Source organism: Allobosea sp. CCNWLY174, assembly GCF_037120455.1.
GTDB classification, from domain to species: Bacteria; Pseudomonadota; Alphaproteobacteria; order Rhizobiales; family Beijerinckiaceae; genus Allobosea; species Allobosea lupini.
The window spans coordinates 1-222,125 of the sequence record NZ_JBBBBQ010000006.1; the positions used below are offsets into that span (position 1 = coordinate 1).

General features: G+C 67.1%; 212 protein-coding genes, 1 tRNA gene, 1 pseudogene and 1 riboswitch (1 of these 215 running past the window's edge). Of the genes and pseudogenes, 105 read left to right on the plus strand and 109 right to left on the minus strand.

Annotation, left to right across the window (positions count from 1 at the left end):
• A pseudogene (locus V7S63_RS17845) lies at positions 1-740 on the minus strand (transposase); the annotation flags it as partial.
• A gap of 222 nt (positions 741-962) precedes the next feature.
• Here V7S63_RS17845 and V7S63_RS17850 point away from each other — a divergent pair.
• From V7S63_RS17850 to V7S63_RS17860, 3 genes are all read left to right on the plus strand, one after another.
• Positions 963-2,096 carry an acyltransferase family protein gene (locus V7S63_RS17850; RefSeq protein ID WP_336531179.1) on the plus strand — a complete coding sequence of 378 codons (1,134 nt, stop codon included), beginning with the start codon at positions 963-965 and terminating at the stop codon, positions 2,094-2,096.
• Positions 2,097-2,738: 642 nt separating this feature from the next.
• Positions 2,739-3,200, plus strand: coding sequence for a DUF992 domain-containing protein (locus V7S63_RS17855; protein ID WP_336531180.1), 462 nt, complete (start codon positions 2,739-2,741; stop codon positions 3,198-3,200).
• A 177-nt stretch (positions 3,201-3,377) separates the two neighbouring features.
• Positions 3,378-3,737 carry a response regulator gene (locus tag V7S63_RS17860; protein ID WP_091835131.1) on the plus strand — a complete coding sequence of 120 codons (360 nt, stop codon included), beginning with the start codon at positions 3,378-3,380 and terminating at the stop codon, positions 3,735-3,737.
• A gap of 8 nt (positions 3,738-3,745) precedes the next feature.
• On the opposite strand, the gene V7S63_RS17865 is transcribed toward V7S63_RS17860, so the two are convergent.
• The 4 genes from V7S63_RS17865 to polA all read right to left on the minus strand — a co-directional run bounded on the left by V7S63_RS17865 (position 3,746) and on the right by polA (position 9,145).
• Positions 3,746-5,083 (minus strand): sensor histidine kinase, encoded by a 1,338-nt coding sequence (locus V7S63_RS17865; RefSeq protein WP_336531181.1) that lies wholly within the window; start codon positions 5,081-5,083, stop codon positions 3,746-3,748.
• 151 nt (positions 5,084-5,234) lie between these two features.
• Complete coding sequence (locus V7S63_RS17870; RefSeq protein ID WP_091835137.1) at positions 5,235-5,654, minus strand: hypothetical protein; 420 nt, start codon at positions 5,652-5,654, stop codon at positions 5,235-5,237.
• Between the two features lie 3 nt (positions 5,655-5,657).
• Positions 5,658-6,020 carry a glycine zipper domain-containing protein gene (locus V7S63_RS17875; RefSeq protein ID WP_091835141.1) on the minus strand — a complete coding sequence of 121 codons (363 nt, stop codon included), beginning with the start codon at positions 6,018-6,020 and terminating at the stop codon, positions 5,658-5,660.
• Positions 6,021-6,115: 95 nt separating this feature from the next.
• Positions 6,116-9,145: a DNA polymerase I gene (gene polA, locus V7S63_RS17880; RefSeq protein ID WP_336531182.1), complete on the minus strand. Its 3,030-nt coding sequence runs from the start codon at positions 9,143-9,145 to the stop codon at positions 6,116-6,118.
• 81 nt (positions 9,146-9,226) lie between these two features.
• Between polA and V7S63_RS17885 the strand changes: the two genes are divergently transcribed.
• The 4 genes from V7S63_RS17885 (at position 9,227) to addA (ending at position 17,286) form a co-directional block, all read left to right on the plus strand.
• The gene (locus V7S63_RS17885) at positions 9,227-9,892 is read left to right on the plus strand and encodes a nitroreductase family protein (RefSeq protein WP_336531183.1); all 666 of its coding nucleotides are present in this window, start codon (positions 9,227-9,229) and stop codon (positions 9,890-9,892) included.
• Between the two features lie 78 nt (positions 9,893-9,970).
• Complete coding sequence (locus V7S63_RS17890; protein WP_336531184.1) at positions 9,971-10,705, plus strand: nucleotidyltransferase family protein; 735 nt, start codon at positions 9,971-9,973, stop codon at positions 10,703-10,705.
• Between the two features lie 6 nt (positions 10,706-10,711).
• Positions 10,712-13,813 (plus strand): double-strand break repair protein AddB, encoded by a 3,102-nt coding sequence (addB, locus tag V7S63_RS17895; RefSeq protein ID WP_336531185.1) that lies wholly within the window; start codon positions 10,712-10,714, stop codon positions 13,811-13,813.
• Positions 13,810-17,286 (plus strand): double-strand break repair helicase AddA, encoded by a 3,477-nt coding sequence (gene addA / locus V7S63_RS17900; protein WP_336531186.1) that lies wholly within the window; start codon positions 13,810-13,812, stop codon positions 17,284-17,286. Before addB ends, addA begins: the two co-directional genes overlap by 4 nt.
• 4 nt (positions 17,287-17,290) lie before the next feature.
• On the opposite strand, the gene V7S63_RS17905 is transcribed toward addA, so the two are convergent.
• Together V7S63_RS17905 and V7S63_RS17910 are read right to left on the minus strand one after the other, a co-directional pair.
• On the minus strand, positions 17,291-17,686 hold the full coding sequence (locus tag V7S63_RS17905) for a RidA family protein (RefSeq protein ID WP_336531187.1): 396 nt from the start codon (positions 17,684-17,686) through the stop codon (positions 17,291-17,293).
• 35 nt (positions 17,687-17,721) lie between these two features.
• Positions 17,722-18,366 carry a TetR/AcrR family transcriptional regulator gene (locus V7S63_RS17910; RefSeq protein ID WP_336531188.1) on the minus strand — a complete coding sequence of 215 codons (645 nt, stop codon included), beginning with the start codon at positions 18,364-18,366 and terminating at the stop codon, positions 17,722-17,724.
• A 123-nt stretch (positions 18,367-18,489) separates the two neighbouring features.
• Here V7S63_RS17910 and V7S63_RS17915 point away from each other — a divergent pair, with 123 nt between their 5' ends.
• From V7S63_RS17915 to V7S63_RS17930, 4 genes are read left to right on the plus strand one after another with little or no spacing between them, the layout of a single operon-like run.
• Positions 18,490-19,266 carry a cyclase family protein gene (locus V7S63_RS17915; protein WP_336531401.1) on the plus strand — a complete coding sequence of 259 codons (777 nt, stop codon included), beginning with the start codon at positions 18,490-18,492 and terminating at the stop codon, positions 19,264-19,266.
• 23 nt (positions 19,267-19,289) lie between these two features.
• Positions 19,290-20,216 carry a 3,5-dioxohexanoate:acetyl-CoA acetone transferase gene (gene kce / locus V7S63_RS17920; protein ID WP_336531189.1) on the plus strand — a complete coding sequence of 309 codons (927 nt, stop codon included), beginning with the start codon at positions 19,290-19,292 and terminating at the stop codon, positions 20,214-20,216.
• Complete coding sequence (locus V7S63_RS17925; protein ID WP_336531190.1) at positions 20,216-21,244, plus strand: SMP-30/gluconolactonase/LRE family protein; 1,029 nt, start codon at positions 20,216-20,218, stop codon at positions 21,242-21,244. The genes kce and V7S63_RS17925 overlap by 1 nt, the downstream gene beginning before the upstream one ends.
• Positions 21,245-21,277: 33 nt before the next feature.
• Positions 21,278-22,486, plus strand: coding sequence for an ABC transporter substrate-binding protein (locus V7S63_RS17930; RefSeq protein ID WP_100959924.1), 1,209 nt, complete (start codon positions 21,278-21,280; stop codon positions 22,484-22,486).
• A 9-nt stretch (positions 22,487-22,495) separates the two neighbouring features.
• On the opposite strand, the gene V7S63_RS17935 is transcribed toward V7S63_RS17930, so the two are convergent.
• From V7S63_RS17935 to V7S63_RS17950, 4 genes are all read right to left on the minus strand, one after another.
• The gene (locus V7S63_RS17935) at positions 22,496-23,245 is read right to left on the minus strand and encodes an ABC transporter ATP-binding protein (RefSeq protein ID WP_336531191.1); all 750 of its coding nucleotides are present in this window, start codon (positions 23,243-23,245) and stop codon (positions 22,496-22,498) included.
• The gene (locus tag V7S63_RS17940; protein WP_336531192.1) at positions 23,221-24,099 is read right to left on the minus strand and encodes an ABC transporter permease; all 879 of its coding nucleotides are present in this window, start codon (positions 24,097-24,099) and stop codon (positions 23,221-23,223) included. The genes V7S63_RS17935 and V7S63_RS17940 overlap by 25 nt, the downstream gene beginning before the upstream one ends.
• Positions 24,100-24,102: 3 nt before the next feature.
• Positions 24,103-25,116: an ABC transporter substrate-binding protein gene (locus V7S63_RS17945; RefSeq protein ID WP_336531193.1), complete on the minus strand. Its 1,014-nt coding sequence runs from the start codon at positions 25,114-25,116 to the stop codon at positions 24,103-24,105.
• A 69-nt stretch (positions 25,117-25,185) separates the two neighbouring features.
• Entirely contained in the window at positions 25,186-26,532 is a 1,347-nt protein-coding gene (locus V7S63_RS17950) for an LLM class flavin-dependent oxidoreductase (RefSeq protein ID WP_336531194.1), read from the minus strand.
• A gap of 476 nt (positions 26,533-27,008) precedes the next feature.
• Between V7S63_RS17950 and V7S63_RS17955 the strand changes: the two genes are divergently transcribed.
• On the plus strand, positions 27,009-27,209 hold the full coding sequence (locus V7S63_RS17955) for a hypothetical protein (protein WP_336531195.1): 201 nt from the start codon (positions 27,009-27,011) through the stop codon (positions 27,207-27,209).
• A gap of 102 nt (positions 27,210-27,311) precedes the next feature.
• Here V7S63_RS17955 and V7S63_RS17960 read toward each other — a convergent pair.
• Both V7S63_RS17960 and V7S63_RS17965 read right to left on the minus strand, forming a co-directional pair.
• Positions 27,312-27,387 (minus strand) — tRNA-Ala (locus V7S63_RS17960).
• 189 nt (positions 27,388-27,576) lie between these two features.
• Positions 27,577-27,981, minus strand: coding sequence for a TIGR02300 family protein (locus V7S63_RS17965; protein WP_091835185.1), 405 nt, complete (start codon positions 27,979-27,981; stop codon positions 27,577-27,579).
• A 194-nt stretch (positions 27,982-28,175) separates the two neighbouring features.
• On the opposite strand from V7S63_RS17965, the gene cmk reads away from it, so the two are divergent.
• Together cmk and V7S63_RS17975 are read left to right on the plus strand one after the other, a co-directional pair.
• Positions 28,176-28,850, plus strand: coding sequence for a (d)CMP kinase (gene cmk / locus V7S63_RS17970; protein WP_336531196.1), 675 nt, complete (start codon positions 28,176-28,178; stop codon positions 28,848-28,850).
• A 182-nt stretch (positions 28,851-29,032) separates the two neighbouring features.
• Entirely contained in the window at positions 29,033-29,851 is an 819-nt protein-coding gene (locus tag V7S63_RS17975) for a DUF1194 domain-containing protein (RefSeq protein WP_091836049.1), read from the plus strand.
• 3 nt (positions 29,852-29,854) lie between these two features.
• Here the strand turns inward: V7S63_RS17975 and V7S63_RS17980 are convergent, their stop codons facing one another.
• Together V7S63_RS17980 and V7S63_RS17985 are read right to left on the minus strand one after the other, a co-directional pair.
• On the minus strand, positions 29,855-31,051 hold the full coding sequence (locus tag V7S63_RS17980; protein WP_091835188.1) for a multidrug effflux MFS transporter: 1,197 nt from the start codon (positions 31,049-31,051) through the stop codon (positions 29,855-29,857).
• Between the two features lie 70 nt (positions 31,052-31,121).
• A complete protein-coding gene (locus V7S63_RS17985) occupies positions 31,122-32,534 on the minus strand; it encodes a sodium:proton antiporter (protein ID WP_336531197.1) in 1,413 nt (470 codons plus the stop codon).
• 185 nt (positions 32,535-32,719) lie between these two features.
• On the opposite strand from V7S63_RS17985, the gene V7S63_RS17990 reads away from it, so the two are divergent.
• A complete protein-coding gene (locus tag V7S63_RS17990) occupies positions 32,720-33,508 on the plus strand; it encodes a class II glutamine amidotransferase (RefSeq protein ID WP_336531198.1) in 789 nt (262 codons plus the stop codon).
• A 43-nt stretch (positions 33,509-33,551) separates the two neighbouring features.
• Positions 33,552-36,050, plus strand: coding sequence for an ATP-dependent helicase HrpB (gene hrpB / locus V7S63_RS17995; protein ID WP_336531199.1), 2,499 nt, complete (start codon positions 33,552-33,554; stop codon positions 36,048-36,050).
• 4 nt (positions 36,051-36,054) lie between these two features.
• On the opposite strand, the gene V7S63_RS18000 is transcribed toward hrpB, so the two are convergent.
• Positions 36,055-38,205 (minus strand): transglycosylase domain-containing protein, encoded by a 2,151-nt coding sequence (locus tag V7S63_RS18000; protein WP_336531200.1) that lies wholly within the window; start codon positions 38,203-38,205, stop codon positions 36,055-36,057.
• A gap of 310 nt (positions 38,206-38,515) precedes the next feature.
• Between V7S63_RS18000 and V7S63_RS18005 the strand changes: the two genes are divergently transcribed.
• Complete coding sequence (locus V7S63_RS18005) at positions 38,516-38,911, plus strand: DoxX family protein (protein WP_091835204.1); 396 nt, start codon at positions 38,516-38,518, stop codon at positions 38,909-38,911.
• 74 nt (positions 38,912-38,985) lie between these two features.
• Here V7S63_RS18005 and trxA read toward each other — a convergent pair whose 3' ends face one another.
• A complete protein-coding gene (gene trxA, locus V7S63_RS18010; RefSeq protein ID WP_091835207.1) occupies positions 38,986-39,306 on the minus strand; it encodes a thioredoxin in 321 nt (106 codons plus the stop codon).
• Between the two features lie 163 nt (positions 39,307-39,469).
• Positions 39,470-40,714: a Zn-dependent hydrolase gene (locus tag V7S63_RS18015; RefSeq protein ID WP_336531201.1), complete on the minus strand. Its 1,245-nt coding sequence runs from the start codon at positions 40,712-40,714 to the stop codon at positions 39,470-39,472.
• Positions 40,715-41,105: 391 nt separating this feature from the next.
• On the opposite strand from V7S63_RS18015, the gene V7S63_RS18020 reads away from it, so the two are divergent.
• The 5 genes from V7S63_RS18020 (at position 41,106) to V7S63_RS18040 (ending at position 45,938) form a co-directional block, all read left to right on the plus strand.
• On the plus strand, positions 41,106-42,041 hold the full coding sequence (locus tag V7S63_RS18020; RefSeq protein ID WP_091835212.1) for a sugar ABC transporter substrate-binding protein: 936 nt from the start codon (positions 41,106-41,108) through the stop codon (positions 42,039-42,041).
• Positions 42,042-42,110: 69 nt separating this feature from the next.
• Positions 42,111-43,259: an ABC transporter permease gene (locus V7S63_RS18025; RefSeq protein WP_336531202.1), complete on the plus strand. Its 1,149-nt coding sequence runs from the start codon at positions 42,111-42,113 to the stop codon at positions 43,257-43,259.
• A 2-nt stretch (positions 43,260-43,261) separates the two neighbouring features.
• Complete coding sequence (locus tag V7S63_RS18030) at positions 43,262-44,059, plus strand: ATP-binding cassette domain-containing protein (protein ID WP_091835215.1); 798 nt, start codon at positions 43,262-43,264, stop codon at positions 44,057-44,059.
• 235 nt (positions 44,060-44,294) lie between these two features.
• On the plus strand, positions 44,295-45,407 hold the full coding sequence (locus V7S63_RS18035) for a Gfo/Idh/MocA family protein (protein ID WP_336531203.1): 1,113 nt from the start codon (positions 44,295-44,297) through the stop codon (positions 45,405-45,407).
• Positions 45,408-45,482: 75 nt separating this feature from the next.
• Positions 45,483-45,938, plus strand: a complete 456-nt coding sequence (locus tag V7S63_RS18040; protein ID WP_100959896.1) for a MarR family winged helix-turn-helix transcriptional regulator — start codon at positions 45,483-45,485, stop codon at positions 45,936-45,938.
• 167 nt (positions 45,939-46,105) lie between these two features.
• Here V7S63_RS18040 and phnN read toward each other — a convergent pair whose 3' ends face one another.
• Together phnN and nadC are read right to left on the minus strand one after the other, a co-directional pair.
• Positions 46,106-48,148, minus strand: a complete 2,043-nt coding sequence (gene phnN / locus V7S63_RS18045) for a phosphonate metabolism protein/1,5-bisphosphokinase (PRPP-forming) PhnN (protein WP_336531204.1) — start codon at positions 48,146-48,148, stop codon at positions 46,106-46,108.
• Between the two features lie 6 nt (positions 48,149-48,154).
• Entirely contained in the window at positions 48,155-48,988 is an 834-nt protein-coding gene (gene nadC / locus V7S63_RS18050) for a carboxylating nicotinate-nucleotide diphosphorylase (protein WP_091835226.1), read from the minus strand.
• 392 nt (positions 48,989-49,380) lie between these two features.
• On the opposite strand from nadC, the gene V7S63_RS18055 reads away from it, so the two are divergent.
• The 4 genes from V7S63_RS18055 to V7S63_RS18070 are packed head-to-tail and all read left to right on the plus strand — an operon-like array spanning position 49,381 to position 52,915.
• Positions 49,381-50,865: a 6-hydroxynicotinate reductase gene (locus V7S63_RS18055; RefSeq protein WP_336531205.1), complete on the plus strand. Its 1,485-nt coding sequence runs from the start codon at positions 49,381-49,383 to the stop codon at positions 50,863-50,865.
• 4 nt (positions 50,866-50,869) lie between these two features.
• Positions 50,870-51,757, plus strand: a complete 888-nt coding sequence (locus tag V7S63_RS18060) for a UPF0280 family protein (protein WP_336531206.1) — start codon at positions 50,870-50,872, stop codon at positions 51,755-51,757.
• The gene (locus V7S63_RS18065) at positions 51,750-52,334 is read left to right on the plus strand and encodes an amino acid synthesis family protein (protein WP_091835235.1); all 585 of its coding nucleotides are present in this window, start codon (positions 51,750-51,752) and stop codon (positions 52,332-52,334) included. The genes V7S63_RS18060 and V7S63_RS18065 overlap by 8 nt, the downstream gene beginning before the upstream one ends.
• On the plus strand, positions 52,331-52,915 hold the full coding sequence (locus tag V7S63_RS18070) for an amino acid synthesis family protein (protein ID WP_336531207.1): 585 nt from the start codon (positions 52,331-52,333) through the stop codon (positions 52,913-52,915). The genes V7S63_RS18065 and V7S63_RS18070 overlap by 4 nt, the downstream gene beginning before the upstream one ends.
• Before the next feature lie 28 nt (positions 52,916-52,943).
• Here V7S63_RS18070 and V7S63_RS18075 read toward each other — a convergent pair whose 3' ends face one another.
• From V7S63_RS18075 to V7S63_RS18095, 5 genes are all read right to left on the minus strand, one after another.
• Positions 52,944-53,723 (minus strand): ATP-binding cassette domain-containing protein, encoded by a 780-nt coding sequence (locus V7S63_RS18075; protein ID WP_091835241.1) that lies wholly within the window; start codon positions 53,721-53,723, stop codon positions 52,944-52,946.
• Between the two features lie 11 nt (positions 53,724-53,734).
• On the minus strand, positions 53,735-55,039 hold the full coding sequence (locus tag V7S63_RS18080; protein WP_442896481.1) for a sugar ABC transporter permease: 1,305 nt from the start codon (positions 55,037-55,039) through the stop codon (positions 53,735-53,737).
• A complete protein-coding gene (gene xylF / locus V7S63_RS18085) occupies positions 55,032-56,051 on the minus strand; it encodes a D-xylose ABC transporter substrate-binding protein (RefSeq protein ID WP_442896484.1) in 1,020 nt (339 codons plus the stop codon). The genes V7S63_RS18080 and xylF overlap by 8 nt, the downstream gene beginning before the upstream one ends.
• Before the next feature lie 222 nt (positions 56,052-56,273).
• On the minus strand, positions 56,274-57,512 hold the full coding sequence (locus tag V7S63_RS18090; protein ID WP_336531209.1) for a COG3904 family protein: 1,239 nt from the start codon (positions 57,510-57,512) through the stop codon (positions 56,274-56,276).
• A gap of 153 nt (positions 57,513-57,665) precedes the next feature.
• Entirely contained in the window at positions 57,666-58,604 is a 939-nt protein-coding gene (locus V7S63_RS18095) for an aldo/keto reductase (protein WP_336531210.1), read from the minus strand.
• A gap of 172 nt (positions 58,605-58,776) precedes the next feature.
• Between V7S63_RS18095 and V7S63_RS18100 the strand changes: the two genes are divergently transcribed.
• The gene (locus tag V7S63_RS18100; protein WP_336531211.1) at positions 58,777-59,691 is read left to right on the plus strand and encodes a hypothetical protein; all 915 of its coding nucleotides are present in this window, start codon (positions 58,777-58,779) and stop codon (positions 59,689-59,691) included.
• 40 nt (positions 59,692-59,731) lie between these two features.
• Positions 59,732-60,172, plus strand: a complete 441-nt coding sequence (locus V7S63_RS18105) for a peptidoglycan-binding domain-containing protein (RefSeq protein WP_091835256.1) — start codon at positions 59,732-59,734, stop codon at positions 60,170-60,172.
• A gap of 43 nt (positions 60,173-60,215) precedes the next feature.
• On the opposite strand, the gene typA is transcribed toward V7S63_RS18105, so the two are convergent.
• From typA to V7S63_RS18120, 3 genes are all read right to left on the minus strand, one after another.
• On the minus strand, positions 60,216-62,039 hold the full coding sequence (typA, locus tag V7S63_RS18110; RefSeq protein ID WP_091835259.1) for a translational GTPase TypA: 1,824 nt from the start codon (positions 62,037-62,039) through the stop codon (positions 60,216-60,218).
• Positions 62,040-62,175: 136 nt separating this feature from the next.
• Complete coding sequence (locus V7S63_RS18115) at positions 62,176-62,508, minus strand: hypothetical protein (protein WP_336531212.1); 333 nt, start codon at positions 62,506-62,508, stop codon at positions 62,176-62,178.
• A gap of 72 nt (positions 62,509-62,580) precedes the next feature.
• Positions 62,581-63,876 (minus strand): TAXI family TRAP transporter solute-binding subunit, encoded by a 1,296-nt coding sequence (locus V7S63_RS18120; protein WP_336531213.1) that lies wholly within the window; start codon positions 63,874-63,876, stop codon positions 62,581-62,583.
• Between the two features lie 88 nt (positions 63,877-63,964).
• On the opposite strand from V7S63_RS18120, the gene V7S63_RS18125 reads away from it, so the two are divergent.
• The 3 genes from V7S63_RS18125 to V7S63_RS18135 all read left to right on the plus strand — a co-directional run bounded on the left by V7S63_RS18125 (position 63,965) and on the right by V7S63_RS18135 (position 66,710).
• Complete coding sequence (locus tag V7S63_RS18125; protein ID WP_091835275.1) at positions 63,965-64,663, plus strand: phosphoribosylanthranilate isomerase; 699 nt, start codon at positions 63,965-63,967, stop codon at positions 64,661-64,663.
• The gene (trpB, locus tag V7S63_RS18130) at positions 64,660-65,877 is read left to right on the plus strand and encodes a tryptophan synthase subunit beta (protein WP_100959865.1); all 1,218 of its coding nucleotides are present in this window, start codon (positions 64,660-64,662) and stop codon (positions 65,875-65,877) included. The genes V7S63_RS18125 and trpB overlap by 4 nt, the downstream gene beginning before the upstream one ends.
• 95 nt (positions 65,878-65,972) lie before the next feature.
• On the plus strand, positions 65,973-66,710 hold the full coding sequence (locus V7S63_RS18135) for an SIMPL domain-containing protein (protein WP_336531214.1): 738 nt from the start codon (positions 65,973-65,975) through the stop codon (positions 66,708-66,710).
• Between the two features lie 3 nt (positions 66,711-66,713).
• Here the strand turns inward: V7S63_RS18135 and V7S63_RS18140 are convergent, their stop codons facing one another.
• Positions 66,714-67,562, minus strand: coding sequence for an aldo/keto reductase (locus V7S63_RS18140; protein WP_336531215.1), 849 nt, complete (start codon positions 67,560-67,562; stop codon positions 66,714-66,716).
• 108 nt (positions 67,563-67,670) lie between these two features.
• Here V7S63_RS18140 and V7S63_RS18145 point away from each other — a divergent pair, with 108 nt between their 5' ends.
• Positions 67,671-68,504 (plus strand): alpha/beta hydrolase family protein, encoded by an 834-nt coding sequence (locus V7S63_RS18145; RefSeq protein ID WP_336531216.1) that lies wholly within the window; start codon positions 67,671-67,673, stop codon positions 68,502-68,504.
• Positions 68,505-68,509: 5 nt separating this feature from the next.
• Here the strand turns inward: V7S63_RS18145 and V7S63_RS18150 are convergent, their stop codons facing one another.
• The 5 genes from V7S63_RS18150 to V7S63_RS18170 all read right to left on the minus strand — a co-directional run bounded on the left by V7S63_RS18150 (position 68,510) and on the right by V7S63_RS18170 (position 72,578).
• Positions 68,510-68,923, minus strand: coding sequence for a hypothetical protein (locus V7S63_RS18150; RefSeq protein ID WP_336531217.1), 414 nt, complete (start codon positions 68,921-68,923; stop codon positions 68,510-68,512).
• Between the two features lie 21 nt (positions 68,924-68,944).
• Complete coding sequence (locus V7S63_RS18155) at positions 68,945-70,267, minus strand: bifunctional folylpolyglutamate synthase/dihydrofolate synthase (RefSeq protein WP_100959855.1); 1,323 nt, start codon at positions 70,265-70,267, stop codon at positions 68,945-68,947.
• Positions 70,268-70,301: 34 nt separating this feature from the next.
• Positions 70,302-71,198: an acetyl-CoA carboxylase, carboxyltransferase subunit beta gene (accD, locus tag V7S63_RS18160; protein WP_091835293.1), complete on the minus strand. Its 897-nt coding sequence runs from the start codon at positions 71,196-71,198 to the stop codon at positions 70,302-70,304.
• Between the two features lie 89 nt (positions 71,199-71,287).
• Positions 71,288-72,133, minus strand: a complete 846-nt coding sequence (gene trpA, locus V7S63_RS18165) for a tryptophan synthase subunit alpha (protein WP_336531218.1) — start codon at positions 72,131-72,133, stop codon at positions 71,288-71,290.
• Between the two features lie 58 nt (positions 72,134-72,191).
• A complete protein-coding gene (locus tag V7S63_RS18170; RefSeq protein ID WP_336531219.1) occupies positions 72,192-72,578 on the minus strand; it encodes a DUF488 domain-containing protein in 387 nt (128 codons plus the stop codon).
• An 86-nt stretch (positions 72,579-72,664) separates the two neighbouring features.
• Between V7S63_RS18170 and V7S63_RS18175 the strand changes: the two genes are divergently transcribed.
• Positions 72,665-72,910, plus strand: a complete 246-nt coding sequence (locus V7S63_RS18175; RefSeq protein ID WP_091835302.1) for a type II toxin-antitoxin system Phd/YefM family antitoxin — start codon at positions 72,665-72,667, stop codon at positions 72,908-72,910.
• Complete coding sequence (locus tag V7S63_RS18180; RefSeq protein ID WP_091835305.1) at positions 72,910-73,362, plus strand: PIN domain-containing protein; 453 nt, start codon at positions 72,910-72,912, stop codon at positions 73,360-73,362. The genes V7S63_RS18175 and V7S63_RS18180 overlap by 1 nt, the downstream gene beginning before the upstream one ends.
• Positions 73,363-73,368: 6 nt before the next feature.
• Here V7S63_RS18180 and V7S63_RS18185 read toward each other — a convergent pair whose 3' ends face one another.
• Together V7S63_RS18185 and V7S63_RS18190 are read right to left on the minus strand one after the other, a co-directional pair.
• Positions 73,369-74,304, minus strand: a complete 936-nt coding sequence (locus tag V7S63_RS18185; protein ID WP_336531220.1) for an acetamidase/formamidase family protein — start codon at positions 74,302-74,304, stop codon at positions 73,369-73,371.
• Positions 74,305-74,321: 17 nt separating this feature from the next.
• Positions 74,322-75,416 (minus strand): DMT family transporter, encoded by a 1,095-nt coding sequence (locus V7S63_RS18190; protein WP_336531221.1) that lies wholly within the window; start codon positions 75,414-75,416, stop codon positions 74,322-74,324.
• Positions 75,417-75,673: 257 nt separating this feature from the next.
• Here V7S63_RS18190 and V7S63_RS18195 point away from each other — a divergent pair, with 257 nt between their 5' ends.
• The gene (locus V7S63_RS18195) at positions 75,674-76,768 is read left to right on the plus strand and encodes an AbrB family transcriptional regulator (protein ID WP_336531222.1); all 1,095 of its coding nucleotides are present in this window, start codon (positions 75,674-75,676) and stop codon (positions 76,766-76,768) included.
• 6 nt (positions 76,769-76,774) lie between these two features.
• On the opposite strand, the gene V7S63_RS18200 is transcribed toward V7S63_RS18195, so the two are convergent.
• Complete coding sequence (locus V7S63_RS18200; protein WP_336531223.1) at positions 76,775-77,575, minus strand: WecB/TagA/CpsF family glycosyltransferase; 801 nt, start codon at positions 77,573-77,575, stop codon at positions 76,775-76,777.
• Positions 77,576-77,932: 357 nt separating this feature from the next.
• Between V7S63_RS18200 and V7S63_RS18205 the strand changes: the two genes are divergently transcribed.
• The 3 genes from V7S63_RS18205 to V7S63_RS18215 all read left to right on the plus strand — a co-directional run bounded on the left by V7S63_RS18205 (position 77,933) and on the right by V7S63_RS18215 (position 81,626).
• Positions 77,933-79,387, plus strand: coding sequence for an undecaprenyl-phosphate glucose phosphotransferase (locus V7S63_RS18205; RefSeq protein WP_336531224.1), 1,455 nt, complete (start codon positions 77,933-77,935; stop codon positions 79,385-79,387).
• Between the two features lie 163 nt (positions 79,388-79,550).
• On the plus strand, positions 79,551-80,297 hold the full coding sequence (locus V7S63_RS18210) for an SDR family NAD(P)-dependent oxidoreductase (protein ID WP_336531225.1): 747 nt from the start codon (positions 79,551-79,553) through the stop codon (positions 80,295-80,297).
• Between the two features lie 69 nt (positions 80,298-80,366).
• Positions 80,367-81,626: an allantoate amidohydrolase gene (locus V7S63_RS18215; RefSeq protein WP_336531226.1), complete on the plus strand. Its 1,260-nt coding sequence runs from the start codon at positions 80,367-80,369 to the stop codon at positions 81,624-81,626.
• A 45-nt stretch (positions 81,627-81,671) separates the two neighbouring features.
• On the opposite strand, the gene V7S63_RS18220 is transcribed toward V7S63_RS18215, so the two are convergent.
• Complete coding sequence (locus V7S63_RS18220; protein ID WP_336531227.1) at positions 81,672-82,154, minus strand: hypothetical protein; 483 nt, start codon at positions 82,152-82,154, stop codon at positions 81,672-81,674.
• A 39-nt stretch (positions 82,155-82,193) separates the two neighbouring features.
• Positions 82,194-83,102 carry a protein-methionine-sulfoxide reductase heme-binding subunit MsrQ gene (locus tag V7S63_RS18225; protein ID WP_336531228.1) on the minus strand — a complete coding sequence of 303 codons (909 nt, stop codon included), beginning with the start codon at positions 83,100-83,102 and terminating at the stop codon, positions 82,194-82,196.
• A 128-nt stretch (positions 83,103-83,230) separates the two neighbouring features.
• Between V7S63_RS18225 and V7S63_RS18230 the strand changes: the two genes are divergently transcribed.
• Positions 83,231-83,842: an HAD family hydrolase gene (locus V7S63_RS18230; protein ID WP_336531229.1), complete on the plus strand. Its 612-nt coding sequence runs from the start codon at positions 83,231-83,233 to the stop codon at positions 83,840-83,842.
• Positions 83,843-83,904: 62 nt separating this feature from the next.
• On the opposite strand, the gene V7S63_RS18235 is transcribed toward V7S63_RS18230, so the two are convergent.
• The 3 genes from V7S63_RS18235 to V7S63_RS18245 form a co-directional block, all read right to left on the minus strand.
• Positions 83,905-84,204, minus strand: coding sequence for a hypothetical protein (locus V7S63_RS18235; protein WP_336531230.1), 300 nt, complete (start codon positions 84,202-84,204; stop codon positions 83,905-83,907).
• A 94-nt stretch (positions 84,205-84,298) separates the two neighbouring features.
• A complete protein-coding gene (gene lepA / locus V7S63_RS18240) occupies positions 84,299-86,104 on the minus strand; it encodes a translation elongation factor 4 (RefSeq protein ID WP_091835338.1) in 1,806 nt (601 codons plus the stop codon).
• 67 nt (positions 86,105-86,171) lie between these two features.
• The gene (locus V7S63_RS18245; protein ID WP_336531231.1) at positions 86,172-86,939 is read right to left on the minus strand and encodes a YiiX/YebB-like N1pC/P60 family cysteine hydrolase; all 768 of its coding nucleotides are present in this window, start codon (positions 86,937-86,939) and stop codon (positions 86,172-86,174) included.
• Positions 86,940-87,183: 244 nt separating this feature from the next.
• Between V7S63_RS18245 and V7S63_RS18250 the strand changes: the two genes are divergently transcribed.
• The gene (locus V7S63_RS18250; protein ID WP_336531232.1) at positions 87,184-87,717 is read left to right on the plus strand and encodes a GNAT family N-acetyltransferase; all 534 of its coding nucleotides are present in this window, start codon (positions 87,184-87,186) and stop codon (positions 87,715-87,717) included.
• 7 nt (positions 87,718-87,724) lie between these two features.
• Here V7S63_RS18250 and V7S63_RS18255 read toward each other — a convergent pair whose 3' ends face one another.
• From V7S63_RS18255 to fdxA, 3 genes are all read right to left on the minus strand, one after another.
• Positions 87,725-87,967, minus strand: coding sequence for a DUF3297 family protein (locus V7S63_RS18255; RefSeq protein WP_091836060.1), 243 nt, complete (start codon positions 87,965-87,967; stop codon positions 87,725-87,727).
• Between the two features lie 174 nt (positions 87,968-88,141).
• Positions 88,142-88,915: a ferredoxin--NADP reductase gene (locus tag V7S63_RS18260; RefSeq protein ID WP_091835346.1), complete on the minus strand. Its 774-nt coding sequence runs from the start codon at positions 88,913-88,915 to the stop codon at positions 88,142-88,144.
• Positions 88,916-88,975: 60 nt separating this feature from the next.
• On the minus strand, positions 88,976-89,305 hold the full coding sequence (gene fdxA / locus V7S63_RS18265) for a ferredoxin FdxA (protein WP_091835349.1): 330 nt from the start codon (positions 89,303-89,305) through the stop codon (positions 88,976-88,978).
• A 151-nt stretch (positions 89,306-89,456) separates the two neighbouring features.
• Between fdxA and V7S63_RS18270 the strand changes: the two genes are divergently transcribed.
• From V7S63_RS18270 to V7S63_RS18280, 3 genes are all read left to right on the plus strand, one after another.
• Complete coding sequence (locus tag V7S63_RS18270; RefSeq protein WP_336531233.1) at positions 89,457-90,653, plus strand: amidohydrolase family protein; 1,197 nt, start codon at positions 89,457-89,459, stop codon at positions 90,651-90,653.
• A 249-nt stretch (positions 90,654-90,902) separates the two neighbouring features.
• Positions 90,903-91,394 carry a (2Fe-2S)-binding protein gene (locus V7S63_RS18275; protein WP_336531234.1) on the plus strand — a complete coding sequence of 164 codons (492 nt, stop codon included), beginning with the start codon at positions 90,903-90,905 and terminating at the stop codon, positions 91,392-91,394.
• Positions 91,391-94,915, plus strand: coding sequence for a molybdopterin cofactor-binding domain-containing protein (locus V7S63_RS18280; protein WP_336531235.1), 3,525 nt, complete (start codon positions 91,391-91,393; stop codon positions 94,913-94,915). Before V7S63_RS18275 ends, V7S63_RS18280 begins: the two co-directional genes overlap by 4 nt.
• Positions 94,916-94,997: 82 nt before the next feature.
• Here V7S63_RS18280 and V7S63_RS18285 read toward each other — a convergent pair whose 3' ends face one another.
• Positions 94,998-96,356 (minus strand): esterase-like activity of phytase family protein, encoded by a 1,359-nt coding sequence (locus V7S63_RS18285; protein WP_336531236.1) that lies wholly within the window; start codon positions 96,354-96,356, stop codon positions 94,998-95,000.
• 152 nt (positions 96,357-96,508) lie between these two features.
• Here V7S63_RS18285 and V7S63_RS18290 point away from each other — a divergent pair, with 152 nt between their 5' ends.
• Positions 96,509-96,730: a hypervirulence associated TUDOR domain-containing protein gene (locus V7S63_RS18290; RefSeq protein ID WP_336531237.1), complete on the plus strand. Its 222-nt coding sequence runs from the start codon at positions 96,509-96,511 to the stop codon at positions 96,728-96,730.
• Between the two features lie 58 nt (positions 96,731-96,788).
• On the opposite strand, the gene V7S63_RS18295 is transcribed toward V7S63_RS18290, so the two are convergent.
• Positions 96,789-97,433, minus strand: coding sequence for a hypothetical protein (locus V7S63_RS18295; RefSeq protein WP_336531238.1), 645 nt, complete (start codon positions 97,431-97,433; stop codon positions 96,789-96,791).
• A 383-nt stretch (positions 97,434-97,816) separates the two neighbouring features.
• Between V7S63_RS18295 and V7S63_RS18300 the strand changes: the two genes are divergently transcribed.
• Positions 97,817-98,083 (plus strand): hypothetical protein, encoded by a 267-nt coding sequence (locus V7S63_RS18300; protein ID WP_336531239.1) that lies wholly within the window; start codon positions 97,817-97,819, stop codon positions 98,081-98,083.
• Here the strand turns inward: V7S63_RS18300 and V7S63_RS18305 are convergent.
• On the minus strand, positions 98,064-99,215 hold the full coding sequence (locus tag V7S63_RS18305) for a type IIL restriction-modification enzyme MmeI (RefSeq protein ID WP_336531240.1): 1,152 nt from the start codon (positions 99,213-99,215) through the stop codon (positions 98,064-98,066). The genes V7S63_RS18300 and V7S63_RS18305 overlap by 20 nt on opposite strands.
• A gap of 139 nt (positions 99,216-99,354) precedes the next feature.
• Between V7S63_RS18305 and uvrB the strand changes: the two genes are divergently transcribed.
• Positions 99,355-102,036, plus strand: coding sequence for an excinuclease ABC subunit UvrB (gene uvrB / locus V7S63_RS18310; RefSeq protein WP_336531241.1), 2,682 nt, complete (start codon positions 99,355-99,357; stop codon positions 102,034-102,036).
• Positions 102,037-102,201: 165 nt separating this feature from the next.
• On the plus strand, positions 102,202-104,730 hold the full coding sequence (locus tag V7S63_RS18315; protein WP_336531242.1) for an RNA-binding domain-containing protein: 2,529 nt from the start codon (positions 102,202-102,204) through the stop codon (positions 104,728-104,730).
• 626 nt (positions 104,731-105,356) lie between these two features.
• Here the strand turns inward: V7S63_RS18315 and V7S63_RS18320 are convergent.
• Positions 105,357-105,653, minus strand: coding sequence for a hypothetical protein (locus V7S63_RS18320; protein WP_152016067.1), 297 nt, complete (start codon positions 105,651-105,653; stop codon positions 105,357-105,359).
• Positions 105,654-105,778: 125 nt separating this feature from the next.
• Between V7S63_RS18320 and V7S63_RS18325 the strand changes: the two genes are divergently transcribed.
• On the plus strand, positions 105,779-106,210 hold the full coding sequence (locus tag V7S63_RS18325; protein ID WP_336531243.1) for a DUF2267 domain-containing protein: 432 nt from the start codon (positions 105,779-105,781) through the stop codon (positions 106,208-106,210).
• A 3-nt stretch (positions 106,211-106,213) separates the two neighbouring features.
• Here the strand turns inward: V7S63_RS18325 and V7S63_RS18330 are convergent, their stop codons facing one another.
• A complete protein-coding gene (locus V7S63_RS18330) occupies positions 106,214-106,600 on the minus strand; it encodes a SpoIIAA family protein (RefSeq protein WP_336531244.1) in 387 nt (128 codons plus the stop codon).
• A gap of 121 nt (positions 106,601-106,721) precedes the next feature.
• Between V7S63_RS18330 and V7S63_RS18335 the strand changes: the two genes are divergently transcribed.
• Entirely contained in the window at positions 106,722-106,937 is a 216-nt protein-coding gene (locus tag V7S63_RS18335; protein ID WP_091835064.1) for a hypothetical protein, read from the plus strand.
• Between the two features lie 3 nt (positions 106,938-106,940).
• Here V7S63_RS18335 and V7S63_RS18340 read toward each other — a convergent pair whose 3' ends face one another.
• Positions 106,941-107,651, minus strand: a complete 711-nt coding sequence (locus V7S63_RS18340) for a hypothetical protein (protein WP_336531245.1) — start codon at positions 107,649-107,651, stop codon at positions 106,941-106,943.
• A 469-nt stretch (positions 107,652-108,120) separates the two neighbouring features.
• Here V7S63_RS18340 and V7S63_RS18345 point away from each other — a divergent pair, with 469 nt between their 5' ends.
• The 5 genes from V7S63_RS18345 to V7S63_RS18365 are packed head-to-tail and all read left to right on the plus strand — an operon-like array spanning position 108,121 to position 111,179.
• Positions 108,121-108,360 carry a hypothetical protein gene (locus tag V7S63_RS18345; RefSeq protein WP_091835058.1) on the plus strand — a complete coding sequence of 80 codons (240 nt, stop codon included), beginning with the start codon at positions 108,121-108,123 and terminating at the stop codon, positions 108,358-108,360.
• An 11-nt stretch (positions 108,361-108,371) separates the two neighbouring features.
• Positions 108,372-108,566, plus strand: a complete 195-nt coding sequence (locus V7S63_RS18350) for a hypothetical protein (RefSeq protein WP_336531246.1) — start codon at positions 108,372-108,374, stop codon at positions 108,564-108,566.
• 7 nt (positions 108,567-108,573) lie between these two features.
• The gene (locus V7S63_RS18355) at positions 108,574-109,683 is read left to right on the plus strand and encodes a methionine ABC transporter ATP-binding protein (RefSeq protein WP_336531247.1); all 1,110 of its coding nucleotides are present in this window, start codon (positions 108,574-108,576) and stop codon (positions 109,681-109,683) included.
• Positions 109,673-110,338, plus strand: a complete 666-nt coding sequence (locus V7S63_RS18360) for a methionine ABC transporter permease (protein WP_126114307.1) — start codon at positions 109,673-109,675, stop codon at positions 110,336-110,338. Before V7S63_RS18355 ends, V7S63_RS18360 begins: the two co-directional genes overlap by 11 nt.
• A 43-nt stretch (positions 110,339-110,381) precedes the next feature.
• Positions 110,382-111,179 (plus strand): MetQ/NlpA family ABC transporter substrate-binding protein, encoded by a 798-nt coding sequence (locus tag V7S63_RS18365; RefSeq protein ID WP_336531248.1) that lies wholly within the window; start codon positions 110,382-110,384, stop codon positions 111,177-111,179.
• Between the two features lie 74 nt (positions 111,180-111,253).
• Here the strand turns inward: V7S63_RS18365 and V7S63_RS18370 are convergent, their stop codons facing one another.
• The 9 genes from V7S63_RS18370 to V7S63_RS18410 form a co-directional block, all read right to left on the minus strand.
• The gene (locus tag V7S63_RS18370) at positions 111,254-111,967 is read right to left on the minus strand and encodes an ABC transporter ATP-binding protein (protein WP_336531249.1); all 714 of its coding nucleotides are present in this window, start codon (positions 111,965-111,967) and stop codon (positions 111,254-111,256) included.
• 163 nt (positions 111,968-112,130) lie between these two features.
• Positions 112,131-112,892, minus strand: coding sequence for an ABC transporter ATP-binding protein (locus tag V7S63_RS18375; protein WP_336531250.1), 762 nt, complete (start codon positions 112,890-112,892; stop codon positions 112,131-112,133).
• The gene (locus V7S63_RS18380) at positions 112,889-114,781 is read right to left on the minus strand and encodes an ABC transporter permease (protein ID WP_336531251.1); all 1,893 of its coding nucleotides are present in this window, start codon (positions 114,779-114,781) and stop codon (positions 112,889-112,891) included. The genes V7S63_RS18375 and V7S63_RS18380 overlap by 4 nt, the downstream gene beginning before the upstream one ends.
• A gap of 105 nt (positions 114,782-114,886) precedes the next feature.
• Entirely contained in the window at positions 114,887-116,095 is a 1,209-nt protein-coding gene (locus V7S63_RS18385; RefSeq protein WP_336531252.1) for an ABC transporter substrate-binding protein, read from the minus strand.
• A gap of 268 nt (positions 116,096-116,363) precedes the next feature.
• The gene (locus tag V7S63_RS18390) at positions 116,364-117,119 is read right to left on the minus strand and encodes an SDR family NAD(P)-dependent oxidoreductase (protein ID WP_336531253.1); all 756 of its coding nucleotides are present in this window, start codon (positions 117,117-117,119) and stop codon (positions 116,364-116,366) included.
• Entirely contained in the window at positions 117,092-118,132 is a 1,041-nt protein-coding gene (locus V7S63_RS18395; protein WP_336531254.1) for a ketopantoate reductase family protein, read from the minus strand. The genes V7S63_RS18390 and V7S63_RS18395 overlap by 28 nt, the downstream gene beginning before the upstream one ends.
• The gene (locus V7S63_RS18400; RefSeq protein WP_336531255.1) at positions 118,129-119,076 is read right to left on the minus strand and encodes an isoaspartyl peptidase/L-asparaginase family protein; all 948 of its coding nucleotides are present in this window, start codon (positions 119,074-119,076) and stop codon (positions 118,129-118,131) included. Before V7S63_RS18400 ends, V7S63_RS18395 begins: the two co-directional genes overlap by 4 nt.
• Before the next feature lie 174 nt (positions 119,077-119,250).
• Positions 119,251-120,855, minus strand: a complete 1,605-nt coding sequence (locus V7S63_RS18405) for an ABC transporter substrate-binding protein (RefSeq protein WP_091835021.1) — start codon at positions 120,853-120,855, stop codon at positions 119,251-119,253.
• Positions 120,852-121,403, minus strand: a complete 552-nt coding sequence (locus tag V7S63_RS18410; protein WP_167561635.1) for a MarR family winged helix-turn-helix transcriptional regulator — start codon at positions 121,401-121,403, stop codon at positions 120,852-120,854. Before V7S63_RS18410 ends, V7S63_RS18405 begins: the two co-directional genes overlap by 4 nt.
• 94 nt (positions 121,404-121,497) lie before the next feature.
• Here V7S63_RS18410 and V7S63_RS18415 point away from each other — a divergent pair, with 94 nt between their 5' ends.
• From V7S63_RS18415 to thiE, 15 genes are all read left to right on the plus strand, one after another.
• Positions 121,498-122,199: a creatininase family protein gene (locus tag V7S63_RS18415; RefSeq protein WP_336531256.1), complete on the plus strand. Its 702-nt coding sequence runs from the start codon at positions 121,498-121,500 to the stop codon at positions 122,197-122,199.
• A 97-nt stretch (positions 122,200-122,296) separates the two neighbouring features.
• Positions 122,297-123,268, plus strand: coding sequence for an ABC transporter permease (locus V7S63_RS18420; RefSeq protein WP_100959996.1), 972 nt, complete (start codon positions 122,297-122,299; stop codon positions 123,266-123,268).
• Complete coding sequence (locus tag V7S63_RS18425; protein ID WP_091835012.1) at positions 123,268-124,146, plus strand: ABC transporter permease; 879 nt, start codon at positions 123,268-123,270, stop codon at positions 124,144-124,146. The genes V7S63_RS18420 and V7S63_RS18425 overlap by 1 nt, the downstream gene beginning before the upstream one ends.
• A gap of 127 nt (positions 124,147-124,273) precedes the next feature.
• Entirely contained in the window at positions 124,274-125,983 is a 1,710-nt protein-coding gene (locus tag V7S63_RS18430; RefSeq protein WP_336531257.1) for an ABC transporter ATP-binding protein, read from the plus strand.
• A 16-nt stretch (positions 125,984-125,999) separates the two neighbouring features.
• Positions 126,000-126,893 carry a polysaccharide deacetylase family protein gene (locus tag V7S63_RS18435; RefSeq protein WP_100960000.1) on the plus strand — a complete coding sequence of 298 codons (894 nt, stop codon included), beginning with the start codon at positions 126,000-126,002 and terminating at the stop codon, positions 126,891-126,893.
• An 872-nt stretch (positions 126,894-127,765) separates the two neighbouring features.
• A complete protein-coding gene (locus tag V7S63_RS18440) occupies positions 127,766-129,151 on the plus strand; it encodes an OmpA family protein (protein WP_336531258.1) in 1,386 nt (461 codons plus the stop codon).
• A gap of 162 nt (positions 129,152-129,313) precedes the next feature.
• Positions 129,314-129,562 (plus strand): hypothetical protein, encoded by a 249-nt coding sequence (locus tag V7S63_RS18445; protein ID WP_143079707.1) that lies wholly within the window; start codon positions 129,314-129,316, stop codon positions 129,560-129,562.
• A 69-nt stretch (positions 129,563-129,631) separates the two neighbouring features.
• Positions 129,632-129,832 (plus strand): hypothetical protein, encoded by a 201-nt coding sequence (locus V7S63_RS18450; RefSeq protein ID WP_091834996.1) that lies wholly within the window; start codon positions 129,632-129,634, stop codon positions 129,830-129,832.
• 104 nt (positions 129,833-129,936) lie between these two features.
• Positions 129,937-130,041: riboswitch (TPP riboswitch) on the plus strand.
• Positions 130,042-130,119: 78 nt separating this feature from the next.
• The gene (thiC, locus tag V7S63_RS18455) at positions 130,120-131,997 is read left to right on the plus strand and encodes a phosphomethylpyrimidine synthase ThiC (RefSeq protein WP_336531259.1); all 1,878 of its coding nucleotides are present in this window, start codon (positions 130,120-130,122) and stop codon (positions 131,995-131,997) included.
• Between the two features lie 5 nt (positions 131,998-132,002).
• A complete protein-coding gene (thiO, locus tag V7S63_RS18460; RefSeq protein WP_336531260.1) occupies positions 132,003-133,004 on the plus strand; it encodes a glycine oxidase ThiO in 1,002 nt (333 codons plus the stop codon).
• The gene (gene thiS / locus V7S63_RS18465; RefSeq protein WP_336531261.1) at positions 132,973-133,170 is read left to right on the plus strand and encodes a sulfur carrier protein ThiS; all 198 of its coding nucleotides are present in this window, start codon (positions 132,973-132,975) and stop codon (positions 133,168-133,170) included. The genes thiO and thiS overlap by 32 nt, the downstream gene beginning before the upstream one ends.
• A gap of 4 nt (positions 133,171-133,174) precedes the next feature.
• A complete protein-coding gene (locus V7S63_RS18470) occupies positions 133,175-133,945 on the plus strand; it encodes a thiazole synthase (protein ID WP_336531262.1) in 771 nt (256 codons plus the stop codon).
• Between the two features lie 14 nt (positions 133,946-133,959).
• A complete protein-coding gene (locus V7S63_RS18475) occupies positions 133,960-134,931 on the plus strand; it encodes a HesA/MoeB/ThiF family protein (protein ID WP_336531263.1) in 972 nt (323 codons plus the stop codon).
• A gap of 39 nt (positions 134,932-134,970) precedes the next feature.
• Entirely contained in the window at positions 134,971-135,738 is a 768-nt protein-coding gene (locus V7S63_RS18480) for a hydroxyethylthiazole kinase (protein WP_336531264.1), read from the plus strand.
• Positions 135,735-136,403 (plus strand): thiamine phosphate synthase, encoded by a 669-nt coding sequence (gene thiE / locus V7S63_RS18485; RefSeq protein ID WP_336531265.1) that lies wholly within the window; start codon positions 135,735-135,737, stop codon positions 136,401-136,403. Before V7S63_RS18480 ends, thiE begins: the two co-directional genes overlap by 4 nt.
• 1 nt (position 136,404) lies before the next feature.
• On the opposite strand, the gene V7S63_RS18490 is transcribed toward thiE, so the two are convergent.
• Together V7S63_RS18490 and V7S63_RS18495 are read right to left on the minus strand one after the other, a co-directional pair.
• Entirely contained in the window at positions 136,405-137,436 is a 1,032-nt protein-coding gene (locus V7S63_RS18490) for a proline racemase family protein (protein ID WP_336531266.1), read from the minus strand.
• Positions 137,433-138,611: a fumarylacetoacetate hydrolase family protein gene (locus tag V7S63_RS18495; protein ID WP_336531267.1), complete on the minus strand. Its 1,179-nt coding sequence runs from the start codon at positions 138,609-138,611 to the stop codon at positions 137,433-137,435. The genes V7S63_RS18490 and V7S63_RS18495 overlap by 4 nt, the downstream gene beginning before the upstream one ends.
• Before the next feature lie 204 nt (positions 138,612-138,815).
• Between V7S63_RS18495 and ugpB the strand changes: the two genes are divergently transcribed.
• From ugpB to V7S63_RS18525, 6 genes are read left to right on the plus strand one after another with little or no spacing between them, the layout of a single operon-like run.
• Positions 138,816-140,132: a sn-glycerol-3-phosphate ABC transporter substrate-binding protein UgpB gene (gene ugpB, locus V7S63_RS18500; protein ID WP_336531268.1), complete on the plus strand. Its 1,317-nt coding sequence runs from the start codon at positions 138,816-138,818 to the stop codon at positions 140,130-140,132.
• Between the two features lie 60 nt (positions 140,133-140,192).
• A complete protein-coding gene (gene ugpA, locus V7S63_RS18505) occupies positions 140,193-141,074 on the plus strand; it encodes a sn-glycerol-3-phosphate ABC transporter permease UgpA (protein ID WP_091836031.1) in 882 nt (293 codons plus the stop codon).
• Positions 141,074-141,604, plus strand: coding sequence for a hypothetical protein (locus V7S63_RS18510; protein ID WP_336531269.1), 531 nt, complete (start codon positions 141,074-141,076; stop codon positions 141,602-141,604). Before ugpA ends, V7S63_RS18510 begins: the two co-directional genes overlap by 1 nt.
• Positions 141,601-142,359 (plus strand): creatininase family protein, encoded by a 759-nt coding sequence (locus V7S63_RS18515; protein WP_336531270.1) that lies wholly within the window; start codon positions 141,601-141,603, stop codon positions 142,357-142,359. The genes V7S63_RS18510 and V7S63_RS18515 overlap by 4 nt, the downstream gene beginning before the upstream one ends.
• The gene (ugpE, locus tag V7S63_RS18520) at positions 142,359-143,207 is read left to right on the plus strand and encodes a sn-glycerol-3-phosphate ABC transporter permease UgpE (protein ID WP_091834963.1); all 849 of its coding nucleotides are present in this window, start codon (positions 142,359-142,361) and stop codon (positions 143,205-143,207) included. Before V7S63_RS18515 ends, ugpE begins: the two co-directional genes overlap by 1 nt.
• 7 nt (positions 143,208-143,214) lie before the next feature.
• A complete protein-coding gene (locus V7S63_RS18525) occupies positions 143,215-144,294 on the plus strand; it encodes a sn-glycerol-3-phosphate import ATP-binding protein UgpC (protein ID WP_091834960.1) in 1,080 nt (359 codons plus the stop codon).
• A gap of 191 nt (positions 144,295-144,485) precedes the next feature.
• Here the strand turns inward: V7S63_RS18525 and V7S63_RS18530 are convergent, their stop codons facing one another.
• The 16 genes from V7S63_RS18530 to V7S63_RS18605 form a co-directional block, all read right to left on the minus strand.
• Positions 144,486-145,124, minus strand: a complete 639-nt coding sequence (locus V7S63_RS18530; RefSeq protein WP_336531271.1) for a redoxin domain-containing protein — start codon at positions 145,122-145,124, stop codon at positions 144,486-144,488.
• A gap of 49 nt (positions 145,125-145,173) precedes the next feature.
• Positions 145,174-147,276: a protein-disulfide reductase DsbD family protein gene (locus tag V7S63_RS18535; protein WP_336531272.1), complete on the minus strand. Its 2,103-nt coding sequence runs from the start codon at positions 147,274-147,276 to the stop codon at positions 145,174-145,176.
• 128 nt (positions 147,277-147,404) lie between these two features.
• Positions 147,405-147,686, minus strand: coding sequence for a P-loop NTPase family protein (locus V7S63_RS18540; RefSeq protein ID WP_336531273.1), 282 nt, complete (start codon positions 147,684-147,686; stop codon positions 147,405-147,407).
• Between the two features lie 121 nt (positions 147,687-147,807).
• A complete protein-coding gene (locus V7S63_RS18545; protein WP_158673590.1) occupies positions 147,808-148,842 on the minus strand; it encodes a GSCFA domain-containing protein in 1,035 nt (344 codons plus the stop codon).
• A 142-nt stretch (positions 148,843-148,984) separates the two neighbouring features.
• Entirely contained in the window at positions 148,985-150,445 is a 1,461-nt protein-coding gene (locus tag V7S63_RS18550; protein WP_336531274.1) for a polysaccharide pyruvyl transferase family protein, read from the minus strand.
• Positions 150,442-151,644 carry a hypothetical protein gene (locus V7S63_RS18555; RefSeq protein ID WP_336531275.1) on the minus strand — a complete coding sequence of 401 codons (1,203 nt, stop codon included), beginning with the start codon at positions 151,642-151,644 and terminating at the stop codon, positions 150,442-150,444. The genes V7S63_RS18550 and V7S63_RS18555 overlap by 4 nt, the downstream gene beginning before the upstream one ends.
• Positions 151,641-152,846 carry a polysaccharide pyruvyl transferase family protein gene (locus V7S63_RS18560; RefSeq protein WP_336531276.1) on the minus strand — a complete coding sequence of 402 codons (1,206 nt, stop codon included), beginning with the start codon at positions 152,844-152,846 and terminating at the stop codon, positions 151,641-151,643. The genes V7S63_RS18555 and V7S63_RS18560 overlap by 4 nt, the downstream gene beginning before the upstream one ends.
• A gap of 32 nt (positions 152,847-152,878) precedes the next feature.
• Entirely contained in the window at positions 152,879-154,189 is a 1,311-nt protein-coding gene (locus tag V7S63_RS18565) for a glycosyltransferase family 4 protein (protein ID WP_100964702.1), read from the minus strand.
• Positions 154,186-156,366 carry a glycosyltransferase family 2 protein gene (locus tag V7S63_RS18570; protein ID WP_336531277.1) on the minus strand — a complete coding sequence of 727 codons (2,181 nt, stop codon included), beginning with the start codon at positions 156,364-156,366 and terminating at the stop codon, positions 154,186-154,188. The genes V7S63_RS18565 and V7S63_RS18570 overlap by 4 nt, the downstream gene beginning before the upstream one ends.
• 4 nt (positions 156,367-156,370) lie before the next feature.
• On the minus strand, positions 156,371-157,138 hold the full coding sequence (locus V7S63_RS18575) for a hypothetical protein (RefSeq protein WP_336531278.1): 768 nt from the start codon (positions 157,136-157,138) through the stop codon (positions 156,371-156,373).
• Positions 157,135-158,388: a glycosyltransferase family 4 protein gene (locus V7S63_RS18580; RefSeq protein WP_336531279.1), complete on the minus strand. Its 1,254-nt coding sequence runs from the start codon at positions 158,386-158,388 to the stop codon at positions 157,135-157,137. Before V7S63_RS18580 ends, V7S63_RS18575 begins: the two co-directional genes overlap by 4 nt.
• Positions 158,385-159,218 (minus strand): class I SAM-dependent methyltransferase, encoded by an 834-nt coding sequence (locus V7S63_RS18585; RefSeq protein ID WP_336531280.1) that lies wholly within the window; start codon positions 159,216-159,218, stop codon positions 158,385-158,387. The genes V7S63_RS18580 and V7S63_RS18585 overlap by 4 nt, the downstream gene beginning before the upstream one ends.
• Positions 159,215-161,521, minus strand: coding sequence for a glycosyltransferase (locus tag V7S63_RS18590; RefSeq protein WP_336531281.1), 2,307 nt, complete (start codon positions 161,519-161,521; stop codon positions 159,215-159,217). Before V7S63_RS18590 ends, V7S63_RS18585 begins: the two co-directional genes overlap by 4 nt.
• A gap of 69 nt (positions 161,522-161,590) precedes the next feature.
• Complete coding sequence (locus V7S63_RS18595) at positions 161,591-162,385, minus strand: calcium-binding protein (protein WP_100964692.1); 795 nt, start codon at positions 162,383-162,385, stop codon at positions 161,591-161,593.
• A 313-nt stretch (positions 162,386-162,698) separates the two neighbouring features.
• Positions 162,699-164,054 (minus strand): HlyD family type I secretion periplasmic adaptor subunit, encoded by a 1,356-nt coding sequence (locus V7S63_RS18600; RefSeq protein WP_091834913.1) that lies wholly within the window; start codon positions 164,052-164,054, stop codon positions 162,699-162,701.
• Positions 164,051-165,790 (minus strand): type I secretion system permease/ATPase, encoded by a 1,740-nt coding sequence (locus V7S63_RS18605; RefSeq protein WP_336531282.1) that lies wholly within the window; start codon positions 165,788-165,790, stop codon positions 164,051-164,053. The genes V7S63_RS18600 and V7S63_RS18605 overlap by 4 nt, the downstream gene beginning before the upstream one ends.
• A 459-nt stretch (positions 165,791-166,249) precedes the next feature.
• Between V7S63_RS18605 and V7S63_RS18610 the strand changes: the two genes are divergently transcribed.
• Positions 166,250-166,735 (plus strand): MarR family transcriptional regulator, encoded by a 486-nt coding sequence (locus V7S63_RS18610; RefSeq protein ID WP_199777573.1) that lies wholly within the window; start codon positions 166,250-166,252, stop codon positions 166,733-166,735.
• The gene (locus V7S63_RS18615; protein WP_336531283.1) at positions 166,684-167,901 is read left to right on the plus strand and encodes a glycosyltransferase; all 1,218 of its coding nucleotides are present in this window, start codon (positions 166,684-166,686) and stop codon (positions 167,899-167,901) included. The genes V7S63_RS18610 and V7S63_RS18615 overlap by 52 nt, the downstream gene beginning before the upstream one ends.
• Before the next feature lie 11 nt (positions 167,902-167,912).
• Here the strand turns inward: V7S63_RS18615 and V7S63_RS18620 are convergent, their stop codons facing one another.
• The 3 genes from V7S63_RS18620 to V7S63_RS18630 form a co-directional block, all read right to left on the minus strand.
• Positions 167,913-168,395: an OsmC family protein gene (locus V7S63_RS18620; RefSeq protein WP_336531284.1), complete on the minus strand. Its 483-nt coding sequence runs from the start codon at positions 168,393-168,395 to the stop codon at positions 167,913-167,915.
• On the minus strand, positions 168,395-169,051 hold the full coding sequence (locus tag V7S63_RS18625; protein WP_336531285.1) for a GntR family transcriptional regulator: 657 nt from the start codon (positions 169,049-169,051) through the stop codon (positions 168,395-168,397). Before V7S63_RS18625 ends, V7S63_RS18620 begins: the two co-directional genes overlap by 1 nt.
• Positions 169,052-169,276: 225 nt before the next feature.
• A complete protein-coding gene (locus tag V7S63_RS18630; RefSeq protein ID WP_336531286.1) occupies positions 169,277-169,690 on the minus strand; it encodes a VOC family protein in 414 nt (137 codons plus the stop codon).
• A 190-nt stretch (positions 169,691-169,880) separates the two neighbouring features.
• Between V7S63_RS18630 and V7S63_RS18635 the strand changes: the two genes are divergently transcribed.
• Positions 169,881-171,335, plus strand: coding sequence for an AMP nucleosidase (locus V7S63_RS18635; protein WP_091834889.1), 1,455 nt, complete (start codon positions 169,881-169,883; stop codon positions 171,333-171,335).
• A gap of 3 nt (positions 171,336-171,338) precedes the next feature.
• Here the strand turns inward: V7S63_RS18635 and V7S63_RS18640 are convergent, their stop codons facing one another.
• From V7S63_RS18640 to V7S63_RS18650, 3 genes are read right to left on the minus strand one after another with little or no spacing between them, the layout of a single operon-like run.
• The gene (locus V7S63_RS18640) at positions 171,339-171,959 is read right to left on the minus strand and encodes an Isoquinoline 1-oxidoreductase subunit (protein ID WP_100964680.1); all 621 of its coding nucleotides are present in this window, start codon (positions 171,957-171,959) and stop codon (positions 171,339-171,341) included.
• A complete protein-coding gene (locus tag V7S63_RS18645; RefSeq protein ID WP_336531287.1) occupies positions 171,959-174,136 on the minus strand; it encodes a xanthine dehydrogenase family protein molybdopterin-binding subunit in 2,178 nt (725 codons plus the stop codon). Before V7S63_RS18645 ends, V7S63_RS18640 begins: the two co-directional genes overlap by 1 nt.
• Before the next feature lie 2 nt (positions 174,137-174,138).
• On the minus strand, positions 174,139-174,600 hold the full coding sequence (locus V7S63_RS18650; RefSeq protein WP_336531288.1) for a (2Fe-2S)-binding protein: 462 nt from the start codon (positions 174,598-174,600) through the stop codon (positions 174,139-174,141).
• Between the two features lie 194 nt (positions 174,601-174,794).
• On the opposite strand from V7S63_RS18650, the gene V7S63_RS18655 reads away from it, so the two are divergent.
• From V7S63_RS18655 to V7S63_RS18680, 6 genes are all read left to right on the plus strand, one after another.
• Positions 174,795-175,430 (plus strand): TetR/AcrR family transcriptional regulator, encoded by a 636-nt coding sequence (locus tag V7S63_RS18655; RefSeq protein ID WP_336531289.1) that lies wholly within the window; start codon positions 174,795-174,797, stop codon positions 175,428-175,430.
• Positions 175,431-175,638: 208 nt separating this feature from the next.
• Complete coding sequence (locus V7S63_RS18660) at positions 175,639-176,403, plus strand: ABC transporter ATP-binding protein (protein WP_336531290.1); 765 nt, start codon at positions 175,639-175,641, stop codon at positions 176,401-176,403.
• Positions 176,393-177,151: an ABC transporter ATP-binding protein gene (locus V7S63_RS18665; RefSeq protein ID WP_091834871.1), complete on the plus strand. Its 759-nt coding sequence runs from the start codon at positions 176,393-176,395 to the stop codon at positions 177,149-177,151. Before V7S63_RS18660 ends, V7S63_RS18665 begins: the two co-directional genes overlap by 11 nt.
• 56 nt (positions 177,152-177,207) lie before the next feature.
• Positions 177,208-178,413: an ABC transporter substrate-binding protein gene (locus V7S63_RS18670; protein ID WP_100964671.1), complete on the plus strand. Its 1,206-nt coding sequence runs from the start codon at positions 177,208-177,210 to the stop codon at positions 178,411-178,413.
• Between the two features lie 77 nt (positions 178,414-178,490).
• On the plus strand, positions 178,491-179,378 hold the full coding sequence (locus V7S63_RS18675; RefSeq protein ID WP_091834865.1) for a branched-chain amino acid ABC transporter permease: 888 nt from the start codon (positions 178,491-178,493) through the stop codon (positions 179,376-179,378).
• A gap of 9 nt (positions 179,379-179,387) precedes the next feature.
• Complete coding sequence (locus V7S63_RS18680) at positions 179,388-180,380, plus strand: branched-chain amino acid ABC transporter permease (protein WP_091834862.1); 993 nt, start codon at positions 179,388-179,390, stop codon at positions 180,378-180,380.
• A gap of 9 nt (positions 180,381-180,389) precedes the next feature.
• Here the strand turns inward: V7S63_RS18680 and V7S63_RS18685 are convergent, their stop codons facing one another.
• From V7S63_RS18685 to V7S63_RS18705, 5 genes are all read right to left on the minus strand, one after another.
• Complete coding sequence (locus V7S63_RS18685) at positions 180,390-180,761, minus strand: c-type cytochrome (RefSeq protein ID WP_158673589.1); 372 nt, start codon at positions 180,759-180,761, stop codon at positions 180,390-180,392.
• Positions 180,758-181,765: a Vgb family protein gene (locus V7S63_RS18690; RefSeq protein WP_336531291.1), complete on the minus strand. Its 1,008-nt coding sequence runs from the start codon at positions 181,763-181,765 to the stop codon at positions 180,758-180,760. Before V7S63_RS18690 ends, V7S63_RS18685 begins: the two co-directional genes overlap by 4 nt.
• A gap of 110 nt (positions 181,766-181,875) precedes the next feature.
• Positions 181,876-182,511, minus strand: coding sequence for a 2-hydroxychromene-2-carboxylate isomerase (locus tag V7S63_RS18695; protein WP_336531292.1), 636 nt, complete (start codon positions 182,509-182,511; stop codon positions 181,876-181,878).
• 8 nt (positions 182,512-182,519) lie between these two features.
• Positions 182,520-183,050, minus strand: coding sequence for a hydrolase (locus V7S63_RS18700; protein WP_336531293.1), 531 nt, complete (start codon positions 183,048-183,050; stop codon positions 182,520-182,522).
• 5 nt (positions 183,051-183,055) lie between these two features.
• On the minus strand, positions 183,056-183,688 hold the full coding sequence (locus tag V7S63_RS18705; RefSeq protein ID WP_336531294.1) for a TetR/AcrR family transcriptional regulator: 633 nt from the start codon (positions 183,686-183,688) through the stop codon (positions 183,056-183,058).
• 81 nt (positions 183,689-183,769) lie between these two features.
• Here V7S63_RS18705 and V7S63_RS18710 point away from each other — a divergent pair, with 81 nt between their 5' ends.
• A complete protein-coding gene (locus V7S63_RS18710) occupies positions 183,770-185,302 on the plus strand; it encodes a 4-hydroxyphenylacetate 3-hydroxylase family protein (protein WP_336531295.1) in 1,533 nt (510 codons plus the stop codon).
• Positions 185,299-186,948, plus strand: coding sequence for an acyl-CoA dehydrogenase family protein (locus tag V7S63_RS18715; RefSeq protein WP_336531296.1), 1,650 nt, complete (start codon positions 185,299-185,301; stop codon positions 186,946-186,948). The genes V7S63_RS18710 and V7S63_RS18715 overlap by 4 nt, the downstream gene beginning before the upstream one ends.
• Before the next feature lie 20 nt (positions 186,949-186,968).
• Here V7S63_RS18715 and V7S63_RS18720 read toward each other — a convergent pair whose 3' ends face one another.
• Positions 186,969-188,039, minus strand: a complete 1,071-nt coding sequence (locus V7S63_RS18720; protein ID WP_336531297.1) for a LacI family DNA-binding transcriptional regulator — start codon at positions 188,037-188,039, stop codon at positions 186,969-186,971.
• 112 nt (positions 188,040-188,151) lie between these two features.
• On the opposite strand from V7S63_RS18720, the gene V7S63_RS18725 reads away from it, so the two are divergent.
• The 5 genes from V7S63_RS18725 to V7S63_RS18745 all read left to right on the plus strand — a co-directional run bounded on the left by V7S63_RS18725 (position 188,152) and on the right by V7S63_RS18745 (position 194,368).
• Complete coding sequence (locus V7S63_RS18725) at positions 188,152-189,168, plus strand: TRAP transporter substrate-binding protein (protein WP_091836020.1); 1,017 nt, start codon at positions 188,152-188,154, stop codon at positions 189,166-189,168.
• A gap of 36 nt (positions 189,169-189,204) precedes the next feature.
• Positions 189,205-191,082 (plus strand): TRAP transporter large permease, encoded by a 1,878-nt coding sequence (locus V7S63_RS18730; RefSeq protein WP_442896482.1) that lies wholly within the window; start codon positions 189,205-189,207, stop codon positions 191,080-191,082.
• Between the two features lie 25 nt (positions 191,083-191,107).
• A complete protein-coding gene (locus V7S63_RS18735; protein WP_092157499.1) occupies positions 191,108-191,647 on the plus strand; it encodes a VOC family protein in 540 nt (179 codons plus the stop codon).
• 154 nt (positions 191,648-191,801) lie between these two features.
• Entirely contained in the window at positions 191,802-193,079 is a 1,278-nt protein-coding gene (locus V7S63_RS18740) for a ribulose-bisphosphate carboxylase large subunit family protein (RefSeq protein ID WP_336531298.1), read from the plus strand.
• Positions 193,080-193,081: 2 nt separating this feature from the next.
• Complete coding sequence (locus V7S63_RS18745) at positions 193,082-194,368, plus strand: four-carbon acid sugar kinase family protein (protein ID WP_336531299.1); 1,287 nt, start codon at positions 193,082-193,084, stop codon at positions 194,366-194,368.
• A 12-nt stretch (positions 194,369-194,380) separates the two neighbouring features.
• Here V7S63_RS18745 and V7S63_RS18750 read toward each other — a convergent pair whose 3' ends face one another.
• Entirely contained in the window at positions 194,381-194,704 is a 324-nt protein-coding gene (locus V7S63_RS18750) for a hypothetical protein (RefSeq protein ID WP_143079706.1), read from the minus strand.
• Positions 194,705-194,925: 221 nt separating this feature from the next.
• On the opposite strand from V7S63_RS18750, the gene V7S63_RS18755 reads away from it, so the two are divergent.
• The 3 genes from V7S63_RS18755 (at position 194,926) to V7S63_RS18765 (ending at position 198,349) form a co-directional block, all read left to right on the plus strand.
• Positions 194,926-196,449: a serine hydrolase domain-containing protein gene (locus tag V7S63_RS18755; RefSeq protein WP_336531300.1), complete on the plus strand. Its 1,524-nt coding sequence runs from the start codon at positions 194,926-194,928 to the stop codon at positions 196,447-196,449.
• Positions 196,446-198,029 (plus strand): ABC transporter substrate-binding protein, encoded by a 1,584-nt coding sequence (locus V7S63_RS18760; protein ID WP_336531301.1) that lies wholly within the window; start codon positions 196,446-196,448, stop codon positions 198,027-198,029. Before V7S63_RS18755 ends, V7S63_RS18760 begins: the two co-directional genes overlap by 4 nt.
• Before the next feature lie 137 nt (positions 198,030-198,166).
• Positions 198,167-198,349, plus strand: coding sequence for a hypothetical protein (locus tag V7S63_RS18765; RefSeq protein ID WP_143079705.1), 183 nt, complete (start codon positions 198,167-198,169; stop codon positions 198,347-198,349).
• A 2-nt stretch (positions 198,350-198,351) separates the two neighbouring features.
• Here V7S63_RS18765 and V7S63_RS18770 read toward each other — a convergent pair whose 3' ends face one another.
• On the minus strand, positions 198,352-198,750 hold the full coding sequence (locus V7S63_RS18770) for a hypothetical protein (RefSeq protein WP_336531302.1): 399 nt from the start codon (positions 198,748-198,750) through the stop codon (positions 198,352-198,354).
• Between the two features lie 176 nt (positions 198,751-198,926).
• On the opposite strand from V7S63_RS18770, the gene V7S63_RS18775 reads away from it, so the two are divergent.
• From V7S63_RS18775 to rfbB, 3 genes are all read left to right on the plus strand, one after another.
• Positions 198,927-200,057 carry an anhydro-N-acetylmuramic acid kinase gene (locus tag V7S63_RS18775; protein WP_336531303.1) on the plus strand — a complete coding sequence of 377 codons (1,131 nt, stop codon included), beginning with the start codon at positions 198,927-198,929 and terminating at the stop codon, positions 200,055-200,057.
• Between the two features lie 67 nt (positions 200,058-200,124).
• Positions 200,125-200,703, plus strand: coding sequence for a dTDP-4-dehydrorhamnose 3,5-epimerase (gene rfbC / locus V7S63_RS18780; RefSeq protein ID WP_336531304.1), 579 nt, complete (start codon positions 200,125-200,127; stop codon positions 200,701-200,703).
• Positions 200,700-201,755 (plus strand): dTDP-glucose 4,6-dehydratase, encoded by a 1,056-nt coding sequence (gene rfbB, locus V7S63_RS18785; RefSeq protein WP_336531305.1) that lies wholly within the window; start codon positions 200,700-200,702, stop codon positions 201,753-201,755. Before rfbC ends, rfbB begins: the two co-directional genes overlap by 4 nt.
• A gap of 130 nt (positions 201,756-201,885) precedes the next feature.
• On the opposite strand, the gene V7S63_RS18790 is transcribed toward rfbB, so the two are convergent.
• A complete protein-coding gene (locus V7S63_RS18790; protein WP_336531306.1) occupies positions 201,886-202,617 on the minus strand; it encodes a DUF899 domain-containing protein in 732 nt (243 codons plus the stop codon).
• A gap of 68 nt (positions 202,618-202,685) precedes the next feature.
• On the opposite strand from V7S63_RS18790, the gene V7S63_RS18795 reads away from it, so the two are divergent.
• Both V7S63_RS18795 and V7S63_RS18800 read left to right on the plus strand, forming a co-directional pair.
• Positions 202,686-203,150, plus strand: a complete 465-nt coding sequence (locus tag V7S63_RS18795; protein WP_336531307.1) for a MarR family winged helix-turn-helix transcriptional regulator — start codon at positions 202,686-202,688, stop codon at positions 203,148-203,150.
• 67 nt (positions 203,151-203,217) lie between these two features.
• Positions 203,218-203,622, plus strand: coding sequence for a VOC family protein (locus tag V7S63_RS18800; RefSeq protein ID WP_336531308.1), 405 nt, complete (start codon positions 203,218-203,220; stop codon positions 203,620-203,622).
• An 85-nt stretch (positions 203,623-203,707) separates the two neighbouring features.
• Here V7S63_RS18800 and V7S63_RS18805 read toward each other — a convergent pair whose 3' ends face one another.
• The 8 genes from V7S63_RS18805 to V7S63_RS18840 form a co-directional block, all read right to left on the minus strand.
• Complete coding sequence (locus V7S63_RS18805; protein WP_336531309.1) at positions 203,708-205,465, minus strand: ABC transporter substrate-binding protein; 1,758 nt, start codon at positions 205,463-205,465, stop codon at positions 203,708-203,710.
• A 77-nt stretch (positions 205,466-205,542) separates the two neighbouring features.
• A complete protein-coding gene (locus tag V7S63_RS18810; RefSeq protein ID WP_092157416.1) occupies positions 205,543-205,821 on the minus strand; it encodes a DUF2160 domain-containing protein in 279 nt (92 codons plus the stop codon).
• Entirely contained in the window at positions 205,821-206,618 is a 798-nt protein-coding gene (locus V7S63_RS18815; protein WP_091834791.1) for a carbohydrate ABC transporter permease, read from the minus strand. Before V7S63_RS18815 ends, V7S63_RS18810 begins: the two co-directional genes overlap by 1 nt.
• Positions 206,618-207,517: a carbohydrate ABC transporter permease gene (locus V7S63_RS18820; RefSeq protein WP_336531310.1), complete on the minus strand. Its 900-nt coding sequence runs from the start codon at positions 207,515-207,517 to the stop codon at positions 206,618-206,620. The genes V7S63_RS18815 and V7S63_RS18820 overlap by 1 nt, the downstream gene beginning before the upstream one ends.
• Positions 207,514-208,608, minus strand: a complete 1,095-nt coding sequence (locus tag V7S63_RS18825; RefSeq protein WP_336531311.1) for an ABC transporter ATP-binding protein — start codon at positions 208,606-208,608, stop codon at positions 207,514-207,516. Before V7S63_RS18825 ends, V7S63_RS18820 begins: the two co-directional genes overlap by 4 nt.
• Position 208,609: 1 nt before the next feature.
• The gene (locus V7S63_RS18830; RefSeq protein WP_336531312.1) at positions 208,610-209,695 is read right to left on the minus strand and encodes an ABC transporter ATP-binding protein; all 1,086 of its coding nucleotides are present in this window, start codon (positions 209,693-209,695) and stop codon (positions 208,610-208,612) included.
• Positions 209,692-211,227, minus strand: coding sequence for a glycerol-3-phosphate dehydrogenase (gene glpD / locus V7S63_RS18835; RefSeq protein WP_336531313.1), 1,536 nt, complete (start codon positions 211,225-211,227; stop codon positions 209,692-209,694). The genes V7S63_RS18830 and glpD overlap by 4 nt, the downstream gene beginning before the upstream one ends.
• Before the next feature lie 100 nt (positions 211,228-211,327).
• Positions 211,328-212,131, minus strand: coding sequence for a DeoR/GlpR family DNA-binding transcription regulator (locus V7S63_RS18840; RefSeq protein ID WP_336531314.1), 804 nt, complete (start codon positions 212,129-212,131; stop codon positions 211,328-211,330).
• A 197-nt stretch (positions 212,132-212,328) separates the two neighbouring features.
• On the opposite strand from V7S63_RS18840, the gene V7S63_RS18845 reads away from it, so the two are divergent.
• Positions 212,329-213,303, plus strand: a complete 975-nt coding sequence (locus V7S63_RS18845) for a sensor histidine kinase (protein ID WP_336531315.1) — start codon at positions 212,329-212,331, stop codon at positions 213,301-213,303.
• A gap of 179 nt (positions 213,304-213,482) precedes the next feature.
• Complete coding sequence (locus V7S63_RS18850) at positions 213,483-213,659, plus strand: heme-binding protein (RefSeq protein WP_336531316.1); 177 nt, start codon at positions 213,483-213,485, stop codon at positions 213,657-213,659.
• 58 nt (positions 213,660-213,717) lie between these two features.
• On the opposite strand, the gene V7S63_RS18855 is transcribed toward V7S63_RS18850, so the two are convergent.
• Positions 213,718-214,995 carry an MFS transporter gene (locus tag V7S63_RS18855; RefSeq protein WP_336531317.1) on the minus strand — a complete coding sequence of 426 codons (1,278 nt, stop codon included), beginning with the start codon at positions 214,993-214,995 and terminating at the stop codon, positions 213,718-213,720.
• A gap of 114 nt (positions 214,996-215,109) precedes the next feature.
• On the opposite strand from V7S63_RS18855, the gene V7S63_RS18860 reads away from it, so the two are divergent.
• Entirely contained in the window at positions 215,110-215,580 is a 471-nt protein-coding gene (locus V7S63_RS18860) for a winged helix-turn-helix transcriptional regulator (RefSeq protein WP_336531318.1), read from the plus strand.
• 98 nt (positions 215,581-215,678) lie between these two features.
• On the opposite strand, the gene V7S63_RS18865 is transcribed toward V7S63_RS18860, so the two are convergent.
• Positions 215,679-216,176 carry a hypothetical protein gene (locus V7S63_RS18865; protein WP_336531319.1) on the minus strand — a complete coding sequence of 166 codons (498 nt, stop codon included), beginning with the start codon at positions 216,174-216,176 and terminating at the stop codon, positions 215,679-215,681.
• Positions 216,176-216,553, minus strand: a complete 378-nt coding sequence (locus tag V7S63_RS18870; RefSeq protein ID WP_336531320.1) for a hypothetical protein — start codon at positions 216,551-216,553, stop codon at positions 216,176-216,178. The genes V7S63_RS18865 and V7S63_RS18870 overlap by 1 nt, the downstream gene beginning before the upstream one ends.
• A gap of 161 nt (positions 216,554-216,714) precedes the next feature.
• Here V7S63_RS18870 and V7S63_RS18875 point away from each other — a divergent pair, with 161 nt between their 5' ends.
• The gene (locus V7S63_RS18875) at positions 216,715-218,208 is read left to right on the plus strand and encodes an MDR family MFS transporter (protein ID WP_336531321.1); all 1,494 of its coding nucleotides are present in this window, start codon (positions 216,715-216,717) and stop codon (positions 218,206-218,208) included.
• An 85-nt stretch (positions 218,209-218,293) separates the two neighbouring features.
• Complete coding sequence (locus V7S63_RS18880) at positions 218,294-218,848, plus strand: DUF1269 domain-containing protein (protein ID WP_091834752.1); 555 nt, start codon at positions 218,294-218,296, stop codon at positions 218,846-218,848.
• A 9-nt stretch (positions 218,849-218,857) separates the two neighbouring features.
• On the opposite strand, the gene V7S63_RS18885 is transcribed toward V7S63_RS18880, so the two are convergent.
• Together V7S63_RS18885 and dapD are read right to left on the minus strand one after the other, a co-directional pair.
• The gene (locus V7S63_RS18885; RefSeq protein ID WP_336531322.1) at positions 218,858-219,451 is read right to left on the minus strand and encodes a hypothetical protein; all 594 of its coding nucleotides are present in this window, start codon (positions 219,449-219,451) and stop codon (positions 218,858-218,860) included.
• A 19-nt stretch (positions 219,452-219,470) separates the two neighbouring features.
• Entirely contained in the window at positions 219,471-220,313 is an 843-nt protein-coding gene (dapD, locus tag V7S63_RS18890; protein WP_091834750.1) for a 2,3,4,5-tetrahydropyridine-2,6-dicarboxylate N-succinyltransferase, read from the minus strand.
• Between the two features lie 213 nt (positions 220,314-220,526).
• Here dapD and V7S63_RS18895 point away from each other — a divergent pair, with 213 nt between their 5' ends.
• A complete protein-coding gene (locus V7S63_RS18895; RefSeq protein WP_091834749.1) occupies positions 220,527-220,814 on the plus strand; it encodes a hypothetical protein in 288 nt (95 codons plus the stop codon).
• 7 nt (positions 220,815-220,821) lie between these two features.
• Here the strand turns inward: V7S63_RS18895 and recR are convergent, their stop codons facing one another.
• The 3 genes from recR to V7S63_RS18910 all read right to left on the minus strand — a co-directional run.
• Complete coding sequence (gene recR / locus V7S63_RS18900; protein ID WP_091834744.1) at positions 220,822-221,427, minus strand: recombination mediator RecR; 606 nt, start codon at positions 221,425-221,427, stop codon at positions 220,822-220,824.
• 154 nt (positions 221,428-221,581) lie between these two features.
• Complete coding sequence (locus V7S63_RS18905; RefSeq protein ID WP_091834743.1) at positions 221,582-221,905, minus strand: YbaB/EbfC family nucleoid-associated protein; 324 nt, start codon at positions 221,903-221,905, stop codon at positions 221,582-221,584.
• Positions 221,906-221,924: 19 nt separating this feature from the next.
• A protein-coding gene (locus tag V7S63_RS18910; RefSeq protein ID WP_336531323.1) for a DNA polymerase III subunit gamma/tau crosses the window boundary here: on the minus strand, positions 221,925-222,125 show its 3' end. 1,656 nt of this gene lie beyond the right edge of the window; only the last 201 of its 1,857 coding nucleotides appear in the window; the start codon falls outside the window, past its right edge; the stop codon is at positions 221,925-221,927.

Here is a 222,125-nt window from a genome sequence, read left to right on the forward strand (position 1 = left end):
CGCAGGCCCGAGAGCGAGGTGTCGGCGACAAGTGCCAGGCACTCGCGCGTGTAATCGTCGACGATGGCGAGCACCCTAAAGCGACGGCCGTCCGAGATCGTGTCGGAGAGAAAATCGGGGCTCCAGCGCACATTGGCCCGATCAGGCAGGAGCATGGGCCTGCGCGTGCCCAGTGCCCGTTTGCGGCCGCCGCGTCGGCACCTGCAGCTTCTCCTCGCGATAGAGCCACCGCAGCTTCTTCTGGTTCATCACGATGCCCTGGCGGTCCAGCATGATGTGGATCCTGCGATAGCCGAACCGCCGGCGCTCCGCCGCCACGGCCTTCATCGCCTCACGCAATAGGGCATCGTCCGGCCGGATGCTCGTGTAGCGCACCGTCGAGCGGTCGATCGTCAAGGCCTGGCACGCCCGACGCTGGCTCGCCGCATGCACCGTGCAGGCATGAGCCACCGCCTTCCGCTTCGCGTCGGGCGTCACCATTGTTTTGCGGCGACGTCCTTCAGGATCGCGTCGTCGAGCATCTGCTCGGCCAGCAGCTTCTTGAGACGGGCGTTCTCATCCTCGAGGGCCTTCAGCCGGCGCGCATCCGACACGTCCATCCCGCCATACTTCGCCTTGAACTTGTAGAAGGTCACCGAGGAGATGCCGTGCTTGCAGCAGACATCAGCCGTCGTAGCTCCAGCCTCCTGCTCCTTCAGCATCCCGATGATCTGCTCTTCCGTGAATCGTGAGGGGCGCATCGTCCGTCTCCGTGAGTGACGGACTCTACTCCAATCTGGAGGAAGATCAGGATCTCAGGTCAGTTTTATGAGTTGTGAAAGCTTCGTCACGGAAAGATAATGTGCCGCTGAAACTGAGATTCACAGCGAAATTACTCAAGGAAGTCTAGAAGATATTCGGTGAATTGACCTCCGACCACCAGCGAGCAATAACCCGTGCGGACCAGTGGGACAGGAAGTGCAATGAAGACGTTTGCGGATCGGATCCGGGAAACAGGCGGCTACACAAGCGGCTTCGACTATCTCAGGGTCGGGTTAGCCATCTCGGTCCTCGCCGTTCACGCCGTCCCCCTGTCATATGGGGGCGCAGCTCGGATGACCTTCTTTCCACTTTATGTGCTGCCCTTCACATTGCTGATCGTGCCAGCGTTCTTTGCTTTGAGTGGCTATCTCGTGGCGTCGAGTTTCGAGAGAAACAGCCTGCCCATCTTCATCGGTCTGCGTGTTCTTAGAATATTCCCAGCGCTTGTGGTCGAGGTCGTCGCATCCGCGATAATTATCGGTGCTATCTTTACGGTTTTACCGCTGAAGGAATATTTCAAAAGCCCGATATTTGTTGCATACTTCCATAATATATATGGATTTATTCACTATTATCTGCCAGGCGTTTTTCCAAATAATCCGTACCCCGGTGTTGTGAATGGTTCGCTCTGGACTGTTCCGCACGAGCTTGAATGCTACATGATCATGGGTGCATTTGGTATTTTCTTAATCGCTCATCGCCGTGGCCCTAACGTGACTTTGCTTGCAGTCTTCGGAATCGCTGCATTTACTTGGTTTTACGTTCAGCACGCAACGCTCGCCCGGCTACTTCAGGGGCAGATGCTTGTTCTCGGCTTTGTGGCTGGCGTTGCCATCTACCGGCTGCGCGATTTCATGCCGTTCAATTTTCTCATTTTCGTGCTTTGTCTAGTTGTGAGTGTCACAGTAGTCAGCACGAAATACGAGCTCCTCGTAGTCTTCCCGATGGCCTATGCTGTTGCCTATCTCGGGTTGCTAATGCCTCCTAAGTCAAAGCTTCTTTCATCGGGCGACTATTCCTATGGCATCTATCTATATGCCTTCCCCATCCAGCAGAGCGTCGTCGAGCTGACGCCCGCAAGTCTGCATGTCTGGTGGGTCAACATCGCCCTGAGCCTGCCCTTGGTAGCGCTCTTTGCGGCGTTCTCTTGGCATTTTATCGAGAAGCCGACCCTGCGTCTCAAACAATGGCTACGTCGCGGCCAGCTCGATAAACGAGATAGCGAGTTCGTTAAGCCGTCTCCGGACGGAGAGCGTAGTCAAAACGCGACCGCGAGCGTGACAAATCCGACTTGATGCTCGCACGCTGTCGCTCCGTCATTGGGAGCGGCTCAAGGCGCTTCGGCGCTATAACTCGGGCGCAGGCGATTTCCGCTGGCGCGTCAGCCTATGGACCACATGCCGACGACCATCGAGGCAGAAGATAGTCGGTGCAGCGTGCATGCTCCTAGCTAATCTGTCGTTGGAAGCACAGGCGCGGGAGTCTCGTGCGCCATCGACTGGAGTTGATGCCGAAAACACCGACCCCCGTCATGACGCGATCGTGAAAACGCCGGCGGGCGTGTCTGACTGCTCCGCGGCCGGTGGCGGACGCCTTCCGTTCGACCAGCTCTCACGCCGGATAGCAAGCTCGGCCAGCGCCGAATCATGGTCAAAACCCTCGCGCAGAAGTTGTTCGAGGTCCCAGAATGGCGGAAGATCGCGCGCCAGTTTGGGAGTAGGGAACATCTGCGCCGGGCTGGTCTGTCCTTGCTTTGGCATTCGCGCGTCCACTGGTCAGTTCCCGTTAACGCAAGCACCGGATTGAGGTTCCGGATTATTTGGGAACTATGGAGTGATTGCGGCGCTTTGGTGCGGTTTCGAGGCGCAGCGGACGATTCGGCGAAACCGGCCTCGCGTCGGTGCGGTGTATTCGGAGTAGGGCGCAGGAGAAGGTGAATGAGACGTCTTATCGCAATGCTCGCTTTCGCGGCCGGTGCCAGCCTGTCCGCAGCTCCGGCACTGGCGCAGAGCACCGCGCCGGCGGGGCGCCTGACCTGCACGATCGGCGCCGGCCTCGCCCAGGCCGTGGCCACACAGAAGCCGCTCGAATGCCGCTTTCGCCCGCGACGCGGGCCGCTGCAGACCTATACCGGAGTGATCCGTGGTTTCTCCCTCGACGCCAGGACGGTCGGGCGCAGCCTGCTCGCATGGCGGGTCTACGGGCCCTATGCGCGCGCGCCTCTCGGCGTCCTCAGCGGTCCCTATGCCCGCAAGGAGGGTGATGTAAGGTTGTTCGGCAGCCATGACGGCGATGTCCGTCTGGTGCCGCGGTCCCTGCCCATCCAGCGGGGCGCCAATGTCGCCCTCGGCGTCACCGCCTTCGAGCTCAGTCTCGTCCGCTCGCCGCGCAAGCGCTGATCGGAGGTACTTACGCTTTCCTAACCATATCCAGGCAATTTAAGTTGAATTTGAAGAGTTCGGGGCGGACAATCCGGCTCAGAACGGAACAAGGCCGACCGAGCGGGCGTTCATCAAGCTCACAAGCAGGAAGCAGCTTGGGGTTGAGTCGTGAAGTTGGAAGGTGATCTGGGTCTCATGGCCGGTATTCGGGTCCTCATCGTCGAGGACGACCCCTTCATTGCGATGGATATCGAGAGCGCCGTGAGCGAAGAGCTCGGCGGCGACGCCGAGCTGATCGTGGTCGACTCGGTGTCGCAGGCACGGCGTGCCGCCGACCAGCCGATAGACTGCGCCTTGCTCGACATCGACGTCGTCGGCGGAAAGACCTTCGCAATCGCCGCCAGCCTGCGCGCCAAGGGCACTCCGCTGGTGTTCGTCTCCGGCTCCGCCCCCAGCGAGGTTCCGCCCGAATTGCGCGACATACGCTTCGTGCGCAAGCCCTTCTCGGCCGACGAGCTCGGCCGCTTCGTCTCCAAGGCCGTGAACAAGGGCTGAGAAAGGGCTTATGCTGCCGTGTCCTCCTCGGTCCGCTGCTCCCGTTTCGGGAAGGTGACGGCGACACGGGTACCCGGCCGCGCCACACCGGGCGACAGCGGTGCAATCTCCATATCGCCCCGCATGCTGCGCAGCAGGGCGTTGATCACCGACTTGCCCAGCCCGGCGCTCTGCTGGTCTTCCGGCATGCCGACGCCGTCATCCTCGACGCAAAGGACGAGATTCTCTTCGGGCGTGCGCGCGAGCCGGATCGTGATACTGCCGGCGGTACCGTCCGGAAAGGCGTGCTTGATCGCGTTGGTCACCAGCTCGTTGATGACGACGACGAAGGAAACGGCGTCGCGTCCCGGCAGGCGGATCGCATCCATCGCCAGGGCGATCTCGATCGGACGCCCTTCGGCCGCCTTGCCGATTTCGGCCAGCAGATCCTCCAGATAAGGCCGGGCCTCGATCTCGTCGGCCTCGATGTCGAGCCGCAGGCGTCGCTGGCCGGCCGCGATCGCCTGGATGCGCGATTGCGCCTGGGCCAGGGCCTGCTTGACGGCGGGCTCGCGCGTCTGCCGACCCTGGACGTTGAGCAGGGCGGAAACCATCGCCAGATTGTTGCCGACGCGATGGTTGACGTCGCGCAGCAGCGCCTCGATCCGCAATCGCTCATTCTCGAGCTGGAGCGTGCGCTCGGCCACCTTCCGCTCCAACTCGGCGTTGGAGGTGGACAGGGATACCGTCCGGCGATGCCGCACCCGCAATTGCAGCCAGGCGGCGAGGCACAGGCCGGCGAGCGCGATCAGGATGCCGGCACTGGCCAGGACACGGCGACGGGCTTCGTGGCGGCTGCTGGCGGTAAGGCGGTGATTCTCCTCCAGCTGGATTTCGCCGACGATGTCGCGCAGTTCCTGGGTGAGGCGATTGCCGGTCCCGCGACTCACCATGGCGGCGGCCTCGCCGCGCTTGCCGGCCCGCATCAACGCCACGGTGTCGGTCATCTCGACGAGCTTGCGGGTGGTGGCGGCACGGGCACGCTGTATGCGTTCGGTCTGCGTCGGGCTGTACGCGACGAGGCGTTCGATCTCGGCCAGGCTGGGCAGCAGCTTGGCACGGCTGTCGTCGTAGGGCTCCAGATACTGCTCGTCGCCGGTGAGCAGAAAGCCGCGCTGCCCCGTCTCGGTATCGAGCACGTTGCTGAGGAAGCGCTCGCTACGCTCACGGATATCGATCGAGCGCGAGACCAGCTTCGAGGCTTCGTCCGCCCGGATGTTGATCCAGCCCGCGATCAGGACGGCGGCAGCAACCACGAGGATCGCGATCGCGGCCGAGGATGCGGTGTAGCGGCGCGTACCGAGCAAGGGCAGTCCCGGCGAGAGCCAGCGTGGACGGAGCTTCAGCTGGGCATTCATTGCCGTCTTGAATAGACGCTGACACTTGATCGCCCAAGGTAAAAAGACACATCGCCGCAGACCGGCGGCGGAAAGGCCGCCGATTCAGGGCGAATTTGCTCTAGCTTTCAGCGTCGTCGTCGCCCCGCGCAAACTGCCGCCCGAGGATGAGCCCCAGCAGCACGACGCCGCCGACCAGTCCGGTGCGCCAGCCGAATTTGCGATTGCCGACCAGCGTGGCCGCGATCGGGGCGGCGGCGACCGCGGCGGCGAGGCGCCTGTCCGGCCGCGGCCGGCTCTTCACATAAAGGGCGATGCCGATCATGAGCAGGGCGGCGACCAGCAACCCGCCGGCGATCGACAGGCTGGCGGTGACCGCCCCGTAATGCAGCGTCAGCACCGTGTGCAGCGCATTGAGCGCGTAGCCGACTGCGCCGGCCGCCAGCACCCCTGCCAGCAGGTAGAGCACGACGACCGTGACGTTGCGGCGCACGACGCCGCCGACTTCGCGCGTGACCAGACCGGTCAGCCCCCCCAGCATGGCTCAGCGCGCCGAGAGGAAGCCGACGAACAGCCCGACCGCGGCCGCAAGGCCAAGTGCCCGCAGGGGCCGCTCGCGGATTTCGCGGATGATCAGCTCTTCCAGGTCGCCGGCCTGTTCGCGCGCAACCGCTGCCATGCGGTCGGTGTCGACGCCGACCGATCTCAGCTTTTCGCTCACAGTCGCGGCGAGGTCTTCGGCGCCGCGCGTCAGGCTGGCCTCGATCTCGTCCGCCTCGTCCTTGACGCGACGGCCGGCGCGGCGGGCGCGCTCGGCCGTGTCGGCGGCAGCATCGGCCACCTCGTCCTTGGCACGCTTGACCGAGGCCGCAGCCTGTCGCTTTGCGGTGGAACTGGTTGCGGCCATCAAATGCCTCCTGGTGCCTGCAATGAACGATGCCATGCGGAACGCACGGCGCAAAGCTCAACGCGTCAGCAATAGGACGGTTCCCGGCCGTAAGGTTAGTGCGCCTCGTCCCAGTTGTCGGCGGCGCGCGCATCGACGACGAGCGGCACCTTGAGCGCGACGGCCGGCTGCGGCGCTTCGACCATGACCTTGCGGATCACCGGCAGCGCCGCGTCGACCTGCCCCTCCGGGACCTCGAAGACCAGCTCGTCATGCACCTGGAGCAGCATGCGCGCATCGAGCCTGGCGGCGGCGAGCGCGTCCTCCATCCGGATCATGGCGCGGCGGATGATGTCGGAGGCCGAACCCTGGATCGGCGCGTTGATCGCCTGGCGCTCGACGAAGGCCCGCTCGGACGGATTCTTCGAGGCGACCGCCGGGAAATGGCAGACGCGGCCGAAGATGGTCTCGACCGCGCCCTTGGCACGCACCGTGGTGCGCGCCTGGTCCATATAGTCGCGGATGCCCGGGAAGCGCTCGAAATATTTGCGGATATAGGCGCTGGCTTCCTCGCGCGAGATGCCGAGCTGGTTGGCGAGGCCGAAGGCCGAGATGCCGTAGATGATGCCGAAATTGATCGCCTTGGCGCGCCGGCGCACCTCGCTCGGCATGCCCTGGACCGGCACGCCGAACATCTCGGAGGCCGTCATCGCATGGATGTCGACGCCATCCGCGAAGGCCTGCCTGAGCTGCGGAATGTCGGCCATGTGGGCGAGGATGCGCAGCTCGATCTGGCTGTAGTCGGCCGAGATCAGCTTGTGGCCCTTCTCGGCGACGAAGGCGGTCCTGATCTTGCGGCCGGCCTCGGTGCGGATCGGGATGTTCTGCAGGTTCGGCTCGGAGGAGGAGAGCCGACCGGTGGTGGTCGCCGCCAGGGCGTAGGAGGTGTGGACCCGCTGGGTCTGCGGATTCACATAGGTCGGCAGCGAGTCGGTATAGGTCGATTTCAGCTTGGCCAGCTGGCGCCAGTCGAGGATGCGGGCAGGCAGTTCGTTGCCCTGCTCGGCGAGGTCCTCGAGCACGCCGGCGCCGGTCGCCCATTGCCCGGTCGCGGTCTTCTTGGCGCCGGGCAGGCCCATCTTGCCGAACAGGATGTCGCCGAGCTGCTTGGGGCTGCCGATGGTGAACTTCTCGCCGGCGAGCGTATGGATCTCGTCCTCCAGCCGCGCCAGCGATTGGGCGAACTCGCCCGAGAGGCGCGACAGGATCTGCCGGTCGATCGAGATGCCGCGCCGCTCCATCCGCACCAGCACCGGCACGAGCGGGCGCTCCATCGTCTCGTAGACCGTGGTCTTGCGCTCGGGCACCAGCCGCGGCTTCAGCGCGAGCCAGAGGCGGAGCGTGACGTCGGCGTCCTCGGCGGCATAGGCGGTCGCCTTGTCGAGCGGCACCTTGTCGAAGGTGACCTGGCTCTTGCCGGTGCCGGCGACCTCCGAATAGGCGATCGGCTTGTGGCCGAGATGGACCTCCGAGAGCCGGTCCATGCCCTGTCCGCCATGGCCGGCGTCGAGCGCATAGGAGATCAGCATGGTGTCGTCGATGGGGCCGACCTCGACCCCGTGCCGGTTGAACACGGCGATGTCGTATTTGAGATTCTGTCCGATCTTCAGCACGCCGGGGTCGGCGAGCAGCGGCTTCAGCTCGGTCAGCGCCTGGTCGAGCGGAATCTGGCCTTCGAGCAGGCCTGAATCGAACAGCCCGTCGCCGGCGCGGTGCTGCAGCGGGATATAGCAGGCCTTGCCCGGCGCGACCGCGAGCGAGATGCCGATCAGGTCGGCCTGCATCACATCGAGCGAGTTGGTCTCGGTGTCGAGCGCGACGCAGCCGGCCTCGTAGGCCCAGCCGATCCAGCGCGCGAGATCGGCGACGGTGCGGACGCACTCATAGGCGCCATGGTCGATCTTGACCGCGAGCGCCGCGTCCTTGCGTGCGGCGGCGAGATCGGCCGGCCGCAGCCAGCCATCGGCTGCAGGAGAGGCCGCCGGCGCGGCACCGTTCGCGACGTGAGCCGTCACGGCGAGCTGGCTTGCCCCAGCGACCGGAGCATCGGTCTCGGCATAGAGCGCCTTGAGCGCAGCGGCGCGGGCGCCGCCCGGCGCGAGATCGGGGTCGGCATCGATCGCGCCGACATCGGCCTCATAGGCCTCGGCCGCGCGCTTGGTGATGGTGGTGAACTCCATCGCCTTGAGGAAGGCGATCAGCTTGGCCGGATCGGGCTGGTTCAGGGTGAGATCGCCGAGCGGCGTCTCGACCGGCACATCCTCGACCAGCGTGACGAGCTTATGCGAGATGCGGACCTTCTCGACCACTTCGGGGTTGGTCAGCGTCTCCCGGCGCTTGGGCTGCTTGATCTCGCCGGCGCGGGCCAGCAGCGTTTCCAGGTCGCCATACTCGCCGATCAGCTGTGCCGCCGTCTTGATGCCGATGCCGGGCGCGCCGGGCACGTTGTCGGTCGCATCGCCGGCGAGCGCCTGGACGTCGGTGACCTTGTCCGGCGTGACGCCGAAATACTCGACCACCTCGGGCTCGCCGATGCGCCGTTCCGGCCGGAATCCGGCGCCCTTCTTGGCGTCGCCGGAAGCCGGGTCGTACATCGCGACGCCCGGCCGCACGAGTTGCATCAGATCCTTGTCGGCCGAGACGATCAGCACGTCGGCGCCGGCCTCGCGCGCCTGCCTGGCATAGGTCGCGATCAGGTCGTCGGCCTCGTAGATGTCCTGCTCGACCGGAATCAGCCCGAAGGCGCGCACGGCGTCGCGCATCAGCGGGAACTGCGGGATCAGGTCCGGCGGCGGGTCCGAGCGATTGCCCTTGTACGCCGGGTAGATTTCCTTGCGAAAGGAGTTCTCGCTCTTGTCGAAGACGATGGCGAGATGGGTCGGCTTTACCCCGAGCACGCCATCGCGCACGAACTGGAACAGCTTGGTCGCGAACAACCGGACCGCGCCCGACGGCAGCCCGTCGGAGCGGGCATTGTATTTCCGGTCCTGGTTGATCGACTGGAAATAGGCGCGGAAGATGAAATTCGAGCCATCGACCAGGAAGAGGTGGTCGCCGGGCTTGAGCTGTGAGGCCGGGTTCGTCATGGGCGGGACCATAGGGCGGCAGACCGGGATGGTCTATTGTGCAAGCAGCAGTGCCCGCAAGAAGCTGTCAGGAGGACATCGATGAACGCCTATGTCACCATGCCGCTCGCCTTCCAGGGCCTGCCCGAGGAGGAGATGAAGGCGCAGGCGCTCAGGTTCCTGGAGACGATGAGGACGCGCCGCACGGTGCGCGACTATTCCGACAGGCCGGTCCCGCGCGAGATCATCGAGGCGGCGGTTGCGACCGCCGGCACCGCACCCTCCGGCGCCAACCAGCAGCCCTGGACCTTCGTCTGCATCTCCGATCCGCAGATCAAGCGGAAGATCCGCGACGGCGCCGAGGAAGAAGAGCGCGCCTTCTATGCCGGCCGCGCCGGCGACGAATGGCTGGGCGCGCTCGCCCATCTCGGCACCGACGAGCACAAGCCTTTCCTCGACACCGCGCCCTGGCTGATCGCGATCTTCGCCCAGCGCTGGGGCTATGATGCCGATGGCCGCAAGCTGAAGCATTACTACGTGCCGGAGTCGGTCGGCATCGCCGCCGGCTTCCTGATCGCCTCGCTGCATCAGGCCGGGCTGGCGACGCTGACGCATACGCCGGCGCCGATGAATTTCCTCAACGAACTCTGCGGCCGGCCCGACAACGAGAAGGCGCTGATCCTGCTGGTCGTCGGCTATCCTGCCGAGGGCTGCGTCGTCCCGGCGATCGGCAAGAAGCCTCTGGAGGAGATCGCCAGCTTCCTGTGAGGCTCCCGCCGCACTTGAGCTATCGCGCCGGCCATGGCTGATGGTGCAGTCTTGGCCGGCGGGAGATTCGTTCACGTCATGCAGACCAGTTCGCCGCCGATCCGCCGGGCCATGGTGCTCGCCGCCGGGCTCGGCAAGCGCATGCGCCCGATCACCGACACCATGCCGAAGCCGCTGGTTGCGATCGCCGGCAAGACCATGCTCGACCACGCGCTCGACCGGCTGGCTGAAGCTGGCGTTGCGGACGCCGTGGTCAATGTCCATTATCTCGCCGAGCAGATCGAGGCGCGCGTCGCCGGCCGCTCCAGCCCGCGCATCGCGATCTCCGACGAGCGCGACCTGCTGCTCGAAACCGGTGGCGGCGTGAAGAAGGCGCTGCCTTTGCTCGGCACCGAGCCTTTCTTCCACGTCAACTCCGATTCGCTGTGGAGCGAGCGGGGGGCGTCGAACACTTCCGCCATGGCCGCCGCCTGGGATGCCGGGCGCATGGACATGCTGCTCCTGCTGGCGGAGCGTGAGAGCAGCGTCGGCTTCGACGGCGCCGGCGATTTCTTCCGCGACGAAGCCGGCCGGCTGGCGCGGCGCGGGCAGGCTGCAAGCGCGCCTTACGTCTATGCCGGCGTCGCCATCATCAAGCCGGAGCTCTTCGCCGACACGCCGGAGGGACCGTTCTCGCTCAACCTGCTGTTCGACCGCTGCATCGCCAGCGGAACCCTGTTCGGCCATCTGCTCGATGGGCGCTGGCTGCATGTCGGCACGCCCGAGGCGATCCCGCTGGCGGAGCAGGCTTACGCCGCCCATCAGGGCGGGTGAGCGGCGATGGCCGGGCTCAACCTGTTCAGCATCCCGGCCGGCGCGCCCTTCCTTTCGGTGCTGGCGCAGGCGCTGATCGCCGGCCGCTTCGGCCGGGCTCATGATCCAGGCGATCCCACTGCCCTCTCGCGCACCACGCTCTATCTGCCGACGCAGCGCGCAGCGCGGGCTTTCGGCACGATCCTGTCGGAAAAGCTCGGCGGCCGGCCGCTGCTCCTGCCGCGCATCGTCCCGCTCGGCGATGTCGACGAGGCCGAGACCGCGCTGATCGCCGGCGCGGGCGATGCGCTGGCGCTGCAGCGCCTCGCGCCGATCGATCCGCTCCGCCGTCGCTTCATCCTGACGACGCTGATCTCGGCCTGGGGCCGCACCGCCAACCGCCAGCACCTCAAGCTCGATCCGGCCGAGCCCTCGCTGATGCCGGCAACCTTGGCCGAGGCCTGGGGGCTTGCCGGCGACCTCGCTCATCTGCTCGACCAACTGCAGACCGAAGGCATCTCGCCGGCACGATTGAAGGGGTTGGATGCCGCCCGCTTCGACGAGATCTGGCAGTTCAACGCCCGTTTCCTCGACATCATCGCGCAAGCCTGGCCGGCGATCCTCGAACAGCGGGCCGAATGCGACCCGGCCGAGTTCCGCAACCGCATGCTCGCGGCCGAGCGCGAGCGCCTGCTCGCCGGCGATTTCCACGGGCCGGTGATCGCGGCCGGATCGACCGGCACGGTGCCGGCGACGGCGCGCCTGCTCGCCGCGCTCGCCCGCGCCCCGAACGGCGCCGTCGTGCTGCCCGATCTCGACGAGGCTCTCTCCGAACAGGGCTGGCGCGCCATCGTCCAGGAACCCGCGCCGTCCCACCCGCAGGCGGCGCTGCATCGACTGCTCGACGAGATCGGTGCGAACCGGGACGAGGTCGTCACCCTTGCCGAGCCCTCACCTGGGCTGGAAACGCGCCGCGACCTGCTGCGCCGTGCCCTGTTGCCGGCCTCGATCACGGATGATTGGGCCGGCGCTGCGCCCCTAGCTGCCGGGGCGCTCGACGGGCTGCGCATCGTCGAGGCGGCAGATGAACGCGAGGAGGCGCTGGTCGCGGCGCTCGCCCTGCGTGAGGCACTGGAAGAGCCAAATGCCCGTGCCGCCCTGATTACCCCCGATCGCGGCCTTGCCGAGCGCGTCGCGGTCGAGCTCCGGCGCTGGGGCATCCAGGCCGACGATTCCGCCGGCATGCCGCTCGGCCGCTGGCCGGCCGGCGCCCTGCTGCGGCTGGCGCTCGATGCGGTCGAGGGCGACCTCTCGCCGGCGAGCCTCGTCGCGCTGCTGGCGCATCCGCTCTGCCGCCTGGGCCTGGCCGAGCCCCGCCTGCGGCAAGGCGCGGCGACGCTGGAGATCGGCTGCTGGCGCGGCGAGCCGGTCGGCCCCGGTTTCCCCGGCCTGCGCCGCGCCTTCGAGGCGCTGCCGGAGCTGCGCGAGGCGACCTATGCGCCCCGCCCGCGCCGCAAGCTCACGGACGAGGATGTCGGCGCCGCCGAACAGGTGCTCGCCGGGCTGGAAGATGCGCTCGCGCCGCTCATGGCGGCCTTGGCGGGCCCAGCACCCAAACTGCGCGAGATCGCGGCGCAGGCCCGCCGGGCCGTCGAAAAGCTGAGTGGTGACGAGAACGGCGCCATACTCGCCTGGCGCGGCCCGGATGGCGAGGCGCTCACCGCCCTGTTCGATGATCTCGATGCGGCCTTGCCGGAAGCCCCCGGCGAGGGCCGCGCCCGCGACTGGGTCGCGATCTTTGAGGCCCTGATCGGCGAGCGCGTCGTGCCGCGCCGTGACCCCGGCCATCCGCGCGTCAAGATCTGGGGCCTGCTCGAAGCCCGCCTGCTCGAAGCCGAGCACATCGTGCTCGGCGGCTTGATCGAGAGCGTCTGGCCGCCGGCCACCGAGACCGATTCCTTCATCAACCGGCCGATGCGGGCGGAACTCGGCCTTTCGCCACCGGAACGGCGCATCGGCCAGACCGCGCATGACTTCGTCGCCGCCGCACTCGCTCGCAAGGTGACGCTGACCCGCGCCCGCAAGGCCGGCGAGGCCGAGACGATCCCCTCGCGCTTCTGGCAGCGCCTCAAGGCGGTGGCGCCGGCTGAAGGCTGGGAAGCGGCCGAGGGACGCGGGCGCGAGCTGATCGCCTGGGCCGCGCTGCTCGGCAAGCCGGCCGATCTCCTGCCAGTACCGCGGCCAAAACCCTTTCCGGCGGCGCATCTGCAGCCGAAGCGGCTCAGCGTCACCGAGGTCGAGACGCTCTATCGCGATCCCTATGCGGTCTATGCGCGCAAGATCCTCAGGCTCGACGCCCTGCCCGAGCTGGTCGAGGATCCCGGCGCGACCGATCGTGGTTCGCTGCTGCACGACATCGTCGGAACCTTCGCCGAAACCTACCCCGAGCAGATTCCGGCCGGCGCCCTCGGCAGCCTGATCGAGATCGGCGAGCGCTTCTTCCGCGCCTATGAGGAGACGCCGGAGGTGCGCGCCTTCTGGTGGCCGCGTTTCCTGCTGATCGCACAGAACTTCCTCGGCTGGGAGGAGAGGCGCCGGCCAGGGCTCGCCCGCGTCGCGGTCGAGCGCGATACGCAAGGCGAATTTCCGCTGATCGATGGTTCCTCGATCCTGCTGACCGGCCGGGCCGACCGCGTCGAGATCACGCGCGATGGCACCCTGCGCATCATCGACTTCAAGACCGGCGCGCCGCCGAGCGACGAGCAGGTCCGCCTCGGCTTCGCCCCGCAATTGACGCTGGAGGCCGAGCTCGCTTTGCGCCACGGCTTCTCGCCCGACATCCTGCCCGGGCCGGTCGAGGCGCTGCTCTATCTGCGACTCAATCATGATCCGAAGAGCTGGGAGAAGGACAAGAAGCTCGCCTTCAAGGACGAAGCGCAGGCCGACGTCACCGCCCGCCATCTCGCGCAATTGCTCGACCATCTTTCCGTGCTGCGCGCCGGCCGCGAGCCCTGGCTCTCGCGGCGCGCCCCGGCCTACATCAAATACGCCAGCCCCTATGACCAGCTCGCCCGGGTCAAGGAATGGTCGGCGGCGCCCGATCTCGGCGATGCCGGAGACGAGGCATGACTCCGGCGGGCTGGACCATTCCCGAGCAGACGCGCCGCAACCAGGCGCTGGCGGCGGAGCCCGATCTCAGCGCCTGGGTCTCCGCCAATGCCGGCTCGGGCAAGACCCATGTGCTGGTCAACCGCGTGCTGCGCCTGCTGCTCGACGGGGTCGCGCCCGGCCGGATGCTCTGCATCACCTATACCAAGGCCGCCGCCGCCAACATGTCGAACCGGGTCTTCGGGGCGCTCTCGAAATGGGCTGTCGCCTCCGATTCGGTGCTCTGGGCCGCGCTGTCAGCTCTGACGGGGCAGCTCCCGGCCGCGAGCGACATCAGCCGGGCGCGGCGCCTGTTCGCCCAGGCGCTGGAGACGCCAGGCGGCCTGAAGATCGAGACGATCCACGCCTTCTGCACCCGCGTGCTGCAGAGCGCCCCCTTCGAGGCCAATGTCCCGCCGCGCTTCGAGGTCGCCGACGATCTCGCGCAGGACGAGTTGATGCGCGATGCCAGGCGCGACCTGCTCGCCGTTGCCGAGGCCAACCCGGACGGGCCGCAGGCCCGGGCACTGCGCTTCATGGCCGAGCACGCCGCTCAGGACACTTTCGACCAGATCATGCGCGAGGCCCTGCACCAGCGCGCCGTCTTCAGCGATGCCGAGGGGCGGGCGCGGCAGCCGGAGGAGATCGTTTCGGGGCTCAGCGCCTTCCTCGGCATCGGGCCGGAGCTGGCCGCCGAGACGGTACGAGAGCGCTTCCAACGCGAATCGGCTGCTGTCCCCGATCTCGAGCGGCTCGTCGCCGCCTTCGAGGCCGGCAGCGCGACGCGCGCCAAGGCGGCGGCTGCGATCAGGCTCGCGCTGTCGGATGCGCCGGGCATCGATCCTGTCTCCGCCTGCCGCGCCGGCCTGCTCACCGCCGAAGGCAATGTCGCCCAGCATGTGCGTGGCAAGGGCAACAGCGCCCTGCCCGCCGATCTCGACGCGGCGCTCGATGCGCTAGCGGCCTGTCTGGCCGCCGCGATCGACCAGCTCAACGCCATCGCCGTGCGCGAGCGCAGCGCGGCGCTGGCCGTGCTGGTGACGCATATCCTTTCCGCCTACCGCAAGCTGAAGGCGCAGCGCTCGCTACTCGACTATGACGACCTGATCGCGAAGACCCGTTCTTTGCTCGACCGAGTCGATCCGGCCTGGGCGCTTTACAAGCTCGACGCTGGTATCGACCACATCCTCCTCGACGAAGCCCAGGACACCAGCGAGGCGCAATGGGCGATCCTGCGCCGCCTCGCCGAGGAGTTCTCGGCCGGCGAGGGCGCGCGCGAACTGGTGCGGCCGCGCACCGTCTTCGTCGTCGGCGACGAGAAGCAGTCGATCTACGGCTTCCAAGGCGCGGCCCCCGCCCATTTCAGCGAGGAGCGAGGGCTGCTCGGCCGGCGCCTCTCAGAGGCTGGGCAGCGCTTCGAGCCGATCAGTCTCACCACCTCCTTCCGCTCGGCGCCCGACATCATGCGTGCGGTCGATGCGGTGTTCGCGCCGCCGGAGCACTGGCGCGGCCTCGTCTTCGACGGCGGCGCCGGGCCCGAGCGACACGATACGGTCAGGCGCGCCTCGGTCGGCGCGGTCGATCTCTGGCCCGTCTCGGCCGATGACCCCAGCGAGAAGCCCGATGCCTGGACCGCGCCGGTCGACGCACCCGAGCGGCGCTCGGGCCTCGTGAAGCTCGCCGCCCGCATCGCCGACGTGCTGAAGCGCTGGAGCGAGGCCGGTCGCGACGATATCGGCCGTCCGTTCAAGCCCGGCGACGTGATGATCCTGCTGCGCCAGCGCGGCGCGCTGTTCGAGGCGATCGTCAAGGCGCTGAAGGATCGCGAAGTGCCGGTCGCCGGCCGCGACCGCCTGACACTCGCCGACCATCCGGCGGTCGAGGACCTCGTCGCGCTCGGGCGCGCCATCCTGCTGCCGCAGGACGATCTCTCGCTGGCGATCACGCTGAAGACGCCGCTCTTCGGTCTCGATGACGACGATCTGATGCGCCTTGCGCCGGAGCGGAAAGGCTCGCTGCGCGACGCCTTCCGCACGGCGGCGCAGACCGAGCCGCGCTACGCCGCGATCGAGGCGCGCCTGACCGAGCTTGCCGAGGAGGCCGGGCGCTGCGGTCCGTTCCGTTTCTACGCCGGCCTGCTCGGCCCGGGCGGCGGCCGCAATCTCGCCCTCGCCCGGCTCGGCCCGGAAGCGGGCGATGCGCTCGATGCCTTCTTGAGCGCCGCGCTCGACCATGAGCGGCGTTACGGCCCCTCGCTCGCCGGTTTCCTGCACCATATCGGCGCGGTGGCGACGCAGGTGAAGCGCGATCTCTCGGCCAGCGCCGGCGAGGTCCGGGTGATGACCGTGCACGGTTCGAAAGGGCTGGAGGCGCCGGTCGTCATTCTCGCCGATCTCGGCATCGCGCCCGGCGAACGCCGCCTGCCGAAGCTGATGGCGGTCGCGCCGCCGCGCGGCGCGCAGGTGCCGGTCTGGCCGAGCAGGCGCGCCGACGACCCCGCGGCGATGCGGCGCGCCAAGGATGCGATCGTCGCGCAGATGGTCGAGGAGCATCACCGCCTGCTCTATGTCGCGCTGACGCGGGCCGAAGAGCGCCTGATCCTCTGCGGCGTGCAGGCCAAGGGCGAGGCGCCTGAAGGATCCTGGTACGCCATGGCAGAGCTTGGCCTCGCCGGCTCCGAGCCCTGGCTGCGTAACGTTCCCGCACCCGATAGCGACGGTGAAGTCCGCCGCTTCATGGTTTCGCAGCCGGGAGAAGGGGCAGCCGAGGACGCTGTCGCTGTGCGGGCGGCGGCGGTGCCGCCGGACTGGCTGACGCGCTCCGCGCCGGAAGAGGCCGAGCCGGCTCCGCCCTTGCGCCCGTCGAGCGCGCTCTCAGCAGCCGATGCGCAGGAGCGTCCGCATGACGGGCCCTTCCTGGCCAACGCCGCCGCGGCCGGCCGGCTCGCGCATCTCCTGCTGCAGGTCCTGCCGGAGGTGCCGCACGAACGCCGCGCCAGCACTGCCCATGCGCTGGCGCAGGCGCGCGGTGGCTCGCTGCCGGATGAGCGTCGCACCAGGATCGTCGACGACGCGCTCACGCTGATCGCCGCGCCGGAGTTCGGCGGGCTGTTCGAGCCGGGCAGCCTGGCCGAGGTGCCGCTCGCCGGCGTGATCACCATGGGCGATGGCAGCAGGCGCCCGGTGCAGGGCCGGATCGACCGGCTCGCGGTCGGCGAGAGCGAGGTCCTGATCGCCGATTTCAAGACGGCTGCCCGCCCGCCGCAGGACGCTGTCGCGCTGCCGGCCTCGACCTTGGTTCAGCTCGCGGTCTATCGCCGGCTGATCGGCGAGATTTATCCCGGCCGGCGCGTCAGGGCGGTGGCGATCTACACGGCGAGCCTGAAGCCGCTGGAGGCATCGGCCGAGCTGCTCGATGCGGCCCTGGCAGGGATGGCGGCACCCTCCCCGCACTGATGGATCAGCCGATCGCGGCGACGCATTCGATCTCGATGTCGAAGGGCAATGGCCAGGGCCGGATCGCGGCGCTGGTCCGCGCCGGGAAATCGTCGCTGAAAAAGGTGCGGTAGACCGCATTCACTCCGGCCATCAGCGCTGGATCGGTGACGAAGATCGTCGCCTTGACGACGGCGTCGAGCGAGGCGCCGCCATGGCGCAGGGTCACGGCGAGCGCCTCCATCGCGGCGCGGGTCTGCGTCTCGATATCGCCACTGACGATCTCGCCGGTGGTGACATCGATCGGCGGCATGCCGCAGGTGAAGAGCAGGTCGCCGACGCGCGCCAGCGCCGAAGTCGGCGCACCGAGCCGGCGGATCGCCTCGGAGATGACGGGGACTTCGATGATCTCGCGGCGCATGATGTTCCCCGCTTGTTTGCAGACGGCAGGCCGGCTTAGCGGCCTCGCAGCAGGCCGTCGATACCGGCGGCGCAGAAGCTGGTCAGGCGCTGCAGCAGGTGCTCGGCATTCTCCACGACCGGCACCGCCTCGCGCGGCTGGTCGAGCCGGGTGGCGCGGTCACCGGCGGCCATGGTCATGACGAGCGCGCCGACCATGAAGAGATAGGCGTCGACCAGCGCGCCTTCCGGCGCCTGCGGGTAAAGCTTGCCCAGCGCCGTGACGAACTGCCGTGCTGTCGGGTCGAAATGTTCGGCGACGACGCCGCGTGCCGCCTCGCGCGGGTCGACCGCCTCGCGGGCGGTCATCATGGCGAAGGCCGCGCCCTGCACGCCTTCGCTGAAGCGCTGGCGCACGGACGGGCCGATCAAGGCGGCGACGATCTCGCCGACGTCGAGCACCGGCCGGGCCATCGCCTCGCCCAACGCCTGCGCGCGCGCCAACGCCAAAGCATGGGCCCGGCGGGCGAAGACGGCGCGGTAGAGCGCCTCCTTCGAGCCGAAATGATAGCTGAGCTGCGAGAGGCGCACGCCGGCCGCGGCCGCAAGGTCGCGCATCGAGGCGCCGTCGGCGCCGCCGCGCTCGGCGAAGAGCCGTTCGGCAGCGTCGAGAATACGGTCGCGCGTCGGCATCGCGGACATCTTGCCCCTCCAGAATCTAGCGATTCCCCTCTTACCAGAAACATGGTGCCCTGCTATAGGTCGGACGTTCGTCCAAATTCGAACCAAAGAGAACGCATCCTCAAGGGAGGGCATACCGGCATGCTGCCAGGCCGCCTCATCGATCTGTCGATTCCACTTGAGAACGACGTTCCTGCCGACCCGCCCTTCCAGAAGGTCAAAATCGACTATCGCACGCACGAGGCCACGGCGAAGGACGTCGCGGCGGCCTTTCCCGGCCTGAAGCCCGAGCAACTCCCGGGCGGAATGGGCTGGGCAGTCGAGCTCGCGACGATCTCGACCCATAACGGCACCCATGTCGATGCGCCCTGGCATTATCACCCGACGCAAGATGGTGGCGCGCCAGCGCTCCGGATCGACGAATGCCCTCTGGAATGGTTCCTGCAGCCGGGCGTGAAACTGGATTTCCGCCATCTCCCCGATGGCCACGTCGTCAGCCCCGCCGAGATCGACGCCGAGCTTATGCGGATCGGCCATACTTTGAGTCCGCTGGAGATCGTCGTCGCCAACACAAGGGCGGGCGCGCGCTATGGCGAGGCCGATTATGTCGATTCCGGCTGCGGCTTCGGCCGCGAGGCGACGCTGCATCTGGTCCGCCAAGGCATCAAGGTCGTCGGCACCGATGGCTGGAGCTGGGACGCGCCGTTCAGCCACACCGCCCGCCGTTTCGCCGAAACTGGCGACGCCTCGCTGATCTGGGAAGGCCACAAGGCCGGGCGCGAGGCCGGCTACTGCCAGATCGAGAAGCTGCACAATCTCGAAGCGCTGCCGGCGACCGGCTTCACCATCAGCTGCCTGCCGGTGAAGGTCCGCAACGGCTCGGCCGGCTGGACACGCGCCGTGGCGATCCTGCCCGCCTGACCGGAACGACGAAGGAGAACGCCATGAGCAAGGTCATCATCACCTGTGCCGTCACCGGCGGCATCCATACGCCGACCATGTCGGACCATCTGCCGATCACCCCGGACGAGATCGCCAGCCAGGCGATCGCGGCAGCGGAAGCCGGCGCGGCGATCCTGCATCTGCACGCGCGCGATCCCCGGGATGGCCGCCCGACACCCGATCCGGCGGTGTTCATGGAGTTCCTGCCGCGGATCAAGCAGGCGACCGATGCGGTCGTGAACATCACCACCGGCGGCGGGCTGACCATGACAGTCGAGGAGCGCCTCGCCGCGCCGCTCAAGGCCGCGCCGGAGATGTGCTCGCTCAATATGGGCTCGATGAATTTTGCGCTGCATCCGCTGGCGGAGAAGTACAGCGACTGGAAGCATCCCTGGGAGCAGCCTTATCTCGCGGGCACCAAGGACTTCATCTTCCGCAACACCTTCGGCGACATCGAGCGCATCTACAAACTGCTCGGCGAGGGCCATGGCACCAAGTTCGAGCACGAATGCTACGATGTCGGCCACCTCTACAATCTCGCCCATTGCCTTGATCGCGGCTGGTTCCGGCCGCCGGTCTTCCTGCAGTTGATCTTCGGGATTTTGGGCGGCATCGGCGCCGATCTCGACAACCTGATGTTCATGAAGCGCACCGCCGACAAACTGTTCGGTCGGGATTACCACTGGTCGGTGCTCGCGGCCGGACGCCACCAGATGGCGTTCTGCACGCAGGCTGCGATGCTCGGCGGCAATGTCCGCGTTGGGCTCGAGGACAGCCTGTTCATCGGCAGGGGCAAGCTCGCCACCTCCAATGCCGAGCAGGTCGCCAAGATCCGCCGCATCGTCGAGGAGCTCGGCTACGAGATCGCGACGCCCGATGAGGCCCGCGCGACGCTCGGCCTCAAGGGCGGCGACCGCGTGAACTTCTGATGTCACCCACACCCAACCCGCTTGACGGCTTTGTCATCGATCCCGCCGCGATCACCTATGTCGGCGAGGGCCTGCAGCGGCCGGAATGCATCCTGGCCGAGCGCGACGGCTCGCTATGGTCAGCCGATGCGCGCGGCGGCGTCGTCCATATCCGGCCGGACGGCACGCAGCAGCTGATCACGCAGACGGCGAGCCGCGGCTTTGCCGAGGCCGCCGACGAGGAGGCGCGCTTTGTCTCCGGCACCTTGCCGAATGGCCTTGCCTTCGCCCGCAATGGCGATGTCCTCATCTCGAATTTCGGCACCGACCGGCTGGAGCTGATGACTCGCTCGGGCGAGACGCGCGTGCTCGTCGACAGCATCGACGGGCAGGCGATTGGCAAGGTCAATTTCGTGCTGCGCGACAGCAAGGACCGGATCTGGTTGACGATCTCGACGCGGACCAGGAATTGGATGCGGGCGATGAGCCCCATTGTCCGCGACGGTTCTATCGCGCTCTATGATGGCGGCCACTTGCGCATCGTCGCCGATGGCTTCGCCTTCACCAACGAGATCAGGCTCGATGCCACCGAGGAATGGCTCTACGTCGCCGAGACCTGCGCCTGCCGGGTGACGCGATTGCGGGTTCAGCCCGACGGTAGCCTGACCGACCGCGAGATCTTCGGCCCGAGCGATCATGGCGCCTTCATCGACGGCATCGCGTTCGACGCCCATGGCAATCTCTGGGGCACGCATGTGATGCTCGACCGGGTCTTCGCGATCACGCCCGAGGGCGAGCTGCGCATCCTGCTCGACGACGATCGCGGCAGCACTGCCGGCAAGGCGCTGATGGCCGCCTTTGCTCGCGACGAGGCGACGCCCGAATTGATGCTCGCCTGCGGCGGCACGATCGCCCCCTGGTTCGCCAGCATCACCTTCGGCGGCGCGGACCTTCGTACCGCCCATATCGGCAGCCTGCGCGGCAGCCGCATTCCCAGTTTCAGATCACCGGTCGCCGGCCTGCCGATGGCGCACTGGCACGACCGCTAGCAACGACAAACGACAAGCACGGGAGGAATTCACATGAAGGCTCTGGTTTCGGCGCTCACTCTGACCACCGCATTGCTCGGAGCACTGCCCGCCGCGGCCGAGATCTCGGACGGCGCCGTCAAGATCGGCGTGCTGACCGACATGTCCGGCGTCTATTCCGACATCACCGGCAAGGGCTCGATCACCGCCGCCCGCATGGCGGTCGAGGACTGCCTGAAGGCCGAATGCCAGGGCATGAAGATCGAGATCGTCTCGGCCGACCATCAGAACAAGGCCGATATCGGCTCGGCGATCGCCCGCGAATGGATCGACCGGCAGGGCGTCGACGTCCTCGCCGACATGTCCAACGCCTCGCTGCAGCTCGCCATCCCGCCTTTGCTGAAGGACAAGAACCGGGTCGGCCTCTTCCCCGGCGGCACGGCCCGCCTGACCGGCGATGCCTGCCAGCCCGACCATGTCGTCCAGTGGATGTGGGACACCTATGTCCAGGTCGCCGGCATCGCCAATCACCTGACCAAGCCCGGCACCAAATGGTATCTGGTCACCGCCGATTACGCGCTCGGCCACCAGCTCGAGGCCGATGCCAAGACGCTCGTCACCGCCAAGGGCGGCACCTATGTCGGCTCTGTCCGGCATGCTTTCCCTGCGGTCGATCTCTCCTCGCAGCTGCTGACGGCGCAGGGCTCGGGTGCCGACCTGATCGCGCTCGCCAATGCCGGCGGCGATACCGTCGCCGGGATCAAGACCGCCCGCGATTTCGGCATCGGCCAGGACAAGCAGAAGCTGGTCGCCTTCTTCCTGACCGCGATGGACGTGAAGAGCGTCGGCCTCGCCTCGGCGCAAGGCACGATCCTGACCGAGGGCTTCTACTGGAACATCGACGAGCGCACCCGCGCCTTCTCCGAGCGCTTCAAGACGGCGCATGGCGCGGTGCCCTCGGCGATCCAGGCTGGCGTCTATTCCTCGGTCCGGCACTATCTCAAGGCGGTCGTCGCGGCGAAGTCGGACGAGGCCAAGACCGTGATCGCCAAGATGCGTGAGGTCCCGATCGAGGACGAGGTCGTTCGCAACGCCAAATTGCGCGAGGACGGGCGCATGGTCCACGACTTCTACGTCTTCCAGGTCAAGAAGCCGGCCGAGTCGAAAGGCGAGTGGGATCTCTACGACCTCGTCGCCACGATTCCCGGCGACCAGGCCTTCCGCCCGCTCGCCCAGAGCGCCTGCCCCGCGATCAAGAAGTAGCCTGGTTGCTCAGGCGACGCGGCGCAGCTCTTCCTGGGTCACGGCGAGGCTGGTCAGCAATTCGCTGCGCACCTCGGCGAAGCGGCGCTGCCGCGGCCCGGCCTCGGACGGCAGGTCGACATCGAGGTCGACGGTGAAGCGGCCCTGATCGAGCACCAGCACGCGTTGGGCGAGATGGATCGCTTCGTCGACGTCATGGGTGACGAGCAGCACCGCCGGGCGATGGCGGGCGCAGAGATCGAGCAGCAGCGCCTGCATGCGCAGGCGGGTCAGCGCATCGAGCGCGCCGAAGGGCTCGTCGAGCAGCAGGAGTTCCGGCTCGCGCACCAGCGAGCGGGCCAGCGCCGCGCGCTGCTGCTCGCCGCCGGAGAGCTGCATCGGCCAGGCCCTTGCCCGCGCCGTCAGCTCGACCTCGGCGAGAGCGTGCAGAGCGCGCTCGCGCGGCGTCGCGCCCTTCAGCCCGAGCGAGACATTGTCGACGACGCTTTTCCAGGGCAGCAGGCGCGCATCCTGGAAGACGACCGAAACCGCGTCGGGGATGCCGAGCCGGCCGGAGCCTGGCACGCCATGGTCAAGGCCGGCTAGCGCCCGCAGGAAGGTGCTCTTGCCGGAGCCGGAGCGGCCGAGCAGGGCGACGAACTCGCCGCGGCCGATGTCGAGATCGACATTGTCGATGATGGTGCGCTCGCCATAGCGGCGGGTCAGGCCGCGGACCGCGACCACGGGCTGCTGGGTCAGTCGGCCAGAATCTTGCGCCATGGCAGAGCCTTTCGGGTGATGAAGCGGACGAGCCAGTCCGAGCTCAGGCCGAGCGCGGCGTAGACGGCGAGACACAGGATGATGACCTCGGTCTGGCCATAGGTGCGGGCGAGGTTGATCATGTAGCCGAGGCCGGAGGTGGCGTTGACCTGCTCGACCACGACGAGGGCGAGCCAGGAATAGGTCACACCGAAGCGCAGGCCGAGCAGGAAGCCAGGCAGCGCCGCCGGCAGGACGACATGGCGCAGGAACTGGCCGTTGGAGAGATCGAGCGTCTCGGCCAGCTCGATGAAGCGGGCATCGGTCGAGCGCAGGCCGTCATGGGTCTGGATATAGATCGGCGCGAAGGTGATCAGCGCGATGGTAAGGATCTTCATGCCCTCGCCGATGCCGAACCAGAGCATCAGCAGCGGGATCAGCGCCAGCGCCGGAATGGCGCGCTTGATCTGGATCGGGCCGTCGACGAGGTATTCGCCGATGCGGCTGAGGCCCGCGATGACGCCGAGCGAGGCGCCGGCGACTATGCCCCAGAACAGTCCCCAGAAGGAGCGCTGGAACGAGGTCCAGAGATTCTCCTGCAGGCGCCCGTCCTGGATCAGCTCCCAGCCTGTCGTCGCCACCGTCCACGGCGCCGACAGGATGCGGTCGTCGATGAAGCCGGTGGCCGAGCCGATGCTCCAGAGGATCAGCAGCAGGGCCGGGCCGAGCGCGGCGCCGTAGGGGATCGGCCGGCCCGGGCCGAGCTTGCGCCGGCGGCGAGGCTTGTCGACCGCACAGTTGGTCTGGCCGCGACCGAGCCTGAGCCAGCCCGGGTCGACGGCGCCCTGTCCGCCGGTGAGCGAGAGATCTGCCATGGCTCACTCTCCCTGATAGGCCGCGCCGGCGATCCGCTCGAAGCGCCGGTCGAACAGCGTCGCGGCCTTGAGCACCGGCTTCTTCAGTTCGGCAGCGAGGAGATCGATGGTTTCCTGCTGGCGCTCGATCGCCCCGTTCCAGTCAAGCGGCACATCAGGATCGCCATTGGATTCGACCAGGAAGCGCCCGGAATCGGGCTTCAGCCCCTGGTCCTTGACGTAATAGCCCTTGATCCATTCCTCGGGATGGGTCTCGATCCATTTTGCGGCGCGGCCCCAGGCCTGGACATAGGCGCGGATCGCCGCCGCCTTGCCGGGATCCTCCAGCGAGGCCTTCACCACATAGAGATAGGCCGGATCGTCGCGCAGGCCGTGCGGCAACGCCTTGGCGCCGTCCCGCTCATAGTTCTGGACGAAGCGCTGCTTGTTCGCTTCGGCGATCGGCGCGGCGTCGACCAGCTTGCTGGCGAGGGCGTTGACATAGGCGTCGCCGACGCTCGGCAATTCGACGAGCTGGACCTCGTCATGCCTGAGGTTCAGCTTCTTCAGGACGCGCAGGACCAGCGCGCCCTGGGCCTGGCCCGGGCTGAAGGCGATCTTGCGCCCCTTGATCTCCTCGAGCTTGGTGATGCCGGAACCGGGGGCGGTGGCGATCACATAGATCGGATGGCCGATCGGATCGCGCCGGAACTTGGCGGCGACGATCCTGACCTCGAGTCCGGTCCATTGCGCGTGGATCGGCGGGATGTCGGCCACCGAGCCGATATCGAGCGCCTTGGCCCGAAACGCCTCGATCGTCTGCGGGCCGCCGGAGATATTGGCCCATTCGACCTTGAAGGGCAGCTTGGCAAGCTCTCCCGACAGGGTGAGCGCGACCTTGGTCTGCGGATCGCCGATCACCAAAGTCGTGCCCGGCGGAACCCGCTCGGGAAGTGGCGCGCTCTCCGCCAAGGGCTGGGCTGCGGCCGGGCCGACCAGCAAGGCGGCCGCGAATGGCAGGACGTAGCTGAATTTCATCGGATGTCCTCTGCGCGCCTGGCAAGGCCTGTCGCGTCATGGCTGAATTGGAAACCCCGGCAGGCAGGCTCAGGCGCTCTGGCGCTGCTGCGTCGCGAAGACGCTCTCCGGCCGCGGCAGCCCGTAATGGTCGCGCAGCGTCGTGCCGGAATACTCCTGCCTGAACAGGCCGCGCTTGCGCAGGATCGGCACGACTTCGGCGACGAAGCTGTCGAAGCCGCCGGTGAGATAGGGCGGCATGACGTTGAAGCCGTCGGCCGCGCCCTGCTCGAACCAGGTCTGGATCTCGTTCGCGACATGCTCGGGCGTGCCGACGACGACGCGATGGCCGCGCGCTCCGGCAAGGCGCCGGATCAACTGGCGGATCGTCGGGTTCTCACGGTCGACGATGTCGACGACGAGCTGGAACCGGCTCGCCAGGCCCTTCGGTCCATTGGTATCGATGATGTGGCGCGGCACCGGCCCGTCGAGATCGTAGCCGCCGAGGTCGACGCCGATCATCCGCTTGAGCTGGTCGAGCGAGGCGGCCGGCTGGATCAGATCGTCGATCTCCTGCTCCAGCCGCTTCGCCTCGGCCTCCGTCGAGCCGAGGAACGGGCTGATCCCCGGCAGGACGCGCAGATGGTCCGGACGGCGGCCGAGCGCCACCGCACGGGTCTTGATGTCTGAATAGAATTCCTGCGCGTTCCCAAGGGTCTGGTGCGCGGTGAAGATCGCTTCGGCGAACTGGGCCGCGAAGGAGCGGCCATCCTCGGAGGAGCCGGCCTGGACATAGACCGGCCGTCCCTGCGGCGAGCGCGAGACGTTGAGCGGCCCGCGGACGCGGTAATGCTTGCCGACATGGTCGATGCGATGGACCTTGTCGGCATCGGCGAAGACGCCGCTTTGCGGGTCCGCGACGAGGGCGTCGTCCTCCCAGCTGTCCCAGAGCCTGGTGACGACATTCAGGAACTCGCGGGCCTTCTCGTAGCGCTCGCCATGCGGCGGATGCTCGGGCAGCCCGAAATTATGGGCGGCCCCGGCATCGCTGGTGGTGACGATGTTCCAGCCGGCGCGGCCGCCGCTGATGTGGTCGAGCGAAGCGAACAGACGGGCGAGGTTGTAAGGCTCGTTATAGGTGGTCGAGGCCGTGCCGATCAGGCCGATCTTCTGCGTCGCCGCGGCAATCGCGGTCAGCCAGGTGATGGGCTCGAAGCGAACGCGCGAAGAGTAGCGCACATTCTCCGGCAGCGAGGGCCCGTCGGCGAAGAAGATCGCGTCGAACTTCGCAGCCTCCGCCTTCTGCGCCAGCTCCTGATAGTAGCGGATGTCGAGCACACGTGCCGGCTCGGACTCCTTGTAGCGCCAGGCCGCCTCATGGTGGCCACCGGGATAGATGAACAGGTTGAGCGTGAGCTGTCGGCCGGCACTGGACATCGCGCACCTCGCATGGAGCGAATGATCTGGCGGGATGCGAAGCGTGCATCCCCGGTCATTCACGATGGCGGCCAGCAGAGCAGGTGGTCAAGAGAAGTGTTTTTTAAAAAGAACGGTTCGTTCGGGAAATTATTACTCGATTTCTGCCCTGTCATTTTGAAAGATTGATGCGACCGACAGAAATAAATAGACTGAATTCACTTCATAATTTGGGATTGTTATCGCTCATTACGCTGAAGATTCAAAAGGATATTCTCATTTCGGGGCCGCACGCGTCCTGAAAGCAGGGTGCATGCGGTCCGCCGGCAGTACGAGTCGATGGATGGTGTTCGTGTCTCCGCGCCAAGCACACTTGCCCCGAGCTCGGCCCAGTTCCTCATGGAATCCGTTGATCGACGCCATCAGGGCAAAGTCGCGCCACAGCGCGTGACTTCGCTGGCGCATACCGGCAGGATCGGTCCAGTAAGGAGTTCTCGATGACAAAGCTCTTCGCGGCCGCGTGCTGCCTGTTGCTGGCCGGCTGCACCGCGACCGGCATGTCCGCGGGCATCGATCCGATGCAAAGCGATGGATCGCGCTATGTGCCGGCGGATGTCGCGCCGACCTACGCACCGCCAGCCGACGAGCGCCTTACCTCCACCTGTGCCATGCGCGGACAGAGCGTCGTCTGTCGTTGAACGGCGAGCGCGCCCGTATCGACCGGGACACCGTCAAAACGGAGAAGCCGGCCTCAGTCAGAGCCGGCCCCGGTCGTTCGCAAATGTCGGTTAGGAGAGATTTGGTGGAGCCAGGCGGAATCGAACCGCCGACCTCTTGAATGCCATTCAAGCGCTCTCCCAACTGAGCTATGGCCCCACTTTGCCGGCCTTCTTGGGGAAAGGCCGGGAAATCGTCGCTGACCGAGGGCTCTTTCGAGGCGGTCCGCGTTCGTCGCCGCAGCGACGAAGCGCTCTATAGGCAAGCTTGCGCCAAGACACAAGCACTGATGTCACGTTATCGTCGCGCTTTTTTCAGGCGCGCGATTTGACGCGATCCTGGCGTTGATCAGGCGTCTTCGTCGCCTTCGATGTCGCCATCGATCAGGTCGGAGACGTCGTCGTCGCCTTCCTCGTCCTCTTCCAGGAAGGTGTCGTCGTCATCGCTGGCGTCGCCGTCATCCTCGATCTCGATGTCGTCGTCGCTGGTGACCACCGGCTCCTTCTCGGCAGCCTCGGCATCGGCGTCGTCGAGCGAGACGAGTTCGACCGCGCCGTCGGCGGCCTCCGTCTCATCCTCGTCGTCCGCCTGCTTGGCCGCTGGAGCTGCCGCCGCCTTGGCCTGCGGCTCGAACAGCGAGCGCGGATAGGACTGGCCGGTATAGGGCGAGACGATCGGATCCTTGTCGAGATCGTAGAATTTGCGGCCCGTGACCGGGCAAACGCGCTTGGTACCAAGTTCCGGTTTCGCCACGGCGTCGGACCTTCAAGTTCGTACAGGGTTCGTAAAAAGCAGGGGCGTCCGTTAGTCGGGCGAAGCGTCGCTGTCAAATATTGATTTGGCTGCCGCGCAAGCTGGCGACGCCGGGCGCAAAACCGCTTCGCATCGGTGCACCCGGTGCTTTAGAACTCTGCCTTCACCAGCGCACTGACGAAAGACCGAGAATCGTGCCCGCGACCCAGCCCTCCGCCTCTCCGACCCAGCAGGCCGACGGGCTGGTCATCGCCGTCGATGGGCCGGCAGCCTCCGGCAAGGGCACCCTGGCGCGCCGGCTCGCCGCCCATTACGGCCTGCCCTATCTCGACACCGGCCTGCTCTACCGCATGGTCGCCCGCACCATGCTCGATGCCGGCGAGGCGCTCGACGATGCACAGGCCGCAGCGGCGAGCGCGGCCGGCTTCGACGATGCTGCTATTGACGAATCGCGGCTGCGTGGCCGCGAGATCGGCGAGGCCGCCTCGGTGGTGGCGGCGATCCCCGCCGTCCGGCGGGCGCTGATCGACCGGCAGCGCCGCTTCGCCGCGGCGGGGGAAGGGGCGGTGCTCGACGGGCGCGACATCGGCACGGTGATCTGCCCTGAGGCGACGGTAAAGCTCTTCGTCACCGCGACCCCCGAGGTCCGTGCCGCGCGCCGGCACAAGGAGCTGGCGGGGCGGGGCGAGGCCGCTACGCTCGACGGCATCCTGGCCGATATCCGCCGGCGCGACGCCAGGGATTCAGGCCGGGGCGATGCGCCGCTGAAGGCAGCGGAGGATGCGGTGCAGCTCGACACCTCGGCGCTCGGCGTCGAGGAGGCCTTCCAGGCGGCGCTCGCCATCGTCGAGGATCGCCGGCGCGGTTAATCCCTTCGAGGTATCGCTTTGTGCAGGCCGATGCTCACTTTTCCGGCTCATAGTCGCGTTTTCGTGCTTTGCGCGAATCGAAACCGAGCGCAGACTTCGACGACATTCGTTTGAAGCCTGCCTTCGCCCGAAACCATCCTCCTTTCGGCGTCACGCTTCGACGACAGATGACGGAGGTTTCGATGCGGCGCTGGCTGTTCGGTCTCTTTTGTCTCGCCGCCGCCGGCGCCTGGCCTGCATCGGCGCCCGACGCGCAACAGGCGAGCGCGCCGCCCGAAGAGGTCGATGTCGCCCTCGTGCTGGCAGTCGACGTGTCCTATTCGATGGACCTCGACGAGCTCGCTTTGCAGCGCAACGGCTATATCGAGGCCTTCCGCTCGAAGGTGCTGCATGATGCCATCGCCAAGGGCGCGATCGGCAAGATCGCCGTCACCTATTTCGAATGGGCGGGCGGCGATTTCCAGCACATCGTCCGCCCCTGGACGGTGATCGAGACCCCGCAATCGGCGATCGCCTTCGCCGAGGAGCTCGGCGAAGCGCCGACGCGGCGCGGGCGGCGCACCTCGATCTCCGGCGCGATCGATCTTGCCGTCGCCCTGCTCGAGAAGAGCAATGTGACGCCGCTGCGCCGCGTCATCGACATCTCCGGCGACGGCGCCAACAATGACGGGCGCCCGGTGACGGCTGCCCGCGACGCTGCGCGCGACAAGGGCATCGCGATCAACGGCCTGCCGGTGATGCTGAAGCAGGCGAGCTATTTCGACATCGACAATCTCGACGTCTACTACGAGGACTGCGTCGTCACCGGCGTCGGCGCCTTCGTGATCCCGATCCGCGAACGCAACCAATTCGTCGATGCGACCAGAACGAAGCTGGTGCGCGAGATCGCCGAGATGCCGGCCTCTGGCCCGGATGCCCTGATCCAGAAGGCGCAGGCGAAGGCGCCGCGCGTCTCCTGCATGCAGGGCGAGCGGCAATGGCGCGACCGGATGGGGAACTGACGCTCAGGTCTTGCCAGCGCGGATTGCGGCGCTGACGCGGAAGACGATCAGCGTCGCCACCCCGATCACCGACATCACGGCAGGCAGCGGCAGGGCGCTGCCCTTGAGAAGATGGCCGACCAGCAGGCCGACACAGGCCGCGAGCAGCATCTGGCAGAGGCCGGTCAGCGAGGACGCCGCGCCGGCCCGGTCCGGGAAGGGCATCATCGCCGACGCCTGCGCCTGCGGCATGACGAGGCCGACGCCGCAGGCATAGAGCGCCATCGGGGCGACGACCCCGAACGGCCCGCCGAAGCCGGTCGCGACGCCGGCCAGCATGGCGAGCCCGCCGGCGGCGAGGCAGATGACGCCGAGCCCGATCACGCCGTCGAGGCCGCGGCGGCCGACCAGGCGCTGCGCGATGATCGTGCCTAGGATGAAGCCGAGCACGGCGCAGCCGAAGGACAGGCCATAGGCGGGCGCCGACAGGCCGTAGACCCCCATCAGCACATAGGACGAGCCGGAGATGAAAGCGAAGAGTCCGGCATAGGCCAGCGAGGTCAGCGCGACATAGACGCGGTAGGCCGGGTTGCGCAGCAGCAGCCTGTAGCCGCGGAAGATCGCCGGCAGCGACAGGCCGTCGGGCGAGCGCTGGCGCAGGGTCTCCGGCATGATCGTCGCGATGATGGCGAGCATGGTGAGCGCGAAGACGAGCGAGGCCAGGAAGGTCGAGCGCCAGCCGAAGGCGTTCTGCAGCAGGCCGCCGAGCACGGGGGCGATCGCCGGGACGAGGCCCATGATCATGCCCATGCGGGCGAGTTCGCGGCCGGCGCGCGGCCCCTCATAGAGGTCGCGAACCATGGCACGGCCGAGCACGATCGGCCCGGACGCCCCGACCGCCTGGGCGAAACGGGCGCCGATCAGCGCCTCGATCGAGGGCGCGAAGGCGCAGGCGAGCGTGGTGGCGATGAACAGGCCAAGGCCGATCATCAGCACCGGACGGCGGCCGAGCCGGTCCGAGAGCGGCCCCCAGATGATCTGGCCGGCGGCATAGCCGAACAGGAAGGCCGAGAGCGTCGCCTGCGCGCCGGCGAAATCGGTACCCATCACCCGCGCGATCTCGGGCAGCGAGGGCAGATAGAAATCGGTCGAGAGCGGGCCCAGCGCCGTCAGCATGGCGAGGACGGCGGTCATCGCCAGCGTGTCGGGGCGCAGGGGCATTGGGGGCTTCCTTCGGAAGCCGCCCCTTTAGGCGCGCATCCGACCGGTGTCCATGCTGCCGGCGCGCGCCTCAGCGGAAGAAGATCAGCGTCTGCAGCACGAAGAGCGGAATCAGGATCGCGCCCGACCAGAGCATGTAGCCGAAGAAGCTCGGCATCGCGACCTTCCGGTCCTTGGCGATGGCGTAGACCATGAAGTTGGGGGCGTTGCCGATATAGGTGTTGGCGCCCATGAAGACGGCGCCGGCCGAGATCGCGGTCAGCGTCAGGGCACCGGTCGTCATCAGAGCCTGCGCATTGCCACCGGCAAGCTCGAAGAAGACGAGATAGGTCGGCGCGTTGTCGAGGAAGGACGACAGGCCGCCGGTCAGCCAGAAATAGGCGACGTTGTTGGCACTGCCGTCAGGATTGCTGACGAGGGCGACCAGCGGGGCGAAGGCGCCGTTGCGGCCTGCCTGCAGCATCGCCAGCACCGGGATGATGCAGGCGAAGATGCCGGCGAAGAGCTTGGCGACCTCCTTGATCGGGCCCCAGCTGAACTCGTTTCCGGCGCGCACCGGCTTGGGTGTCAGGGTGAGCGAGAGGCCGGCCAGCGCCAGCAGGATGAGGTCGCGTGCCAGGTTCTGCCATTCGACGGCGATGCCGTGGATGGTGAAGGCGACGCCCGGCTTCCAGCTCGCCGACATCAGGATGGCGAGGATGACGCCGCCGAGCAGGAGGATGTTGACCTTGCCGAACAGCTTGATCGCCCGGTCCGGCGTCGGGTCGCGCAGCGGCGGATAGTCCTCCTCCTTGCGGAAGAACCAGCTGTCGAGCGCGTAGAACAAGGCGAGCAGGACGACGACCGCAAAGAGCGTCTCCGGCAGCAGATGTGTCGTCGTCCAGAAGAAGGAGACCCCGCGCAGGAAGCCGAGGAAGAGCGGCGGGTCGCCGAGCGGCGTCAGCGAGCCGCCGATGTTCGAGACCAGGAAGATGAAGAAGACGACGACATGGACGTTGAAACGCCGGTTGTCGTTGGCCCGCAGCACCGGGCGGATCATGATGATCGAAGCGCCGGTGGTGCCGACGAAGCTCGCCATCAGCGTGCCGATCGCGAGCAGCACGGTGTTCGTCGCCGGCGTGCCGTGCAGGTTGCCGGTGATCAGGATGCCGCCGGCGATGGTGAACAGCGCGAAGAGCAGGATGATGAAGGGGACGTATTCGAGCAGCCCGGTGTGCAGCAAGGCGCCGAGCGCCGGATCGAAGCCACGGAACAGGGCGAGCGGCACGATCACCAGCACGGCCCAGAAGGCAGCGAACTTGCCGTAGTTCAGCTCCCAGAAATGCGGGAAGAGGATCGGGCCGAGCGCGATCGAGAGCAGCATGCCGGCGAAGGGCAGGGCCCAGGCGACGCCCATGGTAGCTCCGCCGATGTCGCCTGCGGCGAAGGCTGCCTCGGGGAAAAGGGCGAACAGGAGCGCCGCGCCGGCGAGCTTCGTCAGCATGAATATCGGCCCTTCCCCCGCCCGCTTGTCGCGGGACCTCGTCGTCACCCCATCGCCGCGACGGTTATAGCAAGGCTATGGGAGCGGCAACCGCAGCGGCTAGCTCCAAATCGTTATGCCGGCGTTCATTCTCGTGGAATAATCTTCTCCTGCGGCGTCCCGCCCGCACCTGATTCGGGACCACCATGTGCCGTTTCCTCGCCTATGCCGGCGCCCCGGTCTTTCTCGAGGACTTCATCGCCTCGCCCTGCCATTCGCTGATCCACCAATCGCTGCATGCCGAGGAGGCCAAGACCGGCACCAATGGCGACGGCTTCGGCGTCGGCTGGTATGGCGAGCGGGCCGAGCCCGGCCAGTATCGTGAGATCAGGCCGGCCTGGTCGGATGAAAACCTGCTCTCGATCGCGCGACTGGTGCGCTCGCATCTGTTCTTCGCGCATGTGCGTGCCGCGACCGGAACGGCGACGACGCGGGCGAACTGCCACCCCTTCGTCCATGGCCGGCATCTGTTCATGCATAATGGCCAGATCGGCGGCTACGCCCTGATCCGGCGCAGGCTCGAGAGCCTGATCCCCGATGGCCTCTACGGCGCGCGCGTCGGCACGACCGATTCCGAGGCGCTGTTCCTGCTGGCACTGGCCCGCATCGCCGAGGGCGCTGCGCCTGGCGATGCCCTGGCGGGCGCGCTCGGCGATGCATTCGCGCTGATGCAGGAAGCCGGCGTGCGCGAGCCCTTGCGCTGCGCCGCCGCGCTGGCCGACGGCGAGACGATCCACGCCGTGCGCTGGTCCTCCGACACCAGGCCGCCGACGCTCTATGTCTGCAATCGCGGCGATGCGGTGGTGATCGCCTCCGAGCCGGTCGATGCCGCCCGCGACTGCTGGCAGGCCCTGCCCTGCAACACGCTGGTCTCGGTCAAGGCGGGCACCGTCAGCATGACGCCGTTTACGGTCGGATTGCGGCAGGCGGCCTGAGGCGGCTTGCACAGCAGCGCCGCCTGCGCCACATCGCAGGCGCATGCGCGCCTTCGACACAGCCCTCCCGATCGACGCGGTTCTCGACGCCCTCGCTAACTCGCTGCGCGAGAAGCCGAACGCCGTGCTCGTCGCTCCGCCCGGCGCCGGCAAGACCACGCGCGTCCCACTCGCTCTGCTGAATGAGCCTTGGACCAGCGGCGGCAAGCTGATCGTGCTGGAGCCGCGGCGCCTCGCAGCCCGCGGCGCGGCCAATCGCATGGCGCAGACATTGGGCGAGCGCGTCGGCGAGACGGTCGGCCTGCGCGTCCGGCTCGGCTCGAAGATCGGCCCGAAGACGCGGATCGAGGTCGTTACCGAAGGCGTCTTCGCCCGGATGATCCTTGACGATCCCGCGCTCGACGGCGTCGCTGCCGTGCTGTTCGACGAATTCCACGAGCGCTCGCTCGATGCCGATTTCGGGCTGGCGCTGGCGCTCGATGCGCAGGCCGGCCTGCGCGAGGACCTGCGCATCCTGGTGATGTCGGCGACGCTGGACGGCGCGCGCGTCGCCAGGCTTCTCGGCGATGCCCCGGTGATCGAGAGCCAGGGCCGCGCCTATCCGGTCGAGACGCGCTATCTCGGCCGCGACCCGCTGAAGCGCATCGAGGATCAGGTCAGCGAGGCCGTGCTGCAGGCGCTGAACGAACAGGCCGGCTCCCTGCTCGTCTTCCTACCCGGCCAGGGCGAGATCCGCCGCGTCGAGGAGCGCTTGCGCGAGAAGATCCGCGATCCAGCGATCGAGGTCGCGCCGCTCTATGGCGCGCTCGACCAGGCCGAGCAGGACCGCGCCGTGCTGCCGGCGCCCAAGGGCAGACGCAAGGTCGTGCTGGCGACCTCGATCGCCGAGACCTCGCTGACGATCGAGGGCGTGCGCGTGGTCATCGATTCCGGCCTCGCCCGCGTGCCGCTCTACGAGCCCGACATCGGCATCACCCGCCTCGTCACCCAACGCGCCAGCCGCGCAGCCTGCGACCAGCGCCGAGGCCGCGCCGGCCGCACCGAGCCCGGCATCTGCTACCGGCTCTGGGAGGAGGCGGGCAATGGCGCGCTCGACGCCTTCGCCCGGCCCGAGATCCTCTCGGCCGACCTCGCGCCGCTCCTACTCGATTGCGCCGCCTGGGGCGTCTCCAATCCGACCACGCTCGCTTTCCTCGACCCGCCGCCGACGCCGGCGCTGAAAGAAGCGCGGACGCTGCTGAACGACCTCGACGCGCTCGATTCCGACGGGCGGATCACCGAAGACGGCAAGGCGCTGCAGGGCCTGCCGCTGCCACCGCGGCTGGCGCATATGGTCGTCGGTGCGGCGCATCTTCGCCAGGCCGAGCCCGCCGCCCTGCTGGCGGCGCTGCTGGTCGAGCGCGGGCTCGGCGGCGATGCGATCGACCTGTCCGAGCGGTTGGAGCGCTTCGGCCGCGAGCGCGGCGGCCGCGCGGCCGACATGCGCCGCCTCGCCGAGGGCTGGGCGAGGCAGGCGGCGAGCAAGGTCAAGGCCGGCGCGGAACAGCCGCTCTCGCCCGGTTTCCTGCTCGGCCTCGCCTTTCCGGATCGCGTCGCCAAGGCGCGCCAGCCCGGCTCCGGCCAATACCTGCTCGCAAATGGTCGTGGCGCTGGCCTCGAACCCGGCCAGAGGCTGGCGCGCGAGCCCTATCTCGTCGTCGGCGAGATGACCGGAAGCGCGCAGCAGGCCCGCATCCTCAGCGCCGTCGCGATCAGCGAGGCCGAGATCGCAGCGCTGGCCGCCTCCGGCCTGATCCGGATCGGGCTGTCCGAGCGCAACGAGACCGTCTTCGACCGCCAGGCAAAGGCATTGCGGGCCCGAGCCGCTCGAAAATACGGCTCGCTGGTGCTGGCCGAGCGGCCCTTGCCGGTCGAGTCGTCCCAGGAGAATGCAGAGGTTCTGGCGAAGGGCATCGCTGCGATTGGAATCGACATGCTGCCCTGGAGCAAGGCGCAGGCGCAATTGCGCAAGCGCGTCGCCTTCCTGCGCACAGCGGAGGGAGAGGATGCCGGCTGGCCCGATCTGTCCGATAGCGGCCTCGCCCAGGCGGCCGTGGATTGGCTGGCCCCACACATTGTCGGGCGCAATTCATTGGCGGCGATCACGCCGAGCGATCTCGATGCGGCCCTGTCGACCCTGCTGCCCTGGGAGTTGAAGCGGCGGCTCGATGCGGAGGCGCCAACGCATTTTGCCGCGCCGACGGGCTCGCAACTCGCGGTCGACTATGGCGCCGAGGCCGGGCCGACGATTTCGGTCCGGGTGCAGGAGCTGTTCGGGCTGGCGCAGCACCCTTCGCTCGCCGGTGGGCGGGTACCGCTGGTGCTGGAGCTGCTCTCGCCCGGCCACCGGCCGATCCAGATCACCCGCGACCTGCCGGGCTTCTGGCGAGGCTCCTGGGCTGCGGTGAAGAGCGAGATGAAAGGTCGCTATCCGCGCCATCCCTGGCCGGACGATCCTGCTGCGGCGGCACCGACGACGCGGGCCAAGCCGCGCGGGACCTAAGGGGTCAGCCGCCGAACAGGCGCTCGAAGAAGTTCTTCTCCTGCGGCGCCGGCGGGGTCCAGGCGCGGTCGCCGGAAGCGACCGGCTGGGTCCGTGGCGAGGGCGCGACGCCGGCGACCGGCTCGCCGCCATCGAAGATCGACTTCGGCGCCGACTGCCAGAGCCCGCCCGGCAGCTGGATCGGTTGCTGGCCGGCATGGGCCGTCTTCATGTACTTGCCCCAGATCTCGGCCGGCAGGCCGGAACCGGTGACGCGCTTCATCGTCGAATTGTCGTCATTGCCGACCCAGACGGCGGTGACGAGGCGGCCGGTGAAGCCGACGAACCAGGCGTCGCGATAGTCCTGCGTCGTGCCCGACTTGCCGCCGACCTCCCAGCCGGGAATGTTGACCTTGCTGCCGGTGCCGCCGGTCATCACCGCATGGAACATCGAGTTCATCATCGAGAGCGTCTGCGGCTGGATCACAGGGCCGAAATTATTCGCCTTGCGGGCATAGACGACCTTTCCACTGGTCGATTTGACCTCGCGGATGACATAGGGGAGCACCGACTGGCCGCCATTGGCGAAGGTCGCATACGCCGCGGTCATCTCCAGCGGCGTCACCTCCGAGGTGCCGAGCGACAGCGACGGGTTGGCCTGCAGCGACGAGTTCACGCCGAGGCGCTGGGCTGTGCGCACGACCTCGCGCGGCGTCACCTCCTGGATCAGGCGCGCCACGACCGTGTTCAGCGAATGGGCGAAGGCGGTCTGCAGTGTCACCGGGCCGCGGAAGGTGCGCGAATAGTTCTCAGGCTCCCAGCCCTTGATCGAGACGGGCGAGTCGTCGCGGATCGTATCCGGCGTCATGCCCTTCTCGAGCGCGGTGAGATAGACGAAGGGCTTGAAGGACGAGCCCGGCTGGCGATGCGCGGCCGTGGCGCGGTTGAACTGGCTCTTGGTGTAGTCGCGCCCGCCGATCAAAGCGCGGATCGCCCCGTCCGGCGCCAGCGAGACCACCGCGCCCTGCGAGGCGTTCAGCTTGGCGCCCTGCGCCGAGAGCGCCTCGACAAGGATGTTTTCCGCCGAGCTCTGTAGCTTGGTGTCGACCGTGGTCAGCACGGTGACGTCGCCCTCGATCGCGCCGATGAAGTCGTCGAGCACGTCCATGACATAATCGGCGGCGTAATTGACCGAGCCGGCGCCGACGCGCTCCGGCACCTCGGCCGGTGCGCCGAGCGCGGTCTTGGCCGTGGCCTGCGAGATCAGGCCCTGCTCTGCCATCGCCGAGATCACCAGCTGGGCGCGTTTCTCCGCCGCTTCCGGGTTGCGGTTGGGCGCGAGGCGCGAGGGCGCCTGGACGAGGCCGGCGAGCATGGCGGCTTCGGCGACCGAGACCGAACGCGCCGACTTGTTGAAATAGCGCTGCGCCGCCGCCTCGACGCCATAGGCGCCCGAGCCGAAATAGACGCGGTTGAGATAGAGTTCGAGGATCTGGTCCTTGGTGTAGGTCCGCTCCAGCCAGAGCGAGAGGATCGCTTCCTGGATCTTGCGCGCCGCCGTGCGCTCCTGGGTCAGGAACAGGTTCTTGGCGAGCTGCTGGGTCAGGGTCGAGCCGCCCTGGACGCCGCCGCGCTTGGTCAGGTTGTTGACGATGGCGCGGCCGAGGCCGATCGGATCGATGCCGAAATGGTCGTAGAAGCGCCGGTCCTCGATCGCGACGAAGGCTTTCGGCAGATAGGGCGGGACTTCACCGATGGTGATCGTGCGTCCGCCGGTCTCGCCGCGATTGGCGAGCAGCGTGCCGTCGGCCGCGAGGATCGCGATGTTCGGCGGCCGCTTCGGTACGGTTAGCTGGTCGATCGGCGGCAATTGCGCGGCGTGATAGGCGACGAGCCCGCCGACGGCGAGCACCGCCCAGAGCCCCATGACGACGCCCCAATAGAAGATGCGGCCGAGGACGGAGCCGCGCTTGCGGCGCGGCTTGCGGCCGCCCTTGCTGCGCTCGTTCTGCGGTCGGCGCGGTTGCTGGCGCGGTGCCACCGAATTCTTTCCTCCGCGATAGGGGCGGTCCTCGGCCGACAGGCGCAGTTCGCCGTCGTCGCGCCCGTAATCGTCGCGCGCACGCTCGAAGGACGGCTCGCGCCGCTCACCGCCTCGTTTCGACCGGTCGTTCATCCCGCCCCGTTCAGGCCCCGCCACCGCGCTGCGATCCGCAGCCCGGCGTTTTCCAGACAGGATTCAAACATGGCGCTTTTAAGGGGTGGTTAAGCCCGATTTCGGCGAACTTTCCGCAAGGGTGAACGAAGCGGCCGCTGTTGCGGATTTGCCGCTCGGTGATTTTGCTGCACTGCAAACGAAAACGTGACTTGATAGATCTTCTTTGCATGGGGACAAGCGCGAGGCGATGAGGAAGACTTCTTCGCCAGCAAACCCAATCACTTAGCAAATTTTTCCAATTCCAATCCGGACGGAAGGCAACCCGCCCATGCAGGCTCTCAACTCCCTCAATCGCTACGCGCCGCAGGCGCTCGCACTGCTTCGCATTGCCACGGCGCTGATCTTCATCGCCCATGGCACGCAAAAGCTGTTCGGCTTCCCGGCTCCGCCGGCGAGCGGCTTGCCGGCAGCGTTCACGCTGTTCTGGTTCGGCGCGATCCTCGAGGCCTTCGGCGGCCTGCTCATCCTGATCGGCCTGTGGACCCGCCCGGTCGCCTTCATCCTCTCGGGCGAGATGGCCTATGCCTACTGGATGTTCCATGCGCCGCGGAACGTCTACCCGCTGCTGAACAATGGCGATGCGGCGATCCTCTACTGCTTCGTCTTCTTCTACCTCGTCTTCGCCGGCGCTGGCGCCTGGGCTCTCGACAACCGCTCGAAGTGACGCAGCGCATAGCCTGAAACGAAAAAGGCCCGCCCTCATCGAGGGCGGGCCTTCCTCATTCTGCGATCGCCGGATCAGACCGCGGCCGAAATCCAGCGAGACAGATCGCTCTTGGGGGCAGCGCCGACCTTCTGCGAGGCCAGCTTGCCGTCCTTGAACAGCATCAGGGTCGGGATCGAGCGGATGCCAAACTGGGCCGGAATCTGCTGGTTCTCGTCAACGTTCATCTTGACGATCTTGACCTTGCCGTCGAGCTCGCCGGCGATCTCCTCGAGCGCCGGGCCGATCATCCGGCAGGGGCCGCACCACTCGGCCCAGAAGTCCACCACCACCGGCTCAGCTGACTTCAGCACATCGGCCTCGAAGCTCGCATCGGTCACTTTGGTCGTCGCCATGGCTCATCGCCTTTCGATTCTGAGTGCGGCAACAATGCCGCTATTCGAGGCTGAAGCTATGAACGGGCGGCCGCAGGGTCAAGGCTGGCTCACCCTCAGGTGATGCGGGTCAGCTGTGCTTCCACCGGGGATGGATGGTCGCCTCGGGGATCGACATGCGGGTTCAGCGATTCGCCCGCGCCACCACCGTGTGCAGCAGCACGTTGAGGCCGGGTTCGAGATCATCCGGCGTGCACAGCTCCTGATTGTTGTGGGTGACGCCACCCTTGCAGGGCGCGAAGATCATCGTCGTCGGCGCATGGCGGGCGACGAAATAGGCGTCGTGCCCGGCCTGGCTCAGGATATCGCGGGTGCGGTAGCCGAGGCCGAGCGAGGCGGCCCGGACCTGCTCGATCAACTCGTCGGCGAAGACCTTGCCGCCCCAGTTCCAGACATCGAGGATCTCGGCCGTGCAATCGGCCCGCGCCGCCGCTTCATGCACGGCGCGGCGCACGCGCTCGGCCATCACGGCGCTGGTTTCCGGATCGGCATGGCGGACGTCGCAGGTCGCCTGGGCCCAGTCGGAGAGAATGCCGGGCTTGTTCGGCCAAGCTACGAGGCGTGAAGCCGTCGCCTTGCCGCCGCTGCCGGCATGCTCCCAGCCGAGATCGTCGACAGCGACCAGCAGGCGCGCCCCGGCGATGAGCGCATTCCTGCGCCGCTCCATCGGCCACGGGCCGGTATGGGCGGTCTCGCCGCGGAATTCGACCAGCATGCCGGTGCTGGCATAACCGCCGGTGACGACGCCGACCTGCATGCCCTCGCGGTCGAGGATCGGGCCCTGCTCGATATGGAACTCGACATAGGCGTCGAAGGGATGGGGCGTAGCCTCCATCTCACCGCGATAACCGATCCGGTCGAGTTCCTCGCCGATCGTCCTGCCGTCGTCGTCACGCCGGCCCAGCGCCCAGTCGAGCGTGTACGCGCCGGTGAAGCAGCCCGAGCCGACCATGGGCGGCGAGAAGCGCCCGCCCTCCTCATTGGTCCAGTTGACCACTTCGATCGGCCGTTTCGTGCGGTGGCCGAGCTGGTCGAGTGTCCGGCAGACCTCGAGTCCGCCGAGCACGCCGGCGATGCCGTCGAAGCGCCCACCATTCACCTGCGTGTCGAGATGGCTGCCCATCACCACCGGCGGCAGGCTGTCGTCCTCACCGGGCCGGCGCGCGAAGATGTTGCCGATGCCGTCGATCCGGACGCTCAACCCCGCCTCCCGGCACCAGGCGATGAAGACGTCGCGGACCTCCCGGTCGGCATCGCCGAGCGCCAGCCGGGACAGGCCGCCCGGTCGACCGACCCCGATCTCGCCGGAACGCTCGATCGTCGTCCAGAAGCGCCCGATATCGATGCGCGCAGTCGCTGGCAGGCCCATGACATTCCCCGGTACCGGGCGCTGAGCGCGCCGCCTCATCACCGACAATCGAGGCCGCAGCCCGATCCTGGCAAATCGATATTGGTGATGAATTTCTCCGGTCCCGGTGGAACGACCAGATACACGCTCAGGTATGTCAGCGGCGCAGAAGGCGCTTGACAGCTGCGTATGTGCGATGGAATGATTGTTCCATTGAATATTGAAAATGGTTTTTTTGTTTCGTTTTGAATGAAGCGCAGAGTCGGCGGTCGCGCCTGGCGCGCCCTCCCTCCTACGCCATCCCAGGCAGTCCGCGGCGCTTCGCGGCCGGCCAAATCGCCCGAAAACCGGCCGATCGAGCCCGATCGGACCGATAACGAAAGCGGGGGACATCCCCGCAAGGGAGGATGAGATGAAGCGTTTTCTCGCAGGGATGATTGCTGCCGCCGCCATCGCGGTTGCAGGGGCGACGCCGAGCGTCGCGCAGCAGACCAGGATCATCGTCGTCAGCCATGGCCAGGCCGCGGACCCGTTCTGGTCGGTTGTCAAGAACGGCGTCGCCAAGGCGGCGGCCGATCTTAAGGTGTCCGTCGATTATCGCGCGCCCGAGACCTTCGACATGGTGGCGATGAGCCAGCTGATCGATGCCGCGGTGAACCAGAAGCCGGCCGGCCTCGTCGTCTCGATCCCCGACGCCTCGGCGCTCGGCCCGTCGATCCAGAAGGCCGTCGCCGCCGGCATCCCGGTGATCTCGATGAATTCCGGCTCCGACGTCTCGAAGAAGCTCGGCGCCCTCCTGCATGTCGGTCAGGACGAGTTCGACGCCGGCAAGGCCGCCGGCGAGAAACTCGCCAGCATGGGCGGCAAGGTCGGCGTCTGCGTCAACCACGAGGTCGGCAATGTCGCGCTCGACCTGCGCTGCAAGGGTTTCGCCGAAGGCTTCAAGGGCAAGGTCACCGTGCTGCCGGTCTCGAACGACCCGTCCGAGATCCGCTCCAAGGTCAAGGCGGCGCTCTCCGACGCCAGCGTCGACACGGTGATGGCGCTCAGCGCATCGCTCGGCGGCGAGCCGACGCTTGCCGGCGTCAAGGAGGCCGGCAAGATCGCCAGCGTCCGTGTCGCCACCTTCGATCTCTCGGCCAATTTCCTCAAGGCGATCGTCGCGGGTGAGGCCGCCTTCGGCATCGACCAGCAGCAGTTCCTGCAGGGCTATCTGCCGGTCGCTTTCCTGGCGCTCAACGCCGAGTACGGGCTCGTGCCCGGCGGCAATGTCCCGTCCGGCCCGAACCTCGTCACCAAGGAGAAGGCGGCCCAGGTCGTCGACCTCTCGGCCAAGGGCATCCGCTGAGCTTTTGCGGCGGCGCATCCAGCGCCGCCGCCCCCTCTCCGGACAGTGCAGAAGCTGAAGGTGCGCGCCATGGCCACATCGACCGCCGATCTCGCTGCGGGCTCGTCCCGTATTCCTGACCCGGCCGCTGCGGCCCGCGACGAGCGCCTGCGCCGCGTCTCGCCGATCGCCCGGCTGATGCGCCGGCCCGAGCTGGGCGCGGTCGCCGGCCTCGTCCTGGTCACCGTCTTCTTCGGGCTCACCGCCAATCCGGCGATGTTCACCCTCGCCGGGCTGATGACTGTGCTCTCGCCGGCGGCCCAGCTCGGCATCCTCGCCATCGCGGCGGCGCTCTTGATGATCGGCGGCGAATTCGATCTCTCGATCGGCTCGATGATCGCCTTCGCGGGACTCATCTTCGGCGCGCTGATCGTCGTCGGCGACCTGCCGCTGCTGGCGGCGATCGTCGCGACCTTCGTCTTCGCCGGGTTGATGGGTGCGGTGAACGGGCAGATCGTCATCAGAACGCGCCTGCCCTCGTTCATCGTCACCCTCGCCTTTCTCTTCATCCTGCGCGGGCTCTCACTGGTCGGGCTGAAATGGGCGACGGGCGGCTCGACGCAACTACGCGGCATCGGCGACAAGGCCGGCACGGGCGTCGTGCGCGAGCTTTTCTCCGGCCAGGCGCTGGAGGGGCTGTTCGCCTGGCTGGCGCAGGCCAACCTGATCGCCAAGTTTCCCAACGGCACGCCGACCGTGACCGGCGTTCCCGTCGGCGTGCTCTGGTTCCTCGCCATCGCCGCGCTCGCGACCTATGTCCTCTTGCGCACCCGCTTCGGCAACTGGATCTTCGCCGCCGGCGGCGATCCCAATGCGGCCCGCAATTCCGGCGTGCCGGTCAACATGGTCAAGACGACTTTGTTCGTGCTGACCGCCTGCGCCGCCACCCTCGTCGCCATCCTGACCGTGCTCGACGCCGGCTCGACCGATGCCCGCCGCGGCTTCCAGAAAGAGTTCGAGGCGATCATCGCCGCGGTGATCGGCGGCTGCCTGCTCACCGGCGGCTATGGTTCGGCGATCGGCGCCTTCTTCGGCGCGATCATCTTCGGCATGGTCTCGATCGGCCTGACCTACACCAGCTTCGACAGCGACTGGTTCCAGGTCTTCCTCGGCGGCATGCTGCTGCTCGCCGTGCTGTTCAATAACTTCATCCGCCGCAAGGCGACAGGGGAGCGCTGAACATGACAACCGCAGCTCCAGAACAGACGCCCCTCATCGAGGTCCGCGACATCGTCAAGCATTTCGGCTCGGTGATCGCGCTCTCGGGCGTCTCGCTCAAGGTCTCCGCCGGCGAGGTGCTCTGCCTGCTCGGCGACAACGGCGCCGGCAAGTCGACGCTGATCAAGACGCTCTCGGGCTGCCACAAGCCGAGCTCGGGCGAGTTCCTAGTCGAGGGCCGGCCGGTCGCCTTCTCCAGCCCGCGCGACGCGCTCGATGCGGGCATCGCCACCGTCTACCAGGATCTGGCGATGATCCCGCTGATGTCGATCACGCGAAACTTCTTCATGGGCCGCGAACCGATCCGCGGCTTCGGTCCGCTGAAATGGATCGATTTCGACCTCGCCCATGCGGTGACCCGCGACGAGATGCACAGGATCGGCATCGACATCCGCGATCCCCACCAGGCTGTCGGCACGCTCTCCGGCGGCGAGCGCCAATGCGTCGCCATCGCCCGCGCCGTCTATTTCGGCGCCAAGGTGCTGATCCTGGACGAGCCGACCTCGGCGCTCGGCGTCGCCCAGACCTCGATGGTGCTGAAATACATCAACCTCGTCCGCGCCAAGGGCCTCGGCGTGATCTTCATCACCCATAATGTCCGCCACGCCTATGCCGTCGGCGACCGCTTCACCGTGCTCAACCGCGGCAAGACTCTCGGCACCTACGCCAAGTCCGGGATCGCCATGGATGAGCTGCAGAACTTGATGGCCGGCGGCAAGGAATTGCAGGCGGTCTCCGAGGAGCTCGGCGGCACGGTCTGACCCATTCACGCCATCCCCTCAGCCCTCATCCTGAGGAGCGCCGAAGGCGCGTCTCGAAGGATGTTTCAGGAGACTCGGGAACCAGCTGGAGCATCCTTCGAGACGGCCGCTGACGCGGCCTCCTCAGGATGAGGGCTGTGAAAATAGGTGATCTTGGATGTGATCTTGGATCGGCGCGGCTTCTCTGCTGGTCCCGGATGACCTGTGAGTTTTGCGAGACTGAAAGGACATCCCCATGCGCGCGCTCGGCGTCGGCCTGATCGGTACCGGCTATATGGGCAAATGCCATGCCCTGGCCTGGAACGCCGTCGCGCCGGTCTTCGGCGACGTGCGTCGTCCGAAGCTCGCCATGCTCTGCGAGGTCGACGAGGCCCTGGCGGCGCAGCGGGCCGGCGAGTTCGGCTTCGCTGAATCGACCCCCGACTGGCAGGCGCTCATTGCCCATCCTGATGTCGACGTCGTCTCGATCACCACGCCGAACGCCTTCCATGCGCAGATGGCAATCGCGGCGCTGAAAGCCGGCAAGCATGTCTGGTGCGAGAAGCCGATGGCGACCAGCCTTGGCGATGCGGAAGCGATGCTGGCGGCGGCTAAAGCGGCCGGGACGGTCGCTGCGCTCGGCTACAACTACATCCAGAACCCCGCGATCCGGCTGGCGCAGCACCTGATCGCCAACGGCACGATCGGGCCTGTCAACCATGTCCGCGTCGAGATGGACGAGGACTTCATGGCCGATGCCGGCGCGTTGTTCTCCTGGAAGAGCGAGGCGGCGTCCGGCCATGGCGCGCTCGACGATTTCGGCGTGCACGCCTTCTCGCTGATCAAGGTGCTGATCGGCGAGGTCGAAGCCGTGATGGCCGATATGGCCAGGCCCTATGCCGAGCGCCCGCTCCGGGCTGGCGGTACCCGCGCGGTCGAGACCCACGACATTGCGACCTTGCTGCTGCGCCTCTCGTCCGGCGCTTCCGGGCTCGTCGCGCTCAACCGCTCGGCCTGGGGCCGCAAGGGCCGCATCGCCCTGCAGGTTTTTGGTGCCAAGGGGACGATCGCCTACGACCAGGAGCGGATGAACGAGATCGAGCTCTACACCGCCGAGGGCGACAGCAACGTCCAGGGCTTCCGCCGCATCCTGACCGCCCCGGCGCACGCGCCCTATGACCGCTTCATCCCGGCACCCGGTCATGGCCTCGGCTTCAACGAGCTCAAGATCATCGAATGCCGGGAGCTGCTCCGCGCCATCGCCGGCGAGCCTGCGCATCTCCTCGATTTCGAGGCAGGCCTGCGCCTCGAGCGTACGGTCGACGCCGCGGCCCGGAGTTTCCGCGAAGGGCGCTGGACAACGGTGTGAGCGACCGCAAAACTGGATCCCACTTTTGCGAAAGATGCTCTAGGAATATCGTTCGTATACGAACGAGGACCAGCGATGGCGCGATCGAGCACTGCAGCCGAGACGCCCGAACCCGCCGACGAGAGCTATGATCTCGCCGAGCAGGTCGGCTTCATCATGCGCCAGGCGGCGCAGCGCCATGTCTCGATCTTCAACGAGATCATGGGCGCCGACCTGACGCCGACGCAATGGGCGGTGCTGGCGCGGCTTTACCAGGATGGCGGGTCCTCGCAGAACCTTCTGGGACGCCAGACCGCGATGGACGCGGCCACGATCAAGGGCGTGGTCGACCGTCTGCTCAAGCGCAAGCTGGTGCAGACCAAGCCCGATCCGGAGGATGGCCGCCGACTCATCGTCGAGCTCAGCCCGGCCGGGGTCGACTACACGCGCGAGCTCCTGCCCAAGGCGGAGACGGTGACCAAGGTGACGCTGGCCCCGCTCGCGACCAACCAGCGGGCGACGCTGATCGCGCTGCTGAAGCAGCTGCGCTGAGGCTTCGGAGACTGATCAGGCTTTAACGCGAGTCATCCCGGGCGACCGAAGTGAGACCCGGGATCCATTCCGGAGCCTTTCCGATAGAGGTTCCGGGATGGATCCCGGATCGGCGCGGCTCCGCCGCTTGTCCGGGATGACTCGCGTTCGGGTGTGCAGGAATTCAGCTACCCGATCACATAGCACTCACAGCTCTCCGCCATCGCCCTAGCCTCGTCGAGATCGCTCGAGGCGCTGGCATGGATGGCGAAGAGCGGATCGCCGACCGCAACGGCGTCGCCGACATGGCGGCGCAGATCGATGCCGGCCGCCTTATCGAAGGGCGCTCCCGCACGCCGCGCGATTCCCGCGACCGCCCAGCCGTCGATCTCGGTGATGACCCCGGCCTTGGGCGAACGCACGGTATGGACCAGCAATCCCGGCGCGACCGGCGGCTCGCGTCGCCCCTGCGCATCGATGATCCGCTCGAAAGCGGCGCGCGCCGCGCCGGAGCGCAGCAGCTCCTCCGCGCGTGCCCGCCCGGCCGCGACCGAGCCAAGCGCCGGGTCCCAAGCCAGGATGCGGCTGGCGAAGAACAGCGCCTTCTCGACCAGGTCGGCCGGTGCCTGCGGGTCGTTATCGAGCACCCAGCCAACATCGCGGCATTCCAGCGCCGGGCCGATGCCGCGCCCGATCGGGCGGCTGCCATCGGTCGGGAAGGCCTTGACGACGAGGCCGAGCCCGGCACCGACCGTCTCGAACAAATCAGCCAGCTCGGCCGCCTCTGCCTCGTTTTTCAGCTTGGCGCGCGGACCATAGGGCAGGTCGACGATGACATGGGTCGAGCCCGCCGTGAGCTTCTTCGACAGGATCGAGGCGACCGACCAGCGGTTGGAATCGATGCCGAGCGGCCGCGTGATCGCGTTCATCACGTCGTCGACGACGGAATGGTTGAGCCGCCCGTTCCAGGCGATGCAGCCGCGCGCCGTTTCCACGCAGGCGCGCAATTCGGCCGGGTTCAGCTCGACGCGGGCGAGCGCCTCCATCGCATCGGCCGTGCCCGCCGCCGAGGTGATGGCACGCGACGAGGTTTTGGGCATCAGGAAGGCGCCATGCGCGGCGACGATCGGTACGACGATCAGCGTGATCCGGCTGCCCGGAATGCCACCCATCGAATGCTTGTCGACGACGATCCCGTCCGGCCAGGTGATCTTTTGCGCGAAGCGGGTGCGCACCCGCGCCAGCGCGACGACCTCGTCGTCGGAGAGCGTCTGCGTCGCAGCGACCAGGAAGGCCGCGACCTCGCCATCGGGATAGCGCGCCTCGACGATGTCGCGGATCAGCGTGTGGTACTGCTCTTCCGTGAGCTCGCCGCCCTGGATCTTGCGGGTCAGCGCGGCCCGGCTCTCCGGCGAGGGCGTGCGCCGGAGTGTGACCTCGCTGCCCTCGGGCAGGCCGAGCTCGTCGAAGGCCTCGTCCGAGAGGCCGATCTCGTCGCCCGCGAGCAGCGCGGGTGAATCGACCACCTGTACGTTCGAGCGGATGCTGGCGGTGGCTCCCGAGATCTCGACCCGTCCCGGCCCGAGATAATCGAAGCCGTTGACGAGCTCGCCCTTGGCCGGAAGATAGGCGCAGTGCGCCCGTCCCGCGAAAAGCGGCAGGCGGCGCAGGCGCATCGTGTTGGCGGCGGCCTCGACCGCAGCGACGAAGCGCTCGATGCCGATCTCGACGCTCTGGTCGTTGACGATCGTCGTCGCCCGGATCCCCGACGGGCGCGGCTCGACCGTGCGCGACAGGCGCTTCTCGATCGCTTCGCCGCTCTCGCGCCCGCGCCCGGCAATACGGGCGGCGAGCACCTCGGGCGGCGCAGTGACCTCGACCACGACGAAACGCGGCAGGCGGGCGGCGAGCGCCGCGATCGTGGCGCGTGAGCCATTGGCGATGACGTTGCGCCCGGCCTCGACCAGGCGCTTCAGTTCGGCCGGCAGGCCGTAGCGCAGGCCGTGGGCGCCCCAGGTGATCAGGAAGTCGCCTTCGGCCTCGCGCGCGTCGAAGGCCTCGTCCGTCGCCGCCTCATGGTCCTCCCCCGGCGATCCCGCGGGGCGGGTGACGACGCGGCGCGCGAAGACATAGCGGCCGGTCGGCTCCAGCAGGGCGCGGGCGCCGTCGATCAGCGAGTCCTTGCCGGCCCCGCTCGGGCCGACGACGAGGAAGAAGGTGCCGGGGCGCATCGTTGCTCAGGCTTCGTCGAGGCCGATATCCACCGCCGGCGCCGACTGGGTGATCTTGCTGGTCGAGATATAGTCGACACCGGTCCTGGAGATCGGGCCGATCGTGTCGATGTTGATGCCGCCGGAGGCCTCGACCTTGGCGCGGCCGGCTATCAGCTCGACCGCCTTGGTCATGTCGGCGACCGACATGTTGTCGAGCATGATCACGTCGGCGCCGGCCCTGGCGGCCTCTTCGACCTGCTCGAGCCGGTCGCACTCGACCTCGAGCTTGGTCAGCACCGGCAGCTTCTTGCGGGCGCGTTCGACGGCGGCGGTGATGCTGCCGCAGACGGCGATGTGGTTGTCCTTGATCATCACGCCGTTATCGAGGCCGAGGCGGTGGTTGAGGCCGCCGCCGCAGGTCACCGCGTGCTTCTCCATCATGCGCAGGCCGGGCGTGGTCTTGCGGGTGTCGATCAGGCGCGCCTTGCTGCCGGCCATGGCGGCGGCGTAGCGGGCGGTTTCGTTGGCGATGCCGGAGAGGCGCTGGGCGATGTTGAGCGCGGTGCGCTCGGCGGTGAGCACGCTGCGGGCCGAGCCCTCGATCTCGACCAGGATCGCGCCCTTCTCGACCTTGTCGCCGTCCTTGACGCGCAGGGTCACCTTGAGATCGGGGTCGTAGCGCTTGAACACCCGGGCGGCGACCTCGACGCCGGCGACGATCATCGGCTCGCGGGCGTTCATGTGGAACCTGCCGGTCTCGTTCGGCTCGATCATCACCTGGACGGTGAGGTCGCAGGCGCCGATGTCCTCGACAAGCCAATGGTCGATCAGGCGGTCCGTGGCGAAGACGTCATACATGGCAGGGCCCTCTCTCCCGCGGCGATACCGCTTCAAACATGTTTGTATGCAAACAATAGCAGCGGGAAAATTTGGCTGTCAATGCGCCATCGATGCCGTGCTTGCAACCGCCAATCGCGTCATATGGAAGTCACCTCGGCCGGGTAGGAGCGCCGCACAGAAGCGCCTCGAATAATCTTGTATGCAAGATTACGTGGGCACACTGTCCTCTCATCGACGAATCGGCACGCGCTCGGCCGTCGCGGCCGAAGCTGTGGGCCAGCCCTGGGAACAGGCGTAGGGTGGAAGGCGGTCCCGCGCCTCGTCGCTGTCTTGACTTGCTCCAAGAGGCGCGCCAGTATCGTTTGTACACAAACAAAATCCTCAAGGCCCGCTCTGCGGGAGGATCAAGCATGGCGCTGGACGAAGCGAGCCCGGTCGCGGACGACAAGATCCGCTGCGATGCCTGCCCGGTGATGTGCTTCATCAAGCCGGGCGCCGTCGGCGCCTGCGATCGCTACGGCAATGTCGACGGCGAGCTGGTGCGGATGGAGCCGCATATCGTGCTCGAGCGCACGCTGGAGCATGGCGGTGAAATCGTTCCTTTCGCCGGATCGCGCGAGTGGGACGGCGAGATCGTCCACCAGCAGGGCACCTTCATAACCGCGATCGGCGCCGGCACCACCTATCCCGACTACAAGCCCGCCCCCTTCATCGTCTCGTCCGAGGTCGACGGCGTCGACATGGTCACCGTCGTGACCGAGGGCATCTTCAGCTATTGCGGCGTCAAGGTGAAGATCGACACCGACCGCTTCCTCGGCCCCGAGCAGGCGACGGTGCGCGTCGAGGGCGAGGCGATCGGCCATGTCACCACCGGCGAATACGGCTCGCAGATGCTCTCGCTTGGTGGCGTCCACCATCTCACCGGCGGCTCGAAGAAGGAGGGCCGCGTCACCTGCGACGCCCTGCTCCAGCTCAGCAACGGCAAGGCGGTCGAGCTGACCATCGACGAGGGCGAGACCGTGATCGTCCAGGCCGGCAAGCCGCCGATCGTCAACGGCATCCAGGAAAGCCGGATGCGCGTCGGCTGCGGCTCGGCGACGATCGGCATCTTCGCCAAGCAATGGCACGGCAAGGTCGACGAGGTCGTCGTCGTCGACGACCACATCACCGGCGTCCTCTCCGAGCACCAGGCCGGCAAGCTGCTCGGCATGGCCGGCACCGGCATCAAGCTGAAGGGCCGGCGCTCGACGCCCGGCCGCTATTTCCAGGTGGCGCAGCCCGGCACCGGCTGGGGCGGCACCAATATCAGCGATCCGCTCACCATCCTCGGGCCGTTCGATCCCAAGGTCGCCTATCCCGGCCTGCGCCTGCTGATGGTCTCGACCACTGGCGAGCACGCCGCCTATTACGAGCTCGACGAGAACCTCGTTCCCGTCGAGATGCAGATGCCGCAGCCGCTGGTCGAGCCGGTCGAGCGCATCGCCGAGAATTGCGAGCCGGCGCTCTCGACCGTTCTCTTCATCGGCGGCGCCGGTGGCTCGCTGCGTGCCGGCGTCACCGAGAACCCGGTGCGCCTGACCCGTTCGGTCAAGGACGCGCTGACTTATGTCACCTGCGGGGGAGCCCCTGTGTATATCTGGCCGGGCGGCGGCATCACCTTCATGGTCGACGTCACCCGCCTGCCCGAGAACGCCTTCGGCTATGTGCCGACCCCGGCCTTGGTCGCGCCGCTGGAGTTCACCATGAGCCTGACCGACTACGAGGCGCTCGGCGGCCATATGGACGCGATCCAGCCGCTGGCTTCGCTCAAGGGCGGCAGCCGCCTGCGCCTGCCGCAGCGCCCGGACAATCCCTGGCCGCTGGCGCCGGAGCAGCCGCGCCGCTCGCTGGGGTAGGGCGATGTGGGAGAAGCCCTCCGCGCGCGTCCTGCCGGATGGCCGGCGCCTGCTGCTGCAGCAGGGCCCGATCGATCTCGTCATCGAGGCCGTCGGCGAGCAAGCCGCGGTCAGGGCCGCGCATGAGGCTGCCATCCTTCGCTTCGACGGCCTGCTTGTCGAACTCTGTGACGAGCTGCAGTTGCTGCGCACGGCGGTGACCCGGACGAGCCCGCTGCCGCTTGGCCCCGTCGCTCGGCGCATGCATGCGGCCGTCAGCCCCTTCGCCATCGGCGGCTTCATCACTCCGATGGCCGCCGTCGCCGGCTCGGTCGCACAGGAGATCCTCGGCGTGATCTGCCAGGCCGCGCCGCTGCGGCGCGCCTATGTCAACAATGGCGGCGACATCGCCCTGCATCTCGCTCCCGGTGAGCAGTTCCGCATCGGCCTGGTGAAGCGCCCCGACCGGCCGGAGTTTTTCGCGACCGCGACGATCCGGCCTGGGGACGGCGTGGCCGGCATCGCCACATCAGGCTATCCCGGCCGCAGCTTTTCGCTAGGGATCGCCGAGGCGGTGACGGTGCTGGCCCCAACCGCCGCCATGGCCGACGCTGCCGCGACCGTGATCGCCAATGCGATCGACCTGCCCGGCCATCCCGCGATCGAGCGCCTGCCGGCCAGCTCGATCCAGAGCGACAGCGATCTCGGCGAGCGACTCGTCACTCGCGCCGTCGGTCCGCTAGCCACCGACGAGATCGAGACCGCGCTTGCCGCCGGGCTGGTCGAGGCGGAGCGCCTGCGGGCGGCAGGCCTGATCGTCTCTGCGGCCATGCATCTTCAGGGCGTGAGTCACATGCTCGCCACGCCTATGATCGTTCAAGAAAAGCCTGAGAGGAGACTGGCCCGTGCCTGAGATCGCTGTCCGCAAATACGCCGTGACCGTCGAGGAGATCCATCACGAGGGCGGCCCCGCCGCCGCGGTGCCGCTGAAGCGCGGCGCGGCGCTGGCGGTGATCGCCAACCCCTATGCCGGCCGCTATGTCGAGGACATCCAGGGCTTCATGGACGACCTTAAGCCCTTCGGCCTCGCCATGGCGCAGCGCCTGCTCGCGGCGATGGGCGGCGATGCCAAGGCGATCCAGGGCTATGGCAAGGGCGCCATCGTCGGCGCCGCCGGCGAACTGGAGCATGGCGCGCTCTGGCATGTGCCGGGCGGCTACGCCATGCGCGAACTGCTCGGCGATGCCAAGGCGATCGTGCCCTCGACCAAGAAGGTCGGCGGCCCCGGCACGCGCCTCGACATTCCCGTCACCCACATCAATGCCTCTTATGTCCGCAGCCATTTCGACGCCTTCGAGATCGGCATCACCGACGCTCCCAAGGCCGATGAATTGCTGTTCGCGCTGGTGATGACCACCGGCTCGCGCATCCATGCCCGCGTCGGCGGCCTCAAGGCGAGCGAGATCAAGGGCGAGGACGGCCTGAGATGAAAGCCAGCATCCGCAAGATCGTCACCGTCCTCGACGAGACCCATAGCGAGCTCGGGCGCCCCGTCTCGCCGCCGATCAAGCGCGCTGCCGCCGTCGCGGTGATCGCCAATCCCTTCGCCGGCACCTATCAGGGTGACCTCTCCGAGCTGATCGACATCGGCGAGGAGCTCGGTGACCTGCTCGGCCGCCATGCGCTGGCAGCGCTCGGCATCGAAGGCGAGGCGGTCCAGGGCTATGGCAAGGCCGCCGCCGTCGGTGAGGACGGCGAATTGGAGCACGCCGCCGCGATCCTGCATCCCAAGCTCGGCGCCCCCCTGCGGAAGCTCCTGGGCAAGGCGCCGGCTCTGATCCCGTCTTCGAAGAAGCGCGGCTCGCTCGGCGTCGTCCTCGACGTGCCGCTCGGCCACAAGGCGGCGGCCTATGTCCGCAGCCATTTCGACGGCATGGAGGTCCGCATCCCCGACGCCCCGCGCGCCGGCGAGATCGTCGTTGCGGTGGCGCTGACCAGCGGCGGCCGGCCCTTGCCGCGCGTCGGCGGGCTCACCCATGCCGAGGTGAAGGGCGAGGACGGCTTGCGCTGAGGCGCGTCCCGTCGTTTCGACAGCGCTGCTAGCTCCGCAGCGCGCCTGGCCCGGCCACTGCGCCGGGCGGGCATTTGCCGGATATGATCATCCCTAGCACCTCGTCCTGCGTGACGTCGCGGACATGGGCGCTGCCGACCACCTTGCCGTTCTTCATCACGCTGACGCGGTCGGCGAGGTCGAAGACATCGTGCAGGTCATGGCTGATCAGGAAGATGCCGATGCCCTGCTTCTTCAGCTCCAGGATAAGGTCGGCGACCTGCTTGGTCTCTGCCGGCCCGAGCGCCGCGGTCGGCTCGTCCATGATCAGCACCCGCGCGTTGAAATAGATCGCGCGGGCAATCGCGACGGACTGGCGCTGGCCGCCGGAGAGCGCCTTCACCGGCTCCTTGAAGCGGCGGAAATGCGGGTTGAGCCGGCCCATCACCTTGCGGGTCTCGGCCTCCATCGCGCTGTCGTCGAGCGTGCCCCAGTTGGTCAAAAGCTCGCGGCCGAGGAAAATGTTGGCGGCGGCGTCGACATTGTCGGCCAGCGCCAGCGTCTGGTAGATCGTCTCGATGCCGTGGCGCTTGGCGTCACGTGGGCTGGAGATGGCGACTGGCTCGCCGGCGATCCTGATCTCGCCGGCATCGGCGCGATAGGCGCCCGACAGGATCTTGATCAGCGTCGACTTGCCGGCGCCGTTATGGCCGAGCAGGCCGACGACCTCGCCGGCATGGAGATCGACGCTCGCGCGGTCGACCGCCTTGATGCCGCCGAAGGCGATCGAGATTTCGCGCATCTCGACGAGGGGCGTAGTTGCGTCCATGGCGCCCTCCTTTAGCCGAGCCGCTTGCGATAGAGCCCGTCGAGCCAGACGGCGAGGACCAGAACGATGCCGACGACGATGTTCTGCAACGGCGTGTCGACGCCGATCAGCACCATGCCCGATTGCAGCGACTGCATCACCAGCGCGCCCAGCATCGCGCCGGCGATGGTGCCGACGCCACCGGCGAGCGAGGTGCCGCCGATCACCGCCGCGGCGATGACATAGAGCTCGTCGAGCTGGCCGGCGGAGTTGGTCGCGGCATTGAGGCGGGCGGTCGAGATGCAGGCGGCGATGCCGACCAGCATGCCCATCAGCCCGTAGACCAGCATCAGCACTTTTCGCGTGTTGACGCCGGAGAGCTGGGCCGCCTCGGGATTACCGCCGATCGAGAAGACATAGCGCCCGAAGCGCAGGCGCCGCGCCAGGAAGCTCATGGCGACGCCGACCGCGAGCGCGAGCAGCACCGGCACGGCGAGGCCATGGCCAATGACGAGCCCGCCCTCGGGCCAGCTGCCGCCCTTGGCCTCGACCAGCCGGCGGGCGACGCCGGCCGGCAGGGCATAGGCGTTGGCGATCATGACCGCGCCGATCACCGTGCCGCAGGCGAGCCCGCCGAGCACGATCTCGGCCCAGAGCGGGCGCAGGGCGAAGCCGTAGCGCTTGCGCCGGCGCCGGGCGAAGGCGATCCCCGCGAGGATCAGGGCACAGATGACGAGACCGATGACCCAGGAGGCGGTGGTGCCGATCGCGCCCTCGATGCCGCCGCCGAGCGGGCGAAAACGCGAATCCATCGGCGCGATGGTCTGGCCCTGCGTCACCCACCAGGCGCCGCCGCGCCAGACCAGCAGGCCGCCGAGCGTAACGATGAAGGAGGGGATGGCGAGATAGGCGATCAGCGCGCCCTGGAACAGGCCGATCAGCCCGCCGAGCACGATCGCGGCCAGGATCGAGAGCAGCCAGGTGGCGGGGTGCTCGAAGCCGATGAGGCCTGGGAGCAATTGCGCCTGCACGAGGCCGGTGACCATGCCGACGAAGCCGAGCATCGAGCCGACCGAGAGGTCGATGTTGCGGGTGACGATGACAAGCACCATGCCGCAGGCCATTACCGCGACCGAGGCGGTCTGGACCGAGAGGTTCCAGAGGTTGCGCGGCGTCAGGAAGGCGCCGCCGGAGAGCCAGTTGAAGCCGAGCCAGATCACCGCCAGCGCGGCGACCATGCCGACCATCCGCGCGTCGAATTCGATGGCGCGCAGATGATCGGCAAGGCTCTTCGCATCCTGCGACGGCGTTGCCGGCGCGGGAACGGTTTCAGTCACAGGCCTTGACCTTGCCGGCGGCGACGCCCTGGCAGACAGCCGCCTTCGGCGCCCAGCCGGCCTCGATCACCACGCCGAGATTGTCCTTGGTCACCGGCACCGGCTTCAGGAAGAGCGCGGTCATCTTGGCCTTGCTCGGGCCCTGGTCCCAGGCGGTCGCACCGGCGACCTCGGTCAGCTTGGCGCCGCCGGCGAGCTTGATCGCGATCTCGGCGGCGGTGCGCCCGAGTTCGCGCGCATCCTTCCAGATCGTCACCGTCTGGGTGCCGAGCGCGACGCGGTTGAGCGCGGCGCGGTCGGCGTCCTGGCCGGAGACGGGCACGGAGCCGGCGAGGCCCTGCGCGGCCAGCGCCGCGATGGCACCGCCACCGGTGCCGTCATTGGCGGCGATCACGGCGTCGACCTTGTTGGCGTTGCGCGTTAGGAACTGCTCCATGTTGCGCTGGGCGTTGGCCGGCAGCCAGCCATCGGTATAGGCCTCGCCGACATTCTTGATCTTGCCGGCGTCGATAGCGGCTTTAAGCACCTCGATCGAGCCCTGGAACAGGAAGTTGGCGTTCGGGTCCGAGCTCGAGCCCTTGATGAAGACGTAGTTGCCTTCCGGCTTCGCCTTCTGGATCTCGCGCGCCATCATCCGGCCGACCTCGACATTGTCGAAGGTCAGGTAGAAGGCCTGCGGGATCTCGATCAGCCGGTCATAGCCGACGACTGCGATACCCTCGTCGACCGCCTTCTGCACGGCGGGGCGGATCGCCTGAGCATCCTGCGCCAGCACGATGAGGGCCTTGGCGCCGCGCGCAATCAGGCTCTCGACATCGGTGAGCTGCTTGGCCGGCGAGGATTGCGCATCGGCCGAGAGGTACGTGCCGCCGACCTTCTCGATCGCAGCCTTGATCGCGGCTTCGTCGGTTTTCCAGCGTTCCTCCTGGAAATTCGACCAGCTGACCCCGATCACCGGGCCCTTGCTCTGGGCGAAAGCGGGGAATACGCCACCGAAGGTCGCGAGCGCCAATCCGGCGACAAGAAGATTGCGTCTCAACACGGCGTCTCTCCCTTGTTGTCTCATGCGCGCTTCTGGGCTCGGCGCATCCTGAGGCGAAGGTGAGCCCATTGGCAGGTGGCCTGTCAAGCGGCCATATCGCAAAATTTGAGGTACGCACCTCAATACTTTCTGCCAGAGCTCGCGGATCGAAGGCCAATTGGTTCCAAACGGGAATTTCGGCGTTGCCCCGCGTCAGCGACAGATCTGCGAGCGCAGGTTCGGCAGGCGCAGCAGCTCGGCGGCGGTGCCACTGCGCTGCCAGGTCGAAGGCGTACCATCCTCGGCCGGCGGATCGATCTTCAGCGACACGGCGGTGCGATCTGTCAGGCCACACAGGGTCTCGCGCAGAACATCGGCGGTCATTGCTCCTGCCGGGTCGTTGCCATCCTCGTTCTGCGCGACGATCGGTGGGCTGCCCGGCAGGGTCAGCGTGACCGTCCGCAGCCGCGACGGGATCGGGGCATCGCCGAACAACAACTGCATCTGGAGGGTGGTCGTCTGCTGATAGCGCCCTTCGCCGACCGACAAGGCCAGCCGCAGCCTGCCGCCGCGATGCGGGCCGAGTTCGACCGAGCCGATCGGGGTCGCCGGCGCAGCCAGCGTCGCCGGCAGCACCGGCGCTGCTCCCAGGCTCCTTGAAGGGCCGGGAGCGGGAGCCAGTCCGGAGCGGAGATCCGAGAAGGCGAGCGCAGCCGGCCCGACTTCGGTCGCGATCGTGGTCGCGCGCATCTCGTCGGGCTTGAGGTAGCGCATCGTGTCGGCTGGGGTCGACACCGTTACCTCGATGAAGGAGCGGTCGAGCCCCATTGCGTCGAGATAGCGCCGCATCTTCGCGTCGATTTCGCCGGTCGCCTGCTCCTGCTTGACCGTCCGCGTCTCCGTCCTCTCGTCGACCAGCTCCCTGCGACCGCGCACGATCTTGTAATCGCGCACCGTCGTGGTCTCGGTCTCGACGATGGTCTGCTGGTGCACGCCGATGCGCGATTGCGGGGGGATGATCCGGCGTTGTCCCCCGGCGAGGAAGAGCGTGCAGGCCGAAGCGCAGAGCGGGCTGCGTTCGTCGATGGTGCCGAGCGCCGGGTCGCGCTGGCTGAAGACGGTGCGGGCGACGGCGACATCGAGGCCGCTCTTGCGCACGAGCTCGCCCATGGCGATCGCCGCTTCGACCGTGCCGCCGGTGGAATAGACCAGCAGCGGCAGCTTGCGCCCGTTCAGCTCGGCGAGCGCTCGGCGCAGTTCGGCCGGCGTGTCCTTGGTGATCGCGCCCTGGGCGGCGAGCCATTCGCGGCAATCTGGCTCGCAGGGCTCGGCGCTGCGCGTTAGCACGATGCGCATCGGCTCCGGCGGAGGTGCCGCAGCGGGCTTGTCCTGCGCCACGGCCGGCGAAGCGGCTAGGCACAGGGCGAACGCCAGGAGACGGGCGATGCGCATCACGGAGTCGGCGGCCTCAACTGCAATTGCGCAAGGGAACCCCAGGCGCGGGGATTTGACAACAGTCTCCCTGCCCCGTCGCAGGGACAGGGAGACAGCCTAAACGCTTTCGCCTGGCGGTTGGGCTTCTTTGAGGCGCTCTCGCGGCCGATTTCAGCGCGTGATCGCGTCGATCTCGGCGAGCTCCTCCGGAGTCAGCGCCCAGTCCGCCGCCTTGACGTTGGCCGCGACCTGTTCCGGCTTCGTCGCGCCGGCGATGACGCTGGACACGACCGGCTGGGCGGCGAGCCAGGAGAAGGCGAGCTCGAGCAGGGTCTTGCCACGTGCGTCGCAGAAGGCGGCGAGCTTTTCGGTCCGCTGCCAGTTCGCCTCGGTCAGCACCTCGCCGGCGCGCTGCGCCTCGCGGGTCATGCGCGCGCCTTCCGGCATCGGGGCGTTCCGCTGATACTTGCCGGTGAGCAGGCCGTTGGCGAGCGGGAAATAGGGCAGCAGCCCCATGCCGAAATGGCTGATGGCCGGGATCAGCTCCTTCTCGGCGCCGCGAACGAGCAGGCTGTATTCGTCCTGCGCCGAGGCGAAGCCTTCGAGGCCGAGCGTCCTGGCCGTCCAATGCGCGTCGGCAACCTGCCAGGACGGCAGGTTCGAGCAGCCGATATAGCGGATCTTGCCCTGGCGGATCAGGTCGTCGAGGGCACGCAGCGTCTCCTCGATCGGGGTCAGCGGATCGGGCCGGTGCAGCTGGTAGAGGTCGATCCAGTCGGTCCGCAGCCGCTTCAGCGAAGCCTCGACCGCCTCGATGATGTAACGGCGCGAGCCGCCCTTCTTCACGCCCGCTTCGTCCATGTTCATGCCGAACTTGCTGGCGAGCACGATGTCCTTGCGGCGGGCGCCGAGCAATTCGCCGAGCGCAAGCTCCGAGCCGCCGCGATTGCCGTAGATATCGGCGGTATCGAACAGGGTGATGCCGTGCTCGATCGCGGCGTCGACGACCTTGCGCGCCGCCTCCAGGTCGATCCGGCCGCCGAAATTATTGCAGCCGAGGCCGACGAGCGAGACGCGCAGGCCGGAGCGGCCGAGATTGCGGAACTGCATGGCGATGATCCTCCTTCGGTCGCGGGCACCCGACCAGAGCGGCGCGATGACGGCAAGCGCAGCGGACGCAGGGCGGCTGCGCCCCGGCCGAGGGACATCCGCCGAATGAAGGATGTGGCCGTTGCAGCGGGCGGACTAGCCTGGTCGCCGGCGGGCAGGAAAAGGCGGCGCGATGCCAAGTCCCTTCAGCACGAAAGGGTGCGATGCGAATGGGCGCTGGAGCCGCCCCCCCGATGGCTTCTCCTATCTCTGGCCGGCGCAGAATGCCTACCAGTTCGTGCCGGTCGGCCAGTCGCGCGCGCTCTCGCTCAAGACCGACCACAGGCCGTGGACCCTCACGGCGGTCGATCTGACGATGTCCGGCGGCATCGACGTCCGCCTGAACGCTCGAAAGACCATAATCGGTCCGTTCCAGACCTATGCGCTGGAGCCGGGAATGAAGTACCCGCTCGACCTTACCGGCAATGCCGAGGCGGCTCTCGCCCTCGTGATGTCGACCCCGGGCGAGGCCGATAAGCCCTTGCTGTATGCGCACGCGGGCGGGACCCTGACGGTGCATTATGCGGTGAACGTCATCCTTCGCGACTGCTCGCAGACGCTGGAGCAGTACTCGCGCTCCGAGCTTCTGACCCTGCTGCGCGAGGTCGAGACGAGCTACGCCCAGGCCAACATCCGGCTGGTGCGCGTCGGGCCGATCCACCTTCTCGAGCTCAAGACGACGTCGCTCGGCCCGCAGATCATCACCGACAGTCGTCACGGCGACCTGATACGCGATCACATCAAGGCTTCGGGGCGCGGCCACCTGAAGAACCTTGTCTATAGCTGGGATTTCGAATCGGAGCCGAAGCCGCCGAACGCCGCCAATCTGTCGTCAGGACTGACCGAGTTCGGCGGTAACGTCTGCTTCATCGACTGGGGCAACCGCAGCATGGTGACCGCCCACGAGCTCGGTCATGCGCTGCGCCTGATCGACCGTCCGCGCGGCGACATCACGATCATGCAGCCACAGCGCTCGAGCGCCCCGTTCATCCCCTTCGACTATGCGCAGATAGAGGTGCTGCGCATGGTCGCGAAGCAGGTCGCGTGACGATGCAAGCCTGTTTCGCAGACGACGGAAGGAATCGGCAATGACATTGCGGTCGTTCATCTTCGCCGGCCAGAAGCGGCTCGAGGCCTGCCTGCGCGACGATGCGAGTCATGTCGCGCGCGGAGCCGGCGGCGAGCATGTCTGCTTGATCCAGACCGCGCTGGTCCATCTCGACGGCGCCGACATCGATCCGGCCGAGCTCAATCGTGGCTTCTATGGGCCGTCCACGGCACGCGCCGTGCTGGCCTTCAAGACGCGCCGCGATATCGTCAACCGCAGTTACCAGAAGCGCGCCGACGACGTCGTTGGCAAGATGACGATCGCTGCTCTCGACGCCGAGATGCTGGCGAGCCAGAAACCGGCGCCACGGGCCCATCGGAAGGCGCACGGGCCGGCGCGGACGAGCGCCTTGTCCGCCGAGGCGTCCGTGCGGCGCGCCCTCGACCAGATGCTTGCGAGCGCGCTGGCGAAGCTGCGCTGATCGCTGAAACGGCTCTCGACCGAGATATCGGCCGCGGCCAGGCTCAGGCGACCTCGGCCTTCTGCTTCTGCGAGCGCTTGCGCTCGTTCGGATCGAGGATGCCCTTGCGCAGGCGGATCGACTTCGGGGTGACCTCGACCAGCTCGTCGTCGTCGATCCAGGCGAGCGAGCGCTCCAGCGTCATCCGGATCGGCGGCGTCAGGCGCACCGCCTCGTCCTTCGACGTCGTGCGGATGTTGGTGAGCTTCTTGCCCTTGAGCACGTTCACCTCGAGATCGTTCTCGCGGGTGTGCTCGCCGACGATCATGCCCTGATAGACCTTCCAGCCGGGCTCGATCATCATCGGGCCGCGGTCTTCGAGGTTCCAGAGCGCGTAGGCGACGGCCTCGCCGGTCTCCATCGCGATCAGCACGCCGTTGCGGCGCCCGCCGATCTCGCCCTTATAGGGCAGGTAGTCGTGGAACAGCCGGTTCATGATCGCGGTGCCGCGCGTATCGGTCAGCAGTTCGCCCTGATAGCCGATCAGGCCGCGGGTCGGGGCGTGGAAGACGAGGCGCAGGCGATTGCCGCCGGAGGGGCGCATCTCCAGCATATCGGCCTTGCGCTCGGACATCTTCTGCACGACGACGCCGGAATGCTCCTCGTCGACGTCGATCACGACCTCCTCGATCGGCTCCAGCAGCTGGCCGGCCTCGTCGCGCTTCAGCACGACGCGCGGACGCGAGACGCCGAGCTCGAAGCCCTCGCGACGCATGGTCTCGATCAGGATGGCGAGCTGCAATTCGCCGCGGCCGGAGACTATGTAGCTGTCCTTGTCGGAGGCTTCCTCGATCTTCAGCGCGACATTGCCCTCGGCCTCCTTGAACAGGCGGTCGCGGATGACGCGGGTGGTGACCTTGTCGCCTTCCGTGCCCGCGAGCGGCGAATCGTTGACCATGAAGGTCATCGACACGGTCGGCGGGTCGATCGGCTGGGCCTTGATCGGGGTGTCGACCGACGGGTCGCAAAAGGTGTCGGCGACCGAGCCCTTCACCAGCCCGGCGATCGAGACGATGTCGCCCGGGATCGCTTCCTCGATCGGGGTGCGCTCGAGCCCGCGGAAGGCCAGAATCTTGGTGATGCGGCCGGTCTCGACCAGCGAGCCGTCGCCCGAGAGAACCTTGATGGTCTGGTTCGGCTTGGCCGTGCCCGAGACGACGCGGCCGGTGATGATGCGGCCGAGATAGGGATTGGCCTCGAGCAGCGTGCCGATCATGCGGAACGGCCCCTCCTCGATGCGCGGCTCAGGCACGTGCTTCAGGATCAGGTCGTACATCGGCGCCAGGCCCTGGTCCTGCGGACCTTCCGGCGAGGGCGCCATCCAGCCCTGCTTGCCTGAACCGTAGAGGATCGGGAAGTCGAGCTGCTCGTCGGTGGCGTCGAGCGCGGCGAAGAGGTCGAAGACCTCGTTGATCACCTCGGTGACGCGCGCGTCGGGCTTGTCGACCTTGTTGATCGCGACGATCGGGCGAAGGCCGAGCTTCAGTGCCTTCGAGACCACGAACTTGGTCTGCGGCATCGGGCCCTCGGCAGCGTCGACCAGCACGATCGCGCTGTCGACCATGTTGAGGATGCGCTCGACCTCGCCGCCGAAATCGGCGTGGCCGGGGGTGTCGACGATGTTAATGCGCGTATCCTTCCAGACCACCGAGGTGGCCTTGGCCAGGATGGTGATGCCGCGCTCCTTTTCGAGATCGTTCGAGTCCATCACCCGCTCGGCGACGCGCTGGTTCTCGCGGAAGGCGCCGGACTGCTGCAGCAGCTTGTCGACCAGCGTGGTCTTGCCGTGGTCGACGTGGGCGATGATGGCGATGTTGCGCATGGACATGCGAGAAGCGGCCTTGGTTCAAGACCGCGAGCCGGCAGGGAAAACCCGGCCGGCGCAGCCTGTGTGTTGCGTGAATCTGGAATTCGTTGCGCTGCACATAAACGCTTGACGCCGTTTGGGCAACCGCAACCGACGCTTACTTCCGGCAGGCGTAGGGCATGAAGGTCGAGGACACCCCGGCGTTCATGCCCGCCATCACCATGACATTGGCGAAGTTGAGCTCCTCGGCGCTGCGCGGGCAGACATCGGGCGGGTTCTGGCAACCGGAAGCGATGAAGGCCTCGTTGCCGGCGACGAACTCGGGCCCGAGCCCCTTCCTGCCGATGCGCTTCAGCGCCTCGTCATAGGCGCTGCGCCAGCGCTCGCATTTCACCTGCGGCCAGTTTTCGGGCGCCTGAGCCCGGAGCGGCACGGCAGCGGATAGCGCCAGCAGCGTCCCGAGGGCGAGCGAGGCAAAGGCGGAGGTCATGAGGAGGTCTCGAAGCTGTCGGTACGACCGTGCCACCCGCTTGAACGCGCTTTGCGGCAGGAATAAAGCGGGTCACTCGGCTGCCGCTTCGGCCAAGACGATGCGCCGCTCGGTCGCCGCGCGGCCGAGCTGGTCCATGGCGAAGCGATAGGCGCCGATCCCGCCGGAATCGATGTCGCCGCGCGCATAATTCTCGAGCACGCCGGCAAGGATGGCGTCGGCTTCGCGCTCCAGCGCCGCCAGGTCCCGCTCGTCCTCGGCCGTCCGCATCGCCGCGAGCAGGACGACGAGACGGCTGAGGTCCGCCATTGCCCGCTTGCGGCGCGACGCGCTCTCGACGCCGAGCAGGCCGGCCGCGCCGGAGCCGAGCACGGAGAGCACCATCACGCCGAGATAGAACCAGTCGCCATAGCGCTCGAAGAAGGTCTCCTGCTCGCCGTCGATGAAGGCGGCAGCGCCGGTATGCACCGCGAGCGGCGCGTCCTTGTCGGTCTCCGGCGTCTCCAGCCCCTGGATCGCCGGCAGGTCGGCGGCGAGCGTGACGCGCAGCGACAGAATCGCGCCGACGAGTTCACCGACCCTGGCGTCGTCGAGGGATTGCGCCGCCATCAGGCGCGAGGTGATCGAGATGCTCGGCAGGTTTTCGGCCGGCACTGGCGGATCACCACCGAGCGCGCCGCGGACGATCTCGCCGCTCTCGATGGCACGGTTGCGGGCGGCGAGCGCATCGGCCTCGCGGATCGGGATGATGGTCGGGCTCTCGCCGAAGGCCCGGTGCAGGCGCGCGCCGACTTCGGTGACGACGCGGGCATTCAGCACGTTGACGGCGAAGAGCACGTCGATATGGCCATCGGCGATAGCGGCGGAGACGTCCTCGGGCCCGAGCGGGACGATCGTCACCGCCTCCGGCGAGACCTCGTACTGCGACAGCACGAGCTTCAGCAGGTCGAGATTGCCTGATGGCGCCCGCACCACGCCGATGCGCTTGCCGCGCAGTCCGGAGATGCGGTCGGTACCGAGATGCTTGGAGCCGATGAAGAAAGGAAAGGAGCGGCGGGTGATCAGCGCCGTATCGGCCTTGGCCGGCAGCGCGACATCGGGGCGGACGATGGCGAGATCGACCTGGCCGGCGTCGATCTTCAAGGCGCTCTCGGCCGAGCCCTCGGTCAGGACGAGCCGCAGGCGCACCGGCTTCTTCTCGCGGCTGAGGCCCTGGACGAGGGCCGCGGCGAGCCTGGCATCGTCGGAGCCGAGCGGGCCGACCGCGAGCTTCAGCGTCCGGGGCTGGGTCCACATGTAGACGCCGAGCGCAACGAGACCGGCCATCAGCAGGAGCGCCGCCAGACCTGCAAAGAAACGCCGCCCCATTCGTCGTCCGCTCTCGCCCCCATGCTTCGCTTTCGACCGGCATCATGTCACGAGTGCGGCGGGAAGGGCTATGTGCTAGAGCGCTCGAATGACACATGGCGACGCCTTTCCGATCAAGATCTGCGGCCTCTCGACTCCGGAGACGCTGGAGGCGGCGCTTGCCGCCGGCGCTGACATGATCGGCCTCAATTTCCACCCGAAGAGCCCGCGATACGTCACGCCGCAGCGCGCCGCCGAACTCGCTGACCAGGCCCGCGGCCGGACCGGGATCGTCGCGCTGGTCGTCGACTACACGCCGGAGCAGGCGGCCGAGCTGGTGCGGATCGTGCGGCCGGACTGGATGCAATTGCACGGCAAGGAGACGCCGGAGCAGGTCGCCGCGATCAAGGCCGCGACCGGCCTGCCGGTGATGAAGGCGCTCGGTGTCGCCACGGCTGCCGATCTCGACCAGGTCGCGCTGTATCATGGCGTCGCCGACGCCATCCTGCTCGATGCCAAGCCGCCCAAGGATGCCGCCTATCCCGGCGGCCATGGGAAGCCCTTCGACTGGAATCTAGTCGCCGGGCTCGACCCGGCTCTCGCCTTCATGTTATCGGGCGGCCTCGACCCGGCCAATGTGTCGCAGGCCATCGGCGTCGTCCGACCTGCGGGCGTCGACGTATCATCGGGGGTCGAGCGCGCTCCGGGTGTCAAGGATATCGGGCGAATCTCGGAATTCGTCAGGGCGGCCCGAGCGGCGGCCAAGGCTTTGAATGACGACCAGTTGAAGAAGGCAGGCCAGGCATGAACGCGCCGCACGCACGCAACAGCTTCCGGAACGGCCCGGACGAGAACGGCCGCTTCGGCCAGTTCGGCGGCCGCTTCGTCGCCGAGACGCTGATGCCGCTGATCCTCGAGCTGGAGCAGGCCTACAACGCCGCCAAGATCGATCCCGCCTACCAGGCAGAGATGGCGAGCGGGCTGAAGCACTATGTCGGCCGGCCCTCGCCGCTCTATCTCGCCGAGCGGCTCACCGACCATTTCGGCGGCGCCAAGGTCTACCTGAAGCGCGAGGAGCTGAACCACACCGGCTCGCACAAGGTGAACAATGTGCTCGGCCAGATCCTGCTCGCCCGGCGCATGGGCAAGAAGCGGATCATTGCCGAAACCGGCGCCGGCCAGCATGGCGTCGCCACCGCGACGCTCTGCGCCCGCTATGGCCTCGAATGCATCGTCTACATGGGCGCGGTCGACGTCGCCCGGCAGGCCCCGAACGTCTTCCGCATGCAGATGCTGGGCGCGACGGTGGTACCGGTCGAATCCGGCACCAAGACGCTGAAGGACGCGATGAACGAGGCGCTGCGCGACTGGGTGACCAATGTCGGCACGACCTTCTACTGCATCGGCACGGTCGCAGGCCCGCACCCCTATCCGGCGATGGTGCGCGACTTCCAGTCGATCATCGGCAAGGAGACGCGCGAGCAGATGCTGGAAGCGGAAGGCCGCCTGCCGGATTCGCTCGTCGCCTGCATCGGCGGCGGCTCGAATGCGATGGGGCTGTTCCATCCCTTCCTCGACGACACGAGCGTCGAGATCTACGGCGTCGAGGCCGCCGGCCACGGCATCCCCTCCGGGCTGCATGCGGCCTCGCTGACCGGCGGGCGGCCGGGCGTGCTGCACGGCAACCGGACCTATCTCCTGATGAACGAGGACGGGCAGATCAACGACGCCCACTCGATCTCGGCCGGGCTCGACTATCCCGGCATCGGCCCCGAGCATTCCTGGCTGCACGATATCGGCCGCGCCACCTATCTCTCGGCGACGGACGAGGAGGCGCTCGAGGCTTTCCAGCTGATCTCGAAGCTCGAAGGCATCATCCCGGCGCTGGAATCGGCGCATGCGCTCGCCCGTGTCGCCGAGCTCGCTCCGAAGAAGCCCAAGGACCATCTGATGGTCGTCAACCTCTCCGGCCGCGGCGACAAGGACATCCCGCAGGTCGCGGAGATTCTGGCGGCGCGATGAGCGTGTCGTCCTGATGCTGCCCCAATAGGTTGCGCATGGTCGCCCGGCAGGAGTGGTCTCCGCTTCTGCGGACTATTCCTCAGCGAAGGACGACCATGTCGAAGACCAAGAAGGCCCTGCTCATCGCCGCGCTCGCGGCGTTTTCCGCTCCCGTGCACGCCCAGACCGCTGGGCCGCTCGCGCCGGCGGAAGGCATCGTGATCCAGACCACCGGCGAAGTCAGGGTGAAGCCCGATCTCGCCACCGTCCATGCCGGCGTGGTCAGCGAGGGCAAGACCGCGGCCGAAGCGCTGTCGAAGAACACCCCGGCGCTGGCCAGGCTGATCGAGGCGGTGAAGGCCGCCGGCGTCGCCCAGGGCGATCTTTCGACCTCGCAGATCGCGCTGACGCCGCGGATGACGCAGCCCTCCGCCTCCTCCTCGCCGCAGGCGCGCGCGCCGAAGATCGACGGCTACGAGGCGCGCACCGGCATCACCGTGATCGTGCGCGACCTCGCCAAGGCCGGCCCGCTGATCGATGCGCTGGTTGCCGCCGGCGCCAACGACATGTCAGGCATCAGCTTCGGCCTCGCCGACGAGGACAAGGCCAAGGACCAGGCCCGCGACAAGGCGGCCGAAGCGGCGCGCACCCGGGCCGAGATCTATGCCAAGCGCCTTGGCGTGAAAGTGGGCGAGCTCGTCTCGATCGTCGAGGCGGAAGCCGAGCCGCCGGTACGGCCGATGGGCGATACACGCGCCTATCGCATGGCCGCCGGTGCCGCGCCTGTCCAGGTCGAGCCGGGCGAGGTCACCGTCAGCGCCGCGTTGCGCACGGTCTGGCGCATCGAGAAGTAAAGATTACAGCATCGGCAGCCCGCGCGGTTTCGGGCCGCGCGGGAACGCTGCGTCGAGCCGGGCGACGTCCTCGGCACTGAGTTCAAGCTTCAGCGCGCCGGCATTGTCCTGCGCATGGCTTGGTTTGGCCGCTTTCGGGATTGCGAAGACGCCGGAGTTGCGCGTCAGGAAGGCGAGCGCGACCTGGCGCGGGCTCGCGCCGTGGGCCGCGGCGATCTCAGCCAGCACCTTGCCTTGCGCCGAGCCCACTTGCGGAAAATCATCCTGCCCGAACGGGCTGTAGGCGGTGACCGCGACGCCGTTGCGCTCGCACCAGGGCATCATCGCGTGTTCGATCGCCCGTTCGCGCAGGTGGTAGAGCACCTGGTTGCAGGCGATCCTGCCGGGGCCGACGACGCGCAGCGCCTCCTCGAGATCGGCGACGTCGAAATTGCTGACGCCCCAGGACAGGATATTGCCCTCGGCGCGAAGCTCCTCGAACGCGGCAAAAGTCTCGGCCAGCGGATAGGAGCCGCGCCAGTGCAGGAGATAGCAGTCGAGCCGGTCGGTCCGCAGCCGGCGCAGCGACTGCTCGCAGGCCTTGCGCGTGCCGGCCTTCGAGGCGTTATGAGGCAGCACCTTCGAGACCAGGAAGACCTCGTCGCGCCGGCCGACGAGCGCTTCGCCGGTGATCTCCTCGGCAAGGCCATCGCCATACATCTCGGCCGTGTCGATATGGGAGAGGCCGAGATCGAGCCCGCTCCGCAGCGCCGCAATCGCCTCGCTTCGCGGGGCGCGCTCGATGTTCCAAGTGCCCTGGCCGATCCGCGAGACCGCCGGACCGCCCTTGCCGAACGTTTGCTGTGCCGTCATGCGCGCGATCCTAGCGGCGCTGCGCGGACAAGGCCATGGCGGCGAGCGCCTTGCCGTCGCGCGAGCAAGCTGCGATCCAATAGGCAGGTCGCGGCTGGGGAGCTGGTCATGCGCAGGATCATTGCAGCGCTGGCTTTGGCTGGGCTGGCCGCCATGCTAGCCGTTACCTCGGCGGCGGCTGAAACGGTCGAGGCCCTGCAGGCGCGCATCGACGACCGGCAGATCGCGGTCTACCTCCACAAGCCAGACGGATCCGGTCCCTTCCCCGTCCTGGTGCTGTCGCATGGCAGCCCACGCGATGCGGCGGGACGGGCGGAGTTCGGCAAGGGCACGCTCGCCGCGGTCGCCCGCCATTTCACGGCGCGCGGCGTCATGGTCGCGGTGCCGATCCGGCGCGGCTACGGCACGGAAGGCGGCGCCTGGGCCGAGGGCTACGGCGCCTGCGATCGGGCCGAGTTCCATCGCGCCGGTTTGACCAGCGCCCGCGACATCCGCGCGGCGCTCGATGCAGTGCTGTCCCGGCCGGATGCCGATCAGCGCCGCGTCGTGCTGATGGGAGTGTCAGCCGGTGGCTGGGGCTCGCTCGCGGCTGCCTCGCAACCCGTCCCCGGCCTGCTCGGCGTCGTCAATTTCGCGGGGGGACGCGGCTCGCTGAAGGCCGGCGAGGTCTGCTCGCCTGATGCGCTGGTCTCGGCCGCTGGCCGCTATGGCAGCGGCTCACGCGTGCCGCAGCTCTGGCTCTACAGCAGCAATGACCGCTTCTTCGGACCGGAGATTGCCGGCCGGCTCCATCGCGCCTTCCAGGAGGCAGGAGGCCGGGCGGAGTTCGTCGCAGCGCCGCCCTTCGGCGAGGACGGGCATCGCTACATCCGTGCGATCGACCAATGGCGCGGCAAGGTCGACGGCTTCCTGGCGACGATCGGCTTCACCGGCCGCCGCTGACGGCCTCAGCGCACCTCGACCTCATAGCGGCCATGGCGGATCTCGCCGTCGGAATAGCGCACCCGCACCTCGAAGCTGTCGCGGCCGCGATAATCGGGAGCGGAGGTGTATTCGAAGGCAAGCGCCTTGCCGACCTTGCCGTCGCAATGCTGGTAGGCCCCGGGACCGTAGACCGCCGTAGCCTTGCGCGTCAGCATCCGGACGCTGCCATGCTGCGGTTTCTGTGTCAGCACGGCGGTCGGCCGCTTCACCTGCCGGCAGCGCTTGTCCATGGTCATATAGGTCTGCTGCATGAAGGTCGGCTCGCCGGGGGCCGCGCGGTCGATGCCGTCGCCACTCCTGTCGCTCGCGGTGACGCAGCCGCCGAGCACCCCGCAGAGCAGGATCAGCCCGAGCGTCGTCAATTCGGAGATCGGCATGGCGCTTCTCGTGCGGTCTGATCAAACCGGCGGCGTGCCGTTGGCCGCGAGCACCTCGCCGGCGAGGTAGAGCGAACCGCAGATCAGGATGCGCGGCGGGGCCGGCCAGGTCCGTGACGCGATCTCCCGCAACGCCTGCTCCACCGAGCCGGCGATCTCGGCCTTCAGGCCCGCCTCGCGTGCCAGCGTCGCGACCTCCTCGGCCGTGCGGGCCGCGAGCTGGTTCTGCATGGAGACGGCGAACAACATCTGCGCCAGTCCCTTGAAATGGCCGAGCGTGGCGCGCGCATCCTTGGTCGCGAGCAGGCCGGCGATCATCACGAGCGGCGCCGGGTTCTTCTCCTCGAGATCGGCCATCGCCTGGGCGAGCACGCGCCCGCCATCGGGGTTGTGGCCGCCATCGAGCCAGAGCTCGGCGCCGGCGGGAGCGAGCTCGGCGAGCTTGCCGCGCGCCAGCCTCTGCAGGCGGGCCGGCCATTCGGCCTCGGTCATGCCGCGCTCGAAGGCGGAGGCCGGCAGGCCGCCATAGCCGGCAGCGCGCAGGGCGGCGATCGCCGTGCCGGCATTGGTGTGCTGATGGCGGCCGGCGAGGCGCGGCAAGGGCAGGTCGAGCAGGCCGTCGGCGTCCTCATAGACCAGCCGGCCGCCATCCTCGTGGACGTTGAAGTCCTGCAGGCCGACCAGCAGCTTCGAGGCGCCGACGCGCTCGGCCGCCGCTTCAAGCACGGCGGTCGGCTCCGGCTCCTGCGGTGCGATAACCGCCGGCGCACCGCGCTTGAAGATGCCGGCCTTCTCGCCGGCGATCTTGGTGACGGTGTCGCCGAGATATTCGGAATGGTCGAGCGAGACCGGCGTCACCACCGTGCAGGCCGGGTGGTCGATCACATTGGTCGCATCGAAGCGACCGCCGAGCCCAACCTCGAGCAGCACGACATCGGCCTTGTGCTCGGAGAAGAGCAGGAAGGCGGCGGCGTTGGTGATCTCGAAGAAGGTTATGGGATCGCCGGCATTGGCCTTCTCGCAGCGCTCCAGCGCATCGACCAGGAGCGCCTCGTCGACGAAACGCCCTCCGCCGGGGCGGCCGAGCCGGATGCGCTCGTGGAAGCGCACCAGATGCGGCGAGGTGTAGACATGGACGCAGAGGCCGGCCGCTTCGAGGATCGCCCGCATGAAGGCGATGGTCGAACCCTTGCCGTTGGTTCCGGCGACATGGATCACCGGCGGCAGCTTCTTCTGCGGATCGCCCAGCCGCTCGAGCAGGCGCAGGATGCGCCCGAGCGACAGGTCGATCAGCTTGGGATGCAGCGCGAGGAAGCGCGCCAGCAAGAGGTCGGATGTGCTCATGCGGACACCGGCCTCCCGGCCGGGGTGGAGGCGATCAGGCAGCGGCGGGCTGCGGCTCGGGTTCAGGGGCATTCACGGCCGGCAGCGGCTGCTTGGTGAAAAAGCGGCCGAGCCGCGCCAGCGTCGCCGGGATGTCGTGACGGTGGACGACCATGTCGACCATGCCGTGCTCCTTCAGATATTCGGCGCGCTGGAAGCCGTCGGGCAGCTTCTCGCGGATCGTCTGCTCGATCACGCGCGGTCCGGCGAAGCCGATCAGCGCGCCCGGCTCGGCGATGTGGACGTCGCCCAGCATGGCGTAGGACGCTGTGATGCCGCCGGTCGTCGGGTCCGTGAGCACCACGAAATAGGGCAGTTTTGCTGCCTTGAGGCGCCGCACGGCCACGGTCGTGCGCGGCATCTGCATCAGCGACAGGATACCTTCCTGCATGCGCATGCCGCCGCCGCAGGCGAACACGACCAGAGGCGTTTTCTTCTCCAGCGCCGTCTCGGCCGCCTTGATGAAGGCCTCGCCGGCGGACATGCCGAGCGAGCCGGCCATGAAGTGGAAGTCCTGGACCGCTACCGTCATCGGCAGGCCTTTGACGCGGCCATAGCCGACCTTGATGGAGTCCGTCGCGCCGGTCTTGGTGCGGGCGTCCTTGATCCGGTCGGTATAACGCTTCTCGTCGCGGAATTTCAGCGGATCGGCCACGGTCTCGGGGAGGGCGACGTCGATCCACTTGCCCTCGTCGAAGGTCAGCCGCAGCCGGTCCTGCGCGGTGACGCGCATATGGTGGTCGGAGCCCGGGATGACGAAGCCGTTGGCCTCGACATCCTTGTGGAAGACCATTTGCCCGGAATCCGGGCACTTGATCCAGAGATTCTCCGGGGTCTCGCGCTTGAACAGCGTCTTGATGCGCGGACGGACGACTTCGGAAATCCAGTTCATCGGATCATCCTTGAATGATGCTGGAGCCGGATCCGATGAGATCGCGTCGAAGCGACCGGTGAATCCGTCTCTCTTTCCAGTCTGGCGACTCAGGCCGCCTTGGCGACCGAGCGGATGCCGGCCGCGAGCTCGGCGACCAGCGAGGTGACAGCCGAAACCGTCTTTTCCGTGGCCTTGCCGTCGGAGTCGAGCGAGAGCCGGACGCGGTCGACCAGGGCCGAGCCGACGACGACGCCGTCGGCACCCCTGGCGATCGCGATCGCATCCTCCGGCGTCTTGACGCCGAAGCCGACCGCGACCGGCAGCGTCGTGTGCTGCTTGATCCGGGCGACAGCCGCGCCGACCGCGTCGTAGTTCGCGATCGCGCCGCCGGTCACGCCGGTCATCGAGACATAGTAGACGAAGCCGGAGGTGTTCTGCAGCACGCGCGGCAGGCGCTTGTCGTCGGTGGTCGGCGTCGCCAGGCGGATGAAGCTGACGCCAGCGGCCAGTGCCGGCAGGCAGAGCTCATCGTCTTCCTCGGGCGGCAGGTCGACGACGATCAGCCCGTCGATCCCGGCGGCGCGGGCATCCTTGAGGAAGGCCTCGACGCCATAGGCCCAGATCGGGTTGTAGTAGCCCATCAGCACGATCGGCGTGTCGTGTCCGGCCTTGCGGAAGGCCGTGACCATGGCGAGCGTCTTGTGCAGGGTCTGCCCGGCCTTGAGCGCGCGCTGGCCGGCGAGCTGGACCGGCACGCCGTCGGCCATCGGGTCGGTGAAGGGCACGCCGAGCTCGATGATGTCGGCGCCGGCCGCCGGCAAGGCGTTCAGGATCGCGCTGCCGGTGTCGAAATCGGGATCGCCAGCGGTGACATAGGTCACCAGCGCGGCGCGGCCCGCCGCGGCGCAGGCGGCAAAGCGGGCTTGGATGCGGGCTTGTCCAGTCTCGGTCATGCCGGAGCGGTTAGCATGGCCGCGCTCGGCTGGCGAGAGGGCGCGGCTGCTCGGAGGATCAGGCGAAGCTGGCGCTCCGTTCGGTCAGCAGCGCCCGCAGCACCGAGCGATGGCAATGCGCCTCGTTCTCGCAATAGCAGCCGACCGAGAAGTCGCTGCCATGCGACAGGGTCGCCAGCAGGTCGAGCGCCTGGCGCGGCGCCGGCTCGGCCATCTCCACCTTGAAGGCACGGGTGAAGCCGGCCCAGTCCTTCTGGTTCTCTGCCGCCTTGGCCTGCGCCATCAACTCGGGCGTCGGCGACAGCAGCGGGAACCAGACGTCGAACCAGTTCTCGCTGGCATAACGCTCCTTCGGCACGCCGCGCGGCACGCGCCGGACCGTGCCGATGCGCGTGCCCTCGCCGGGATCGCGCCTGCTGCCGAGACGGACGATGCGGACGCTCATTGGTCTGTCCTTCAGCTCGATCGCGCTTGCATTCCCGCCGCGCGCTATCCATAAAGGTAGTGACATCACTACATCGGGAGGCCGTCATGGTGAAGACGGTTTCGGCTGCGCAGGCCAACCGCGAATTCTCCAAGCTGATGAAGCTCGCCGAGAGCGGCGAGCGCGTCGTCGTGACCTCGCGCGGCCAGCCGAAGGTGCAGATCACCCGCGTCGAGGAGCCCGACGCCGAAAAGGCGCGGCGGCGCGAGGCGTTCGACAGGTTGACGACCTGGCTGAACAGCCGGCCGGTCCAGAATTTTCCGAAGCTGACGCGCGACGACTTCTACGACTGATGCTCGTCGCGTTCGACACGAATGTCCTGATCTGTGCGGGCCGCTTCAACGATGAGGAGCGGGCGGCCAAGGCGAATGCAATCCGCGACGCTTTGCCGCCGGAGCAGTCGGTCATTCCCACGCAAGTTATCGGCGAATTCTACCATGCGATTGTCGGCAAGTTCCGGATCGACCGGCGGGAGGCGGCTCGTGCCTGCGAATGGCTGCGCCTCAGCGCCCATGTGCGGGCGGCGACCGAGAGGGATTTCACCGAAGCCCTGTCCCTTTCGGCCACCCATAACCTACAATTCTGGGATGCGCTCATCCTCGTCACCGCGGCGGAGGCCGGCTGCGCCCTGCTCTTGTCCGAAGACATGCAGGACGGGTTCGTCCATCGCGGCATGACGGTCGCCAATCCCTTCGCTGACCCACTGCATCCGCTCCTTGCGGATGCGCTGCGGCATTACGGCTGACCAGGACTACGCCACCAGGCTCTTCGGCAGCATGCAGTGGATGCCTTTGGAGCCGTTGACGGTCTGGGTCACCCGCAGGTCGGCGGCGAGGCTGCAGAGCATATAGGCCTCGTCCCGCGTCAGCTTCGTCCTGGAGGTGATCAGGTCGATCATCTCGCGCAGCGCATCTTTCGCGCAGATGTCGAGATCGGGGTCGATGCCCATGGTGATGTGGTGGCTCCTGGTCTCCGCGCGCGGCATCGCATGGGACAGATCCTCGCGCAGATGGAACTGGAAGGTGCCTTCCAGCGCCGTCTCGATCGCGGTGATGCAGACCTCGCCGTCGCCCTGCGCACCATGGCCGTCGCCGCAGGAGAACAGCGCGCCCTCGACGAAGACGGGCAGGTACAGCGTCGCGCCGGCGCCGAGCTCCTTGTTGTCGAGATTGCCGCCGAAGGCGCGCGGGATCAGCGAGGTCAACCGACCCCAATGCGCCGGCGGCGCCGTGCCCATCACCCCGAAAAACGGCGAAAGCGGCAGCTCCATGCCCCAGGGCAGGTTGGCGACGTTCCGCTCGCGGTCGAGATGGATATAGCGGAAGGCGTGATAATCGAACTCGTCCGGCAGCGTGCCGCCGAGCGGGCGGAACATGGTGTAGCCGAAATCGGTGCGCGGGCTGACGCTCCTGATCTGCACCTCCAGCACCTGGCCGGGTTTGGCGCCCCTCACCGCAATCGGGCCAGTGAGGATGTGGCCGGGCAGCATTCGCTCGGCCTTGTCATGGATCTCGTGGATTTCCGGCGGGATCGTCGCATTGCCCTCGGGCAGATGGGCGGGCCCGCCGGTGACGGTGCGGATGGTGACACTGTCGCCGCTCTCGATCTCGAGCACCGGCGTCAGCGCGGCGTCGAAATAGCCCCAATGGCAGGTGCCGAGGGAGGCATCGAGCTGATGATGCGTCATGGTCTATCCGTGAGTGGTCAAGGCGGGGCGGAGAGGTCGGAGCCGATGCGGCCGCGGGCATTGCGACGCATCGTGTAGAGCGTCGCGCCGATGACGATGGCGGCGCCGGCGAGCGTCGTCAGCGATGGCACCTCGGCGAAGAAGACGAAGCCGGTGAAGCCGGCCAGGATCAGGCGGCTGAAATCGAGCGGCGCGAGGGCGGCGGCCTCGCCGACCTGATAGGCCTTGGTGATCAACCATTGCCCGGCTGTGCCGAACAGGCTGAGCAGCACCAGCCAGAACCATTGCTCGGCCGTCGGCCAGACCCAAAGCGCCCAGGCCGGCCAGGCGAGCACGACCATCAGGACAAGACCCTGGTAGATCAGGATCGTCTCGGTGCGCTCGCTGGTGCCGAGGATACGCACGCTGACGGTAATGCCGGCCCCGAACAGCGCCCCGCCGACCGACAGCAACGCCCAGACGTTCAAGCCCTCGCTCGAGGGGTTGAGCATGATCAGCACGCCGACGAAGCCGAGGCCGGTCGCGATCCAGCGCGCCGCGTCGACGCGCTCCTTCAGGATCAGCACAGCCGCGACGGTGACGAACAGCACCTGGCTGAAGCTGATCGCGGTCGCCTGGGCCAGCGGGATGTGGACGAGGGCGCTGAAGCCGCACAGCATCGAGGCCAGTGTGATCAGGCCGCGAAATATCTGCAGGCCCGGCCGGTCGGTCTTGAAAGCCAGAGGCAGGCTGCGGCCGGCGATGACGAAGACCACCGCGCTCATGATGATCTGGCGGATCATCAACGTCTCGATCAGCGGGATCGCAGTGCCCAGATGTTTGAAGGCGCCGACCATCACCGCATAAACCAGGAGCGCGGTGATCATGTAGACGGTGCCGCGCAGATTGGGGCTCGCCCCGCGCCACCAGAGACGCGTGCGATTGCGGCGCGCAGCGAGCCAGCTCTCGCCGGATGGGGCGGACAGAGCCGGCGGTAACGGGAGCTGCGGCGGGCGGGATTCCGAAGGTTCCGGCCGACTGCCATCCTCTTCGACCGAGACAGGCAGCGCTTCGGCCAAGCCTATGCTTTCGCTGCCGCGGCCGGTCGTGTCCGAAAGGCGGTCTTCGCTCATCGTTGCCCCGAGCCGGGCGGACGACGCCGACGGCCTGTCAGATATCCTGCAGGACCCGACTGTCGCCGATTTTCCGCCCGTTCGTCAGTCACTTGCGGGCATGGCAGGGTTACCTGTCACGTTTGCCGCCACGTCCATTCGCTCCGCCACGGGGGCAGAGGCGACATGCCGACAACGCCCTGTCATCGCCATGCGGATGGCGTATAGCAGCGCCTTGGCTTCGCCACAGGCATGCGTCCGGGGAGGTGATCGGGGCAATGCGGGATCTGCTGCGGGATACGGTCGACGGCATTAGAGAATTGTCGTCGCGACGATTTCCCTGGCGTCGTTTCCTGTTCGCCCTCGCACTCGGCACGATCGGCGGCTGGCTCTTTGCCTATTACCGCCTGCCATTGCCCTGGATGCTGGGCTCGATGGTGTTCTGCACCATAGCCGCCATCGCCCGTGCACCGGTCGCGGCGCCACCGGTGATCCGCCCGCCCATGTCGGCGGTGATCGGCGTGATGCTGGGTTCCGGCTTCAAGCCGGAAATCGTCGCGCAGATGCCGAACTGGCTGCCGACGATCGGCGGCCTCGTGCTGTTCATGGCCGCCTGCGGCCTGTGCTGCGTCACTTACTTTCGCCGCGTCGCCGGCTACGACCCCGTGACCGCCTTCTTCTCCGGCATGCCCGGCGGCCTCGTCGAGATGGTGATCACCGGCGAGGAGAAGGGCGGCGATGCGCGCACCATCGCGCTGATCCATTCCGCCCGCATCCTCCTGGTGGTGATGACGCTGCCCTTCATCGTGCAATGGCTCGAAGGCGTCTCGCTCGGCATCAACCGCAACCAGGGCCCGTCCATGTTCCAGACGACGGCTTCGGGCTGGTTCTGGCTGGTCGCCAGCGCAATCGCCGGCGTGATGCTCGCCCATGCCTTGCGCATGCCTGCCAAGCAGTTGCTCGGGCCGATGCTGGTCTCGGCGATCGTGCACCTCGTCGGCTTCAGCGACTCCGTGCCGCCCTACGAGATCGTCAACGTCGCCCAGCTCATCCTCGGCGTCACCATCGGCTGCCGCTTCGTCGGCACGCCGCCGCAGGCGATCCTGCGCATCCTTATGATCTCGGTCGGCTCAACTGCGATCCTGGTGGCGCTGACGCTGGTCTTCGCCTTCGCCGTTGCGCATGTCTCCAGCTACAAGCCGGTGCCGCTGATCCTGGCCTATTCGCCGGGGGGGCTCGCCGAAATGAGCCTGATCGCACTGGCGCTGCACACCGAGGTCGCCTTCGTCGCGGCTCACCACATCATCCGGGTGTTCCTGGTGATGATCGGCGCCGGCCCATTCTTCGGTGTCATCGTCGGGAAGAAGGCTTAGGCGCCCTCAGGTGCCGTGCCGGGTCAGCTTCTGGCGCAGCACGCGCAGGAGGAAGGCGGGGTTGCCGACGACATAGCGCCGCCAAAGCCGGCGCGGCTCGAGCCAGAGGCGGTAGGTCCACTCGATCCTGAGGACACGGAAGGTTTCCGGCGCCCGCGCCACCTCGCCAGCGAGGAAGTCGAACAGCGCGCCGATGCCGGCTGCGACCGCGCAATGGCGGGCATCGATACGGTCTGCGATCCACTGCTCCTGCCGCGGATTGCCGAAGGCGACCAGCAGCAGGTCGGGCCGCTCATGCGCGAGCCGCGCCAGGAGCGCCGTTTCCTCGTCCGGTCCAAAAAAGCCGTGACTCAGCACGGAGAAGCGATGCTGCGGATAGTCCGTGCGCAGCCTCGCCGCCGCGCGCTCCGCAACGCCTGGCCGGCCGCCCAGCAGCATCACGCGCAGCCGCTGCTTGCGGGCGGCGAGGATGGTCGGCGTGAAGTCGGTGCCGTTGAGATTGGCGGGGAAGGGGGCGCCGTAGAGCAGGCGCGAGGCGATGTCGACGCCGATCCCGTCGGGCAGGATCAGGAAACCGGCGAGACGCTCGCGCAAAGCCGCATCGCGGGCGGCGATGTTGACGAGGTTAGCGTTGCAATAGGCCAGGTGGAGATGGCGGCCGCCGTCGAAGGCGTGCTCGATCAGCGCGAGCGCCTCGTCCCGCGTCATGGCCGCGACCGGGACGCCGGCGATGTCGCGGCGCGACGGTTCGGGCGGAGCGCCGAGGGCAGCCGGACGCTGCGAGGGTTTGAAGAGAACGACGTTCATCTCGATCGCTGCTGGCGCACGCATCGCCATTCTGACGGCGTAGACCTTTGTCTTCGTTGCGTTTCCAGCCAGGGTCAAGCGGAACCCCGCCATAGGATGAACGCAGCCTTTCCCCGATCTTGTAGCCGATCTTGCCGCCTCGTGGCGCGGTTGTCCCGGCGGTTGTTCCGTTATGATACGCCTTGTCGTCATGCCTCACTCGACATTGGCCGGATAAGCCCGATTCCGGCGCGTTTTCGCCGGAAACACCGCAATGCCGCTACGGCATCGCCCTTGCCACCTCGACCGGCAAGGCGGCCTCCGGCGCATCTCCTGTGCCGAATCCGGACCGCCGTGCGACCAAGCGAGCGCGGCATGATGAGTGTCAACGACCTGGACTATGAAGTCGCAACAGCAGCCGACCAGCGCGCCAATGCGCTGCGGCATTGGATCGGGTTGATCACCGCTCTGGTCGACGCGGCGACTGTCGCGACCGTGGTTGCCGGCACCTCGATCGTCTACCACTTCGCCGCCTATCGCCATCTCGGCAACGACAAGGTCACGGTCGAGCTCGCCTCGATGATCGCCGCGATCTTCGTCTTCACCAATATGATGCGCGGCCGCTACCGGCTGGAGAACTATCTCTCGACCAAGGGCCAGATCGCCTCGGCCTTCGCGGTCTGGAACCTGACGATGATCGCCTTCGTCGCCATCGTCTTCATGGCCAAGATCAACGACCAGTACTCGCGCGCAGTGGTGGTTGCCACCTATCTCGCCGGCGCCCCGCTGATCGCGCTCGCCCGCTCTGCGATCGTGCGCACCATCTCGATGGCCTCGAAGACCGGCCGCATCACCTCCGAGCGGGTCTTCCTGATCGGCCGCGAGAGCGAGGTGATGTCCTTCGTCTCGCGTCATCAGCCGTGGAACATCGGCTTCTCGATCGTCGACGTCGCCTTCCTGCGCAGCAATGATCCGCGCCGCATCAACGATCCTCAGGCGGCGCTCGCCGCCGACCTCGCCACCGCCTCGGCGCGCGCCCGCGACCTCAAGCCGGATGCCGTCTTCATCGCCCTGCCCTGGTCGGACCAGGAGACGATCGACGCCTGCATCGACGCCTTCATGAACCTGCCAGTCGCGATCCACCTGACGCCGGAACGCGTCATGGACCGTTTCGACAACCCCCATATCGTCCGGATCGGCTCGCTCGCCTCGCTCAGGCTGACGCGCCCGGCCCTGTCCTTCGCCCAGATCATGTTCAAGCGCGTCTTCGACGTCCTCGCCGCGAGTGCGATCCTGCTGGCCAGCCTGCCGGTGCTGCTCCTGATCGCGCTCGCGATCAAGCTCGACTCGAAGGGGCCGGTCCTGTTCCTGCAGCGCCGCTACGGCTTCAACCAGGAGCCCTTCCGGATCTTCAAGTTCCGCACGATGACCACGACCGACGATGGCGAGGTGGTGAAGCAGGCGACGCGCAACGATCCACGCATCACCAGGATCGGCGGTTTCCTGCGGCGCTACAATCTCGACGAGCTGCCGCAACTCCTGAACGTGATCGCCGGACAGATGTCGCTGGTCGGCCCGCGCCCGCATGCGCTCGCCCACGACCGCGAGTTCCAGCGCAAGATCGCGCTCTATGCCAGGCGCCACAACGTCAAGCCCGGCATCACCGGCTGGGCCCAGGTCAACGGCCTGCGCGGCGAGACGGACACCGACGACAAGATGGCCCGCCGCATCGCCTATGATCACTGGTACATCGACAACTGGTCGTTCTGGCTCGATATCGGCATCCTGCTGCGCACCGCGTTCAGCCCGCGCGCCTTCCGGAATGCGCGCTGAGCGCCAGGGCGCTTTCCGTTCGGCCGGATTCGGCCGAACGATAAGAATTCGCGCGACGACAAAGATGGTCTGACGCAACCCTCCCCCCGGACCATCGCGGCTTTGCGACGGCCGGCTTTGCGGTAGAGTTCAGCTGCAAGTTCCAGGGAGGGATGCCTTTTCAATGAACCAAATCGATTTAAAGGACCGGGTCGCCATCATCACCGGTGGCGCGCAGGGGATCGGCCGTGCCGTTGCCGAGCGTCTCGCCGCCAGCGGCGCCAAGGTCGCGATCTGGGACCTCGACGGCAAGCTCGCCGATGAGGCGGCCGCCGCGATCGGGCCGGCCGCGAGCGGGCTTTCGATCGATGTGACCGACGCAAAGGCCGTGAACGCCGCCGCCGCCGAGCTGGAGCAGCGCCATGGCAGCGTCGACATCCTCGTCACCAGCGCCGGCATCGCCGGGCCGAACCTGAAGACCTGGGAATACCCGCTCGACGAATGGGCCAGGATCATGCGCCTGAATGTCGACGGCACCCTGCATTGCTGCCAGGCGGTGATTCCCGGCATGATCAAGCGCAACTACGGCCGGCTCGTGCTGGTCGCCTCGATCGCCGGCAAGGAGGGCAACCCCAACGCTTCGGCCTATTCGGCCTCGAAGGCGGCGGTGATCGCGCTGACCAAATCGCTCGGCAAGGAGCTGGCGCAGCAGGACATCGCGGTGAACTGCATCACCCCGGCCGCCGCGCGCACCCGGATCTTCGACCAGATGAGCGAGGAGCATATCGGCTACATGCTGGCCAAGATCCCGCGCGGGCGCTTCCTGCAGCCCGACGAGGTCGCTTCCATGGTCGCCTTCCTCGCCTCGGCCGAGAACAGCTTCACGACGGGGGCGGTCTTCGACCTCTCGGGCGGGCGCGCAACTTACTGACACGCAAATCGATCCCACCGCGCTAAAGCGGGCTGGCCACATCCACGGCTGGCCCGCTAGGTTGACCTAATGACCACGACCCTGCCCTCACCCGCCGTCCTCGGCGCCCGCGCCTTCGCCGCCCTCGCCGGCCTCAACCGCTTCAGCGACGAGCCGGGCAAGCTGACCCGGCTCTATCTCTCGCCCTCGCACCGGCAGGGCGCGGAGTACGTCAAGGGCGCGATGGAGGTCTCGGGGCTGACCGCCTTCATCGATGCGGCCGGTTCGGTGCAGGGACGGCGCGAGGGCGCGTCCCCAGGCCTGCCGGCGGTGATGATCGGCTCGCATATCGACACGGTCCGCGATGGCGGCCGTTTCGACGGCAATCTCGGTGTCGTCGCCGGCATCCTGGCGGCGCAGGCGATCCGCGACGCCGGGATCACCTTGCCCTTCGCGCTCGAGGTCATCGCCTTCGGCGACGAGGAGACGGTGCGCTTCCCGACCTCGCTCTCGACCTCGGCGGCGCTGACCGGCCGCTATGACCAGGGCTGGCTTACGGCGCGCGATGCCGACGGCGTCGTACTGCGCGATGCCCTCACCGCCTTCGGGGGCGATCCTGCCGGGATCGCCGCGCTCGCGCGCAAGCCGGGTTCAGTGAAGGCCTATCTCGAGGTTCATATCGAGCAGGGACCAGTGCTCGAGGCCGAGAACGAGGCGGTCGGCATCGTCACCGCCATCGCGGCGCAGGGCCGTGCCGGCGTGCGCGTCACCGGCGAGGCCGGCCATGCCGGCACCGTGCCTATGAAACTGCGCAAGGATGCGCTCGCCGCGGCGGCGGAGATGGCGCTCGCGCTGGAGGCGATCGCTCATGAGCATGAGCGCGCGGTTGGCACGGTCGGCGTCTTTCGGCCCGACCCCGGCGCCACCAATGTCGTGCCGGGCGCGGTCGACTTCACCATCGACTTCCGCGCGCCGGAGGGCGCGACCGTCGCCGGCATGGATGCGGAGATCCATCGCCGCTTCGCCGAGATCGCGGCGCGGCGCGGTGTCGGCCTTACGATCACGCCCTATTCGCGTGGCGACGCCGTGCCGATGGACGAGGGCCTGCAGGAGGCGTTTGCCACCGGCATCGCGCGCACCGGCTCGAACCTGACGGCGCGGCGTCTGCCCTCGGGCGCCGGGCACGATGCGATGGAGATGGCCAAGCTCTGCCCCGCCGCCATGCTGTTCGTGCGCTGCGAGAAGGGCATCAGCCATTCGCCGCTGGAGAACATGACCGAACTCGATGCCGGCATCGCCATCCGCGTCCTGATCGAGACGATCCTGGAACTGGCGCGGCGCGAAGGCTGAGCCCGATCGAGGCGGCCGCCGCCTTCAGGCGGCTACGCCGTCCCGTCATGCCCGCAGCAACGGATTCTCCGAACCCAGCAGATGCGGCGCATAGTGGCGAACGACCGTCCTGATCTCGTCGACGCCGACGTCGAGCTCGCTCAGGGCCACGGACGCCGATCTTCGGCCGGGGTCGGCGTAATCGATCACGAGATAGGCCCCGCGTGCGCCGAAGACTTGGCTCTGGAGCTTGACGGCCGAGACGGCGCTCCACGGATCCGGGGCTGAATCGCCGAGCTGAATTCCGGCCCCGTCGATGGCGAACAGCAGCGGATTGGCCTGCCCCGGCTGCGGCGCGCCGATCAGGACGGCGCCGTACAGCGCCAGGCCGATGAGGACCGGCAGGATCGCGGCGCGCCAATCGACGAACAGGGCCATGACGCCGACCGCGACGCCGACAGCCAGGTAGATCGGCGCCATGATGCGCGCTTCGCGAGCCGAGCGGCGCGCCTCGATGCGTGGGCCCTGGTCGATATCCCGCATCTGCATCGGAGCTGCTCTTCTGCCGTCAAGTCTGCGCAGGTCTCATCAGCCCCCCGCCGCTTCGGAGGCCATCGCCTGTCGGCGCTGGCGTCGTTCCGGCTTCGGTGCAGGCTTCCGGAAGAGATGCAAGACCGCAAGCGCGAGCCCGACAGCTGCGACCCAATGGCCGGGCCTCAGCGCCGTCCAGTCCTGGTAGACGACGATGTCGGCATTGGCCTGGAAGATCAGCCAGGCCGAGGCGCCGGTGGCGAAGGCGTACCAGGCGGTTTCAGCCAAAGCGGTCGCGAGGCCCGCCACGAGCCCCGTCAGCGCCAGCGAGGTGAAGCTCAGCGGAATCCTGAACCGGCTGAGACCGCGGTAAGCGATCAGCAGCGCGAACAACCCGGTGAGCAGCACTGGCTGGGTCACGTCGATCTTCGACTGCAGGGCGAAATGGAACAGGCCGAGGCAGGCGATCGGGTAGACGAGGTTGTGCAGGCGCTGCCAGCGGCCCGATCCCAATCGACGGATCATGCCGTCGGTCGAGGTGATGCCGAGCGCAACGAGCCCGATCAGGGCAGTGATGCCGACGACGAGATAGAAGCGCTTGACGATCTCGGAGAGGATCAGCCCCCAATCGAAGGCGAGGTCGATGCAATAGAGCGCGAGATGGCCGAGCGCATAGGCCATGGCCGAGAGACCGAGCATGCGACGTATGCCGATCAGCTTGTTCCAGTCGAGGATGCGGCGCAGCGGCGTGACGGCGAGCGTGATGACGAGGATGCGCAGGGCCCAGGTGCCGGTGTCGTGCACGGCCTGCGTCCAGGGCTTCGAACCGAGCTGGTGCGTCCAGGCCTGCCAGGCGAGGATCAGCGCCGGGACGAGCACGAGAGCGAAGCAGCCGGCGCGCAGAGCGGAAAAGCGCCCCTGCCGGTCATTCCATGGCCAATAGCTGCCTGTTCCCGCTGAAGCCATGAACTGTGCCTTGTTGCCGAACCCCAACGCGAATACGCCAGAATCGATGTGAAGGTTACGCCGGCCCGCACACAAGGGCGTGAGTCGCGTCGGCGCCGTCGCCGCAAACGGAGTGGGGAAGCCTGTCCATGCCTGGAAATCGCAAGGTCGTGTTCGATGTCGGCAATGTCCTGCTGCGCTGGGATCCGTTCCATCTCTACCGCAGCTTGATCCCGGATGATGCCAAGCGCGACTGGTTCCTCAGGAATGTCTGCACCGCCGCCTGGAATGTCGAGCAGGATCGCGGCCGGCCCTGGTCCGAGGCGGTGGCGCTGCTGGTGGCGGAGCATCCGGAATGGGAGGCCGAGATCAAGGCCTATGACGAGCGCTGGCACGAGACGGTGCCGTCGACGATCGAGGACAGCGTCGCGACGCTGGCGGAGCTGAAGGCGAAGGGCGAAAAGGTCTACGCCATCACCAATTTTTCGCGCGAGAAATGGGCGGAGTGCCTGATCCGCTTCCCTTTCCTGCAGAGCTTCGACGGCGTGATCGTCTCGGCGCACGAGCAACTGCTCAAACCCGATCCGGCGATCTACAATGTCCTGCTGGAACGTTATGGGCTGAGCGCCGGCGAGTGCATCTTCGTCGACGACAGCGCGAGGAACGTCGAGGCCGCCCGCTCGATCGGGATGCAGGCGGTCCATTTCGTCGAGCCGATCGACCTCAGGGCCCAGTTGCGCGGTCTCGGCGCCAACCTCTGATCGCCAAACGCGTCCTCCGCGAACCCGATAGCTCGCGGAGGACGTCCGGGCTTCACCCAGCGCTACCAGTAGCGGCGGCGGTAATAGCGCGGCCGGTAGTAACGACGGCGGTAGTAGTACCGCGGCCGGTAGTAGCGGCGGCGCCAGTAACGCCTGCGCCAGCGTCGGCGACGGCGATAGTAGTACTGGGCGTAATCGGCGTCGGCCTTGTCCAGTGCCTCGGTATCGACCTGTGGCGGAGCCTCAGGCAGTGGCGGCTCTACTGCCGCCGGTTTCGGCTGCGGCCTTGCAAGTGCGGCCGTGCCGAAGCTCGCCGCGGCCAAGCCACCGACCAGGCTCGCGAGGAAAGAGCGTCTGTCCACGATGCTGTCCTCCCTTTTGTTGAGGGTTGCGGATCAACACCGTGCCGGGCGGGATGGTTCCCCTAATATGTTTGCCGGAGCTGAGCCTTCCGGCTCAGTCGTCCATCTTCAGCGCCGCGATGAAGGCTTCCTGAGGAATCTCGACGCGGCCGAACTGCCGCATCTTCTTCTTGCCTTCCTTCTGCTTGTCCAGGAGCTTGCGCTTGCGCGAGGCGTCGCCGCCATAGCATTTGGCGGTCACGTCCTTGCGCAGCGCCCGGATGGTCTCGCGGGCGATGATCTTGCCGCCGATCGCCGCCTGGACAGGAATCTGGAACATGTGCGGCGGGATTAGGTCCTTGAGTTTCTCGCACATCGCCCGGCCGCGGGCGTCGGCGCGCGAGCGGTGGACCAGCATGGAGAGCGCGTCGACCGGCTCGGCGTTGACGAGGATCGACATGCGCACGAGGTCGCCCTCGCGATAGTCGGTGATGTTGTAGTCGAAGGAGGCGTAGCCCTTCGAGATCGACTTCAGCCTGTCGTAGAAGTCGAACACAACCTCGTTCAGCGGCAGGTCGTACACCACCTTGGCGCGCGAGCCGACATAGCTGAGGTCAATCTGCAGGCCGCGTCGGTCCTGGCAGAGCTTCAGCACCGAGCCGAGATACTCGTCCGGAGTGAAGATCGTGGCGCGGATCCAAGGCTCCTCGATGAACTCGATCTTCATCACGTCCGGCATGTCGGCCGGGTTGTGGAGTTCGAGCGTCGTGCCGTCGCGCAGCTTGAGATGGTAGACGACCGAGGGCGCCGTCGAGATCAGGTTGAGGTTGAACTCGCGCTCGAGCCGCTCCTGGATGATCTCCAGGTGCAGCAGCCCGAGGAAGCCGCAGCGAAAGCCGAAGCCGAGCGCGGCCGAAGTCTCCATCTCGTAGGAGAAGCTGGCATCGTTCAGCCGCAGCCGCGACATGGCGCTGCGCAGCACCTCGAAATCGGCGGCGTCGACCGGGAAGATGCCGCAGAACACCACCGGCTGAACCGGCTTGAAGCCAGGCAGCGGCTCGGCGATCGGCTTCTTGTCGTCGGTGATGGTGTCGCCGACGGCGGTGTCGGCGACTTCCTTGATCGAGGCGGTGAAGAAGCCGACCTCGCCCGGGCCGAGTTCCTTCACTTCCAGCATCTTCGGCTTGAACACGCCGACGCGATCGACGCCGTAGCTGGCGTTGGCGCGCATCATCCGGATGGTCATGCCCTTCTTCAGCACGCCGTCGATGATTCGCACGAGCACGACGACGCCGAGATAGGCGTCGTACCAGCTGTCGACCAGCAGGGCCTTGAGCGGGGCTTCGGCATCGCCCTTGGGTGCCGGCAGCTTCTTGACGATCGCTTCGAGCACGCCCTCGATGTTGAGGCCCGTCTTGGCCGAGATCGGCACCGCCTCGGAGGCGTCGAGGCCGATCACATCCTCGATCTGCTGCTTGATCCGCTCCGGCTCTGCGGCCGGCAGGTCGATCTTGTTGAGGACCGTGACGATCTCGTGGTTGGCGTCGAGCGCCTGGTAGACATTGGCCAGCGTCTGCGCCTCCACCCCCTGCGAGGCGTCGACGACGAGGAGCGAGCCCTCGCAGGCCGCCAGCGAGCGCGAGACCTCATAGGCGAAGTCGACGTGCCCGGGCGTGTCCATCAGGTTGAGGATGTAGGTCTTGCCATCCTCAGCCAGGTAGTCCAGCCGGACGGTCTGCGCCTTGATGGTGATGCCGCGTTCCTTCTCGATATCCATCGAGTCGAGGATCTGCTCGCTCATGTCGCGCGCCGCCACCGTGCCGGTCTGCTGGATCAGCCGGTCGGCGAGGGTCGACTTGCCGTGGTCGATATGCGCCACGATCGAGAAATTGCGGATGTTGTCAAAACTGCGGGTGCTCATGCGCGCGCCATAGCAGTGCGCGCGGGTTGCGCCAAGGGTCGCGCCGCCGGTTTGCTGCGCCGCTGCGCTATTCTGCCGCGAGCCGGTGCTCCTGCGCCCAGTTCAGCGCCCGATAATCGAAGCCGGCTTCCAGCGTCGGCTTGACCACGGCAAAGTAGGGCGAGATGTCGAAATCGCGCGGCATGTAGAGCGAGTGATGCCGGATGTGCAGGACTTCGCTCCGCTCCTCCGCGCCCATCGCCTGCGCATATTCGACGGTCGGCAGCACCGGATAGCGCGCCGCCTCGAAGGCCTGGGCGATCAGCGTCGAGCAGATCGCCCGCGTCGGGTCGCCCGAGCCGAGCGCGATCATGCGCCGGCGCCAGCTCGCCGGCGCCCATGGGATCGGGATCAGCCAGCGCGCGAGGTCGAGGATGTTCTTGAGGTCGTATTGCGTGCCGAGCCGGGCGAGCACGTAGTCGACGGCGCTCTGGCGGCCTTCGCGGTCGAGCGCCTGCGGCCGGCAGATGCGGGTGCCGAAGGCGCCGTATTTCGACAGCGGCGAAAGCACGCAGCCGACATCCATCTCGACCTCGGCCAGCACCAGCGGCTCGCCCTCGGGGCTGACCTTGCCGGTGTCCCCGACATAGAGCGCGGCGTGCGACCATGTCGATTGCGTCAGGTACTTGATCGCGGCCGAGACCTTCATGTGCCCTTCGACCAGCAGCACATCGCCCGGGCGCAGCGCCGCCTTGAGCCGTGCCAGCGCCTTCGCGTCGACCGGACCTGCCTGCGGCTTGCCACGCGTAATTAAGCGGACCACCGACCGGCCGATGAAGTCCAGTCCCCTGTTCATCGACGCCTCCCCTTGCGCCGGCGCCGTTCCCGGCGTCTTCCGGCCCTCAGTCAAAACGCGAGCCCGTGACTTTTTCGGAAATCACCTGGCTGATTTGGGCAGGGGAGACCGGAATTCGCCGAACGTCGTAAAATCCGGGTTGACGGCGGGCCTCGGCGATCTTGCTTTGGCATAATCCATTATGTTGGAATTATTCTTGCATGATGGAGTATGCCGCTGATCGGCGGCGCGAAGGAGACGGATCATGACGGCGCTGGACAGCGTGACCATCGAGCAGCTCGACGGGGATGCGGCGCGGGCCGCGGTTCCGTCATTGGCGGAGATCCTGCGCGATTCCGTGGCGAACGGCGCTTCGGTCGGCTTCATGGACTGGAACACGTCAGCCGATTTCGAGGATTTCTGGGCCGGCATTGCGGCGGAGGTCGCCGCCGGGCGCATCCATCTGTTCGTCGCGCGCGACGGCCGCGTCATCGTCGGCACGGCCCAGCTTCACTTGATCGGCAAGCCGAACCAGCCGCATCGCGCCGAGATCGCCAAGGTGCTGGTGCATTCCCAGGCGCGCCGCCGCGGCATCGGTGAGGCGCTGATGCGCGCCGCGGAGGCCGCCGCGCTGGCGCTCGGGCGCGACCTCCTGGTGCTCGACACCGACGAAGCCGGCGCGGCGCGCCGACTCTACAATCGCCTGGGCTGGACCGAACTCGGCACCATCCCGCGCTATGCGCTGATGCCGGACGGGCGCGATTGCGGCTCGACCTTCTTCTACAAGCAGCTCGGCTGAGCGCGCCTCACTCGGCGTTGCGGAAATAGGGCTCGACCGTGCCCTTGAGCTTGACCGTCATCGGGTTGCCGTGGCGATCCTTGGCATTGCCGGCGGTGAGGCGGACCCAGCCCTCGCTGATGCAGTATTCCTCGACATTGGTCTTCTCGACGCCCTTGAAGCGGACGCCGATGTCCTTCGCCAGCAGTTCCTCGTTGTAGAACGGGCTGTTGGGGTTGGAGGACAGGCGGTCGGGAAGAGTGTCGGTCATGGCGCTGCTCGTCTGCGGAAGTGATTTGCCGGACAGGTAGCAGGCCAGGGCGCATTCGGCAAAAACCGAGGCGCTCTTCGCCATTGCGAGCAAAGCGAAGCAATCCAGGAGGGCTCGCTCTGCCGCTCTGGATTGCTTCGTCGCTACGCTCCTCGCAATGACGGAAGGAGCGCCTCAGCGTTCGGCGAAGGCCTTCTCGATGACGTAGTCGCCGGCCTCTCCGTGATTGCCTTCCTCGAGACCGCGCTCCTCGAAGATCTGCTTGAGGTCGACCAGCATCTGCGGGCTGCCGCAGAGCATGAAGCGGTCGCCGGCCGGATCGAACGGGCCCAGGCCAGTGTCGCTGAAGAGCTGGCCGGAGGTGATGAGGTCGGTGATCCGGCCGCGGTTGCGGAAGGGCTCGCGCGTCACGGTCGGGTAATAGATCAGCTGCTCGCGGATCATCTCGCCCAGGAACTCGTCGTTGGGCAGTTCCTTCTGGATGCGCTCGCCATAGGCAAGTTCCGAGACCTGGCGGCAGCCATGCACGAGCACGACCTTCTCGTAGCGCTCATAAGTCTCGGGATCGCGGATCAGCGACAGGAAGGGAGCCAGGCCCGTGCCGGTGCCGAGCAGGAACAGGCGCTTGCCGTCCTTGAGATTGTCGAGCACCAGCGTGCCCGTCGCCTTCTTGCCGATGATGATGGGATCGCCGACCTGCAGGTTCTGCAGGCGCGAGGTCAGCGGGCCGTCCGGCACCTTGATCGAGAAGAACTCGAGGTTCTCGTCGTAATTGGTGCTGGCGACGCTGTAGGCGCGCAGCAGCGGCTTCTCGCCGACCTTGAGACCGATCATCGTGAACTGGCCGTTCTTGAAGCGGAAGGTCGTGTCGCGGGTCGTCGTGAAGCTGAAGAGCGTATCGGTCCAGTGATGGACGGAGAGGACGCGCTCCTCGTAGAAATTGCTCATCTCGTCGATCCTCAGATAGTCTAGCGATTTAGCAGATTATCGGATGCAGGCCACCCAATATCACATTGCCGGACGTTCGGAAAGCAGGTCGATCTTGTCCGGTATTCCCTTCCAGTCGTCGGCATCGGCCGGCGGCTCGCTCTTCTGCGTGATGTTCGGCCAGAGCGGCGCCAGCCGGGCGTTTAAGGCGAGCCACTGCTCGGCACCGTCGGCGCTGTCGGCCACGATCGCCTCGGCCGGGCATTCCGGCTCGCAGACGCCGCAGTCGATGCATTCGTCCGGGTGGATGACGAGCATGTTCTCGCCTTCATAGAAGCAGTCGACCGGACAGACCTCGACGCAATCCATGTACTTGCAACGGATGCAGGCGCTGGTGACGGCGTAAGGCATGCGCGATCCTTGCTGCTTGACAGCCGGGTCCGGACGGGGCAGAAATTCATTCGTATACAAACAATATCTCGCATCCTCCGGCGCTTGTCAATCAGGCTCGTGGCGATGAGGATGGCGGCGGATTTCGGACAACGACGACAGGGCGGATACGATGGCTGAACAGCAGGCGACGACGGTCAGCAGCACCCACAAGCTGGTGGTGAAGAATATCGGCCTGATGCTCTCCGGCGACATCGAGCGCCCGATCCTGGAGGCCGACACGCTCGTCGCCATCGGCGGCCGGATCGCCGCGGTCGGCCGCTTCAAGGATCTCGACACGGACGGGGCCGACACCGTCATCGACGCCAATGGCACGGTGCTATCGCCCGGGCTGATCGACAGCCATGTCCACCCGGTCGCCGGTGACTGGACGCCGCGCCAGAACCAGCTCGGCTGGATCGATTCGACCATGCATGGCGGCGTCACCACCATGATCTCGGCCGGCGAGGTCCACACCCCCGGCCGGCCGAAGGACATTGTCGGCCTGAAGGCGATGGCGATCTATGCCCAGCGTGCCTTCACGGCCTTCCGCCCGGGCGGCGTCAAGGTCCATGCCGGTGCGCCGGTGATCGAGCCCGGCATGGTCGAGCAGGACTTCAAGGACCTGGCGGATGCCGGCGTGAAGCTGCTCGGCGAGGTCGGCCTCGGTGGCGTCAAGGACGGCGCCCGGGCGAAGGAAATGGTGGCCTGGGCCCGCAAATACGGGATCCAGTCGACCATCCACACCGGCGGCCCCTCGATCCCCGGCTCCGGGCTGATCGGCGCCGATGTCGTGCTCGAAGCCGATACCGATGTGGTCGGCCACATCAATGGCGGCCACACCGCCTTGCCGGACAAGGAGATCCGCTGCATCTGCGAGGGCTGCAAGCGCGGCCTGGAACTCGTCCATAACGGCAATGAGCGCGCCGCGCTCTACACGCTGCGCGTCGCCCGCGAGATGGGTGAATTGCAACGCGTCATCCTCGGCACCGACGGGCCGGCGGGGTCCGGCGTGCAGCCGCTCGGCATCGTCCGCATGGTCTCGATGCTGTCCTCGCTCGGCGATGTCCCGGCTGAGGTCGCGTTCTGCTTCGCCACCGGCAACACCGCCCGGATGCGCAGCCTCGATTGCGGCTTGATCGAGGTCGGCCGCGCCGCCGACTTCGTCTTCATGGACAAGGCCCAGCACTCGGCCGGCCGGAACTTCCTCGACTCGATCCAGCTCGGCGACCTGCCCGGCATCGGCATGATCGTGATCGACGGCATCGTCCGCAGCGGCATCAGCCGCAACACCCCGCCGGCGGAGAAGATCCCGTCTGTGGGGCACTGACCGGCCGTTCCCCGCGCCTTTCCCGTCATGGTCGGGCTTGTCCCGACCATCCACGCCTTCCTTCGTCGAGGGCTGTGTTCAAGACACGGATGCTCGCCACGAGGGCGAGCATGACGGTGGTCTGCTTCAGCGCTGAAATCCCGCTTGCAGCCCGCTCCGATTTGTCATTATTCTCATTCGTATACGAACGATCTCGGTGGCCGTGACGATCAGGACGATCAGGCGCGCCTCGCCCGGCACGGGCGAGCCATGAGGACGACGAGGCGTTTTTCGCTTCGCGTCAACGGCGCGAGCCATGAGGTTACGGGCGAACCCCAGACGCCGCTGCTGTTCTTCCTGCGCAACGATCTCTGCCTCAACAGCCCGAAATTCGGCTGCGGCCTCGGCGAATGCGGCGCCTGCACCGTGCTCATCGACGGCCAGGCGGCGCGCGCCTGCGCCCTGCCGGTCCGGCTGGCGGCGGATCGCGAGATCGTCACGCTCGAAGGCCTTGGCAGCGTCGATGCACCGCATCCGCTGCAACAGGCCTTCGTCGACGCGCAAGCCGCGCAATGCGGCTACTGCATCGCCGGCATGATAATGACGGCGAAGGCGTTCTTGGACGTCCAGCCCGACCCGAGCGAGGCCGAGGTGCGCGAGGCGCTGCGCCATAACCTTTGCCGCTGCGGCACCCATGTCGAGATCGTCAGGGCGGTGCTGCTCGCTGCCGAGCGCGGCCGGCAGGACGCGGCGGCGTCATGAGCGAGCCGCTCTCCCGCAAGACGCTTCTGAGGCGTGCCGGCGTGATCGGCGTGGTCGCGCCGCGCAAGGGGGCAACTGCCGACGCCGCGCCCGAGGACGGGCTCGACCTCCATGTCTGCCTCACGGCGGAGGGCCGCATCCTCGCCTTCAACGGCCATGTCGACCTCGGCACCGGCATCCGCACCGCGCTGGCCCAGATGGTGGCGGAGGAGCTCGATTTCCCCTTCGAGGCGGTCGAGATGGTGCTCGGCGACACCGCCGAGACGCCCGATCAGGGCGCGACCATCGCCAGCGAGACGATCCAGGTCACCTCGCTCGCGATCAGGATCGCGGCGACGCAGATCCGCGCGAGGCTGATCGCCCTTGCGGCCGCCGCCTTGTGCTGCGCCGAGGACGAGATCGCGCTCAGCGACGGCGTGATCTCGCGCAAGGGCGAGACGGCCCAAGCGATCGCGCTCGATACGCTGCTCGCCAATGAGCGCATCCTGCTGCCGCTGGCCGGGAGCGCTGAGTTCAAACAGGTCGACCAGCACAAGCTCGTCGGCCGTTCGGTCGCCCGCGTCGACATCCCCGCCAAGGTCACCGGCAGCTTCGCTTACGTCCACGATGTCCGCGTGCCCGGCATGCTGCATGGCCGGGTAGTGCGCCCGCCCTATGCCGGCATGGATGCCGGCGATTTCGTCGGCAGGAGCCTGATCGGCGTCGATCGCGCCTCGATCGCCGACGTGCCCGGTATCTGCGCTCTTGTGGTAGAGGGCGACTTCATCGGCATCGTCGCCGAGCGCGAGGAATGGGCGGCCGAAGCCGCGCTCAAACTCAGGACGCAATGGCGCGAGTTCACCCCGCCGGACCTCTCCGATCTCGGCCAGGCGCTGCGCACCCATCCCTCGACACCGAGGCTTCTCGCGGAGGAGGGCGACGTCGATACGGCGCTTGAGAACCTGGAGACGCGCCTCGACCGTACCTATGTCTGGCCCTATCACATGCACGGCTCGATCGGCCCGTCCTGCGCCGTCGCCGATGTGCGCGCGGACGGCATCACCGTCTGGACCGGCAGCCAGAATCCCTATCCGCTGCAGAACGACCTGGCGGTACTGACCGGCCTGCCGAAGGAGCGGATCGACGTCATCCGCTTCGAGGCCGCCGGCTGCTATGGCCGCAATTGTGCCGACGACGTCGTCGCCGACGCGGTGCTGCTCTCGCGTGCGGTCGGCGTGCCGGTGCGAGTCCAGCTCACCCGCGAGCAGGAGCATCTCTGGGAGCCGAAAGGTGCTGCCCAGCTGATCGACATCAAGGGTGGGCTCGGGCCGGGCGGCGCGCTGAAAGCCTACGACTTCCACACCTGGTACCCGTCGAACGCCGCGCCGACCCTGGCGCTGCTGCTGACCGGGCGCATCCCGAACCAGCCAGCGACGCTCCGGATGGGCGATCGCACGGCGGTGCCGTCCTACACCTACGAAAACATGCGGCTGACGGCCTATGACATGCCGCCGATCGTGCGGGCGTCCTGGCTGCGCGGCGTCTCGGCCATGCCGAACGTCTTCGCCCATGAGAGCTATATCGACGAGCTCGCGCACGAAGCCGGCGTCGACCCGGTAGAGTTCCGCCAGCGCCACATCAATGACGAGCGCGCCGCCGAGCTGACGCGGGCGACGGCAGAGCGCGCGAACTGGCAGTCGCATGTCGGCCCGCGCCTGGAGCAGGACGGCGACATCATGCGCGGGCGTGGCTTCGCCCAGGCGCGCTATGTCCATGGCAGCTGGCCGGGTGTCGGCGCCGCCTGGGCCGCCTGGGTCGCCGATGTCGCGGTCAATCGGACGACCGGCGAAGTCACCGTCTCCCGCGTCACCGTCGGCCAGGACACCGGCATGATGGTCAACCCCGCCGGGGTGACGCACCAGATCCATGGCAACGTCCTGCAATCGACCAGCCGGGTGCTGCGCGAGGAGGTGACGTTCTCGCAGACCACCGCCGTCGCCAGCCGCGACTGGGGCTCCTATCCGGTGCTGACCTTCCCGGAACTGCCCGCGATCGACGTCATGCTGATGGACCGGCAGCATCTGCCGCCGATGGGCGCCGGCGAGTCGGCCTCCGTCCCGAGCGCGGCCGCGATCGTCAACGCCGTCTATGATGCGACCGGGGTGCGCTTCCGCGAATTGCCGCTGACGCCCGAGCGCGTGCTCGCCGGCCTCAACGGCGCCCCGCTGCTGAAGGGGCCGAAGCCCGAGCCGAGCAAACGCCTGCCCTGGTGGAGCAAGCTCGGCGCTGCCGTAGCGGGCGCCGCGACCTTCGCCGCGGTCTCGCTCGCCGTCGCGCCCTCGATCGCGCCGATCGCCCGGCCGGACCCGTCGACCTGGTCGGCGGCGACGATCGAGCGCGGTCGCCAGCTCGCGGCGCTCGGCGCCTGCGCGACCTGCCATACGGCTAAGGACGGCGTGCCCTATGCCGGCGGGCTCGCTCTGCCGACGCCGTTCGGCACGGTGATGACCACCAACATCACGCCGGACGTAGAGACCGGCATCGGCAGCTGGTCCTATGCCGCCTTCGAGCGGGCGATGCGCGCCGGCCTGCACCGCGACGGCCGCCAGCTCTACCCGGCCTTCCCCTATCCGAGCTTCGCCAAGGCGAGTGAGGCCGATCTGCAGGCGCTCTATGCCTTCCTGATGTCGCAGCCGGCGGTACGGCAGGAGAACGAGCCGAGCCGGCTGACTTTCCCATTCAACCTGCGCCCGCTGCTGGCCGGCTGGAACCTGCTGTTCAACCGTGGCGGCGAGCTGAAGCCCGATCCCGCCCGCTCGGCCGAGTGGAATCGCGGGCGCCATCTCGTCGACGGGCTCGGCCATTGCGGCGCCTGCCACACGCCGCGCAACGCACTCGGCGCCGAGAAGGCCGGCAGCGCCTATCTCGCTGGCGGCGAGGTGGAAGGCTGGACGGCGCCGGCGCTGACGAAACTCTCGGCCGGCCCGATTCCCTGGAGCGAGGCTGAACTCTACGCCTATCTCAAGACCGGGACCGCGCAGCATCACGGCGCAGCTTCCGGGCCGATGGCGCCGGTGATCGCCGAGCTGAAAGAGCTGCCCGACGCCGATATCCGGGCGATGGCGACCTATCTGGCTTCACTGAGCGAGCCTCTCCCTGCGGCCGAAGCCGAAGCGCTGGTAGCCCGTGTCGGCGAGCAGACGGCGCGGGCGACAAACCCTGCTACCTCCCCGGTCGCGCGCCTCTATGAGGGCGCCTGCGCCGCCTGCCACGAGACCGGCCGCGCCGCGCCGCTGCTCAATGCCGGCCCGATGCTGGGCGTCTCGTCCAAGCTCCATGCCGCGACGCCGGCCAACCTGGTCAACATGCTGCTCGAAGGCGGCCAGCACGGCATCGGCTCGATGCCGTCCTTCGCGACTGCGCTCGACGATCGCCAGATCGCGGATCTCGCAGCCTATCTGCGCGGCCGCTTCGCGCCGGAGAAACCGGCCTGGAGCGGCATCGAGGATGCGATCGCGAAGGGGCGTAAGTCAGCGCACTGAGCGCCGGACTGCAACGAAAAGCCCCTCTCCTGCGAGGAGAGGGGTTCGAATTGTCGCCAGAAGGTCTGCCTGGGCTCGCCGCTCACTTGGCCGCGAGCAGGTCCTTGACCTGGAGCAGCACCAGCTCGTTGTCATCCGCCTTCTTCGGATCGCGCGACGAGGAGAACGGCAGGTTGTTGTCGTTTCCGACGACGATGATGCCGCCCGCGAGATCGACAACGTCGACGTTCTCGATGGTGAAGAACGGGAAGGGCAGCACGCCGTCGATCGCACCCTGCTTCGCCTTCTTGTCGGGGTCGGCGATCTTCATCAGGTCGATATAGCCGATCTTGCGTACGGGCTTGCCGACATTGGCGTCGGTCATCTCGATCTTGATGATGCGCTTGAACCTGGCGAGGTCGTGGAAGCAGTCCGGGCCCTTCTGACTGGGCGCGCAGGCGCGGTCGGCGGTGCCTTCACCATTGTCGCGCTCAATGATCAGCGCTGTGGTGCTGTCGATCATGTTGAAGTCGCCGATGGCGAGGCCCTTCTGCTCGAGCGGGAAGAACCAGGAGCGGCCGGTCCACTTCTCGTTCTGCACGTCGAATTCGAGGATGCGCAGCACTTCCTTGCCGTCGACCTCCTCGTTGCCCTTGGTCTGCGCATTCCAGAGCGGGCCTTCCAGCAGCGGGTAGAGGAAGCGGCCGTCCGGCGACTGCGCCATGCCCTCATAGCCTTTGGAGCGGCGGACGTTGAACTCGACGGGCAGGTTCGGCGCGCCCGGCGTGGTCACGGCGTAATGGTCGGGCGAACGGGCCGGCTTGCCGTCGACGGTGGTCTCGAACACGGCCTCGACCTTGCCGGTGGCGTCGACGCGGATCAGATAGGGGCCGAACTCGTCGCCGATCCAGAACTTGCCGCCGATCGGCTGGATCGACTCGGGATCGAAATCGGCGCCGGTCAGGTAGCGCTTCTCGGTGCCTTCATGGACGATGCGGAACGGCACCTTCTTGTCGGGGTCGTGCAGGAAGGTGGTCGACAGGCGCTCGATCTTGCCGCCCTCGAAATCGGCCTTGAGCTTATGGAAGAACAGCATCGCGTCCGGCGAGTTCGCCTTGGCGCCGAAGCCGTTGTCGGTCAGCACCAGGAACTCGCCATTGCCCAGCGAGCGGATGCCGGAGAAGCCCTGCACCGGCTGGCCGGCGAAGGGGGTGGAGAGCCCGGTCGGGCGGCCGCCCGAGGTGCCCATCACCGTGCCGACCTGCTCGATCCGCTTGCCCGGCGTTGTGAACTTGCCGGAGACCTTGAGGTCGCCCGGGGCATCGGCCGGGGCCGGGATGATGGTGTTGGCCGGCAGCAAGGCATGGCCGACCAGCTTGGCCGGAAATTCCTTTGGCGCATCCTGTGCGCCGGCGAGCATGGTCGAGGAGAGCAGGAGGGCGGCGGCGAGGCGCAGGCGCATGGCGTGAAGCTCCGGTATCGGGAAAAGCGGGACGGCCCCGCTTCGCGTCCGGAGTTTGCAGACGCGCGACAGCGCCGTGACGCTCGCGTGACGGGGCGCCTGAACGAAATCGTCGCTTCGGCGTTTCGCAAGCAACGAGGGGGAGCTGCAACGTGACCACGGCATACAAGGCTGGCACCGACGTGACCTGGCGCTGGGGCGCGCACACCGCCAGGGGCCGCATCGAGCAGGTCTTCACCGAACCGGTGGCCCGCACGATCAAGGGCACCGAGGTCCGCCGCAACGCCTCGCCGGAGAACCCGGCCTATCTCGTGACGCAGCCGCGCGGCGGCTACGCGTTGAAATCACACAGCGAACTCGAGAAGGACGGCTGAACATCTGCCGGCGGCCGGGGTCGCATCGCTTGGCGGCGTTCACGCGACCAAGCGACCGTCAGCCGGTCGCGAGGAAGCGGCGCACGAAGCTTCCTCCTCCGTCCATGGTCGAGGCCTCGCCGACGCGCGCGAGCGATATCAGGATCGCCGCGATGGTCCCGCGGACCTTGAGCCCCTGCCGGAAGCGCTGCGCGATCGCGGCGGCGTCGAGCGGCATGGTCGCGGTCGCCAGCACGGCCAGGACGGCCGCCACCCGCTCGACCGGCTGGGTCGGGAAGACCGGCTTGGCGCTGCGGGGCGCCGGCAACGACAGCAACTCGGCCACCTCGATCTGCTCGTCGACCGCAGCCTCCCGCCCGAAGCGCGGGCGCTGATAGTCAGGTCGTAGCCAGCGCGTCGTTCCGCGTTCCTCCTCGCGGCCCCGGTCCCGGTTGAGCGCGACCAGCATCGCCAGGATCGTCTCGTCCTCGGCGTCCGCCGGCAGCCCGTAAGCGGAAGCGACCGCCGCGTCGATCGCCTCGTGATGCTCGTTCAGGATCAGCACCAGCCCGCGATCGCGGATATCGGCCTCGGTGCTGGAGAGCGGCCTGCCGGCGAGGATCGCCTCGCGGACATTGTAGAGCCCGGTCAGCGTCAGGTTCGGGTGCCGCTCCAGCACGTCCTTGCGAAGCGCGTCTAGCGCCTCGGCCGATGCGCGGATCACCTGCTTCTGCGCCTCGGCGATCTCGGGGAACGGGAAGGGATCGAAGCAAAGCGATTTGGAATAACGCGGATCGTTGGTGAATGGCGGATACGCTCATTGCTTCCGAGTCTGCGCGTCATCAAGCGGGCCGCTTGGCCGGAAATAGCTGCGTGCAATCTTATTTCAATCCTGTCGACTTCATGAAATTTATTGCAAATCTAAACTGGAGATTGAATTATCCATGTGTTGGCCGCCTTGGGTGATTCGGGGGGGCTGCATACGGAGTACATGGCAAACACAGACATGTGGGGGGGCACATGGCGTCTGTAAGTCGACGAGCTCCTACTCAAACTACGGCGAGCCACAGAGAAGACCCGTCCTTGGTCGCAATCAGGACGTGGAGAATGCTTAACCGCAATTACCTCTTGCTTGCTGATGCGGAGTTAGCTGCTGGCCGCGTTGACGAAAGCCGCGCTCGAGATGCTGCGTTCGATGCCAGCGAAGCTGCCGGAAACTATGCGATTTTGGTGGTGCCACGTACATGGGAAGGCGTTCATGCTTTACTTGACATGATGCTCGATGATTTTATGCATGATGATGCTGAAAGACTAGAAACGGGCATAAAAACTGTAGCAACCGCCATTCGAATGCTCACTCCGAAAAAGGGCTGAAATCAGAGTAGGATAGCGACGCGCGCGGCGTGTAATGCGCGCCCAGCCTGGCCCGCTCGGCCGGCTCCAGCGCCTGTTCGAGCAAGGTTCCGAAGATGGCGGGATCGACCAGGCTCCAGTCATGCTCGGCGGCCGCGAGAAGCTCGGCGATGCCGTCCCGGCCCAGCGCGAACACTTGCGGCTCGGCGAACATGCGGCCGTTGAAGCGCTTCAGCTCGGCGCGGACGGCGGAGGAGTAGCGGCCGAGATCCATGGCGCGCCAGAGATCCTCCCCCAGCGGCTTGAAGCTCTTCGGCGCCTCCAGGCACTCGCGCAGCAGCCGCTTGAAGCTGTCGGCCGGGATCAGGCGGACATCCTCGGCGAACATGGTGAAGACGCAGCGCATCAGGAACAGCGCGACGTCTTCCGGATCGTGACGGCGCTCCAGCGCCTTGGAGACCAAAGCGAGGCGCTGGGCGATCTGGCGCGTCGCCAGGGCGGCCTGGCGGGACGGATCGAGCGAGACGGGATCGCTCCAGATGCGCGCGATCCCGGCCCGGATGGCGGGATCGCGCAGGTCCTCGAGATAGACCCGGAAGCGGTGCCGGTCCGGGAACTGGGCGTAGTTCTTCCCCTGCCCGGAGAAGTCCGCGTAGAACTCGAAACAGTGGCCGACATCGCAGAGGATGACGAAGGGCGGCCAGCCATGCGAGGCGGGCAAGGCGCGGCAATATTGCTCCGCCTGGCGCTTGGCGTTCAGCATCATCACGTCGAGGCCGCGATCGGCGCCGCGGCGCCCTCGCGGCGCGCCGGCCGGCTCGTCGTCGGTATCGCCGGCGGGCAGGATTTCCTTGGGCTGGCCCCTCAGCCGACTCTGCTTGGCCTCCATAACGAAGCAGCGCTTCCGATAGAGGTCGATCCGTCCAGTCGTTCCTGAGCCGTCCGGTCCTGACAGCCTCACCGGGTATTCGAAGCGGTAAGCCACCGCCTCGACGTCGCTGGTCGGCGGCTGCGGGCGCTCCATCCGCAGCAGCTCGCAGAACTCGCCGATGAAGGACGGGAATGACGCCCGTTCCGCGCCTTCCGACATGCGCCAGCGCGCGATGAAGGCTTCGACCTCCGTCGCACCGGGCGCGCACCCATCCCCGACCATCTTCACTTCTTCCGAGTGTAATTTATAGTTAAAGCAAGCTAAGGTTGCATCTTCCTTCCTGTCAACTCCTGTCACCAACACGTCGCCTTGCGCGCTGCACCCCCTCGCATCCGCCGCAAATCGCTCCCATATTGCGCTCATGCCAAAGAGCACCGATACGACCGCCGCCAAGCCCGAAGTCGCGACCAGGCCGGCTGCGAAGAAATCCGCTGCGACCCGCACGCCCAATTCCAAGGCGAGCAAGCCCGAGCTCAAGCCGCTGGACGGCTATCTCGCCGACCTGCTCAACCCGGCGATCAACCGCGGCAAGGCGGTGCCGGGCGGCGCGGCCGGCTTCAGCGATGCGCCGCAGGCCGGCTATGAGGCGCGGCCGGGCGATGCCGGCGAGGCGAAGCCGCGCAAGCTTTCGAAGAAGGCGGATTCGGCCTTCGATGCCGACAGCGACAGCGCGGCCTCGCTGACGGCGAAATCGCTGCAGGCGCTGCTCGAGACCGGCAGCCCCTTCATCTCCCCCGGTAAGCCCTGGACGCCGCACCGGCCGGAGCGCCCCGAGAAATCGGAAGGCGGCATCCGCTTCAGGATGAAGTCGGATTTCGAGCCGGCCGGCGACCAGCCGACCGCGATCGCCGATCTCGTCGACGGCGTCCGCCGGCAGGAGCGCGACCAGGTGCTGCTCGGCGTCACCGGCTCGGGCAAGACCTTCACCATGGCCAAGGTGATCGAGGAGACGCAGCGCCCGGCGCTCATCCTCGCCCCTAACAAGACACTGGCCGCGCAATTGTACGGGGAATTCAAGAGCTTCTTCCCCGACAACGCGGTCGAGTACTTCGTCTCCTATTACGACTATTACCAGCCGGAGGCCTACGTCCCGCGCTCGGACACCTATATCGAGAAGGAATCCTCGATCAACGAGCAGATCGACCGCATGCGCCATTCGGCGACGCGCTCGCTGCTGGAGCGCGACGACGTCATCATCGTCGCCTCCGTCTCCTGCATCTACGGTATCGGTTCGGTCGAGACCTATACGGCGATGACCTTCTCGCTGAAGCTCGGCGAGCGCATCGAGCAGCGCCAGCTGATCGCCGACCTCGTCGCGCTGCAGTACAAGCGCACCCAGCACGATTTTTCGCGTGGCTCCTTCCGGGTCCGCGGCGACACGGTCGAGCTCTTCCCGGCCCACTATGAGGACCGGGCCTGGCGCATCGGCCTGTTCGGCGACGAGGTCGAATCGATCTCCGAGTTCGACCCGCTCACCGGCCAGAAGACCGGCGAGCTCGAATTCATCAAGGTCTACGGCAATTCGCACTACACCACGCCGCGCCCGACGCTGAACCAGGCGGTCAAGTCGATCAAGGAGGAGCTCAAGGGCCGGCTCGACGAGCTCAACCGCATGGGCCGCTATCTCGAGGCGCAGCGGCTCGACCAGCGCTGTACCTTCGACATCGAGATGATCGAGGCGACCGGCTCCTGCAACGGCATCGAGAACTATTCGCGCTATCTCACCGGCCGCAAGCCGGGCGAGCCGCCGCCGACCCTGTTCGAGTACCTGCCCGACAACGCCCTCGTCTTCACCGACGAAAGCCACGTCACGGTGCCGCAGATCGGCGCCATGTACAAAGGCGACTTCCGCCGCAAGGCGACGCTCGCCGAATACGGCTTCCGCCTGCCCTCCTGCATGGACAACCGGCCGCTGCGCTTCGAGGAGTGGGATGCGATGCGCCCGTCCTCGATCCATGTCTCGGCCACGCCCGGCGGCTGGGAGATGGACCAGACCGGCGGCGTCTTCACCGAGCAGGTCATCCGCCCGACCGGGCTGATCGACCCGCCGGTCGAGATCCGTCCGGCCAAGCACCAGGTCGCCGACCTCCTCGACGAGGTCAAGGAGGTCACCGAGAAGGGCTACCGCACCCTCGTCACCGTGCTGACCAAGCGCATGGCCGAGGACCTGACCGAATACCTGCACGAGAACGGGGTGCGCGTGCGCTACATGCACTCCGACATCGACACGATCGAGCGCATCGAAATCCTGCGCGACCTGCGCCTCGGCGCCTTCGACGTGCTGGTCGGCATCAACCTGCTGCGCGAGGGCCTCGACATCCCCGAATGCGGCTTCGTCGCCATCCTCGACGCCGACAAGGAGGGCTTCCTGCGCTCCGAGACCTCGCTGATCCAGACCATCGGCCGCGCCGCCCGCAATGTCGACGGCAAGGTCGTGCTCTATGCCGACCACGTCACCGGCTCGATGGAGCGGGCGATGGCCGAGACCAATCGCCGGCGCGAGAAGCAGGAGGCCTACAACGCCGCCCACGGCATCACGCCGCAGACGATCAAGCGCGCCATCGGCGACATCCTCGGCTCGGTCTATGAGCGCGACCATGTCACCGTCGACAAGGGCCTGGTCGAGGGGCCGGTCGCCGGCCACAACCTCAAGGCCGCGATCGCCGATCTCGAGAAGCGCATGCGCGAGGCCGCGGCCGACCTCGAATTCGAGACCGCGGCGCGCCTGCGCGACGAGATCAAGCGCCTGCAGGCCACCGAGCTCGCCATCGCCGACGACCCGCTCGCCCGCCAGAGCGATGTCGAGGGCAGCGCCGGCAAGTACCAGGGCGAGCGCAGCTATGGCGCGAGTGCCAACCTGCCGACGCGAGCCCGCAAGCCGACCGACGCCGATATGGGCCCGCACAACTGGGGCGGCGGCGAGGGGCGGCCGAAGGCGAGCGTGGCGCGGCCGCGCAAGCCGACCCTCGATGAGATGGGCCCGGTGCCGGAGGCACGGCCGAAAGGGGCGGGAGAGAGAAGAAGGCGGGGGAAGGGGGGGTGAAGTAGCTCCAGTTTATCGGCGAGATCGCACGTTTTGCTTCCGTATGTTGTTGAGAGTGGAGGGTGGAAGACCCTCTCGTCGAAAATTTCGCGTATGTACGCTTCTAAGAATTGCGAAGCATGCCAGATTAAGCAATCTGAGAAGGATTAAATACGGAGGCGACGAGTGAGAGACGAGCTTCGAGTGCTCCATGCAGCAATAGAGAGCAGGCAGCTGCCAGCGGGATTTTCTGATTTATTTTCTGATCTGTGGAATTGCGATGAGAGACGTTTTCACGTTCAGGAAACATATATTCTCGATTATAAAGAAACAATTCCTGAAAAATGGACCGATTCGTACGGTGCTTCGATTCTTAGGTTGGCTCTAGCCTTCCATAATTCTTATGGTGGGATTGCTGTTTTCGGTGTCAAAGACCGATCTCTAACGGTGTCAGGCGTTTCGGAAGAATTTGACATTGAGTCATTCAATCGAGCGATAACGGATTTTACAGGATCCGATGTTGAGTGTGTCGCAAAGAGTTTCTCTGTTGATGTCGATTCAGAACGAAAAAAGATCATAGCTCTGTTGGTTCCTCGGAGAGGATTCGTTGAACCTGTTAAGCTAAATAGAGACCTTGCGGGGTATAAGAGTGGAAGGATTTGGGTTCGTGATCGACATGAAGTTGTCGAGCCATCAGCTCGACACCTGCCGATAATCTATTCAGACCGAAGTTCTCTACCGGCAGATGTCGGTATGAATTTTCCTATTCATCGGTCGTTTCCACCTTCTCCAGCGACCGTAAAGGAGTTTGTGAATCGACCGGATTTGCTGAAAGCTCTGTGGTCGTGGTTTGTTTTGGGCGATCAGCCTCGGATATATCTTCACGGACCCGGAGGGTCTGGAAAAAGTACTCTGGCATTCGAATTTGCGAGGCTTTTAGTCGAGCATGGGGCTTCAGTTCGATCAAAGAATGGTGATAGATTAGATTATGCCATCTATATTTCGGGAAAAGAGACAGAGCTAAATATTCAGACAGGAAAACAGCAAGCATTCCAGCTTAGACAGTTTTCAAATGCATCAGAACAATTTTCTCAAATTTTGTTTCATTCTGGAATGGTAAGTCTTGGCAAGAATTTTCAGGAAATGGATTATGATTCACTGACGTCCGAATTGTTTGACAATTATTCTGGTTTAATTGTGATCGATGACATCGATGCTCTAAGTAGGCAAAAAATTGACACGGGTGAAGAGTCTCTCTTTATGAAGACTGTTCTCGCGAAGAAGCGCACACGCATTTTGTATACGTTGAGATTCCCTCCTGCCCATGCCTTAAACTCTGCACTGCCTGTTCCCGGGTTGGATGTTGAGACAGAATTTTTTGATTTCTTGGATATATGTTGTAAGCAGTTCGGATCTGCTCCGCCACCAGCGGAAAAAATACCATTGCTCCAAGAGGCTACTAGCAGGCTTCCGCTTTTAATTGAAACAATTATTTGGTTAAAACAATACTGCGGAAATTATACCGAAGCTATCGCTAATTTTAAGGCAAAGGGCGGTGATGAGTCGAGAAGGTATTTGTATCAGAGAGAGTATGATAGGCTCGACTCTTCTGGTAAATCACGCCAATTATTGGCTGGTTTGTTTTTACTAGAGCAGCCTGTTAGTTTCTCAACTCTTTCAGGTTTGTTTCAATTTTCTAAAGAGCAACTAAGAGACGCATTAACAGAGTGTAGTGGCGTTTTCTTGTCGACTTTGGAAGGCGAGGGTGGAGAGACGCTCTACCAATTGACGCCTCCATGTATCCCCTTTGTATCGATCGTATCTGAGCAGCTATCATATTTTAATGGCTTGCGTACGCGAGTTGATCATTTTAAATCCCAAGGGACAAAAACAACACCCGAAGAAGCTGCTGTGATCAGCAGTATGAGCGTTCTAATTCGGCAAAGAAAATTTATCCAAATAGCCCAGATTGGTGAAGGGCGTTCTCAAAGTGATCCAGTTCTACTAAATCCGCGTGTGCAGTCATTACTGGGTCAGGCCTATTCCGAATTGGGGCCGGATTATAGAGAGAAAGCCCGCGAATGTTTTAGACATGCGGAAGGGTTGGCATACCGCGATGGATATATGATGCGACGCTGGTATAATATGGAGTTGGCTTCTGGCTATGGAGTAGCCGAAGCGGAACGAATTTGTAACGTCATGATAAATGACGAAAGATTTGAACCAAGGATTAAGAGTGAATTTTGGAGTAAACTTGGTGCTTGCTATCTTAATAGGGCGACTGCGATATCTCTAGTTAACAAAGATAAGATGCTTGAGCATCTACGGACATCTATCTGTGCTTATCTAGAAGGACTTCGATTAGGGCGCAAGGGAAAAGATTTCGATGCAAGTGATAATCTAAATTGGCTTGAGCGGCCACTTGCAAAATTAATTGGCTCAATGGGTCCAAATGTAGAGCAGGTTTTCTTAATTTTCGAACAAATGTCTGAACGCAGAAATGACATCGATCGTGATGGTGCTGAGTTAATATTCATGTATCTAACACGTTTGCAGCAGAGGCCGGATTCGAAGATGAAGAGCTATATAGTTGGCTTGTGCTCACGAACTTCATCAAAGATAAAAAAATCAATCAGAAAGATCGATGAAATGCCGGGATTTACGTTCGTATTGCAGGCTCTCGCTGCTTTTCAAATAGAAATAGGTGATGCCTAGCGACAGGGTAGAGGGCGATTTTATCCCCGCCCTCCGAACCTCCCGTATGATGCCGCGCATCCCATCCCCGAGGGGCGGCCGACCGGAGGCATGTCGTTTGGCGGGATGGGTGCGGCGCCTGCGGGCGAGGGTTGCGCCTCGCTCCCGGGAGGCTTCGGGAACCGACCTGGAGGCACTACGACCTCTGCGCGAGGAGCTCGCTAGACCGCGCCGGCTTCTGAAGCCGGCGCGACAGAAGCGCGGCCCGGAGCTTTCAAATCGCCGCCAAGCGGAGCGCCACGGGGCGTGCGGATGGTGGCTCAATCCATCCGCGCCGCTTCCGTAGCTCACGGAAGCGGATACCAAACCAGCGCCTCGCGGCGCTCCGCTGCCCCTCACATGCGACAACGCCCGCAGGCTGAGCCTGCGGGCGGGGAAAAGCTTGGGCGCGAACCCTTTTCCCCTCGGGGGAGAAGGTGGCAGCGTGGAGCGCTGACGGATGAGGGAAGTCCAGCCCGACGCTCAGCGCTCACCCGGTCGTCCCGCCCTCATCCCCTGCCGGACCTTCTCCCCGAGGGGAGAAGGAGGCTAATGAATTCCGCGCCCTTCGCCCTGGGGGACAGGGAGGCGAAGGGCGCGGCGACCGCTCAGAAGCGGTCGTAACGGTCGTGATGGCGGCGGCCATGGGCCGGGGCCCAAGGCGGCGGACCGCCGCGGCGGTGGCCGTAGCCGTAGCCGCGGTCATAGCCGCGATGGTGGCGGCCATAGCGCTGCTGGCGTTCCATATTGCGCTGGATCTCCCACATCCGGTGCTCGCGGTTGTGCCGGACATAGGTCGCCTCGACCTTGTCGAGCGCCGCAGCGCCGCTGAAGGTTTCGCTGGCGGCGGCCGGGGTCACGGCGGCGCCGAGTGCAATCGCCGCGGCGATGAGAAGGTGTCGCATGGGGCATCTCCTTTGGTTGCCGCGATAAAAGCGGGTCTGTCCAGAACTCCGCGTGAACGGAATAGTTCGCTGGCGTTCATCTTCGCCCGGTTTCCGCCGCGGGCCTGCGAGGCTATGATGCCGGCATGCCCCTGCCGCCCGACTTCGTCCACGCCTCGCGCGACCTCGAACGCTTTCTGCTCGATGCCCGCGAGACGCTGGGCCACGCGACCACCCATCAGACCTGGTACTCGGTGCTCGGCGTCTTCGTCACCTTCCGGGCGCGCCTGTCGGTACCGCAGGCGGTCGCTTTCGCGCAGGCGCTGCCGCCGCTCCTCGGCGCGATGTTCCTCTACGAGTGGGACCCGGCGCAGGAGCCGCTGGCCTTCGCACCGCGGGCGGAACTGGCGCGCGAGGCGATGGGATTTCGCATCGAACACAGCTTTCTGCCGGAGAGCGCGATCGAGGATGTCGCCGCCGCGCTCTGGCGGCATGTCGATCGGCGCGCCTTCGCGCGCATACTCGACACCTTGCCGCCGGAAGCGTGGGCGTTCTGGGCTTTGCCTGCTGAAACCTGAAGGTCAGGCGTTCGGCCCGCCCTCGATCTCGCTCGCCCAGGCGAGCGCTGCATCGAACTCGCCCGGTTTGAAGCTCCTGACCTCGACGAAGGGCACGAGCGGGCCGGCGATGGCGACCAGCGTCTCGATCCAGCCCTTGTCGGTGACCACGGCCTCGCGCGGGAAGCGCCGGAGCTGCGTCAGCTTGCCGAAGCCGTAGCGCGCATCCTTGAGGCCGGCGCGAAAGGTCATGTCCTCGAAGCCGGTGAGATCGGCGAGGATGCCTAGTTTTTCGTGGCGTTCGAGCTTGCTCTCGATTTCGGCGATCAGCCTGTCGAAATCCGGCTCCGACAGCGTCCCCGTGATGCGAAAGGCCGCGACATGGTCGGCGGCGGGAAGGATGTCGAGCATGGGCGCCTCCTGGTCTGCACCGGAAACAACGCAGGCCTGCGGGCGAAGTTCGCAGGCGAACCATCGCCGGGCCGCGGCGTTGGCAATGCGAGGGGGCTCGACGCACGCAAAGGAGACGATGATGGCCAATGCAGGCGGGAAGCTCGGTCCGAGCATCAAGGGCAAGGGCGATGGCACCGGCGCGACGAGCACGCGGCCGGTCTCGCTTCAGGATCACAAGGTGCTCTCCAATCGCGACAAGACGCAGCTCAACCGCGGCCGCGGCCTCGACGGCAAATGGATCGAGAACGAGCAGGTCTACGAGACGCAAGCGAACAAGCGCTCTCAGGATGGGTAAGCCCTATTTCAGCGCGATGATCAGCATCAGGAAGACGAGGATGATCAGGACCTGCTTCAGGCTCCAGTTGATCCGCCGCAGCTGTTCGGCGACCGGGTCTTCCGGCTCCTCCGCTTCCTGATCGGGCTGCCCGGACGCAACAAAGGCCGGGTCGCCAGGCGGGTCCAGCGGGCGCCAGCTGATGCTGTGCACCCGGCCATGCGCCTGGCGTGTGCGGCCATCGGCCTCCGGCGCGAGATGGAAGACCGGTGGCTCTTCGTCCGCAGTGCCATCGCGCAGCCAGAGATTGGTCGTCGCGGCGAAGGAGAGATGACCGGCGCGTCCGTCAATGAGGTCCTGCCGCAGCGCTGCGAATAGGGGTTGCGGCAGGAAGAGTTCGGCGGCGAGCCGGTCGTCGAGATCGCCCTGTGCCCCGGCGGGCAGGCTGAGCCGCAGCAGCGGCGCGCTCTGCCCGGGGAAGGAGCGGATTGTCAGGGACAGGTCCTGCGCCGGTTCCGGCTGGTCGATCCGGGCGATCCGCGCGCGATCCGGCCGGGCATGGCCCTCGATTCGGGCGGCATCATGCAGCACGCCGTCGCGCCAGTCGTGCCCGGAGACCGCGACGAGCCCGTCGGCCGTGAAGGCGAGCGGCCTGCCGACGTCCTGGACGAAGGTGCTGCCCGCCACCGTCATCCGGCCGTCCGCGCTGCTGGCGCTGTCCGTCCTGTCGTTCATCCCATCCCCACGTTGAGTCGGAGCGGACGATAGCAGGTCGGGCCCGCGACGCCAGAATGGCATGTTGTTCTACGTCAAGGGAGGAATGGGCTGCGCCGGAAAAGAAAATTTCCTTCTCTTGCCGTTCGACGAAAGGCTCTTCCTGATCGGTGCGTACCTTTAAAAGAACGTTTGGATTGACATGCAGAACGGCATTTCCTAGATTGCGGATGTCGTCGGGTCACCGATGGCCGCGGAGATTTGAGCGAGCAGCTTGCGCCGCGTCACCAAACGCTAAAGCGCCACGACGTGGTCGTGGGCTCCCCAGCTTGAGGAGATGAACATGACCGGCTCCGTTCTCCGCCCTGTCGAACCGATCGTCCGTTCGATGATGTGTTGTTGTCGTCGCTGATCCAGCGCTGACGCCGTTCCGCGGCATCAATCCAGACATCACCGTACTACAGGGCGCCGTAACGCGGCGAAGGTCATCATGTCGTTCCAGTCCCAGGTCATTCCCAGCCCGCCGGCTCGTCAGGCTTATGTCATCGAGATCGGCGAAACCCAGGCGGGTCTCGTCGCCCGCGGCGCCGATGAGCGCTTCTTCACCTTCATCTCGGCATCGGCCGCCTTCGACCGGCTCGAAGGCCAGCGCTTCGCCACGCCGGTTGCGGCCGAACTGGCTGCGCGCCAGCTCGTCCGTTCGCGTCCCGGCCTGCGCTTGGCGGCCTGAGGAGCACCTCGGTGACGCTGTTCGAGACACTGCGCGCGGCATTCGCCGCCTGGTTCGAGCGGGCCGTGCCGGCCGAACCAAGCGAGCCGCGCTGGCTGGAGCGGCCTGTGGCCGAGCTCGGCGCCGAGGAGCGCCGCCGCTCGATCCGCGAGGTCACGCTCGAGCAATTGGGCATTGCGCACTGGTCGTGCCACACGCATTTCTGAGGTCATGATGAACGCCCCCGTGAAGCCCGGCGCCTTTCGCGTCGAGGCCCTGCTTCCGACGCCACCGGCCGATGCGATCATTCGCTTCGAGGCCGTCGGCAAGACTTATCCCAGCCGCGACAGCCAGGAGCCGGTGACGGCGCTCGCCGGCATCGACCTCGTCGTGCCGCGCGGCAGCATCGTCGGCGTGATCGGCCGCTCCGGCGCCGGCAAGTCGACGCTGATCCGCCTGGTCAACGGGCTGGAACGTGCCACCTCGGGCCGTATCCTGATCGAGGGCGAGGACGTCACCAATCTGACCGAGGCCGGCTGGCGCGAGCGCCGACGCGCCACCGGCATGATCTTCCAGCATTTCAACCTGCTGTCGTCGCGCACGGTGTTCGACAATGTCGCGCTGCCGCTGGAGATCGCCGGCGTGCCGCGGGCGAAGATCGTGGCGCAGGTCAGCCGCCTGCTGGACCTGGTCGGGCTCGCCGACAAGCGCGAGCGCTATCCGGCCGAACTCTCCGGCGGCCAGAAGCAGCGGGTCGGCATTGCCCGGGCGCTCGCTACTGAGCCGAAGGTGCTGCTCTGCGACGAGGCGACCTCGGCGCTCGATCCCGAAACCACCCGGGCGATCCTGGCCCTGCTGAAGCAGGTCAATCGCGAGCTCGGCATCACCATCCTTTTGATCACCCACGAGATTCCGGTGATCAAGGAGATCTGCGACCGCGTCGCGGTGATTGAGGGCGGCCGCATCGTCGAGGAGGGCGAGACCTTCGAGGTGATGACCAAGCCGCGCCATCCGACCACGGCGAGCTTCGTCGAGGCGGTGACCGGCGTCGAGGTGCCCGACTATCTCGCCGGCCGCATCCATCAGCAGGCGCTGGCCGGCGACAGCGCCGTGCTGCGCATCGCCTTCACCGGCGAGAACGCGACGACGCCGGTGATCAGCCGCCTCAGCGCCGTGATCGGCGTCGACGTCAACATCCTCGCCGGCCGCATCGATGCGATCGGCGACAAGCCCTTCGGCAGCCTGCTGGTCTCGGTGCCGGCGAGCGAGCCCGAGCTCGCCGCCGTCTTTGGCGCGCTGAAATCCCTCGATCTCAAGGCGGAGCTGGTCGGCCATGTCTCCTGAACTCATCCGTCTCATCATCGAGGCGACCGGCGACACGCTGCTGATGGTCGCGATCGCCGCCGGCCTCGGCACCGCGCTCGGCCTGCCGCTCGGCGTCTTCCTCGCCACCAGCAAAAAGGGCGAACTCTTCGCCGCGCCTGCGGTCAATGCCGTGCTCGGCGCGCTGGTTAACGCAACGCGCTCGACGCCCTTCATCATCCTGGTCGTCGCGATCATCCCCTTCACCCGGCTGATCGCCGGCACCTCGATCGGCACCTTCGCTGCGACCGTGCCGCTGACGGTCGCAGCGACGCCCTTCATCGCCCGCCTGATCGAGGGGGCGATCCGCGAGGTCGATCAGGGCCTGGTCGAGGCCGCTCGCTCGATGGGCGCGACGCCGCTGCAGATCGTGCGCAAGGTGCTGGTGCCCGAGGCGCTGCCGGCGATCGTGCTCGGCCTGACGCTCGCTCTCGTCAGCCTGCTCGGCTTCTCGGCCATGGTCGGCGCCGTCGGCGGCGGCGGGCTGGGCGATCTCGGCATCCGCTACGGCTATCAGCGCTTCATGCCGGATGTGATGGCGATCGTCGTCGCCGTGCTGATCGTCCTCGTCCAGACCGTGCAGAGCGTCGGGGACCGTCTTTCGCGCCGCCTCAACAAGCGCCTGCGCCACGCCTGATTGCTTTCCTTTTTCAACCCGTTCAGTTCACCAAGGAGCCACTATGTCCATCTTCGTCAGCCGCCGCATTGCGCTCGGCCTTGCCGCTTCGTTCGTCATCGCCGCCCCGGCGCTCGCCCAGCAGAACCAGGTCGTCCGCATCGGCGCCTCGCCCGGCCCGCATGCCGAGATTCTCGAGAAGGTGAAGCCGATCGCCGCCAAGAACGGGCTCGACCTCAAGATCATCGAGTTCTCCGACTATGTCGTTCCGAACCAGGCGCTGGCCGCCGGCGAGCTCGAGGCGAACTCGTTCCAGAACCAGCCCTATCTCGACAACCAGGTGAAGGATCGCGGCTTCAAGATCGTCAGTGTCGGCCTGACCGTGAACTTCCCGCTCGGCATCTATTCGTCGAAGTACAAGAGCTGGGCCGAGGTTCCTGATGGCGCCACCGTCGCGATCCAGAACGACCCGACCAATGGCGGCCGCTCGCTGCTGCTCCTGCAGGACAAGGGCGTGATCAAGCTCAAGGACGGCGTCGGCTTCAAGCCGACCGTCGCCGACATCGTCAGCAACCCGAAGAAGCTGAAGATCATCGAGATAGAGGCCGCCCAGACGCCGCGCTCGCTCGCCGACGTCGCCGCCGCCGCGATCAACACCAACTACGCGGTCGACGCCAAGATCGAACCGACCTCGGCGATCCTGCGCGAAGACCCCAAGGGTCCCTATGTCAACCTGATCGCGGTGCGCGAGGCCGACAAGGACAAGCCCTGGGTCAAGGCGCTGCTCGCCTCCTATCACACCCCCGAGATCAAGGCCTTCGTCGCCGAGCGCTTCAAGGGCTCGGTCCTCGCCGGCTGGTAAGGCTCCTCCCCCCAGGCCGTGGTCACGGCCGGGCACCTGCCCCGGAAGCGCAAGCTTCCGGGGTTTTTCGTCGGTTACACCGACAGGTATTGCGCCCGGACGGCGTCGTCGGCCTTGAGCTCGTCCATCGTGCCGGTGAAGCGGATCAGGCCCTTCTCGATGATGGTGGCGCGGTCGGCGACCGAGCCGGCGAAATGCAGGTTCTGCTCGGAGATCAGCACCGAGAGCCCTTCGCTCTTCAGCGCCAGGATGGTCTTGGCCATCTCCTCGACGATCACCGGCGCGAGGCCCTCCGAGGGCTCGTCGAGCAGGACGAGCTTGGGGTTGCCCATCAGTGTACGGGCGATGGTCAGCATCTGCTGCTCCCCGCCCGACATCGCCCCGCCCGGCCGGTCGCGCATGCGCCCGAGATTGGGGAAGAGCTGGAACAGCCGCTCCGGCGTCCAGTGCGGCGCGCCCTCGCGCTTGGGCCGCTGCGCCACCGAGAGGTTCTCCATCACGCTGAGTTCGGAAAAGACGCGCCGTTCCTCCGGCACATAGCCGATGCCGAGGCGGGCGATCTCGAACGGCTCGCGCCCGACGATGGTGTGCCCCTCGAAGGTGACGCGGCCGGCCTGTGGCGGCACCAGCCCCATCACTGCCTTCATCGTCGTCGACTTGCCGGCGCCGTTGCGGCCCATCAGGGCCAGCACCTCGCCGCGCCCCATCGAGAAGCCGACGCCGTGCAGGATATGGGCGCGGCCGTAATAGGCGTTGAGGCCTTCGATCTCGAGCATGGTTTGGGTCATCGCTCGCTTCTCACCGTTCGAAACAAGCTTGGTCGTCCCGGGCGACCGTAGGGAGACCCGGGACCCATTCCGGAACCTCTTTCGGCTAAGCTCCGGAATGGATCCCGGATCTCCGCTGCGCTCCGTCCGGGATGACGGCGCGAATGATTGAAAACGATCATTCCTAGTGGCCTCCCGAGGTCGCGCCGGAGCCGAGATAGACCGCGCGCACGGCCGGATCGTTGCGGACCTCCTCGGCACGGCCCTTGGCGATCAGCTTGCCTCGGTCGAGCACGAGGATCGCGTCGGAATGGGCGAAGACCACGTCCATGTCGTGCTCGGTGAACAGCACGGCGATGCCGCGCTCCCGGGCGATCTCGGCGGTCAGCGCCATCAGCGCGATGCGCTCGCGCGGTGCCATGCCGGCGGTCGGCTCGTCCATCAGCAGAAGCTTCGGCTTGTTGGCGATCGCGACCGCGAGCTCGACCCGCTTCAGGTCACCATAGGCGAGGACGCCGCAGGCACGCTCGGCCTGGTCGAGCATGCCGACTTGGCCAAGCAGCGCGTCCGCCTCGGCGACATGGCGGTCCTTGGCCCGGCCGAACAGTGTCCACGTCTCGCCGGCATGCGAGATCAGCGCCATCTGCACGTTCTCGCGTACGCTCATCGAGGCGAAGGTCGCGGTGATCTGGAAGGTACGGCCGACGCCGAGCCGCCAGACCTCGCGCGGCTTGAGGCCGGTGATTGTCTTGCCGTCGAAGATCACCTCGCCGCGGTCGGAGGGGAGCTGGCCGTTCAGCATGTTGAAGCAGGTCGTCTTGCCGGCGCCGTTCGGGCCGATCAGCGCCAGCAGCTTGCCGGCCTCGACCGAGAAGCTGACATCGTCGACGGCGCGCACGCCGCCGAAGGACTTGCCGAGATTGCGGACTTCGAGAACCGGGCTCATCGGGCGGGCTCCGGCGTGGCGGCGACGGGCGTGGCAGGCTCGGCCTCGCGCCGCCGTTCGGCGAAGGCGAGGGCGGTGCCGACCAGCCCGCGCGGGAACAGGATGACGAGCAGGACGATCGAGGCGCCGAGCACGAAGCGCCAGTACATCGTCGCCTTCATCAACTGCTCCTGCAGGCCCATATAGGCGAAGGCGCCGACGATCGGGCCCGACACGGTTTGGACGCCCCCGAGCAGCACCATCAGCAGGCCGTCGACGGAGCGCGGGATCGCCAGATAGGTCGGGAAGACCGAGCCCTTGAAGAAGGCGAACAAGGCGCCGGCGATGCCGGCAGCGAAGGCCGCTATGATGAAGGCGATCCACTGGATGCGCATCACCGGCAGGCCGATCGCCTCGGCCCGGAGAGGACTGTCGCGGCCGGCCCGCAAGGCATAGCCGAAGGGCGCGAAGACCACGACGCGAAGGCAGAGGATCGCGGCGACGCAGACCGCGAGCGCGAGATAGTAGTAGACCAGTTTCGAGCTCGCCCAGGCCGCCGGCCAGACACCGAGAATACCGTTGTCGCCGCCGGTGACGTCGACCCATTGGAAGGCGGTCGCCCAGGCGATCTGGGCGAAGGCGAGCGTCAGCATGGCCAAATAGACGCCCGACAGCCGCACGCAGAACCAGCCGAAGACGAAGCCGGCGATGCCGGCGAGGAAGGGCGCGAAGGCGAGCGCCGGCAGCATCGGCATGCCCAGCCATTTAACCGCAAGCGCCGCGCCATAGGCACCCAGCCCGAAATAGGCGGCGTGGCCGAAGGAGGCCATGCCGCCGGGGCCCATCATGAAGTGCAGCGACGCCGCGAACAGCGCGAAGATCGAGAGCTCGGTCAGCGTCAGCAGCCAGTGGTCGGCAACGATGAAGGGCGCGATCAGCAGCACGGCGAGCGCCGCGAGCCCGATCAGCTTGACGCTATGGCTGGCCGGCAGCAGCAGCGGCTCGACCGGGCCATGGGCATGGGCACTGCCGACCGGACGCTTGCCCATCAGCCCGTAGGGCTTGATCACCAGCACCACGGCCATCACCAGGAAGACCAGCACCAGCGTGATCTTCGGGAAGATCAGGATGCCGAAGGCGTGGATGATACCGATCAGCACCGCGGCGAGATAGGCGCCGGTGACGCTGCCGAGCCCGCCGACGACCACGACGACGAAGGCCTCCGAGATCATCGACAGGTCCATGTGCAGGTTCACCGCCTCGCGCGGTAGCTGCAGCGCGCCGCCGAGGGCGGCAAGGCCGGCGCCGAAGGCGAAGACCGAGGTGAAGAGCAGGCGCTGGTTGACGCCGAGGGCGCCGACCATCTCCCGGTCCTGCGTTGCGGCGCGGACCAGCGTGCCCCAGCGCGTCTTCTGGAACAGGAACCAGAGCAGGCCGAGCATGATGGGCCCGACCACGATCAGGAAGAGCTCGTAGCTCGGGAAGCGGCTGCCCATCAGCACGACGAAGCTCTTGAAGCCGGGCGCGCGCGGGCCGAGCTTGTCCTCCGGCCCCCAGATGCCGAGCGCGATGTCCTGCACCATCAGCACCAGGCCGAAAGTGGCGAGCAGCTGGAACAGCTCCGGCGCCTGGTAGATCCGGCGCAGGATCACGATCTCCACGAGCGCGCCGAGTGCCGCGACGATGAGAGCCGCCAGCAGCACGCCGCCCCAGAAGCCGAGCGCGTCGGCCGGCCCGAAGCGGGTGACTAGTGTGAAGGCGAGATAGGCGCCCAGCATGTAGAAGGAGCCATGCGCGAAGTTCACGATCCGCGTCACGCCGAAGATGATCGACAGCCCGCAGGCGACGAGAAAGAGCGACGAGGCCGAGGCCAGGCCGTTGAGCGTCTGCGCGAAGATCAGATCGATCATGCGAGGTTCCGTCGAAACAACCGAAAAAGGGCGCAATTCTCCCGCGGCCGCAGCTTTCCGCCGCGGCCGGGTCAGCCATAGTCTAGATCAGGTCGGAGCTGGCGCTTAGCCCGCCGGGCGAAGCGTCTTCACCTCCGCATCGGACGGCAGGTATTTGGCGCCGTCGGCATAGCGCCAGTCGACCATCACGCCCTTGCCGTCCTTGACCGCGGTCTTGCCGACATAGGCGCCGAGCGTCGCCTGGTGGTCGGAGGCGCGGAACTCCACCGGGCCGAAGGCCGAGGTGAACTTCAGCCCCTTCATGGCGTCGATGAGCTTCTCGTTGTCCGTCGTGCCCGCCTTGGCGAGGCCGGCGGCGATGGCGTTCATGGTGTCGAAGCCGACGACCGAGCCGAGGCGCGGATAGTCGTTGTACTTGGCCTTGTAGGCATCGCGGAACTTGACGTGATCCGGCGTCTGGATGTCGGCATGCGGATAGCCGGTCACGATCCAGCCGACCGGCGCCTCGGCGCCGAGCGGGTCGAGATATTCAGGCTCGCCGGTCAGCATCGAGACCACCGTCCGACCTTCGAACAGGCCGCGGGTGTTGCCCTGGCGCACGAAGTTCGAGAGGTCGGCGGCGAAGGTGACGTTGAAGATCGCATCGGGCTTGGCGGCTTCGAGCGCCTGCACGGTGGCGCCGGCATCGATGCGCCCGAGCGCCGGGAACTGCTCGGCGACGAACTCGACGTCGGGCTTGGCCTTCTTCAGCAGTTCCTTGAACCACTTCACCGCCGACTGGCCGTATTCGTAGTTCGGCGCCACGGTCGCCCATTTCTTGGCCGGGAGCTTGGCCGCTTCCTCGACCAGCATCGCCGCCTGCATGTAGGTCGAAGGGCGCAGGCGGAAGGTGTAGCGATTGCCCTTGGCCCAGACGATCGCGTCCGAGAGCGGCTCGGAGGCGACATAGAGCCGCTTGTTCTGCAGGGCGTAGTCGGCGATGGCGAGGCCGACATTGGAGAGGAAGCCACCCGACAGCAGGTCGACCTTCTCGGCGTTGATCAGCTCGCCGGCGAGGCGCACCGAATCCTCCGGCTTGCCGGCATCGTCGCGGAACAGGGTCTCGACCTTGCGGCCGAGCACGCCGCCGGCGACGTTGACCTGCTCCAGCGCCAGCTCCCAGCCCTGGCGATAGGGCTTCAGGAAGGCGGGCTGCGAGGTGTAGCTGTTGATCTCGCCGATCTTGATCGGCGCGCCCTGGGCGCGCAGCAGCGACGGCGTGGTCAGCGCGACGGCGCCGAGCGCAGCTCCGCTGACGAATTGGCGACGGTCCATCTGGTGGCTCTCCCGTTGATCGCACGTCTTACGCATCCACAGCCCCTCGCTGCGCGATTTCCTACCCTAGGCCAGTGCAGCGCACTGCAACAAGCCGGGGTGAAAATTCGTTTGTATGCGTATGAAATCTCGACTGCGTTTCGCAGTTTGTCAATCGTCGAAAAACAGGCGGGGCTGCCACCGGGTTGAGCAGCGCGCGGTCGGGCGATGCGGGTGGGCTGTCAGGTCGGCCGATTTGCGTCAGCCATGTCGTGCGGGTTTGGTCGTCTCAGGAGCGCCCGCCATCGACCGAGAGGATCTGGCCGGTCACCCAGCCTGCCTGCTCGGAGAGGAAGAACAGGCTGGCATGGGCGATATCCTCGGGCGTGCCGAGCTTGCGGGTGTGGATGCCGTCGATCAGCCGCTTCTGGCCATCCGGCCCATAGGATTCCCATTGCCGCTCGGTCGCGGGATTGGAGCGGACGAAGCCGGGAGCGACCGAGTTGACGGTGATGCCATCGGGCCCGAACTCCCAGGCGAGCTGCCTTGTCAGGCCGACCAGAGCGTGCTTGGCGCTGGCATAGGCCTGGATGCCGGTCAGGCTCGGGCGCAGGCCGGCGCCGGAGGAGATGTTGACGATACGGCCGTACCCGGCCCGCTTCATCGCCGGGGCCACAGCTTGCGACAGGAAGAAGGCGGCATCGACATTGGCGGCAAAGATGGCGCGCCAGTCGCTCTCGGAAATCTCCTCGATCGGCCGGCCGGTTTGGCCGCGCACGCCGCCGGCGGCGTTGACCAGCAGGTCGAGCCGGCCCTCGGCGGCGAGGATCGCGCCCACCAGGTCTTTGGCGGCCTCCGGGCTGCCGAGATCGGCGACATGGGCGCTCGCGCCGAGCGCATCCGCGCTGGCGGCGACGCCCTCCGCATCGAGATCGGCGAGATGGACCTTCGCGCCGGCCTGCGCCAGCGCGGCGGCGATGGCGCGGCCGATGCCCTGGGCTGCGCCGGTGACGAGGGCTACGCGGTCGTCGAAGCGGATCTGCATTGCTCGATAAGGACCTTCAGCGTGTCCAGGGACATCGGGCGGTGGCCGTCCTCGATGTCCTGAATCAGGGATACCAACAGTTCCAGGGCCGGCGTGGCGACGCCGACCTCGCGCCCGAGCCGCGAGATGATGCCGATCTGCGCCTGGCCCTCGGTCTTGCGCTTGCGCACGGCAAGATCGCGCCAGATGCCGGAATGGGTCTTGGCCGTCTTCGAGGTGTAGTCGGCGAGCCAGGCGATCGTTTCGACCTGCGGGCCGTCCGGTGCGCCCGGCGCGAACACGGCAGGGTCGAATTCGCCGAAGCCTAGCGAGGTGACGCCGCGCGCTGCCGCGACCGCGCCGACCTCGCGCCCCAGTGTCAGCCAGACCGGCAGGCGCTGCGGGTCGGCGAAATTCGCCGACATCGAGTCGTTGGTGAGAGCGGTGCCGAACAGCATCGCGCCATAGGCGAGCTTGCCCCAGAGATAGCCGTAGATGTTGTCGGTCAGGACCGCGTCCGGCTCGAAGATCGCGAGCAAACGGTGCATCTCCCGCACGCGCTCGCTCATCGCCCCATTGAGCTCGCCGACCACCACGGCGCCGCGATTGCCGTAGAGGATCTCGCCCGGCCCATGCCAGTCGGCGCCGAAATTGACGAAGCAGCCCATCGTCCGCGCTTCACCGACCGTCTTGGCGATGGTGATCTCGTTGAGCCCGTTCTGGGCCGAGAGCACGAAGCCATCGGCGGCGAGATGCGGCTTCAGGGCGGCAAGCGCAGCGTCGGTAGCGCCTGCCTTCACTGCCAGCACGATGCGCGAAAACGTACCGGTCAATTCCTGCGGCGTCACCGCCGGCACGACCTGGCGGAAGTCCTCGACCGGGCCGGTGATCGCTAGGCCCGTGGTCCGGCAGGCCTCGACATGCTCGGGAACGATATCGACCAGGAGCACCGGCACCCCGGCCCTTGCCCAATAGGCACCGAGCGTGCCGCCGATCGCGCCGGCGCCCCAGATCAGGATGGGTTCGGTCGTCATGCCTGCCCCATCACCTCGACATCGGCATGGGTTGCGACATGGACGAGCCCGTCCGGCGTCACCCAGCCCCGATACATGCCTTCGGAATTATAGGGCGCGACGATCGTGCCGTCGGCTCCAACGGCGACGAGCCCGGCGCCGATCTTGTGCTGGGTCAGTTCGGCGATGGCGCGATCGGCCGCCTCCTTCAGCGAGAGGCCGGCATAGCCGATCAGCGACGCGATCTCGTGGCCGATGCAGTAGCGGATGAAGAACTCGCCCTTGCCCGTACCCGACACGGCGCAGCGCCCGTCGCGGGCATAGGTGCCGGCGCCGATGATCGGGGAATCGCCGACGCGTCCCGGGGGCTTGTTGGTGTAGCCGCCGGTCGAGGTGGCGGCGGCGAGATGGCCGTTGGCGTCGAGCGCGACCGCGCCGACCGTTCCGTGCTTTTCGGCCTCGCTCGCCTCGCCGGCGGTGCCGACGAGTTCGCGGATCTTCATCGATGCCAGGTTCTTGCGCCGTCTTTCGGTCGAGAAATACTCGTTCTCGACGATGTCGAGCCCCTCGGTCTGGGCGAAGGCGTCGCCGGCGGGACCGGTCAGCAGCAATGGATCGCCGCGATGCATCAGCGCCTTGGCGGCGCTGACCGGGTTGCGGATGCGCTTGACCGCGCAGAGCGCGCCGGCCGCCAGCGTCGAACCGTCCATGATCGAGGCGTCGAGCTCATGCTCGCCATCGGCATTGAAGGCGGCGCCATGGCCGGCGTTGAAATGGACGGAATCCTCGATCACCAGCACGGCGGCCTCGACCGCATCGACCGCGCTGCCGCCCTTGGCGAGAACAGCCCAGCCGGCCCGCAGCGACTTGGCGAGATGGGCCTTGGCCTCGGCCCATTCGGCGTCGGTCATCTCGGCCTTGGGCAAGGTGCCGCAGCCGCCATGAATGGCGAGGGCGATGGTCATGCTGAAACATCCTCAGGTGCAATCCCTTCTCCCCTCGGGGGAGAAGGTGGCAGCGCGAAGCGCTGACGGATGAGGGAAGGACGGGCAAGTCGGCTGCCGCCTCATCCGGTCGCGCTGCCCTCATCCGTCTGCTTCGCAGACACCTTCTCCCCCAAGGGGAGAAGGGTTAGAGCCTCACTTCGCCGGCTTGATGTCCATGGCGAGGGTGTCCTCGTCGACGCGCGGGCGAATCGTCACCTTGGCCTTCTGCATCGCCCAGGCTGAGCCGACGGCGAGGATCGGCAGGCGCGGCCGGTCCTTGGCGACGATGGCGTTGGCCTGCGAGAGCAGGTCGTTGCGCTTGGCCTCGTCCATCTCGATCGCGGCGTCTTCGATCAGCTTGTCGAGCTCGGCGTTCTTGTAGCCGAGCACGTTGAAGGCGCCGAGCTTCTTGGCCGGGTCGTTCGAGTGCACGACCGAGGAAAGCGTGTAGTTCGCCTCGCCCGTCAGCGTGCCCCAGCCGGACATCGCCAGCGAGAACTCGCCGCGGGTTCGGGCCGGGAAGAAGACGGCGCCGGGCTGGGCGTTGGCGTTCACCTCGATGCCGATCCGCGCCAGCATCTGCGCGATCGAGGTACCGACCTGGCGGTCGCCCGGCAGGCGGTCATTGGTGAAGGAGAACGAGACCTTGAAGCCGTTGGGATAGCCGGCCTCCTCCATCAGCTTCTTCGCCTTGGCGAGATCCGGCTTCAGCGGCGGCAGGCTCTTGTTGAAGCCGGCGATATCGGGTGTCACCAGCTGGTTGGCCGGGGCGCCGAGCCCTTCCATCGCGATCTCCACCAGCGCCGGCCGGTCGATGGCGAGGTCGATCGCCTCGCGCACCTTGGCGTCCTGCAGCGGATTCTTGGGCAGGGCCGAGCCGTCCTTGGCGCTGATCTGCGGGGATTTGTCCCGCATGTCGAGTTCCATGTTGAAGACATAGACCGTGTCGATCGTGGCGACGGTGAGCTTGGCGTCGCGCTTAAGGGTCGGCACGTCGGAGGCCGGCGCGCGTACGATGATGTCGACCTGCCCGGCCTTGAGCTGGGCGACGCGGGCGGCATCGTTCGGCAACTCCTTGCGCAGCACGCGCTGCCACGGCTCCTTCTCGCCCCAGTAGCCGTCGAAGCGCTCGAGCACGAGCTGGTCCTTCGGCGTCCAGGACACGAACTTGTAGGGGCCGGTGCCGATCGCCGCCTTGCCGGTGTTGAAGGCGTCGTTGGCATTGTCCTTGGTCAGTCCCGCCGCGGCCTTGTGCGAGACGATGAACAGGCGGATGAAATCGTTCGGCAGGTTCGGCGCCGGCCCATCGGTGACGATGTGGACGGTGAGCGGATCGACGATCTTCACCTCCTTGACGCGCCGGACATAGATCGTCGTCGGATTCGGGCCGGCGACGACCGGGATGCGCTCGATCGAGAACTTGACGTCCTCGGCGGTGAAGTCGGAGCCGTCATGGAACTTGACGCCGGGACGCAGCTTGAACTCCCAGACGGCGGGCTCGATCGCCTTCCAGCTCAAGGCGAGCCGCGGCTCGATCTGGAGCTTGTCGCCCGACCAAGTCAGCGTGTCGAAGACATGCTTCAGCGCCTCGGCATGCGTGCCGGTCGCGGTGAAATGCGGGTCGATCGATTCCGGCCCGGCGCGGACGCCGATCGTCAGCGTCTGCGCCATCGCGGCGCCGGAGAGCGGCAGCCCGATCAGGGCGGCGAGGGCCACGGTCCGCCATAACGGGGACCGGTGCGGCAAAGGCTTGGTCATGTTGAGGTCCCTTCGGGTTCGAGATCGGCAGGCCACGCTGGTGAGGCGATCACCATCTTGTCCATCAATTCGCACAGCTGCTTCTGCTCGGCTTCGGTCAGCACTGCGAGCATCGCAGTCTGCTGTCCCACCATCATCGGCATGGTCTCGTCGAAGATGGCGCGCCCCGCCGGCGTCAGCGCCAGCACATAGCTGCGCAGATCGGCCGGATCGGTCTCGCGCTTGAGCAGGCGCCGCTGCAGCAGCTTCTGGATCGCGCGCGAGAGCGTGTTCTTGGGCAGGCCGGCGGAGGAGACGATGTTCTTGGCCGCGACGCCGCCCTTGAGCCCGACAGCGTAGAGCGCGACGAATTCCGGCCGTACCAGTCCGTAGCGCGTCTCGATCCAGCGATAGACCGGGTCGTTGAAGCGGAAGGCGATGAAATTGAGCCGGAACGACAGCCAGCAGGGATTGTCCCAGAGCTTGGTGACGGTCAGCGGGTCAAGCTCGCGCAGCGCCGCCTCGCGGTCGCGGTCGAGCTTGGACAAGGAAGTCGGGGCGCGTGCCATCTCGGACATCCAATTTAGTTCCATATGGAACTTGACGGTCCCGTATACCGCTGTCAAGGATGACGCGGTTTCGCCGAAACGCAAGGATCAGGCCGTGCTCGTCGCCCGGATGAACTGGATGCAGATCGAGGAACAGGCGAAGCGCGACGATCGCTGCGTGCTGCCGCTCGGCTGCGTCGAACAACACGCCTATTTGAGCCTCGCCACCGACGCGATCCTGTCCGAGCGTATCGCCGCCGAGGCGGCCGAGCCGCTCGGCATCCCGGTCTTCCCGGTTCAGGCCTATGGCATGACGCCGGGCTTTACCGCCTATCCCGGCACGATCTCGCTGCGGATGACCACCTATATCGCCCTGCTCGAGGACCTGCTCGAAGGGGTCTACCGCTCCGGTTTCCGCCGCATCGTGCTGGTCAACGGCCATGGCGGCAACACGCCGGTGATGACGGCGGTGACCGAATGGATGGGCCGGCGCCCCGATGCCAGCGTCAAGATGCACAATTGGTGGGCAGGGCCGCGCTTCCAGCAGGCGGTGAAGGCGACCGACCCGGCAGCCTCGCATGCCTCCTGGATGGAGAATTTCCCCTGGACGCGCCTCGAAGGCGTGACCCTGCCCGATGGGGTGAAGCCGCCCTTCGATGCCGCGCTCTACCAGGCCGCCAGTCCGCAGCGGAAGCGCGAGATCCTCGGCGACGGCAATTTCCATGGCCGTTACCAGCGGCCGGACGAGGACATGCTGGCGCTCTGGGCCGTGGGCGTCGAGGAAACCCGCGCGGTGATGGTCGAGAGCTGGCCGTGATGACCTATTCTGCCGCTGTCTCTATCCAGGAGAGCGGCAACGAATCCCCTCTCCTTGGCATGGAGGTTGCGAAGCAACGGCGACGAATGTCCCTCCGATGCTGACCCATGTCATCGAGCGTATCCTGCAGGCGCTGGCCGTCATGCTGGTCATGTCGGCGCTTGTCTTCGTCGGCGTCTACGCGATCGGCAACCCTATCGACGTTTTGATCGGCCCCGATGTCAGCCAGGACATCAGGCTCGACACCATCGCCCGCTACGGCCTGGATAAGCCGCTGTGGGAGCAGTATTTCACTTTTCTCGATCGCGTCCTGCACGGCGATTTCGGCCGCTCCTTCGTCTTCGGCATGCCGGTGCTGGAACTGATCCTGTCGCGCCTGCCGGCGACGCTGGAACTGACGCTGGCGGCCGTTCTGGGGGCGGCGCTGATCGGCATCCCCGCAGGCATCTATGCCGGCTACCGGCCGGACAGCCCGCTGTCCAAGCTGATCATGGCGCTCTCGATCCTCGGCTTCTCGGTGCCGACCTTCTGGATCGGCCTCGTCCTGATCATGACCTTCGCCGTCGAGCTGCAATGGCTGCCGGCCGGCGGGCGCGGCGAGACCGCCCGGCTCTTCGGCGTCGAATGGAGCTTCCTGACGCCGAACGGCCTGTCGCATCTTTTGCTGCCGGCGTTGAACCTCGCCTTCTTCAAGCTCGCGCTGATGACCCGGCTGGCGCGGGCCGGCACGCGCGAAGTCATGCTGACCGACACCGTGAAATTCGCCCGCGCCGCCGGCATTCCGGAGAGCGTCATCCTGCGTCGGCATGTCCTGCGCCTGATCTCGATTCCGCTGGTCACCGTCTTCGGGCTGGAATTCGCCTCGACGCTCGCCTTCGCCGTGGTGACCGAGACGATCTTCTCCTGGCCCGGCATCGGCAAGCTGATCATCGATTCCATCCAGTCGCTCGACCGGCCGGTGATGGTCGCCTATCTGATGCTGGTCGCCTTCGTCTTCATCATGATCAACTTCCTGGTCGACCTGACCTATTTCGCGCTCGATCCGCGACTGCGGAAGGGCCGGGCGTGATGCGGACCGAAACGCCCATCGCCCGCTTCTGGAGCGAGTTCCGCGAGAGCCGCATCGCTGTTGCCGCGCTCGTCGTCGTCGTCCTGATGATCGGCGTCGCCGTGCTCGCGCCGCTGATCGCGCCGCAGAACCCTTACGACCTCGCCAATCTCGTTCTGTCCGACGCCCGCCGTCCGCCGGGCTATGTCGGCTCCAGCGGCTATACCCATTGGCTCGGCACCGACGCGCAGGGGCGCGACCTGCTTTCGGCCATCCTCTATGGCCTGCGCATCTCCCTGCAGATGGGGCTGGTCGCCGGCGCCTTCGCCTTCGCCATCGGCGTCACGCTCGGCATCGCCGCCGCCTATCTCGGCGGCCGGCGCGAGGCCTTCATCATGCGCGTGATCGACCTGCAGCTCGCCTTCCCGGCGATCCTGCTGGCGCTGGTGATCTCGGCCCTGCTCGGCCAGGGCAAGGCGCAGCTCATCGCCGCGCTGGTCGCGGCACAATACGCCTATTTCGCCCGCACCGCCCATGGCGCCGCCTCGGCCGAGCGCGGCAAGGACTATGTCGAGGCGGCGCTGTCGACGCCATTGCCGGCCCGGCAGGTGATCTGGCGCCACATCCTGCCGAACTGCCTGCCGCCGCTGATCGTGGTCGCGACCGTGCAGGTCGCCAACGCCATCGCGCTGGAGGCGACGCTCTCCTTCCTCGGCGTCGGCCTGCCGGTGACCGAGCCTTCGCTGGGATCGCTGATCGCCAACGGCTTCCAGTACATGCTGTCGGGCCGCTACTGGATCTCGATCTATCCGGGGCTCGCCTTGATCCTGCTGATCGTCGCGATCAACCTGGTCGGCGACCAGATCCGCGACCAGGTCAATCCGAGGCTGAAGCGATGAGGGAGGGTGCGAGCACGCTCCGTCATGGTCGGGCTTGTCCCGACCATCCACGCCTTCGTAGGTCGAGGGCTGTGTTCAGGACGTGGATGCTCGGCACAAGGCCGAGCATGACGGGGGAGGTGTGCTCATGACAGACGCTCCCCTTCTCGAGGTCCGTGACCTCACCACGCAATTCTTCACCGGCGCCGGCGTGGTGAGGGCGGTCGACGGCGTCTCGTTCTGCCTGCGTCGCGGCGAGGTGATGGGCCTTGTCGGCGAATCCGGCTCGGGGAAAAGCGTGACCGGCTTCTCGATCATCGGCCTGATCGACCCGCCCGGCCGCGTCGCGAGTGGTTCGGTGAAGCTCGATGGCCGCGAGCTCGTCGGTCTGCCGGCAGACGAGTTGCGCAGCTTGCGCGGCCGGGTCGTCTCGATGGTCTTCCAGGACCCGCTGATGACGCTGAACCCGGTGCTGACCATCGGCGAGCAGATCAGGCTGGCGATCGAGGCGCACCGATCGATGTCCGCTGCCGAGGCGCGCCAGCGCGCCATCGCCGGCCTCGCCCAGGTCCGCATCCCGCGCCCCGAGGCGACGGTCGATTTCTACCCGCACCAGCTCTCAGGCGGCATGCGCCAGCGCGTTGCCATCGCGATCGCGCTGCTGCACCGGCCGAAGCTGATCATCTGCGACGAGCCGACGACGGCGCTCGACGTCTCCATCCAGGCCGAGATCCTCGCCGAGATGAAGGAGCTCGTCGCCGAGCTCGGCACGGCGCTGATCTGGATCAGCCACGACCTCGCCACCGTCGCCTCGATCGCCCAGCACGTTGCGGTGATGCGGCTCGGCAAGATCGTCGAGGCCGGCCCGACGCTCGATGTGCTGACGCGCCCGCAGCACGCCTATACCCGCGCTTTGCTGGACGCATTGCCCTCGCGTGCCAGGCCTGGCGAGTTCCTGCTGCGCGGCGGCGGCGTTCCCGATGCCGCCCCGCCCGCCCGCAAGCCGGCGGCAGCCGCTGCCGCGCCGGTACCGGGCGCGCCCTATTTCGTCGCCGATCGCGTCAGCAAGCGCTTCGAGTCGCGGCCCCGCGCCCTGCGCGCACTCGGCCAGAAGCTGGGCATGCTGCAACCGCCGCCGGCAGTGATGGCGGTCGACGAGGTCAGCTTGACTGTCCCACGCGGCGAGGCGCTCGGGCTCGTCGGCGAATCCGGTTCGGGCAAGTCGACGCTCGGGCGCATGGCGGCCGGCATCTACGCGCCCACTTCGGGCACCGTTCGCCTCGAGGGCCTGCCGGTGATGAGCGAGGGGGCCGAGCCGAAGAAGCTGACCACCCGGGTCCAGACGATCTTCCAGGACCCGTTCGCCTCGCTCAACCCGCGCATGCGCATCGGCGAGGGCATCGCCGAGGGGCCGCTCGCCCATCGGCTGGTCGACAAGTCCGCTAGCGGAGCTTACGTCCGCGACTGGCTCGCCGCGGTCGGGCTCGACCCCGCCTTCGCCGAGCGCTACCCGCACCAGTTCTCCGGCGGCCAGCGCCAGCGCGTCGCCATCGCCCGTGCGCTCGCCATGCAGCCCGATCTCGTCATCTGCGACGAGCCGGTCGCCTCGCTCGACGTCTCGATCCAGGCGCAGATCATCAACCTGCTGATGCGGCTGCGGGCCGAGCTCGGCCTGACCCTGATCTTCATCTCGCACGACCTCTCGGTGGTCCGGCATCTCTGCGACCGCGTCGCGGTGATGTATCGCGGCCGCATCGTCGAAGAGGGGCCGGCAGGCGAGGTCTACGACAACCCGCAGCACGACTACACCAGGCGGCTGCTCGCGGCCGTACCGGTGCTGCCCGAGGCGGCAGCGTAAGATCAGGAGGAACGCCATGACCGAACTGAAGCCCTGGCAATGGCCGGAGGAGATTTGGCGCGGCAAGGTCGAGCAGGTCCGCGCTGGCCGCAACCTCAAGCCGAAGGTGTGGCCGGGTGGGGCGCGTTGCGCCGTAGCGCTCTCCTTCGACGTCGATCACGAGACCAATGAACTGCGCGACGGCGGCAAATCGGTCGGCCGGCTGTCCTGGGGCCAGTACGGCAATCGCGCCGGCATGCCGCGCATCCTCTCCATGCTGGCGCGCGAGGAGATCAAGGCGAGCTTCTTCGTGCCGGCTGTGACCGCACTCCTCTATCCCGACGAACAGCGCCGCGTCATCGCCGAAGGCCACGAGATCGGCCTGCATGGCTGGATCCACGAGGTCAACACCGCTGTGCCACCTGAGGCGGAGCGCGAATTGCACCTGCGCTCGGCCGATACGCTGGAGAAAGTCACGGGTGTCAGGCCGGTCGGCATGCGCACCCCGTCCTGGGATTTTTCCGAGGTGACGCTCGCCGTCGAGCGCGAGCTCGGCCTGATCTACGATTCCTCGCTCTTCGCCGATGACGATCCGTACGAGCTGATCGAGAAGGGCGAGCCGACCGGCATGGTCGAGCTCCCGGTCGAGTGGATTCGCGACGACGCGGTCTATTTCAACATGAACCGCTTCCAGGCGCTGCGGCCCTACACCTCGCCCGAAGCGGTGTTCGACATCTTCAAGCGCGAATTCGACGGCGCTTACGCCGAGGGCGGGCTCTTCCTGCTGACCATGCATCCGCATGTCATCACCTACCGCTCGCGCTTCTGGATCCTCGAGGAGCTTGTGCGCCACGCCAAGGCCAAGGGCGATGTCTGGTTCGCGACGCATGCCGAGATCGCGGCCTATGTGAAGGCGCAGGCGGGACTCTGACGCGGGCGTGATTTTCGGGCCGGGTGCCCCCGCGTCAGCGGAACCGTGCCCGATTTCGGCCGTTTTCGGTTCATTCGGAATTCAGGGCGCGGAGGCGTTCATCTCCGGAAGAACAACTGGAAACGGATGTCATGACGCGCACGAAAAACCTGCTTCTGATCGGCACCATCATTCCCGCCATCGTGTTGTCGCAGGGCAGTTTCGCCGCTCCATCGCTCCAGCTTGCGCAGGCGCAATCCGGCGATGACGACCGGCCGGACCAGCGCCGCCAGCGGCCGGGCGGCCAGGAGCGCCCGGCGCCGGGTGGCCAGGAACGTCCCGGCGCTCGCCCCACTCCGGGCCAGCCACCTGCCGCCCGCCCCGCCGCCCCCGAGCGTCCGGCCGGAGCGCCCCCGAGCGCCCCGCGCCCACCGTCTGCGCCGCAGGCCGCGCCTCCGGCCAACCGGGCCGAGCCCGAGCAGCCGCGCCGTCCGGCACCGCCCGCTGGCGCGGCGCCCGGCCAGATCGCGCCTTCTGCACCGCAAGGGGCGCCGCGTGCGCCTTCGACCGCACCGAGCGAGCCGCATCGTCCGGCCCCGGGGCAGATCGCGCCCCCGGCTTCGCCAGCCCGGCCGAGCGCGCCACCGGCCCAGCCCAATGCATCGGGAGCACCCTCTGGTGACGGTCAGCGCCGCCCCGCGCCTTCCCAGACGGCTCCCGGCCAGCCGCCCGCGGCCGCTCCCTCGGCACCCGCTCGACCCGCGCCCGGACAGGCTGCTCCAGGCAGCAGCGGCCAGCCCTCCGCTGCACCGCCAGCCGGTCGGGCGCCCGGCGCGCTGTCGCAGCCGGGTACGGCCCCGTCCCAGCCGGCTCCGTCGCAGCAGCAACCTGGCTTGAGCCGTCAGCCTGGGCAGGCGCCGAGCCAGCCCGCACCCGGCCAGCCGGCGACCGCACCGAATGCCGGCCGTGCGCCAGGCGCGCTGTCACAACCCGGTACCGCTCCGTCGCAGCCGGCGCCGGCCCAGCCGCAGCAGCCCTCCGGCCTCAGCCGCCAGCCTGGCCAGACGGCACCTGGACAGGCGGCACCTGGACAGGCGGCACCCACGCAGCCTGCCCCCACCCAGCCCGCGCCTGGCCAAGGTGCTCTCGGCGCCGGTCAGCCTGCGACGGGCCAGTCTGCTCCCGCTCCGAATGCCGGCCGCGCGCCGGGCGCCCCGTCCCAGCCGGGCGTCGCGCCCGGACAGGTCCAGCCGCAGCCCGGTGCGCCGGGCCAGCCCGCGCCTGACCGGCAGGGTCGCCGCGGCGGCATCGGCCTCGGTGGCGCGGCCGCGATCGGTCTCGGCGCCGCCGCGATCGGCGGCATCATGGCGACGCAGGGCGCGAATCGGCTCGACGACATCCGCAGCCGGCGGCAGGAGACGCGCGAGGGCGACGTCACCATCATCCGCGAGCCCGGCCGCACCATCATCCGCGGCGACGACGATCGCGTCATCATCCGCCGCGACGAGACGCAGCGCTTCCGCGATCTCGGCCTCGACACCCGCAGCGAGCGACGCGGCGAGGAGACCGTTACGATCTATGATCGCCCGGACGGCACGCAGATCGTCACGGTGACCGATGCCGAGGGCCGGCTGATCCGCCGCTCGCGGCGCGAGCGCGACGGCGGCGAATTCGTCATCATCGACAATGTCCGCCGCGACGGGCCGCAGGCCCGCTTCGCCGAGGAGGTCGTCGAGTTGCCGCCGCCGCCGCTGCGCATCCCGCGCGAGCGCTACATCGTCGATGCCGAACGCGCCGACGAGCGGCTGATCTACGAGACGATCACCGCGCCGCCGGTCGCGCCGGTGCCGCGCCGCTATACGCTGGACGAGGTCCGCTACTCGCCCGACCTGCGCGCCCATATGCGCAGCGTCGACATCGATACGATCAACTTCGACTCCGGCTCCTGGACGGTCACACCTGACCAGGCCGGGCGCCTGCGGGTTATCGCCGACGCGGTACGCCAGGCGGTCGAGCGCGCGCCCAACGAGGTCTTCCTGGTCGAGGGCCATACCGACGCGGTCGGCTCCGATGTCGACAACCTCTCGCTGTCGGATCGGCGGGCGCAATCCGTCGCCGAGATACTGACCCGCGATTTCGGCATCCCGGCCGAGAACCTGACGACGCAGGGCTATGGCGAGCAGTATCTGAAGATCCAGACACAGGGTGATTCCCGCGAAAACCGGCGCGTGACGCTGCGCCGGATCACGCCGCTGCTCACTGGACAGAACCAGCAGTGACGCAGGCCGGGGCGGCTCCGGCCGCTCCGGCTTTTGTGATCGGCAACCCGGAACAATCCCCACGTCGCTCCGGTTCCTCCCGCAGGCGGGCTCGCCTCGCGCCTGCCTGACTGGAGGAATGCCATGCGCAAGAACTCATGGATTCTGCTCGGATTGCTCGCCATGGGGCTGCTGGCGGCGGAAGCCGCTGCCGCTCAGTCCGTTCCGTCGGAGACGCAGCGTCAGCGCGCACCGGGCGTGCCGATGTCGCCGAATGCGGGCGAGGTTCAGAAGCTCGAGCCGCGCTCCGATCGCGTCGAGGCGCGGCGCGAGCGGCAACAGCTTGCACGCGATCGTTCCGGCCCGCCGGAACCGAACCGCGAGATTCCGATGCCGAAGCCGGTGCCGTCGATCATCGCACCGACTCGTTAGAGCTCGCCGCTTCGGGTTTAGATTCGGGTAAGGCTCGCCGCCTATGGTCCGCGACGAGGAGCCATGCCCATGAGCGAGATGTCGGTCGCGATCGCCCAGAGCCTGATCAGCATGAAGTCGGCTGCGACGCAGCAGGCGCTGCAGCTGGAAATGGTCAAGCAGAACGCCGATTCCGACCAGGCGCTGGTCGCCATGTTGCAGCAGGCCTCCGAGCAGCAGCAGGCGATGCTCCCTGCCGGCCAGGGCGGCAATCTCGACATCACCGCCTGATTTTTTCGATCCCGCCAGCTGTGTTGTCTCCTGCGCATGGCAGCGCGGCGTTTGATCGTGCTCCTTTGCCGGTTGCGCCGAGGTCACGACGGTTCTAACCTCCGCCTCGTTCCGAGGGGTGCTCGACAAGAGCTGAGATGGCCTGACAGCCGAACCCATCGAACCTGATCCGGGTCATACCGGCGGAGGGACTGGAACGCGGCTGCGCCACAAGTGCATCCGCAGACAGCGACTGGACCGTCAGACGCCCCGGATCTCCTGAACCTGAGAGGGAGGAGATCCTAAAGATGAACGCCCACACCAAACCCCAGAAGAACAGCGTCAAGGCCGCACCGCAGACGGTGACCACCGGCCCGATCATCGGCTCGCGCAAGATCTATGTCGCCGCGCCCGAGCATCCCGACATGCGCGTGCCCTTCCGCGAGGTCGTGCTGACCACCGACGCCGAGCCGCCGGTGCGCATCTACGACCCCTCAGGCCCCTATACCGAGACCGATGCGAAGATCGACCTCAACGCCGGCCTGGTGCAGCCGCGCCGCGCCTGGCTCGATGCGCGCGGCTTCGAGACGGTGCCCGGCCGCGCCGTCACTGCCGCCGACAACGGCAATATCTCGGCCGAGCAGCTCGTTCCCGCCTGCCCGGCGCAGCGCCCGATCCTCGAGGCCAGGTCCGGCCAGATGGCGACCCAGTACGAGTTCGCCAAAGCCGGCATCGTCACCCCCGAGATGATCTACGTCGCCCATCGCGAGAATCTCGGTCGCGCCGCCATGCTGGACGGTGCCCGCGAGCGCCATGCCGACGGCGAGAGCTTCGGCGCCTCGGTCCCGGAATTCGTCACGCCGGAATTCGTCCGCGACGAGATCGCCCGCGGCCGCGCCATCATCCCCGCCAACATCAACCACCCCGAACTGGAGCCGATGGCGATCGGCCGCAATTTCCTGGTCAAGATCAACGCCAATATCGGCAACTCGGCCGTGACCTCGGGCGCCGCCGAGGAGGTCGAGAAGCTGGTCTGGGCGATCCGCTGGGGCGCCGACACGGTCATGGATCTCTCCACGGGGCGCAACATCCACAACATCCGCTCCTGGATACTCAGAAACTCGCCGGTCCCGATCGGCACCGTGCCGATCTACCAGGCGCTGGAGAAGGTCGGCGGCGATCCGATCAAGCTCGACTGGGAGGTGTTCAAGGACACGCTGATCGAGCAGGCCGAGCAGGGCGTCGACTATTTCACCATCCATGCCGGCGTCAGGCTGCCCTATGTGCCGCTGACTGCCAGCCGCGTCACCGGCATCGTCTCGCGCGGCGGCTCGATCATGGCGCGCTGGTGCCTGGCGCATCACAAGGAGAGCTTCCTCTACGAGCGCTTCGACGAGATCTGCGAGATCATGCGGCGCTACGACGTCTCCTTCTCGCTCGGCGACGGCCTGCGCCCCGGCTCGATCGCCGACGCCAACGACCGCGCCCAGTTCGCCGAGCTGGAGACGCTGGGCGAGCTCACCAAGGTCGCCTGGGACAAGGGCTGCCAGGTGATGATCGAGGGCCCCGGCCATGTGCCGATGCACAAGATCAAGGAGAACATGGACAAGCAGTTGCGCGAATGCGGCGAAGCGCCGTTCTATACGCTCGGACCGCTGACCACCGACATCGCGCCGGGCTACGACCACATCACGTCGGGCATCGGCGCGGCGATGATCGGCTGGTTCGGCTGCGCCATGCTTTGCTATGTCACGCCGAAGGAGCATCTCGGCCTGCCCGATCGCGACGACGTCAAGACCGGCGTCATCACCTATCGGATCGCCGCCCATGCCGCCGACCTCGCCAAGGGCCATCCGGCGGCCAAGCTCAGGGACGACGCGCTCTCGCGTGCCCGCTTCGACTTCCGCTGGGAGGACCAGTTCAACCTGGCGCTCGATCCCGACACGGCCCGCGCCTTCCATGACGAGACGCTGCCGAAGGACGCCCACAAGGTCGCGCATTTCTGCTCGATGTGCGGCCCGAAATTCTGCTCGATGAAGATCACCCAGGATCTGCGCGCCGAGGTGCAGGCCATGGGCGACAATGAGCGCGCGGCGCTCGAAGCGATGGCCACTCAAGGAATGGCGGAAAAGTCGCAGGAGTTCCTGAAGCAGGGCGGCAATCTCTATCTGCCGGCGGCGGAGTAGAAACCATGCGCGTCGCTGTGATCGGGGCTGGCGTGGCGGGCCTCGTGACGGCGCTTGAGCTGGCCAAGCGGGGCATCGCGGTCGACGTGTTCGAACGCGGTGCTGCGCTCGGCGAGCAGGCCTGCTCCTGGGCAGCCGGCGGCATGCTGGCACCCTGGTGCGAGCGCGAGAGCGCCGAAGAGGCTGTCGTCACTTTGGGCCGGCAGGCGCTCGACTGGTGGCCGCGCCATTACGCCGGCACGCTCGCCCAAGGCACGCTCGTGCTCGCTCCTGCCCGCGATGCCGGCGAGCTGACGCGTTTCGCGGCTCGGACATCCGGATACGAACGGCTCGACGCCGAGGGCGTCGCTGCGCTGGAGCCCGATCTCGCCGGCCGCTTCCGGCAGGGCCTGTTTTTCGCGCAGGAGGCTCATCTCGATCCGCGCCGCGCGATGGCGGCTCTAGTCGAGGCGCTGCAGGCGGCCGGCGTGCCATTCCACTACGGCGTCGAGGCAGACGAGACGGAACTCGATGCCGACCGCATCATCGATTGCCGTGGCCTCACGGCACGCGACCGTCTGGGCGCATTGCGCGGCGTCCGCGGCGAGATGCTGGTGCTGCGCACCGACGAGATCAGGCTGAGCCGTCCGGTCCGGCTGCTGCATCCGCGCATTCCGCTCTATGTCGTGCCGCGCTCCGACGGGCATTTCATGATCGGCGCGACGATGATCGAGAGCGATGATCGCCGCCGCGTCAGCGCCCGCTCGGCGATCGAATTGCTCAGCGCCGCCTATGCGCTGCATCCGGCCTTCGGTGAGGCCGAGATCGTCGAATTGCGCGCCGATGTCCGCCCGGCCTTTCCCGACAACCTGCCGGGGATCGTCGAGGATGGCCGGACCTTACGCGTCAACGGCCTGTTCCGCCATGGCTTCCTGCTCTCGCCGGCTCTGGCCGGGCAGGTGGCCGATCGTCTTCTCGCATCAAGGGAGCTGCCCGATGCGCATCATCGTCAACGGCGACACGCGTGAGGTCGCCGCCCCCGTTCTGACCGAGGCATTGGCCGAGTTGGGCTATGCCGGCGCAGTCGTCGCCACCGCCGTGAACGAAGCCTTCGTGCCCACCGGTGCGCGGGCGCGGACGATCCTCGCGGACGGTGACCGGCTCGAGATCCTCGCGCCGATGCAGGGAGGCTGAGGCGATGGATTTCTACGGCTTCACCCCGCGTTCGCGCCTCTTTCTGGGCACGGCGCAATATCCTTCGCCGGCCGTGCTGCAGCGAGCGGTCGAAGCGGCCGGCGTCGACGTCGTCACGGTCTCGCTGCGCCGCGAGGCCGGGCGACTTGGCGGCGGCCAGGATTTCTGGGCGCTGATCCGCGGCCTCGGCGTCAGGGTTCTGCCGAACACCGCCGGCTGCCACTCGGTGAAGGAAGCGGTGACGACGGCGCAGATGGCGCGCGAGGTTTTTGGTACGCCCTGGATCAAGCTGGAGGTGATCGGGGAGGCCGACACGCTCCAGCCGGATGTCTTCGGGCTGGTCGAGGCCGCACGCATCCTTTGCGCCGAGGACTTCGAGGTCTTCCCCTACATGACCGAGGACCTCGTCGTGGCCGAGCGGCTGGTCGAGGCCGGCTGCCGGGTGCTGATGCCCTGGGGCGCGCCGATCGGCACTGGCAAGGGCCTGAATAATCCCTATGGCTTGCGGGCGCTGCGGGCGCATTTCCCCGATGTCCCGCTCGTCGTCGACGCCGGCATCGGCCTGCCCTCGCATGCTGCCGCGGCGATGGAACTCGGCTACGACGCGGTGCTGCTCAACACCGCCGTGGCCAAGGCCGGCGATCCCGCCGCGATGGCAGCCGCCTTCGCCCGCGCCGTCGAGGCCGGACGCCTCGCCTTCGAAGCCGGGCCGATGGAGCCGCGCGACATGGCTGCGCCATCCACGCCGGTGCTCGGCCGCGCCTTGCTCGGCTGACTGGGGAGGGAGTCATGACCGAACGCTATGCCCGCCAGATCGTCATGCCGGAGATCGGCCCCGAGGGGCAGGCGCGGCTGGCGCGCACGCGCATCCTCGTCGTCGGCGCAGGCGGCCTCGGCTGTCCCGTATCGTCCTATCTCGTCGGCGCCGGTATCGGCCGCTTGCTGCTGGCCGATCCCGACCGCGTCGAGGAGAGCAATCTGCACCGCCAGCCGCTCTACCGTATGGGCGACGTCGGACGGCCGAAGGTCGAGGCGGCGCGCGAGGCGCTCGCCGCATACAATCCCGGCGTAGCGGTCGAAGCGCTGGCGCTCAGGCTCGCGCCCGACAACGTCACGGAACTGGTGGCGCGTGCCGATATCGTCGTCGACGCCGCCGACAGTTTCGCTGCGACCTATGTTCTGAGCGACGCCTGCTGCGAGGCCGGCAAGCCGCTGATCAGCGCTTCGATCGTCGGCACCGCCGGCTATGTCGGCGCCTTCTGCGGTGGCGGGCCGAGCTATCGCGCCGTCTTCCCGGAAATGCCGGCCCGCGCCGCCGATTGCGCCACGGCAGGCGTGCTCGGCCCGGCCGTCGCCACCCTCGGCCTGCTGCAGGCGCAGAAGGCCTTGCTGCTGGCGCTTGGGCTGGAGCCGTCACCGCTCGGTCGCGTGATCAGCTTCGACGCACGCCGCCTGGGCTTCGGCGGCTTCTGCTTCGCCGGGGCGCCGGAGCCGCTTTCGGGTTCTTTTCCCTTCATCGCGCCCTCGCAGCTGTCGGCCGAGGATATCGTGGTCGAGCTACGCGGTGTCGAGGAGGCACCGGTTGCGGCCGCTCCGGATGCGATCAGGCTGACGGTCGATGAGATAGACCGGCTGTCGCTGAATGACGCTGAGGGCCGGCGCGTTGTGCTCTGCTGTCGCAGTGGTATCAGGGCGGCGCGCGCGGCCGGTCGGCTCGCCGCGCGCGGCACCACCGACCTTGCCCTGATGGCGCTGGGCTAGATTCTGTCCATATCCCTTGGCGAGCCCGATGGAGACAAGATGACGAGCGACACCACCGAGATCGCGCTGGCGCGAACCCTGCAGCCGCAGGAGGTCGCCTCCGTTCTCGCGCGCGTGGCGGAGATCCGCCCGCGCGTGCAGTGCCTGACCAACACGGTGGCGCAGAACCTCACCGCCAACATGCTGCTCGCCTTCGGCGCGATCCCCTCGATGGCGATCCATGTCGACGAGGTCGCGGCGATGGCGGAGGGCGCCGGCGCGATCCTGATCAATATCGGCACGATCAACGCGGAGAGCGAGCTCGCCATCCCCAAGCTGCTCGAAGTGGCGCGTGATCATGGGAAGCCTGTAGTCTTCGACCCGGTCTTCGTCGAGCTCTCGCCGCTGCGCCGGCACATCGCCGGGCAGGTGCTGCGCCTGCCCGACATCCTGGTGCGCGGCAACGCCACCGAGATGGCGGCGCTCTCCGTCGATCTCGCCGCCGCAAAGGGCGTGACCCGCGTCACCACCGGCAAGGTCGACCGGATCGAGAACGAGTCGGCGAGCTTTTCCGTTGCGCATGGCCATCCGCTGATGACCAGGGTCACCGGCATCGGCTGCGCCGCCGGCGCGCTGATCGCGGCCTGCTGCGCGGTCGAGGCGAACAAGGCGGTCGCGGCGGCGGCGGCCTTGACCGCCTATGGCATTGCCGGCGAAATCGCCGCCGAGCGCTGCCGCGGCCCCGGCAGCTTCGAGGTCGAGCTGATCGACGCGGTGGCGGCGATGGACGCGGCGACGCTGGCGGCACGGATGGGAAGCGGACGATGAGCGTCGACATCACTCTTTACGGCATCGTCGATCCGCAGATCGCCAAGGGCCGCTCCATGGCAGACATGGCTCGCGCGGCAGTCGAGGGCGGCGCGACGCTGATCCAGCTTCGTGCCAAGACCGAGACGACGCGCGAGATGGTGCGCGAGGCGCGCGCCATTCGCTCGGCCCTGCACGGCACCAATGTGCCGCTGCTGATCAACGACCGCGTCGACGTCGCGCTCGCGTCCGGCGCCGACGGCGTCCATCTCGGCGCCGACGACATGAAGCTGGTCGATGCCCGCCGCCTGCTTGGCCCGCGCGCGATCATCGGCGCAACGCTGAAGCATGAGAGCGAGCTGCCCGAGCTGGCCTCGGCGAAGATCGACTATGCCTGCATCGGCGGCGTCTTCCCGACCGCGCACAAGGACAATGCCGGCGCGGCGCTCGGCGTCGACGGGCTCAAAGCCTTGCGCCAGGCGGCAACGCGCGTGCTCGGCGCCCTGCCGGTCGGCGCCATCGCCGGCATCACCGCCGCAAATGCCGGCTCGGTGATCGCTGCGGGCGCCGATGGCGTTGCGGTGATCGGCGCGCTCTTCGGCGGCGACGACGTCCGCGAGGCGGCGCGCGACCTCCGGCTCGCGATCGAGACCGCCCTGTCGGAGCGGGGCGCCGCGAGCGCCTGATCTAGCCCACGATCTCTGCGAAGCGCTTCGGCAGGGCAAATCCGTGGCCGAGCGGGTCGTCCGCCTCGATGACGAAGCTGCCTTCCCCGGCGAGATGACCGCGGCCGCCGACCTCGACGGTCACCGCGCCCGCAGCAGGGAAGTCGACCGGGCCGATGACCTTGCCGATGAAGGTGCCGCCGGTGATGCTGCGGATTCGGCGGCTCTGGCCGGCGGGAATCAGCCCCTTGGCATGGTCCAGCGCCATCCGGGCCGTGACGCCGGATCCGGTGGGCGAGCGGTCGATCTGGCGCTCGGCGAAGACGCAGAGATTGAAGCTGTCCTCACCCGGCCCGGCCTCGTCGGTGACGATCGTGCCATAGAGGAAGCCGAGATCGGGCTCGGTCGGATGCGTGATCGTGCGGCTCGCCCGGACCTGGTCGGTCAGCGCGCCGGCGGCCGCGACGATCTTCTCCACCGGCGTCTGCATCAGGTCGAGCCCGAAACGCGAGGCCGGCAGGATGCAGTAATAGGCGCCGCCATAGGCGATGTCGGTAACGACATCGCCTATGGCGGGCACGGAAACGACGAGGTCGCGGGCCTCGACGAAGGCCGGCACGCTCTCGAAGCTGACGTTACCGACTTTCCAATAGCCTTTGCTGCCCTTGACCTCGCAGGCTAGGCGCACCAGCCCGCAGGGCGCCTCGATGGCGAAACGGGTGACCGGCTCGCTCGCCTCGACCAGGCCCTGCTCGATCGCATAGCGGCCGAGCGCGATGGTCGCGTGGCCGCACATGGTCGAATAGCCCTCGTTATGCGTGAACAGCACGCCGAAAGCCGCGTCCGGATGGCTCGCCGCGACCGGGATGACGCCATACATGCCGTCATGCCCGCGCGGCTCCAGCATCATCGCGCGGCGAAGATGGTCATGTTGCTCGCGCGCCTGCCGGCGCTTGTCGAGGATGCCGGCGCCGGTCAACTCCGGGTAGCCACCGGTGACGATGCGAACCGGCTCGCCGCAGGTGTGGTAGTCGATATAGCTCAGGCGCGTCACAGCAGCCCGCGCTTCGCCAGGTTTCGCATCAGATGCGAGGCGCCGAAGCGCCAGGGCTCGCATTCGTCGGTGCGCCGCATGCGGTTGACCAGCGCACCGAGCTCGGGCGCCGAGATCGTGACGACGTCGCCGTATTTGTGGGTGAAGCCGCCGCCCGGAGCATCGCGATCCTTGATCGGCGCGAACATGGTGCCGAGATAGAGCACCGCCCCGTCCGGATACTGGTGGTGCGGGCCGATCATCTGCGCGGCGAGGTCGGCGGGATCGCGGCTGATCTTCGCGATCGAGGACGAGCCTTCCAGCGTGAAGCCGTCCTCGCCCGCGACGGTCAGGCTCACCGTCGTCTTGCGGACATGGTCGAGCGAGAAATCGCCGTCGAAGAAGCGGATGAACGGGCCGATCGCGGCGGCGGCGTTGTTGTCCTTGGCCTTGCCGAGCAGCAGGGCCGAGCGGCCCTCGACATCGCGCAGGTTGACGTCGTTGCCGAGGCTGGCGCCGACGATGCGGCCATCCGAGGCGACGACCAGCACGATCTCGGGCTCGGGATTGTTCCAGCTCGAGGCGGGGTGCAGGCCGGCGTCGGCGCCGGTGCCGACCGCCGACATCGGCGGCGCCTTGGTGAAAATCTCGGCGTCCGGCCCGATGCCGACCTCGAGATACTGGCTCCAGCTGTTCTGGGCGATCAGCACCTCCTTCAGCTTCATCGCCTCCGGGGAGCCGGGCTTGAGCTTTGAAAGGTCGTCGCCGATCAGCTTGCCGATCTCGGCGCGGATCTCGGCCGCAGCCGCCGGGTTGCCCCGCGCCTTCTCCTCGATGACGCGCTCCAGCATCGAGACGGCGAAGGTGACGCCGGCCGCCTTGACCGCCTGCAGGTCGACCGGAGCGAGCAGCCAGGGCTTGCCGTCATCGCGGCTGGCGGCCGAGCTGTTGGCGAGGAGATCGGCGAGCGAGCCGAGGCTCTCGCCATCAGCGGCGCGCAGCGCTACTGCCGGATCGGTGGTCTCGCAGAGGTCGCGCATGGTCGAGAAGGTGGCGGTGACGTCGATCACCCTATCGCCCTCAAGCTTGACCACCGACGGACCGGCAAGATCAGGGCGCCAGACCCGGCCGGCCAGAGCGGCGCGGTCGGCATCGGCCGGCAGGGTGTTGGCGGGCGTGAGAGAGAGCGAGGGCATGGCTGATCCAGCTTGTGTGCAGTGTACAGGACGAGCTGCGAAGAACAGCCGCTTCCGCGGGAAATCGCAAGTGCGCGGATGCGCGTCCACAGCGAGGCGGAAATGTCATCGTTTTGTCATTGAACTGTCGCCCCGGCTTCATGCTAGCTTGCGCACCAACGACAAGAACGCCCGCGCATGCCGGGGGCTGAGAGGGAGCTGATCATGACCTTCAAATTCAAGACCCTGACCGCCGTTGGCGCATTCGCGCTGGCCGCCGCTTCGCCGGCTTTGGCGCAGACCGAAATCCAGTGGTGGCACGCCATGACCGGCGCCAACAACGACGTCGTCGTCAAGCTGGCCGAGGAGTTCAACGCCTCGCAGAAGGACTACAAGGTCGTCGTCGCCTACAAGGGTTCTTATCCCGACACCCTGAACGCCGGCATCGCCGCCTTCCGTGCCGGCAATGCCCCGCACATCATGCAGGTCTTCGAAGTCGGCACCGCGACGATGATGTCGGCCAAGGGCGCGATCAAGCCGGTCGCCGACGTGATGAAGGACGCCGGCGAGACGTTCGACCCCAAGAGCTACCTGCCGGCGATCACCGGCTACTATTCGACGACGAAGGGCGAGATGCTCTCCTTCCCGTTCAACTCGTCCTCGATGGTGATGTGGTACAACAAGGACGCGCTGAAGAAGGCCGGCCTGCCGGAAGCGCCGCCGAAGACCTGGCCGGAAGCGTTCGAAGCCGCCAGGAAATTGAAGGCCGCCGGCTGGGACAAGTGCGGCATTTCCACGGCCTGGACGACCTGGGCCAATATCGAGCAGCTCGGCGCCTGGCACAACGTGCCTGTCGGTACCAAGGCCAACGGCTTCGACGGCTTCGACACCGAGTTCCGCATCAACAGCGACCTCTTCGTCAAGCATCTGACCAATCTCGCCAACCTGCAGAAGGAAGGCGTGTTCTCCTATTCCGGCCGTACCAACACCGGCGAGGGCCGCTTCACCTCGGGCGAATGCCCGCTCTTCCTGACCTCCTCGGCCTTCTTCGGCAACGTCAAGGCCAACGCCAAGTTCGACTGGTCGAACGCGCCGATGCCGTACTATCCGGATGTCGCCGGCGCGCCGCAGAATTCGATCATCGGCGGCGCTTCGCTCTGGGTCATGGGCGGCAAGAAGGCCGACGAGTACAAGGGCGTCGCCAAGTTCTTCACCTTCCTCTCGGACGTCGACCGGCAGGTGAAGCTGCACACCGAGTCCGGCTATCTGCCGATCACCAAGGCGGCCTATGAGAAGGTCAAGGCGTCGGGCTTCTACAAGCAGAACCCCTATCTCGAGACCCCGCTGCTCGAGCTCAACAACAAGGAGCCGACCGAAAACTCGCGCGGCGTCCGCTTCGGCGGCCTGGTCCAGATCCGCGACATCTGGTCGGAGGAGATCGAGGCGGCCCTGAACGGCCAGAAGACGCCGAAGGCGGCGCTCGACGCGGCCAATGAGCGTGGCAACCAGGCGCTGCGCCAGTTCGAGCGCACCGCCAAGTAAGACAAGACTGATCGAAGGCCGGGGCGCTTGTCCCGGCCTTCCTTGCCGCCGGGCTGGCCGATGCAGAAATACGCTCACTTCAAGGGGCTGACGATCCCGCTGCTGCTCCTCCTGCCGCAGCTCGCGATCACGGTCGTCTTCTTCTACTGGCCGGCGAGCCAGGCGGTCTGGCAGAGCTTCCTGCTGCAGGATGCCTTCGGCATCTCGACCGAGTTCGTCTGGTTCGAGAACTATCGCGACCTGTTCGCCAAGCCCGAATATTACAAGGCGCTGATCAACACCGGCATCTTCTCGGTCTTCGTCGCGCTGCTCTCGCTCTCGCTGGCGCTGCTCTTCGCGGTGATGGCGGATCGGGCCATCCGCGGCGCCGAAATCTACAAGACCCTGCTGATCTGGCCCTATGCCGTCGCGCCCGCCATTGCCGGCGTGCTCTGGATCTTCATGTTCGATCCCTCCCTCGGCATGCTGGCGCGGGGGCTGCAGAGCCTTGGCGTCGCCTGGAATCCGCGCCTCAACGGCAATGACGCGATGACGCTGGTCATCCTGGCGGCGACCTGGAAACAAATCTCCTACAACTTCCTGTTCTTTCTCGCCGGCCTGCAGTCGATCCCCAAGAGCGTGATCGAGGCGGCGGTGATCGACGGCGCCCGGCCGATGCGGCGCTTCTGGACCATCGTCTTCCCGCTGCTCTCGCCGACGACCTTCTTCCTGCTGGTCGTCAACCTCGTCTACGTCTTCTTCGACACCTTCGGCATCATCGACACGGTCAGCGGCGGCGGCCCCTCGGGCGCGACTGAGACGCTGGTCTATAAGGTCTATTCCGACGGCAAGGGCGGTACCAATCTCGGCGGCTCGGCGGCGCAATCGGTGATCCTGCTCGCCATGGTCATCGCCATGACCGCCTTCCAGTTCCGCTTCATCGAGCGGAAGGTGAACTACTGATGCGGTGGGGCCGTCGCCTTGGCCTCGCGGCGCTTGCTGGTTTCTGCCTCGTGCCAACCCTGGCGTCGGCGCACGGCCGGGTGATCGACGCCTGGAAGGGCGTGGTGCTGAATTGCGGCCCGGGTACGGAGCTGGCCTGGGCCGATCGCATCTGCAAGCTGCTGATCGGCGAGATGCGCAAGCAGGCCGAGGCCGCGAAGATCGCCTTCGTCGCTGTGCCGACCCCCTCCGACGATGTGACGCTCGACCGCCGGGCCTCCGAGGAGGGGCTCGATATCTTCAGCATCATCCATGTCCGCTTCGGCATCTCGCAGCCGACGGGCAGCCTGAAGAATCGCGACCTCACTCTCATCCTGCGATCCTTGACCGCCGGCTCGCTGTTCGAGATGCGCAAGGACGGACCCTACAAGGTGCTGAGCTATACGCCGATGATCTCGATCAACGAGGGCGAGGCCGCCGCCCGAGCGCCCTGGGTCGCACAGACCCTGGCAGAGCTCTTCTTCGTCCCGATGCTGAAGGCGCGGCCATGACCTCGGTGCTCTGGCAGGATCTCACCGCCGAGGAATTGCGCGAGAAGGCGGCGCGCGATGCCGTCGTCGTGCTGCCGGTCGCCTCGATGGAGCAGCATGGCCCGCATCTGCCGGTCGGCGTCGACACCATCCTGTGCGGCGGCGTCTGCAAGCTCGCAGCCGAGCGGGCGGGAGATGTCGAGGTCGTCGTCGCACCGACCCTGTGGTGCGGCATGGCCGAGCATCACATGGCCTTCGGCGGCACCTTCACCTTCGACATCCCGACCTATCGCGCCGTCCTGCTCGCTCTGCTGAAGAGCCTGGAGCGCCACGGCTTCCACCGCGTCGTCATCGTCAACGGGCATGGCGGCAACATCGCCGCGCTCGGCGCCTTCCTGCCGGACTTTGCCCGCGAGACCTCGCTGTCGATCCGTGCCACCACGTATTTCCTGCTGGCGCAGGAGGCGATTGCGCCCTTCATGGACGATCAGATCAGCGTGCTGCACGCCTGCGAGGTCGAGACCTCGATGATGATGGTGCTGGCGCCGGAGACAGTCAGGCAGGAACGGCTGCCGGAGGCCTACGGCATGCTGGATGCCGACCTGACGGCGCTGACCCGCCCGACCGTCGGCCAGTACAAGCCCTTCCGCGAGATGACGGATACCGGCGTGATCGGCGATGCCCGCAGGGCCACTGCGGCAAAGGGGCAGGCCTTCCTCGACGCTTCGGCGGATGCGCTGGCGAAGCTCCTGAGTGATCGCGGAGGACATGGCTGATGGTCGAGGACCGCCGCCTGGGCGATGCGATCGCCTACATCATCCTGACGATCGGCGTGCTCATCTGCGCCTTTCCGGTCTGGCTGACCTTCGTCGCCTCGACCTGGGACAACGCCACCATCATCAACGGGCAGTTGCCGCTCTATCCGGGCCCGCATTTCTTCGAGAACTACTACCGCATCCTCTTCGTCGGCACCTCGGGCTCGACCCGCGAGCCGGTGGCGAGCATGATGTTCAACTCCTTCGTGATGGCGATGACGATCGCGCTGGGCAAGATCTTTATCTCGGTGCTCTCGGCCTACGCCATCGTCTATTACCGCTTCCCGTTCCGGATGGCGGCGTTCTGGATCATCTTCGTCACCCTGATGCTCCCGGTCGAGGTCCGCATCTTCCCGACCTTCAAGGTCGTCTCCGATCTCGGCATGCTCGACAGCTATCAGGGCCTGGCCGTGCCGCTGATCGCCTCGGCGACGGGCACATTGCTGTTCCGGCAGTTCTTCATGACCATCCCGGACGAGCTGCTGGAGGCCTCGAAGATCGACGGCGCCGGCCCGTTCAAGTTCTTCAAGGACACGGTGCTGCCGCTCTCGCTGACGACGATCGCGGCGCTCTTCGTCATCCAGTTCATCTATGGCTGGAACCAGTATCTCTGGCCGCTGCTAATCACGACCAAGGACTCGATGCAGACCATCGTGATCGGCATCCGCAAGATGATCACCACCTCCGACGCCCTGACCGAATGGCAGCTCGCCATGGCCACCGCCATGCTCGCCATGCTGCCCCCGGTCCTCGTCGTCATCGCCATGCAGAGGCTCTTCGTGAAGGGCCTCGTCGAGACAGAGAAGTAGCCCGCCAATGGCTCAGGTCACGCTCAACAACGTCAAGAAGATCTATGCCGGCGGCGTCGAGGCGGTGAAGGGCGTCTCCTTCGACATCCCCGATGGCGGCTTCTGCGTCCTGGTCGGCCCCTCCGGCTGCGGCAAGTCGACCCTGCTGCGCATGGTCGCCGGGCTCGAAACGATCTCGGCCGGCGAGGTCGCGATCGGCAGCCGCGTCGTCAACCAGATCGAGCCGGCCGACCGCGACATCGCCATGGTCTTCCAGAACTACGCGCTCTATCCGCATATGAGCGTCTACGACAACATGGCCTATGGCCTGCGCAATCGCGGCACGCCCAAGGACGAGATCGAGAAGCGCGTCGCCGAGGCCGCGCGCATCCTCGCCATCGAGCCCTTCCTGCAGCGCCGCCCGCGCCAGCTCTCCGGCGGCCAGCGCCAGCGCGTCGCCATGGGCCGCGCTATCGTGCGCAAGCCGCAGGTCTTCCTGTTCGACGAGCCGCTCTCCAATCTCGACGCCAAACTGCGCGTGCAGATGCGCGTCGAGATCAAGAAACTGCAGCGCGCGCTCGGCGTCACCGCGATCTACGTCACCCACGACCAGGTCGAGGCGATGACGCTCTCCGACAAGCTGGTGGTGATGAATGGTGGCCAGGTCGAGCAGATCGGCGTGCCGGCCGAGGTCTATCGCAAGCCGGCGAGCCGTTTCGTCGCCACCTTCATCGGCTCGCCGCCGATGAACCTGCTGCCGGCCAAGGTCGACGGGCACGGCATCATCGCGCTCGGCGATGCCCTGCTGCAGGCGCGCGATCTGCGCGAGGACCTGGCCGTCGGCACGGCTGTCGAGGTCGGCTTGCGGCCCGAGGACATTGAGATCGCTTCGGAGGGGGCTGCCGGCTCGCTACCCTTCGACGTCGAGTTCATCGAGGAGCTCGGCGCGACCCAGCTGTTCCATGGCCAGCTTGCGGGCAAGCCCTTCGTCATGCAGGCGGCGACCGGCGAGGTTACGGCGCAGCCCGGCCGGCTCTGGATCTCGGTCGATCCCGACAAGGTCCACGTCTTCGATGCCGAAAGCGGGGTTCGGCTGGGGAAGGTTTGAGCGCGGGAGCCGCAACGTAGAACCCCTCTCCCGGATGGGAGAGGGGCAGGGGTGAGGGACCGCCGCTGATAACTGGGGTGCTACGGCGCCCCTGCGACGTCGATCGGTTAGGGCAGGCTCTGATCCATGCCCTTCTCCCACACGGGAGAAGGGTTCCCAGCGCCCCTGTTTGGCTGTCTTCGTGGGACGATTCAGCTCACCGGTGCGTATTTCACGACGCAGCCATAGGCCTTGGTCGCCGGCTCCGAGACCGCCTTGCCGGCCTTGAGCTCGGCCACCGCCTGGCGGATATAGCTCTTGGCGCCGTCGAGGCTGGAGGCGCTCGACGAGGGCTTGTCGTCGATCGCTCCGGCATAGGCGAGCGTCCCCTTGGGATCGATGATGTACATGTGCGGCGTCGTCTGGGCGCCATAGGCCCGCGCCAGCTGGCTCTTCGGGTCGAGCAGGATCGAGGCGGGGGCGGCGTTGCGCGTCTTCGTGAGTTCCTTGGCCTTGGCCGCGTCGACATGGCCCTGCTCGCCGACGGGCGAGGAGATCACCGAGAGCCAGACGATGCCGTCCTTGGCCATGTCCTTCTGCAGGGTCTGCATGGTCGCGCTGTTGTAGTGCTTCCGGACATAGGGGCAGTCATGGTTGGTCCATTCGAGGATCACCGTCTTGCCGGCATAGTCCGACAGCTTCTGCAGCTTGCCGTCGACATCGACGACCGAGAAGTCGGGCGCCTTGGCACCGGGTTTCGCCGCGCTCTGGGCGAAGGCGGCGCCGGAGGCGATTGTCAGTGCGGTGGCGGCGAGGCCGGCGAGGAAAAGCTGTCTGGTCACGTCTGTCATGTCTGTCTCCATTCTTCGGTGGCAGAGGGTTGGCGTGGGCAGTGCTCTGTTATCGTGCGGTGGCGGTCTTCACCTCTTTGCCGGCGGCGCGCTGGGCGGCGCTGACCACGGTCTCGGGCGTCAGCAATTGCGGCAGCACCTCGGCCTGCGCGCCCTTCGTTCCCGGGTAGAACAGATAGAGCGGCACGCCGGCGCGCCCGTACTCCGTCAGTGTCGCGGCGATCGTCGCGTCACGATTGGTCCAGTCGGCCTTGAGATAGGCGACACCGAGCTTGGCGAAGGCGTCCTTCACCTCTTGCCGCGACAGAGCGACCCTGTCATTGGCGAGGCAGGTGATGCACCAGGCGGCGGTGAAGTTGACGAAGACCGGCTTGCCTTGTGCCTGCAGGTCCGCGACCCGCGCCGGCGACCAGACGCCGGGGCCATCGGTACCGGCCTGGACTGTTGGCTGGGCCGAAGGCGTCGCGCTCTCGATGACGAAGGCCGAGGTCGCGCCGACGAGCAGGACGGCCACCGCAGCCGCGACCGCGCGCAAGGCCCGGCCACTGCCGCGGGTGACGCCGACCAGCCAGAGCGCGAAGCCGGCGACCAGGATCGCGACGAGCGCGGCGAGCGCGCCATCGGCACCGGCCTGCATGGTCGCGACCCAGGTGAGCCAGATCGCGGTGGCGAACATCGGGAAGGCGAAGGCCTGCTTCAGCACGATCATCCAGCGGCCCGGCTTGGGCAGCAGCCGCAGCAGCCCGGGCGCGAAAGAGAGGGCGACGACGGGCGCGGCGAAGCCGAGCGCCAGCGCCATGAAGATCGACAGCGCCGCGGCCGGCGGCTGCGTCAGCGCATAGCCCATCGCCGCGCCCATGAAGGGGGCGGTGCAGGGCGTCGCGACGACGACGGCAAGCGCGCCGGTCATGAAGGCGCCGACCGGGCCGCTGCGGCTGGCGAGCCCGTCGCCGACACCCTGCAGCCTGCCGCCGATCTCGAAGGCGCCGATCAGGTTGAAACCGATCAGCGTCATCAGCACGGCGAGCAGGATGACGAGCGGCGGCGATTGCAGCTGGAAGCCCCAGCCGGCGCCGAGCGCGATCACGGCCGAGGCCAGCACGAAGAAGGTCGCGAGCACGCCGGCGAGGAAGAGCAGCCCCTGCCGGCGGACCTCGCCGCGGCTCGCCTGCGCCACCTGGGCAAAGCCGAGCGCCTTGATGAACAGCACCGGCAGCACGCAGGGCATCAGATTGAGGATCAGGCCGCCGGCAAAGGCGAAGGCCAGCGCCAGAAGGAGTGTCAGGTCTTCGGCCGGAGGCGGCGGCAGCACGACCTTCGCCGGCGCTTGCGCCGGCGCCGCCGCAGCCTGCAACAAGGCTGGCTCGACCTCGGCATTCAGCGCGAGAGCGCGCTTCACGCCGCTGTCGTCGAAGGTGACGACGCCATCGGTCGTCGGCGTGCCGATCTTGAAGGCGGTCGAGCGGGTGAGGGTAAGCGCGCCGTTGGCGAGCGGCTGCTCGGCCGCATGCTCGATCAGCGTGTCGAGGACCGGAAAGAAGCGGACATCGCTGGCGCCGGCGGGCAGGCCGGGCAGGGTGAGTGCAAGCTTGTCTTCGCCCTTCGCCGTCAGCTTGGCGGGGAATCCAGCCGGTTTCGGCAGGGCGGCGCGGGCCTGATCGATCCGCGCTTCCGCCGCGGTGTCGACAATGCCGGCCGGCGCGATCGGCAAGTCGAGCGTGAAGGCGCCTTCTTCGGGAATGCAGATCTTCTCGCAGACTAGCCAGGTCGCCTTGGCCGAGAGCGTCAGCGTCTCGCCCGGCTTGGCGTTGGCCGGGACCGAGATCTCGACCGGCAGCAGGACATGGTCCTCGAATCCGAAATTGACCAGCGGCTCGACCCGGATCGCTTTGGGCGCCGGCCACTGGATCGCGCTGGCGCTCACGCCTTCCGGCAGCGTCCATTCGATCCGCGTCGCCTCGCCGGAATCGCCGGGGTTCTGCCAGTAGCTGTGCCAGCCCGGCGCAAGTTTCTGGGTGAGGGCGACCTGGAAGCGTTCGCCCGGCGCGACGGCATCGCGGCTCGACAGCAGCGTCGCGGTGACGCGCGCCGAGGTCACGGGCGTCGATTCGGCGGCGATCACAGGCACAGGCGCGAGCAGAGCCAGCGCCATGGAGGCGCGCTGCAAAAGCCGGAAAGCGGTCCGGCGCGGGAGGCTCGTCGCGATCATCCCGATCAGATGCCCGCTTCCATCGCGAAAAGCCAATGACAAGCGGGTGAGGGCGGCGCGAGGTCGCAGGGTCAGGTGGTGCGCCCGACCTCGCGCGCAACATCCGAGAAGGGACGCATGCCGCTGTCGGGCCGGGTCGCGATCGAGAGGAAGCGTGCGGCGAAAGCGAGCGAGTCGCGCTGGCTCGGGCTGAGCTGGTCGCAGCGTTGTCGGTCGGCGAGCCCGGTCTGCTCGGCCTGCGCCAGCGCGGCCTTGAGCTCGGCTTCGCTCAGGGCGCCGGAGTTGACCAGCGAGCGCAGCACGGCGGTGAAGGCCAGCAGCATGCCTTCGAGCTGGAGATTGGCGACGTTCATCTCGTCCTCCCGATTCTGATCGGGCGGTCGGACGGCCGCCGGGCAAGCCTGCGCCGGGGGCCGTTCGTCGGCGCCCGGCGCATCTTGGCATGGCAGGCCGCTCGGGGCGACCGGCTTATGGTCAGGCCGCCTGCGGCTGCTCGACCGGCGGCAGATAGGCGCCCTGGAAGGTCGTCATCACATGCGCAACCATTTCGCGGGCGATGTGCAGCTGGTCGTCCTCGAAAGCAATCGCCCGCGGTGAATTGAGTACGATCTCGTAGCTCGGGAAGTAGTCGATATAGTCGAAGCGCCGGAACAACTCCTCGGCGACGGCCCGCAGCAAAGATTTCGAGGCGCTGTTGGCGACGATAACGTCGGCGTCCTTGAAGGTCGCGCCGAACGGCACCGGCGAGACGGTGACGACGAAGCGCATCTCCGGGTTACAGTGCTCGCGGATCAGACCGATGATGTCGAGCATGTCGGCCAATGTCGCGTCATAGCCGTAGTCGACGAAGCGGAAGCGTTCCGGCATGCGCTGCAGCCAGCTCGGCCCGGGATGGGCGTTCATCGCGATGCCCGTCTGCGCATCGAGCCAGGTCTCGGTCAGGCCGAGCGTGAAGAAGCAGATCTTGGCCTGCTTGATCGTCGCCGTCGCCTCCGTGAGGCGCTTGCGATTGGCGAAGGCGGTCTCGCGGTCGAGCAGCCTGAGGCCGCTGGCATGCGGGTCGAACCATTGTCCTGGCGCAAGCTCGATCAGCCCGTCATCGGGGTAGCTCTCGCCGCGCAGCACGCGCTTGAGCTCATGCGTCATCGAGCGGACCGAGTACTTGTTGAGCGCCCCGCGGCTGAGCTGGCCGCGATCGGCGCCGCCGCCGCGGCCGGTCGCCTCGTCCCAGCTCTCGAAATGCTCGGCCGGTACGCCGTGGCCGCGCAGCAGCAGAGGCAGGCCGCGCGTCATCAGGATGTTCTCGACTTCGCGCGCGAAGCAGGAGCCCATGGTGAAGATCGGCCAGTCCGGGTCGATCTTGAATTTCGGCTTGTGCTGGACAGCGAGGTAGTTGCCGGTGGTCAGCCGCTCCTTGGCCATCTTCTCGGGCTTGCCCGAGGTCCAGCCGCGCACTGGATTGCCGCGCATGATGGTAAGGGCCGTGCCGGCATCGTATTCGATCTTCATCGATCGTCTCCTGGTTCGTGCAAACCTCTCGGCTCGACGCTGCGGACTTCGGTCAGTCTCGTAAGCACCGGGCGTTTGCAGATGGCCCGGTGACCTCCGGGCGTTTCCTCCGACCGGCGCGATCTGTGCCGCGCCGTATCTCTCACATGCGATGGGGAATGCCGTTGTGGTCGAGGAAGCCGCGCATCCGGTCGTAGGAAGCGGCATAGCTCTTCGCGAGATTGTTGAGCGCCGCCTCCTGGTAGACGGCGCGCCAGCCGCCCTCGGCCAGCGCCGCTTCCGGCACGACCGGAATCTTGAGCGTCTCGGCCAGCTCCTGGCTGCGCGTGTCATAGGCGACGAGGACGCCGGGCACGCCCTGTGCCACCGCCGGCAGAACGCCGTGGACGCGGTAGCCGACGGCGAGGTCGATCGACCTGGCGAACTCGTCATAGCGCTCGACGTCGAAGAAGGAGAACAGCTGCTTCTCGTAGATGCGCCGCATGGCGGTATCGTCCGGGCCGTCCCACCACTTGGTCCTGACGAATTCGGCGACGGCCTTGTCCTTCGCCGTGGCGTCGCGCAGGAAGAAGGCCTTCTCCTCCTGCTCGCCATGCGAGGACATCACCATCTCGCTCTGGCTGTCGACCTTGAGCAGCGCGGCCTTCTGGTTGCGCAGATAGGCCTCCGGGTCGGCGGTGTAGCTCTTGTCGGCCTCGCGGCGCAGGCTGAAGGCGACCTTGCGGATCTCGCGCTGATCGGGGATGCGGATCTTCAGCTCGCGATTGCGGGTCCGGAAGATCGAGGGGCAGCCCACGACCTCGACATTCTTGATGCCGTTCTGGCGCAGGGTCTCGGCGCTGAAGGCGCCGCGCACGCCGATCGAGGCGCAGCGCTCGGAGACGATCGACCAGAAGCGGCGGGACGGTTCGGGCAGCTCGATCCTGCGGTTCTGGCTCGCCTGGGCGCCGACGCCGATGGCGTAGACCGGCAGCTTGACCCGCTCCAGCACCTCGACGGCGCGGAACCATTCCATGTTCTCGTGGATGAAGTTCGAGCCGCGCACGAAGACGAAGTCGAACTCGCTGGCATAGCGCTCGATGTCGGCCTCGGTCGGGGACATGATCTTCATCGGCTCCAGATGCGCATAGCGCAGGAGCTTCAGCGTCGAATCGTAGACGATCATGTCGCCGATGTTGAAATAGTCGCTGAGCAGCTTCTCCATCGGCGCGCGGTACCAGCGCACCTTGTCGTGCTCATGCACCTCGCCGGCAGGATAGATAACTAGCGCGCGCAGTTTCGTCTCGGTCGCGATCGGGCGCAGGTTCGAGCCCGGGGCGAGCGTGCCTGTGGCCGCGTCGGCGATCGCGATCGAGTGCGGGCGCCCATTGGGCATAGCTGGCAGCGGGATCGTCAGCTCGGCGACATCGGCCTCAGCCGTAACGATCGCGCCGGGGTGGATGGTGGCGTAGTCCTGCCCGTCGAGCAGCAGCTTGAGCGCCGGCCAGCTGCGGTCGGGCCGGCGCCCGATGGCGACGACGACCTCGCCGGTGGTGGCGCGCAGGATCTTGATGGCGTTCTCGGCCGAGACCACGGAGCCGAGATTGAGCACGGGCGCGTTCATGACCCCTCCTTGACGAACTGAACCTTGAGACGGACCAGGTCCCGGTCGGGACCCAGCTTGCAGTCGGCGACCTTCATCCTGGTCATGAAGAGATAGGCCTCGTCGCCGGTCGTCTCGAAATTGCGCGAGCGCGAGGCGGGGTCGGCGAGGGCGCCATAGCCGTAGCGCAGCCGGTCGCTGCAGTTCTTGCTCCACATCGTCGGCTGCACCATCAGGGTCTGCAGCGGCGACCAGCGGATCAGGTCGTCGGACCAGCTATAGGCGACCCGCCCGCCGGCGATGTTCTGGCTCGGGTCGGGGCCGAGATGCAGCAGGGCGAGCCACTTCCCGCTCGGCTCGTGCCGGGTCAGCGATCCCACATTGGTCGGCAGCGGCTTGAGCGTCTGGCAGGGCCGCGCCTGGCTGAGATCGTCGCGATAGGGATCGACGGCGCGGATGGTGAAGTCCTGCCCGTCATAGGCGCGCCAGGAGGTCGGGTCCTTGATGTCGGTCGAGCGGAACAGGCAGACGCCGTTCTTCTGGCCTTCGCCGCCGGTCGTCATGATCAGCGCATACCAGGCGCCGTCCTTCTGGACGATGTTGGAGGGATTGAAGAAGCCGCGATGCCGGCCCTGGCCGACCTCCTGGGGAAAGCCCGGCGCCGCCACCAGCGGGCGCGGCTCGTCGGTCTTGAAGCTGAGGCCACCATCGCTGGAATGGGCGGCGGTGACGACATTGTACCAGCAGCTCATCGCATCCTTGAAACGGCAGGCGCCGGGATGCTTGTCGGCATGGTACTCGGCGTGGACCAGCGCCTCGACATTGCGGCCATCGCCGGTCCAGGTCGCGGCGATCCAGCTCTTGTCGCTGAACTGGCTGGGGTCGGCGCTGCTCTTCGCCTCGAAGGAGACCGCGCAGCTCTTGCGGATCGCGCCGAGATTGGCGCCGATCAGCGGCCGGCTGCGATAATGGCTGGCGAAGGCGACGACCTCGCCCTTGCCATCTCGGAAGGCCCGCAGCGGCGCGTCCGGCAGGTCCCATTCCTCGCAGCGCTCGCGTGCCCAGGAGACGACCGTCTCCTCCTTCGCGTCGGGAGCGATCTCCAGCCGGTAGCCGGGCCCCTTCGGACCCGGCGCCTGCTGAGCCAGGCCGGCGACAGGAATTGTGACTGCCAGCAGGGCCGCCGGCAGCCAGGCAAAGGCGCTGCGAAGCGTCCTCATGCCACCTTCCTTTCCGGCTCGGGAGCCGGCGGCGCGGACGCGGCAGCGGCCGCGGGTCTCACCATCTTGTGGTCGACCTTGTTCTCGCTGAGGAAGGCGCTCATCGCGCCATAGGTCCGGGCATAGGCCGCGTTGAAGCGGTCGAAGAGCGTCTGGTCCCAGTACTCTTCCAGCCTGAACGGCTTGTCGCCGAAGACGTCGACGCTCGGGATCTGGAAGGTCTCGGCGAACTCGACGGTGCGGCTGTCATAGGTGAAGTAGATCGAGGGCGTGCCGTTCGCGAGTGCCATCAGATTGCCGTGAAGCCGGTAGCCGAGCACGAGATCGAGCTTGCGTACGAGTTGTTCGTAGCCTGCGACGACATCCGAATAGAACATCCGGTCGCGATAGAGCGCTTCCATCTGCTCATCGAGATACCATTGGGTCGCCCAGCCATTTTCGCGCAGGGCGGCCATGCCCTCGAGCTTCTGCTCGGGCGTGCCCAGAGCGAGCTTCTTCTCCTCGACCTCGCCCTGCGACATCAGCGTGACCTCGAAGCGATCCGCCATCGCCTTCACCAGGTCGCGGTGAAAGGTCAGGTAGCGCTTGATGTCCTTGGCGTAGTGCTTGGAGACCTCGCGGCGCAGGGTGACGCCGACCTGCTTCACCGAGTCGAGCGCCGGCAGGCGGATGGCAAGGTCCGGCCGGTTGTTGCGGAAGGCGGTCGGGCAGCCGATGATACGAACGTTCTTGATGCCGAGCTCGTGCATCACCTCGGCGGAATAGGTGCCGCGCACGCCGACCGAGGCGGTGGAATCAGCGATCAGCTTGAGGACGGTCTTGCTGTCCTCGCTGAGTTCGAGCTTGCCGCTGACCGGCGCCTGCGCGCCGATGCCGAAGGCGAGCACCGGCAATTTCAGCCGGCGCAGCACCTCGGCGGTGCGGCTCCAGTTCATCCCGGCGTGGACGTAGTTCGAGCCACGCAGGAAGACATAGTCGAACTCGGCGTTGAAGCGGTCGATCCGGGCCGGGTCGATGCTGGTGATCGGCAATTCCTCGAGCGTCACGAAGTTGAGCAGCTTCAGCGAGGAATCGAAGACGAAGGCGTCGCCGATATTGTGATAGTGGTTGATGTGGCTCTGCAGGTCGGCGTGCCGGTACCAGCGGACATTGTCGTGGTCGTAGACTTCGCCCGAAGGGCTGATCACGAGGATGCGGGCCATGGTTGCGTTCTCCCTTCTTGTCTGCGCGCAGCTCACGCGATCATCGGCGTGGCGTCGCGATTGGCCGGAGCCGGCACGCCCCGCTCGGCGATCAGGCGCTGGTAGAGCGCCAGATGCTGATCGGCGCAGTCGACATGGCTGAGCGGCTTCTTGATGCCTGCACGCAGGCGCTCCCATAGCCCGGGCTCGCTCAGCGCTCGGGTCATGCAGTCGACGAGGTCCTCCGGGCTGCCCGAGCGGAAATGCAGCCCGTCGACCTCGTCGGTGATCTTCTCGGCCATGCCGCCGAGATTGCTGGAGAGGATCGGGCGGCCGTGGAAGAAGGCCTCCTGGATCACGATCGGCGAGTTCTCCCACCAGACCGAGGGCATCACCACCCAGTCGACCGAGCGCATCAGGTTCGGCATCTCGTGGTTCTGGAAGGCGCCGCAGAAGCGCACGCGCCGCCCGGCCGCCTCGACCAGATCGGCGAACTTCTTCTTGTAGGCCTCCGGTTGCCTGTCGAGGTTGCCGCCATAGACGAGCAGCACGCCGTCCTCGCCCCAGACCGAATCCGGGATGCGGGTGACGGCGTCGAGCAGCACGTCGGCGCCCTTGTAGGGGGTGAGCTGGCCGAAATAGGCAAAGCGCGAGCGCCGGCTTTCGGCCTCCGGCAATGGCCGTGGCGGCGCAACCTCGGCGACGTCGATGCCGTTCTCGATCACCGAGAAGCGATCGGCCGAAAGTCCCCATTGCTGGTAGCGCTCGGCGAGGAAGCGGCTCGGCGAGACGAAATGATCGGCTAGGTTGAGGATGCCCTTGATGAAGGTCTCGCGCGCCAGGAAGCGTGCGGGAGAGATGTCCGGGAAGCAGGCGTTGCAGTCGCTCGGCGAAGCCCGGTAGCAGAGCTTGAAGGCGCCGGTCTTCACCATCTGCCCGTGATGGTGGCAGATCGAGAGATACTCGTGGAAGGTCACCACGATCAGCGCGTCCGGCAGCGTGTCGCGCACGGCGAAGATGCATTCGAGCCCGAGCCCGATGAAATGGTGGAAGTGCACCACGTCGGGCTTGAGGTCGCGCAGCACGCGAACGAAGTCGCGCTCGATCTCGTCGGTCGCGCGGTTCGACAGCAGGAAGTGGTCGTACTCCTCGGCATAGTAGAGCAGTTCGCCGCCGCGCTGGCGCAGGCTCATCAGCGCCGTGCCGCCATGGCGCGGTGTCGGTGCGCCGACCCGGGCGAGATAGTGCGTGTCGAGCTCGGCCTTGGCCTGGAAGCCCTTGTGCAGGTTGTAGGAGGCGATTTCGGCGCCGCCGAGCGAGAAGGAAGGGTGGCCGTGCGAGACGACGAGGATACGCATGCTCATCCTCTCATGTTGGAAATGGCCAGCGCCCAGCGCCGGTCGAAACTGGTACGGTCAGCGAGATTGATCAGCGCGCCGACATGCGGCCGGGTCTCGGCGTCCTCGACGACATAGATCTCGACCTCGGGCACCCAGAGCGACGGCACGCCGTTCATCCTGAGCTTCAGGCAGAGATCGAGGCCCTTCTCGCTGGGCGTGAAGTAGCTGCGCGAGAAGCCGTCGGCCTCGAGGAAGGCGTTGCGCGACATCACGCAGCATTCGGTCGCGCCGGCGGCGACCTCCATCGGCCCGAGGCTGCCGATCGCATCGAGCGGATAGCCGACGAAGCGGTTGTAGACGCGCCGGTTGGCGCCTTCGCCTTCGAGCCAGGCGCCGGCCCAGCGGATCGAATTGTCCTCGAACAGCAGGGTCGGGCTTGCGACGCAGTGCCCGCCGCGGCCGCGATAGGCGCGCTCCAGGCGTCCGAGCCAGCCCGGCATCCGGATCTGGGCTGCGCCGGAGAGGAGCGCCACCGTCTGGAAGCGGCAGGCGCGCACGCCCGCCTCCAGCGCATCGCAGCTGTCCTCGACGCCTTCGACCAGCACGAGCCGGACTTGGAGTCCGTAGAACTTCGCCAGCCGGCGCGCCTCGGCTCCAAGCCGGTCGAAGCTTTCACCGGGAGCGGCGACGACGATCGGCAGTGGCCTGATCTCCGGATCGATCGCGAGCAGGGCGAACAGGCTGGAGAGCTCGCGCTGGCGCTGGTCGAGGCCGATCACCAGGCCGAGCGCCGCATCGGCGTTGAAGCGGCCGATATCGTGCGTCTCGATCGCCTTGGGCGGGGCGATCTCGGCGGCCTGCAAGGCGGGCGCGATCTGCCTTTCGACCACGGCGGCCGCGGTCGAGGAGCGCGGGTCGAGCAGGCCGAACACCCGCTCCAGCGCGCGCCGGGGCGGATTGCGTCCGGGCGAAAGCGGCAGGAAGGCCGGCCCGTGACCCTCGACCTCGAATTCGAGATAGAGCGGCTGGCCGGGCTCCGGCAGCAGCTTCGGCGCGAAGACGATGAAGCCGTGGCTGTTGCGCCGGCTCGCCATGGCCGGGCCGAAGCGCGGATCCTCGGCGAAGGCGGCGGTGACGTCCGGCCGTGCGGCGCGCGTCCAGAGTTTGTCGACGACGCAGGACTGGCTGCCGCTGCGCAGCGTGACAGTGCCGGTGAGGCGGTCCGGGTCGAAGAGCCAGCCGATGACGAGGACTCCACTGCCCTCGACGATGGTGGCGTCGTCGATGCCGGCGCGCACCGGCTGCTCAAGGAAGGAGATGGTGTCGCGCCCGTCGAAGCGTTGCGAGGCCTGCTTCAGCTTCTCGGCGGTCGCCGGCGGCGCCATGCCGCGCTGCAGCCCGTCGCGCAGGTGGCCGGGCACGGTGATCTGCTCGAGCAGGACGTGGCGGTCATAGACCTCGAGCGCGCGCCAGCCGTCATTGGCGCGGAAGAACAGTCGCTCGATCTCGCTGGGATGGCGGATCGTGCATTCTTCCAGCAGGCCGAAGAAGCCGCAGGCGCCTTCGCCGAGATCGTCGCGCTGGAAGGTTCCCGCTTCCAGCACGGCCGGCGAGAGCCCGCCATGCGCGATCAGCAGCTTGGTGCGCCCGGCGGCGAAATTCGAGGTCCAGCCCTGCAGGAAGATGCCCTCGTCGAGCGGACCCATCACCTCGACGAAACCGCCGGGCTTGGCGACCGATTGCAGCAGCATGCCGACGGCGCGCAGGCGGCGTGGATTCGACTTGCCGGCGAGCAGCACTTCGAGGAGGCCGTCGACGACGGTCGGGAAGGACTGCCCGGCCTCGTCGGCGAGCGCCGCGAGGAAGGCCTGCAGCGGCATCGGCTTCGGCGCCAGGATCAGCCGCAAGGGTCGGCCGGGCCGGCCGAGCAGGATCGCGCCGGAGCCGGCACGATCGGGCGACGGAGCGGGGGCGAGGCAGAGGAAGCCGGTGGCGTGCGCGGCGTCGGCCTGTGGCCGGCGCCAGGTCAGCGCCATCGTCTCGACCCGGTTGCGCGGGTTGCCGTCGACCGCGACCGGCACCTTGCCGGGCAGCGCATCGCAGGCGCTCATCACCAGGATCGCGTTCTCGCCGAGCGGGGTCCAGGCGACAGTCGGCGCCGGGCTGATCATGGTCCGCTCGGGGATGATGACCTCGTTCATCGCCTCACCTGCCCATCAGCATGACGGTGAGCGTGACGAAGGAGAGCAGCGCCGACAGGCCCGAGAGGAAGCCGAGCACGACGGTGACCTGCCGGAGCGGCGCCTTGGCCTCCTTGCGGATCGCGACCAGCCGGTCGTCGAAGGCCCGCAGCGTCTGGTCGAAGCGCATCTGGAAAACGTCGATCTCGCCGAGACGGGACGCGATAGCGCCATTGCCTTCGACCTCCTCGGACTGCCTCGCCTCGGCCTCGCGCTGGCGATGCTGCGCCAGCTGCACGCCGAGCTCGCCGACCTTGTCGAGCAGTTCCTTTTGGGTCAGCTGCGAGCGCCGCTGCAACGCGATCAGTGCCTCGACCCGGTCGAAGAAGCGGGCCAGCGGCACGGCGATCGCCGCTTCCGCCGCGAGTTCGGCCGCCGGCGGCAGGCGCAGTTCGAGCTGCGCGCCGGTGCTCGGCGAGATGCCGACGACGGTCAGCGCCTCGCGCGCCGCAGCGGTGCGGTCGTCGAGCTCCATGGCGAAGGCGTGCCTGCCATCGCCGATGCCGTTGCGGCGCAGGTCGATGCGGCCCTGGTCGGCCACCGCCTCCTGCACCTTGAGGCCGCCCCGCATCAGACGCACGATCAGCCGTTCCTCGGGGCGCGCCTCGTCCCAGATCCAGCCATGCAGCCGGTTGCCGTCGAGCGCATCGACGCGCCCGTTGAGCTTTGCCGGGGTCTCGCTCGCGTCGCTCACGGTACCGTCCGGACTGTGCATCGTCGTCATGCTGGTCATGCCGCCTCCGCCAGTTTGAGTTGATCGAACAGGGCCAGATGCGCCTGCGCGCAGGCGTCCATGCCAGCCCCGGGCTCTATGCCGCCGACGAGGCGGTGCCAGAGCCCGTCCTCGCTCATGGCGCGGGCCATCACCCGCGCGAGCTGGCCGGGATCGCCGGGGCGGACGTGCAGGCCGTCGACGCCGTCGCTCACCATCTCGGCCATGCCGCCGATGTTGCTGGCGATCACGGGCCTGAGGTGCTGGAAGGCTTCCTGGATGACGAGGGGGGCGTTCTCGTACCAGAGCGACGGCATCACCACCCAGTCGACCTCGGCCATCAGCGCCGGCATCTCGTCGCGGCGATAAGGGCCGCAATGCACGACCTCGGCGCCGGCCTCGGCGAGCGCCTTGTCGAGCGCTGTGGTGAAAGCCTCGCTCTGGAACGGCGCTCCGCCATGGATGCGCAGTTCGAACACGTCAGCGCCCTCGTCGCGCAGAAGCTTCGCCGCCTGCAGCAGCGGCAGTGCACCCTTCCAGGGATTGAGGTTGCCGAAATAGCCGAAGCGGTTGCGAGGGCCATGGGTATGCCGGTGCGGCACCGGCATCTGGACCGGCCGAGCATTGGCGATGACCTCGATCTTCTCGCCTGGCAGGCCCCAGTCGATATAGCGCTGGCGCAGGAAGCGGCTCGGGGAGACGAAGCGGTCGACTGCGGACAGATGCGTCTTCAGGAAGCGCTCGCGCAGCAGGAAGCGGTCGGGGCCGATCTCGGGGAAGCAGCCATGACATTTTGCCGGCGAAGCACCGGTGCAGCGCTGCTTGTCGCCGGTGCGCACCATCAGCCCGTCGTGATGGCAGATCGAATAGTAGTCGTGCAGCGTCATCACGATCGAGGCCTGCGGCAGCAGACGCCGCGCCAGCGCCAGGAATTCGGCGCCGATCAGCACGAGATGATGGATGTGGATCACGTCCGGCCGGAACTCGGTCAGCAGCGAGCCGAGATCCTGCAAGGTGCCGTAGTGGTCGATCTGGCTGAGATGGAAGCGGTCGAAATGCCCGCTCCACAGCAAGAGGTCGCCATCCGCTCCGGTCGCCTGGAAGGCGGTGCCGGGATGCGGCTGGCGGTGGATCGCATTGGTCGCGCCGAGGAAGAGCACCTCGCAGCCCTCGCCACGATAGGCGCTCGCCAGGTCATGGGCGAAGATCTCGGTGCCGCCCGGATGCAGGTCCGGGTGGTTGTGGGCGACGACGAGGATGCGCCGACTCATCGCTGGATCCCCGGTTTCACCGCGACCAGCAGATCCTGGTAATGGGCCGCGCTGTGCCCGCGCCAATGGCCGGGGTCGAGCCGCTCGACCGCAAGCCCGGCCTGAGTGGCGTGCTCCAGCAGGAAGCCGGCGTCGATACCGGCGGCGGCCAGCGGTGCCTCCTCGATCGCGTACCAGCCGGGACCCTCGCCCCAGCGCCGGAACTTCAGGCGCTCCTGGCCGGTGCTCTGGCCGTCGAGGGCGAAGGCGGTGAGGAAGAGCCGTCCGCCCGGGGCGAGCAAGCGCGCCGCCTCGTGCAGGTAGACCACTAGCTCTTCCGGCGGCAGATGCGTCGCCACGGAGGTCATGGTGATGAAGTCGAAGCTCTGGTTGGCGAAGCCGAAGCGGACCTCGTTGCCCGGCAGCGAGCCCTGCGGGTTGTAGAGCGGATGGGCGATATCGAGGCGTTGGAAACGGAAGCGCGGATAGGCCGGAGAAATCGTCTGGGCGCACCAGAGGATGCCGTCCATCACGGGATCGACGCCGTCATAGCTGCCGCGCTCGGGGTCGAGATATTGGGTCAGCGGCACCGCCATCCGGCCAATGCCGCAGCCGATGTCGAAGACGCGCTCATGCGGCTGCAACCGGCCGATCCGGATGAAATGGCCGAGGAACTCGGCGCCGATGGCACGGTAGTCGCCATCGCCGACGAAGATCGAATCCGGCGGCGGATGCGGCAGGAAACGGTTCGTCTGGACATGGGCCATCAGCCAGGCGAGCTCGGGCGTCATCGGTCCGATCGCGGGCGCTGCTTCCGAGGTGGTCTGTCGCAGGGCGAGGGTCGCCGTCATGCCGCTGTCGCCCTTCTGAGGTTGGCGCGGGAGAGGAGGAATTCCGGATCGAGGCTCAAGGACGGCGCCCGCGGCGGCGCGGGGTGCTGCTGGGTCGCCGGCTTGTCGACCGCGGCCATCAGCGCCGCGATCTCGCTGTCCCAGCGCTTGGTCTGGAGCCAGGCATTGTGCTGCGAGGCGACGCCACGCGTGTAGTCGAGGCTCTTCGAGATCGACTGGCGCTCGAGATGGTAGAGCGACACGCTCGGGACATAGACGATGCCGAGCCCGGCCCGCGCGATCTTGAGGCAGAGATCGCTGTCCTCGTAGTCGCCGATGACGTAAGCGTCGTCGAAGCCGCCGATCTCCATGAACAGCGCCCGCGGCATCACGATGCAGGCGCCGGTGACGCCCGGCACCGGCCGCTCGACATTGGCCGGCGCATAGCCGCTCGGCATGCCCTTGAAGTAATGATGGTTGAGCCAGGTGCCTTTACTGTCGCGCTTGAAGTAGAGCCCGGCATGCTGCAGCGAGCCGTCGTCATAGAGCAGCTTGGGGCCGACCGCGCCGGTGCGCCGATGCGGCTCGATGCGCTGCAACAACGCCGGCAGCCAGCCCTCGCTGTCGGGGATGACATCGGAATTGACCATGGCGAGCGCCTGGCCGCGAGAGGCGGCCGCGCCGGCGTTGCAGGCGGCCGAGAAGCCGCCATTGCGGCCCATCACCACGAGCTGCATCGGCAACCCGTAGGCGAGGAAGAGACCACCGAGGAGATGGGCGACCTCGCCCTCGTGCTCGGGTGAATCGAGCACGTAGATCAGCTCGGCCTTCTCGGCGAACCAGCGATCGGCGGCGAAAGCCGAGACCTGGATGCGCAGGAAATCGTAGACGCGATAGAGCGGGATCACCACCGAGACCGCGGGATGCGCGGGGCCCTTGCCGAAGCTCTTGATGCAGGGCTCCGGCAGGGTCTGGCGCAAAGCCGCCTGGCAGTCTGCGAGGACCGGCGCGATCGTCCGCTCCAGCATCTGCGCGTTCAGGTGCTGTGGCGGGATCGCGGCCAGCGCCCGGGCCCGGATGGCGAGAGCGTCCGCGGGCTGCGCATTGGGGCGCAGCGACAGCACGGTGCCGGATTTCAGCTTGAGCTCGACCCGTGGTTGCAGCACCGGCGCACCGCCGGCATAGCCGGGGATCAGGGCAGCAAAGCCGGTGGCGCGCTTGACGTCGCCATTGGCGCCGGCCGGCAGCAGCGCAGGGAAGTTCTCCAGCCGCTCGAGCACCGGCGTCGGCTCGCCCTCGGAGCGATGCAGCAGCATCTCGTCGAGCAGCCCCTCGGCATCGCGGTACCAGCCGCCGAGCAGCAGCCCGGCCGGGGTGGTGACGGCGAGATCGAGCTCTGCCGAGGGCAGGTCGTCATTGCGGCGCACGGTCTGGGCGGCGAGCGGCAGCCGCCTCTGCATCTCGATCGCCAGCAGGCGGCCCTGCTCTGACAGGCCGGAGAGCTGCTCGACCAGCCAACTGCGCAATCCGTCGCGCTGGCTGGCCTTGCCGGCCCACCAGCGTCCGAGCGACGGGATGTCCTGGCGGGCAGCGACCGTCCTGACGATCAGGCCGGATTCGGCCTGCAGGATCAGCAGCCCGCCGGCCTGTGGCGGGAATTCGTCGATGATCAGGTGCAGCGGCCGGTTGCCGGCGCGATCGGCACGGCCGAGCCGCGGTTTTCCGGGCTGGCGGGAGAGGCCGCCGGCATCGAGCCGATAGGCGGTGCGGACACCTGGAAGCCGGCCGGGCACCGTCGTTTCCAGCAGGACCTTGCCTTCGGTGAGGCGGGCGACCGGAGACGCCGCCGTGGGCTTGCGGGCGAGAACCAGCAGGAACTGGCGCAGGAAGCCGAGATAGCCGGCAGCCTGGCTCAGCCCGAACAGCGTCGGCCAATGGCCGACCAGCGCGTTGGCGAGCATGCGGCGTGCATCGGGCGTGGCGTCGCGGACGAGATCCTCCGCATCGGCCATGCCATGGACCAGATCGGGATCGAAACGCGCGGTGGTGTCGCCACCCGGATGATCGTCGGACAGCGCCGCGACGACCTCTCCGGGCCCGCCATGGCGGAAGACGACGACGACGCGCAGGCGCCCGTCGCCGAGCGGCAGGACGACCGAGGCCGAGCCGAGGCGCTTCTCCCCTGCCGCCAGCGCGATGCGTGGCCGCGACAGCACGGGAGCGTCGATGGTCCAGCTCAGCAGGAAGACCGTGCCGCTCAGCCGGGAGAGATGCAGCTGTGGGCTCAGGCCGTCCGTGGTCGGCGCGGGCGCAAGAGAGAGCATGAGGAACCTGTTCCGAAAGGGCAGGGGGAGGCGCCGGCCGGACCTGGGCCCGGCCGGCGCCAGCTGTCGTCAGGCGACCGAGAAGTAGGAGTTCGGATCGGCCTGGATGTCTTCGGCGGTGACGCCGACGATGGTCACGGTGTCGCCATTGCCGAGATCGACGACGGCGTTGCCGCCGACGGTGGTGGCGCGCGCCGCCACGTCCTCGGCCGAGCCGATGTCGGTACCGTTGATGCCGCTGGAGATCTGCAGCAGGTCTTGGCCGGCATCGAAGTCGAGCACGACGTCGTTGCCGCCGCCGCCATTGAAGATGAAGATGTCGTCGCCGGCGCCGCCGGAGAGGATGTCGTCACCCGCGCCGGCGAAGAGCAGATCGTCGCCCGCGCCGCCCTGAAGGACGTCGTTGCCGGCGCCGCCTTCGAGCACGTCGCTGCCGATGCCGCCCTGCAGCACGTCATTGCCGGTGCCGCCGAGCAGGATGTCGTCGCCCGGCCCGCCCTGGAGCAGGTCATCGCCGTCGCCACCGCGCAGCACGTCGTCACCGTTGTTGCCGCGCAGGATGTCGTCGCCTGTGCCGCCGTCGAGGACGTCGTCGCCCTCGCCGCCGAACAGGCTGTCATTGCCTTCGCCGCCGGAGAGGACATCGTCATCCAGGCCGCCGAAAAGGGCGTCGTTGCCCTCGCCACCGGACAGGAAGTCGTTGCCGGCATCGCCGTAAAGCAGGTCGTCACCCTCTTCGCCGAAGAGGGAATCCACCTGGTTGCCGCCATGGACGATGTCGTCCCCGGCGCCGGCGAGGATCACGTCACTGAAGCGTGTCCCAATCAAGAAATCGTCGAATGCACTGCCTTCGATCGTGGCCATTCGTCACCTCCTCGGTGATCAGAGAGCACCACCAGATATGCGGAGAACGTCCGCCGCTCGTTCTGGGTCACGGTGCGATTTCGATAGCGATCCGGAGGCTCGCCATCGTGCGACGCTCATGAGAGTAGCCTAGAAGAGCTTGATATCAAGCAATATATTATGACTATTTTGCGGTGCAGCAAAGTTTAAATCATTTTATATATTGTTCAGTCGAGCATTATACTGAGAGTTTGATACGGATTTCGAAGTATATTGTTTTGATTTGGAATCGGCCGGGGATGCGATCCGATTTCGGCGGCCGGATCGACCGGGCTCAATCCTCCCTGAAGGCGCGATTGAAGCTGTCCCGGATGGGCGAAAGCAGGTAATCGGCCGCAAAACGGCGGCCGTTGACGATCAGCACCTCGGCCGCCATGCCGGCATGCAGCGTCACCTTGTTCTCCTTCAGGCTCTGCGGCGTGATCTCGGCGCGGACGATGAAGAAGGCATTTCCGGTCTTGTCGTCGACCAGCTGGTCGGCAGCGACATAGCTGACCTTCGCCAGAAGCGGGGGCATGATCCGGGCGTTGAAGGCGGTGAGCCGCACTTGCGTGTCGGCGCCGACCCGGACCGAATCGATGTCGCGCGGATCGACCTTGGCCTCGACGACGAGCGGCTCCTGTTCGGGCACGATGTCGAGGATGGCCTCACCCGCGGCGACGACGCTGCCGGCCGTGCGCATGCGGATATTGGCGACGATGCCTTCCTGTGGCGCAGTCACCACCAGCCGGCGCAGCACGTCCTGCGCCTGGACGATGCGCTCGACCACCTCCGAGAGCTGGAGCTGGCTGTCCTGCAGGTCCTTGGCGATCTCGCTCTGGCGATCGAGGCTGATCGCCTTGATCTCGAGTTCGGCGCCGGCGACGGCCTGCTCGGCCTTGGCCTTGCGGGCCTTCATCTCGCCGGCTCGTCCGGTGAGCTCGCTCTGGCGGGTCTGCAGCTCAACGAGCTGGGAGCGCTTGGCGTAGCGCTTCTCATAGAGCTCGGCGATCGTCTTCACCTCATCGTCGATCAGGGTGCGCTGGTTGCGCACCGCGTCGATCTGCGCCTGCAACGCCTCGGATTCGGCCTGATGCTGCTCGATCACGCGCTGCTGGATGCGGGTCTTGCCGTCATAGACCTGGGCACGGGCGCGGAAGAGCGCGCGCTCGGCATTGATCACCTCGCGTGCGATCGGCGTCCGCGCATTCTCGATGTCATCCGGGAAGTCGATCTGCGTCGCATCGCTCTGCTCGGCACGCAGACGGGCGAGCCTGGCGTCGAGGCCGACGCGTTTGCCTTCGAGCTGCTGCAGCTCGGCGCGTGCGCGGGCGTCCTCCAGCCTGAGCAGCGGCTCATTCTGCGAGACGCGCTCGCCTTCGGCCTTGAGCAGGGTCTTGAGGATGCCGCCTTCGAGATGGCTCACGGTCTTGCGGCGGCTGTCGACGATCACCGTGCCTTGCGCGACCGCGGCGTTGTCGAGCCGCGCCGTCACGGCCCAGGCGCCGAAGCCGCCGAAGCCGATCGCCACCGCGGCGACGCCGGCGAGGACGAGATTGCGCAGCGACGGCATGCGCTCCTCGGGCTCCGCCTCAATCGTCACCGGCAGGAGCGCGCGGTCCGGCCGGCGCAACATCGGCAGCTCGCTCATGCGCTTACCTCGCGGGCGGGGACTGGTTTCGACGGTTCGAGCTCGACGACGCCGGCCGGCGTGATCATGCCGGAGATCGCCGAGCGCGGGCCGAACTGGGCGACGCGGCCCTCGCGCAGCACCAGGATCTTGTCGACGATCTGCATCACCGAGGGGCGATGCGCGATCAGGATCACGATCGCGCCGCTCTCGCGCGCGGCGTTGATCGCCCGGATCAGGCTCTGCTCGCCCTCGGTGTCGAGATTGGCATTGGGCTCGTCGAGCACGACAAGGCGCGGCATGCCGTAGAGTGCCCGCGCCAGGCCGATGCGCTGGCGCTGGCCGCCGGACAATTTGAAATCGCTGTCGGCGACATTGGTGTCGTAGCCGAGCGGCAGGCGGCCGATCAGCTCGTGCACGCCGGCGATACGCGCCGCTTCCAGGATGGCGTGAGGATCGGGCTTGCGCATGCGGGCGATGTTCTCGGCGATGGTGCCGTCGAGCAGCGAGACCGATTGCGGGAGGTAGCCGACCATGTCGCCGAAGGAGCCGCGCTCCCATAGATAGGTGTTGTGGCCGTCGAGATAGACGCCGCCGACATTCGGCTTGAGCACGCCGACGATCAGTCGCGCCAGCGTCGATTTGCCGGCTCCCGATGGCCCGACCAGGCCGAGCACCTCGCCCGGCTCGAGCGTGAAGGAGACGCCCTTGATCACCGTCTGCTCGCCGCCCCTCGGCGCGTAGACCAGCCGGTCGATGACGAGGTCGCCCTGCGTCGCCGGCGTCGGCACGCTCTGACGCTGCGAGCTCTGCGATTGCAGGAGCTCGCGGACGCGCTTCCAGGCCGCGGCGGCGAGCACCCATTGCCGCCAGTCGGTGATCATCGAGTCGAACGGCGCCAGCAGGCGCCCGAGCAGGATGCTCGCCGCCATCAGCGTGCCGGCCGAGACCTCGTGCCGGATGATCAGCACCGCGCCCGTCGCATAGATCGAAAGCTGCATGGTCATGCGGCTGGCGCGGGTGATGGCGGCGATGAACTTGCCGCGGCGCGTGCCGAGATCGAGATGCTCGAGCATGGCGATCTGCTTGGCCCGCCAGCGGCTGGAGAGGGCCGGCAGCATGCCCATAGCCTCGATCGTCTCGGCATGGCGCAAGGTGGCGCTGATCTCGTTGATCGAAGCGACGCCTTCTTCGTTCGCCTCCTTCAGCGCCCGCCGCGTCAGCATGTCGGAGACGACGCCCAGCAGCAGCAGGATCAGCAGGGAAGCCAGGCCGACCAGGCCGTAGATCCAGTGGAAGGCGAACAGCACGGCCAGGAAGATCGGCGACCACATCGCCTCCAGCGGTGTCGCGATCGCCGAGCTGGCGATGAAATAGCGGAGTTCGTTGAGATCGCGGATTGCCTGCGTCGCCTGGCCTGAGCCCTTCTCCAGCGAGGTCGAGACGGCGGCCTGCAGCGCCGGCAGGTTGAGCCGGCGGGCGAGGATGCTCGCCATCGCCTGGAAGGTCAGCGAGCGGATGAATTCGATCGTGCCGTAGAGCGCCAGCGCCCCGACCGCGATCACCAGCAGCATGGTCAGCGTGTCATAGCTGCGGCTGACGATGACGCGGTCCTGAACCTGCAGCATGAACATCGGCACGGTCAGCAGCAGGATGTTGACGCAGAAGCTGAGGAAGGCGGCATAGGCCAGCCCTCCGGCAAAGCCGCGCTGCAGGCCGCGAATCAGGACGTCGGCAGGCTGGGTCGCAACCTTCATGCAGGTCTCCGAACGGTGGCTGGCCATCAGATGGCGCCGCTGACGCCTATGACGATACGGCAGTCTCTGAGTGTTATTAAAGCCTGACACATAAGCCGTGTCTATAATATGACAGATGAAGCCTTATGAAATAACGACAATTACCGAGAATATGGCAGAAGCGTGCTACATTTCAAAATTTGAAACACTTCATGACTATGTTGATTTCGATAAAATCTTAACATCCATGGGTTCAGGGTGGCATGTGCTTTGCGTATAGGCTATTCGTCAGCCGAAGGGGCCCGGAGGGCTGACTGCTCATTTCGAGATCAGGCGGAGTAGGGAATGCATCTAAAACCCCATGACGGCGCTCGATTCTTAGGCAATGGTTTCAATGGAGATCCGCCCGACGGCATCCGTCGCCTCGAAGCCGAATCAGGCCCTGCGAGGGTGCCGGTCTCGCAGCTCGACCTCGCTCGCATGGTCGAACGGGTCAGCCGGCGCTTTCTCGACTATCTCAGGCTCGAGCTGACCAAGCTCGGGGTCGACGACATCTCGCCTTCGCAGGTGATGGTGCTGTTCACCATCGGCTCCGGCGAGATCGCGGTGCGCGATCTGCTCGACCGCGGCCACTATGTCGGCTCGAACGCCTCCTACAACCTCAAGCAACTGGTCGAGAGCGGCTATCTGGACCGCGGGGCGTCCCCGCGCGACCGCCGTCTAGCTCGCATCTCGCTCTCGCCGAAGGGTCAGCTTCTGGTCGAGCGCCTGAAGCTGCTCGACGAGACCAGTCAATTCAGCCAGGGACTCGACAACGATCTCGTCGCCGATCTTCAGGCTACCCACGACACGCTGCGCCGCCTCGAGCAGTGGTGGAGCGACGCTTTGCGCTATGGCGGGATCCTGCTGGCTTCATGCACGTCCTATTCGTTCATCGTTCAGGATCTGGTCAGTTCGCTCACCTGATCCGGCGCCTCGTCGCCGAGGGCGGCGAGGTCACGCTGGTGACGGAGAAGCCTGAGCCGGATCGCCCGGGTGTGAGGCAGATCGCCTATTCGGTAGGCGAGCCGGCGACTGCGCATGCGACGTTGGCCGCCACCGACTATCATGTGCGCACCGGCGAGGCGGTTGCCGCCGCATTGAGCAGACTGCACCGGCAAGACCGGCCGGATGCGATCCTCGGCCATGTCGGCTGGGGCGGCATGCTCTTCGCCAAGGACGCGATGCCGGGCGTGCCGCTGATCGGCTATTGCGAGTATTTCTACAACGCGACCGGCTCCGACCTCGACTTCGACTCAGGCATCCCCGTACCGGAAGCCGAGCGGCGGCGCATCCGCATGCGCAATGCTGCCCAGCTGGTGACGCTGCAGGCGCTCGACTTCGCCTATGCACCGACGCGCTGGCAGCAGCTGCAATATCCCCGGGCCCTGCAGCAGCGCATCGCCGTCTGCCATGACGGCATCGACATCCAGTTCTGCCGGCCCGACGCGCAGGCGGCATTCACGCTGCCCGACGGCCGCGTGCTCCGCCCAGGCGATCCCGTCGTCATCTTCGCCGCCCGCGATCTCGATCCCTATCGCGGCTATCCGCAGTTCATGCGGGCGGCGGCCAGGATCGCGCAGGAGCGGCCCGAGGTGCTTTTCGTCGCGGTCGGCGGCGACGGGCCTGGCTATGGCCGCCAACGTCCGGACGGGCGGCCCTGGCGCGAGGTCATGCTGGAGGAGACCGGCCTCGGCGATCGCATCGTCCATATCCCGTGGCTTGCCCATGCCGATCTCGTCAGGCTGTTCCAGGTCTCGGCCGCCCATGTCTATCTGAGCGTCCCCTTCGTCCTGTCATGGTCGATGCTGGAGGCGATGGCTTGCGGTGCGCTGGTCGTCGGCTCGGCGACGCCGCCGGTGCAGGAGGTGATCCGCCACGGCACCAACGGCCTGCTCGCCCCCTTCTTCGACGAGACGAGGCTGGCAAGGACGGTGGTCGCCGCGCTCGACAGGCAAGACGAGCTGGCGCCGCTGCGCGCCGCCGCGCGCCGGACCGTCGTCGCGCGCTATGAGCGCGAGGCGTGCGTCGACCGGCAGCTCGGCTTCATCGGCCGGCTCGTCGCCGAGGACGATCTGCTCGCGGCGCAATAAGGGCGCATGCCTCAGGCTGCGCTCTGATAGGCCCAGCTGCCCTGCGTCTCCAGCGCCGAGCGCACCGAATTGGCCAGGAAACAGTTGGCGTGGGCGTCGTGATGCAGCGCCTCGACGGCGGCTTCGTCCGGCGCCTTCGGCCCGCTGAAGACGACATGCGGCCTGAGCGTCACCGTCGCGACCCACTCCTTGCCGTCGGCGTTCTTTTCCATCACGCCTTCGGCGGCATCGGCATAGCTGTCGACCCGGTAGCCGCGCATGGCCGCGAGGTTGAGGAACCAGAGCATGTGGCAGCTCGACAGCGCCGCGACATAAGCCTCCTCCGGATCGACATTGGCCGGATTGGAGAACGGCACGCGCACCACATGCGGCGAGCTCGAGGCCGGCACCTCCAGCCCGCCATCGAAGCGCCAGAGATGGGCGCGGCTGTAGCGGTTATCGAGGAAGGCTTCCTCGCCACGCTGCCAGGTGATCGTCGCGCCATGCGTCGCCATCAGTTTTCTCCGTCTCCCGAGCAGGCCGCGAGCACCACAGCCCGCGTCGCCTGCAGATGCTGTTCGAGGATCGCCTTGGCCGCAGCTGCTTCGCCCGCCGCGACGGCGGCGATCAACTGTCGGTGCTCGTCGGCCCAGCCCTGCTTGCGCGTCCTGGGGCCGAGTGCCTGGACGCTGAAGCGGTCGATCGGGGCGCGCAACTGCCGGAAGAGCGCAAGGCTGCGCGGCCGTTCCGCCGGCCCGTAAAGCGCCTCGTGGAAGGTGATGTCGCCGGAAATCCAGCCGAGCCGGTCGTCGGCGTCCTCCAGCCTGTCCTGCAGCCGCGTCAGCTCACGCAGCGAGCGCTGGTCGTGCCGGCCGAGCGCCCGCGCCAGGAGATCGCCTTCGACCAGCAGCCGGAGATCGAAGAGTTCGTCGATCTCCCCCGCCTGCGGCCGGCTCACGCGGGCGCCGCGGTAATGCGCGATCTCGAGCAGCCCCTCGCTCTGCAGCTGCGCCAGCGCCTCGCGCACCGGGATGCGGCTGACGCCGTATTCGGCGGCGATCTGCTCCTGCCGCACCAGTTCGCCCGGACGCCAGCGCCCGGCATCGATCGCCTCGCGCAGGCGCTGGGCAAGGACGGACGCTGTCGTGACCGCGGGGAGCGATGAGATCATAGGATAATTGTATCCAAAAACTGACTGACCGCAATGCCCCCCTGAAGCTTCGTTCTTGACGGCCGTTGCGAACTGATCACAGCTGAACACCGCGATCGGCCGCCAGCGCGACAAATTTACAATGAATTCCGGGGCCGTGCGACTGACCATGCCCGGTCGGGACGGCGTGGTGTGCCGCCGAACCGGCGAAGTCGATCCCTCTGCACGGACCCGGCGAGGCGCGGTCTACATCGCCTTGGCCGCACCGCTCACCATCCAATGAGCGCCATAGCGGTCGGTGAGCATGCCGAAGCGTTCGGCCCAGAATGTCTCGGCGATCGGCAAATGGACGGTCCCGCCTTCGGCAAGGGCGGCGAAAATGCGCTCGGCCTGCGCATTATCCTCGACGCCTATGCTGACCGATACGCTTTGCATCGGCCCGTTGCTCTGCTCGGGCGGCGCGTCGGACGCCATCAGCATCTGCCCGCCGGGCAGGACCAGGCAAGCATGCATGATCTTGCTGGCCCAATCCGGGCCGACCGGGGAGGGTGAGCGCTCATACGGGAGCATCGCCTCGATCTTGCCGCCGAGAATCGACTGGTATGCGGTGAAGGCGGCCTCGCATCGACCGTCATAGAACAGATAGGGCGCGAGCTTCATCGCTGCTTCTCCTCAAGTTTGTGGCCACGCCTGTCAGGCGGCATGTCCACTCCAGCAGGACGCTTCGACAGCTTCGGTCAGGACGATCGCCGCCTCACAACCATCCTGCGGGCTCTCCGTGTCCGGCGCGCTGTTGTCAGGGCCATGGTGGCGCAGTTACAAGCACCCCGAACGAGAGGATCGTTCGGGTATGACATTCGAGATCGCCGCCACCCCGCAGGAGGCCGTCGACCGGCTGGAGCTGCTCTACGAGCAGGCCCGGACGGCGTTGCGCGACGATTTGCAGCGCTTCTTCACCACCGCCGAGCCGCCGACTCCGGAGGAGCGGGCGCTCTATCGCTACCCGATGCTGCGCGTCACCTACGAGCCCTCGAAGCTGCCGGCCGCAACGCGGCGCGGTTATGCGAAATTCGCCACGCCGGGCATCTATTCGACGACGGTGACGCAGCCGGGCGAGTTCCGGGCCTATCTGCTCGACCAGCTCCAGCCGCTGGTCGAGGAGTATGGCGCGACGATCGAGACCGGCATCAGCAGCCAGGAGATTCCCTACCCCTACGCCCTCGACGGTGGCGACGAGCTCGGCCGCGGCACGGTCACGGCCGCCGAGCTCGCGCGCTACTTTCCAACGCCGCTGCTGGCATTGGTCGGCGACGAGATCGCCGACGGCACCTATGAGATCGTCGAGGGCGAGCCGCGTCCGCTCGCGCTCTTCGATGCGGTCCGGGTCGATTACTCGCTGCGCCGGCTGGTTCACTACACCGGGACCGACTGGCGCGCCGTGCAGCCCTGGGTGCTGCTGACCAACTACCATCGCTATGTCGACCAGTTCGTCCGGCTGGCCCTGGCCGAGATCGAGGCTGGGACGGCAGAGGCGCTCGTCGCGCCGGGCGGTATCCGAATCGATCGCGACGGCATCGATGTCAGCGCCGCCGAACGGGTGATGTCGGCGCCATGGCACCGCTTCCAGATGCCGGCCTATCACCTGATCCGGTCGAGCGGCGAGGGCGTCACGTTGGTCAATATCGGCGTCGGCCCCTCCAACGCCAAGAACATCACCGACCATCTCGCGGTGCTAAGGCCGAATTGCTGGCTGATGGTCGGCCATTGCGGCGGGCTGCGCCAGACGCAGATCATCGGCGACTATGTCCTCGCCCACGCCTATCTCCGCCAAGATGGCATCCTGGACGAGCTGGTGCCGCCCGATGTGCCGGTCCCGGCACTGGCGGAGGTCCAGGTTGCCTTGCAGGAGGCGGCGGCCGAGGTCACCGGCGAGAAGGGCGACCGGCTGAAGCAGCGGCTGCGCACCGGCACGGTCGTCACCCAGGACGATCGCAATTGGGAGCTGCGCTGGAGCAAGGAGCGGAAGCGCATCAACCTGTCGCGCGCCATCGCGGTGGACATGGAGTCCGGCACGATCGCGGCGCAGGGCTATCGCCTGCGCGTGCCCTACGGCACCTTGCTCTGCGTCTCCGACAAGCCGCTCCACGGCGAGATCAAGCTGCCGGGTGCCGCCAACGCCTTCTATGAGCGCGCCGTGGGCGAGCACCTCAAGATCGGCCTCGCCGCGCTGGAAAAGCTCAAGGAAGCCGGCTCATCGATCCATTCGCGCAAGCTCAGGAGCTTCGACGAGCCGCCATTCCGCTAGGCGTCAACCCGCCGGGCAGGCCGCTCCGCTATCGGCCCAGGCCTGCATCAGTTCGCCGAACTGCGCATTCGTCCCCGGTGCCGGCTGGCGGCCCTTGCCGGGGTTCCAGCCCCAGAGCACCAGCGTGTCCGATGTGACATGCTTGACGATCGCCGCGAGGTCGCGGCTGCCATTGCGGTTCTGGTCCTTGAGCTGCTCGCAGATCTGGCCGAGCGTCTTGCCCTCCCAGGCCATCGAGGCCGGGGCCAGCGCCCAGTGGCCGTCGCCGGGGATGCCGGCCGGGTCGAAGTTCTGCTTGCCATGGCAGGTGGTGCAGGCGAGGCCGGGCGCGCCATGCCCGTCCTTGCCGCGCACCACCATCGGCTGGTGCAGCCGCCTGGCATCGCTTTGGCGCGGCCGTTCCGTCGCTGGATGGCAGTTCATGCAGCGCGGGTGCTGCAGCACCTTGCCGATCTCGGTGAACAGCGCGACCGAGCGGTCGCGCTGATTGGCGATGCCGGCAAAGCTGGCGGCCGGGCGGAGCGTCGCGGCATCTTGCTGCGGAGCGGTCTGCGCCAGGGAGAGCGCGCTGCCGAGCAGCAGGGTGACGGCGGCAGCCGCCGTGGCGAGAGCGATCGAACGCATCACACGGTCCCTCCGACCATAGGCAGCGACAGCGGCCGCTCGCGCCCGAGCCGCGCCAGCGCATTGGCGACCGCCGGCCCGATCGGCGGCACGCCCGGCTCGCCGACGCCGGTCGGCTTCTCGGCGGATGGCACGATCCTGACCTCGACCTCCGGCATCTCGTGGATGCGCAGCGAGCGATAGCTGTCGAAATTGGTCTGGACGGGCCTGCCCTGGTCGAGCGTCAATTCGCCGTAAAGGGCATGCCCCAGGCCGAAGCCGATGCCGCCCTCGATCTGGGCGCGGATAATGTCGGGATTGACGGCCACGCCGCAGTCGATCGCGCACCAGACCTTGTGAACCTTGGGCTCGCCGCCCTCGCCGAGCGAAACCTCGGCGATCTGCGCCACATACGACCCGAAGCTCTCGACCACCCCGACGCCGCGGGCGCGACCGTTGGCGGGACCGGGGCCGTTCCATTTGGCAAGGTCCGCGACGGCCTTGAGTACGTTTGCCAGACGCGGCTCCTTGCCCATCAGGGCGAGCCGCCCGGCGACCGGGTCCTGGCCCGCCGCCTGCAGCAGCTGGTCGATGAAGCATTCGACCGCATAGCCGGTATGGGTGTGGCCGACCGAACGCCACCACAGGGTCGGGACGCCGACCTTGGTCGTGTGGACCTCGCAGCGGAAATCGGCGACCTCATAGGGGAGCTCGTTCGCGCCCTCGACCATGGTGGCGTCGATGCCGTCCTTCACCGTCATCGCCTCGAACGGCGTGCCCAAGAAGAAGGACTGGCCGACGATCGCGTTGCTCCAGGCGGTGATCTTTCCGTCTTTCACCGCACCGCGCATGCGATGCAGGAAGAGCGGCCGGTAATAGCCGCCGGAAAGATCGTCCTCGCGGGTCCAGACCAGCTTGACCGGCCGGTTCGGGCCGATCGCCTTGCCGACCATGGCGAGTTCCGCCGCAAGATGCTGGCTCACCTGCGCGCGCCGGCCGAAGCTGCCGCCGGCCAGCATCGTCTCGAGCTGCACCTTCTCGGGCGGCAGCTCGAGGATCGTCGCGATCGTCTGGTGCTCGGTAGTCTGGAATTGGCTGCCGAAGCGCGCCAGCGCGCCCTGCGCATTCCATTCGAGATAGCCGTCGAGCGGCTCCATCGGCGCATGCGCCAGATAGGGGAAGACATATTCCGCCTCGACCACCTTGTCGGCCTTGGCGAGTACCGCCTCGGCGTCGCCATGCTTGCCGGCGAGCGTGCCTTCCGTGCGGGCGAGCTTGCGATATTCGGCGATCAGCTCGCGGCTGCCGCGCTTCTCGGCGTCGCTCTCGTCCCAGGTCACCTTCAGGGCTTCACGCCCCTTCAGCGCCGGCCACATGCCGGTGCCGTAGACGGCGACGCCGGAGCCGATCTGAAGGACGTCGACGACGCCCTTGATCTTCTTCGCCTCGGTTGCGTCGAAGGAAGCGACCTTGCCGCCGAAGCGTGGCGGCCGGGCGACGACGACCGTCAGCATCTCCGGCGTGCGGATGTCGATGGTGAACTGCGTCTTGCCGGTGGATTTGCCCGGGCTGTCGAGGCGCTTGACCGCACCTTCCTTGCCGATCAGCCGGAACTGCGCAGGGTCCTTGAGCTTGACCTCGGCCGGGGCCTGGAGCTTGGAGGCGGCCTCGGCGAACTCGCCGAAGCGGCCCTGTTTGCCGGAGGCATGCTTGAGCACGCCCTTTTCGACGCTGATCTCGGCTGCCGGAACCTTCCAGGCCTCGGCAGCGGCCTGCACCAGCATGGCTCGGGCGGTGGCGCCGGCCTTGCGCATCTGTTCGTAGGAATTGGCGATCGCCGTCGAGCCGCCGGTGCCCTGCACGCCAAAGGCAAGGTTGGCGTAAAGCTTGACGTCGGCGGGGGCATGCTCGGCCCGCATCTGGCTCCAGTCGGCGTCGAGCTCCTCGGCTGCGAGCGTGGCGAGCCCGGTGAAGGGCCCCTGGCCGAACTCGATATGCTTGACCAGCACCGTGACGGTGTCGTCCTGCGCGATCCGGATGAACGCGTTCGGCGCAAAGGTCGCGTTTCCGCCTGGCCGGAAGGCCTGCGCCGCACCCGATTGCGCCCGGCCGGCCTGCGGCAGGCTCATGCCGATGACGAGCGCGCCGGCGCCCTTCAGGAGGTTGCGGCGCGAAAGGGAGATGTCGTGCGCGGTCATGATCAACCCTCCAACGTGCGTGCGGCGTCGTGGATCGCGGCGCGGATACGGACATAGGTCGCGCAGCGGCAGAGATTGCCGTTCATTGCGAGGTCGATGTCGCGGTCGGTCGGCTTGCGGATTTCCTTGAGCAGGGCGATCGCGCTCATCACCTGGCCGGACTGGCAGTAGCCGCATTGCGGCACGTCGTGCTTGACCCAGGCGGCCTGGATGGCTTCCGCTTCCTTGCCGGCGAGCGCCTCGATCGTGGTGATCTTCGCCTCGCCGATCGCCGAGACCGGCATGGAGCAGGAGCGCAGCGGCTGGCCGTCCATATAGACGGTGCAGGCGCCGCATTGCGCGACGCCGCAGCCGAATTTGGTGCCGGTCAGGCCAAGATTGTCGCGCAGCACCCAGAGCAGTGGGGTGTCGTCGTCGACATCGACGCTGTGGCGCGTTCCGTTGACTGTGATGGTATGGGCCATGGCTGCCTCTCTGGCGCTGGGCATGACACAGCGCGGCACCAGGGCTGCCGGATCGAGGCTCGCTCGAAGGCCCGTTCTGACATATCAGAAGGCGGGCGGTGATCCGTCGTCTTGGGTCGCGCGACTAGACGAGTTAGACGTTTTGCGTCTAACTAGAATGGTCGCCGACAGTTTGGATTCTGTCAAGACTGCAAATGAGCGACCGCAGCGAAACTTCCGTAACGTCCGGCGAGGACAGCAAGGGCCGCATCGAGCAGATCGCGGAAGCGGCGCTGCGCCTGTTCGCCCGCTATGGCTACAAGCGCACCTCGATGGACGACATCGCGCGCGAGGCCGGGGTCGCCCGCGCCACGCTCTACCTCCACTTCAAGGGCAAGGACGACGTCTTCCGCGCCATGCTCGCGGGCCTCGGCGGCCGTGTCGAGACACGTTGCCGCGAGGCGCTGGCGACGCCCGGTCCGTTCTCGGAGCGGCTGGCTGCGCTGATGGAAGCTCATCACGGCACCGCCTTCGCCGCCTTCAGCGCCGGCGAACATCTCGGCGAATTGAAAGCGGTGATGGTCGCCATCGCGGGAGCCGAGCTTGCCGCCTTCGAGGCGACCTTCGTCAGCTTCGCCCGGCAGCTCTTCGAGGAGGCAGAGGCGCGCGGCGAGATCGCGATCGCGCGCAGCGGCCTTGCGCTGGAGACCTTGATCGCGACGCTGACCCGCGCCGCCGCCGGCGCGAGATATGGCGATCAACCCTCCTGCGAACATTATCTCGTCCGGCTGCGTGAGGTCGCGACGGTATTTGCGGCTGCGGTCGCGCCGGCCGCATCCGCACGAAGCTGACCCAGGTCCAAGCCGGCCCGTGGGTCTGAGAGCCTCTGACAAGAGCTGCTCGGGTTGGAGGGTCTAAGCCTTTTGTCTAGCGGCGGGAGTTTCGGGGGCTCGGTATGGGGTTCTGCGCACACCTGCGCCGTTGACATGGGCGATATGCGCGGTGCAGCATGCCGCCCGGGGAAACGAACAATCCAGCAATGACTAAGGTTAAGGGCGGATGTCTGAGGATATTATTCTATCGACATCAGGCCTCACGAAAGAATTTGCCGGCTTCACAGCTGTCAACGGCGTCGATCTGAAGGTTCGTCGTGGCTCGATTCACGCTTTGATCGGCCCGAACGGCGCAGGCAAGACGACCTGTTTCAATCTGCTGACCAAGTTCCTGCCGCCGACGCGCGGCCAGATCGTGTATAACGGTCGCGATATCTCACGCGAGAAGCCGGCGGAGATCGCAAGGCTCGGGCTGGTGCGCTCCTTTCAGATCTCGGCTGTGTTCCCGCAGCTCTCGGTCAAGACCAATGTCCGCGTCGCGCTGCAGAGGAAGCGCGGCGACTCGTTCGATTTCTGGCGTTCGGAAAGGGTCCTGTCCTCGCTCGATGCCGAGGCGCTGCGGCTCGTCGACGCCGTCGGCCTCTCGGCCTTCGCCGAGCTGCCGGCGGGCGAGCTCAGCTATGGTCGCAAGCGCGCGCTGGAGATCGCGACCACGCTGGCGCTGGAACCCGAGATGCTGCTTCTCGACGAGCCGATGGCCGGCATGGGCCGCGAGGACATCGAGCGCATCGAGGCCCTGATCCGCAAGGTCTCGAAGGACCGCACCATCCTGATGGTCGAGCACAATCTCTCGGTCGTCGCCTCGCTCTGCGACCGCATCACCGTGCTTGCCCGCGGCCAGGTCCTGGCCGAGGGCGACTACGCCACCGTCTCGAAGGATCCGCGCGTGGTCGAAGCCTATATCGGATCGGGAGTCGGCCATGGCCACTGAAGGACCGGCCACCGGAGCGGTGCTGGAGCGCCCGGCCGTGGCTGGTGGCAAGCCGCTGCTCGCGGTGCGCGGGCTCGAGGCCTGGTATGGCGAGAGCCATGTCCTTCATGGCATCGAGCTTCATGTCGGCGAGGGCGAGGTGGTGACGCTGCTCGGCCGCAACGGCGCCGGCAAGACCACGACGCTGAAGTCGATCATGGGCGTGATCGGCAAGCGCAAGGGTTCGGTCACTTTTGCTGGGCAGGAGACGATCGGGCTTCCGTCGCGCGCCATTGCCCGGCTCGGCATCGGTTATGTTCCGGAGGAGCGCGGCATCTACTCGACCCTCTCGGTCGAGGAGAACCTGCTGCTGCCGCCGCAGGTGAAGCCGGGCGGCCTGCCTGTCGAGCAGATCTTCACGCTCTTCCCCAACCTGAAGGAGCGGCTGCGCAGCCAGGGCACCAAGCTCTCGGGCGGCGAGCAGCAGATGCTGGCGATCGGACGCATCCTGCGCACCGGCGCCAATCTGCTCCTGCTCGACGAGCCGACCGAAGGGCTCGCGCCCGTCATCATCGACCAGATCGGCGCCACCATCCGCATGCTGAAGCAGAAGGGCTTCACCATCGTCCTGGTGGAGCAGAACTTCCGCTTTGCCCAGACCGTCGCCGACCGCCACTACGTCGTCGAGCAGGGCAAGGTCGTCGACATGATCCCGAATGCCGAACTCGACGCCAATATCGACAAGCTTCACGCCTATCTCGGCGTCTGACGCAGGGCGTCCAACAAGAACCGTACGGACATCAGACATCTCAGGGAGATAAGAACATGCAGCTCAAGACATTGCTCGCGGCCACGGCGCTCGGTGCGCTGATGGTCTCGCCGGCGCTGGCGCAGCAGATCTCGGTCAAGGCCGGCGTGCTCAACGACCGCTCCGGCCTCTACGCCGACCTTTCGGGCGAAGGCTCGGTGATCGCTGCGCGCCTCGCGGTCGAGGATTTCAAGGCGGCGGAGAAGGGCATCAAGGTCGAGATCGTCTCGGCCGACCACCAGAACAAGCCGGACGTCGGCTCGACCATCGCCCGGCAATGGTACGACCAGGACGGCGTCGACCTGATCCTCGACGTACCGACCTCCTCGGTCGCGCTCGCGGTCAACCAGATCACGCGCGAGAAGAACAAGGTCCACATCAACTCCGGCGCAGCCTCCTCGGATCTCACCGGCAAGGCCTGCTCGCCGAATACGGTGCACTGGACCTACGACACCTATGCCCTTGCCCAGGGCACCGGCGGCGCCATGACCAAGGCCGGCGGCGACAGCTGGTTCTTCCTCACCGCCGACTACGCCTTCGGCCATGCGCTCGAGCGCGATACTTCGGCGGTGGTGACCAAGGCCGGCGGCAAGGTGCTGGGCGCCGTGCGCACGCCGTTCCCCGGCACGGACTTCTCGTCCTTCCTGCTGCAGGCGCAGGCCTCCAAGGCCAAGGTCATCGGCCTCGCCAATGCCGGCGGCGACACGATCAACTCGATCAAGCAGGCCGGCGAGTTCGGCATCGTCGCCGGGGGCCAGAAGCTTGCCGGACTGCTCGTCTTTGCTACCGACGTGCACGCGCTCGGCCTGCAGACGGCGCAGGGCCTCGTCCTCACCGAATCCTTCTACTGGGACAAGGACGACGGGACCCGCGCCTGGTCGGAGCGCTTCGCCAAGCTCAATGGCGGCAAGAAGCCGTCCATGGTCCAGGCCGGTGTCTATTCCGGCATGCTGCACTATCTGAAGGCCGTCGAGGCGGCCAAGAGCAAGGATTCGGCCACCGTCATGGCCAAGATGAAGGAATTGCCGACCGACGATCCGCTGTTCGGCAAGGGCACGGTCCGCGCCGACGGCCGCAAGATGCACGACATGTATCTATACGAGGTCAAGAAGCCTTCCGAATCGAAGGGTCCGTGGGACTATTACAAGCAGGTCGCGGTGCTGAAGGCGGACGACGCCTTCAAGCCGCTGGCCGAGAGCGAGTGCCCGCTCGTCAAGAAGTGACGGGCTGAGCCTGTCCCAATGCGTCGTTCCGGGGCCGCAGACGGCCCCGGACCAGCTTTTTCGGAACGGTCGATCGCATGTTCGAGCTCCTGGGTGTCCCGCCGCAAGCCCTGTTCGGCCAGCTTCTGCTCGGCCTGATCAACGGCTCGTTCTACGCGATCCTGTCGCTTGGCCTGGCGGTGATCTTCGGCCTGCTCAACATCATCAACTTCACCCATGGCGCGCAGTACATGATGGGCGCCTTCGTCGCCTGGATGTGCCTGAACTATCTCGGCATCAACTACTGGGCGGCGCTGCTGCTGGCCCCCATCGTAGTGGGTTTCACCGGCGTGGTGATCGAGCGCTTCCTTTTGAAACGCATCGCCCATGTCGACCATCTCTACGGGCTGCTGCTGACCTTCGGCCTGGCGCTGATCATCCAGGGGCTGTTCCGCAACGGCTACGGCTCCTCCGGCCTGCCCTACCAGATCCCGGCCGAACTGCGCGGCGGCTACAATCTCGGCTTCATGTTCCTGCCGACCTATCGCGGCTGGGTCGTCATCGCTTCGCTGATCGTCTGCCTCGCCACCTGGTTCGTGATCGAGAAGACCAAGCTCGGCTCCTATCTGCGCGCCGCGACCGAGAACCCGACCCTGACCCAGGCCTTCGGCATCAATGTGCCGCTGCTGGTGACGCTGACCTATGGCTTCGGCGTCGCGCTGGCAGCCTTCGCCGGCGTGCTGGCTGCGCCGATCTACTCGGTCAACCCGAACATGGGCGCCGACCTGATCATCGTCGTCTTCGCCGTCGTGGTGATCGGCGGCATGGGCTCGATCATGGGCGCCATCGTCACCGGCTTCTCGCTCGGCCTGGTCGAGGGCCTGACCAAGGTGTTCTATCCGGAAGCCTCGGCGACCGTGATCTTCATCATCATGGCGGTCGTGCTTCTGGTGAAGCCGGCCGGCCTGTTCGGCCGCGCCGCGTGAGGAATTGAGATGGCAGACATCGCTTCCACCGACGCTTCCGCCGCCGGCCTCACCATCGCCGAGACCGACGACGGCACGGCGCGCTTGCACCGCAACCTGATGATCGGCATCGCCGTCGTCCTGGTCATCGCGCCCTTCGTCGCCTACCCGGTCTTCGTCATGAAGGTTTTGTGCTTCGCGCTGTTCGCGCTCGCCTTCAACCTTCTGCTCGGCTACGGCGGCCTGCTCTCCTTCGGCCACGCCGCCTATTTCGGCATGGCGAGCTATGTCAGCGCCTACACCGCCAAGCACTGGGGGCTGACGCCGGAGCTCGCCATCCTGGCCGGCACGGGGATCGCCGCGCTGCTCGGGCTCGCCTTCGGTTCGCTCGCGATCCGCCGCCAGGGCATCTATTTCGCCATGATCACCCTGGCCTTGGCGCAGATGGCCTTCTTCTTCTCGCTGCAGACGCCGCGCTTCACCGGCGGCGAGGACGGCATCCAGGCCGTGCCGCGGGGCAAACTGCTCGGTATGGTCAGCCTCGCCGACGATCGCGCCCTCTACTGGCTCGTCGCGGCGGTCTTCATGGGCGGCCTCCTGCTGATCTACCGGATCATCCACTCGCCCTTCGGCCAGGTCTGCAAGGCGATTCGCGACAACGAGCCGCGTGCCATCTCGCTCGGCTACCGCGCCAGCCAGTACAAGCTCGCCGTCTTCGTGCTCTCGGCCGGGCTCGCCGGCCTCGCCGGCGCGACCAAGGCGATCGTCTTCCAGCTGGCGTCGCTCACCGACGTGCACTGGTCGATGTCGGGCGAGGTCGTCCTGATGACGCTGGTCGGCGGCCTCGGCACGGTCTTCGGCCCGATCGCGGGTGCGCTCGTCATCGTCTCCATGCAGAACTTCCTGGCGACGCTCGGCGCCTGGGTTACCGTCGTCCAGGGCATCATCTTCGTGATCTGCGTGCTGCTCTTCCGCGAGGGCATCGTCGGCGTCATCGCCAAATGGATCAAGAAACCGCTGTGACGGCGGCGGCTATTGCTTCAGCAGATAGTCCACTACGGCAGCCCGATCCGCCGCGTTGAGGCCGGCGGGCGGGCTCATCCAGCCGCCGGGCACGATCGCATCGGGATCGGTGAGATAGCCGAGCAGCCGCTCGCGGTCCCAGGCGAGGCCTTGTGCCTTCGCCACCTTGAACGCCGGCGAATAGTCGAATCCTTCGGCCGAGCCGAGCACCCGTCCGTTCAGCCCGGAAAGATGCGGCCCCGCCATGCCGGCCTTGGCGGTATCGAGACTGTGGCAGGACTGGCAGGTCTTGAACACGGTGGCCCCAGCCGGCTCCTGCGCTTGCGCTGCGCCGCCGGCAATCAGCGCAAACGCGATGAGCGCAGCCGAGGCCGCCCTCACGCCGGCTTCACCGTCTGGATGCGCACCAGCCGGTTGGTGCCGCTCTCGCCGCCCCAGGCCTCGCCGCTGCGCCCATCCATCTGGCGGACATTGGCACCGGGCTTGTCGCTCGGGAAGCTGTTGAACTCCTCGGTCAGCGGGTCGAAGCGGACGATGCTGTTCAGTGCGAAATCGGTCAGCCAGACCTTGTCGGCGTCGTCGACATAGACCGAATAGGTGCGCGGCTTGTTGCCTGGCAATTTCCAGCCCTTCCAGCTGCCGCTTTCGCTGTCATAGGCGGAGACCTGGCCCGAATTCCACTCGCTGACCCAGATCCGGTTCTTCGAATCCGACCAGACCCGGCGCGCGCCCTGGCCCTCGGTCGGCGGGTCGATCACGGTGAAGCTGCCGCTCTGGGTATTGATGCGGGCGATGTAGTTGCCGGCGAGCGAGGCGAACCAGATCTCGCCCGCGGGCGTCCGGGTCATGCCGTAGGGCCCGGCGCCGCGCGGCGCGTCGAAAATGTCCATCTTGCCGGATGTGGGATCGAAGCGGCCGACGATGCCGTTTTGGCCGGTGAACCAGAGCATGCCGGCCTTGTCGAACACCGGCGTGTTGAGATTGGCGCGCTCGCGCCCGGCCGGCAGCTTGAACAGCTCGACCTTGTGGGTCTTGTCGTCGATGCGGGCGATGGCATTCTGGCCGCCCTCGGTGACCCAGGCTGCGCCGTCGGGCCCGCGCACAACGCCATGCGGCGCGGCGCCATCCCCGAGCGGGATCACCTTGGTCTGGCTCGTGCGCGGATCGAAGCGCCCGAGCACGCCGTTGCGCTGGCCGCAGACCCAGATCGTGCCGTCGCCGGCATCGGTGACATCGCGCGAGCCCTTGATCTCCGGCACCTCGAAATAGGTGACGATGAACGGGCTGCCGGGCTGGGTTTGCCCGGTCGCCTGCGCGCTGCGCAGGATGAGGTTCGGCGCGGCGAGGCCGGCGATACCGAATTTCAGGAACGAACGGCGCAGCATCGGCGTCTCCTTTCGTCGTCAGCGGCGGATCATCCGCCTCCCGGCGAGAGGCGTAAACCGACAACATCATGAAACTGTGGCTGCGGCCGTGCGGTTCCCTTCGCTCGTGTTCAGCGCTGCCGCTGGACGCCTTCCGGCAGCGTCGAGACGCGCGCCATCTCGCCGCTGCGGAACGCTGCGGGATCGGCGAGATAGTCCAGCGCCATCGGCATGGCATCGACACCCCAGAAGATCTCGCCGTCGATCACAAGGCTCGGCACGCCGAAGACACCGGCGGCAACCGCGTCCTCGGTCGCCTGGCGCAGCCGGTCCTTCACCTCCTGCTCTCCGATCCGCGCCAAGGCATCGGGGCGGCCGGCGGCATCGGCGACCTTCTGCAGGACCTGTTGGTCGTTGGCGTCGCGTCCTTCGCCCCAGACGAGACGGAAGGCGGCAGTGACCGCCGCCTCGCTGCCGTCCAGCGCCGTCAGCAGCCGCAGCATCGCGAGCGGGTTGAACGGATGGGCCGGCGGGAAGCGGAAGGGCACGCCCATCGCCTGCGCCAGATGCGTCGAGAGGCGGTAGGTATGGACGCGTTTCGGTGCGACCTCCGCCGGCCCGAGCTGGCCCCAGGCCTTGAGCACCCCGCCGAAGACGATCGGCTTCAGCACGACCGGCCGCTGCTCCCGGATCGCACCCAGCCGCGTCAGCGCCAGATGCGCGAAGGGCGAAATGATGTCGAAATACCAGAGGGCGGGCTGAGGCACAGATCGGCTCACTTGATCAGCCTGGCGGCGGCGCGGAACTGCGGGTGCTCGGCTGTGCGCAGCCACTCGAACACCACCATCTCGGTGGTGACGATCTCGGCGCCGCTCCGCTCCAGCCGGCGCAAGGCCGCCTCCTTGTTCTCCGGCGTGCGCGAACCGACCGCGTCCTGCACCACCAGCACGCGGCGCTTGTTCTCCAGCAGCGAGAGCGCGGTCTGGCCGACGCAGACATGCGCCTCGCAGCCGCAGAGGATGAGTTCCTCGTCGCCGGCGATGGCGTCGATGAAGTCGGGCGCGCCGCAGGAATCGAAGCTCATCTTGGCGATGGCGGGCGCGGCCTCGGCCAGCTCCGGCACCGTCGTTCCGAGCCCGGCCGGATTCTGCTCGGTCATCACGATCGGCACGTCCAGCAACCTCGCCGCCGCCACCAGCTTGCCGGCATTGGCGACGAGGCGCGGCCCGTCATGGATCGCCGGCATCAGGCGCGCCTGGAAATCGATGATGACGAGGCGAGAGCGCTTGGCGTTCATCAGGTGCATCGGCATCATCTCCGCAGGAGCCGGTCGAGCTCGGTTTCGACATGGCGCTCCATCAGCAGGCGCGGCGACGCGCCGAACATGCGGATGCGCCGCGTATGCGCCAGCAGCAGCACACCGGAAGCATGGGCGAAGGCGTCGGTCATGATCAAGTCGGCCTGCGCGGCATTGGCACCGAGCGCCAGCGCCGCCGCGCGGATCGGTGCCAAGGTCGCTTCCAGCGCCTCGTTCAGCGTCTTGTCGCGCTCGCGGCCGAGGCCGTGCGGGCGCATGCCGCCGCGGAACAGGTAGAAGCCGAGGTCGAGATCGCGCGGATTCTCCGCATAGAAGTCGAAGAAGGCGAGGGCGGCCGCCGAGAAACGTTCTGCCGGTGGGTCCACGGCTGCGACCGCGGCATCGACTGCGGTCTGCAACGCCGCGATCGAACGGCCGAGCACCTCGGCATAAAGCGCTTCCTTGGAGTCGAAATGGAAGTAGAGCGCTGCCGGCGTGTAGCCGGCCTCGGCGGCGATCGCCCGCAACGAGGCGCCGTCCAGCCCCTCGCGCTCGAACACGGTGCGCGCGGCGGCAATGATGCCCTCGCGCTTTGCGTCCGTTGCGGCATAGCGGCCGCGCTTCCGGCCTGCTGCTTCCTCGCCCACTGTCGAACGCCTCCAATCCTCTTGACGAAAATCTAACGCCGTTCAATTTTAACGGCAACAATCGTTCGGGAGGAGGCTATCATGCTGATGGATGCCGCCGGCTATCGCGAATCCCTGCGCGCCTACCAACCGCGCGTCTTCGTCGGCGGGCAACGCGTCGAGAGTGTCGCCGACGAGAAATTGCTGCTGCCGGGGATCAACGGCATCGGCGTGACCTATGATCTCGCCCATGACGAGGCCTACCGGCCGATCATGACGGCGGTGCAGGGCTCCTCCGGCAAGACCGTCAACCGCATGCTCCATATCGACGCCTCGTCCGGTGATCTCCTCGCCAAGCTCGAAGCGGTCCGCCTGGTCTGCAAGATCTCCGGCTGCGCCCAGCGCTACCTGACGCATGACGCCTTCAACGGCATCCTGCAGGCGACGATAAGGGCCGATGCCAATCATGGCACCGACTACACGCAACGCTTCCTCGCCTACATGCATCGGATCCAGGACGAGGACCTGACCTGCGGCGTCGCCATGACCGACGCCAAGGGCGATCGCTCGCTGCGGCCCGGAATGCAGGCCAATCGCGATTCCTATGTTCACATCAAGGAGCGCCGGCCGGACGGCATCGTCATCCGCGGCACCAAGGCGATCGTCACGGGCGCGCCTTACGTCCACGAATTCCTGGTGATGCCGTGCCGCACTCACGCGAAGGGCGACGAGGATTTCGCCCTCTGCTGCGCCGTGCCCTGCGATGCCGAGGGCATCACCATCGTCGCGCGTCCGGCCGGGCGGCCGGGTGATCCCGCCGCGAAGTTCTCTGCGAAATACGGCCAGTCGACCGGCGCCGTGATGTTCGACGACGTCTTCGTGCCCTGGGACCGCGTGTTCATGGCCGGCGAGACCGAGGAGGCCGGCTACCTCACCACCAGCTACGCCACCCATCATCGCCACAGCTGCATCGCCGCCCGGGCCGGCTTCGGCGACCTGCTGATCGGCGCCGGCGCGCTGATCGTCGAAGCCAACGGGCTCGATGCCGACAGGCACTCCCATGTCCGAGAGCAGCTGGTCGAGCTGATCACCATCACCGAGAGCTTCTTCGCCTGCGGCGTCGCGGCTTCGGTCTATTGCAGCAAGGACGCTTCGGGCGTGGCGATGCCCGACGCAGTTTTCGCCAATATCGGCAAGCTGCTTCTCGCTACCAAGATCTATGACATGCACCGCATCGCTCATTACGTCTCGGGAGGCTTGATCGTGGCGCTGCCCGGCCCGGATGAGGACCATAACCCCGAGACCGCCGCCTCGCTCGCGGCCGTGCTCACAGGGCGGCCGGACATCCCCTATGAGCAGCGCGCCGAGGTCGCCCGCTTCATCGAGGACCTCACAGTGTCCAAGGAGGCCGGCTGGTATTCGGTGATCTCGCTGCATGGCGGCGGCTCGCCGGAAGCGATGAAGCGCGAGATCTGGCGCAACTATCCGGTGATGGAGAAGGTCGCGCTGGTCGAGAGCCTGCTCGACCGCGGCGTGCTCGCCGACGGCTCGCGGGTGTCGAAGCAGCCCGGCCGCTGCTGCGTCACCGGCTGCGAGGTGCCAGAGCGCGTCACGACGCAGGAGGCGGCGGAATGACCATTCACGCTCACGCCACCCATCAGGTCCTCAACCAGGCCCGTCCGGCGACCGGCTGGAACGCTTTCTCCGGCGATGCGGTGCTGCAGGGCATCGTCGCGCGCGGCGCGCCCTGGGTCGCGGAGAAGGCGGCGGCACTCGGCGCCCATGCGGGCGATGCCGAGATCCAGGACCTCGCCCGTCTCGCCAACCGGCACGGGCCGGAACTCAGGACCCACGACCGCTACGGCAATCGCATCGACTGGATCGAATTTCATCCGGCTTGGCACGAGCTGATGCGCCTTGCCTTCGCCCATGAAGTCCCCTCGCTCGCCTGGACCACGAGCGAGCCGAACGGCCATCTCGCCCGCGCGGTGTTGTCCTATCTCTGGAACCAGGTCGAGCATGGGACGGGGTGCCCCACCGGCATGACCTATGCCGCCTTTCCCGGCCTCGCCCAGCCGGAGCTTTCGCTCTGGCGGGAGAAGATAACCTCGGGCCGCTACGACAGGCGCCCGCTGCCGGTGGCGCTTAAAGAGGGCGCCAGCATCGGCTATGCGATGACCGAGAAGCAGGGCGGCTCCGACCTGCGCGAGACTCAGACCACCGCCCGCTTCCTCGAGGATACGCCCGAGGGCCGGGTCTACCTGATCACCGGGCACAAATGGTTCTTCTCGGTGCCGCAATCGGACGGGTTCTTCACCCTGGCGCGCACTGAGAGCGGCGTTTCCTGCCTTTTCTGCCCAGGCTTCCTGCCCGACGGCAGCCGCAACCGCCTGCAGATCCAGCGCCTCAAGGACAAGGCCGGCAACCGTTCGAACGCCTCCTCCGAAGTCGAATTCCGCGACTGCCTGGGCTGGCTCGTCGGCGGGGAGGGCGCCGGCATCAAGGAAATCCTCAGCCACGCCCATTTGACCCGGCTCGACTTCGCCGTCGGCTCGGCCGGGCTGATGCGCCAGGCGCTGACGCTGGCGCTGAACCACACCCAGTCGCGCCGGGGATTCGGCTCATCTCTGGCCGAGCAGCCGATGATGACGAATATTCTCGCCGATCTCGCGATCGACTCGGAGGCCTCGACGCTGATGGCCTTCCGCGTCGCCGCTGCGACCGATGCGATGGAGACATCAGAGCAAGAGCGCCATCTCGCCCGCGTCACCACCCCGCTGGCGAAGTTCTGGAACTGCAAGCGCGCCGCCGCCTTCGTCGTCGAGTCCCTCGAATGCCATGGCGGCAACGGCTTCATCGAGGAGAACCCGATGGCGCGGCTCTATCGCGAGGCGCCGCTCAATGCGATCTGGGAGGGCACCTCGAACATGATGTGCATGGACGTGCTGCGCGCCTTCAACCGCGAACCACGCACCAGGGAGGCCTTCATGACTGAGGTCGGGCAGGCGCGCGGCGCCAACCGCGCCCTCGACCGCTGGCTCGACCGGCTCGGCGACGAGGTAGCGAAGCCCCGCAACGATGACGGCCATGGCCGCCGGCTCGCCAATCTGATGGCCTATGCGCTGCAGGCCTCGGAGCTGCGGAAGCACGCCGACGAGGCCGTGTTCGAGGCCTTCTGCCGCTCGCGGCTGGACGCCGACTGGGGCTACGTCTTCGGCACGCTCGAGCCGTCGCCGGAGTTGGCGGGGATCGTCAGGCGGGCGACGGTGGCGCAGAGCTGAAGCGCGGCCATCGCCGCCCCTCAGGGCAGGTTCTCGCGCAGCACGATCTCGATGCCGGGCCGAGCCGTACCCTCCGCCGCCGGCCGCCCGGCGCGCAAGTTGGCGAAGATTGCGACGCAGCTCATCAGCGTCGCCAGCGGCTGCTGGGTGATCACCGCGTCCATGGTGCCGTCGACGAGCAAGCCGCGCGTCTCCGGCGTCAGCCCATGGCCGACGAAGACGACATCCTGCCGCCCGGCCTCCTTCAGCGCCCGGGCGATGCCTTCCGGCCCGCCACCGATATTGTAGATGCCCGCGAGATCCGGATGCTGGCCGAGCAGGGTCTTGGTCTGGCGGTAGTTCTTGGCCTCGTCGTCATGGCCCTCGCGCAGGCCGACGACCTTTATCTCGGGATAAAGCTCCTCGAACAGGTGCAGGAAGCCCATCTCGCGCTCCTCATGGGCGCGGTAGCTCAGGCTGCCGGCGATCATCGCCACCTTCGCCCGGCGCGGACCGATGAAGCGGGCGATGAGCTGTCCGGCGGTGCGCCCGGCGGCGCGGTTGTCGAGGCCGACATAGGCGGCGCGAGCGGTGTTGGCGATGTCGGAGATCAGCGTGACGCTCGGCACCCCGCGCTCTGCGAGGGCATCGACCGCCTCGCGCACGGTCGGATGCTCCAGCGCCATGAAGGCGACGCCGTCGACCTCGCGGCCGATGCGTCGCAGTTCATGGGCGAGCAGCTCCGGCTTGAAGCTCTCGATATGCTCGACCCTGGCGCGCATGTTGAAGGACGCCAGCTGGTCCTGCGATCCCGCGATCAGCCGCCCGAGCATACCGAGGAAGCGGTTGTTCCCCGCCGGCAGCAGGAAGCCGAGGCGCAGGGGCCTGAGCGCGCTCGCCGGCAGCGCCCCCTCCATGACATAGCCGAGCTCGCCAGCGGCCTTCAGCACGCGCTGCACCGTCGCCGGCCTGACGCCCGGTCGCTGGTTCAGCACCCGGTCGACCGTCGCGGTCGAGACGCCCGCCAGGCGCGCGACATCCTCGACGCGCGCCATCTGGCGCCGGCGCGGTAGCGCGGTCTCCTCGTCAGGATCGCGGATCGGCGCATTCATTCAATCAAAAACCATCATAAAATGAGCTTGAAGACCATCAGATGCGATTTCTATGCTGAGCGTCAAGCACTCAAGAGCGATCAAATCGCATCAAGTCCGCAGGGAGGACATCATGACCGGACCGAGCCGCCGCACGCTCATCAAGGGCCTAGCCGCCGCCCCCGCCGCATCGCTGATCGGCATGCCCATGATCGCGCGCGCCGCTGAGATCGAGCTGAAATACGGCAACAACCTGCCGCTCAGCCACCCACTCAACATCCGCGCCCAGCAGGCGGCCGAGCGCGTCGCCAAGGAGACGAACGGGCGGGTCGAGATCAAGATCTTCCCGAACAACCAGCTCGGCGGCGACACCGACATGCTGAGCCAGGTCCGCAATGGCGGCATCACCTTCTTCACCCCGTCGGCGCTGGTGATCGCGACCTTGGTGCCGGTCGCGGCGATCAACGCGGTCGGCTTCGCCTTCGCCGACTATGACCAGGTCTGGAAGGCGATGGACGGGCCGGTCGGCGCGCATGTCCGCGCCGCCATCGAGAAGGTCAATCTCTATGCCTTCGAGAAGATGTGGGACAATGGCTTCCGCCAGATGACCACCTCGGGCAAGGCGATCGAGCAGGCAGCCGACATGGCCTCGCTCAAGATCCGCGTGCCGGTCTCGCCGCTCTCGATCTCGATGTTCAAGGCGCTCGGCGCAGCGCCCGCCAGCCTGCAGTTCTCCGAGGTCTATTCGGCGCTGCAGACCAAAGTCGTCGATGCACAGGAGAACCCGCTGCCGATCATCCAGGTCGCCAAGCTCTACGAGGTCCAGAAGAGCTGCGCGGTCTCGAACCATATCTGGGACGGCTTCTGGTTCATTGCCAATGGCCGCGCCTGGAAGGGTCTGCCGCCGGATATCCAGAAGATCGTGGCGTCCGCGATCAACGATGCCGGCGTCGCCCAGCGCGGCGACATCAAGAGCCTCAACGAAACCGTGCAGGCCGATCTGCAGTCGAAGGGGCTTGCCTTCAACAAGACCAACCCCGACAGCTTCCGGGCCAAGCTCCGCGACGGCGGGTTCTACAAGGAATGGCAGGAGCGCTTCGGCGCCGAAGCCTGGGGCCTGCTCGAGGGAGCGGTCGGCAAACTCGCCTGAGCGAGTGAGCCGCAGCCGAATTCTCGGGGAAACGCCATGGACGCTCACGCCGCCACTTTGCCGCCGCCGGTCATGCCGGCGACCGGCCTCGGTCGCCTCGCCGACAGGCTCGACCGCGCCGTCGGCACGGTGGTCGAGCTTGTCGCGGCCGTGCTCGTCCTTGCCGAGATCGTCATCTTGGGAGCGGGCGTCACCGCCCGCTACGCCTTCCACGCGCCCTTGGTCTGGTCGGACGAGCTCGCCTCGATCCTGTTCCTCTGGCTTTCCATGCTCGGCGCGGTGGTGGCGCTGCGCCGCGGCGAACATATGCGCATGACCGGGCTCGTCACCCGCGTCGGCCCGCAGGCGCGCCTCCTGCTCGAGGCGCTCGCCATCACCGCCGCGATCGCCTTCCTGGTGATGATCCTGCCGGATGCGCTGGAATATGCCGAGGACGAGCGCTTCATCGTCACGCCGGCGCTGGAGATCGCCAACTCCTGGCGCGCCGCGGCGCTGCCGATCGGCATCGTCCTGATGCTGTTCGCCGCCTTCTGCCGGCTGCTGCGCTTCGGCTCCTGGAAGACGGTCGCGCTGGCTCTCGGGATCACCGTGGCGCTGATCGGCCTGTTCTATCTCGCGGGGCCGGTCCTGAAGCCGCTCGGAAAACTCAACCTGGTGATCTTCTTCGTCGGCGTCGTCGCGGCGAACGTCTTCGCCGGGGTGCCGATCGCCTTCTCATTCGCGCTCGCCACCTTCGGCTATCTCGCGCTGACGACCTCGACGCCCATGGTCGTGATGGTCGGCCGGCTCGACGAGGGCATGAGCCACCTCATCCTGCTCGCCGTGCCGCTGTTCATCTTCCTGGGCGCGCTGATCGAGATGACCGGCATGGCGCGCGCCATGATCCAGTTCCTGGCGTCGCTGCTCGGCCATGTCCGCGGCGGCCTGTCCTATGTGCTGGTCGGCGCGATGTACTTGGTCTCAGGCATCTCCGGCTCGAAGATCGCCGACATGGCCGCGATCGCGCCGGTGCTGTTTCCGGAGATGCAGAAGCGCGGCGCCAAGCCCGGCGACCTCGTCGCATTGCTCTCGGCGACGGGCGCGCAGACCGAGACGATCCCGCCCTCGATCGTGCTGATCACGATCGGCTCGGTCACCGGCGTCTCGATCGCGGCCCTGTTCACCGGCGGCATGCTGCCGGCGGTTGTGCTCGGCATCGCGCTCTGCTTCGTCGTCTGGTGGCGCAACCGGGGTGAGGATCTCAGCCAGGTCACCAAATATTCGAAGCGCGAGATCGGCAGGCTCTGCCTGATCGCCGCGCCCGCGATCGCGCTACCTTTCGTCATCCGCGCCGCCGTCGTCGAGGGCGTCGCCACCGCGACCGAGGTCTCGACCATCGGCATCGCCTATGCCGTGCTGGCCGGCATCCTGATCTACCGCCAGTTCGACTGGCGCCGGCTCAAGCGCATGCTGGTCGACACGGCCTCGCTCACCGGCGCGATCATCTTCATCATCGGCTGCGCCACAGCGATGGCCTGGGGCCTGACGCAGTCGGGCTTCTCGCAGGACCTCGCCAAGGTGATGGCGGCCGTGCCGGGCGGCACCTGGGGCTTCCTCGCCATCTCGATCGTCGCCTTCGTCATCCTCGGCAGCGTGCTCGAGGGCATCCCGGCGATCGTGCTGTTCGGCCCGCTGCTCTTCCCGATCGCCAAGCAGATCGGCGTGCACGAAGTCCACTATTCGATGGTCGTGATCTTCGCGATGGGCATCGGGCTGTTCGCCCCGCCCTTTGGCGTCGGCTATTACGGCGCCTGCGCGATCTCGAAGATCAATCCCGACGAGGGGCTGAAATACATCTGGGCCTATGTCGCAGCCCTTTTGGTCGGCCTCGTCATCGTCGCCGCCGTGCCGTGGTTCTCCATCGGCTTCCTCTAGTCATCGTCGCAGGAAAGCACCCGCCATGAGCCGTCATTTTGGCCAGATCCGTCAGGCCGGCTATGTCGTCCCCGATATCGAGGCGGCAATGGACTATTGGAGCCGGGTGCTCGGCGTCGGGCCGTTCTTCTACAACCCGAAGGTCCCGATCAGGAACTACCGCTACAAGGGCGAAGCCTACGAGCCGCATAACTCTGTGGCGCTCGCCAATTCCGGCCCGCTCCAGATCGAGCTGATCCAGTGCCGCAACGCGGTACCGTCCATGTACAAGGACTTCACCGATGCCGGCCATAGCGGCCTGCAGCATGTCGCCTACTGGACCTCGGACTACGATGCCGACCTGGAGCGGCTGCTGGCGGAAGGCTTCAAGCCGGTGATGTCCGGCGAAGTCGGCGAGCGCGGCCGCTTCATCTATTTCGACACGCACTACCATCCCGGCACGGTGATCGAGCTCTCGGAGGTCGCCGGCCCCAAGGGCGAGATGTTCCGATTGATCCGCGAGGCGGCGGAAACTTGGGACGGCGAGGACCCGGTGCGCCCCTTCCCCGACCTCAGCAAGCTTTGACGCTTTCGCCTAGGCTCTGCGGTCGTCCCGGACGACCGCAGAGAGATCCGGGACCCATGCCTGAGCCCCACCGATAGATGCTCAGGCATGGGTCCCGGATCGGCGCCGCCGAAGGCGGCTTGTCCGGGACGACCGCCATGGTGAGTATCGCGACATGTCCGCTGCCGACCGTTTCACGGCCACCTATCTGATCGAGACGCCGCTCGATCCGCGCCAGGTCGCGGAAATCATGGCCGGCGAGCAGTCGAGCGGCACCTTCACCCGCGTTGCCGGCGAGACCGACGAACTGCGCGACCGCGCCCGCGCCGTCGTCATCTCGGTCGAGGATCTCGATAGCGCTGCCGAACCGAGCCTGCCCAATGCCTGGCTGGCGCGGAAATGCGTCGAGGGGCCGTGGCGTCGCGCCCGGATCACGCTCTCCTTCCCGGTCGACAATGTCGGCGCCAATCTGCCGACGCTGGCCTCGATCGTCGCGGGCAACCTGTTCGATCTCGGCGAGGTCACCGGGCTCAGGCTCGAAAGCATGGCCCTGCCGGCTGCCTATCGCCGCCTCTTCCCGCTGCCGACGCGTGGCATCGCCGGCACCCGCCGGGCGACCGGCGTCATGGATGGCCCGATGATCGGCTCGATCATCAAGCCCAATGTCGGCCTGCGTCCCTTCGAGACCGCCGAGCTCGTCGGGCGGCTCTGCGCCGCCGGGCTCGACTTCATCAAGGACGATGAGATCTCGGCTGATCCCGTGCATGCGCCGCTGGCCCAGCGCGTGCCTGCGGTGATGGCCGCGGTGCGCCGCCATCAGGACCGCACCGGCAAGGCGGTGATGGTCGCCTTCAACATCACCGCCGAAACCGACCAGATGCGCCGCCATGCCGAGCTGGTCGAGCGCGAGGGCGGCACCTGCGTGATGGTCAGCCTGAACTGGTGCGGCTTTTCGGCGGTCGAGACGCTGCGTCGCTCGACCAGCCTTGCCCTGCACGGCCACCGTAACGGTTTTGGCGCGCTCTCGCGCCATCCATTGCTCGGCATCGGCTTCCAGGCCTACCAGACGCTTTGGCGGCTCGCCGGCGTCGACCACATGCATGTCCACGGCTTGCAGGGGAAGTTTGCGCAGGAGGACGAGGAGGTCGTGACCTCCGCCAGGGATTGCGTGACGCCGCTGACCGACGGCATCGACGACCGCGTGCTACCCGCCTTCTCCTCCGGGCAATGGGCCGGCACGGCGCAGCCGACCTGGGACGCGATCGGCCATGACGACCTGCTGTTCATGGCGGGCGGTGGCATCCTCGCCCATCCCGGCGGGCCGGCGGCGGGCGTCGCCAGCATCCGCCAGGCTTGGGCTGCGGTCGCCGCCGGCGTGCCGCTGGGCGAAGCGGCGAAGAGCCATGACGAGCTCGCGCAGGCGCTCGCCTTCTTTGGCAAAAGCGGCGGCTGAGCATGGCGAACGAGGCCCCCCGCTACGGCTGGTATGGCGACGACTTCACCGGTGCGACCGACACGCTCGCGACGCTGGCGGAGGCCGGACAGCGCGCTCTGCTGTTCCTGCAAATCCCGACGGCCCAGCAGCTTGCGCGCGCCGGATCGCTCGACGCCGTCGGCATTGCGGGGGCGACACGAGCGATGGCGCCCGAGGCTATGGCGCGGGAGCTGGAAGAAGCGGGGCGCTTCTTCGCCACGCTCGGTATCGGCCTGCTGCACTACAAATGCTGCTCGACCTTCGACAGCGCTCCGGATGTCGGCAGCCTTGGCGCGGCGGCACGCGCCCTGCGAGCGCATTTCCCCAATCCATGTCTGCCGGTGATCGGCGGCCAGCCCAATCTCGCGCGCTACTGCCTGTTCGGCACTCTCTTCGCTGCGGCGGGAGCGGGCGGCGTCGTTCACCGAATCGACCGCCACCCGACGATGAGCGTCCATCCGGTGACGCCGATGGGCGAGGCGGATCTGCGGCGGCATCTCCAGGCGCAGGGGCTCGAGCGGGTCGCGCTCGTCGATTACCGCAGCCATGAAGGCGAGGGCGGGCGACGGACCTTGGACGCTGCGCTCGCTGGAGCGCCCGAAGCCGTCCTTTTCGACGTCTCGCGCCCGTCCGACCTCGCCGCGATCGGCGCCCTGCTGCGCGAGCGCATGAGTGCGGGGCCGATGCTTGCAATCGGCGCCAGCTCGGTGGCACAGGCGATTGCCGGCTTCCCGCAGACCCCCAAGGCCGAGATGCCAAAGCTCGCTCGCTCCGCTTCCGGTGGCAATCTGCTCGCTCTAGTCGGCAGCTTGTCGCCTGTGACCCGCGCCCAGGTCGAGCTCGCCCAAGGCTATGAGCGGATCGCGATCGATCCGGCGCGACTCACTCGCGAACCCGCTTATCTGGAAGCGCTCCGCATCGAAGCCCTGGCCAGCTTGGAACAGAGCAACGTCATGCTGATCACCGACAAGCCGGCCGGCGTACCGGCCGAGACCGGGAAGGTCGCGGCCGCGACCGGAGCGCTGCTGCGAGCGATCATGAGCGACGCGCGGATCAAACGGCTGGTCGTCGCCGGCGGCGACACCTCGACGCTGGCGATCCGCGCGCTCGACCTCTGGGGCCTGTCCTATCGCTCGCCCTGCACGCCGGGCGCGCCGCTCTGCCGCGCCCATAGCGATGATCCCCGGCTCGATGGCCTCGATATCGTGCTGAAGGGCGGCCAGATGGGCACACCCGATTTCTTCAACCGCGTCGCAGAGACGGCCTGAGCCGGTCTCGGCCTACGGGCAGACGTAGCCGCCCTGATTGTCGGGCACGCAGCGCGAGCCGTTGGGCAGGTTGAGCGCGCCGGAGCGATCGCGGCGGACATAAGCGCCGTTGGGCAGGGAAAAGCCGCCGCTCTGGTCGGTCTGGACGCGCGTTCCATCAGGCAGTTGCAGGCCACCAGCGCCGTCGCTGACGATGCGCTTGGTCATTACGGTGGTGCCGGGCGCGGGGCTGGGGGCCAGGCCGGGAGGCGGGGCGCCGAAGCGCTGCGGCTGCGAGCAACCTGCCACGATACCGGTAAGACCAATCGCCCCGGCCACAATAAACGCACGTTTCATCCCAATCCGCCTCCTCAATATCGCTTCATCAAATCCGCAGTCTCCGACAGGGCCGGGCTCCGGTCCAGCGCGCCGCCGCGCGCGTGGCAGGATCGTCCAGCGAATGTGCCGCTTTCATGACGATAGGGGTTGAACGTCAGCGCATGGCTGAGAGGATTGCCTGATCGCCCTCTCATCCGCGACAGTTCCAACCGGGACGGAACGGCGGAGCAGGACAGCGCATGGTCGACTGGACGAAGGGACGCGGCGAGGCACAAGCGATCGCCGAGCCATGGACGCGGCAAGGCGGACCGGGCGGGGCGATCGTGCTGTTCGATCGCGAGGGAGTGCGCGAGAGCGCAAGCGGCGGCTTCGCGGTGATCGAGCACCGCCTCCCGTTCACGCCTGACACCCAGAACCGGTTGGCCTCGATCAGCAAGCACATTTGCGGCGCCCTCCTGTTGCGTGAGGGGGTATCGCTGGAGGAACCGCTCGCCAGCTTCATCCCTGAGCTACCCCAGGGACTTGGCGCCGTGCCGCTCGGCCGGGCGCTCGACATGACCGGCGCGCTGCCGGACATGATGGAGGCGCTCTGGCAGCAGGGAACGCCGTTCACCGCGAGTCTGTCCGCCTCCGAGATCTTCGCCGCTGCCTGCCGCCTGCCCGGGCTCAACGGCGAGCCAGGCAGCGAGATGGCCTACTCGAACACCGGCTGGCGCCTGGCGCAGGCGATCCTCGAGCGCCGGACCAGCAAGGGCGCCGCGCAACTCGTCGAGGAGCTGATGGCGCCGGCCATGCTGCCGATCCGCTTCGTCTCCGACGAGAGCGAGGTCGTCCCCGGGCTCGCTACCGGCTACTGGCATGACGGGCAGGGCTGGCGGCGCGGCTTTTACGGCTTCAACTTCTCGGCGTCTGGCGGCATGGCCGGCAGCGCGGCCGGGCTGGCGCGCTGGGCGGCGGGGCTGATGGCCGGGCGCGAGCCGTATGCCGGGCTGCTCGACCGGCTCGCCGCGCCGCGCCAGTTCGCCGATGGCAGCCAGAGCGGCTACCGGCTCGGCTTGGTCGCGAGCCGGCTCGGCAAGACGCACATCATCGGTCATGGCGGCTCGCTGACGGGCTATCGCAACCACATGCTGATGGCGCCGGAGCTGGGCGTCGGCGTCGTCGTGCTGACCAATCGCGAGGAGGATGCGCTCTGGCCGGCGCTGCGCGTGCTGGCGGCGCTGCTCGGTGAAGCGCTGCCTGACGATCCCGAGCGTGTTCCGACCGGGCTATACGCGGCCGAGGACGGGCCGTTCTGGGCCGAGTTCGCTGCCGGCGCGATCAGCGTCATGGGCGGCTATGAGAAGCTGGTCTCGGATGGCGACGACGGCCTGCGCAGCCTGCCGGCCTATCTCGACATTGCCCTGAAGGCCGATCCCGACGGCGCGTTCAGCGGCCGGATCGGCGGTGTCGCGCGCCGGCTGCTGCCGGTGCCGCCCGAGACGATGCTCGACGAGCGCCTCGTCGGGCGCTGGCGCGATGAACGGCTCGGGGTCGAGATCACGATCAGTGCCGACGGCACCGCATCCTGGCCCTGGGCCGGGACGGTCGGCCTCACAACCCCGCTGACGCCGCTGCCCGGCGGGCGGGCGCTTGCCGACCTGAAGCATGGCCCGTGGCGGCATCGGCCTTGCCTCTGGCTGCAGCCGGACGGCAGCCTGCGGCTCGCCAGCCATCGTTCACGCATCCTGCATTTCCAACGTATCGAGGGAGGCCAGTCATGACCCGATCCCGCCTTGTCGCTGCTCTGTTCGGCACGACCGCGCTGCTGCTCGCCGCTGGCGCGCAGGCACAGCCGGCACCGAAAAACGTGCTGCGCGTCGCGCCGCATGCCGACCTCAAGACGCTCGATCCCGTCGCCGCCTCGATCGTCATCACCCGCATGCACGGGCTGATGATCTACGAGAGCCTGTTCGCCTGGGACGCCAATCTCCAGCCGAAGCCGCAGATGGTCGAGAGCTTCTCGACCTCGGACGACAAGCTCTCCTGGACCTTCACCTTGCGGCCGGGCCTGAAATTCCATGACGGCCAGCCGGTGACCACGCGCGACGTCATCGCCTCGCTGGCTCGCTGGATGAAGCGCGACACGATCGGCGGCAAGCTCGGCGAGTACACCGAAGGGATGGAGGCGAAGGACGAGCGGACCTTCGTGCTCAAGCTGAAGAGGCCCATGGCGCTGGTGCCGTTCGCGCTCGGCTCGGCGGTCGGCCAGATCCCGGTGATCATGCGCGAGGCGGATGCCGCGACCGACCCGATGAAGCCGGTGACCGAGACGATCGGCTCCGGCCCGTTCAAGTTCAACCGCGCCGAATGGCGCAGCGGCGCCAAGATCGTTTACGACAAGAATCCGGACTATGTGCCGCGCTCCGAGCCGGCCGACGGGCTCGCCGGCGGGCGGATCGTCAAGGTCGACCGGGTCGAATGGCTGATCATGCCGGATGCGGCGACGGCTGCCGCCGCCCTGCAGACCGGCGAGATCGATATCTGGGAGCAGCCGAGCCAGGACCTGATCCCGGTGGTCGCGGCGGCCAAGGAGGTCAAGGTCGAGCGCTATTCCAACCTCGCCAACCAGGTGATGCTGCGGCCGAACAGCTTGCATCCGCCCTTCAACAACCCAAAGGCGCGGCTCGCTCTCGCCTATGCCACCGACCAGGCCGAGTTCCTGGCCGGCGGCTTCGGCGACGAGGAATGGTGGAAGCGCTGCACCGCCTATTTCATCTGCGGTGCGCCCAACGGCACGCAGGCCGGCACGGAAGCTTACGCCAAGCCGGATCTGGAGAAGGCGAAGCAGCTCCTCGCCGAAGCCGGCTACAAGGGTGAGAAGCTGGTGCTCACCACCAGCAACGACATCGCCGCGATCGGCCGCATGGCCGAGGTCGCCGCCGCCCAACTCAAGAAGGTCGGCGTCAACGTCGATGTCCAGTTCTCCGACTGGGGCACCGTCACCACCCGGCAGCAGAACAAGAGCCCGCCGGACCAGGGCGGCTGGAACCTGTTCGTGACCTATGCCTCGGGCGCGACCATGCAGTCGCCGATGACCAATATCGGCACCAACATGGCCTGCGAGAAGGCCTGGGCCGGCTGGCCTTGCGATGCCGAAGCCGAGAAGCTGCGCGGCGCCGTGGTCGATGCGCCCGACGATGCCGCCCGCAAGGCGGCGGTCGAGGCATTGCACAAGCGCCTGGCCGAGGTGCAGCCCTATCGCGTGCTCGGCCAGTTCGAGCAGCCCTATGCCAGGCGCAGCACGGTCTCGGGCGTGCTGGCGGCGCCGGTGATGCTGTTCTGGAACGTCGAGAAGAAGTGAGTGCCCAAGGTCGAAAGATCGGGCGTTAACCGGTTCCTGACCGATTGCGGGCGAGACTCGGGAGAACGATTCGCCTTCCTAGTCTCGTGAGACGCGTAATGGGTCAGGTCCTGATGGGTCAGGTTTTGCAGTTCCGCTTGAAGCCGCCAGCCGTCATGGGCGATGGCGATGCGCTCGACCTGATGTCGGCGATCGACTTCGCCTTGCGTGACCTCGCCGACATCACTCCGCATATCCTGCATGAGCCGAGCCGCGAGCAGGCGCGGCAGTGTCGGCAGATGCTGCAGGACGCTTTCGACGCCGCACTGCAGGCCGGCTGAGCTCAGTCGCGCCTGACATCGACGACATAGCCCTCGTCGTTGACGACGACGCGGATACCGTCGCCCTCTTCGTCGATGCCCGAGACGATCCAGACCCCGCGGCGGCGGCTGACGTTCTCGACATCGACCACGCCGCGGCGGCGGGCGATGCGCACCGCGTCGCGCCGGCTGATGCCGTAGTCGCCGTCATCGTCGTCATAGGCGGGCGCCGGCGGCCGGGGCGCGCGCGGTGGCGGCGGAGCAAGATCGGGCGCCGGAGCGGGTCCCGGCCCCGGTCCAGGCCCGGGCGGGGGAACGGCTCGCGGCGGCGCGCCGATGCCGCCGCTCAGAGCCTGAGCCAGGACCGATCCCGTCGGAACGAGGCCGAGGCAGGCGGTTAGGACGAAGCGACGGGTCAGCATGGCCGATCTCCAGAAGAGGCTTGCCTTGCGTAAGCGGCGATTGGGTCGGAATCGGGACGGGATTGCGGGCGAAGCTGGCCTGTGACAGGCATCGCCAGAGCCAGTCCAGCAAGAGCGCGCAGCGGTTTCGCGTCCGCAATTGCGTGAGATTGCAGGACGAGAAGGAGATGCGGCGCATGCAAGCCTGGGCGATCGGCCTGATGACCGGAACGGTCCTCGACGGCAATATCGACATCGCCGCGATCCGCACCGATGGCAGTGTTGTCGCCGAGTTCGGACCGTGGCGCCTCTCGCCCTATCGCCAGGAAGTCCGCGATCTCCTGGCCGAAGCGGTTCAGGCGGCGCTCGGCTGGCGCTTCGAAGGGCCGGAGCCGGCGATTTTCGCTGAAGCCGAGCGTGCCCTGACGCTGGCGCAAGGCGAAGCCGTCGCCGAGTTCCTTGCCTCTGAGGGCATCGCTTCGAGCGAAGTCGCAGCGATCGGCTTCCATGGTCAGACCGTGCTGCACCGCGCCCCGACCAGGGAGCGCAAGGGCGACACCCGTCAGCTCGGCGACGGGGCGCTCATGGCACGGCAGCTCGGTATCGACGTCGTCTACGATTTCCGCACCGCCGATGTCCACGCCGGCGGCCAGGGCGCGCCGCTGGTTGCAAGCTATCATGCTGCGCTGATGGGCAGCATCGGGGCCGGGCAGGAGACGGCCGTGCTCAATCTCGGCGGTGTCGGCAATCTCAGCGCCTTCGCCGATGCCGAACGTGTCCTCGCTTTCGATACCGGGCCTGGCAATGCGCCGCTCAACGACTGGATCAAGCGGCACGGCAAGGGCGAGATGGACCGCGACGGCGCCTTCTCGCTTGCGGGCACTGTCGACGAGGCCAGGCTCGCGCTGCTGCTCGAGCACCGCTATCTCTTCGCGCCCTACCCGAAATCGCTCGATCGCTACGACTTCACCGCGGCCATGGCCGACGGCCTCACCTTTGAGAACGGGGCGGCGACGCTGACCGCCTTCACCGCCGGTGCCGTCGGGCGTGGGCTCGACTTGCTGCCGGTCAGGCCACGGAGGCTGATCGTTTGCGGCGGCGGGCGGCGCAACCCGGCGATCATGGCGGCGCTCAATGCGCGCACGGGCACGCAGGCGGTTCCGGCCGAGACGGTCGGCTGGCGCGGCGATGCGATCGAGGCGGAGTGCTTCGCCTTCCTGGCCATGCGCCGCAAGGCCGGCCTGCCGATCTCCTTCCCGCTCACCACCGGCGTCTCGGAGCCGATGACGGGCGGGCGGATCGCAAGAGCCGGATCCGGCTCGGATTGAAGCAATCTGATTGCAACGCACTCCCGCGGGCGTTGACGGCGCGCGCCAGCGAGGGTTCAAGGGCGGCATGAGCAAGTTCGCCTTCGAGCCCCTCGCCATCCCGGCCGTCGTGCTGATCAAGCCGAAGAAATTCGGCGATGCGCGTGGCTACTTCCTGGAAACCTATAGCGTCGAGGCATTCGCGGCCGCCGGCATCGATGCTGTCTTCGTCCAGGACAACCAGTCGCTTTCGGTGACACGTGGCGTGGTGCGTGGCCTGCATTTCCAGGGGCCGCCGGCGCCGCAGGCCAAGCTGATCCGGGTGCTGAAGGGCGCGATCTTCGACGTTACCGTCGATATCCGCGTGGGCTCGCCGAGCTATGGCAGATGGTGCGCGACGACGCTCACCGCCGAAGGCGCGGAGCAGCTCTTCGTGCCGCGTGGCTTCGCGCATGGCTTCTGCACGCTCGAGCCCAATACCGAGGTCGTCTACAAGGTCGACGGACCCTATGCGCCGGAGGCCGAGGGCGGCATCGCCTGGAACGACCCTGATCTCGCGATCGATTGGCCGGTCGCAGCCGCCGAGGCGCAGCTCTCCGGCAAGGACGCCGCCCTGCCCGGCTTTGCCGGTTTTGCCAGCCCGTTCCGCTACGAGGCCCGGCCGTGAAGCGCTATCTCGTCACCGGCGGGGCCGGCTTCATCGGTTCGGCCGTGGTGCGCCACCTGATCGGGCAGACGCCGCACCAGGTGCTGGTCGTCGACAAGCTGACCTATGCGGGCAATCGCGACAATCTCGAACCTGTCTCGAACGATCCGCGGCTCACCTTCCTCCAGGCCGATATCCGCGACGTCGCCGCGATGCGGCAGGCCTTTGCCGAGTTCCGACCCGACATCGTCATGCACCTGGCGGCCGAGAGCCATGTCGACCGCTCGATCGATGGGCCGACCGCCTTCATCGAGACCAATATCGTCGGCTCCTTCGTGCTGTTGCAGGAGGCGCTGCGGCACTGGCGCGCCCTGCCGCCTGCCGAGCAGGCCAGCTTCCGCTTTCATCAGATCTCGACCGACGAGGTCTTCGGCTCGCTCGGCGAGGACGGGCTGTTCAGCGAGACCTCGCCATACCAGCCGAACTCGCCCTATTCGGCCTCGAAGGCAGCCTCCGATCATCTGGTGCGAGCCTGGCACCACACTTACGGCCTGCCGGTCGTGCTCTCGAACTGCTCGAACAATTACGGGCCCTATCACTTCCCCGAGAAGCTGATCCCGCTGATGATCCTCAACGCGCTCGAGGGCAAGGACCTGCCGGTCTACGGCTCCGGCGCCCAGATCCGAGACTGGCTGCATGTCGAAGACCATGCCCGCGCACTCGCCCTGATCGCCGAAGGCGGGCGGGTCGGCGAGAGCTACAATGTCGGCGGCTCGGCCGAACGCAGCAATCTCGAGGTGGTCAAGGCGATCTGCGCGCTGATGGACGAGCTTGCGCCCGATGCCGCGCTCGGCTCGCGCGACAACCTGATCCGTTTCGTCGCCGACCGTCCCGGCCATGACCAGCGCTATGCGATCGATGCCAGCAAGATCGAGCGGGAGCTCGGCTGGCGGCCACAGGAGAGCTTCGAGAGCGGTTTGCGGAAGACGGTCGCCTGGTATCTGGAGAACCGCGACTGGTGGGGCCGGATCCGCTCCGGCGTCTATCGCGGCGAGCGGCTCGGCGCCGGTTGAAATCCCTTGCTGCTGGCGGCCGCTCGCAGCCCGGCCGCGACGGCCATCGAAAAACACGCGCCCCAAGCCCGTTCCCTGCCGGGAGCGGGCATCCCACCGACCCTATGCGCGTGGTCTTGCCTGCGCCGCCTCAGGCAGCGCAGCAGCTGTGAGCCTTCGGCTTGTCCTCGTATTCGTCGTGGCGCTTCACGAAGCTCAGCGTCGAGGTCTCGTTGCGGCCCTTCGGCGCGCGGTCGAGGATCATCAGCGTCGCCAGCATCTCCTCACCGCCGCGGGAATAGCCCGAATAGGTGTGGAACACCTCGCCCGCCTCGTTGCGGATGAATGAGCTGAGGCCGGGCAATTCGTCATGGGCCTGCTCCGACGGTGTCTGTGTGAAGTTGTAGAGCACCGCGCCCTCGGCCAGCTCTTCCTGGGTGAAGGAGACGTGGTGGTCGAAGTTGAAATCGCCGCCGAAGGACGAGACCCAGGGCACGCTCCAGCCCATGCGCGTCTTGTAGGCTTCGATCTTGGCGAGCGGCGCCCGCGAGATCATCACCAGCGTGACGTCGTGGTTGTTGAGATGCGCCAGCGTACCGCCGAGATGATCGGCCATGAAGGAGCAGCCGGGGCATCCCGCCTCCCAGTCCGGCCCGAACATGAAATGGTAGACAACCAGCTGGCTGCGGCCGTCGAACAGCTCGGCCAATGTCTTCTTGCCCGCAGGCGTGTCAAAGACGTAAGTCTTGTCGACCCTGACCCAGGGCAGGGCCAGCCGCTCGGCATTGATCTCGTCGCGCAGCCGGGTGAACTCCTTCTCGCGGGCGAGCAGGGTCTTGCGCGCATCCAGCCAGTCGGACCGGGAAACCACCTGATGCTCCATCATCGCCTCCTTGCAGCACCCAACCCTTCAGCCTATTCTCAATGAGTTGATATCAACATATCTGAACGATGTCAAAATCACTGGAAACACCCATCGAATCCCTCGTCCCCTTCGCCACGACGCTGCATGTGCGCGACCATTGCCTGTGCCTGCACATCCAGCGCGCGGCGCGGACGCTGGCGCGATTGTTCGACGAGGCGCTGCGGCCGGTCGATCTGACCAATCAGCAATTCTCCCTCCTGATGTCGCTGAACCGGCCGGAGCCGCCGCCGCTCGGCCCGGTCGCGAATCTGCTCGGCATGGACCGGACGACGCTGACCGCGGCGCTGAAGCCGCTGGAGCGCCGCGGCCTCGTCGTCGTGACCGCCGGCGAGAAGGACCGCCGCAGCCGGCTCCTGGCAATTACGCCGGAGGGAATTGCGCTGCTCGCGCGAGCCATGCCGATCTGGCAGCGCACGCATGACGAGGTCGATGCCCGTCTCGGCGACTTCGAACCGGCCAGGCTCAGGCAGGCGCTTCAGGCCGTGTCATAGCCGGGCCACATCACCTCGGTTCAATGGCGGGCCTTCCGACAGATGATCCCGACGCAAGGAGCAAGGCATGCCCCAGATGATCTTCGTCAACCTGCCGGTGAAGGACCTCGAGGCGTCGAAGGCGTTCTTCACGGCGCTCGGCTTTTCCTTCAATCCGCAATTCACGGACGAGACCGCCGCCTGCATGGTGATCAGCGACACGATCTTCGCGATGCTGCTGACCCATGAGAAATTCGCGAGCTTCTCGCCGAAGCCGATCGCCGATACCAGCCAGTCGCTGGAGGTCCTGATCGCGCTCTCCCGGGACAGTCGCGAGGCAGTCGATGCGATCGTCAAGGCGGCGCTATCTGCCGGTGGGACGACCTTCAGCGAGCCGAAGGATTACGGCTTCATGTATGCCCACGGCTTCCTGGATCTCGACGGCCATGTCTGGGAGGTGATGTGGATGGACGAGAGCGCAACGCAGCAATAACCCGTCTGGCAACGCCCATCAAACAATCGGGGGCGCGGCATTGCTGCCGCGCCCCTTTTGCACGTCCGAGCCGGGAGGAGGGGGCTCAGCCGCGCTTGGGGGGAGACGCTGGCCAGCTCTTGATCAGCGTGTCGTAGTCGATCGTCTCGCCCTTCGGCTTCTCGTTGGCGAGCTTGCGCTGCGGCGCCAGCGTGCCGGCCTTCTCGGCCTTGGCGAACCACTCTTCCGCCGTGGTGCGCGGGTTGAGCTTCGGCCCGCAATCGCCTTGCACGCCGGAGCGTTCCAGGCGCTCCATCACGGAGTCCTGCGCCGCTGCCAGCGCATCCATCGCCGCCTGCGGCGTCTTGGCGCCGGAGGAGGCGTCGCCGATGTTCTGCCACCAGAGCTGGGCGAGGCGCGGATAGTCCGGGACGTTGTTGCCGGTCGGCGTCCACTGCACGCGCGCCGGCGAGCGGTAGAACTCGATCAGTCCGCCGAGCTGGGGGGCGCGCTCGGTGAAGCTCTTGTCCCAGATGTCGCTCTCGCGGATGAAGGTCAGGCCGACATGGCTCTTCTTCAGGCTGACCGTCTTCGAGACGATGAACTGCAGATAGAGCCAGGCCGCCTTGCGGCGCTCGACCGGGGTCGAGTTCAGCAGGGTCGCCGATCCCGCGTCCTGGTAGCCGAGCTTCATCCCGTCCTTCCAGTAGGCACCCTTGGGCGAGGGCGCCATGCGCCATTTCGGCTTGCCGTCCGAGCTCATCACCGGCAGGCCGGGCTTGACCATGTCGGCGGTGAAGGCGGTGTACCAGAAGATCTGCTGGGCGATCGTGCCCTGCGCCGGCACTGGTCCGGACTCGCCGAATGTCATGCCCTGCGCCTGCGGCGGGGCATATTTCTTCAGCCAGTCGACATATTTGGTGATCGAGTAGACCGCTGCCGGGCCGTTGGTGTCGCCGCCGCGTTCGACTGCGGAGCCGACCGGACGGCAGCCCTCCATGCGGATGCCCCATTCGTCGACGGGGAGGCCGTTCGGGATGCCCTTGTCGCCATTGCCGGCCATGGAGAGCCAGGCGTCGGTGAAGCGCCAGCCGAGCGAGGGGTCCTTCTTGCCATAGTCCATATGGCCGAAGACCTTGGTGCCGTCGATCTCCTTGACGTCGTTGGTGAAGAACTCGGCGATGTCCTCATAGGCCGACCAGTTCACGGGTACGCCGAGATCGTAGCCGTATTTGGCCTTGAACTTCTCCTTGAGGTCGGCGCGCTGGAACCAGTCGTAGCGGAACCAGTAGAGGTTCGCGAACTGCTGCACCGGCAGCTGATAGAGCTTGCCGTCCGGCCCGGTGCCGAAGGACTTGCCGATGAAGTCGTCGATGTCGAGGTTCGGGTTGGTGACGTCCTTGCCCGGGCCGGCCATCCAGTCGGTCAGGTTGGTCGCCTGCTTGTAGCGGAAATGCGTGCCGATCAGGTCGGAGTCGTTGATCCAGCCATCATAGATGTTCTTGCCGGACTGCATCTGCGTCTGGATCTTCTCGACCACGTCGCCTTCCTGGATCAGGTCGTGCGTCAGCTTGATTCCGGTGATCTCGCTGAAGGCCTTGGCCAGGGTCTTGGCCTCGTATTCATGCGTGGTGATCGTCTCCGAGACGATGTTGATCTCCATGCCGGCGAAGGGCTTCGCGGCATTGATGAACCACTCCATCTCCTTCATCTGCTCATCCTTGGAGAGCGTCGAGGGCTGGAATTCGCTGTCGATCCATTTGCGGGCTTCCTCGGGGCCGGCGAGGGCCGGTCCGGCGGCGAGCGTCAGCGCAAACAGGCTGGCGCCGGCGAGGCAGGAGAGGTGTGTCTTGAGCGTCGTCATCGTTGTCCTCCGACGTTTCCCTTGGGGTGCCGCCCGTTCTCCGGGTTCGGTCGTTTCTTGTTCTTGGGCTTGCCTCCTCAGACGAAGCGGAACACCGCCGCGGCATAGAGGAGCGCAAGGCCGGATGCCCACCACAGCGGCTGGCCGACGATCCCGAGCCAGGCGAGGTGAATGAAGGCGCTGCCGAGCAGCGAAATGAAGAGGCGGTCGCCGCGCGTGGTGGCGATCCCCAGCACGCCGACGCGCTCGGTCTCGGGCCGGAAGACTGCGAGCAGAGTCAGGATCAGGAGCAGGCTGGCGATGCCGGCGAAGAAGACGCCGGTCTGCCAGGTCCAGGCCATCCAGTTAAGTTCCATCACACCCTCCCCAGGGCGAAGCCCTTGGCGATGTAGTTGCGGACGAACCAGATCACGAGCGCGCCGGGGATCAGCGTTAGCACGCCGGCTGCCGCGAGCACGCCCCAGTCCATGCCGGCGGCTGAGACGGTGCGGGTCATGGTCGCGGCGATCGGCTTGGCGCTGACGCTGGTCAGCGTGCGCGCCAGCAGCAATTCGACCCAGGAGAACATGAAGCAGAAGAAGGCGGCGACGCCGATGCCCGAGGCGATCAGCGGCATGAAGATCTTCACGAAGAAGCGCGGGAAGGAATAGCCGTCGATCGCCGCGGTCTCGTCGATCTCGCGCGGCACGCCGGACATGAAGCCTTCGAGGATCCAGACCGCCAGCGGCACGTTGAACAGGCAGTGGGCCAGCGCCACCGCGAGCGGCGTGTCGAACAGGCCGATCGCCGAATAGAGGTTGAAGAAGGGCAGCGCGAACACCGCCGGCGGCGCCATCCGGTTCGACAGCAGCCAGAAGAACAGGTGCTTGTCGCCGAGGAAGCGGTAGCGCGAGAAGGCGTAGGCGGCCGGCAGCGCGAAGGCGAGCGAGAGAGCTGTGTTCAGCGCCACATATTGCAGCGAGTTGATGTAGCCGTTGTACCAGCTCGGATCGGTGAAGATTTTGGCGTAGTTGTCGAGAGTGAAGGTCCGCGGCCAGAGCGTCAGCGCGTTGGTGATTTCGGTGTTGGTCTTGAAGCTCATGTTGACGAGCCAGTAGATCGGCAACATCAGCGCAATGAGATAAAGGGCAAGGATCAGTCGGCCGCCGCGCATCAGCCCCTCCCTGCTTCGGAGTCGGCCCGCGCATCGGCTGTTGTCATCACCGTGTAGAACACCCAGCAGACCGCAAGGATGATCAGGTTGTAGACGATCGAGAGCGCCGCGGCCTTGCCGAGGTCGAACTGGCCGAGGGCGAGCTTGACCAGCTCGATCGAGAGGAAGGTCGTCGAATTGCCGGGGCCGCCGCCGGTGACGACGAAGGGCTCGGTGTAGATCATGAACGAGTCCATGAAGCGCAGCAGCACGGCGATCAGAAGCACGCGATTCATCTTCGGCAGCTGGATGGTGCGGAACACGGCCCAGCGCGAGGCACCGTCGATGCGCGCCGCCTGGTAATACGCGTCGGGGATCGACTTCAGGCCGGCATAGCAGAGCAGCGCCACCAGCGAGGTCCAGTGCCAGACGTCCATCACGACGATGGTGAACCAGGCGGCGACCGGGTTGGCGACATAGTTGTAGTCGATGCCGAGGCCGTTCACCGCCGCGCCGAACAGGCCGATGTCGCCGCGCGCGAAGATCTGCCAGATCGTGCCGACCACGTTCCACGGGATCAGCAGCGGCAACGCCATCAGCACCAGCGTCGCCGAGACCGTCCAGCCCTGGCGCGGCATCGACAGCGCCACCAGGATGCCGAGCGGGATCTCGATGGCGAGGATGATCGCCGAGAAGGCGAGGTTGCGCCAGAGCGAGTCGTAGAAGCGCGAGCCGAGATCGCTCGTCGGGTCGAGCAGTTCGGCGAACCAGCCGACGCCGTTCCAGAAGAACTGGTTGTTGCCGAAGGAATCTTGGACGGAGTAGTTCACCACCGTCATCAACGGGATCACCGCCGAGAAAGCGACGATCAGCAGCACCGGCAGGACGAGCAGCCAGGCCTTCTGGTTGACCGGCTTCATGGCTGGCCTCCCGGCAGCGCTTGCCCCTTCACCAGATGGCCGTCGCTGTAGATGTGGATCTGGCCCGACTGCAGCGCGAGCATGGCCTGATCGCCGTCGAAGCTCGCGCCCTCCGGCACGCTCGCGGCAAGCTTGAGGCCATCGAGCTCGACGCGGGCGATGCGGGCGCGGCCGATATCATCGATGCGGGCGATCCTGACCGGCAGCCCTGCGCCGCGCGGGGCAAGCGTCGCGTATTCCGGCCGGATGCCGAGCTCGACCTTGCCGGCGAGCGCCGGATAGTGCCTCGCCAATGCGATCTCCTGCCCGGCGAGACTGGCCCGCGCGCCCTCGACCTTGCAGGGCAGCACGTTCATCCCGGGCGAGCCGATGAAGTGACCGACGAAGGTGTGGGCCGGGTGCTGGAACAGCTCCTCCGGCGTGCCGGTCTGCACCACCCCGCCATCATGCATCACCACCACCGTGTCGGCGAAGGTCAGCGCCTCGGTCTGGTCGTGGGTGACGTAGATCATGGTGAGGTCGAGCTTGCGGTGCAGCTCCTTCAGCATCGAACGCAACTGCCATTTCAGATGCGGGTCGATGACGGTCAAAGGCTCGTCGAACAGGATCGCGGCGACGTCGGGCCGGACCAGCCCGCGCCCGAGCGAGATCTTCTGCTTGGCATCGGCCCCGAGCCGGTTCGCCTTGCGGTCGAGCGCCGAAGTGAGGTCGAGCAGGCCGGCGATCTCGGCGACGCGAGCCTCGATCTGCGCCTTCGGGACGCCGCGGTTCTTCAGCGGGAAGGCGAGGTTCTCGCGCACTGTCATCGTGTCGTAGACGACCGGGAACTGGAAGACCTGGGCGATGTTGCGCGCCTCGGTCGGCGCTTTCGTCACGTCCTTGTCGTCGAACAGGATGCGCCCGCGCGTTGGCACGACCAAGCCGGAAATGATGTTGAGCAGCGTGGTCTTGCCGCAGCCGGACGGGCCGAGCAGGGCATAGGCGCCGCCCTGGCGCCAGACATGGTCGACCTCGCGCAGGGCATAGTCCTGCGGCCCCTGCGGATCGGGCTTGTAGGAATGCGCCAGTCTGTCGAGCGTGATCCTCGCCATGTCACGCCGCCTTTGCCGGAGCTGCCGCCGCCAGCCTGCCGGCGGCGTCGAACAGGAAGATTCGGGCAGGGTCGAGCCAGGCGGTCACGGTCGTGCCCGGCTCCAGGCGGCGCACGCCCGGCACCAGCGCGATCAGCCGGTGGTCGCCGACATCGAGATGGACGAAGGATTCCGAGCCGGTGATCTCGGAGACCGAGACGCTCGCCTGCAGTTCGATCGCAGGCGCCGGCAGCGCGTCGAGCGCGAGATGATGGGCACGGAAGCCGATCGTATAGGCGCCATCGGGCACGCCGGCGAAGGCGCCGCTCGCCGGGATGCTCTGGCCGGTCGAGAGCCTGACCTCGCTGCCCTGCTTGATCCCAGAGAGCGTGTTGAGCGGCGGGTCGGAGAAGACCTGCGCGGTCACAAGGTCATGCGGCTGGCGATAGACTTGCGCGGTCGGGCCGAACTGCGTCACCCGTCCCTGGAACAGGGTGGCGGTATTGCCGCCGAGCAGCAGGGCCTCGCTCGGCTCGGTGGTGGCGTAGACGAAGATCGCGCCGGATTCGGCGAAGATGCGCGGCAGTTCCTCACGCAGTTCCTCGCGCAATTTGTAGTCGAGATTGGCGAGGGGCTCGTCGAGCAGCACGAGCTCGGCGCGCTTCACCAGGGCGCGGGCGATCGCGGTGCGCTGCTGCTGGCCGCCGGAGAGTTCGAGCGGCTTGCGCTGGAGATAGGGCTCGAGCCGCAGCAGCGCCGCCGCGCTCTTCACCCGAGCGTCGATCTCGCTCGCCGGCAGGCCGGCGACGCGCAGGGGCGAGGCGATGTTCTCGTAGACCGACAGCGCGGGGTAGTTGATGAACTGCTGGTAGACCATCGCGACATTGCGCTTCTGGACCGGCAGTCCGGTGACGTCGCGGCCCTCGACCACGACCTTGCCGCTGCTGGGTGCATCGAGCCCGGCCATCAGGCGCATCAGAGAGGTCTTGCCGGCGAGCGTCGCGCCGAGCAGCACGTTGAGCGATCCCTTCTCCAGCGTCAGCGAGATGTCGGCGAGCAGGGTCTGCGCGCCGCGCGTCAGGCTGAGACTGTCGAGGGTCAGGCTCATCCGCGCGCCTCCATCCGGGCGGAAGCGGGTGGCGCAGCCTTCGCAGCCATATAATCGTCGAGCGCCCGGCGCTGTTCGGGCGAAAAGCGCAGGCCGAGCTTGCTGCGCCGGAACAGCACATCCTCGGCGCTGACCGCCCATTCCTGGTTCATCAACCAGGAGACCTCGCGCTCGGTCAGGTCTGCGCCGAAGACCCGGCCGAGATCGGCCATCGCCTTGGCGCCTTCGAGCAACGTCTCGGCACGGGTGCCGTAGGCCCGGGCGAGCCGGCGCGCCAGCTTGCGGTCGAGCCAGGGGCGGGCGGCGGTGATGCGCTCGACCAGCCCCTCGAAGCCCTCAACCGGGAAATCGCCGCCGGGCAGATGCGCTACGGCCGTCCAGGAGGGCGCGCGCAGCGCCGGTACGGCGGCGGACAATTTCTCGACCGCCGCCTCGGCAAGCCGCCGCGCGGTGGTGATCTTGCCGCCGAAGACCGAGAGCAGCGGCGCGGAGCCGGCCGGCTCGTCCAGCGTCAGCACATAGTCGCGCGTCGCCTCCTGGGCCTTGCTGGCGCCGTCGTCATAGAGGGGGCGCACGCCGGAATAGGTCCAGACCACGTCCTCGCGCTGGATCGGCTTGCGGAAATATTCGCTCGCCGCGGCGCAGAGATAGGCGATCTCGTCCTCGCTGGCAGCGACCTTGGCCGGATCGCCGTCATAATCCTTGTCTGTGGTGCCGATCAGGGTCAGGTCGCCCTCATAGGGGATGGCGAAGATGATGCGGCCGTCGGCGTTCTGGAAGATGTAGCAGCGCTCGTGCTCGAACAGGCGCGGCACCACGATATGGCTGCCCTGGACCAGCCGCACAGAAGCCGGGCGGTTGCTGGCGACGATGCCGTTGAGCACGTCGGCGACCCAGGGGCCGCCGGCGTTGACCAGCACGCGCGCGCTGGTCTCGGCTCGTGTTCCGTCCGCGGCTTCCGTCGTCACGACCCAGAGATCGCCCTGGCGGCGCGCGCCGATGACCTTGGTCCGCGGCAGGATCCTGGCGCCGTGCTCGGCCGCATCGCGGGCGTTGAGCACGACGAGGCGGGCATCCTCGACCCAGCAATCGGAATATTCGAAGGCGCGGCCGAAGCGCGGCTGCAAGGGTTCGCCGGCCGCGTCGTGCCTGAGGTCGAGCGAACGGGTCGCCGGCAGCAGCTTGCGGCCGCCGAGATGGTCGTAGAGGAAGAGGCCGAGCCGCAGCATCCACCAGGGCCTGAGGCCCGCATGATGCGGCAAGACGAAGCGCAAGGGCCGGATGATGTGCGGCGCGGCGCGCCACATCACCTCGCGCTCGGTCAGCGCCTCGCGCACCAGCCGGAATTCGTAGTGCTCGAGATAGCGCAGCCCGCCATGGATCAGCTTGGTCGACGCCGAGGAGGTCGCGCTGGCAAGATCGCCCTGCTCGAACAGCACGACCAAGGCGCCGCGCCCCGCCGCATCGCGCGCGATGCCGCAGCCGTTCACGCCGCCGCCGATGATGGCGATGTCGAACACCGGAGCCGTCACGCGATCCCTCCCGCAGGCACTCCTGCGAGTGCCTCTTCAACGTACGGTAGAGCGTGATTTTCTTGCGTGCAACGGGAAAACGAAAGCGAAAGCGAAAATTCTAGCTTTCACTTTCGGCATGAAGGGTTGCCCCATTCAGCGTTTCGGTTTCAACTAGGCTGATGCCCTCGCTGTGGCAGAGCTCGCGCAAGGGCGGCGGGCCGAGCCGATCGGTGACGAAGACGTCGACATCGCGCAGATGGCCGATACGCACCGGGGCGGAACGCTCGAACTTGGTGCTGTCGGCGACGAGCAGGCATTGCCGGGCGTTCTCGATGATCGCTTGCGAGACGCGCACCTCGCGATAGTCGAAATCGAGCAGCGCCCCCTCCTCGTCGATGGCGGAGGTGCCGATCACGGCATAGTCGACCTTGAACTGGCGTATGAGGTCGACGGCGGCGGCGCCGATCACGCCGCCATCGGAGCGCCGGACCGGTCCGCCGGCGACGATCACCTCGATGTTCTGGTGCGGGTAAAGCAGCGTCGCGACATGCAGGTTGTTGGTGATGACGAGCAGGCCGTGATGGTCGGAGAGCGCGCGCGCCACCTCCTCGGTCGTCGTGCCGATATTAATGAACAACGAGGCGTCGTTCGGGATCAGCGCCGCCGCGGCCTGGCCGATCGCCGCCTTCTCCTCGCGGGCGATGAAGCGGCGCGCCTCATAGGCGAGGTTCTCGACCCCGGACGCGACCACCGCCCCGCCATGCACGCGCGACATGATGCGCTGGTCGCAGAGCTGGTTGAGGTCCTTGCGGATGGTCTGGGCGCTGACCTCGTAGCGCGCCGCGAGATCCTCGACATTGACCCGCCCCTGAGCCCGGGCCAGCGCCACGATCTCGCGCTGGCGTGGCGTGATGCTCTCCATGTCGGGCTCCTCGTGACGTGGCGCCAAGCTGACCGGGCTGCCCGACAGCGTCAACCGCTCATGGTTCGGCGGCTAAGGGATTCTGCGGACTCGACGCCGCCATGACTCCGGGCGCATGTCAAAAGACATGGGCGTTTGACAGGCACTGCGCTAGCGGTCGAATTGTAGCGTCTTCATCCCGACTCGAAAGCCCGCTTGTGCCGACACAGCTCAACAAGGATGCCCGTTTCCTGAGTGCCGTGCTGTCCGCGTCGGACGACTGCATCAAGGTCATCGGCCTCGACGGCACGCTCGAATTCATAAGCGAGGGCGGCCAACGCGTGATGGAAGTCCAGGATTTCGAGAAGATTCGGGGCTGTCCCTGGGTTCAGTTCTGGCAGGGAGACGGTCATGCCGATGCTGAGGCGGCGCTCGCCGCGGCGCGGGCAGGCCGCAGCTACCGCTTCCAGGGCCCGGCCGATACTGCTGCGGGCAATCCGCGCTATTGGGACGTTCAGGTCTCGCCGATCGTCGGGCCGGACGGCAAGCCCGAAGCGATCCTCTCGGTTTCGCGCGACATCACGCAGATGCATGCCGGTGAGGAGCGCTATCGCCTGCTCGCCGGCGAGTTGAACCATCGCATCAAGAACCTGCTCGCCATGGTCTCCGGCATCGTCAACCAGTCGATGCGCGGCTCCAACGAGCCGCTGGACATGGTCAAGCGCCGCGTCTCCGACCGTTTGCAGGCGCTGGCGGCGGCGCAGGACGTGCTGATGATGGCGAGCCGCCACGGCGCCGATCTCAGGCAACTGGTCGAAGTCGTGCTGTCGCCGCATCGCTCCGGCGAGCGCCTCGCAGTCGACGGCCCCTCGGTGACGCTCTCCTCGAAATGCGCGCTGGCGATGGCGCTTGCTCTGCACGAACTCGGCACCAATGCGGTGAAATACGGGGCGCTCTCGCAGGATGGCGGCCATGTCGACGTCTCCTGGAGCAACCAGGGCGGCGAGTTCCATTTCCGCTGGCAGGAAAGCGGCGGGCCGCCGGTGACCGCTCCACAGCGGCGCGGCTTCGGCTCGCAGATGATCGAGAAGGTGCTCGGCAGCTATCTGGGCGGCACCGCGAAGATCGATTTCGCGCCCGATGGCATCATCCTTTCGCTCGATGCGCCGACCGCGGCGCTGTCGGAAAGCTAGCGAGCCGCGGCCCCGAGATCGCCCAGGTCCGCGCTTTGCCGACCGCGCTCGCCGTCGAGCTCGCCACCCTCCGCGCCGACCGTGCCGGCCCGCACACCATCGACGCCGCCGGGCCAAGGCCTTCACCTCGGTCTCGGCCGAGAACAACACTGGCGCCATGGCCGAGGCTGCCGCCAACAATGCCGGCCCGCAATCTCGTCCACATCTCCGGCCTCCTGCTGCTCGGCGGCGGCGTGCCGGTTAAGGCCGGTGACGAGGTCATCGCTGCTGTCGGCGTTGGCGGCGCCTGGGGCGGCCATCTCGACGAGGAATGCGCCGATGCCGGCCTGCAGGCGCTCGCCGCCAAGCTGAAGTGACCGGTCTTCTGTGAGGGGGCCTCAGGGCCGTTGCCGCGAGGCAGCGGCCCTGATCATGTCAGGCGGCAGGTTTCGTCGCGACGGCACGTGTTGCCTCGCTCGGCATCGCCTTCAGCGTCGCAGCCCAGAACGCCAGCGCGATCGCGGCGATCGCCGCACCGAGTAGGCTGACGCCGGTCCAGCCGGCTTGCGCGTAGACCAGTGTCGAGGTCGACGATCCCAGCGCGCTGCCGATAGAATAGAAAACCATGTACCCGGCGGTCAGCCGGCTCTGCGCCTCCGGCCGCACGCGATAGATCATCGCCTGGTTGGTGACGTGCACCGCCTGCAGGCCGAAATCGAGGATCAGCACGCCGGCGATCAGGAAGAGGATCGACTGCGGCAGAAGCCCGATCGGCAGCCAGGCGATGAGCATCAGCGCGAGCGCGATCCCGGTGACGCGCTGGCCATGGCCGCGATCGGTCCAGGCTCCGGCCCGCGCCGCACCCAGCGCACCCGCAGCTCCGGCGAGGCCGAACAGGCCGATCGCCGTATGCGACAGCGAGAAGGGTGGGGCCGCGAGCGGCAATACCAGGGGCGTCAGCAGCGTGGTGACGTCGGCGAAGATCAGCATGCCGATCACCGCCCGGATGCGCAGCACCTTCTCGTCGCGAAACAGGGTGAAGAGCGAGCCGATCAGGCGCGGATAGGAGAATTGTGCCGGTGCCTTGCGTTCGGCTGGCAAGACCCTGAACAGGACGATGGCGATGACCAGCGTCGCTCCCGCCGACAGCAGATAGACCGCTCGCCAGCCCGAGAGATCGGCCATCGCGCCGGCGATGGCGCGGGCAAGCAGGATGCCGAGCACGATACCGCTGGTGACCGAGCCGACGACCTGGCCGCGCTCTTCCGGCCTTGCGAGGCTCGCGGCATAGGCGACGAAGGCCTGCGTCACCACGGCGAGAAAACCCATCGCCGCCATCGCCGCCAGCAGCATCGCGCCTGAGACCGAGACGGCGACGCAGATCAGCGCCGCGACCGAGAGCAGCGATTGCAGCACGACGAGCTTGCGGCGGTCGAGGAGGTCGCCGAGCGGCACCAGCAGGATCAGCCCGAGCCCGTAGCCGAGCTGCGTCGCTCCGATGACCAGGCCGACCGTGGCCCGCGAGAGCCCGAGATCATCGGCGATAATGTCGAGCAGCGGCTGCGCGAAATAGGCGTTGGCGACGGCGAGCCCGCTCGCCACTGCAAAGAGCAGGATCATGCCGGCGGAAAGCGGTGCTGTCGGAGGGGGAGGCGATGGGCGTGCGTCAACGCTCGCGGCGCCGGCCGGCGCCGCCTCAAGGTCCAGTCGCATGGCGAAGCTCCGCTAGATAAGTTTCATAATGAAACTTATTGTGGTGTAGCGGTATCGGTTTTATCTTGCAACTGAAAGGTCGATCACGCAGCTTTTGAGGAGAGCAGCGCAGCGATGGTGAAGCGCCGCAGCCTGGTCAGCGATTATTGCCCGAGCGCCCGGGCGCTGGATGCGATCGGCGACTGGTGGTCGCTGCTGATCGTGCGCGACGCCTTCGACGGCATGACCCGCTTCGGCGAGTTCCAGAAGAGCCTCGGCATCGCTCGCAACATCCTGTCCGAGCGGCTGCGCACGCTGACGGCCCGCGGCATCCTCGAAGCCGTCCCGGCTGCGGCTGGAGGCGCGCGCCAGGAATACCGGCTGACTGCCAAGGGCCGCGATCTCTTCCCGGTGATGGTGGCGCTTCGGCAATGGGGCGAGCAGCATCTGTTCGGGCCCGGGGAGCGCCACTCCTCGCTGATCGAGCGCGACAGCGGCCGCAAGGTCACGCTGACCGTGCAGACCGAGGATGGCCGCCCGATCGATGCCGATGGCGCGATGATCCTGAAGGTGCCGGAGTCGGAGAAGCAGCGTTCTCCATCCTAGAGCATTTTCGAGCGAAGTGGATACCGGTTCGCGTGAAGAAAATGCGATAAAACAAGGACTTGGAGCAATTTCGCGATTCGAAGAGTTGCGGAATTGCTCTAGTCGAGCGAGCCCGGCTCCGCCTTGGGCAGCTTGGCGCGATAGAGCAGCTTCCAGGCGTCCGTCCCGAGCGCGAAATCCTTGCATTTGAGGTCGGCGAGCTTGCGGCCGGCTCTCGAGACGAGGATGCCGTCGCGGTCACCCTGGCCCCTGACGCTGATCGAGTAGAGCGTGTAGCGGGTCTCGCCGCGGCTGAAGCGGACGATGTCGCCGGCGAATCCGGCATCGCCGACGACGGCGGTTCTGAAGGCCTGGTCCGGCGGCATCGGCGCTTCCGGATGGATCAGCTCGATCGCGCCCTTGCGGCCGAAGCGATAGGCGAGGCTGCCCTGGCTCGGGCCGAGGTCTGGGGAAGCGCAGAGCGAGGCGATCTTGCTGCCGATCGCGCAGGAGAAGATCGCGACCTCGCTGGCCTGGCACAGCGAAGGACGCGTATCGGCTCGGGCGGCGTTGCAGATGAGGGTGGCGAGGAGGGCAGCCGGAAAGCGCGAAAGCATCATTTCAGCCAGAGCCTGAGCGGAATCTTTCCGGCCTTGCCGCAATCGGCGAAGGCGACGCCGTCCTCGGTCAGGGTGCCGGTCACCGCGCAATTCTCTTCGCCGATCGCCAGCATCGCGGCATAGCGCCGGCCATCGCGCCGCAGGTTGAGCGTGCCGGTTTTCTCGGCGACCTCGCCCGGCCCGCACAAGGCGAGATGCTTCAGTTTGACCGGGCCGGCGAAATCGCGCTTGCGCTTGGAGGCGGAAGGCTCCGCCTCGGCGAGTGTCGCCGTCAGCGCCCATTCGCCGGCATAGCCATAGCGGCCGGTCAGCTCGAGCGCCGTGGCCGGGGTCGGCAGCATCGGCAGCAGGACAAGGAGCAGATGCGCGCGCATGGTCCCTCGCAGCGGAAGGCGCCATGCTAGCCGCAGCCTGCGGCTCGCGCCAATCCAGGGCTGCACCCACTTCGCGGCGGCCTTGCGTCCCCGACTCTGGCGCATGGCCAAGCCGAGCCTTATCCTCGGGCATTCCCCAAGCACAGGACGGACAGGTGCCGATGGACAAGCGGGTCGAGACGCCGCCGACGCAGGCGGCGCTTTCTCATGCCGACATTCGGTCGATCCTGATCGGAATCATGCTCGCCATGTTCCTGGCGGCGCTCGACCAGACCATCGTCGCGACCGCGATGCCGACGATCGGCCGCGAGCTCGGAGACGTCGCCCACCTGCCCTGGGTCGTGACCGCCTATCTGCTCGCCTCGACCGCGGTAACGCCGCTCTACGGCAAGTTTGCCGACATCCATGGACGCCGTGTCACCTTGCTTGGCGGAATCGCCATCTTCGTACTCGGCTCTCTCGCCTGCGCGCTCGCGCCGTCGCTCTGGCTGCTGGTGGTCGCGCGGTTCGTGCAGGGGCTCGGCGGCGGCGGGCTTATCGCCATGGCGCAGACCATCATTGCCGACATGGTCCCGCCCAAGGAGCGCGGCAAGTACCAGGTCTACATCGCCAGCGTGTTCTTCTCGTCCTCGCTGCTCGGCCCGGTGCTTGGCGGGGTGATCTCGGAGGCGCTGCATTGGTCGGTAATCTTCTGGATCAACCTGCCACTGGGTCTCGGCGCCTACTGGATGACGCATACCGCGCTGAAACGCCTGCCGCGGCATGAGCGGCCGCACAAGCTCGACGTGCTCGGCGCGCTCTTGATGACCAGCGCGACGATGACCTTGCTGCTGGCGCTGTCCTGGGGCGGTACGCATTATCCGTGGAGGTCGCCGCCGATCCTCGGGCTTATCGCCGGCTCGGTGCTGCTCTGGTTCTGCTTCGCCTGGCGCCTGCGCACCGCTGCCGAGCCGCTCATCCCGCTGGCGCTGCTCGCCAACCCCGTGGTTCGCGACGGCACCATCGCCGCCGGCTTCGGCATGGGCACGTTCATCGGCCTGACCATCTATCTGCCGCTCTACTTCGAGACCGTCGCCGGGCTCTCGGCAGCCAATTCCGGCATGGGCCTGCTTCCGCTGACCTGCGGCACGGTGCTCGGCGCCACGGCGTCCGGGCGGGCGATGACGCGGCTCAATCACTACAAGCGCGTGCCGGTGATCGGGCTTGCCCTGGCGCTCGTCGGCACCGCGATCCTGATCGCAACCGCCGGCCGCCTGCCGCTGATACCCTTTTCCCTGTTGCTCGGCCTGATCAGCATCTGCTTCGGCACGCTGCTGCCGGTCGCCACGGTCTCGATTCAGAACGCCGTCGCTCCGCACCAGCTCGGCACCGCGACCGGGACTGCGAACTTCTTCCGCCAGATCGGCGGAGCGCTGATCGTCGCGATCTTCGGCGCGATCGTGCTGGGGGGCATCGGCGCGAGCGGTGCCGGCCTTTCGGCCGAGACGCTCAAGGCCGGAGCGGTCGATCGCGAGACGATGATCCGTCTTTTCCAGTACGTTTTCGCCGCGACCTTCGCCGGATTCGCGTTCGCGCTCATTTTCCTGTTACGCATGAAGGAATTGCCGCTGCGGGGTTCTGCCCTCGCGGCTGCGAAGGAGGTGGCGGGCGAGTAGCGGAACGCCCGCATTCGTCGCGCGTTTGCCGCAAGCCCGTCACAGAGCGGCGGCAGCTTGTCTCGTCGCGTCAGAGGAGTGCGCCATGTCCGATCTCGTCGTCATCGTCTACCCGACCGAAGCCAGGGCCGAGGAAATGCGGCAGAAGCTCTTCGGCCTGCAGAAGGAATACCTGATCCAGATCAGCGACGCCGCGATCGCGGTGATGCACGAGGACGGCAAGGTCAAGCTCAACCAGTTGCTCAATACCACCGCGCTCGGAGCGGCTTCCGGCGGCTTCTGGGGCCTGCTGATCGGCGCGATCTTCCTGATGCCGATCTTCGGCGCGGCGATCGGCGCGGCTTCCGGTGCGCTCGGCGGGGCGCTGACCGATTACGGCGTCAATGACGGCTTCATGAAGGAGCTCGCCGCCAATCTGCAGCCGGGCAATGCCGCGCTCTTCGTGCTGATCCAGAAGATGACCGGCGACAAGGTGCTCGAGGCGATCAAGGGCACCGGCGGCGTCGTGCTCAAGACCTCGCTCGACCATTCGCAGGAGCAGGCCCTGCGCGATGCGCTTGCCGCCTCGCCGGCTGCGCAGCGGCAGGAGCTGGCGACCGGTTCGACCGAGCCGACGCCGAATCCGCTGCCGGGCGTCTGAGGCTTCTGCTCACCGCCGCTTGAAGCTCTGCTTGGCGATGGTGAGGGCGATGGCGCGGCCGGTCTCGGCCGAACCTGTCATGCTTTGCGCCTCGAGTTCGGCGCCGATGCCGGTGAGGCGCAGGCCCGCGGGATCGTCGGGCAGGCTCCAGCTCTGCGTGTCGGCATGGAAAGCCAGCGGCAGGTCGAAGCGGCCGCCTGAACTGGCCAGGAAGGCGTTGATCTGGCCGACCGTGCCGGCCTTGGTCTGGTCGAGCCTGACCCTGTAGAGCGCGCGCCGGCCGATCAGGTCGAGCTCGACCCCGACGAGGAGATGCTCGGCCGGGTGACGCGTGTAGATGCCGGTCGAGGAGACGCTGCGGCGATCGATCGTCGCCTCGGCCCGCATGCGGATGACGCCGCCCGCATCGGTGGCGAGCTGCTGCCCTGCACCGGGCGCGCTGATCTCGGCGTCGGAGCCGATCGCGACGCGCACGCCGAGGCCGGCCAGCGGCTTGCCGGCTTCGTCGACGAGCTTTAGCGTCAACGCGACCGGTTCGGCCTGCGCAGTTGTCGATGCCAGCGAGAATAGTGAGAGGAAAGCGGCGCTCAGAAGCGTCTTCATCGGCTCCGCCCCGCCATCCTCAGTCGCGCAGCAATTCGTTGATGCCGGTCTTGGCGCGGGTCTGGGCGTCGACCGTCTTGACGATCACGGCGCAGTAGAGCGAGGGGCCGGGCGTGCCGTCGTTCAGAGGCTTGCCCGGCAGCGAGCCGGCCACGACGACCGAATAGGGCGGCACCTTGCCGACATGGACCTGGCCGGTGGCGCGGTCGACGATCTTGGTGGTCGCCGAGATGAAGACGCCCATGGCGAGTACCGAACCTTCGCCGACGACCACGCCCTCGACCACCTCGGAGCGGGCGCCGATGAAGCAGTTGTCCTCGATGATCGTCGGGTTGGCCTGCAGCGGCTCGAGCACGCCGCCGATGCCGACGCCGCCTGAGAGGTGGACGTTCTTGCCGATCTGGGCGCAGGAGCCGACCGTCGCCCAGGTGTCGACCATGGTGCCGGAGTCGACATAGGCGCCGATGTTGACGAAGGACGGCATCAGGATGACGTTCGGTGCGAGATAGGAGCCCTTGCGCGCAGCCGCCGGCGGCACGACGCGGAAGCCGGCGGCGCGGAAGCGGTTCTCGCCCCAGCCTGCGAACTTCGAGGGCACCTTGTCCCAGAACACGCCCTCGCCGGGGCCGTGCGCCATGATCTCGTTGTCGGCGAGCCGGAAGGAGAGCAGCACCGCCTTCTTCAGCCACTGATTCGTCACCCACTCGCCGCCGACCTTCTCGGCGACGCGCGCCTGGCCGGAATCGAGCAGCTCGATCGCCTGCTCGACAGCATCACGCACGGCGCCCTTGGTGTTGAGGCCGATCTCGGCCCGGTTCTCCCAGGCGGCGTCGATGGTGGCGGCGAGATCGGTCAGGGACATGGAGCGGCTCTCTCTCGTCATGGCCGGCCTTGTGCCGACCATCCACGCCTTGCGGGCGCGGATGAAAAGGGGAAGACGTGGCGGCTCGGGACGGGCCCGGGCGTGACGGGGTGAGCGATGGCGGAAGCCCGCGGCGACGTCAAGGCAAAGCGGGGCCGCGGGCAATTCATCCATGCTACAATGCAAACAGGCTTAACGCTGTGGAGGCGGACGATGACCCGGACCCTGATTGCTCTTCTCGTCCTTGGTCTCGCTGGAGCGGCGCAGGCGCAGGGGCGGCCCCAATCGCCGACGCTGAGTTGTGCAGCCAACCGCCAGAGCGTCCTCGCCAATGGCGCTATTGTGCTCGGCACCGGCGGCTATACCTACGACCGCTTCGTGCGCGACCGCAGCTTCTGTCAGTTCGACGAGACGGTTTTTCCGGCCTGGGTGCCGGCCCGCGACACGCCGCAATGCTTCGTCGGCTACCGCTGCAAGAACGCTTCGCCCTGGGACGATTGAAGCGAACTCAAAACCCCGTGCGCTGGCGGATCGCCGCCGCCAGCGTGCCGTCGTCGAGATAGTCGAGCTCGCCGCCGACCGGCACGCCATGGGCGAGCTTGGTCACCTTGATCTCGAGATGCGCCAAGAGGTCGGTGATGAAGTGCGCCGTGGTTTGGCCCTCGACCGTGGCGTTGAGCGCCAGGATCACTTCCTTCACCGCTGGTTCCGAGGCGCGCGCCACCAGCGCGTCAAGCGAGAGGTTCTCGGGCCGGATGCCGTCGAGCGCCGAAAGCACGCCGCCAAGCACGTGATAGCGCCCGCCGACCGCGCCCGAGCGCTCCAGCGCCCAGAGATCGGCGATATCGGCGACGACGACGATCAGGCTGTCGTCGCGGCGCGGATCGCGGCAGAGCCCGCAGGGATCGCTGGTGTCGACATTGCCGCAGGTCGAGCAGACGACGATGCGCTCGCGCGCCACCGCCATCGCCTCCGAGAGCGGGCCGAGCAACTGCTCGCGCTTCTTGACGAGATGGAGCGCCGCGCGGCGGGCCGAGCGCGGACCCAGGCCCGGCAGCTTGGCCAGGAGCTGGATCAGGCGCTCGATCTCGGGGCCGGCGATGGTGCGGGACATGGGTCTTAACGTGAGCTTTGCCGCTGCCGCGCCGTCATCCCGGCCTTAGCGAAGCGGAGAGCCGGGATCCATTCCTGGACCTCTGTCGGAAAGGCTCCGGAATGGATCCCGGGTCGATCTGCGATCGCCCGGGATGACTCGCGAAAATGGATCGTCAGAACAGCTTCGGCATGCCGGGCGGCAGCGGCAGTCCCTTGGTCATCTCGGCCATCCGCTCCTGCACGGCGCGCTCCGCCTTGTTGCGGGCGTCGTTGCTGGCAGAGATGACGAGGTCCTCGAGGATCTCCTCCTCGCCCTGGACCATCAGGCTCGGGTCGATCTTCACCGACTTCAGCACGTTCTTGGCGGTCATGACCAGCTTGACCAGGCCACCGCCGGCCGAACCCTCGAATTCGAGGGTATCGAGCTGGGCCTGCATCTCGGCCATCTTCTTCTGCATGTCCTGTGCCTGTTTCATCAGGCCCATCATGTCACGCATGGCGGTGCTCCCTTCGCGGTCAGTTGTCGGTCAAGAATTCGATACCGTCGAAATCGGGCTCGCTGTCGTCGAAGAGCGGCTCGAATTCGGGCAGGTCCTCGTCGCCGCCCGTGGCGGTGGCGGACGCCTCGGCTTCAGCAGCACGGGGATCGCGGACATCGACGATGCGCGCCCCCGGGAAGCGCTCCATCACGGCGCGCACCGCGGGATGGTTGGCGGC

Bases quoted from the DNA above. Each gene is read 5' to 3' on its own strand.
- V7S63_RS18405 (WP_091835021.1), bottom strand. From the start codon at position 120,855: ATGACCAAGCCTTTGCCGCACCGGTCCCCGTTATGGCGGACCGTGGCC.
- V7S63_RS18755 (WP_336531300.1), top strand. From the start codon at position 194,926: ATGGTCGACTGGACGAAGGGACGCGGCGAGGCACAAGCGATCGCCGAG.
- V7S63_RS18300 (WP_336531239.1), top strand. From the start codon at position 97,817: ATGCTTAACCGCAATTACCTCTTGCTTGCTGATGCGGAGTTAGCTGCT.
- V7S63_RS18620 (WP_336531284.1), bottom strand. From the start codon at position 168,395: ATGGCGACGCATGGCGCGACGATCACCTGGCAGCGTGGCGAGGAAGCC.
- V7S63_RS17990 (WP_336531198.1), top strand. From the start codon at position 32,720: ATGTGCCGTTTCCTCGCCTATGCCGGCGCCCCGGTCTTTCTCGAGGAC.
- V7S63_RS17940 (WP_336531192.1), bottom strand. From the start codon at position 24,099: ATGGCAGATCTCTCGCTCACCGGCGGACAGGGCGCCGTCGACCCGGGC.
- polA (WP_336531182.1), bottom strand. From the start codon at position 9,145: ATGACGAACCCGGCCTCACAGCTCAAGCCCGGCGACCACCTCTTCCTG.
- V7S63_RS18550 (WP_336531274.1), bottom strand. From the start codon at position 150,445: ATGAACGCGCCCGTGCTCAATCTCGGCTCCGTGGTCTCGGCCGAGAAC.
- V7S63_RS18410 (WP_167561635.1), bottom strand. From the start codon at position 121,403: ATGGCACGCGCCCCGACTTCCTTGTCCAAGCTCGACCGCGACCGCGAG.
- V7S63_RS18230 (WP_336531229.1), top strand. From the start codon at position 83,231: ATGCCTGGAAATCGCAAGGTCGTGTTCGATGTCGGCAATGTCCTGCTG.
- hrpB (WP_336531199.1), top strand. From the start codon at position 33,552: ATGCGCGCCTTCGACACAGCCCTCCCGATCGACGCGGTTCTCGACGCC.
- V7S63_RS18750 (WP_143079706.1), bottom strand. From the start codon at position 194,704: ATGAAACGTGCGTTTATTGTGGCCGGGGCGATTGGTCTTACCGGTATC.
- V7S63_RS18625 (WP_336531285.1), bottom strand. From the start codon at position 169,051: ATGATCTCATCGCTCCCCGCGGTCACGACAGCGTCCGTCCTTGCCCAG.
- V7S63_RS18730 (WP_442896482.1), top strand. From the start codon at position 189,205: ATGGACGCTCACGCCGCCACTTTGCCGCCGCCGGTCATGCCGGCGACC.
- V7S63_RS18640 (WP_100964680.1), bottom strand. From the start codon at position 171,959: ATGCGTTCGATCGCTCTCGCCACGGCGGCTGCCGCCGTCACCCTGCTG.
- V7S63_RS18870 (WP_336531320.1), bottom strand. From the start codon at position 216,553: ATGCGCGCGCATCTGCTCCTTGTCCTGCTGCCGATGCTGCCGACCCCG.
- trpB (WP_100959865.1), top strand. From the start codon at position 64,660: ATGAACGCGCCGCACGCACGCAACAGCTTCCGGAACGGCCCGGACGAG.
- V7S63_RS18025 (WP_336531202.1), top strand. From the start codon at position 42,111: ATGGCCACATCGACCGCCGATCTCGCTGCGGGCTCGTCCCGTATTCCT.
- ugpA (WP_091836031.1), top strand. From the start codon at position 140,193: ATGCAGAAATACGCTCACTTCAAGGGGCTGACGATCCCGCTGCTGCTC.
- V7S63_RS18245 (WP_336531231.1), bottom strand. From the start codon at position 86,939: ATGAACAGGGGACTGGACTTCATCGGCCGGTCGGTGGTCCGCTTAATT.
- accD (WP_091835293.1), bottom strand. From the start codon at position 71,198: ATGAACTGGATTTCCGAAGTCGTCCGTCCGCGCATCAAGACGCTGTTC.
- V7S63_RS18275 (WP_336531234.1), top strand. From the start codon at position 90,903: ATGAGGACGACGAGGCGTTTTTCGCTTCGCGTCAACGGCGCGAGCCAT.
- V7S63_RS18815 (WP_091834791.1), bottom strand. From the start codon at position 206,618: ATGCGCGGCGGCCGACTGATCCTTGCCCTTTATCTCATTGCGCTGATG.
- V7S63_RS18790 (WP_336531306.1), bottom strand. From the start codon at position 202,617: ATGGAGCATCAGGTGGTTTCCCGGTCCGACTGGCTGGATGCGCGCAAG.
- V7S63_RS18210 (WP_336531225.1), top strand. From the start codon at position 79,551: ATGAACCAAATCGATTTAAAGGACCGGGTCGCCATCATCACCGGTGGC.
- V7S63_RS18395 (WP_336531254.1), bottom strand. From the start codon at position 118,132: ATGACGACCGAACCCATCCTGATCTGGGGCGCCGGCGCGATCGGCGGC.
- V7S63_RS18420 (WP_100959996.1), top strand. From the start codon at position 122,297: ATGCTGACCCATGTCATCGAGCGTATCCTGCAGGCGCTGGCCGTCATG.
- V7S63_RS18070 (WP_336531207.1), top strand. From the start codon at position 52,331: ATGAAAGCCAGCATCCGCAAGATCGTCACCGTCCTCGACGAGACCCAT.
- V7S63_RS18095 (WP_336531210.1), bottom strand. From the start codon at position 58,604: ATGCAGTTCCGCAATCTCGGCCGCTCCGGCCTGCGCGTCTCGCTCGTC.
- V7S63_RS18675 (WP_091834865.1), top strand. From the start codon at position 178,491: ATGTTCGAGCTCCTGGGTGTCCCGCCGCAAGCCCTGTTCGGCCAGCTT.
- V7S63_RS18260 (WP_091835346.1), bottom strand. From the start codon at position 88,915: ATGAGCAATTTCTACGAGGAGCGCGTCCTCTCCGTCCATCACTGGACC.
- V7S63_RS18880 (WP_091834752.1), top strand. From the start codon at position 218,294: ATGTCCGATCTCGTCGTCATCGTCTACCCGACCGAAGCCAGGGCCGAG.
- V7S63_RS18585 (WP_336531280.1), bottom strand. From the start codon at position 159,218: ATGACGGCGACCCTCGCCCTGCGACAGACCACCTCGGAAGCAGCGCCC.
- V7S63_RS18820 (WP_336531310.1), bottom strand. From the start codon at position 207,517: ATGAAGCCGGTCAACCAGAAGGCCTGGCTGCTCGTCCTGCCGGTGCTG.
- V7S63_RS17950 (WP_336531194.1), bottom strand. From the start codon at position 26,532: ATGTCCAGTGCCGGCCGACAGCTCACGCTCAACCTGTTCATCTATCCC.
- V7S63_RS18390 (WP_336531253.1), bottom strand. From the start codon at position 117,119: ATGCAGATCCGCTTCGACGACCGCGTAGCCCTCGTCACCGGCGCAGCC.
- V7S63_RS18090 (WP_336531209.1), bottom strand. From the start codon at position 57,512: ATGCGCATCGCCCGTCTCCTGGCGTTCGCCCTGTGCCTAGCCGCTTCG.
- V7S63_RS18825 (WP_336531311.1), bottom strand. From the start codon at position 208,608: ATGGCGAGGATCACGCTCGACAGACTGGCGCATTCCTACAAGCCCGAT.
- V7S63_RS18435 (WP_100960000.1), top strand. From the start codon at position 126,000: ATGACCGAACTGAAGCCCTGGCAATGGCCGGAGGAGATTTGGCGCGGC.
- V7S63_RS18450 (WP_091834996.1), top strand. From the start codon at position 129,632: ATGAGCGAGATGTCGGTCGCGATCGCCCAGAGCCTGATCAGCATGAAG.
- trpA (WP_336531218.1), bottom strand. From the start codon at position 72,133: ATGACCGAGACTGGACAAGCCCGCATCCAAGCCCGCTTTGCCGCCTGC.
- V7S63_RS18000 (WP_336531200.1), bottom strand. From the start codon at position 38,205: ATGAACGACCGGTCGAAACGAGGCGGTGAGCGGCGCGAGCCGTCCTTC.
- V7S63_RS18185 (WP_336531220.1), bottom strand. From the start codon at position 74,304: ATGACGCATCATCAGCTCGATGCCTCCCTCGGCACCTGCCATTGGGGC.
- V7S63_RS18360 (WP_126114307.1), top strand. From the start codon at position 109,673: ATGTCTCCTGAACTCATCCGTCTCATCATCGAGGCGACCGGCGACACG.
- V7S63_RS18170 (WP_336531219.1), bottom strand. From the start codon at position 72,578: ATGAGCGTCCGCATCGTCCGTCTCGGCAGCAGGCGCGATCCCGGCGAG.
- V7S63_RS18715 (WP_336531296.1), top strand. From the start codon at position 185,299: ATGACCATTCACGCTCACGCCACCCATCAGGTCCTCAACCAGGCCCGT.
- V7S63_RS18220 (WP_336531227.1), bottom strand. From the start codon at position 82,154: ATGCAGATGCGGGATATCGACCAGGGCCCACGCATCGAGGCGCGCCGC.
- thiC (WP_336531259.1), top strand. From the start codon at position 130,120: ATGAACGCCCACACCAAACCCCAGAAGAACAGCGTCAAGGCCGCACCG.
- V7S63_RS18125 (WP_091835275.1), top strand. From the start codon at position 63,965: ATGACACATGGCGACGCCTTTCCGATCAAGATCTGCGGCCTCTCGACT.
- V7S63_RS18535 (WP_336531272.1), bottom strand. From the start codon at position 147,276: ATGGCGCTGGCTCTGCTCGCGCCTGTGCCTGTGATCGCCGCCGAATCG.
- V7S63_RS17985 (WP_336531197.1), bottom strand. From the start codon at position 32,534: ATGCTGACGAAGCTCGCCGGCGCGGCGCTCCTGTTCGCCCTTTTCCCC.
- recR (WP_091834744.1), bottom strand. From the start codon at position 221,427: ATGTCCCGCACCATCGCCGGCCCCGAGATCGAGCGCCTGATCCAGCTC.
- V7S63_RS17890 (WP_336531184.1), top strand. From the start codon at position 9,971: ATGCAGACCAGTTCGCCGCCGATCCGCCGGGCCATGGTGCTCGCCGCC.
- V7S63_RS17870 (WP_091835137.1), bottom strand. From the start codon at position 5,654: ATGCTGGGGGGGCTGACCGGTCTGGTCACGCGCGAAGTCGGCGGCGTC.
- V7S63_RS18225 (WP_336531228.1), bottom strand. From the start codon at position 83,102: ATGGCTTCAGCGGGAACAGGCAGCTATTGGCCATGGAATGACCGGCAG.
- V7S63_RS17875 (WP_091835141.1), bottom strand. From the start codon at position 6,020: ATGGCCGCAACCAGTTCCACCGCAAAGCGACAGGCTGCGGCCTCGGTC.
- V7S63_RS18565 (WP_100964702.1), bottom strand. From the start codon at position 154,189: ATGAGCATGCGTATCCTCGTCGTCTCGCACGGCCACCCTTCCTTCTCG.
- V7S63_RS18015 (WP_336531201.1), bottom strand. From the start codon at position 40,714: ATGGGCCTGCCAGCGACTGCGCGCATCGATATCGGGCGCTTCTGGACG.
- V7S63_RS17860 (WP_091835131.1), top strand. From the start codon at position 3,378: ATGGCCGGTATTCGGGTCCTCATCGTCGAGGACGACCCCTTCATTGCG.
- V7S63_RS18660 (WP_336531290.1), top strand. From the start codon at position 175,639: ATGTCTGAGGATATTATTCTATCGACATCAGGCCTCACGAAAGAATTT.
- V7S63_RS18365 (WP_336531248.1), top strand. From the start codon at position 110,382: ATGTCCATCTTCGTCAGCCGCCGCATTGCGCTCGGCCTTGCCGCTTCG.
- V7S63_RS18180 (WP_091835305.1), top strand. From the start codon at position 72,910: ATGCTCGTCGCGTTCGACACGAATGTCCTGATCTGTGCGGGCCGCTTC.
- V7S63_RS17850 (WP_336531179.1), top strand. From the start codon at position 963: ATGAAGACGTTTGCGGATCGGATCCGGGAAACAGGCGGCTACACAAGC.
- V7S63_RS18740 (WP_336531298.1), top strand. From the start codon at position 191,802: ATGTCCGCTGCCGACCGTTTCACGGCCACCTATCTGATCGAGACGCCG.
- V7S63_RS18055 (WP_336531205.1), top strand. From the start codon at position 49,381: ATGGCGCTGGACGAAGCGAGCCCGGTCGCGGACGACAAGATCCGCTGC.
- V7S63_RS18570 (WP_336531277.1), bottom strand. From the start codon at position 156,366: ATGAACGAGGTCATCATCCCCGAGCGGACCATGATCAGCCCGGCGCCG.
- fdxA (WP_091835349.1), bottom strand. From the start codon at position 89,305: ATGCCTTACGCCGTCACCAGCGCCTGCATCCGTTGCAAGTACATGGAT.
- V7S63_RS18285 (WP_336531236.1), bottom strand. From the start codon at position 96,356: ATGCGCCTGCGCCTCGCCGCCGCCCTCCTGCTCTCCTCGACCATGCTC.
- V7S63_RS18325 (WP_336531243.1), top strand. From the start codon at position 105,779: ATGCCCCTGCCGCCCGACTTCGTCCACGCCTCGCGCGACCTCGAACGC.
- V7S63_RS18100 (WP_336531211.1), top strand. From the start codon at position 58,777: ATGCCAAGTCCCTTCAGCACGAAAGGGTGCGATGCGAATGGGCGCTGG.
- thiO (WP_336531260.1), top strand. From the start codon at position 132,003: ATGCGCGTCGCTGTGATCGGGGCTGGCGTGGCGGGCCTCGTGACGGCG.
- V7S63_RS18510 (WP_336531269.1), top strand. From the start codon at position 141,074: ATGCGGTGGGGCCGTCGCCTTGGCCTCGCGGCGCTTGCTGGTTTCTGC.
- ugpE (WP_091834963.1), top strand. From the start codon at position 142,359: ATGGTCGAGGACCGCCGCCTGGGCGATGCGATCGCCTACATCATCCTG.
- V7S63_RS18320 (WP_152016067.1), bottom strand. From the start codon at position 105,653: ATGCGACACCTTCTCATCGCCGCGGCGATTGCACTCGGCGCCGCCGTG.
- V7S63_RS18560 (WP_336531276.1), bottom strand. From the start codon at position 152,846: ATGGCCCGCATCCTCGTGATCAGCCCTTCGGGCGAAGTCTACGACCAC.
- V7S63_RS18735 (WP_092157499.1), top strand. From the start codon at position 191,108: ATGAGCCGTCATTTTGGCCAGATCCGTCAGGCCGGCTATGTCGTCCCC.
- V7S63_RS18590 (WP_336531281.1), bottom strand. From the start codon at position 161,521: ATGCTCTCTCTTGCGCCCGCGCCGACCACGGACGGCCTGAGCCCACAG.
- V7S63_RS18670 (WP_100964671.1), top strand. From the start codon at position 177,208: ATGCAGCTCAAGACATTGCTCGCGGCCACGGCGCTCGGTGCGCTGATG.
- V7S63_RS17925 (WP_336531190.1), top strand. From the start codon at position 20,216: ATGTCACCCACACCCAACCCGCTTGACGGCTTTGTCATCGATCCCGCC.
- V7S63_RS18340 (WP_336531245.1), bottom strand. From the start codon at position 107,651: ATGAACGACAGGACGGACAGCGCCAGCAGCGCGGACGGCCGGATGACG.
- lepA (WP_091835338.1), bottom strand. From the start codon at position 86,104: ATGAGCACCCGCAGTTTTGACAACATCCGCAATTTCTCGATCGTGGCG.
- V7S63_RS18385 (WP_336531252.1), bottom strand. From the start codon at position 116,095: ATGGACCGTCGCCAATTCGTCAGCGGAGCTGCGCTCGGCGCCGTCGCG.
- V7S63_RS18770 (WP_336531302.1), bottom strand. From the start codon at position 198,750: ATGCTGACCCGTCGCTTCGTCCTAACCGCCTGCCTCGGCCTCGTTCCG.
- V7S63_RS18250 (WP_336531232.1), top strand. From the start codon at position 87,184: ATGACGGCGCTGGACAGCGTGACCATCGAGCAGCTCGACGGGGATGCG.
- V7S63_RS18595 (WP_100964692.1), bottom strand. From the start codon at position 162,385: ATGGCCACGATCGAAGGCAGTGCATTCGACGATTTCTTGATTGGGACA.
- ugpB (WP_336531268.1), top strand. From the start codon at position 138,816: ATGACCTTCAAATTCAAGACCCTGACCGCCGTTGGCGCATTCGCGCTG.
- V7S63_RS18375 (WP_336531250.1), bottom strand. From the start codon at position 112,892: ATGAGCCCGGTTCTCGAAGTCCGCAATCTCGGCAAGTCCTTCGGCGGC.
- V7S63_RS18120 (WP_336531213.1), bottom strand. From the start codon at position 63,876: ATGGGGCGGCGTTTCTTTGCAGGTCTGGCGGCGCTCCTGCTGATGGCC.
- V7S63_RS18205 (WP_336531224.1), top strand. From the start codon at position 77,933: ATGAGTGTCAACGACCTGGACTATGAAGTCGCAACAGCAGCCGACCAG.
- V7S63_RS18200 (WP_336531223.1), bottom strand. From the start codon at position 77,575: ATGAACGTCGTTCTCTTCAAACCCTCGCAGCGTCCGGCTGCCCTCGGC.
- V7S63_RS18175 (WP_091835302.1), top strand. From the start codon at position 72,665: ATGGTGAAGACGGTTTCGGCTGCGCAGGCCAACCGCGAATTCTCCAAG.
- V7S63_RS18810 (WP_092157416.1), bottom strand. From the start codon at position 205,821: ATGGAACTTAACTGGATGGCCTGGACCTGGCAGACCGGCGTCTTCTTC.
- V7S63_RS18630 (WP_336531286.1), bottom strand. From the start codon at position 169,690: ATGAAGCTCGCGCCCTATCTGTTCTATGACGGTCGATGCGAGGCCGCC.
- V7S63_RS18720 (WP_336531297.1), bottom strand. From the start codon at position 188,039: ATGAATGCGCCGATCCGCGATCCTGACGAGGAGACCGCGCTACCGCGC.
- V7S63_RS18215 (WP_336531226.1), top strand. From the start codon at position 80,367: ATGACCACGACCCTGCCCTCACCCGCCGTCCTCGGCGCCCGCGCCTTC.
- V7S63_RS18645 (WP_336531287.1), bottom strand. From the start codon at position 174,136: ATGACCGCGCACGACATCTCCCTTTCGCGCCGCAACCTCCTGAAGGGC.
- V7S63_RS18255 (WP_091836060.1), bottom strand. From the start codon at position 87,967: ATGACCGACACTCTTCCCGACCGCCTGTCCTCCAACCCCAACAGCCCG.
- V7S63_RS18615 (WP_336531283.1), top strand. From the start codon at position 166,684: ATGCACGTCCTATTCGTTCATCGTTCAGGATCTGGTCAGTTCGCTCAC.
- V7S63_RS18150 (WP_336531217.1), bottom strand. From the start codon at position 68,923: ATGCCGATCTCCGAATTGACGACGCTCGGGCTGATCCTGCTCTGCGGG.
- V7S63_RS18495 (WP_336531267.1), bottom strand. From the start codon at position 138,611: ATGCCCTCGCTCTCTCTCACGCCCGCCAACACCCTGCCGGCCGATGCC.
- V7S63_RS17930 (WP_100959924.1), top strand. From the start codon at position 21,278: ATGAAGGCTCTGGTTTCGGCGCTCACTCTGACCACCGCATTGCTCGGA.
- V7S63_RS18075 (WP_091835241.1), bottom strand. From the start codon at position 53,723: ATGGACGCAACTACGCCCCTCGTCGAGATGCGCGAAATCTCGATCGCC.
- V7S63_RS18700 (WP_336531293.1), bottom strand. From the start codon at position 183,050: ATGCACCTGATGAACGCCAAGCGCTCTCGCCTCGTCATCATCGATTTC.
- addA (WP_336531186.1), top strand. From the start codon at position 13,810: ATGACTCCGGCGGGCTGGACCATTCCCGAGCAGACGCGCCGCAACCAG.
- V7S63_RS18005 (WP_091835204.1), top strand. From the start codon at position 38,516: ATGCAGGCTCTCAACTCCCTCAATCGCTACGCGCCGCAGGCGCTCGCA.
- V7S63_RS18760 (WP_336531301.1), top strand. From the start codon at position 196,446: ATGACCCGATCCCGCCTTGTCGCTGCTCTGTTCGGCACGACCGCGCTG.
- V7S63_RS18775 (WP_336531303.1), top strand. From the start codon at position 198,927: ATGCAAGCCTGGGCGATCGGCCTGATGACCGGAACGGTCCTCGACGGC.
- V7S63_RS17905 (WP_336531187.1), bottom strand. From the start codon at position 17,686: ATGCGCCGCGAGATCATCGAAGTCCCCGTCATCTCCGAGGCGATCCGC.
- V7S63_RS18425 (WP_091835012.1), top strand. From the start codon at position 123,268: ATGCGGACCGAAACGCCCATCGCCCGCTTCTGGAGCGAGTTCCGCGAG.
- V7S63_RS18795 (WP_336531307.1), top strand. From the start codon at position 202,686: ATGTCAAAATCACTGGAAACACCCATCGAATCCCTCGTCCCCTTCGCC.
- V7S63_RS18060 (WP_336531206.1), top strand. From the start codon at position 50,870: ATGTGGGAGAAGCCCTCCGCGCGCGTCCTGCCGGATGGCCGGCGCCTG.
- V7S63_RS18525 (WP_091834960.1), top strand. From the start codon at position 143,215: ATGGCTCAGGTCACGCTCAACAACGTCAAGAAGATCTATGCCGGCGGC.
- V7S63_RS18370 (WP_336531249.1), bottom strand. From the start codon at position 111,967: ATGACCCAAACCATGCTCGAGATCGAAGGCCTCAACGCCTATTACGGC.
- V7S63_RS18480 (WP_336531264.1), top strand. From the start codon at position 134,971: ATGACGAGCGACACCACCGAGATCGCGCTGGCGCGAACCCTGCAGCCG.
- V7S63_RS18040 (WP_100959896.1), top strand. From the start codon at position 45,483: ATGGCGCGATCGAGCACTGCAGCCGAGACGCCCGAACCCGCCGACGAG.
- V7S63_RS18800 (WP_336531308.1), top strand. From the start codon at position 203,218: ATGCCCCAGATGATCTTCGTCAACCTGCCGGTGAAGGACCTCGAGGCG.
- V7S63_RS18840 (WP_336531314.1), bottom strand. From the start codon at position 212,131: ATGGAGAGCATCACGCCACGCCAGCGCGAGATCGTGGCGCTGGCCCGG.
- V7S63_RS18195 (WP_336531222.1), top strand. From the start codon at position 75,674: ATGCGGGATCTGCTGCGGGATACGGTCGACGGCATTAGAGAATTGTCG.
- V7S63_RS17855 (WP_336531180.1), top strand. From the start codon at position 2,739: ATGAGACGTCTTATCGCAATGCTCGCTTTCGCGGCCGGTGCCAGCCTG.
- V7S63_RS18355 (WP_336531247.1), top strand. From the start codon at position 108,574: ATGAACGCCCCCGTGAAGCCCGGCGCCTTTCGCGTCGAGGCCCTGCTT.
- V7S63_RS18035 (WP_336531203.1), top strand. From the start codon at position 44,295: ATGCGCGCGCTCGGCGTCGGCCTGATCGGTACCGGCTATATGGGCAAA.
- V7S63_RS18865 (WP_336531319.1), bottom strand. From the start codon at position 216,176: ATGCTTTCGCGCTTTCCGGCTGCCCTCCTCGCCACCCTCATCTGCAAC.
- V7S63_RS18400 (WP_336531255.1), bottom strand. From the start codon at position 119,076: ATGACCATCGCCCTCGCCATTCATGGCGGCTGCGGCACCTTGCCCAAG.
- rfbC (WP_336531304.1), top strand. From the start codon at position 200,125: ATGAGCAAGTTCGCCTTCGAGCCCCTCGCCATCCCGGCCGTCGTGCTG.
- V7S63_RS18850 (WP_336531316.1), top strand. From the start codon at position 213,483: ATGCCGGCCCGCAATCTCGTCCACATCTCCGGCCTCCTGCTGCTCGGC.
- V7S63_RS18745 (WP_336531299.1), top strand. From the start codon at position 193,082: ATGGCGAACGAGGCCCCCCGCTACGGCTGGTATGGCGACGACTTCACC.
- V7S63_RS17980 (WP_091835188.1), bottom strand. From the start codon at position 31,051: ATGCCCCTGCGCCCCGACACGCTGGCGATGACCGCCGTCCTCGCCATG.
- V7S63_RS18655 (WP_336531289.1), top strand. From the start codon at position 174,795: ATGAGCGACCGCAGCGAAACTTCCGTAACGTCCGGCGAGGACAGCAAG.
- V7S63_RS18600 (WP_091834913.1), bottom strand. From the start codon at position 164,054: ATGAGCGAGCTGCCGATGTTGCGCCGGCCGGACCGCGCGCTCCTGCCG.
- thiS (WP_336531261.1), top strand. From the start codon at position 132,973: ATGCGCATCATCGTCAACGGCGACACGCGTGAGGTCGCCGCCCCCGTT.
- V7S63_RS18305 (WP_336531240.1), bottom strand. From the start codon at position 99,215: ATGGTCGGGGATGGGTGCGCGCCCGGTGCGACGGAGGTCGAAGCCTTC.
- V7S63_RS18690 (WP_336531291.1), bottom strand. From the start codon at position 181,765: ATGCTGCGCCGTTCGTTCCTGAAATTCGGTATCGCCGGCCTCGCCGCG.
- V7S63_RS18855 (WP_336531317.1), bottom strand. From the start codon at position 214,995: ATGCGACTGGACCTTGAGGCGGCGCCGGCCGGCGCCGCGAGCGTTGAC.
- V7S63_RS18635 (WP_091834889.1), top strand. From the start codon at position 169,881: ATGACATTCGAGATCGCCGCCACCCCGCAGGAGGCCGTCGACCGGCTG.
- V7S63_RS18895 (WP_091834749.1), top strand. From the start codon at position 220,527: ATGACCCGGACCCTGATTGCTCTTCTCGTCCTTGGTCTCGCTGGAGCG.
- V7S63_RS18140 (WP_336531215.1), bottom strand. From the start codon at position 67,562: ATGACGGCACAGCAAACGTTCGGCAAGGGCGGTCCGGCGGTCTCGCGG.
- kce (WP_336531189.1), top strand. From the start codon at position 19,290: ATGAGCAAGGTCATCATCACCTGTGCCGTCACCGGCGGCATCCATACG.
- V7S63_RS18475 (WP_336531263.1), top strand. From the start codon at position 133,960: ATGACCGAACGCTATGCCCGCCAGATCGTCATGCCGGAGATCGGCCCC.
- V7S63_RS18105 (WP_091835256.1), top strand. From the start codon at position 59,732: ATGACATTGCGGTCGTTCATCTTCGCCGGCCAGAAGCGGCTCGAGGCC.
- V7S63_RS18540 (WP_336531273.1), bottom strand. From the start codon at position 147,686: ATGAACGTCGCCAATCTCCAGCTCGAAGGCATGCTGCTGGCCTTCACC.
- V7S63_RS18020 (WP_091835212.1), top strand. From the start codon at position 41,106: ATGAAGCGTTTTCTCGCAGGGATGATTGCTGCCGCCGCCATCGCGGTT.
- V7S63_RS18875 (WP_336531321.1), top strand. From the start codon at position 216,715: ATGGACAAGCGGGTCGAGACGCCGCCGACGCAGGCGGCGCTTTCTCAT.
- V7S63_RS18145 (WP_336531216.1), top strand. From the start codon at position 67,671: ATGCGCAGGATCATTGCAGCGCTGGCTTTGGCTGGGCTGGCCGCCATG.
- V7S63_RS17955 (WP_336531195.1), top strand. From the start codon at position 27,009: ATGACAAAGCTCTTCGCGGCCGCGTGCTGCCTGTTGCTGGCCGGCTGC.
- V7S63_RS18610 (WP_199777573.1), top strand. From the start codon at position 166,250: ATGGTCGAACGGGTCAGCCGGCGCTTTCTCGACTATCTCAGGCTCGAG.
- V7S63_RS18905 (WP_091834743.1), bottom strand. From the start codon at position 221,905: ATGCGTGACATGATGGGCCTGATGAAACAGGCACAGGACATGCAGAAG.
- V7S63_RS18335 (WP_091835064.1), top strand. From the start codon at position 106,722: ATGGCCAATGCAGGCGGGAAGCTCGGTCCGAGCATCAAGGGCAAGGGC.
- V7S63_RS18725 (WP_091836020.1), top strand. From the start codon at position 188,152: ATGACCGGACCGAGCCGCCGCACGCTCATCAAGGGCCTAGCCGCCGCC.
- V7S63_RS18345 (WP_091835058.1), top strand. From the start codon at position 108,121: ATGTCGTTCCAGTCCCAGGTCATTCCCAGCCCGCCGGCTCGTCAGGCT.
- V7S63_RS18665 (WP_091834871.1), top strand. From the start codon at position 176,393: ATGGCCACTGAAGGACCGGCCACCGGAGCGGTGCTGGAGCGCCCGGCC.
- V7S63_RS18860 (WP_336531318.1), top strand. From the start codon at position 215,110: ATGGTGAAGCGCCGCAGCCTGGTCAGCGATTATTGCCCGAGCGCCCGG.
- V7S63_RS18545 (WP_158673590.1), bottom strand. From the start codon at position 148,842: ATGAAGATCGAATACGATGCCGGCACGGCCCTTACCATCATGCGCGGC.
- V7S63_RS18650 (WP_336531288.1), bottom strand. From the start codon at position 174,600: ATGGCCCATACCATCACAGTCAACGGAACGCGCCACAGCGTCGATGTC.
- typA (WP_091835259.1), bottom strand. From the start codon at position 62,039: ATGTCCATGCGCAACATCGCCATCATCGCCCACGTCGACCACGGCAAG.
- V7S63_RS18430 (WP_336531257.1), top strand. From the start codon at position 124,274: ATGACAGACGCTCCCCTTCTCGAGGTCCGTGACCTCACCACGCAATTC.
- V7S63_RS18555 (WP_336531275.1), bottom strand. From the start codon at position 151,644: ATGAGGACGCTTCGCAGCGCCTTTGCCTGGCTGCCGGCGGCCCTGCTG.
- V7S63_RS18680 (WP_091834862.1), top strand. From the start codon at position 179,388: ATGGCAGACATCGCTTCCACCGACGCTTCCGCCGCCGGCCTCACCATC.
- V7S63_RS18575 (WP_336531278.1), bottom strand. From the start codon at position 157,138: ATGACCAGCATGACGACGATGCACAGTCCGGACGGTACCGTGAGCGAC.
- V7S63_RS18805 (WP_336531309.1), bottom strand. From the start codon at position 205,465: ATGACGACGCTCAAGACACACCTCTCCTGCCTCGCCGGCGCCAGCCTG.
- V7S63_RS18190 (WP_336531221.1), bottom strand. From the start codon at position 75,416: ATGAGCGAAGACCGCCTTTCGGACACGACCGGCCGCGGCAGCGAAAGC.
- V7S63_RS17935 (WP_336531191.1), bottom strand. From the start codon at position 23,245: ATGGCGCAAGATTCTGGCCGACTGACCCAGCAGCCCGTGGTCGCGGTC.
- V7S63_RS18380 (WP_336531251.1), bottom strand. From the start codon at position 114,781: ATGATCGATCTGATCTTCGCGCAGACGCTCAACGGCCTGGCCTCGGCC.
- V7S63_RS17945 (WP_336531193.1), bottom strand. From the start codon at position 25,116: ATGAAATTCAGCTACGTCCTGCCATTCGCGGCCGCCTTGCTGGTCGGC.
- trxA (WP_091835207.1), bottom strand. From the start codon at position 39,306: ATGGCGACGACCAAAGTGACCGATGCGAGCTTCGAGGCCGATGTGCTG.
- V7S63_RS18135 (WP_336531214.1), top strand. From the start codon at position 65,973: ATGTCGAAGACCAAGAAGGCCCTGCTCATCGCCGCGCTCGCGGCGTTT.
- V7S63_RS18155 (WP_100959855.1), bottom strand. From the start codon at position 70,267: ATGAGCACATCCGACCTCTTGCTGGCGCGCTTCCTCGCGCTGCATCCC.
- V7S63_RS18885 (WP_336531322.1), bottom strand. From the start codon at position 219,451: ATGAAGACGCTTCTGAGCGCCGCTTTCCTCTCACTATTCTCGCTGGCA.
- V7S63_RS18530 (WP_336531271.1), bottom strand. From the start codon at position 145,124: ATGACAGACGTGACCAGACAGCTTTTCCTCGCCGGCCTCGCCGCCACC.
- V7S63_RS18470 (WP_336531262.1), top strand. From the start codon at position 133,175: ATGGATTTCTACGGCTTCACCCCGCGTTCGCGCCTCTTTCTGGGCACG.
- V7S63_RS18830 (WP_336531312.1), bottom strand. From the start codon at position 209,695: ATGAGCCTGACCCTCGACAGTCTCAGCCTGACGCGCGGCGCGCAGACC.
- V7S63_RS18270 (WP_336531233.1), top strand. From the start codon at position 89,457: ATGGCTGAACAGCAGGCGACGACGGTCAGCAGCACCCACAAGCTGGTG.
- nadC (WP_091835226.1), bottom strand. From the start codon at position 48,988: ATGTATGACGTCTTCGCCACGGACCGCCTGATCGACCATTGGCTTGTC.
- V7S63_RS18580 (WP_336531279.1), bottom strand. From the start codon at position 158,388: ATGAGTCGGCGCATCCTCGTCGTCGCCCACAACCACCCGGACCTGCAT.
- V7S63_RS18605 (WP_336531282.1), bottom strand. From the start codon at position 165,790: ATGAAGGTTGCGACCCAGCCTGCCGACGTCCTGATTCGCGGCCTGCAG.
- uvrB (WP_336531241.1), top strand. From the start codon at position 99,355: ATGCCAAAGAGCACCGATACGACCGCCGCCAAGCCCGAAGTCGCGACC.
- V7S63_RS17975 (WP_091836049.1), top strand. From the start codon at position 29,033: ATGCGGCGCTGGCTGTTCGGTCTCTTTTGTCTCGCCGCCGCCGGCGCC.
- addB (WP_336531185.1), top strand. From the start codon at position 10,712: ATGGCCGGGCTCAACCTGTTCAGCATCCCGGCCGGCGCGCCCTTCCTT.
- phnN (WP_336531204.1), bottom strand. From the start codon at position 48,148: ATGCGCCCCGGCACCTTCTTCCTCGTCGTCGGCCCGAGCGGGGCCGGC.
- thiE (WP_336531265.1), top strand. From the start codon at position 135,735: ATGAGCGTCGACATCACTCTTTACGGCATCGTCGATCCGCAGATCGCC.
- V7S63_RS18280 (WP_336531235.1), top strand. From the start codon at position 91,391: ATGAGCGAGCCGCTCTCCCGCAAGACGCTTCTGAGGCGTGCCGGCGTG.
- V7S63_RS18115 (WP_336531212.1), bottom strand. From the start codon at position 62,508: ATGACCTCCGCCTTTGCCTCGCTCGCCCTCGGGACGCTGCTGGCGCTA.
- dapD (WP_091834750.1), bottom strand. From the start codon at position 220,313: ATGTCCCTGACCGATCTCGCCGCCACCATCGACGCCGCCTGGGAGAAC.
- V7S63_RS18330 (WP_336531244.1), bottom strand. From the start codon at position 106,600: ATGCTCGACATCCTTCCCGCCGCCGACCATGTCGCGGCCTTTCGCATC.
- V7S63_RS18445 (WP_143079707.1), top strand. From the start codon at position 129,314: ATGGGGCTGCTGGCGGCGGAAGCCGCTGCCGCTCAGTCCGTTCCGTCG.
- V7S63_RS18030 (WP_091835215.1), top strand. From the start codon at position 43,262: ATGACAACCGCAGCTCCAGAACAGACGCCCCTCATCGAGGTCCGCGAC.
- V7S63_RS18515 (WP_336531270.1), top strand. From the start codon at position 141,601: ATGACCTCGGTGCTCTGGCAGGATCTCACCGCCGAGGAATTGCGCGAG.
- V7S63_RS18710 (WP_336531295.1), top strand. From the start codon at position 183,770: ATGCTGATGGATGCCGCCGGCTATCGCGAATCCCTGCGCGCCTACCAA.
- V7S63_RS17885 (WP_336531183.1), top strand. From the start codon at position 9,227: ATGAACGCCTATGTCACCATGCCGCTCGCCTTCCAGGGCCTGCCCGAG.
- V7S63_RS17910 (WP_336531188.1), bottom strand. From the start codon at position 18,366: ATGTCCGCGATGCCGACGCGCGACCGTATTCTCGACGCTGCCGAACGG.